This window comes from Armatimonadota bacterium (assembly GCA_039679645.1).
GTDB lineage: Bacteria > Armatimonadota > UBA5829 > UBA5829 > UBA5829 > UBA5829.
This window is the reverse complement of the sequence record JBDKUO010000009.1, coordinates 1-213,242: the sequence shown is the minus strand read 5'-3', so window position 1 is coordinate 213,242 and position 213,242 is coordinate 1. Positions and strand designations below refer to the sequence as shown.

The 213,242-nt window shown below is 51.0% G+C and carries 156 protein-coding genes, 2 tRNA genes and 1 other RNA gene; 108 read left to right on the top strand and 51 right to left on the bottom strand.

All coding sequences use genetic code 11. The features are described 5' to 3' along the window. Positions 1–194: 194 nt before the first annotated feature. Positions 195–2,474, bottom strand: coding sequence for a DUF4838 domain-containing protein (locus ABFD83_02245; GenBank protein ID MEN6355886.1), 2,280 nt, complete (start codon positions 2,472–2,474; stop codon positions 195–197). A gap of 472 nt (positions 2,475–2,946) precedes the next feature. Between ABFD83_02245 and ABFD83_02240 the strand changes: the two genes are divergently transcribed. The 3 genes from ABFD83_02240 (at position 2,947) to ABFD83_02230 (ending at position 5,578) form a co-directional block, all read left to right on the top strand. Beyond that, positions 2,947–4,068 carry a GntR family transcriptional regulator gene (locus ABFD83_02240; protein ID MEN6355885.1) on the top strand — a complete coding sequence of 374 codons (1,122 nt, stop codon included), beginning with the start codon at positions 2,947–2,949 and terminating at the stop codon, positions 4,066–4,068. A 35-nt stretch (positions 4,069–4,103) separates the two neighbouring features. Next, positions 4,104–4,799 carry a prepilin-type N-terminal cleavage/methylation domain-containing protein gene (locus ABFD83_02235; GenBank protein MEN6355884.1) on the top strand — a complete coding sequence of 232 codons (696 nt, stop codon included), beginning with the start codon at positions 4,104–4,106 and terminating at the stop codon, positions 4,797–4,799. A 62-nt stretch (positions 4,800–4,861) separates the two neighbouring features. Next, positions 4,862–5,578, top strand: a complete 717-nt coding sequence (locus ABFD83_02230; GenBank protein MEN6355883.1) for a prepilin-type N-terminal cleavage/methylation domain-containing protein — start codon at positions 4,862–4,864, stop codon at positions 5,576–5,578. Positions 5,579–5,636: 58 nt separating this feature from the next. Here ABFD83_02230 and ABFD83_02225 read toward each other — a convergent pair whose 3' ends face one another. After that, positions 5,637–6,098, bottom strand: coding sequence for a DUF305 domain-containing protein (locus ABFD83_02225; protein ID MEN6355882.1), 462 nt, complete (start codon positions 6,096–6,098; stop codon positions 5,637–5,639). Between the two features lie 395 nt (positions 6,099–6,493). Here ABFD83_02225 and thiM point away from each other — a divergent pair, with 395 nt between their 5' ends. From thiM to ABFD83_02210, 3 genes are all read left to right on the top strand, one after another. Further along, positions 6,494–7,282: a hydroxyethylthiazole kinase gene (gene thiM / locus ABFD83_02220; GenBank protein MEN6355881.1), complete on the top strand. Its 789-nt coding sequence runs from the start codon at positions 6,494–6,496 to the stop codon at positions 7,280–7,282. A 104-nt stretch (positions 7,283–7,386) separates the two neighbouring features. After that, complete coding sequence (locus ABFD83_02215; GenBank protein ID MEN6355880.1) at positions 7,387–8,481, top strand: sialidase family protein; 1,095 nt, start codon at positions 7,387–7,389, stop codon at positions 8,479–8,481. A 206-nt stretch (positions 8,482–8,687) separates the two neighbouring features. After that, positions 8,688–9,320, top strand: coding sequence for a GDSL-type esterase/lipase family protein (locus ABFD83_02210; protein ID MEN6355879.1), 633 nt, complete (start codon positions 8,688–8,690; stop codon positions 9,318–9,320). A 4-nt stretch (positions 9,321–9,324) separates the two neighbouring features. Here the strand turns inward: ABFD83_02210 and ABFD83_02205 are convergent, their stop codons facing one another. Together ABFD83_02205 and ABFD83_02200 are read right to left on the bottom strand one after the other, a co-directional pair. Continuing rightward, positions 9,325–10,704, bottom strand: coding sequence for an alpha-glucosidase/alpha-galactosidase (locus ABFD83_02205; protein ID MEN6355878.1), 1,380 nt, complete (start codon positions 10,702–10,704; stop codon positions 9,325–9,327). Further along, the gene (locus ABFD83_02200; GenBank protein MEN6355877.1) at positions 10,701–11,930 is read right to left on the bottom strand and encodes a hypothetical protein; all 1,230 of its coding nucleotides are present in this window, start codon (positions 11,928–11,930) and stop codon (positions 10,701–10,703) included. The genes ABFD83_02205 and ABFD83_02200 overlap by 4 nt, the downstream gene beginning before the upstream one ends. Before the next feature lie 334 nt (positions 11,931–12,264). Between ABFD83_02200 and secA the strand changes: the two genes are divergently transcribed. From secA to ABFD83_02180, 4 genes are all read left to right on the top strand, one after another. After that, entirely contained in the window at positions 12,265–15,312 is a 3,048-nt protein-coding gene (gene secA, locus ABFD83_02195) for a preprotein translocase subunit SecA (protein ID MEN6355876.1), read from the top strand. Between the two features lie 216 nt (positions 15,313–15,528). Then, positions 15,529–16,014, top strand: a complete 486-nt coding sequence (locus ABFD83_02190) for a DUF3795 domain-containing protein (protein ID MEN6355875.1) — start codon at positions 15,529–15,531, stop codon at positions 16,012–16,014. After that, the gene (locus ABFD83_02185; GenBank protein ID MEN6355874.1) at positions 15,992–16,402 is read left to right on the top strand and encodes a GNAT family N-acetyltransferase; all 411 of its coding nucleotides are present in this window, start codon (positions 15,992–15,994) and stop codon (positions 16,400–16,402) included. The genes ABFD83_02190 and ABFD83_02185 overlap by 23 nt, the downstream gene beginning before the upstream one ends. Next, positions 16,399–16,938 carry a GNAT family N-acetyltransferase gene (locus ABFD83_02180; GenBank protein MEN6355873.1) on the top strand — a complete coding sequence of 180 codons (540 nt, stop codon included), beginning with the start codon at positions 16,399–16,401 and terminating at the stop codon, positions 16,936–16,938. The genes ABFD83_02185 and ABFD83_02180 overlap by 4 nt, the downstream gene beginning before the upstream one ends. Positions 16,939–16,997: 59 nt before the next feature. On the opposite strand, the gene ABFD83_02175 is transcribed toward ABFD83_02180, so the two are convergent. The 8 genes from ABFD83_02175 to ligA form a co-directional block, all read right to left on the bottom strand. Beyond that, positions 16,998–17,804, bottom strand: a complete 807-nt coding sequence (locus tag ABFD83_02175) for a family 1 encapsulin nanocompartment shell protein (GenBank protein ID MEN6355872.1) — start codon at positions 17,802–17,804, stop codon at positions 16,998–17,000. 65 nt (positions 17,805–17,869) lie between these two features. Beyond that, a complete protein-coding gene (locus ABFD83_02170) occupies positions 17,870–18,274 on the bottom strand; it encodes a ferritin family protein (protein MEN6355871.1) in 405 nt (134 codons plus the stop codon). Between the two features lie 71 nt (positions 18,275–18,345). Continuing rightward, the gene (locus ABFD83_02165; protein MEN6355870.1) at positions 18,346–19,227 is read right to left on the bottom strand and encodes an NmrA family NAD(P)-binding protein; all 882 of its coding nucleotides are present in this window, start codon (positions 19,225–19,227) and stop codon (positions 18,346–18,348) included. Between the two features lie 477 nt (positions 19,228–19,704). Further along, entirely contained in the window at positions 19,705–19,908 is a 204-nt protein-coding gene (locus ABFD83_02160) for a hypothetical protein (protein MEN6355869.1), read from the bottom strand. Between the two features lie 42 nt (positions 19,909–19,950). Further along, a non-coding RNA gene (ssrS, locus tag ABFD83_02155) (6S RNA) lies at positions 19,951–20,139 on the bottom strand. A gap of 75 nt (positions 20,140–20,214) precedes the next feature. Further along, positions 20,215–20,613, bottom strand: a complete 399-nt coding sequence (locus tag ABFD83_02150) for a DUF1844 domain-containing protein (GenBank protein ID MEN6355868.1) — start codon at positions 20,611–20,613, stop codon at positions 20,215–20,217. Continuing rightward, positions 20,567–20,980 (bottom strand): VanZ family protein, encoded by a 414-nt coding sequence (locus ABFD83_02145; GenBank protein ID MEN6355867.1) that lies wholly within the window; start codon positions 20,978–20,980, stop codon positions 20,567–20,569. Before ABFD83_02145 ends, ABFD83_02150 begins: the two co-directional genes overlap by 47 nt. Positions 20,981–21,049: 69 nt before the next feature. Continuing rightward, complete coding sequence (gene ligA / locus ABFD83_02140; protein ID MEN6355866.1) at positions 21,050–23,119, bottom strand: NAD-dependent DNA ligase LigA; 2,070 nt, start codon at positions 23,117–23,119, stop codon at positions 21,050–21,052. Positions 23,120–23,493: 374 nt separating this feature from the next. Between ligA and dusB the strand changes: the two genes are divergently transcribed. From dusB to ABFD83_02125, 3 genes are all read left to right on the top strand, one after another. Next, positions 23,494–24,468: a tRNA dihydrouridine synthase DusB gene (gene dusB / locus ABFD83_02135; GenBank protein ID MEN6355865.1), complete on the top strand. Its 975-nt coding sequence runs from the start codon at positions 23,494–23,496 to the stop codon at positions 24,466–24,468. After that, positions 24,446–25,360: a quinate 5-dehydrogenase gene (locus tag ABFD83_02130; GenBank protein ID MEN6355864.1), complete on the top strand. Its 915-nt coding sequence runs from the start codon at positions 24,446–24,448 to the stop codon at positions 25,358–25,360. Before dusB ends, ABFD83_02130 begins: the two co-directional genes overlap by 23 nt. Positions 25,361–25,422: 62 nt before the next feature. Then, entirely contained in the window at positions 25,423–26,493 is a 1,071-nt protein-coding gene (locus tag ABFD83_02125; protein MEN6355863.1) for a shikimate dehydrogenase, read from the top strand. A 461-nt stretch (positions 26,494–26,954) separates the two neighbouring features. On the opposite strand, the gene ABFD83_02120 is transcribed toward ABFD83_02125, so the two are convergent. The 6 genes from ABFD83_02120 to leuS all read right to left on the bottom strand — a co-directional run bounded on the left by ABFD83_02120 (position 26,955) and on the right by leuS (position 35,687). Continuing rightward, a complete protein-coding gene (locus ABFD83_02120; protein MEN6355862.1) occupies positions 26,955–27,818 on the bottom strand; it encodes a hypothetical protein in 864 nt (287 codons plus the stop codon). Between the two features lie 91 nt (positions 27,819–27,909). Beyond that, positions 27,910–29,676 (bottom strand): RNA polymerase sigma factor, encoded by a 1,767-nt coding sequence (locus tag ABFD83_02115; protein MEN6355861.1) that lies wholly within the window; start codon positions 29,674–29,676, stop codon positions 27,910–27,912. 289 nt (positions 29,677–29,965) lie between these two features. Next, positions 29,966–31,711: an RNA polymerase sigma factor gene (locus ABFD83_02110; GenBank protein ID MEN6355860.1), complete on the bottom strand. Its 1,746-nt coding sequence runs from the start codon at positions 31,709–31,711 to the stop codon at positions 29,966–29,968. 172 nt (positions 31,712–31,883) lie between these two features. Next, positions 31,884–32,144 carry a type II toxin-antitoxin system RelE/ParE family toxin gene (locus tag ABFD83_02105; protein MEN6355859.1) on the bottom strand — a complete coding sequence of 87 codons (261 nt, stop codon included), beginning with the start codon at positions 32,142–32,144 and terminating at the stop codon, positions 31,884–31,886. Further along, positions 32,141–32,344 (bottom strand): hypothetical protein, encoded by a 204-nt coding sequence (locus ABFD83_02100; GenBank protein ID MEN6355858.1) that lies wholly within the window; start codon positions 32,342–32,344, stop codon positions 32,141–32,143. Before ABFD83_02100 ends, ABFD83_02105 begins: the two co-directional genes overlap by 4 nt. Before the next feature lie 391 nt (positions 32,345–32,735). Next, positions 32,736–35,687, bottom strand: coding sequence for a leucine--tRNA ligase (gene leuS / locus ABFD83_02095; protein ID MEN6355857.1), 2,952 nt, complete (start codon positions 35,685–35,687; stop codon positions 32,736–32,738). A gap of 202 nt (positions 35,688–35,889) precedes the next feature. On the opposite strand from leuS, the gene ABFD83_02090 reads away from it, so the two are divergent. From ABFD83_02090 to ABFD83_02070, 5 genes are all read left to right on the top strand, one after another. Continuing rightward, positions 35,890–37,758, top strand: a complete 1,869-nt coding sequence (locus ABFD83_02090) for a hypothetical protein (GenBank protein MEN6355856.1) — start codon at positions 35,890–35,892, stop codon at positions 37,756–37,758. Between the two features lie 3 nt (positions 37,759–37,761). Beyond that, positions 37,762–38,415: a response regulator transcription factor gene (locus ABFD83_02085; protein MEN6355855.1), complete on the top strand. Its 654-nt coding sequence runs from the start codon at positions 37,762–37,764 to the stop codon at positions 38,413–38,415. A 124-nt stretch (positions 38,416–38,539) separates the two neighbouring features. Further along, positions 38,540–39,697, top strand: a complete 1,158-nt coding sequence (locus ABFD83_02080) for a hypothetical protein (GenBank protein ID MEN6355854.1) — start codon at positions 38,540–38,542, stop codon at positions 39,695–39,697. A 69-nt stretch (positions 39,698–39,766) separates the two neighbouring features. After that, positions 39,767–40,741: a thioredoxin-disulfide reductase gene (gene trxB, locus ABFD83_02075; protein ID MEN6355853.1), complete on the top strand. Its 975-nt coding sequence runs from the start codon at positions 39,767–39,769 to the stop codon at positions 40,739–40,741. A 42-nt stretch (positions 40,742–40,783) separates the two neighbouring features. Further along, the gene (locus tag ABFD83_02070) at positions 40,784–42,238 is read left to right on the top strand and encodes a PIG-L family deacetylase (protein MEN6355852.1); all 1,455 of its coding nucleotides are present in this window, start codon (positions 40,784–40,786) and stop codon (positions 42,236–42,238) included. A gap of 82 nt (positions 42,239–42,320) precedes the next feature. Here ABFD83_02070 and ABFD83_02065 read toward each other — a convergent pair whose 3' ends face one another. The 7 genes from ABFD83_02065 to ABFD83_02035 form a co-directional block, all read right to left on the bottom strand. Further along, positions 42,321–43,361, bottom strand: a complete 1,041-nt coding sequence (locus ABFD83_02065) for an RHS repeat-associated core domain-containing protein (GenBank protein MEN6355851.1) — start codon at positions 43,359–43,361, stop codon at positions 42,321–42,323. Between the two features lie 80 nt (positions 43,362–43,441). Then, the gene (locus ABFD83_02060) at positions 43,442–43,855 is read right to left on the bottom strand and encodes a phosphoribosylaminoimidazole synthetase (GenBank protein MEN6355850.1); all 414 of its coding nucleotides are present in this window, start codon (positions 43,853–43,855) and stop codon (positions 43,442–43,444) included. Between the two features lie 25 nt (positions 43,856–43,880). Then, on the bottom strand, positions 43,881–44,897 hold the full coding sequence (locus ABFD83_02055) for an RHS repeat-associated core domain-containing protein (protein ID MEN6355849.1): 1,017 nt from the start codon (positions 44,895–44,897) through the stop codon (positions 43,881–43,883). Positions 44,898–45,053: 156 nt separating this feature from the next. Beyond that, positions 45,054–45,437, bottom strand: coding sequence for a hypothetical protein (locus ABFD83_02050; GenBank protein ID MEN6355848.1), 384 nt, complete (start codon positions 45,435–45,437; stop codon positions 45,054–45,056). A gap of 21 nt (positions 45,438–45,458) precedes the next feature. Beyond that, entirely contained in the window at positions 45,459–46,538 is a 1,080-nt protein-coding gene (locus ABFD83_02045; protein ID MEN6355847.1) for an RHS repeat-associated core domain-containing protein, read from the bottom strand. A gap of 91 nt (positions 46,539–46,629) precedes the next feature. Then, positions 46,630–47,406 (bottom strand): SPFH domain-containing protein, encoded by a 777-nt coding sequence (locus ABFD83_02040; protein ID MEN6355846.1) that lies wholly within the window; start codon positions 47,404–47,406, stop codon positions 46,630–46,632. Between the two features lie 15 nt (positions 47,407–47,421). Then, positions 47,422–48,720 (bottom strand): nodulation protein NfeD, encoded by a 1,299-nt coding sequence (locus tag ABFD83_02035; GenBank protein MEN6355845.1) that lies wholly within the window; start codon positions 48,718–48,720, stop codon positions 47,422–47,424. Positions 48,721–48,888: 168 nt separating this feature from the next. Here ABFD83_02035 and ABFD83_02030 point away from each other — a divergent pair, with 168 nt between their 5' ends. From ABFD83_02030 to lon, 16 genes are all read left to right on the top strand, one after another. Beyond that, the gene (locus tag ABFD83_02030; GenBank protein MEN6355844.1) at positions 48,889–49,446 is read left to right on the top strand and encodes a sigma-70 family RNA polymerase sigma factor; all 558 of its coding nucleotides are present in this window, start codon (positions 48,889–48,891) and stop codon (positions 49,444–49,446) included. Beyond that, positions 49,443–50,285 carry a hypothetical protein gene (locus tag ABFD83_02025; GenBank protein MEN6355843.1) on the top strand — a complete coding sequence of 281 codons (843 nt, stop codon included), beginning with the start codon at positions 49,443–49,445 and terminating at the stop codon, positions 50,283–50,285. Before ABFD83_02030 ends, ABFD83_02025 begins: the two co-directional genes overlap by 4 nt. A gap of 36 nt (positions 50,286–50,321) precedes the next feature. Then, positions 50,322–51,734, top strand: a complete 1,413-nt coding sequence (locus ABFD83_02020; GenBank protein MEN6355842.1) for a hypothetical protein — start codon at positions 50,322–50,324, stop codon at positions 51,732–51,734. Between the two features lie 135 nt (positions 51,735–51,869). Beyond that, positions 51,870–52,676, top strand: a complete 807-nt coding sequence (locus ABFD83_02015) for an HAD-IIA family hydrolase (protein MEN6355841.1) — start codon at positions 51,870–51,872, stop codon at positions 52,674–52,676. Next, the gene (thiD, locus tag ABFD83_02010) at positions 52,673–53,443 is read left to right on the top strand and encodes a bifunctional hydroxymethylpyrimidine kinase/phosphomethylpyrimidine kinase (protein MEN6355840.1); all 771 of its coding nucleotides are present in this window, start codon (positions 52,673–52,675) and stop codon (positions 53,441–53,443) included. Before ABFD83_02015 ends, thiD begins: the two co-directional genes overlap by 4 nt. A 52-nt stretch (positions 53,444–53,495) precedes the next feature. After that, positions 53,496–55,127, top strand: coding sequence for a CTP synthase (locus tag ABFD83_02005; protein ID MEN6355839.1), 1,632 nt, complete (start codon positions 53,496–53,498; stop codon positions 55,125–55,127). Positions 55,128–55,258: 131 nt separating this feature from the next. Next, a complete protein-coding gene (locus tag ABFD83_02000; GenBank protein MEN6355838.1) occupies positions 55,259–56,170 on the top strand; it encodes an AEC family transporter in 912 nt (303 codons plus the stop codon). A gap of 97 nt (positions 56,171–56,267) precedes the next feature. Next, entirely contained in the window at positions 56,268–57,302 is a 1,035-nt protein-coding gene (locus tag ABFD83_01995) for an NAD-dependent epimerase/dehydratase family protein (GenBank protein ID MEN6355837.1), read from the top strand. A 304-nt stretch (positions 57,303–57,606) separates the two neighbouring features. Beyond that, a complete protein-coding gene (gene gatC, locus ABFD83_01990) occupies positions 57,607–57,897 on the top strand; it encodes an Asp-tRNA(Asn)/Glu-tRNA(Gln) amidotransferase subunit GatC (protein ID MEN6355836.1) in 291 nt (96 codons plus the stop codon). Positions 57,898–57,899: 2 nt separating this feature from the next. After that, entirely contained in the window at positions 57,900–59,363 is a 1,464-nt protein-coding gene (gene gatA / locus ABFD83_01985; protein MEN6355835.1) for an Asp-tRNA(Asn)/Glu-tRNA(Gln) amidotransferase subunit GatA, read from the top strand. 85 nt (positions 59,364–59,448) lie between these two features. After that, positions 59,449–59,811, top strand: a complete 363-nt coding sequence (locus ABFD83_01980) for a four helix bundle protein (protein MEN6355834.1) — start codon at positions 59,449–59,451, stop codon at positions 59,809–59,811. A gap of 29 nt (positions 59,812–59,840) precedes the next feature. Then, the gene (locus ABFD83_01975) at positions 59,841–60,323 is read left to right on the top strand and encodes a hypothetical protein (protein MEN6355833.1); all 483 of its coding nucleotides are present in this window, start codon (positions 59,841–59,843) and stop codon (positions 60,321–60,323) included. Between the two features lie 17 nt (positions 60,324–60,340). Then, on the top strand, positions 60,341–61,792 hold the full coding sequence (gene gatB / locus ABFD83_01970) for an Asp-tRNA(Asn)/Glu-tRNA(Gln) amidotransferase subunit GatB (GenBank protein ID MEN6355832.1): 1,452 nt from the start codon (positions 60,341–60,343) through the stop codon (positions 61,790–61,792). A 209-nt stretch (positions 61,793–62,001) separates the two neighbouring features. Then, entirely contained in the window at positions 62,002–62,736 is a 735-nt protein-coding gene (locus tag ABFD83_01965; GenBank protein MEN6355831.1) for a sugar phosphate isomerase/epimerase family protein, read from the top strand. Between the two features lie 100 nt (positions 62,737–62,836). Then, positions 62,837–63,292, top strand: coding sequence for an Hsp20/alpha crystallin family protein (locus ABFD83_01960; GenBank protein ID MEN6355830.1), 456 nt, complete (start codon positions 62,837–62,839; stop codon positions 63,290–63,292). 39 nt (positions 63,293–63,331) lie between these two features. Further along, positions 63,332–65,764, top strand: a complete 2,433-nt coding sequence (lon, locus tag ABFD83_01955; GenBank protein MEN6355829.1) for an endopeptidase La — start codon at positions 63,332–63,334, stop codon at positions 65,762–65,764. A gap of 196 nt (positions 65,765–65,960) precedes the next feature. Here the strand turns inward: lon and ABFD83_01950 are convergent, their stop codons facing one another. The 4 genes from ABFD83_01950 to ABFD83_01935 form a co-directional block, all read right to left on the bottom strand. Further along, on the bottom strand, positions 65,961–66,743 hold the full coding sequence (locus ABFD83_01950; protein ID MEN6355828.1) for a DUF3887 domain-containing protein: 783 nt from the start codon (positions 66,741–66,743) through the stop codon (positions 65,961–65,963). Continuing rightward, positions 66,740–67,423, bottom strand: coding sequence for a DUF1559 domain-containing protein (locus tag ABFD83_01945; protein MEN6355827.1), 684 nt, complete (start codon positions 67,421–67,423; stop codon positions 66,740–66,742). Before ABFD83_01945 ends, ABFD83_01950 begins: the two co-directional genes overlap by 4 nt. A gap of 121 nt (positions 67,424–67,544) precedes the next feature. Then, on the bottom strand, positions 67,545–68,180 hold the full coding sequence (locus tag ABFD83_01940; GenBank protein MEN6355826.1) for a phosphoribosyltransferase family protein: 636 nt from the start codon (positions 68,178–68,180) through the stop codon (positions 67,545–67,547). Between the two features lie 77 nt (positions 68,181–68,257). Further along, on the bottom strand, positions 68,258–68,914 hold the full coding sequence (locus ABFD83_01935) for a phosphoribosyltransferase (protein ID MEN6355825.1): 657 nt from the start codon (positions 68,912–68,914) through the stop codon (positions 68,258–68,260). Positions 68,915–69,043: 129 nt separating this feature from the next. On the opposite strand from ABFD83_01935, the gene ABFD83_01930 reads away from it, so the two are divergent. Further along, positions 69,044–69,658 carry a response regulator gene (locus tag ABFD83_01930; protein ID MEN6355824.1) on the top strand — a complete coding sequence of 205 codons (615 nt, stop codon included), beginning with the start codon at positions 69,044–69,046 and terminating at the stop codon, positions 69,656–69,658. 112 nt (positions 69,659–69,770) lie between these two features. On the opposite strand, the gene ABFD83_01925 is transcribed toward ABFD83_01930, so the two are convergent. Further along, on the bottom strand, positions 69,771–69,986 hold the full coding sequence (locus ABFD83_01925) for a hypothetical protein (protein ID MEN6355823.1): 216 nt from the start codon (positions 69,984–69,986) through the stop codon (positions 69,771–69,773). A gap of 346 nt (positions 69,987–70,332) precedes the next feature. Between ABFD83_01925 and ABFD83_01920 the strand changes: the two genes are divergently transcribed. The 22 genes from ABFD83_01920 (at position 70,333) to ABFD83_01815 (ending at position 119,262) form a co-directional block, all read left to right on the top strand. Next, positions 70,333–72,810, top strand: a complete 2,478-nt coding sequence (locus ABFD83_01920; GenBank protein MEN6355822.1) for a tetratricopeptide repeat protein — start codon at positions 70,333–70,335, stop codon at positions 72,808–72,810. A gap of 214 nt (positions 72,811–73,024) precedes the next feature. Next, the gene (locus ABFD83_01915) at positions 73,025–75,715 is read left to right on the top strand and encodes an Ig-like domain-containing protein (protein MEN6355821.1); all 2,691 of its coding nucleotides are present in this window, start codon (positions 73,025–73,027) and stop codon (positions 75,713–75,715) included. Between the two features lie 168 nt (positions 75,716–75,883). Beyond that, a complete protein-coding gene (locus ABFD83_01910) occupies positions 75,884–76,873 on the top strand; it encodes a dockerin type I domain-containing protein (GenBank protein ID MEN6355820.1) in 990 nt (329 codons plus the stop codon). A gap of 11 nt (positions 76,874–76,884) precedes the next feature. Next, entirely contained in the window at positions 76,885–77,346 is a 462-nt protein-coding gene (locus tag ABFD83_01905; protein MEN6355819.1) for a cohesin domain-containing protein, read from the top strand. A 120-nt stretch (positions 77,347–77,466) separates the two neighbouring features. Further along, entirely contained in the window at positions 77,467–79,308 is a 1,842-nt protein-coding gene (gene typA, locus ABFD83_01900) for a translational GTPase TypA (protein ID MEN6355818.1), read from the top strand. A 38-nt stretch (positions 79,309–79,346) separates the two neighbouring features. Then, on the top strand, positions 79,347–80,474 hold the full coding sequence (locus tag ABFD83_01895; GenBank protein ID MEN6355817.1) for a Clp1/GlmU family protein: 1,128 nt from the start codon (positions 79,347–79,349) through the stop codon (positions 80,472–80,474). After that, on the top strand, positions 80,471–81,112 hold the full coding sequence (locus ABFD83_01890) for a histidine phosphatase family protein (protein MEN6355816.1): 642 nt from the start codon (positions 80,471–80,473) through the stop codon (positions 81,110–81,112). Before ABFD83_01895 ends, ABFD83_01890 begins: the two co-directional genes overlap by 4 nt. 306 nt (positions 81,113–81,418) lie before the next feature. Next, positions 81,419–90,472 carry a hypothetical protein gene (locus tag ABFD83_01885; GenBank protein ID MEN6355815.1) on the top strand — a complete coding sequence of 3,018 codons (9,054 nt, stop codon included), beginning with the start codon at positions 81,419–81,421 and terminating at the stop codon, positions 90,470–90,472. 22 nt (positions 90,473–90,494) lie between these two features. Continuing rightward, on the top strand, positions 90,495–90,941 hold the full coding sequence (locus tag ABFD83_01880) for a hypothetical protein (protein ID MEN6355814.1): 447 nt from the start codon (positions 90,495–90,497) through the stop codon (positions 90,939–90,941). 190 nt (positions 90,942–91,131) lie between these two features. Next, on the top strand, positions 91,132–92,160 hold the full coding sequence (locus ABFD83_01875) for a sialidase family protein (protein ID MEN6355813.1): 1,029 nt from the start codon (positions 91,132–91,134) through the stop codon (positions 92,158–92,160). A 503-nt stretch (positions 92,161–92,663) separates the two neighbouring features. Next, positions 92,664–96,164 carry a carboxypeptidase regulatory-like domain-containing protein gene (locus ABFD83_01870; protein ID MEN6355812.1) on the top strand — a complete coding sequence of 1,167 codons (3,501 nt, stop codon included), beginning with the start codon at positions 92,664–92,666 and terminating at the stop codon, positions 96,162–96,164. Between the two features lie 593 nt (positions 96,165–96,757). Next, complete coding sequence (locus ABFD83_01865) at positions 96,758–100,336, top strand: discoidin domain-containing protein (GenBank protein MEN6355811.1); 3,579 nt, start codon at positions 96,758–96,760, stop codon at positions 100,334–100,336. An 845-nt stretch (positions 100,337–101,181) separates the two neighbouring features. Beyond that, a complete protein-coding gene (locus tag ABFD83_01860; protein ID MEN6355810.1) occupies positions 101,182–104,778 on the top strand; it encodes a discoidin domain-containing protein in 3,597 nt (1,198 codons plus the stop codon). A gap of 847 nt (positions 104,779–105,625) precedes the next feature. Next, positions 105,626–109,156 (top strand): carboxypeptidase regulatory-like domain-containing protein, encoded by a 3,531-nt coding sequence (locus tag ABFD83_01855; protein ID MEN6355809.1) that lies wholly within the window; start codon positions 105,626–105,628, stop codon positions 109,154–109,156. A 330-nt stretch (positions 109,157–109,486) separates the two neighbouring features. Beyond that, positions 109,487–110,167, top strand: coding sequence for a GntR family transcriptional regulator (locus ABFD83_01850; GenBank protein MEN6355808.1), 681 nt, complete (start codon positions 109,487–109,489; stop codon positions 110,165–110,167). 38 nt (positions 110,168–110,205) lie between these two features. Next, a complete protein-coding gene (locus tag ABFD83_01845) occupies positions 110,206–110,370 on the top strand; it encodes a hypothetical protein (GenBank protein ID MEN6355807.1) in 165 nt (54 codons plus the stop codon). 173 nt (positions 110,371–110,543) lie between these two features. Beyond that, entirely contained in the window at positions 110,544–114,176 is a 3,633-nt protein-coding gene (locus tag ABFD83_01840; GenBank protein ID MEN6355806.1) for a carboxypeptidase regulatory-like domain-containing protein, read from the top strand. A gap of 267 nt (positions 114,177–114,443) precedes the next feature. Beyond that, the gene (locus ABFD83_01835; protein MEN6355805.1) at positions 114,444–115,115 is read left to right on the top strand and encodes a GntR family transcriptional regulator; all 672 of its coding nucleotides are present in this window, start codon (positions 114,444–114,446) and stop codon (positions 115,113–115,115) included. 442 nt (positions 115,116–115,557) lie between these two features. Further along, a complete protein-coding gene (epsC, locus tag ABFD83_01830; GenBank protein ID MEN6355804.1) occupies positions 115,558–116,211 on the top strand; it encodes a serine O-acetyltransferase EpsC in 654 nt (217 codons plus the stop codon). Next, positions 116,192–117,634, top strand: coding sequence for a cysteine--tRNA ligase (gene cysS, locus ABFD83_01825; protein ID MEN6355803.1), 1,443 nt, complete (start codon positions 116,192–116,194; stop codon positions 117,632–117,634). Before epsC ends, cysS begins: the two co-directional genes overlap by 20 nt. Before the next feature lie 70 nt (positions 117,635–117,704). Then, on the top strand, positions 117,705–119,123 hold the full coding sequence (locus ABFD83_01820) for a VanW family protein (GenBank protein ID MEN6355802.1): 1,419 nt from the start codon (positions 117,705–117,707) through the stop codon (positions 119,121–119,123). Between the two features lie 64 nt (positions 119,124–119,187). Further along, positions 119,188–119,262: transfer RNA gene (locus ABFD83_01815), tRNA-Val, on the top strand. Between the two features lie 156 nt (positions 119,263–119,418). On the opposite strand, the gene ABFD83_01810 is transcribed toward ABFD83_01815, so the two are convergent. From ABFD83_01810 to ABFD83_01775, 8 genes are all read right to left on the bottom strand, one after another. Continuing rightward, on the bottom strand, positions 119,419–120,573 hold the full coding sequence (locus tag ABFD83_01810; protein ID MEN6355801.1) for a SpoIIE family protein phosphatase: 1,155 nt from the start codon (positions 120,571–120,573) through the stop codon (positions 119,419–119,421). After that, complete coding sequence (locus ABFD83_01805) at positions 120,543–122,315, bottom strand: [Fe-Fe] hydrogenase large subunit C-terminal domain-containing protein (protein MEN6355800.1); 1,773 nt, start codon at positions 122,313–122,315, stop codon at positions 120,543–120,545. Before ABFD83_01805 ends, ABFD83_01810 begins: the two co-directional genes overlap by 31 nt. Before the next feature lie 10 nt (positions 122,316–122,325). Further along, positions 122,326–122,742, bottom strand: a complete 417-nt coding sequence (locus ABFD83_01800; GenBank protein MEN6355799.1) for a type II toxin-antitoxin system VapC family toxin — start codon at positions 122,740–122,742, stop codon at positions 122,326–122,328. Continuing rightward, a complete protein-coding gene (locus tag ABFD83_01795; protein ID MEN6355798.1) occupies positions 122,739–122,981 on the bottom strand; it encodes a type II toxin-antitoxin system prevent-host-death family antitoxin in 243 nt (80 codons plus the stop codon). The genes ABFD83_01800 and ABFD83_01795 overlap by 4 nt, the downstream gene beginning before the upstream one ends. Positions 122,982–123,049: 68 nt before the next feature. Continuing rightward, positions 123,050–125,068: a [FeFe] hydrogenase, group A gene (locus tag ABFD83_01790; GenBank protein ID MEN6355797.1), complete on the bottom strand. Its 2,019-nt coding sequence runs from the start codon at positions 125,066–125,068 to the stop codon at positions 123,050–123,052. A gap of 6 nt (positions 125,069–125,074) precedes the next feature. After that, positions 125,075–127,006, bottom strand: a complete 1,932-nt coding sequence (locus ABFD83_01785) for an NADH-ubiquinone oxidoreductase-F iron-sulfur binding region domain-containing protein (protein MEN6355796.1) — start codon at positions 127,004–127,006, stop codon at positions 125,075–125,077. Further along, positions 127,003–127,512, bottom strand: coding sequence for an NAD(P)H-dependent oxidoreductase subunit E (locus ABFD83_01780; protein MEN6355795.1), 510 nt, complete (start codon positions 127,510–127,512; stop codon positions 127,003–127,005). The genes ABFD83_01785 and ABFD83_01780 overlap by 4 nt, the downstream gene beginning before the upstream one ends. A 15-nt stretch (positions 127,513–127,527) precedes the next feature. Then, the gene (locus ABFD83_01775; GenBank protein MEN6355794.1) at positions 127,528–128,181 is read right to left on the bottom strand and encodes a redox-sensing transcriptional repressor Rex; all 654 of its coding nucleotides are present in this window, start codon (positions 128,179–128,181) and stop codon (positions 127,528–127,530) included. A gap of 330 nt (positions 128,182–128,511) precedes the next feature. Between ABFD83_01775 and ABFD83_01770 the strand changes: the two genes are divergently transcribed. The 29 genes from ABFD83_01770 to ABFD83_01630 all read left to right on the top strand — a co-directional run bounded on the left by ABFD83_01770 (position 128,512) and on the right by ABFD83_01630 (position 164,866). Next, positions 128,512–128,832 carry a helix-turn-helix domain-containing protein gene (locus ABFD83_01770; GenBank protein ID MEN6355793.1) on the top strand — a complete coding sequence of 107 codons (321 nt, stop codon included), beginning with the start codon at positions 128,512–128,514 and terminating at the stop codon, positions 128,830–128,832. Next, the gene (locus ABFD83_01765) at positions 128,816–129,211 is read left to right on the top strand and encodes a hypothetical protein (GenBank protein MEN6355792.1); all 396 of its coding nucleotides are present in this window, start codon (positions 128,816–128,818) and stop codon (positions 129,209–129,211) included. Before ABFD83_01770 ends, ABFD83_01765 begins: the two co-directional genes overlap by 17 nt. A gap of 178 nt (positions 129,212–129,389) precedes the next feature. Next, positions 129,390–131,537, top strand: a complete 2,148-nt coding sequence (locus tag ABFD83_01760) for a hypothetical protein (GenBank protein MEN6355791.1) — start codon at positions 129,390–129,392, stop codon at positions 131,535–131,537. A 145-nt stretch (positions 131,538–131,682) separates the two neighbouring features. Beyond that, the gene (locus tag ABFD83_01755; GenBank protein MEN6355790.1) at positions 131,683–133,755 is read left to right on the top strand and encodes a sodium:solute symporter; all 2,073 of its coding nucleotides are present in this window, start codon (positions 131,683–131,685) and stop codon (positions 133,753–133,755) included. Further along, complete coding sequence (locus tag ABFD83_01750; GenBank protein MEN6355789.1) at positions 133,748–134,497, top strand: carbohydrate-binding family 9-like protein; 750 nt, start codon at positions 133,748–133,750, stop codon at positions 134,495–134,497. The genes ABFD83_01755 and ABFD83_01750 overlap by 8 nt, the downstream gene beginning before the upstream one ends. A gap of 397 nt (positions 134,498–134,894) precedes the next feature. After that, positions 134,895–135,683, top strand: a complete 789-nt coding sequence (locus tag ABFD83_01745) for a sugar transferase (GenBank protein ID MEN6355788.1) — start codon at positions 134,895–134,897, stop codon at positions 135,681–135,683. A 41-nt stretch (positions 135,684–135,724) separates the two neighbouring features. Beyond that, positions 135,725–136,498, top strand: coding sequence for a hypothetical protein (locus ABFD83_01740; GenBank protein MEN6355787.1), 774 nt, complete (start codon positions 135,725–135,727; stop codon positions 136,496–136,498). A 211-nt stretch (positions 136,499–136,709) separates the two neighbouring features. After that, a complete protein-coding gene (locus ABFD83_01735; protein MEN6355786.1) occupies positions 136,710–139,067 on the top strand; it encodes a polysaccharide biosynthesis tyrosine autokinase in 2,358 nt (785 codons plus the stop codon). A gap of 12 nt (positions 139,068–139,079) precedes the next feature. After that, on the top strand, positions 139,080–139,928 hold the full coding sequence (locus ABFD83_01730; protein MEN6355785.1) for an ABC transporter permease: 849 nt from the start codon (positions 139,080–139,082) through the stop codon (positions 139,926–139,928). Positions 139,929–139,934: 6 nt separating this feature from the next. Then, the gene (locus ABFD83_01725) at positions 139,935–141,185 is read left to right on the top strand and encodes an ABC transporter ATP-binding protein (protein ID MEN6355784.1); all 1,251 of its coding nucleotides are present in this window, start codon (positions 139,935–139,937) and stop codon (positions 141,183–141,185) included. Beyond that, the gene (locus ABFD83_01720; protein ID MEN6355783.1) at positions 141,182–142,537 is read left to right on the top strand and encodes a Coenzyme F420 hydrogenase/dehydrogenase, beta subunit C-terminal domain; all 1,356 of its coding nucleotides are present in this window, start codon (positions 141,182–141,184) and stop codon (positions 142,535–142,537) included. Before ABFD83_01725 ends, ABFD83_01720 begins: the two co-directional genes overlap by 4 nt. Before the next feature lie 23 nt (positions 142,538–142,560). After that, positions 142,561–143,697: an acyltransferase gene (locus ABFD83_01715; GenBank protein MEN6355782.1), complete on the top strand. Its 1,137-nt coding sequence runs from the start codon at positions 142,561–142,563 to the stop codon at positions 143,695–143,697. Next, on the top strand, positions 143,694–144,923 hold the full coding sequence (locus ABFD83_01710) for a polysaccharide pyruvyl transferase family protein (GenBank protein ID MEN6355781.1): 1,230 nt from the start codon (positions 143,694–143,696) through the stop codon (positions 144,921–144,923). The genes ABFD83_01715 and ABFD83_01710 overlap by 4 nt, the downstream gene beginning before the upstream one ends. 5 nt (positions 144,924–144,928) lie before the next feature. Further along, positions 144,929–146,176 (top strand): glycosyltransferase, encoded by a 1,248-nt coding sequence (locus tag ABFD83_01705; GenBank protein ID MEN6355780.1) that lies wholly within the window; start codon positions 144,929–144,931, stop codon positions 146,174–146,176. Next, on the top strand, positions 146,173–147,171 hold the full coding sequence (locus ABFD83_01700) for a glycosyltransferase (protein ID MEN6355779.1): 999 nt from the start codon (positions 146,173–146,175) through the stop codon (positions 147,169–147,171). The genes ABFD83_01705 and ABFD83_01700 overlap by 4 nt, the downstream gene beginning before the upstream one ends. Next, a complete protein-coding gene (locus ABFD83_01695) occupies positions 147,168–148,319 on the top strand; it encodes a glycosyltransferase family 4 protein (protein ID MEN6355778.1) in 1,152 nt (383 codons plus the stop codon). The genes ABFD83_01700 and ABFD83_01695 overlap by 4 nt, the downstream gene beginning before the upstream one ends. After that, entirely contained in the window at positions 148,319–149,440 is a 1,122-nt protein-coding gene (locus ABFD83_01690; protein ID MEN6355777.1) for a glycosyltransferase family 4 protein, read from the top strand. Before ABFD83_01695 ends, ABFD83_01690 begins: the two co-directional genes overlap by 1 nt. 15 nt (positions 149,441–149,455) lie before the next feature. After that, on the top strand, positions 149,456–150,043 hold the full coding sequence (locus ABFD83_01685) for an acyltransferase (GenBank protein MEN6355776.1): 588 nt from the start codon (positions 149,456–149,458) through the stop codon (positions 150,041–150,043). A gap of 19 nt (positions 150,044–150,062) precedes the next feature. Continuing rightward, a complete protein-coding gene (locus tag ABFD83_01680) occupies positions 150,063–151,268 on the top strand; it encodes a glycosyltransferase family 4 protein (protein ID MEN6355775.1) in 1,206 nt (401 codons plus the stop codon). A gap of 51 nt (positions 151,269–151,319) precedes the next feature. Beyond that, complete coding sequence (locus ABFD83_01675; GenBank protein MEN6355774.1) at positions 151,320–152,768, top strand: O-antigen ligase family protein; 1,449 nt, start codon at positions 151,320–151,322, stop codon at positions 152,766–152,768. Then, positions 152,765–153,895 (top strand): methyltransferase domain-containing protein, encoded by a 1,131-nt coding sequence (locus ABFD83_01670; protein MEN6355773.1) that lies wholly within the window; start codon positions 152,765–152,767, stop codon positions 153,893–153,895. Before ABFD83_01675 ends, ABFD83_01670 begins: the two co-directional genes overlap by 4 nt. A gap of 6 nt (positions 153,896–153,901) precedes the next feature. Beyond that, positions 153,902–154,789 (top strand): glycosyltransferase family 2 protein, encoded by an 888-nt coding sequence (locus ABFD83_01665; GenBank protein MEN6355772.1) that lies wholly within the window; start codon positions 153,902–153,904, stop codon positions 154,787–154,789. A gap of 23 nt (positions 154,790–154,812) precedes the next feature. Next, entirely contained in the window at positions 154,813–157,857 is a 3,045-nt protein-coding gene (locus ABFD83_01660) for a hypothetical protein (GenBank protein MEN6355771.1), read from the top strand. Positions 157,858–158,101: 244 nt separating this feature from the next. Then, positions 158,102–158,797, top strand: coding sequence for a class I SAM-dependent methyltransferase (locus ABFD83_01655; GenBank protein MEN6355770.1), 696 nt, complete (start codon positions 158,102–158,104; stop codon positions 158,795–158,797). 387 nt (positions 158,798–159,184) lie between these two features. Further along, complete coding sequence (locus ABFD83_01650; GenBank protein ID MEN6355769.1) at positions 159,185–160,057, top strand: exosortase/archaeosortase family protein; 873 nt, start codon at positions 159,185–159,187, stop codon at positions 160,055–160,057. Next, positions 160,021–160,665, top strand: coding sequence for an exosortase C-terminal domain/associated protein EpsI (locus ABFD83_01645; GenBank protein ID MEN6355768.1), 645 nt, complete (start codon positions 160,021–160,023; stop codon positions 160,663–160,665). The genes ABFD83_01650 and ABFD83_01645 overlap by 37 nt, the downstream gene beginning before the upstream one ends. A gap of 18 nt (positions 160,666–160,683) precedes the next feature. Further along, positions 160,684–161,898, top strand: a complete 1,215-nt coding sequence (locus ABFD83_01640; GenBank protein MEN6355767.1) for a glycosyltransferase family 4 protein — start codon at positions 160,684–160,686, stop codon at positions 161,896–161,898. After that, positions 161,895–163,082 (top strand): glycosyltransferase, encoded by a 1,188-nt coding sequence (locus ABFD83_01635; GenBank protein ID MEN6355766.1) that lies wholly within the window; start codon positions 161,895–161,897, stop codon positions 163,080–163,082. The genes ABFD83_01640 and ABFD83_01635 overlap by 4 nt, the downstream gene beginning before the upstream one ends. Beyond that, the gene (locus ABFD83_01630; protein MEN6355765.1) at positions 163,079–164,866 is read left to right on the top strand and encodes a glycosyltransferase family 39 protein; all 1,788 of its coding nucleotides are present in this window, start codon (positions 163,079–163,081) and stop codon (positions 164,864–164,866) included. The genes ABFD83_01635 and ABFD83_01630 overlap by 4 nt, the downstream gene beginning before the upstream one ends. An 81-nt stretch (positions 164,867–164,947) precedes the next feature. On the opposite strand, the gene ABFD83_01625 is transcribed toward ABFD83_01630, so the two are convergent. Both ABFD83_01625 and ABFD83_01620 read right to left on the bottom strand, forming a co-directional pair. Next, positions 164,948–165,460 carry a hypothetical protein gene (locus ABFD83_01625; protein MEN6355764.1) on the bottom strand — a complete coding sequence of 171 codons (513 nt, stop codon included), beginning with the start codon at positions 165,458–165,460 and terminating at the stop codon, positions 164,948–164,950. 342 nt (positions 165,461–165,802) lie between these two features. After that, the gene (locus ABFD83_01620; protein MEN6355763.1) at positions 165,803–166,933 is read right to left on the bottom strand and encodes an SLBB domain-containing protein; all 1,131 of its coding nucleotides are present in this window, start codon (positions 166,931–166,933) and stop codon (positions 165,803–165,805) included. A 204-nt stretch (positions 166,934–167,137) separates the two neighbouring features. Between ABFD83_01620 and ABFD83_01615 the strand changes: the two genes are divergently transcribed. Continuing rightward, on the top strand, positions 167,138–168,595 hold the full coding sequence (locus ABFD83_01615; protein ID MEN6355762.1) for an HlyD family secretion protein: 1,458 nt from the start codon (positions 167,138–167,140) through the stop codon (positions 168,593–168,595). 146 nt (positions 168,596–168,741) lie between these two features. Next, positions 168,742–170,325 (top strand): DHA2 family efflux MFS transporter permease subunit, encoded by a 1,584-nt coding sequence (locus tag ABFD83_01610; protein ID MEN6355761.1) that lies wholly within the window; start codon positions 168,742–168,744, stop codon positions 170,323–170,325. A gap of 57 nt (positions 170,326–170,382) precedes the next feature. On the opposite strand, the gene ABFD83_01605 is transcribed toward ABFD83_01610, so the two are convergent. Continuing rightward, positions 170,383–173,217 (bottom strand): RCC1 repeat-containing protein, encoded by a 2,835-nt coding sequence (locus ABFD83_01605; protein MEN6355760.1) that lies wholly within the window; start codon positions 173,215–173,217, stop codon positions 170,383–170,385. 273 nt (positions 173,218–173,490) lie between these two features. On the opposite strand from ABFD83_01605, the gene ABFD83_01600 reads away from it, so the two are divergent. After that, positions 173,491–174,651 (top strand): DUF362 domain-containing protein, encoded by a 1,161-nt coding sequence (locus ABFD83_01600; protein MEN6355759.1) that lies wholly within the window; start codon positions 173,491–173,493, stop codon positions 174,649–174,651. Between the two features lie 145 nt (positions 174,652–174,796). Here the strand turns inward: ABFD83_01600 and ABFD83_01595 are convergent, their stop codons facing one another. The 3 genes from ABFD83_01595 to ABFD83_01585 form a co-directional block, all read right to left on the bottom strand. Further along, positions 174,797–175,441: a dienelactone hydrolase family protein gene (locus tag ABFD83_01595; protein MEN6355758.1), complete on the bottom strand. Its 645-nt coding sequence runs from the start codon at positions 175,439–175,441 to the stop codon at positions 174,797–174,799. A 156-nt stretch (positions 175,442–175,597) separates the two neighbouring features. Next, the gene (locus tag ABFD83_01590; protein ID MEN6355757.1) at positions 175,598–176,398 is read right to left on the bottom strand and encodes a trypsin-like peptidase domain-containing protein; all 801 of its coding nucleotides are present in this window, start codon (positions 176,396–176,398) and stop codon (positions 175,598–175,600) included. Between the two features lie 249 nt (positions 176,399–176,647). Then, complete coding sequence (locus tag ABFD83_01585) at positions 176,648–177,412, bottom strand: GNAT family N-acetyltransferase (GenBank protein ID MEN6355756.1); 765 nt, start codon at positions 177,410–177,412, stop codon at positions 176,648–176,650. A gap of 99 nt (positions 177,413–177,511) precedes the next feature. Here ABFD83_01585 and ABFD83_01580 point away from each other — a divergent pair, with 99 nt between their 5' ends. Continuing rightward, positions 177,512–178,777 (top strand): heme ABC transporter ATP-binding protein, encoded by a 1,266-nt coding sequence (locus ABFD83_01580; protein ID MEN6355755.1) that lies wholly within the window; start codon positions 177,512–177,514, stop codon positions 178,775–178,777. Between the two features lie 3 nt (positions 178,778–178,780). Here the strand turns inward: ABFD83_01580 and ABFD83_01575 are convergent, their stop codons facing one another. Genes ABFD83_01575 through ABFD83_01555 form a run of 5 tightly spaced genes read right to left on the bottom strand, consistent with a single transcriptional unit; the run spans position 178,781 to position 186,620 of the window. After that, positions 178,781–179,539: a glycosyltransferase family 2 protein gene (locus ABFD83_01575; GenBank protein ID MEN6355754.1), complete on the bottom strand. Its 759-nt coding sequence runs from the start codon at positions 179,537–179,539 to the stop codon at positions 178,781–178,783. Between the two features lies 1 nt (position 179,540). Next, positions 179,541–181,340, bottom strand: coding sequence for a tetratricopeptide repeat protein (locus ABFD83_01570; protein MEN6355753.1), 1,800 nt, complete (start codon positions 181,338–181,340; stop codon positions 179,541–179,543). 5 nt (positions 181,341–181,345) lie between these two features. Continuing rightward, complete coding sequence (locus ABFD83_01565) at positions 181,346–183,121, bottom strand: tetratricopeptide repeat protein (GenBank protein MEN6355752.1); 1,776 nt, start codon at positions 183,119–183,121, stop codon at positions 181,346–181,348. Continuing rightward, complete coding sequence (locus tag ABFD83_01560) at positions 183,118–184,881, bottom strand: tetratricopeptide repeat protein (protein ID MEN6355751.1); 1,764 nt, start codon at positions 184,879–184,881, stop codon at positions 183,118–183,120. The genes ABFD83_01565 and ABFD83_01560 overlap by 4 nt, the downstream gene beginning before the upstream one ends. A 2-nt stretch (positions 184,882–184,883) precedes the next feature. After that, positions 184,884–186,620, bottom strand: a complete 1,737-nt coding sequence (locus ABFD83_01555; GenBank protein ID MEN6355750.1) for a tetratricopeptide repeat protein — start codon at positions 186,618–186,620, stop codon at positions 184,884–184,886. Between the two features lie 325 nt (positions 186,621–186,945). Here ABFD83_01555 and ABFD83_01550 point away from each other — a divergent pair, with 325 nt between their 5' ends. The 7 genes from ABFD83_01550 to ABFD83_01520 all read left to right on the top strand — a co-directional run bounded on the left by ABFD83_01550 (position 186,946) and on the right by ABFD83_01520 (position 196,815). Then, a complete protein-coding gene (locus ABFD83_01550; protein ID MEN6355749.1) occupies positions 186,946–187,629 on the top strand; it encodes a TMEM165/GDT1 family protein in 684 nt (227 codons plus the stop codon). A 274-nt stretch (positions 187,630–187,903) separates the two neighbouring features. Beyond that, the gene (hisS, locus tag ABFD83_01545; GenBank protein ID MEN6355748.1) at positions 187,904–189,160 is read left to right on the top strand and encodes a histidine--tRNA ligase; all 1,257 of its coding nucleotides are present in this window, start codon (positions 187,904–187,906) and stop codon (positions 189,158–189,160) included. Between the two features lie 310 nt (positions 189,161–189,470). Continuing rightward, the gene (gene aspS, locus ABFD83_01540) at positions 189,471–191,228 is read left to right on the top strand and encodes an aspartate--tRNA ligase (GenBank protein MEN6355747.1); all 1,758 of its coding nucleotides are present in this window, start codon (positions 189,471–189,473) and stop codon (positions 191,226–191,228) included. A gap of 322 nt (positions 191,229–191,550) precedes the next feature. Then, the gene (hisH, locus tag ABFD83_01535) at positions 191,551–192,174 is read left to right on the top strand and encodes an imidazole glycerol phosphate synthase subunit HisH (protein MEN6355746.1); all 624 of its coding nucleotides are present in this window, start codon (positions 191,551–191,553) and stop codon (positions 192,172–192,174) included. Then, complete coding sequence (gene hisF, locus ABFD83_01530; protein ID MEN6355745.1) at positions 192,168–192,944, top strand: imidazole glycerol phosphate synthase subunit HisF; 777 nt, start codon at positions 192,168–192,170, stop codon at positions 192,942–192,944. The genes hisH and hisF overlap by 7 nt, the downstream gene beginning before the upstream one ends. Positions 192,945–193,318: 374 nt before the next feature. Further along, on the top strand, positions 193,319–195,268 hold the full coding sequence (locus ABFD83_01525) for a hypothetical protein (GenBank protein MEN6355744.1): 1,950 nt from the start codon (positions 193,319–193,321) through the stop codon (positions 195,266–195,268). A gap of 404 nt (positions 195,269–195,672) precedes the next feature. After that, the gene (locus ABFD83_01520) at positions 195,673–196,815 is read left to right on the top strand and encodes a hypothetical protein (protein MEN6355743.1); all 1,143 of its coding nucleotides are present in this window, start codon (positions 195,673–195,675) and stop codon (positions 196,813–196,815) included. 178 nt (positions 196,816–196,993) lie between these two features. On the opposite strand, the gene ABFD83_01515 is transcribed toward ABFD83_01520, so the two are convergent. Together ABFD83_01515 and ABFD83_01510 are read right to left on the bottom strand one after the other, a co-directional pair. Then, on the bottom strand, positions 196,994–198,220 hold the full coding sequence (locus tag ABFD83_01515; GenBank protein ID MEN6355742.1) for a hypothetical protein: 1,227 nt from the start codon (positions 198,218–198,220) through the stop codon (positions 196,994–196,996). A 165-nt stretch (positions 198,221–198,385) separates the two neighbouring features. Continuing rightward, a tRNA-Arg gene (locus tag ABFD83_01510) sits at positions 198,386–198,461 on the bottom strand. Between the two features lie 454 nt (positions 198,462–198,915). Here ABFD83_01510 and galE point away from each other — a divergent pair. From galE to ABFD83_01455, 11 genes are all read left to right on the top strand, one after another. Then, on the top strand, positions 198,916–199,902 hold the full coding sequence (gene galE / locus ABFD83_01505; GenBank protein ID MEN6355741.1) for a UDP-glucose 4-epimerase GalE: 987 nt from the start codon (positions 198,916–198,918) through the stop codon (positions 199,900–199,902). A 156-nt stretch (positions 199,903–200,058) separates the two neighbouring features. Then, the gene (thrS, locus tag ABFD83_01500) at positions 200,059–201,786 is read left to right on the top strand and encodes a threonine--tRNA ligase (GenBank protein MEN6355740.1); all 1,728 of its coding nucleotides are present in this window, start codon (positions 200,059–200,061) and stop codon (positions 201,784–201,786) included. A 348-nt stretch (positions 201,787–202,134) separates the two neighbouring features. Continuing rightward, the gene (locus ABFD83_01495; protein MEN6355739.1) at positions 202,135–204,480 is read left to right on the top strand and encodes a glycoside hydrolase family 3 C-terminal domain-containing protein; all 2,346 of its coding nucleotides are present in this window, start codon (positions 202,135–202,137) and stop codon (positions 204,478–204,480) included. 120 nt (positions 204,481–204,600) lie between these two features. Further along, positions 204,601–205,185, top strand: coding sequence for a translation initiation factor IF-3 (infC, locus tag ABFD83_01490; GenBank protein ID MEN6355738.1), 585 nt, complete (start codon positions 204,601–204,603; stop codon positions 205,183–205,185). Between the two features lie 44 nt (positions 205,186–205,229). After that, complete coding sequence (rpmI, locus tag ABFD83_01485) at positions 205,230–205,427, top strand: 50S ribosomal protein L35 (GenBank protein MEN6355737.1); 198 nt, start codon at positions 205,230–205,232, stop codon at positions 205,425–205,427. Between the two features lie 48 nt (positions 205,428–205,475). Beyond that, the gene (gene rplT, locus ABFD83_01480; protein ID MEN6355736.1) at positions 205,476–205,838 is read left to right on the top strand and encodes a 50S ribosomal protein L20; all 363 of its coding nucleotides are present in this window, start codon (positions 205,476–205,478) and stop codon (positions 205,836–205,838) included. Positions 205,839–206,087: 249 nt separating this feature from the next. Next, entirely contained in the window at positions 206,088–207,113 is a 1,026-nt protein-coding gene (pheS, locus tag ABFD83_01475; protein MEN6355735.1) for a phenylalanine--tRNA ligase subunit alpha, read from the top strand. Between the two features lie 164 nt (positions 207,114–207,277). Continuing rightward, a complete protein-coding gene (gene pheT / locus ABFD83_01470; GenBank protein ID MEN6355734.1) occupies positions 207,278–209,362 on the top strand; it encodes a phenylalanine--tRNA ligase subunit beta in 2,085 nt (694 codons plus the stop codon). A gap of 34 nt (positions 209,363–209,396) precedes the next feature. Continuing rightward, positions 209,397–210,044, top strand: coding sequence for a hypothetical protein (locus ABFD83_01465; GenBank protein MEN6355733.1), 648 nt, complete (start codon positions 209,397–209,399; stop codon positions 210,042–210,044). A 775-nt stretch (positions 210,045–210,819) separates the two neighbouring features. Continuing rightward, a complete protein-coding gene (locus ABFD83_01460; GenBank protein ID MEN6355732.1) occupies positions 210,820–212,391 on the top strand; it encodes an HD domain-containing phosphohydrolase in 1,572 nt (523 codons plus the stop codon). Next, entirely contained in the window at positions 212,384–213,052 is a 669-nt protein-coding gene (locus tag ABFD83_01455; GenBank protein MEN6355731.1) for an HD-GYP domain-containing protein, read from the top strand. Before ABFD83_01460 ends, ABFD83_01455 begins: the two co-directional genes overlap by 8 nt. Positions 213,053–213,242: the final 190 nt, after the last annotated feature.

Sequence of the window (213,242 nt, the reverse complement as noted above, 5' to 3'; positions counted from 1 at the left end):
TGCTTTTATTGGGGTAGATTTTCCACTTTTTTGCATTTGCGCTTCGTTCCACACGCTCAGAGCTTGGGGTTTCCACTTTCTTTGAACCAACAGATTTGAGATCAGTTCCAGCTATCGCAATTGCCTCTGCGACAACGCAAAAAAGCGCTTCTGGTGTAATCCTGAAGCGCTTTTATAGTCTGACCAATATAAGTTTACGGCTTGCGTACCAGCATTATGCGGTCTACGTAGATGCCTTTCACGGTATTGCCGTCACCCGTGGGAGATATCCAGATATACATATTCGGATTTGTCTGCAGTGAGCCTAGGCAGTAGGTGTGATACTCGCCATCTGTACCCTGCTCAAGTTTCGCGGTCAGGCTTGTAGTCTTCTTTGTCGCTTCATCGTAGACGCCATAAGTGAAAGCGTCACCGGACTGCGCTCCTTCAGTCCGCGCAACCACATACCACTGCCACTCGTTCGGGTCCTTACCCGTAAGCTCGCTCGGGATAGTGTATCGGATTGCCCAGTTGACATGGCTGCCGGGCATGAATACAGCTTTGCCGTCAGAAGCCTTGGGGTCATCAACATGTTTAGCCCAGTTTGACTGCTCATAGACTGTGAACCTGCAGTCCTGCACGTCGACGATATTTTCCAGAGGCACGTTCGAGAACTCCTTAGGGCTGGGAGCCGGCGGTTGATACAGGGATGTGAGCAGCGGAATATATGAGTCGAAAGAACTGCTTTCCGAATAGTTTGTTGCCTGAAGATCCTGTGCGCGCTTTATGAAATCCTGACAGGCGGTCTTCAGGTCTGAGGGACCGGCAAATGCGGCGTTTTCAGAAGCAGCCTGCTTTTTTAGTGCGTCGTAACGCAGCAGCCATGCAAGGTCCAGTGGCATCTGTTCGCGCTGAACACGTTTTGCAACCACAGGGTCGTCCGCGACGGCTTTTGCCGCCTGATCAAACAACCCGGTCGCTTCCGTCATAACGGGCAGAGTGAGGAATGAAAGGTCTTTGTTATAGCAGGACAGTCGCAGTCTGCTGTCTTTAATTGCATTTTGCATCAAATCGAGATATGACTGCAGATAAGGCGCTGCGTTTCCATAGTAGCCCTTGAGAAATTCGCTCGTGAGTTGTTTCTGGTCCAGTGCCGGGTTCCATACGAGGTGAGACAGCACCCATGCGCGCAGGCGAACAAAGTCACCGATCGTGCATCCAGTGTCGCCCTGTTCAAAAAGACCTATGGTGTTGTGTTTAGTAAAGAACCTGATATTTGGGCCAAGCACCTGCATGTTTGGCTGGGGTTGAATGTAGTTACTGAAGTCGGTAACGTAATCCCAGACATAAAGCTTTGGCGCGATCTTGCTCCATTTATTGATGTCGTCCCTGAAGTCGCTGTTAGCATTGCTGTCCAGAGGTTGTGCAAAGTCGCAATTGATGGAGCAAAGTCGGATTATAACATTATGCCTTGGCTTTTCATGCAGTGGCGGTTTGAGCGTGTATTGGTATGCCAGTGTTTCCACTAACATATTGGGGTAATCTTTCTCTATATCTTCCGCCACTTTGTTTACGAACCTGATGAGCGTACCTGAAGACGACCCTTCCTCTTCATCAATTGCTTTGCATTTCGGGCACTGGCATGCGCCGCCGCCAAGGTCGTTCTGACTTATGGATATGAGCCCCGCGTTCGGATTTTCGCGGATTCTCTCCAAAGCCACTCGTGTCAGTTCCTTGCGCATTTTATCGCTGGTGAGGCAGAGCTGCGCATTGGTTACACGTTTGCCGTCTATCTCGGAATACCAATCTGGATGTGCGGCAAAGTATTTGTCCGGCGGAAGCAGTTGATTGAACGTATGGCACCACCCTATTATCGCCTGGTGGCCGCCGTATGCTTCCGGTATGTTTTCCCAGTTGCCATTGATCTTGAGCTTTACTGCAAATTGCGGGTTTTCGATTACGTCGCGGTAAAAGACTTCCCTGGATATCAACTTTGGACTGTATATGATATTGAGCTCAGGTATGATCAGAGTGCGCTTGCTGGGTGTATAACTTTCCGTGCTTGTCCACCACCTGAAGCCGACAGTGTCTTCAAGAAAACTGTAGACCGCATATATTGTGCCTCGCGGCCGTCCGCCGGCAATCAGCAGGTTATTTCCCACCGTGCGTATTACGATCCCGTCACTGCCCAGCGCTGCCCAGTTCACATCCGGCGCGAGTTTCTTCAGAGGATTGGACTGCCCAACGAGTATCTGCGGCGCATTTTGCTTTACTTCTGATTCCGAGCGAACCGGAAACTTTGCTCCCGTAACCTGTTCCAAAAAGCTGCTGAGTTCCAAAGCTGCCTGTTTTTCCGGAGAGATCGCGTCTTTTGCGATAACGATGGTGTAGGTTGTCTTGGAATCTTTTGCCAGTGTTGCCGCCTGAGTAGCGGCGGCCGTAGAAGAAACTATTGCCGTTACTGTAGCGAGAATCGCAATTGATTTGAATGACATAAGCAATGCGCCTCCATACTCTAATGCTTAGCGACATTATACAACCTCCGTCTTGGGAAATGTAGCTGTTTATCGATGACAGGTTGTTGCAACAGAGAAAATTTGAACGCAATTTTACCGCTTCGTTCGCTTAATTGAGGAGCGATCGAACAATAAAATCGCTGGGTTTGGCATTTGTCGAAATTGCCTTCAAGGAAATAACCATGGCACTTTGGAATTTTGGAAGGTGTTTTTGCAGCATCTGACCAATAATAAGAGTGGATAGTAGTGAAGCGTCAAGCAATAAACTATGCTGCGTATGCAGAAGAGGCGGCTGTTTATGCTGCGGTCTCAAAAGAAATTTTCCATAAACTCTCCTGTCATCTTGACAGGCGGGTTAATACATGATAAATTGCCGGTATGGGGAAACAATTGGTATGATAAACATACGCATCAACAATGAATTGGTGATTTCCGGAGGTTATAAAACGCGATGGCATTACTAACAAAATCTCAGCAAGTCGAGCATTATCTGCGTCATGCTATCGCTGGTGGGCGCTGGGCTGTTGGAGATGCGCTGCCTTCTGAGCGTGAATTGCTGGCTGAGTTCGGCATCAGCAGGACGACTCTTCGCGACGCACTCGGCAGATTGGCCAATGAGGGGATCATCACCCGCAAGTCCGGTTCAGGTACACACGTAGCGGATGTGCCGAAAGCCAACTCGGTTGCAATAGTCTGCACATCTCAGAGTCTTTCATCTCCTCTTGGTCACTTCTACAGACGTTTGGCCGAGGCCGCGAGAAATGAGATCGAACAAGCGGGGCGGCGCGCCGTGCTGATGGTCGGGCAGGGTGATACGACGGAGGACTTCTTCTCTTCCATAAATCTCTTCGATGCTCCGGTTGCCAGAGATATGATAGGGGCTTTATGCCTGACTACACGCGGCGAATATGCTGAGGCAATGTTTTCTGAAGCCGGAATGAATGTTGTGTCCATGGGGATGGGCGTCCCGGCATCAAAATACGGTATTGTCCTTGATTATGCACAGATGATGCGCCTGGCGAAAGAAGCGCTGCATGTCTATGGGCATGACGACTTTGTCTTAATGGTTCGTGAGTTTTACAAGCACGAGGAAGAATTACCGCGTGTTAAGAAGGTTAAGTCTCTGCAGCTTGAGGCAGTCGGCGGAAGGCAGGAAAGAATCATTCACGTTAAACCGAGTTTGACCTATGCCGATGCATACAGAGCATTCAAAGAGTGGTGGGCCACGCCGGATCATCCGAATGCAATATTCTTTGATGATGACGGCCTTTGTGATGTCGCCAGCAGAGTGATTCTGGAACTCGGCATAAAAGTGCCCGAGCAGTTGGCGATCATAACCGACCTGAATGTAGGCCGCACTATCGATTTTCCAGTGCCGCTTACCGGTGTTGGTTGGGACCCGGCTGTATTGATGAGGGAGGCTTGGAGCATGCTCAACAGCCTGATATGCGGTATTACGATAGAGCATCCAGTGCTTTATATCCCTCCGGTAATAATCGAAGGCAGGTCTCTTGGTGAGCCTGACAATGATCACATGCTTCCCCAGAGCAAAGCAAGCGCGACCATAGTGTAGTTGACTGAATATAAATGGGATAAGGGGTGTGAAGAATGGTGTGCAAAAAGGTGTCTTCAGTCGGTGCGTTTTGTGCAGGCAAGAGAAAACGAGGATTTTTCGGATTTACCCTGATCGAGCTTCTTGTAGTAATCGCGATTATCGCAATCCTGGCGGCGATTTTGTTTCCGGTATTTACCACTGCCAAGATGAATGCTAAGCGAGTTGAATGTATTTCAAACCAGCGCCAGATCGGCGCCGCGTTGTGTGCTTACGCCGATGACAGCAATGGATACTTGCCATTGTTATCTCCCGCTGGTACGCACCTATATTTTCCGTCTTATCCTTCAAGTATATACACCACATATTCAGGCGAGCTAATATATAAACTCGATAAATATGTGAAGAATAAAAAGATCTTCTATTGCCCGGTTGTCAATGCGTATCCTTCGGGTGCAAGTCTTACTTATGATAGTCAAAGTAAATCACCCACACCTTTTATGTACATCGGATACTATTATTTCTCCACTCAGGAATGGATCAATTACCGGATCAAACAGTCTGAAAATCCTAAGCGTATCCTGATGATGTGCATTGGAGGAGCAGGAAAAGCATCGGGTCACGGGAAAAACAGATGCGTATACACTTTTGCGGACGGCCATGTGCAATACATTCATCATTATGCGTATCCTTACAGCTATCCTCAGTGCAAAACAGTGGGAATGCATAAACTCCTGATGCCCAGTTGGTGATGGCAGCGGATTGCAATCGCGAAATCGAAGAGCAAGCGCATATAAAGAGAAGGAGTGTGAGTGTGATTCACAAAGAGGTGCCTTTGGTAGGTGAATCAGGCGCCGTCCGGCGCGGGCGAGCAATACAGGGATTTACCCTGATCGAGCTTCTAGTAGTCATCGCGATTATTGCGATACTGGCTGCGATCCTGTTCCCGGTGTATACCACCGCCAAGGAAAAGGCAAATGAAAGCATGTGTCTGAGTAACATAAGGCAGATTGGCGTTGGAACATCGATGTATCTGGATAACAACAACCAGAAGTTTCCTTTGCTCAACTATTCTCCGTGGACAGAGCCGACATGGTGGGTGACTGGCGTCAGCAAGTATATAAGCGGTAACAAGAAAGTTTGGCTTTGCCCGAGCGCAAAGCAGCGAGAATCAGGAAATCAATATCGTAGTTATGGAGCCAACTGGTATTATGTGTGCGGACACAACATGGCTGAAATCGCCAATCCGAGGGCGACGGTATATGTCTGTGAAGGCGCTTTGGATGATGCAAATCCGCCTGTTGAATCAGCCGGCTTCCTGGGTATTGCCGCTCCATCAGTAAAGACATATTCACTCATAAGCCGTCCTATTCTCAGGCATGAAGGCGGCTGCAGTGTAATGTTTGCAGACTTCCATGTGAAAGTAATGAGACGACAGATGCCGTTTTATCCCCCGCATCCTTGGTCGGGAAATGGTGTTACGGATCCAAAGAGCGCTGATTTCAAAGACGAGCTTTGGGACCTAAGGTGATCAATATAAGTGCTGCTTCTTGTCTAATGCATCTTGAGGCCCTGCAGATTACATCCGCTTAGGATGTAAACATAGGTTGATTTTTTATCCACCTTTGCAGGGCCGCTTTTTCTTTATCGGATGCCTTAATTACAATGGTCGCCTGACTTCGCAAGTCGGAATGCGAGCTTTTTGACAGCAGCAGCGTCGAAGCATCCTTCGCGCGCTGGAGATAGTCGAGCATGATGTCGACATATTCCGCGTCGAAATGGCGCATGTTTGCCTTCTGAAGTCTTCTATACTCCGCATTCGAGTCTATGCAGTATTCGCTTATCTGCTTGCCGGTTGCCTGGCTATACCAAGTCTCAAGTTTTTTGTTCAGGTCATACTGCTCATGCCGGATATTATCAGAAAGCTGCCGGAGCCCGGCGTCCATGGTAGATTTTAGTTCCACTTCGGCCAGAGCCTGCGTGTCGCTGTGGAGCTGATACATCGATCTCATATACTGCAGATCGAACTCAGTCCCGGACAGGCTTTTCAAGCTAGATAGCGACCGTAAATCATTTCCCGGAGGCCGAGGCCCCACCTGACATTCTTGACCGATTGCCGAAAGCGGGATGGAGCACGTTACGATTATAAGCAGCAATTCCGTTCTCATCATATTACCCCTGGCTGCACGAATTGTGACACGTAATGTACTTTCCCGCATGTCGGTTTGGGCAATCAGGGTTACACAACAAAATCGAGATAGTTGTTTCGATTTATAACCCGGCATGTGGAATCAGGACACATTCGGCTCCACGCTGCCGAGCATCTACCTGCCTTAACGCCGAATTAGTGCTAATAACGCTAATTAATTAGCCGAATTAGCGCTAATTCGGCTATCATATACCTTTAGTAAGAAACCTGGAGGCAGTAATGGAACTCATACAAAACATATCGGCGGACCTTGCAGCAATCCGCGAAAAGAAGCCGCTGGTCCACAGTATAACCAACTTTGTGGTCATGAATGAGACAGCCAACGCCACACTCTGCATAGGCGCGCTGCCGATCATGTCGCATGCGGTAGAGGAAGTCGAGGAGATGGTCGGTATTGCCGGGGCGCTGGTCCTCAATATCGGCACTCTCACACCCAAGTGGATAGATGCAATGGAACTAGCCGGCAAGCAGGCCAACAAGCTCGGAATACCTGTAATTTTGGACCCGGTCGGCGCTGGAGCGACACAGCTTCGAACAGAGTCGAGCAAGCGCCTGCTCAAAAAAGTGAATATCTCTATTGTCAGGGGAAATGCAGGTGAAGTAGCTACTCTGGCAGGGATCACCGCCGAGGTGCGCGGGGTAGAGTCTATCGGCGCAGAGGCAGGCACGGATGAGATCGCTCAGAAGTTTGCGTCTACCTATGGCTGCACAGTCGCAATCACCGGTCCGGTGGATGTGGTAAGCGACGGCAAGCGGGCTGCTCATATCTCAAACGGCGACGCAATGCTCGGCAAAGTGGTCGGGACGGGCTGCATGTCTAATGTAATAGTCGCCTCGTTTGCCGCGGTAGAAAAGGACGCGTTCAGTGCAGCAGTCGGCGGCCTGACGGCATTTGGAATAGCAGGCGAGATGGCAGCCAAGGTCTCTGGAGACAGACCCGGCACATTCCATGTAGAGCTTTACAATGCACTGTATGCAATAAACTCTGCTGATATAGAATCGGGCGCGAAGCTCCAGATTGCGTAAGTTGCAGCTAAGTAATACACCAAATATTGTAAAATCCAGAAGGACTTTCGCAGTCCAATATGCAAAACCTACAGGTAAAACACTAGCATCAGATGAGGATTTTTATGGAAAAAAGAGTCCAAGCCGAGCATGGGATTATCTGGGAGATGCCCGGCGAAAAATTCGGTTACTTTGGATGGCCGTCGATTGCGCGCATGGACGACGGCACGCTGGTTGCGGCAAGTTCGGGCCTTCGGACCGGACATATAGACCCCTGGGGCAAGACGGTGATCAACATCAGCCGCGATGACGGCAAAACATGGACCTGGCCGCGAATCATAAACGATTCACCTATCGATGATCGCGACGCGGGTGTTGTCTCACTTGGCGGCGATAAGCTGCTCGTGACGTGGTTCACGTCCGACACGCGTGAATATGCTGTTGAAGCTTACGCAGACAGATTTGACCTCAAAGAATGGCAGAGGTCTCTCGCTTCATGGACTGATGAACTTGTCGACAAATGGTTCGGCTCATGGGTTATCACCAGTGATGACGCCGGTGATACCTGGAATGGTCCGTTCAGGTCTCCTGTGACCTCGCCTCATGGCCCGATCAAGCTGGCCGACGGCGACCTGCTCTACTTCGGCAAGGGATTTACCAGGAATCGCGCCGAAGGGCACATAATGGCGGCGCGGAGCAAAGACGGCGGAAAGACATGGAATGTAGTAGGCAAAGTGCCGATGTATGATGGCACCATACCAGACAATTATCACGAGCCGCATGTTGTCGAACTGCCGTCCGGTAAGCTGGTTGGAATGATCAGAGTCGAGAGGTTCGACCCGGAGGACAAGGAAAAAGGGCTTATCAATTTCAGCATGTTCCAGACCGAGTCCGTTGACGGCGGCAAGACCTGGAGCGATATGAAACCCACTGGCGTACTTGGTTCGCCGCCTCACCTTATCCGCCACTCTTCCGGAGTGTTGGTCTGTGTCTATGGTTATCGAGCAGAGGGCTATGGGCAGCGGGTGCTGCTGAGCAAGGACGATGGCGAGACATGGGAGAACTGGATCATACGTGACGATGCTCCCAATTGGGACCTCGGTTACCCCGCTTCAGTGGAGCTGAGTGACGGCAGTATCTATACGATATACTATCAAGCTGTTGCCGAAGGCCGGAAGTGTTCGCTGCTGTGGTCACGCTGGAGCCTGCCTTCCCTTTAGGCATATCGAATATAGGGTAATCCGTAGGGACTAAGCATTTGCACATCAAATTTCGGCAAGCCGCATAATCACTGCCGCAAATGCTTCATCCTGTTTAGGTAAGCAATTCCGGGCGAAGCATCTGCGGCTAATATTGTCAGAAATGCTGTAATCAAAGGCAGATGCTTCGCCCCTACAGTTACGTTACCCTCATCTTGGAGTATGAGATGAAGATCGTATGTTTGGGCGATTCAATAACGCTGGGCGTAAGGCCGGGTGTCACAGATGAGCAGACTTTCGAGTTTTTGCTTGCGCGCATGCTCTCTGCTGACGGCATTGATGTTGAAATAATAAACGCCGGTATCGGCGGCGAGAACACAGCGGGCGGGCTTGACCGTTTCACCAGGGATGTAATAGACGTTCACCCGGACTATGTGACTATCATGTACGGCACTAACGATGCTGCCGTCAATGATAGTTGCACTGAGCCTAGAGTCTCCTTATCGGACTATTCAGCAAATCTGAGATCTATGATATCCCAGGCCAAATCGGCGGGCATCACCCCGATACTTATGACTCCTATCCCTTTAGGATGTCAATGGTCGTATGTGGATCACAGCCCCTACAGAGAGCAGGGAGCCAACTGTGTTATTGAGGCGTATGTCGATGCTGTCAGAAAGATCGCTGAAGATGAGAGTGTCCCACTGGTAGACAACTACGCTGCCTGGCGCGAGTGGGAGTCAGCCACCGGCTCCAGTATAGAGTCTCTTCAGACAGACTCGTGCCACCCCAACCCGGCAGGACATGAGCTGATAGCTGAGAAGATGAATAAAGTGATCCGTATGATTGTGGATTGTTGATCGTTTATCGTGCCAACCATTCCGGCAACATATCCCTATCACGCTCAATCAGGTCATTAAAGAGCGAGCGCATACCAGCCGGGTCAAGACATGCCCCTGCCAGTGGGTCGAGAAGCACTGCATTGAACGCCGCGCGCGGGTCTTCATTGGCTATGGCCTCGACTATCTGCGACTGCACTTCAATATTTCTCCTGCAAAGCGATGCGCACGGCTCCGGCAGCGGATCGACCGTCTCCGGGTGCAGTCCGTCCTTATCGACCTTTACGGGCAGTTCCACAGTCGCTCCAGTCGGCAGGTTAGGTATATAACCCTTGTTTGCGACATTCAGACTCATAGTGCGCGGCGTGTTGGTGATGACCGAATGCACTATCCTCATCCCATACTCTTCACTCAGCGCAACAGGAACATATGCTTCGTCCAGCAACTGCCGCTTTTGTCTGTCCCAGTTCTTAGCCCAGTGCTTTTCATACAAATGAATGTCCCAATTCAGTGGTATTTTCTGCTCCACTCGCCCCGCCGGCGGTGCTGAAGGTCCTATTATCTGTCCTCCCCATCCGCCCATACCAAAATTATATGCCGAGTCTTCATGATCGAATACCGTAAGGGGCTTGAACCATTCTCTAAAATACGGGACGTATTCAGCGGAGTGGTAGCTCGATTCCGTTACGAAATATCCCGTGGCATCCATCAGCGCAAACCTGACAGGGTCCTGCTCGCGCACAGAGGGCATAACCTCACGCAGCCTTGGATACATATCCCGGCCATTATGCTTCATTTCCAGTATCCAGAGCATGTGGTTGATGCCCCAGCCGCGCAGATACAGCTCCTCGCTGGGTATATCGAGAAATACTGCCAGCAGATCACGAGTATGCTCCAGGCCATGGCACATTCCGACCGAGCGAATGCTTGTCATTGCGTTCACGACCCAGCAGTTTACCGCCATCGGGTTTACATAGTTAAGGAATAGAGCATTGGGGCAAAGCTGCTCCATATCACGGGCGATACTCAGTGTCAGTGTTCCGGTCCTTATGCCCTTGAAGACACCAGAGGGACCAAGCGTGTCTCCGATAGCCATGGGCACGCCGTGATCTATGCACATCTGAATCTCACGTTTGCGCGCTTCAAGCCCGTTCGGCTCATACATGGCAAAAACAAAATCAGCGCCCTCCAGAGCCTGTCTGCGGTCGAGCGTTTTGGTCACAGCAATCTGACGCTTTTGCTGAGAGATAACTTTGTTGACCAGCATCTCGGTCGTCTCCAGCCGGTCGGCGTCAATATCCATGAGCGCCAGCTCGATAGGCGGCAGGTCGTCAAATGTGGACAGATCGATCACGAGTTTTCGTGCAAAGATATAACTGCCTGCTCCGATGAATGCGATTTTCATGAGTATTCCTCTATTACCTCCCTGGCGATCCGGGTCCATCGGGTAAATCGCTCAGGGTGATTCTCACACGTGTGAGTGTCTTTGAGCACTATCTCCATGACCAAATTTTTTGTCACATCCAGCGCATGGCGTATGTTCTCGCGGATGTACTTTTCATCAAAGTCTCCGACAAGCGCTGAAGGATGCGGCTTCCAGGAGAATATGATATCCTTTCGGAAGTTTTCGGCGCATTTGTCTACATCCGCAAACGGCGATATGTTTACCTGCCTGAGATTTGCTATCTCAAAAACGTAGTTCAGCTTCCGAGTTATATCCTCGCAGCAGCCGTAGACACTTATCCCGAACCTCTCCAGCAGCCGCTTCTCGTATTGGATAGCAAACTCATAGGTCATCTCAGGTGAGACAATTGTAAGCTCCTGCGCCTCGGCAGTAGCCCACATATCGCGTGGGAGGATATGCGCAGGGTCGTAACCGGCAGGCGGAAGCTCGCCGGAATAGCCGTTGCCGCCGGGATAGATCCAAGCGTCATCGTCATTGAGACTGAGCAGGTTCATATCAACATACTGGTCTATTAGCTTGTGGTAGCCCTGCTCCAGGAATGACATAGCTTCATGAAGCATCTCAGGCTCTTCGTACATATCCATCATCACACGCTCCAGGCCGCGCAGATGCGTGTAAATGTTCATCATGTGAAACGAGACCGTGCGGATGCCCTTGAGCCGCACATCCAGAATATCGCCGAAGAGGTCCTGGGCCTCTTGTAATCTGCGCATACTCTCAGCTTCATCGTGGATTACTTTAGGGAATTTGAGCTTCTTAAGGTCTTCTTGAGACTCGATTACAGGCTTAAACGTTCCTGCTCCGGCGGCGCTGTCGCTGGCAGTCCACTGCGACTCAAGGCCCCAGCCGGTATTTGAGATTGCTTTGGGCACTATGAAAGTCTGTTCAATCACGGTGTCATCAAAGATATTCTCGTGATAGTATATCTTTTGCCTGAGGCTGCGTTCATAACCTCGCGCCGCCTCGTCCCGGCAGGTCAGAGACTCCTCAGGCACAAGCTCGATCCAGCTTCTTTCAGGAAACACCAGCAGCATAGGCCGGACTCTCTGCAGGCCGTGATGCTTCTTCCACGACTCTCGTCTTTGAGCCATAATAGGCAGCCCGGCTATATCCGCCACACGCTTTGCAAGGTCGCGGAGTATTTCTCTGTCTTTTTGGCTGATCATTAGTCCTTTGTTCCTCATTTATATAAACAGTATCTGTCTGCGGTCTGTTTTTGAATCCTCGTATGGCATATGGATCATGTCATCTAGTGGAGCAAGCTCCACATCAGCCCGGCGTATCAGTTTACCGGACACCTGATGCTTACTGAGACAGCTTAGGCGCAAAGTTCGCATTCACCTTCCGGAATATGCATACAACGGCAGCGGTTTATGCACGCTTGTTTGATTGACTTGGGAACTTGATTGTGATATCGTACATACATAGATAGAGTAGTCGGGGAAGCAGCGGGGACGGCCCCAATGTTTCCCTTTTTTGTATATCCGTAGAGGAATTGGGATGAACATTATTAAGCTATTCAGCGCCAATGAGCGCGAGATAAAGAAGTTTCGCAGGGTCGCCGAACAGATAACAGCTCTTGAACCTTCGATCAAGTCACTGAGTGATGAGCAGCTTCGAGCCAAGACGGACGAGTTCCGTGAGCGTATCGCCAAGGGTGAGACCGTTGACGATCTGCTTGTAGAGGCGTTTGCGGTAGTGCGTGAGGCGGGCATCAGGACGCTTGGTATGAGACACTTCGATGTGCAGCTCATCGGCGGAATGGTGCTTCATCAGGGACGCATCGCTGAGATGAAGACCGGTGAGGGCAAGACCCTGGTCGCCACTTTGCCTCTTTACCTCAATGCTCTCGAGGGCAAAGGCGCGCACCTGGTAACTGTAAACGACTTCCTCTCTAGGCGCGACGCCGCCTGGAACGGCCCACTATATGATTTCCTTGGTCTCACGGTCGGCTCGATCCATGGTCAGAGCGCCGAGAGCGGCGGCAGCGGCAACTCGTATATGTATGACTCGGACTATGTCGCCGAAAGCCCGCAGGGCTGGGATAAGCTCAGACCGGTCTCCCGCCGGCAAGCCTATGCATGCGATATTACCTATGGAACCAACCACGAGTTCGGGTTCGACTATCTGCGTGATAACATGGCTTTCAGCGCGGATGATCTGGTTCAGAGAGAGCTTCACTATGCCATCGTGGACGAGGTAGACTCAATCCTTGTTGATGAAGCCAGGACACCATTAATTATATCAGGCCCCGGCAACCGTTCCAGCGACATGTATTACAAGATGGACAAGGTTGTCCGCAGGCTCGTTAAAGAGCGCGATTACACAATAGATGAGAAGGCCAAGACGGCCATGCTCACCGAAGACGGCACGCGCCATGTCGAGGAGATCACAGGCTGCGGAAACCTCAGCGATCCTGAAAACCTCGAGATAAACCAGTACGTCAACGCCGCCTTAAAGGCTCACGCTGTCTTTAAGAAGGACATCGACTATGTAGTCAAGGACGGCCAGGTCACTATCGTCGACGAGTTCACCGGTCGACTTATGTTCGGTCGAAGATGGAGCGACGGGCTTCACCAGGCTGTTGAAGCGAAAGAAGGGGTCCCGGTCGAAGAGGAAAACCAGACCCTGGCGACTATCACCTATCAGAACTACTTCCGCCTGTATGACAAACTCTCCGGTATGACAGGCACCGCCAAGACAGAGGAAGAAGAGTTCCGCAAGATATATGCTCTGGACGTAGTCGAGATACCGACCAACCGACCCGTGATCCGCAAAGACTCGCCCGATGTGATCTTTAAGACGGAAGAGGCCAAGTTTAGAGGGATCATTACAGAGGTCCTTAAAGCTTACACGCGCGAGCAGCCGGTGCTGGTCGGAACGCGTTCAATTGAGGTCTCGGAGCGGGTAAGCGAGAGGCTTCTATCCGAAAGGCTCCAGCTTTTGGCCGCCACGATCATCCTGCGCTCCAGGCTTGAGGCCAATAAAGAGATCGGTGACGAGAAGCAGGAGCTTTTTAACCAGCTCAACGCCAAATTCGAGACCCTGGGGATAAACAATTTCAGCAAACTTGCCAAACGGCTCGGAGTCGAGCTTAATATGCTCAGCGACGCAAATATCAGCGAGCTGGCATCAATCCTGTCGATCAGCCCGAGGCAGACAGGCAAGCTCCGCGAGGCGCTCAAAGAGGGGATTGTTCATAACGTCCTCAATGCGAAGTACCACGAGATGGAAGCGCAGATCATTTCGCAGGCCGGCCGCCGAGGAGCAGTGACCATAGCGACCAACATGGCGGGCCGCGGCGTCGACATCATCCTCGGAGGCTCAAAGCTCTCGGAAGAGGAAGAAGCCGAGTTTGAAGACGACCCGACCGAACTGCAGCCTTTCGACAAGGCCGACCTGACCTGGGATATGGACTTCTGGAAACAGCACAATCCGGACAAGTTCGAAGAAGCTCAGAAGAACCCCAAGACACTCGGTGTGATCGAGCGCGGCGGCATGTATATCATCGGCACCGAACGGCATGAAAGCCGCCGAATCGACAACCAGCTCAGAGGCCGGTCCGGCAGACAGGGCGACCCGGGCGCGTCCAAGTTCTTTGTCTCGTTCGAGGACGAACTGATGCGCCTCTTTGGCGACAAGTCCGGCTCATGGATGTTCCAGGGCTGGCAGGAGCATGAGGCCATAGAGCACGAAGGCGGCTTGGGAAAAGTACTATCCAAAGCTATTGAGCGTGCACAGAAGAAAGTCGAGATGCACCATTTCGAAATGCGTAAGCACGTTCTCGACTACGACGATGTGATGAACGTTCAGCGCGAGACTATCTACAAAGAGCGCCGCCGCATCCTGGAAGGTGCCGACTTGCGCTCAACCGTAATCGGCTACCTGTATGAGAGTGTGCATGGCGCAATAGACATGTTCTGCCATGAGGGGGTAGCGCCGGACGAGTGGGATACCGAAGGGCTCTTCCACAATGTTAACGAGATACTGCCTCTGGAGTTTTACGCCAAGCCAGCGGACCTCAAGGGCAAGAGGCGTGATGACCTCTCCGACATGCTGGATGAGATAGTCGATAAGAGCTACGAGGCCAAGGAGCAGGAGATAGGTGTCGAGCTGATGCGCGATATCGAGCGCCATGTGGCTCTGGATATGATCAACCGCAAATGGATAGATCATCTCGACGCTATGGACTTCCTTCGCGAGGGCATAGGCCTGCGCGGCTACGCTCAGCGCGACCCGCTGGTCGAATACAAGAAAGAAGCCTATGACCTCTTCCAGACAATGCTCGAAGGCGTCCAGGAAGACATGGCCAAGATCATGTATCGAGTCCAGACTCAGGAGCCTCCGAGGCGCAGGCGTCTGACATACGATAATCTTGTCGAAATGTCAGCCGAAGGCCCTCAGGGTATGGGTGACAATCAGGCTCAAATGGCCCGGGTTGCCGCGACGATAAAAGGCAAGCACGGTAAGATAGGCCGCAACGATCCATGCCCGTGCGGCAGCGGCAAGAAGTTCAAGAAGTGCTGTATGGGCAAGTTTGAGCAATAAGTTCGGCGTGATGTGCTGTTCCTGGGAGTGTTCAATCACTGTCATTCCGAGGAGGAACGACGAGGAATCTGCTTTTTGAACCTCGGTAGCGATTTCCGAATTTTGATTTTTGATGGTCCGGGGAATCTTTCCCCGGACCAAAATACGCCGGAATCTTTCCGGCAAAACTGTCAGAGATGAATTTTAGCCAGTCAAAATTATTGATCAGAGGATGTCATGTCTGACGCACGAAAAGTAACCGCATACTGTGGTCTTTGCTGCCTGGACTGCATCCCCAATAATCACCGGCTCCTCGAACTTGTAAAAGAGCTTGCCGGGGTGTTGGATGAAGTCGGCTTCGAGGAGTATGCCGCCCATAAGTCGCGCCGAGAGCCGATATTCAATGGCTATCCGGCATTTCGAAAAGTGTTGGATGCGATACCTCGAATCGAATGCTCAGGCTCATGTTATGAAGGCCCGGTATCCGAACTCGGATGCGCACGTGATTGCTCGATAAGACGATGTGCCATCGGTCATGATTTTGCCGGCTGCTGGGAGTGTGATGAGGTCGATAACTGCGACCTCATGCGCTCGTGCAAGGGTTTTCACCCCGGCCTTGAGTCGAACCTGCGCATGATACGCGAGCACGGTATAGAAAACTGGCTGGATAAGCGCGGAATACACTATTGGTGGGATAGCCATGACAAAACAGATAACCTATAGAAGCGCAACAGCCGATGATTGTCCGGGTATGCTTGATTTGTGGCGGCAGTTTTGGTCACTGCAGAATTATGAGGCTAACTTGCCGAAAAAGATAGAGATGGATCCGGAGTTGGTAATAGTGGCCGAGGTTGAAGGGCATATCGTCGGCACGATTATCGGCGGATTCGATGGATGGTGGGCTTGGATATACAGGGTTGCCGTTCATAAAGATTATCAAGGCCAGGGAATTGCTTCAGAGTTGTTTACTCGAATTCACAGCAGGCTCAAAGAGCTTGGTGCGGATGGCGCCTGTTTGGTTTCTTCACTTGAAAATGAGTCGATGCAGGGATTGCTCAAGAAGCTCGGCTACAAAAGATACAGCCAGGCATATTTTGGACATTCGCTGTGATTATCTTTGAAACCCAGAGGCTGATAGCCCGTTATTGGGAGCCTAATAAAGATGCCGAGCAGGCCTTCCGCATCTATTCCCACCCCGAGGTAACACATTTCATACGCGCTCCAAAAGATATCCCGGCTAATGTGGATGAGCAGAGAGATGCGCTGCTAAAGAAGTGCGCTGAGTATAGTCAATTCAACGACGGCACCGGCTCCTGGGCGCTTGAAGAGAAGGGGACCGGTGTAGTTGTCGGCAGTGTCATTGTGAAGTGGCTACCGGATGCGGACCGTGTCCCTACAACCGATATGGAGGTCGGCTGGCATTTGGGACGAGAACACTGGGGCAGGGGTTTTGCCACTGAGGCGGGAACGCGCGCCGCGCGCTATGCCCTCGAAATCCTAGGCCAAGATGTTATATACGCCGTAGTCAGGCCGGCTAACGAACGCTCGGTCCGTGTGACCCAAAGGATCGGCATGCAGCCCAGGGGAACGACAGACAAATACTATGGCGTCGAACTGCTGCTTTTTGAGCTGAGAGCAGATAAGTAGAAGTGCCCGAACTCGATGTCCGAGCACTCCTTATCGCATCTCCGGCCATCGGAGTCTGATTACGCCTTCAGCACGCACACGGATGCGGGCACTCGTATATACGGCGTCAGACTCTCGGATATACTGAACACAAACCTGCCGTCCTCCGGCCCCACAAAGCCGGCCGTCATATCCTGACCGATTATTATTGAAGCAAACTGCTTGCCAGCAGCCAGCAGCGCTCCTCCGTTTTTGATCCCCGGAGCCTTGATGACGCTGCTTCCGACAATACTCTCCACATGCTGCATTTCGACCTGATAGCCCTGCGGATAGAGCCTGTATAACAGATTGTGCAGATCAGGCGAAAGAGCCAGCAGATATGGCCCATGAAAGCCCGCCGTATCCAGAGCGTTGATAGCTTTGATGATATCATTAGCCGCTGCGCCGACTTCGTCCCAATTGCCGAGCTTGACCGACTGGACTCCTTTTGCGTTGAGCAGCCCTTCTATTCCAAGCTCCTTGCTGCCTTCGAATATCAACGCATCCTCTGCCGACGCCATATTTATGGCGGCTGTGGCGACAGCTTCAGTGTCCAGTGAAAATCCGCCGGACTCGAATGCTGCCAGGTCGCGCGCTCCGAGCGAGAACGTTGTCTCGATCAGAGGCACACTGAGCACGCCTCCAGCCATTACCTTAGGATCAGCTTCTTTGACAATCCTGTCCGGCAGTGGAACGCTTTTCAGAGCAAGTCCATAAGGTCCTTCTATATCAAGCAATCTCCTTGCGGATAGTTGACTTTTTGCGGAGGAAATTACTATCTCGTCCAGCCTGGCCCAGACTTCTTCCGATCCCGAAAAATCATCACGCCCAAGGTACTTGTTCGCCATTTCTCTGTCCTTTCGTATAAAACCGCATACGTCCCATTAATCGGATTTAGGCTAATTTTACTCGTCTACAATTTAAGTGATCCTATCGTTAGTTCATCTTTCTCAGTCTCAACGCCGTCCTCATGCTCAGCCTTTTCAGCAGGCGAAGCCGGTTCAAGGTCACCTCTCGTCACTTCCTCAGCCATCTCTTTCACCTCGGCTGCGCCGTTAGCGAGCCAGGCGTCTTCCTCATATTGAGTGAGAATGTTTATAAGTTCAGTGAACTCGCCGACGTGTACACGTTCTTCATTTGCTATATCCAGAAAGACCTTTTTAGCCAGAGGGTTATCTGTAGCATCCGCATGAGCTTCGTAAAGAGCAGTAGCCTCCTCTTCCGATGCTATATCGAGTCTGAGCGCTCTGATCAACTCGCTGACCGTCATCTTTTTAGCCGGCACGTTTCCATAGAACGGATTTGCAAAACTGGGCATTGGGCACCTCCAATTTATAATGATCAGCTACAATCTACCCAACTCCAAATTCAGTCAAACACAAGAATCGATCAAACCAGCGCGCCCGCGATGGTGCTCATCATCGACTCCAGGCTGGTCGGTTCGAAGTTAAACTCTTCATATACGCGCATGCGGTCGGCCTCGACCGGCACTTCCGGCATAAGCTTGAACATTTTGATAAAGTCCTCAACGACCACAGGGTGCATGCCTGTCTGCCCAAAGAACTTGTGCGCCTGGTCTTCATTCATCTGAACGTATCGCACGTTTTTGCCGACGGCGTCCGAGACTATATCGGCGACCTCGTCCATTGTGTAATCCCTGCCGCCGAGAATATCGTATTCTTCTTTTTCGCCTTTTGCTCCGCGCATCAGCGATTTGACTACTGCATACGCGATGTCCTCGGTCGACACCATCGGGATGGGCACATCAGGAGCCAGCAGGGTAGATATGATGCCCTGGCTGCGTATCATATCCATCTGCTTATACAGGTTGTCCATAAAGAACGCAGGGCGCAGGAACGTGCAATCGACGCCGGAGGCAAATATGGCGTCCTCTATTATCGCTTTTGATTCAAATTGGGCGATTCCGGTCTTTGCGTGCGCACCGACCACGGACATATGCACTACATGGTCTATAGTCGAGTCTTCCAGTGCATGGCCATAGTTTCTGCCGATAGTGATCTCTTCTTCGATATAGTTATCGCTTGCGATGTTTATAGGGGTCATCAGAAATGCGCCGTCGCAGCGGTCCAGGGCTTCTTTTACATCCTCTACATTGAGCATGTTTCCCTCGACAATCTCGGCTCCGCGGTTTTTGAGCACCTCGGCCTTTTGCGGCGAGCGCACCATTGCCCTCACGGCGATACCGGATTCAAGCAGCATAGCGGCGACCCTGCCGCCGACATTACCCGTCGATCCGAATACACTTATCATGGCAACAGCCTCCTCCAAAAAATAGCTGAGAGTGGAGAGAAGAGAGTCCAGATTCCACTTTTTTCATTCTCAGCAGCGAACCGACAGGCTCATACTTTGATTCTTAATCTGTCGGTATGATAGCAATTTGCCTACCTAGCTGAGTTGTTTCCCATGGAAGGCGCTTTATCAAACCATGATTAACTGTTTCCCAGGGCGAACGCATGTCTCCACTTTGTTCGGGCAGATTTAAAACCTGCGCCGAAAAGGGCCAAATGGCATCTCTGATGCCACTACCTAACGCTTATATGCAGGCTTAGCGGTTAACGGGGTCACAGATCCCGAGATTGCCCCAAAGGGGCCAGATTGCACATCTGCCCCAACAGAGATCGTACGCGTTAGCTCTGAACTGTTTCCTAATTGCCATAACATGCGTAAAAGGCGCTTCGCAGTTTATGCGAAGCGCCTTTTATTATCTTCAGTGCCGTCATTGGCAACTTATGCTTTCAGTATCTCTATTTCATCTCTCCTGAAACAGTGTAGAGTCGTATCGCGGCGGTGAGGAAATGTTATCGGCCTGTGCTTGACCACAAGCATGTTACCTCCGTCTTCCGCACCGCAGACCTTTCCGAGCATGCCGTCATACTCGTCCCGAGTCTTCATCCTCACTATCGCTCCCGAGAACTCGCTTTGTGTCACCATTGACACCCCCTCGCGACATACTCCTCCCGGGTGCTTTAATATAAAAGCCCCACATGTGCCGTGTGCCTACCGAGTTTTTGAACCCTAGCGAACCAGGGCGGGGTCTCCTGCCGTCCTTCGCGATTTCCCGATTGCTCGGGACTGCCACTTTGGACCGGCAAGTAAAGACTCCTACAATTTTGAGTGTCGGCTCAAAACTTCCTCGACTAATCACGTACACCGCAGGGCTTTGAATTACCCATATTGTATTGCCATGTGTATCTTACCACACCATGGCACCCTTTACAACCGGAATTGAGGTTGATTCTACTGATTCTGCCGCACAAAGTTGAGCTGCAAGTCGCTTATCAGAGAGCGCAGCGCTATGCGGTCCTGCTCCTCTATGTGAGGCTGGAGCTTGTCGACCACAAACACGACCGTATCGATGGCGACCTTGGCCTGAGCCAGGTCCTTAACTATTTCTTTTTGCCCGGGTGCAAGCCTTAGGCCCATCATCATCCATGCCTGCTCTGCAAGCATACTGACCATAAATTCCATGGTCGCATATACGTTTGGCGGCGGCATGCCGGCCTGCTCATCTTTATCGGCAGACGGTTCCTGAGTCTGGTCAACTTTTTCTTCGGTTTTCGGTTCGGCAGCTTCTTCTTTCAAAGTGCCGTCAGGGTTGACTCTTCTCTTGTCCGTTACTATCGGTTCTTCCTCCATATTTATCGCCTCCCATGTGTATAGTAAGTGCAATAACCGCTATGGCCGCTCCAAGCGTGTCTGCTCCCAGGTCCAGCAGATCGAACGTGCGGCCGGGGACAAACAGTTGGTGTGTTTCGTCCGACAGGCCATAGATCGCGGCAATACCTATTGTGATAATAATCTGCTGCCACTTCAGCGCTGTTATGCTCAATGCCCGCCATGTAAGAAAGCCGAGCACTCCATAGGCAACCGCATGCTCAATCTTGTCCGAGTAATCAATCTTATCTAATCCGGGTATCGCAGGCAGTTTGGACTGGGACGACAGAAAAAATATCAGTCCCATCCAAAGGGCCACCGGCCCCCAGCGGTAAATTTTGCCTTTCATTCAATGCTCTTCCCAAGTTGCATCCGGGGCAGGAATCCCCCGGACGATCAAATATACGAGTGGTAGGGTTCAATCAATGTCTATGCCGGTCTGCTCCACCATCTCTAGAAACTCATCTTCCGACACTACTTTTACGCCAAGTGAGATTGCTTTATCGAGCTTTGATCCGGCGCTCTCACCCGCCACTACCAGGTCAGTGTTTTTAGATACGGACGACGACGGTTTCGCGCCCAGCTTGGAGACCAAATCCTGTGCCTTGTCTCGCGTTAATTTTTCAAGCGCTCCTGTAAATACTATTGTCTTTCCTGCAAAGCCCTCGGCCTGTGCGCGCATTTCTTCTGTCGGGTCGATTCCGGCCTCCTTGAGCTTCCGCAGGACCTCAGCCGTCTCTTCCTGATCAAAGAATGTAGCAACGCTCTTAGCTACAACAGGCCCGATGTCGGTTACCTGAGCGAGTTCTTCTTCGGACGCATTGCGAACGGCATCGATGCTGCCGAACTGCTGGGCAAGTGATGCGGCCGTTCTCTCGCCGACATGCCGTATACCCAGAGCATATATCAGCCTCGACAGATTTGCTTTCTTGCTAGTCTCAATAGCGTTTATTGCATTTTCTGCCGACTTTTGAGCCATCCTCTCAAGCGGAAGTATCTGGTCAACAGTCAGGTAATAAAGATCAGCCGGATCGTGAATGAGACCTTTGTCAATAAGCTGGTCGATCAAGGCCGGGCCGACACCGTCTATATCCATCGCCGTGCGGGATGTAAAATGGATCATCCTGCCCCTTATCTGCGCGGGGCACGCTATCCCCACGCATCTGGCCACGGCCTCGCCCTCGGCTCTCTCTACATCTGCCCCGCAAACCGGGCAGGTCTTGGGCATGCTGAACTCTTCGGGGCTGCCTGCCCGCTTCTCTTTTACAACCTCCACAACCTCCGGGATAACCTCGCCTGCGCGCTGGATCACTACAGTGTCGCCGACCCTGACATCTTTGCGTTTGACCTCGTCCTCATTGTGGAGAGTGGCGCGCGATACGGTGACCCCGCTCACCTCCGTAGGCTCCATAACCGCGACCGGCGTAAGCGCGCCCGTCCTGCCGACCTGGACGATTATGTCTTTGATGACGGTTGTCGCCTGGTGAGCCGGGTATTTGTAGGCAATAGCCCAGCGTGGGCTTCGCGAGACGCTGCCGAGCCTGGTCTGCATGTCCAGAGAGTTGACCTTGACGACCATGCCGTCTATATCATAAGGCAGGTCCTCTTTCTTGGTTGCCCACTCACTCATATACGCAATAACTTCTTCGATGTTCCCGGCGACCTTTATATTTGGGTTGACCTTGAATCCCCAGTCGCCGAGCGCGCAGAGTATCTCGTAGTGAGTCGTGAAATCTATCTCCTCATACGCTCCTACGCCGTAGCAAAACATAGTGAGGTTGCGCCTCGCGGTGATTTGTGAATCGAGTTGGCGGACCGATCCCGCTGCCGCATTTCTAGGGTTGGCGAAAGTCGGTTCGCCGCTGGTTTCGCGCTCCTCGTTGATCCGACGAAACTCCTGATGTTCGAGTATCACCTCGCCCCTGACCTCAACTAGTGGCGGGATATTCTTTGCATCGGGAGACTCACGTTTTGAATGGTGCATATTAAGCGGTATGGCTTTGATCGTGCGCAGGTTCTCGGTGATATTCTCTCCCTGAAAGCCGTTTCCACGAGTCGCCCCTGCAACAAGAATTCCATTCTGATAAGTTAGGGAGCAGGCAAGACCATCGAATTTAAGTTCGCACACATACTCGATAGGCTCCTCACGGTCGATGCCTAAAAACCGCTTGCACCGCTCATCAAATGCCCTCAATTCATCCTCGCTAAATGCATTCGCGAGGCTGAGCATAGGGATCGAATGCTGATATGGCGCGAACTCAGTTTGGGGCACAGCGCCGACTCTCTGGGTCGGCGAGTCCGGCGTAACTGCATCGGGATACCGGCTCTCGATCTCCTGGAGACGGCGCATGAGAGAGTCATACTCCGCATCCGATATATCGGGCTGGTCCTTTACATAGTAAAGGAAGTTCGCCCGATTAAGGCGTTTGCGTATGTCCTCTATTTGCTTTGCGACCTCATCCGGAATGTGGAGGCTGCCTGCGCTCATTTTATCTCCCATTAAGCCGTAGGGATGAAGCATTTGCTCATCGAGTTTTGCCGGGCTTTATAATCATCGCCGCAAATGATTCATCCGCTACCTACACATTCTCGGTCGAAGCATTTGCGATTAGAATTAACTAAAAAATGTGTAAAAGGGCAAATGCTTCGACCCTACTGAACAATGTTCTGTGCTTGTATGCTTCTGTTGCATACACATGTTATCATGCGCGCGATTATTGTCAAAGCGCCACAAAGGAACTTTCGCAGCCTAAGCGCAATACTATTAATGGTCCTATCCCTTCAGGTATCCTACCCGGAGGGTTCTGTCCGCTTGCAGCTATGTGTTTATATCCTACCCGGATGGATTCGGAGAAATGTGTATTGAACCCCTTCAAAATTCGTGATGTCATGGTCGATCCGCCTCTTGTCCTTGCGCCTATGGCGGGGGTGACCAACCACGCATTCAGAGTTATGTGCAAACGCAATGGTGGTGCGGGGCTGGTCTGCACCGAGATGTTTAGCGCATACGCAATTAAATTTCACGATCCCAGGACGGCTAGCATGCTCGATTGGACCGATGAGGAGCGTCCAGTCTCCGCACAGGTCTTTGGCGGCGATCCTCACACTGTCGCCATAGGCGTCAAGGCCATGCGTGATTACGGCGTGGATGTAGTGGATGTTAACTTCGGCTGCCCGGTACCCAAGGTCGCCAAAAGCGGGTCGGGCGCAGTGCTCTTGAAAGACATGGGTCTTGCCCGTGAGATTCTGGCTGCTGCGCGTGAGTCTATTGATGGCGCTCTGACAATAAAGACCCGTATAGGATGGAATTCCGACGATATTACTGTCTTCGAGCTTGCCCAGGCTGCGCAGGATGCCGGGATCGATGCAATATCAGTCCACGCGAGAACAGCAGTCCAGGGGTATTCAGGGAAGGCGGATTGGGATATAATAGCCGAGGTAGTTAAGTGTGTGGATATCCCGGTGATTGCTAACGGCGATATTAAAAACCCGATAGATGCCGCCAGAATGTTCGAGCAGACCGGCTGCGCAGGTGTCATGATTGGCCGGGCCGCACTGGGCGATCCCTGGATATTCGGCAGAACTGCTCATTATCTGAGGACGGGAGAACTGCCTGCCGAGCCGGATATTATGCAGCGGCTTCAGGGAGCCAGAGAGCATGCTGCCCTGCTGCGAATGGTGCTGGGCGAAGCCCGTGCAGCAAAAGAGATGCGCGGCCACTTAGTATTTTATCTGAAAGGTATGCCCGGCGCGCCTGCGCTGCGTAATAGGCTTATGACGACCAGATCGGTTGAAGAGATATTAGAGGTACTTGATGAAGCGTGTAGTAAGTGTTAGCCTTGGTTCCTCGACGCGGGATAAGACCTCGCAGGTAGAGATACTAGGCGAGGAGTTTGAAGTGTCGCGCATCGGCACCGACGGCGACATGGCTCGGTTTGCCCAGCTTGTAAGAGAACTGGACGGCAATGTGGATGCGATCGGCCTGGGCGGGATCGACAGGTATCTCTGGACAGATAAACGCCGCTATACCATCCGTGATGCCGATAGGCTGGCGAAAAATGCCGTAAAGACCCCGGTTGTCGACGGCAGCGGGGTTAAGAACACACTCGAACGCAGGACTATAGAGTATCTGCAGGATAATAGTCTCGTGGACTTCGGCAAGAGCAATGTCCTGGTTACCAGCGCAGTGGACAGGTTCGGCATGGCCCAGACTATCGCCAAGTTGTCCAAGAGTGTGGTCTACGGTGATCTGATGTTCGCCTGCAATATCCCGATACCGATGCGCTCCTACGGGGCTATTCGTGCAGCCGCACAGGCTCTGCTGCCGATTGTCTGCATTCTGCCGTTTGAGTGGATCTATCCCACCGGCAAGAAGCAGGAGATCACGGTCCCGAAATATCAAAAGTATTATGACTGGGCGGATGTAGTCGCGGGTGACTGGCATTTTCTCAGGCGGACCATGCCCACCATCGAGTCCGGTCTGCTTAAGGGAAAAGTTATCATAACCAACACACTGACCGAGCAGGATGTCGAGATGCTCAAAGACCATGAGGTCCATCTTATTGCCACGGCCACACCTGAGCTTTCCGGTCGCAACTTCGGGACAAATGTGCTTGAAGGCGTTCTGATTACTCTGCTGGGCAAGCGCCCTGAGGAGACGAGCGTAGAGGACTATTCTCGGCTGCTTGAACAAATGAACTGGAAGCCTACCATAACCCAACTGACTTAAGAATAATACAGGACGTTATGACGTTGTGACGTTATGACATTGTGACGTAAGGACGGAGAACATTGGAGAAATTCGCATTTGTAATGCATCCGATATCGGCTAAACGGGACATCGCGCGCAAGTATCCATTTGTGGAAATGCTTCCCGAGAGCTGGATCGAGTTCGCATTGAGATATAAGAGTCCGATGGATGTATCGCACATCACCGGGGTCAAATCGATCACCGGGGTCGAGGCGGAAGGCTGGTTTGTCGGCTGCCCGCTCTCGCCCAAGCTGATGCTCGAACTCCCGATTGCAGAGGTTTGGAGGAAGATTATTGCCACGGTGAAGCTTGCGGAGGATCACGGCGCAAAGATCGTCGGCCTGGGCGCGTTTACATCAGTGGTCGGCGACGGCGGTATAACGGTCGCCAAACACTCCAATATAGCCGTCACGACGGGCAACAGCTACACCATCGCAACAGCCATAGAGGGCTCACTTAAGGGCGCGGAGTTGATGGGTATTGACCCTGCCGAGGCGCATGTAGCGGTGGTCGGGGCTACAGGCTCGATAGGCAAGACCTGTGCGCGCATACTCTCACGAACCGCAGCGTCGACAACTCTCGTGGGACGCGCAAAGGACCGTCTGGAAGTCCTTGCCGATGAAATGTCATCCGAAGCGAATGGTAAAGTAAGCGCGACAACCGATATCGAGGATGGCATAAAAGATGCGGATATAGTGGTCACAGTCTCCAGCGCAGTCGATTCGATCATAGAGCCGCATTTTATTAAGAGTGGGGCAGTAGTCTGCGATGTTGCCCGTCCGAGAGATGTCTCTGTCAAAGTCCAAAAGGAGCGCAACGACGTCCTGGTGATAGAAGGCGGCGTTATCGAGCCACCCGGGGATGTGGACTTCGGCTTCAACTTCGGCTTTCCTCCAAAGACAGCCTACGCGTGCATGTCAGAGACCATGATGCTCGCGCTTGACGGCCGCTACGAGAACTTCACCTTGGGCAAGGAGGTCTCTGTGGAGCAGGTCGAGCAGATCAGCCGGATTGCGAAGAAACATGGATTCAAATTAGCTGGTTTCAGGAGCTTTGAGAAGGCCGTGACCGATGAGCAGATTGAGCAGATCAAGAAGAATGTGAAGCGATAGGCCGAATTCTACTTCGCGCACGATCAAATGATCATGCGATAGGCTGGCATGCCCGGCTGCTCCGGCGATATTGACGAATATCTGGAGACTACCTGGTGCCGAACTAAGTGAGCCGTCTTATGCAGTAATGGTTATCATAAAAAATATGTAATGACGGTTGCTTTCAAAAGCTGCTATAGGCAAAAAAAGAAGAAAGTAGTATGAAGACAATTAGTTGTTTCGGCAGCAGCTAAATACAGTCAAGCTCTCAATGATAACAAAGCCCGCTGCCGAAACCGTCGAACCATACAAGCAATCATACGGCATGTTGGCATGTATGTCGGCTCCGGCACCGAGGCTGGATAATATTGATGACTATCTGGAAACTACCTGGTGCCGAAGCAACGAAAGACTCGTCATCTTCGATGGCGGCTTCGGCCGCTTCGCAACCGAAGCAACCAACGCCCGATATCACGCAATATCTACTTCATCTTCACCATGCTCATCTTCATATCCATTTTCATCTCACCCGTGCCCGCAGCAGCTCCAGGCATATCGGTCTTTATTGTTACAGTTGAGGCAGTATGAGTTTCTATCAGCTTACCTTCAGTGATCGAAAAGTAAATTACCCCATGTCCATCGATATCCATAGTGCCTTTGGACATAAAACCTTGAGCTTGAGAGCTTCCTTTTTTGAGTTTCTTCGCCATCTCGCTTAAATTGCAGTGACCTGCGTACTTCTGAATTATTTTTGCGGCGGTGGTCCCGGCAATCGGGACATTTAATGCTGCGAGCCTGGAGACAACTCTCATATCGCCGCCAAACGGCATTGGGACTGTAGTCTCATAACTGTCGCCCAGTTTCAGCCGCTTCCCCGGCATATGGTAAGAGCTCATCTGATTAAAAAGACTTTTCATATCCATACCGTTCTGCTGCTGTGCTCCGCTCGTAATATTGACGTTTCCAAATTCACCATCCTTAGACATCGTCATAGTATATTTTTGATCCGGCATAGACGGTATCATACCGGCAGGCATACCCGGCGCCGTCATCTGAAAATTGCTGAGCGCAACCTCAACATTGGCCGATCCATTCCACTTTACATTCAGAACTTTTTGGGTTGTAATGCAGCTGGTGTCCACAGTCATGGCCGAAGATCCGCCGGTCAGCTTGCTTGGCATGCCGGGCATAGTCATGGTCATATCCATTGTGGTCTTATATTTGTCGACCTGGCCAGGCTTGAATTTATACTCAAAGTTCAGTCCATTTGCCCTGTTTCCCGAAATTACAAAATACAACCCGACTGCAATAGCGATAACAATTACAATTGGAATTACACGTTTCATAACTATCCTCCCATTTATCCCCACACTTAACTAAGCACGGCCGCTTGCCGCATGGGAAATGATTCGCCGCGGCCACACATGTTCCTTTTTATTATGATGAACTATCCTGGCGGCGGGTTCTGCGCAAGGTGATCGCTATCGCAAGTATCGCTACCAAGAAGCCCACCGCCGGCATGATCATAATGCAGTACGTGCCCACCCCAAAGTGATGAAGTTCCTTCTGTTTCTCAGATGGCTCAAAAAATGGCATCACGAGAAACATCGCGAGAGTCACCGTCATAAGCCAGACTCCTACAAGCGACTTGACGCGGTTGTGTCTGGCGGTGGTTATGCTCTGAACCGATGGTGTTTCGTCAGGAATGAAAACTTTGCGCGCGGCCTCCGAATCGCCTCGGAGGAAGCAGTTCAATGCATATCGGACCACTCGACACGCATTGTCTTGCAGTTCCACTGCTTCAAAGCTGCGACCAACGGATAGTTGCCGGGTGACCTTCAGCTCTTTGGCGGTCATTGTCGCGGTGCAAGCGCCGTCCCAGGTGATTGTGACTCGGGAACCGCCGGCGAAGAGTGTGATTCCGTCGGCGCGCCATTTGTAGTCCACCACCAGCCAGAGTCCGCCCAGAAACTTCGCAAACGATAGCAGTTCCGTCCTGGTCAGCCTGCGTCCCAGCGATTGATCATCCTCGAAGTCCCCGAAGATGCCCATCGCGCTGCCCGTGAACAGATTGTAGCCAACTCTTAGGGGGGTTGCCTGGTTGGTGAAGTAGGCTATTATATTGCTCAACAGCCCCGCTATAAAAAACAGGTAGGGCGATGCATGGAAGAAAGCAAACGCGACAATGGAAATGAAGATAATCGCAATTCCGAGCGCCCCTCCGATCACCGCTGTGCTCGTGTTTACTCGAAGAGGTTTGAATGCTCGCCAGGTCATATAAGCCCACAGCAGACTGACGACCTGGGTCATTGCGTACATGGCGTTTTCTTGGCGGTGTGAAATCAACAGCCCCCAGACCACGAAAACTATGAACATCCAGGCCACACCTTTTATGTAGCCGCGCCTGATAGACGCTTTGATTGGCCGTTTCTCCGGTTTGTCTTCAAGGCAGGCCTCGTCCAGCTTGGAATACATCGTAAATAGGCCTAACATCGCAAGTGCCTGAGCTGCTGCCATCCACATTACAAACGAGAGCGAGGCAAACAGCTTGCCGAAGATAACAGTAAGCGCTCCGCCACTGCCGATTGCGCCTGTCGGCGAAAGCGGAAGCAGAACGAGCACTGAACGCGTGAAATCTTTACTCGGCTGCAGATTATCCAGCGTTTCTTCGAGTTTCTGCTCCAACTGAATACGCAAAGCAAGACGAGCGCGGTGGAGCCTGGTGCGCAGAGCCTGCTCGGTTATTCCGAGCGCTGCGGCGGTCTCGGAAATGCTTTTACCTTCGATGTAAAAGAGAGTGAGCGCTTCACGATGAATATCAGGCAGTTCGGCAAAGGACTGCCAGAGCTGCTTCGTCAGCGATTCGCTCTCGTCGCGGCATTGCTGCGGCTCCGCGGATTCGAGGACTGCCCATCGCTGTTTGAACGCATCCTCGCGCCTGGTTTTGCGGCTCAGAGAGTTGCTGACATTGCGGGCGATCCTGGCGAGCCAGCCCTGAAACTTATCGGGCTCGCGAAGGGTTGCGAGATATGTGTAGGCCTTGATAAAGGTTTCCTGCGCGGCGTCCTCTGAGAGATCGACATCACCCAAACGGCTCCATGCGATGCCGTAGACCATCTTCTTATACTTCTCGATCAGAGACGCATAGCCGGTCTTGTCGCCCCGCATAATGTCGCTTATCAGTTGTGAATCGTTAATCTGCATTACCCACCTCCGGCGTCTTCATACTTAATGACACCGGTCATATGAAAAGGTTACTGAATATTTCGTTCGTTGCTTCGGTTCCAGAGCGAAGCGGCGGGGCCGAAGCCGAGTCTGGAAGACTCTTCATCTTCGATGGCGGATTCGGCCGCTTCGCAACCGAAACAACTTAAGCAACATTTAAGAGCAATATGCGAAGCCATTTTTCGCACCAGGGGATCAGTGTGCCGGGGAAATCGAAGATGACGCCGTTATATTGCAATGCAGCTTACTCCCTTTGTCGAGTTTACTATCATAACAAGCGGTTCTGGCGGCGGGTTCTGCGCAAGGTGATCGCCACCGCAAGTATCGCCACTATGAAGCCTACCGCCGGCACGAGCAGAAAGTAGTACGCGCCCGCCACGTGATATAGTTCTTTCACTTTCTCAGATGTTTCAACAAGCCGCGACACGAGCGTTATCACGAGCAACATCACGATAGTTACTACCATAAGCCAGACACATACAAGGGACTTGACGCGGTTGTGTCTGGCGGCGGTTAGGTTCTGGGCCGATGGTATTTCATGAGAAAGAACTTCGCGCGCGGCCTCCAAATCGCCTCGGAGGAAGCAGTTCAATGCAAATCGAACCGCTCGACACGCATCATCTTGCAGTTCCGCTGCTTCAACGCTGCGACCGAGCAGTTGCCGGGCGACCTTCAGATCTTTGGCGCTCATCATCGCGGTGCAAGCGCCGTCCCAGGTGATTGCTGCCTTGGAACCACCGGCGAAGAGTGTAATTCCGTCGGCACGCCATTTATAGTCCTGCACCAGCCAGAGTCCACCCAGAAACTTCGCAAACGAGAGCAGTTCCATCCTGGTCAGCCTGCACTCCAGCGATTGATCATCCTCGAAGTCCCCGAAGATGCCCAATGCGCTGCCCGTGAACAGATTGAAGCCGACTCTTTGGGGCATTTTCTGCTTGGCGAAGTACATTATTACAGTCATCAACAGCATCGCTATGAAATACAGCCAGACCGCCTGGAAGAAAGCCCCAGCGACAGTGGCAATGAAGAAGATCGCGATCGCAAGCGCGTATCCAATTGCCGCTGTGCTCGTGTTTACTCGAAGAAGCTTGAATACCTTCCAGATCATATAGACGCAACAGATGCAGGATATCTGGAGCAGAATGCTTGAACCGAAGTGCTGCGCCAACAGCCAGTAAACCACGAAAGTTACGAACATCATGACCGCTAATTTCATGTAGCCGCGTCTGATAAACGCTTTGATTGACCGATTCTCAGGTTTGTCCTCAAGGCTGGCCTCGTCCAGCTTGGAAAACATCGTTAACAACGCAAATATCTGAACCGCTGCAATCCACAATGCGAATGAGAGGCCGGCTAACAGTTTGCCGAACACGGCAAGCGCACCACCACTGCTGATTGCGCCTGTCGGCGAAAGCGGAAGCAGAACGAGCACCGAATGCGTGAAGTTTTTCCTGGGCTGAAGATCGCCGAGCGCGTCCTCAAGATTCTTCTCCAACTGAATACGCAGGGCGGTTCTGGCCCGGTGGAGCCTTGTGCGCAGAGCCTGCTCGGTTATACCAAGCGCTGCGGCAGTCTCGGCTGTGCTTTTGCCTTCGATGTAATAGAGAGTGAGAGCCTCACGGTGCACATCGGGAAGTTCGGCGAATGACTGCCAGAGATGCTCCTTAGGCGATTCGCACTCATCGTGACCGGATTGTGGTTCAGCAGACTCAAGCAGTGCCCACCTCTGCTTGAATGCATTATCGCGTCTGGCTCTGCGACTCAGCGAAGTGCAGACATTGCGCGCGATTCTGGCGAGCCAGCCCTGAAACTTATCGGGCTCACGAAGGGTTGCGAGATATGTGTAGGCCTTGATAAAGGTTTCCTGCGCGGCGTCCTCCGAGAGATCACTGTCGCCCAAACGGCTCCATGCGATGCCATATACCATCTTCTTATACTTCTCGATCAGAGACTCGTAGCCGGTCTTGTCACCCCGCATAATGTCGCTTATCAGTTGTGAATCGTTAATCTGCATTACCCACCTCCGGCGTCTTCATACTTAATGACACCGGTTATAGGAATATGTTACAAAGTATTTTGTGCGATCTAGGCGCAGAGAATATGTCGGCGAATGTGCGAAAACCGTTTTTCGCACCAGGGGATAAGTGTGGAATGGAGATCGAAGATGATGGCGTTAAGTCGGGTAATCAGCGGTACGCCTCATCTCTGCGCAAGACACCATATACCCGAACAAGATGCCGCTCGTCGTGAATGCGATATAGTATTCTGTAGTCGCCAACACGAACGCGCCAGGTTGGTTCATTATGTCCTTTGAGCTTTTTGCAGCCGGACGGCCTGGGCTGTGCCTGCAGATTGACGAGTTCATCCATCACTCGCTCTTGCCCACTTACAGGCAAATCACGAATCTGTTTCGCAGCGCGATTTTCTACTTCGACACGGTAGTTCACGAAGCTTTCCTGAGGACCTGCCTGAGGTCATCAAGTGAAACAAATCCTTCTGCGGATGCCTCTACTTTATCTACATATTGCGCATCACGCAAATCTTCGAGCTCGCTGATTATTGCTTCAAAAGCCTCTATCGGAAGCACTACGGCAGTCCGATGCCCTTCGGAATCCACAATATATGTGGCTTTGTCAACAGCACTCATGCCATTACTCCTTTTGCAGCTTGTAACCGTATTTTACCACATACTGTTCGAACAGAGAAAAAGCCCACAGGGCGAACGCACGAATGAACGTTTTGTGACGATGTTCAAACACGTCACTCGTATGATGGGTAAGGATCTCCGAATCCTTACCCGAGAACCAGTGCCGGATCTCCGAATCCGGCTATTCCAGCAAAGGTTACGGGGTTCGGAGACCCCAATTCGGCATTAAGGTGACGATTCGGAGATCGTCACCTATCAGGGACGTCATTAATACCTCTGCAAGCTAATAAGCCCGCGGCAGTCCCAAAACTACCACGGGCTTAATTCGCATTATATCATGTTGCCTGCCAGCCAGGTTTCAGGCTTTCCACCCTCCACTCTCGACTCTCAACTACCCAGCCACAATATTAACCAGTTTCCCCTTAACCACAATCACCTTGCGTACGGTCTTGCCTTCAAGGTCAGCCTTGATCTTCTCGCTTGCCATTGCGGCGGATTGCATGGCGTCTTCGTCGGAGTCGGCGGGAAGGGTGATCTTGTCCTTCACCTTGCCGTTTATCTGAGCCACTATCTCGATCTCATCAGCCTTCGCGACCTCGGGGTCATAGCTAGGCCACTTTACGTTAAGTGTGAATCCCTGCTTGCCGATGCTCTCCCACAGCTCGTCGGCAATGTGCGGTGTCATCGGGGAAAGCAGCAGCACCAGCATCTCGACAGCTTCACTCATCACAGCCGACTTGCCGTCCGAGCCTATGGTGTTGGCAAACGAACTCATCTCGTTAGTCATTTCCATGAGAGCGGCGACTGCCGTGTTGAACGCGAACTTTTCTATGTCCTCGCCGACCTTGCGGATCGTCTGGTGGACCTTACGCCGCAGAGCCTTCGCCTTGGGGTCGGCTGCGGCTTCATTGGCGGCTTTGGATGCCCAGTCCGGGTCGAAGCGCTCTGCGTAGTCGTTGACCAGCCTCCACACGCGTCCCATGAACCGGTATGCGCCGTTCATGCCGTCTTCGTTCCACTGAACCGCGTCCTCAAACGGTGCGACAAAGAGTTCGTATGTCCTCAAGGAGTCCGCGCCGAACTTTTCGGCCATGGCGTCCGGGGTGATGACGTTGCGCTTGGACTTGGACATCTTCACGAACTTCCAGATGATCTTGTCCGGGTCCATCTTTGCTGCTTCCTCAGGGAAGAGCGGGATCAGATCATGCTCCTGCTCGTCATCATCTTCTTTCTCGACCACATCATCCGCCTGCATCATCCTGTGAGGGGTAGACACAAGCACCATCCCCTGGTTCATCAGCTTATGGAAAGGCTCTACAAACGGTATAAGCCCCTCGTCGTGCAGCACCTTAGTCCAGAAACGCGCGTAGAGCAGGTGCATGACCGCATGCTCAGCCCCGCCGACATACAGGTCCACCGGCAGCCAATATGCCGCCAGGTCCTTGTCGAACGCAGCCGAATCGAGATGCGGGCTGACGAACCTCAGGAAATACCAGCTCGAACACGCGAACCCGCCCATAGTGTCTGTTTCACGTTTGGCCGGAGCGCCGCATAGTGGGCATGTGACATTCACCCACTCGGGTATATTCGCGAGCGGCGACTCACCCGACCCGCTGGGGACGTAATTCTCGACATCCGGCAGCACCACGGGCAGTTGGTCCTCGGGCACGGGGACCTCGCCGCAGTTATCGCAGTGTATGACCGGGATAGGCGCTCCCCAATACCTCTGGCGGGAGATCAGCCAGTCGCGGAGTTTATAGTTGACTGCCTGCTTACCTCGGCCGGTCTCTTCCAGCCATTGGGTAACTTTCTTTTTTGCCACAGCTCCCGGAGTGCCGGAGAACTGGGCTGAGTTTATCATGTCGCCATATTCTGCATGGAAGAGCACATCGCGATACCACTGCTCGCGATAGAGCACTTCCATCAGTGTGCGAACACTTTCAAGTGATGGTGAGCGCTTTCTGAGCATCCGCATAATCCGAACGCCCGTCTCCACCGAGTCGTACGGCATAATGCCGTGGTTTGCAAAAACAAATGCCCATACCGAGCCGACTACCTCTATCCAGCCTTCGGTGTTTTGCAGGTAATCACGGGCTATATCCAGATAAGTCTGCGCCTGCTTGTCGCCATGCATAGTGACATAATAGAAACTATCTTTTAGCTCAAAGTCTATACCGGCCTTTTTCAGAGCTTCGTCAAATCCCGGCTCAACAACATCTTCAAAGACCTTGCTCTTCGATATTCCATCGGTACGGTCTATAACGGGTATGATGGGAATCCCGAACTTCAGAGCGAACTCGAAGTCGCGCTCGTCATGCGCCGGCACAGCCATGATAGCGCCGGTCCCATAGCCCATCATTACATAGTCCGCGATCCATATAGGCACGCGGTCACCGTTTACCGGATTGATTGCATACGCGCCCGTAAAGACGCCGGTTTTTTCCTTCTCGGTCGACTGCCTCTCAATCGCGCTCTGCCTCTGAGCCTGCTTGCGATACTCGGCTACAGCCTCTTGCTGCTCCGGTGAGGTGAGCTTATCGACCAGCGGGTGTTCCGGCGCGAGGACCATAAAGGTAGCGCCCCAAAGTGTGTCCGGACGGGTGGTGTAGATAATGATCTCATCGCCCTTTTCGGACTCGAACCGCACCTCCGCGCCCTCGCTGCGGCCTATCCAGTTCTTTTGCATCAGCTTGATCGACTCGGGCCAGTCTATCGTGTCCAGATCGTCTATCAGTCTGTCGGCATATTCGGTTATCTTAAAGAACCACTGCGGCAGGTCTTTCTTTTCTATGAATGAATCGCATCTCCAGCACTTGCCGTCCTTTACCTCTTCGTTTGCAAGCACAGTTTTGCAAGACGGGCACCAGTTGGCAGGCGCAAATGATCGATATGCCAGCCCTCGCTTATAAAGCTGCAGGAATATCCACTGAGTCCACTTGTAATAATCAGGCGAGCTGGAGTTGATCTCGCGTGACCAGTCGTAGCCGATCCCGATCAGGTCCATCTGCCGCTTATATGTGTTGATATACTCCGGCACGGTCTTTTTGGGGTGGCTCTTCTTTTTGATGGCCTCGTTTTCTGCCGGCAGACCGAAGGCGTCCCAACCCATCGGGTGGAGCACGTTAAAGCCGTTCATGCGCTTATATCTGCAGGCTACATCGGTCGGAATGTAGTTCCGGCAGTGGCCTACCGAAAGCCCCGCGCCGCTGGGGTAGGGGAAGAAGTCGAGACCATAGAACTTGGGTTTATCGGTCGAGTCTTCAGTCTTGAAGAGTCCGGCTTCCTTCCATCGCTTCTGCCATTTCTTTTCTATCTCCGCGAAATCGTACTTTCGGTCGGCCATATATTCACTCCTGTACATATTTAACCGACGCAGCCACAGTTTGTTGTGGTTTGCGTCGAGGCAATACCTGACTATCTTACCCACCTGATTATAGGATTCGCGCAACCGCAGTGTCAAGGCGAACGGGCTATGGATAGACGTCGATGCACTTTTGTGGTAACCTGATGGTTGATTTTATATGCTATGAAAGGTGTATCCATAAGTGAGTGAACCGTTTCATCTCAGTACAAATCCTCTGCCTCCGCTTGAGATCGTCAGACTTCTCGAGTCCGGTTCTCCGGAGGTGGATCGTTATCTGGGAGAAGATATATATGTCAACCAGGACCCCGAATATCTTGCCCGGCAGAGAAAGCGTCTTGCCGACACCCTAAAGCTGCATGCCAAGCGTGTAGGTGATAGACCGACGTTTCTCATACGCGCTCCGGGCCGGCTAAATGCGTTTCTTGAGTATCTCGATATGTGCGCAGGCGATCATATGTCTACGACGATCGACGGCGACATACCCGCCGCAGTATCTGTCCGTGATGACGACCATTTGAGTATCTCCAACATAAACCCTCTCTTTCCGGACGAGGATCTCTCCGTTATCGAGGAGTTCAACCGGTTTGCGACGGCTTCATGGGAAAAGCATGCATCCGAGCTTGATGACACATGGGACAACCGCACGCTTATTTACCCTCATTACGGGCGCAAGCAGGGCAACTGGCTCAATTATGTTTTAAGCCCCTACCTTCGTGTGCTATGGGACGACCGCAAATTTGATATCAAGGGGGCCGATATTACGTTCGGGACTGCAACTGTGCCTTTTAGAGCGGGGACCAGTTCGTCTTCAGCGGTGGTTGTTCTCTCGTTCCTGGCAATGTATCTTACTAACCGCGACCGGCTTCCCAAATGGAGCATTCAGCAGGTGTGCAAACTCTTGGGTGAGGCGGAGTGGTATGTAGGCACACACGGCGGCGCGAACGATCAGACCACCATACTGCGCAATCCCGCCAACTGCGTATTGTATAACCGTCACTCGCAGGCCGAACTTGACTCGACTCCGCTTCCTTTTGTGCGAGGGGTGCATGTCGTGCTGGCCAACTCCCTCTGGGAGGTAAACAAGACCCTCGGCGGCAACCAGAGTTTCAACATGAGGAAGGGTTGGATGCAAATGGGCGATGAGCTGATGAGGCTGATCATCGCGGCAGTGCGCGAGGCGCAGAGAAATGGTCAGGCATCCGGCGATGGATGGCTTGCCAGGCTATTGAATGACCGGTTCGGTTTCAAAGTCGGCGGGGAACTGCCCTTATTGGAGTCGAACCCGGATTATTGGGAGAAGATCGAGCGAAATTACGCCAAGTTCGGCAGCTTCCATGAGGATATCCTCGGCATCCCCGATGCAGCTATAAGCGAACTTATGCTCCTATTGCCGGTGAAGATCACGCCAAAAGAGGCAGGACGCATCTTTGGTAAAGAACCGCAGGTCATTGAGCGGCTTTATACAAAACCGCGCCGAAGCATCGGCGGATACCACATCCGCACCACAGCTCGATTTTTCTATAGAGAGAACATGATTGGACGGACTCTCGAATCGATATTTCTCGAGGCCGAGCGGCGGATAGAGACAGGTGAACTGACCCCCGACTCGCCGGAGTACGACCAATATCGCGTCAGAGTAGGCCGACTTGTGGACGAACTCCAGGATGCGCTTTCCTTCGACTTCCGCGTCTCCAATCCGCAGTTGGACCTGCTGCTTACGATTGCGCGCAGAGGTCCGGGCTATCTGGGAGGCAAGCTGACCGGCGCCGGTAAGGGCGGATGCGTATCTTTACTGGTCAGAGAGAGCGAGTCCGGCGCTATGTGCGAATATCTGGACAAAGAGTACTACGGTCGATCGGAGCGCTTTGAGTTCTACCGTCAGGTCCTTGAAGACGAGCGCCGCACGAGCCAGCCCGGCAGCATTGAGCACGGCTCAGCCGAGGAGAGGCTGAAAATATTTGATGCGTCACTTGCTTCAATACCTGACCAGCGCAGGGTTATAACCTTCAGCCATGGAGCATGTGCATTGGAACTGCCCGGAACGGTATAAGCGATGGACGAGATCAAACTGATAATTGCCGAGGACGAGCCTGTTGCGCGGCAGGCGATGGCCCGGCTATTTGATCTTGAGACCGATATCGAGGTTGTCGGTGAGGCCGAAAACGGCGAGATTGCAGTCGATCTCGCGCGCCGAATGCTGCCGGATGTCATATTGATGGACATTCGCATGCCCAAGCTCGACGGTATCAAAGCGACCCAGATGATCAAGCAGGAAATGCCGAATGTCGCGATTGTGATCCTTACAATATATGACGACGACACAAACGTCTTTGAAGCTATCAAGGCAGGAGCCATCGGATATATTCTCAAGGACAGCCCCATCGACGATGCCATGAATGCTGTTCGCGCCGCATATCGCGGCGAGGGGATTATGCATCCCGCTATAGCGGGACGGGTAATGAAAGAGTTTGCCCGACTTCACAATGAGCGCTCGACCGATCTCAAGATGTTTGCGGACCTTACGGACCGCGAACGAGAAGTCCTCAAGCTGATAGCGCAGTCCAAGCGCAACTCCCAGATTGCCGAGACCCTGTTTATTAGCGAGAAAACCGTAAAGAATCACGTATCGAACATCCTCTTCAAACTCCAGGCCAATGACCGCACTGAAGCCGCGCTATATGCGGCAAAACATGGGCTTGTGGAATAGCTTGTGGTCTCCAATTTTAGTTCCACGCGCCGATAATTATGCATATTGATCCACTTTGAAGGAATAATTGACCAGATTGTGGAAAAGGCTCATCAGTATGTATACTCGTTTTAAGGAGGAGTAAATGAAGGTTTTGCTCGTTATAATGTGTGCGCTGGCAATAGTTATAACAGCCGGCGCGGTGTGCGCAAGCGATCTCAACTTCGGAAGCTATGCGCGTTCAGTGGCTATGGGAGGCGCGGGTCTGGCAATGACGGATGATACGTCTACTTCGTCAATCGTAAACCCCGCCGCGGCAGCCGCTATAGGCACTAAATTTCAATTCATCTTTCCAAGTTTTGATGTTCACACTCGCGGAGCCACTTTCAGCGACCTTACCGACCGGACAAGTGAGGTGTCAAGCGGAGACGATGATGACGCATTAAAGCTCATCAGAGACTTCGGCAAGCAGGACACCAAGCTTAATTTTGGGGTTGTGACCGGATTTGCTGGCACATTTGGCGTAACAGCCGAGGGTGAGGCTCAGGCTGTAATCAGTCCCAGCACGTCATTTGGCGAATGGGCTACTGCCGGAACTCCAACTTCAGTAGCCGACCTGAAGAGTATGACTTTTTCGGATCCCACAGTCAAAGCCGCTATCGATGCAGCGTTGGCAGACGATAATATCAACGGTGACGATGCAGCAAATATTGTCAATGCCATTTCAGGCGATACTGATTTAGTCGGCAGATATGTATATGCGCTGCCGGCCGTCAATTTGAGCAGAGGGCTTAGCACAAAGAACGGCAAACTCTGGCTTGGAACTCGAATGCGCTGGCTGCACAGTGAAGTTCACGCCTGGCACGTGTCGCAGAAAGAAGGTGTTACAGACAGTATCAAGCTGGATGCCACCGAAGACATGAAATCAGAGGATGATGGCTTCGGAGCGGATTTGGGGTTCATCTATCGACCTCAGAAATCTTCATTGCAATATGGAGCGGTCATAAATAACTTCTGGGATGCCAAACTGGAAGGGATCGAGACTCCTCGAATGTTGAGTGTAGGCATCGCCGCGCAGCCCAATAGAAGATGGAAATTTGCGGCTGACCTCGTCAATGTAAACAAGGCATATGATGAGGGCACCAAACTGAGAATGGGCACAGAGCTGAGTGTTACTGGCAGCCTCGCACTGCGCGCAGGCTACTCCGGTGACTCATTTACCTACGGCGTCGGAATCTTCGGTCTGAACTTTGCGTTCTCAGACGATGCCCCTAATCTGATATCGAGAGTGCTCAGGTTTTAGCTGACGCGCTGCCCATTATAATTTGAAACCCCTCCGGGTATCTTACCAGGAGGGGTTTTTATTTGTCACTTGTCACAGTATAATAGAGTTGGAATTGCAAAGGGGGACACAGATACGTACGACGTAATTGTTCTTGGCGGCGGTCCTGCCGGCCTGACGGCGGGCATATATGCGTCCAGGGCGAGGCTATCGACGCTCCTGGTGGAGAAGAACTACCCGGGCGGACAGTTGATGATGTGCGAGAGCATCGAAAACTATCCTGGTTTCGCCCAAACGTCTTCGGGCTACGATCTCTCCAACGCGATGCGCGAGCAGGCGGAGAAGTTCGGCATGAAGACCAGAATGGCCGAGATCGACCACATAGACCTCTCGGGCGACATCAAAGTCCTTCACGCAACAGACGGCGAGCAGATCAGGGCTAAGACCGTGATCTTGAGCCTGGGCGCCAAACCGCGAAAGCTCGGTGTGCCCGGCGAGAAAGAGTTTCTCGGAAGAGGAGTGTCATACTGCGCGGTCTGCGACGGCGCATTTTTCAAAGGCAAGAAGCTTGCAGTGATCGGTGGTGGCGACACAGCCGTGGAAGACAGTGTGTTTCTTACCCGATACGCCTCCGAGGTCTCGATCATTCACAGGCGGGACAAGTTCCGTGCCCAGCGTATCATTCAGGAGAGGGCTCTTTCGCATCCGGTAATAAACGTTCACTGGAACAGCGTAGTAAAGGGTATCGGCGGAGTTGATGCGGTCGATCACCTGGTACTGGAGAATGTCATTACGAGGCAGACTGTGAAGGTGCCGGTCGACGGAGTATTCATCCTCATTGGCCTTGATCCGAATACCAAAATGCTCGACGGTCAGATCAAGTTGGATGAGAACGGCTACATAATCACCGACGAGAATATGCAGACAAATATACCCGGTGTATTCGCGGCGGGCGATGTCCGCAGAAAGATGCTGCGGCAGATCGTCACGGCCTGCGCGGACGGCGCAATAGCGGCCACTGCCGCCGAGAAGTATATAGAGTCCCGGCAGGAAAACAGGAAATAGGTAACGGATAATAGATAGCAGAGCAGATATCGGCCGACCCATATGACAAATATTACACTCCGAAGGGCATTCAAGCTGGCGCTGTCGATCTTAGCGATTGCGACGGCTATCATACTTGTTGCCGCGCTGGCGATACTTTATAGGATCCATATTGCGAACGAGTGGCAGCAGTACGCCTCTGTCCGGATTATGAATGCGCCCCAAAAGGGTGATCGAGTGATGGTGTTCGCTCCCCATTCCGACGATGAGACCCTCGGCTGCGCAGGCATGATTGCAAGGGCGGTTGAGAACGGAGCGAGTGTCCATGTGACGCTTATCACCAACGGCGATGGGTTCAGGTTCGCCGTCGGCAGAGCATATAGGACTCTTAAGGTTACACCACAAAGATGCATTATGTTTGCATACAGGCGGCAAAAAGAGACTCTCAGCGCTCTGTCGATCCTCGGCCTGTCGCCAAGACAGGTTACATTCCTCGGCTACCCGGATAGGGGCATCGCCCAGATGTGGAACAAGTATTGGGACAGGGACACTCTTTATCTCTCTCATGCTACTAACTCCGACCATTCCCCTTATACCGATTCGCTGACCCGGCACGCTCCGTACTGCGGGGAGGCGCTGATGGGCGATATAATACACGTTTTGGAGCGCGACAGACCGACCGACGTCTATCTGCCTCATCCTCTGGACAATCACCCCGACCATTACGCGACCTACTGCTTTGTCGCTGCGGCCATCGAGCAGCTCATCTCAGAGCATCATGGATTTGCGAAGAAGATCAGGATCCACACTTATCTGGTCCATCGAGGTGACTGGCCTGTGCCTAAGGGCTATCACCCCAACGATCCGCTGGCTCCGCCATACGCTCTGGCATCGGGTGATACCCAATGGAAATCACTGCCATTGGGACCGAATATCGCTAAGCTCAAGCGTAAGGCTATCGGCGAATACAAGACCCAGACGGCAGTTGAAAAAAGCTTCATGATGAGTTTTGCCCGTGGCAATGAGATATTCGGCGACATGCCGGATCGTAAAGTGAATAGGGTCGAGCCATGGCAGATGGCTGTTGACGGCAATCCGGATGACTGGCGCGGAATACCTCCGGCGGTTGTGGACCCGGTGGGCGACTATGTAATGGCGGGTCTGAGCAAGGGCGGGGATGTGCGCGCTATATATTTGTGCTCGGATAATGACTATTTATATATGCGTGTCGACTGCGCGAAGAAGCTCTCTAAGCAGGTGACTTATACGATCAACGTCCGCGGGATCAGTGATAAGGACTCGGATGACTGGTATACAGTGTCGATTAAGCCTCCCTACAGATGCACACCAAGCAATACTCGCTGGGCATACAAAGACAACATATTGGAAGTCGCGCTGCCTCTGAGCAAACTGCGTCTTGAAGAAGATATGTTTATCCAGGTCAAGACCACCACTATGAAAATGACAGTGGACCAGACCGGTTGGCACTCAGTAGAGTTTGGGGAAGAGACCAAGTAGGCTTGATTTCGGGTTTTGAGCAAAACGAACTGAGCGTGAAATTTGAATATTTGAGCGTGAGGAGTTCGTTTTGGCTGTTTTTTTACATCAGTAATTCCTTCCCTTTGTTGTGATGCTTCGAGAGCGTATGCTCCGAAGCGGCTGCATAGGACTTCGGGACATTCGTCCGCGAAGCATATGGTGCAGAAATTGTTTCCTCATAATTATAAGACGGCTTCCAGGCCAAAATGTGGTTAACAGACCATGGTATTTCAGTTAAATGTTGTTCACGGGCAGTGAATGGGTGATGGGTGTCAGGTGTTGGGGGATGGAGTTTGGGTGGTTTTGAGCTTGAGGCATGGCTGGAAATGCTGTGAGGACTAGATGGGGAGTCCGGCGGCTTCGGCAGCGGGACAGCAAAAGACTGATAGGCTTGTACTAAATTGACTGCAACCGAAGCAACTAAAACTTGGTAGGCAAGCACTCCACTAGAAGCTACGCCTGTGACTGCCAGACCAGCGCCGATGAGCGGTGACGCTATAGCCAATGGAGCTATCACAGCTCCAATGCCAGCTCCCGTCAATACGGATGATACAGTAATTGCACGGCCCATTGCAACATCAGCAACTGCACTGGTAATTCCCCCTAAGGCAGCCCCAATGCTCATTGTGGTGAGACAACCACCTATCGAGAAATCCTTGCCGTTTGGATCTACACGGTTTATAGGTTCAGATGAGCAGTATGAATAGCCGGCCCGAAACATAGTAGAGTCCCTACTTACAAACCTCCCAGTCTGAGGATCGTACCACCTCGCTCTAAGATAATAGAGCTTGGTGGTGCGGTCGAGCATCTGGCCGGTGAAGAGGAAGTTGTTCCACGTCGCTCCGTCTGCGATTAGCTTACCATAAGGATCATAGACATACTGGGCAACCGGCGTACCGGTGGAATCTGCTATTGTCCGGGTACTGCCCAGGCCGTCGTAGAAGTAGTAATACTCGCCACCCCTACTTACCTTCAGCAGGTCATCACCATACGTATACTTGGTAACGGTCGTGCCATCATCTTCTACAAGCACTACAGGCAGTCCGGCGGAGATATCCACCGTGTACTCAGTAACCGTGGTTCCATCGTCCCGCTTTACCATGTTGCCGAGAGGGTCATAGGTATACAGTTATTCAGTTGTCAATGTTCAGGAAAATCCCGCTGAAAAATTCCGCCTACATCTCATTGTGAGAATTCGTCGATCTCTTTCTTCCTCTTGAGGAAAATTAACATATCTTCCATATTTAGTTCAATAAGACCAACGCAATGATTCTCATCCATCAATTCTGGATAACCCCAGATGGCATGGAGAAAACTTACTCCAAAACCCCTAAAATTGAAATGCCAGTTTGGCGGTAGACGATCATCAACTACTTCAAATAACTCGGCATTATACCAACCAGCATGAGACATTCTTTGTTGCGGATTTCCAGCGATATCAACTAAGTAATCTACTCTACCGCGCCATATAGACATCCCATAAACAGTATATATATATCCTATATCAACAGGGAACTCAGAAGTTATAAGATCGCCAGCATCAAAGGATGTTTGTGACAATGCTCTACCCGTATTTGCAACGCATTTGACTTTCATCTATATATATACCTCTGCCAAATTATCACTTGAACTTGAAATCATCGTATATATTAGTGCCTTTTTGATGCACATAGTGTATAGTAGTGCTTTTGCTGTCAGGTCCTCTATGTACATATTGCATTTTTATCCAGCCATCCTCTTGAGGCCATGTATCATCCGTCATAGGAACTTTTCCTTCTAAGCTTTCTCCCCCTGCTGGGTTCGATAATACCTCCTCCATAGCCAACTGCTCGGACAGGTTCTCAGGGGTGCAACGCCCAGTGCTTCCTTTGCCCGCCAACATCCACGGCTCTTTTCCAGAAGCTGCTAGAGCATTCGAGTATTTTATCGCCGCTCTGGTACCCACTACAGAAGCCAGCATCAATGAGAATGCGGCTATCTTCTGCTTTATTGTACCGCCACGTGCCCAAACCTCATAATTTAAGTACGCTGATGACCCAACTCCTGCAATCCCCAAGCCTACGGCTGCCGGCGCCCAGGCATATGCTAATGGCCCAAGAACAGCCCCGACTGCCGCTCCCTGAATAACCGACGAGAATGTTATTGCTTTTCCTAGTGCGTAATTGGCTACCGCGCTCGAAATACCTCCAAGTGTTGCGCCAATAAACGAAGCTGCGGCCATGCCCCCTATGCTGAAATCGTGCCCAGTCGGGTCTACTCGGTCTATCGGATCGTCACCACAGTAGACGAAACGATGCAGGCTGGCTGGATCACTATCATCTCCAATGAACGTATCCCTGCTCACAAACCTCCCACTCTGCGGGTCATACCACCTTGCTCTGAGGTAATAGAGGCCGGTGGTGCGGTCGAGCATTTGGCCGGTGAAGAGGTAGTTGTTCCACGTCGCTCCGTCTGCAATTAGCTCACCGTATGCGTCATACACATACTGAGTGGCAGCTACGCCGGAAGCATCAGTGATCGTCCGGGTACTACCCAGGCCATCGTAGAAGTAGTAATACTCGCCACTGCGGCTTACCTTTAGCAGATCATCGCCGTAGGCGTACTTCAACGTATTTGTGCCGTCGTCTTCTATCAGCACAACAGGCAGACCAGCGGCGATATCTACCGTATACTCAGTTACCGTGGTTCCATCAGACCGTTTTACGAGGTTGCCGAGAGGGTCGTAGGTAAAATCACGTTATTCAGTTGTCAATGTACGCATTCTTTATTTCATTTGGATAAGCAACCGCTCGTTTCACAGCTCATCTGGAGACATATTCTCGTACAGATAATCCAAGAAACTGTCATGGTATGTTGTTTCCCTTTCAGGATTCAAATCTTCATTAGTATCTGAATCAATTAAGGCAATTGGGAATGCATCAAAGTTCAGATTCACTCCATCCAAGATGCAAAAGAAACTGTGAAACAGTCCCATACATTCACTTACAACGACCCTCTGCAGTGCCAACAAATCCTCTTTCGAAGTTAACTTTTGTTGCATGTACTCATAATATTTAGCTACATTACCAGGTGGTATTATAGAATCACCGCTGATACGCCTTGAAACCGTAGTGCCTGTCGAGCGAAGTAAAAGCAGCAACTCCTCATAAAGCCGTTTTCTTTTTTCTTCTATATTCATTATTTTTAGCTCCCTCTCTAATTACTCAATCGGCAAGAAGAGATGTCCATATTTTGCATCGATTTCCTGCATCTTGAGTATTATATCGCGCGGTGAAGGCACTACATCGCCTAAACTCCTTTTCCACGCATTCCATTCCTTTGAGATTATATAATGGTTCTCCCTGAGTATAGGCCTGAGATTACCTAGCACATCAACAACATTTGAGCCCATAACTTTCCGCCATTCTTGGGGTATTACATGATGTAATTCAACTACTTGCTCCCCAACTGTCTTCGGGACTTTCGGAAACCAATCCTCAAAAACTTTCCACCAGCCAGATGAATACTTAGGTATTTTAATAAGCGATCGCAGTAGCCCCTCACTTACCTCTTCCGTTACTTCTTTTCCAATGACCCTCACTCCTTGCCCGAGAGCCACTCCAGGAACTAGGCTCATTCCAGGTGGAAGAGCATCGCCCAGTACCATCTCGCCAACAAAGCCTGATACGTTGATTATGGTGAAAGCGTTTGCATACAAGAATGTCATCATTCCCGTAGACGTAATTACCTCGCCGAGGGAATCACGCCCTGTGGGATCGATCAGATCCACGGGGCTACTTGCGCAGTACGAGTATCTGTGCAAGCTCAAGGGCTTTAGTTTGGTGCCCTCAAACGTATCCCTACTCACAAACCTCCCCGTCTGCGGATCGTACCACCTTGCTCTGAGGTAATAGAGGCCGGTGGTGCGGTCGAGCATCTGGCCGGTGAAGAGGAAACTGTTCCAGGTAGCACCGTCTACAGATTCAGTAGATAGCTTACCGTAAGGATCATACACATACTGAGCGACCGGCGTACCGGTGGAGTCTGTTATTGTCCGGGTACTGCCCAGGCCATCATAGAAATAGTAATACTCGCCACTTCGGCTTACCTTTAGCAGGTCATCACCGTAGGTGTACTTGGTAACGGTCGTGCCGTCATCTTCTATAAGCACAACAGGCAAACCGGCGGCGATGTCCACTGTGTAAGCGATTGTGCTCGTGCCTTGGGTCCTCTTCACCAGGTTGCCCATCGGATCGTAGATATACTCGACAGTCCACTGAACCGCACCATAACTCTGCACCTTAATCAGGCGGTTTTCATATGCTGCGGGAACGACACTTTTTATCCACCTGAGAATTCCAGCAAGACCTTAGTTCCCGCAGCACGTAGTTCTATTCTTTCTTCATCCCAAGAACATCAGCAGCCTTCATAAACGAAGTCAGCAAATCGATCGGCACAGGGAAGACAATTGTGGAGTTGTGCTCAGCGCCCACTTCTGTAAGGGTCTGTAAGAATCTAAGCTGCAGAGCCTGGGGGTTCTGGCTGATGATCGCCGCGGCGTCAGCAAGCTTTTGAGCAGCCTGGAACTCACCCTCGGCGTTGATGACTTTGGCGCGGCGCTCGCGCTCGGTCTCGGCCTGGTTCGCCATTGCGCGCTTCATGCTCTCCGGCAGGCTGACGTCTCTGACCTGCACACCGGTCACTTTGATTCCCCACGGCTCGGTAGCTTCGTCGATTATGGTCTGCAAATGCATGTTGATCTTCTCACGCTCTGAGAGGAGTTCGTCGAGTTCGGCCTGGCCTATCACAGAGCGAAGAGTCGTCTGAGCCTGAAGCGAGGTCGCCCTGATCCAGTTCTCGACCTTGGTGATCGCGTTCTCGGCGTTAACCACCTGGAAGAAGACGACTGCATCGACCATTACCGAAACGTTGTCGCGTGTGATGATCTCCTGCTTGGGCACGTCCATGGTGATAACGCGGGTGTCGATCACTATCATCTTGTCGATAACCGGCCAGACGAACCTGATACCAGGCAGTTTGACATGATCGAAGCGCCCAAAACGCAGCAGCACGCCCCTGTCCCACTCGCGGATTATGCGGATCGAACTGATCAGCACGATTGCCAAGAAGAAGATAATTACACCCAGAAAAGCGGTCAAAGCTTCCATTTGTTTCCTCCAATATTAGTCTTCGTGCTTGCGCACGGTAAGTCTGAGACCTGTCATAGATACGACGTCTACACGCTCGCCCTTTGATATTGCGCCGTATTCGCTGTTGGCGGTCCAAAGCGAGCCGTCCACGAATATTTCGCCTGTCGGGTTCAGGTCCGTTCTTGCTTCCCCGATATGCCCGACAACACCTTCCCTGCCCGATACGTAAGGTCGCCTCATCGCCCTTATACCCAGGCTGATTACAAAGAAGAAAAACGCGCCCGTAACGAGCGTGACGGCGATAAGCACCCACAATGAGACCATAAACCCCTCCGATGACCGAAACAGCATCATAAGACCAAGGAACAGGCTAAACACTCCGCCTGCAGATAACACTCCGTGCGTAGGCGCGAATAAATCGATCATAAAGAGCACTATTGCCAGCACGATGAATGCGAAGCCCGCAGTGTTTACAGGCACCACAGAGTATGAGTAGAGCAGCATCAGCGCTGCAATCGAGCCGAGCACACCGGGGAATATCGAGCCGGGGTTGGCAAGTTCGTAAATGATGCCGTACATCGCGATCATAGTCAAAAACAGCGTGACATATGGATTGCTTAAGAAGTGCAGGAATGAGTCCATCATTCCCATCGGCATCTCTTTGAGCGGAGCATCGGCTGTGCGAAGAGTGATAGTCGCGCCGTCCGTCTTTACTTTGCGGCCGTCTATCTTTTCCATAAGCTGCGAAGTGTCGTCCGCAATATAATCGATCACGTTCTTTTTGAGCGCGGCGGATGCTGTCAGTGTAGCCGCTTCACGCACCGCCGAGGCTGCCCAATCGGCGTTGCGGCCCCGTTTCTCGGCAATGGAGCGGGCGTACTCGGACGTATAGTTGACCTGTTTTCTTTTGAGTGTCTCGTCCGTCTTTTCCGATTCGCCGCTCGGGCTGATATTGACCGGCGTTGCCGCTCCTATGCTGCTGCCGGGTGACATAGCCGCCACATCGGCTGCCATAGTGATGAGCGCTCCAGCCGATGCAGCCCACGCACCGCTCGGCGATACATACACAATGACAGGTATCTTAGCCGCAAAGAAAGACTTCACGATCTTTTGCATGGACGAGATAAGCCCGCCGGGTGTGTCCATCACAATAAGCACTGCCTGCGCGCGGCTGGACTGTGCGTTATCGATGCCGTCGCTGATGTAGTCCGCTATGGCCGGGTCGATCTGGCCGTCTATATGCAGGACGTAGACTGGCGCGACTTTCGCCGCATGCGCGGCAAAAGGCAGTAGAAACAGCAATATCGTTATCAGTATGATAGAGCGCTTCATAATAGGTAGATTCTATATGTAAAGCTACAAGTCCTTTATCTCCAAACAAAAAGCGACCAAATCAGGATGTTTTTAAGGTTCATACGTGTAAAACAATCACATTGCTTTGTAGATAAAGAGCATCGCTATTGCATCTAACCTAATGACAAACGGTTAAGGAGGCTGCATTTGCCGGTTTCGGAGAGAGATCTGACGGCCAGAGCACAGAATGGGGATGTCGCTGCTTTTGATGAACTGGTTTCTCGTCATCAGGATCGGGTTTTCACACTTGCGTATCATATCCTAGGCGATGCGGAAGATGCGGCAGATGTTCAGCAGGATGCGTTTCTGCTTGCATGGAAAAACCTTCGCAGCTTTCGTGGGCAGGCGTCATTCGGAACCTGGCTGCACAAAATTACCGTCAACTGCTGCATGAGCGTCAAGCGAAAGAAGACGGCTTATGTTTACCACGAAGAGTTGGACGAAGACGAACCGATTTGCAGCGGACAAACTGCAACTGTTTGTCAGGACACGTTGATCAACGCCATTACAGTGAGGCAGCTATTGGCAGATTTGCCAGAGCGGGCCAGGATCGCACTGCTGCTGCGGGAAGTCGACGGTATGTCGATAGATGAGATCGCAGATGTGATGGGGGCTTCCTATAGGGCTGTGGTTCAGCAGCTCTGGAGGGCCAGAAAGTTGTTTCGTGAGAGGTTCCGGCAGTATTTTACGGAGGACACAAAATGAGACTGGACTGTGCGCATGTTGAAGAAGCGATCTGGAATACGGCCCGCGGCGAGCATGAGTTGACTACAGATGAATTTCACCACATCGAGCGCTGCCACTCATGTAAGCAGGCAATGGCGGATGCCAAGGCGGGTCTGGCAGCGCTTGGCATCTTGAAGCCGTGTCCTCCCGCACCTGATTGCAGGGATTGGATCATGTCGCGGATAAACCCGGTCAGGCCGATCAAATCTCGGATGCGATTTGCATGGGCGGCTGTCCCGGTGTGCGCCGTGGTTATATTGGCGGCACTCTTCTTCTCCATCAATAATCGGCGGGTTGAAATCGCCAAACCTGTGGCAAGTATAGCGAGTAGACAGCGTAAAGCACCCAGCGCGGATCGCTCGGCTCATGTCAGGGTTGCACAAAAGCCTGCGCAAGTGCGCCAAGCCAATGTGGCCGCTGTGCAGAGTCGAATAACTCCACAAAAGGCGCCGCACAAGCATAGACACGTATCTATCGCGTTGCGAAATACGCTTAGCCACAAGCCAATTATTGCCAAGGTGTCTAAAGCGCGGACAAAATTAGGTGTTGCTAAACAGGTTGCCTCCGCGCCTCCGAAACCGTCTGAATCTAGTTCGGCAGTCAAAGCCGTTTCTTTAACCTGGTCGCCTGGCTTCGGCAATGGTGAAGTCTCATATCAATACACCGAGGAAGACAAAGCAACCGGAGAAGTGATAATCAGGCACACAACAATCAGAGACAACTCGATAGACGTCAGGGTAGAGTCAACCAAAGCTCCACAAAAACCGACAAGTAAGATGCTCGACCAGAGTAAAGCTACTGATAGCGGCATGGCGTGAAATCGCCGATAAATTCGAAAACAGGAGACCAAATCGATGAGAAAACTTACCTTGTGTTGCTTGGTTATTGTTACAGCTATGCTGCTGTGTTGCGGCGCTCAAGCTCAGGACCAATGGAGCATAGACGCAGGCCCGCTGCAAGTGAACATATATATGTCCGAGACAGCCAATCTTTATCTGGTGATCGATCAAATGTCTCTGCTGGAAAATGCGAGCTATATTGATTATTTTGAGAAGCTCCCCGGCGGGCTGAGCAAAGAAGATAAAGAGCTTCTTTCCCAGCATGCTGCAATCAGCAAAGAGAAAGAATGGCGGCTGCATTTTTATTACACTCCGCTTGATCTGGAATCGGCCATCAGTAAGGCCGTAAAAGATAATGTGCTCACTGAGCAGGAGGCTCAAACGGAACGTGTGGTCTTCAATCACTTCAAGAGCCGTGTCGATGGGCTGCTTGCAGAACTCAAACCCTCGATGGTCGAAATGGCCGGCGAGCTCGAGAGCAAAAAGCAGGACCTTACTGATTTTGCGACCCAGTTCTCACGATTTACAGGATGCGACAAGCTGACTGTGCCTGTCTACCTGGCCGCCGTCAAGTCCGGTGAGCATTCACATTGGAGCAATGCTTCCAACGGCACAATTGCGATATGGGCTGGCAGCCTGACTGATTTATATGACAGCCTTTCCTGGGACATATGCGGCGTCTATCTGGCGACAAAGCGGGACGTTTTGGATGCGACAGTGCATTCTGTGAATGGGCTTGATAGCTGGGTGCTTTCTCAGGCCATAAGTTATGCATATAGCCCAAGTATGTTGGGTGACGATGGCCTAGCTAGACTGGAAAGAATTGCTTCGCAGAATGTCAAGCGAGGCGCAAATTTAAGTGAATCATACACGGCAGCCACTCTGCTTGGTCTGGCACTTCAGCCGATACTAAAGCAGGCTCTGGATGATCAGAATCAAACGCTTGAGACATTTTTGCCGAAAGCAGCCGACACATGGCGCTCACTTCAGGCTTTGAGCAAGGCCATGAACGCCAATCAAAATGGTCACGATTATCGCACAGATCCAAGGCATTCCATTCTGTCTTTCGGTAATGTCGGTTGGGATGCAGTCCAGACTCTTGCAAAAAACTATGGCTACAACCTTTTTGGGCGCGACAATTCACTTGGTTCATATAAAGAGTTGTTCGGTAAAATAGCCAAGCCCGGAGACACGGTCATTCTGCTCCTTTCGCTCGATGATCCGCAGCGTGTCCCTGATGAGTATAGCGATCTGATGCCCATTCCCTGGCCGGACATCGAAACCAAGCTGAAACAAGGGCAGACAGTATTAAAGTGGGGTAAAGCCCGTGATATGAACGTGCTGCTGATTGCTGCGCCGACTAAGATGGATGCGCGCAGTGAGCTTCAAAAATTGGCTGAGAAGCCGGATGCTCTCAAGAATCCATAGGTATCTCTGGTAATACCAACCAAATTGCTATAATGCGGTCTATATACCGGCCCGGCTTTTCTGGCGCGAAATGTGTCTGAAAAAGTCGGGCTACTTTCTTTACTTTACCCAATAAACTTGATAGAATGAGTACCCGTGATACACTTAACAAACACGGAACGATTGACCTATGTTTTCGACCTCGACGGGGTGATCTACCGCGGTATGGAGCCGCAGCCCCATGCGAACGAAGTCCTGGCAGAACTCAAACGCCGGGGACACATCGTCCGCTTTTTCACCAACAACGCCACTAAAACCAGGCTCTCTTACGTCTGCAAGCTCGAGAAAATGGGTGTTCCCGCAACAATAGATGAGATTATGACCTCGTCGTATGCCACAGCGCTCTACTTTGTCGAAAAGAAAGCAGTCGGCAAAACTGTATACCGGATCGGCGAGAAGGGAATGGCCGAAGAGTTTGAAGCAGTGGGGATGCACGTGATATACGATCAGGACGAGCCTGATGCCCCAATCGATTTTGTGACAGTGGGCCTGGATAGAGAGTTTAACTATCGCAAACTCGTACGTGCCCAGCATGCGATCCTGGACGGCGCTCAGTTTATTGCCACCAACGAAGACGCGACATTTCCGATAGAGTCCGGCGCGCTGCTGCCTGGAGCCGGTGCTATTGTTGCGTCGGTTCGCACGGCTACATCTGTGAAGCCGTTTGTGGTAGGCAAACCGGAGACCTATGCTTACAATAAAGTGTTGGAGCTTGTCGGGTGTCCGGCTGAGCGTTCGGTGATGGTCGGCGACAGGCTGGATACGGATATAGTCGGCGGCAACCGCGCAGGCGCGCGCAGCGTGCTGGTGCTTACTGGGGTGACCTCGCGTGAGCAGGCAATGCATGCAAACGGCGAGGCGAAGCCGGACCAGATTATAGAGACACTTGAGGGACTGCTTTGATACCGATTGCGCTCACAATAGCGGCTTCGGACTCGTCGAGCGGAGCCGGAATACAGGCCGACCTGGCTGCTTTTCGCGATATGGACGTCTACGGGCTGTGCGCTGTGACGAACGTGACCGTGCAGGACTCGCACGGGGTGCATAAAGTAAATAAGGTCCCGCCGATGGTCGTGACTGCGCAGATCGACGCGGCTATGCGCGATTATAATGTCGGCGCATGTAAGATCGGGATGCTCTACTCGCCGAGGATAGTCGATGTTGTGGCAGAGCGAATAGCCAGGCGCGAGATACCCAATGTGGTGCTCGACCCTGTGATGAATGCAAAGCGCGGCGAGGTGCTGCTTACCGGCCCTGCGATCAAGCGCATGAAACGCCGGTTGGTTCCAAAAGTGACTCTGATCACGCCCAATGCTGACGAAGCTGAAAAGCTGACGGGAATTGCTGTGAAGAATGTCGCATCAGCAAAGGATGCGGCGAAAGCATTGGTTGAAATGGGTGCGCGGCATGCGCTGGTGAAGGGCGGTCACATCGAGGGCGAACCGGTGGATGTCCTTTTTGATGGACAGGACTTTCATGAGTTTGCCGGCAGGCGGTTTGAGAAGAATATGCACGGCACAGGCTGCGTGCTGAGCGCGGCGATAGCGGCAAGGCTGGCACATGGAGACGATGTTTATTCTGCTGTCGAGGCTGCAAAGGACTATGTGTCTAGAGCGATAGAGCGCTCGGTCAGGCTTGGCAAAGGCAATTTAGACTACTTTTTCAAATAACCACCAAATATAAAATCTAAAATCTACAATACTAAATCAGTTGGGGGGTAATATGGGCACAAAATTCATATTCGTAACCGGAGGTGTGGTGTCGTCCGTGGGCAAGGGAATTACCACGGCGTGCCTGGGCAGGCTGCTGAAGAACCGCGGGTTTAAGATCACGGTTCAAAAGCTCGACCCTTATATCAACGTGGACGCGGGCACTATGAACCCGTTCCAGCACGGCGAGGTCTTCGTCACGGACGATGGAGCGGAGACAGACCTCGACCTCGGCCATTATGAGAGATTTGTCGATGAGAACCTCTCGCAGCTCTCGAACGTGACTACAGGCCGGATATACGACACGGTTATCCGCAAGGAAAGACGCGGCGACTATCTCGGCGGCACGGTCCAGGTGATCCCGCACATCACCGATGAGATCAAAAACCGCATCAAGACAAACGCGGCGCAGACCGGCGCGGATATCTCTATAGTGGAGATCGGCGGCACGGTCGGCGACATCGAGGGTACGCCTTTCCTGGAAGCTATAAGACAGTTCCGCAAAGACGTCGGACCGGAGAATGTGATGTATGTTCATGTCACTCTGATCCCCTCGGTCGGACCGTGGAACGAACTCAAGACCAAGCCCACCCAACACTCTGTCGCCAAGCTCCGCGAGGTCGGTATTCAGCCGGATGTGCTCATCTGCCGGACAAAGAAGAACATCAGTAAGGAGATGCGCGATAAAATTTCGCTCTTCTGCGATGTGGATAAGAATGCCGTGATAGAGTCCAAGGACGCCGATACTATCTACGAAATCCCCCTGCAGTACGAAAACGTCGGCCTTTCGGATCTGGTCATGAAGAAGTTCGGTCTCAAGAACGGCAAGGGTGACCTGAGCGAGTGGAAGAAGATTGTCGATATTATCAAGAAACCCAAGCACAAGGCCGTAGTCGCCATTGTCGGCAAGTATGTCGATAACGGCGATGCGTATATCAGCCTTGGTGAAGCTGTCCGCCATGGCGGAATCGCAAATGATACCGGTGCGCAGATTAGGTGGATCGACTCGGAATATCTCGAGCAGGGCGAGGAGCGCCTGATGGAGAAGCTGGGTGATGCTGACGCGATAATTGTGGCAGGCGGTTTCGGCGCGAGGGGCGTCGAGGGCAAAGTGGCCGCAATCAAATATGCGCGTGAGAACGGCGTGCCATTTTTAGGCATCTGCTTCGGGCTGCACTGGGCAGTGGTCGAGTTTGCCAGAAACGTCTGCAAGATCAAGAAAGCCAATACTGAAGAGGTCGACCCGACTACTCCCGATCCTGTGATCCATCTGCTGCCGGAGCAGGAAGGAGTCGAGGACAAGGGCGCCACAATGCGGCTTGGGGTCTATCCATGCTGCGTGCAGGACGGCACTTTGGCTTCTAGGCTCTATGGGACCGATCTTGTCTATGAGAGACATCGCCATCGATTTGAAGTCAACAACGCCTATCGTGTAAAGCTGGAGCGCGGCGGGCTTGTCTGCTCGGGTGTCTCGCCTGATTACAGACTGGTGGAGATAGTCGAGTATAAGAAGCATCCGTTCTTCATCGCGACGCAGTTCCATCCAGAGTTCAAGTCCCGCCCGAACCGTGCTCATCCATTATTTGCAGGTCTGCTCAAGGCTGCGCTTGATTATCAGGTATCGAAGGCATCTGCAGCGAAGTAAGGGGATTTTTATCGCGAAAGTTCTTATGTCTCCAGGTATCTTACCTGGAGACATAACCGAGGTGGAAATCTCCCTCCAGGTAGGGATACCTGGAGGGATTTATTGTTAGTTCCGGCGGGTTAGGAATATACGTGGGTAATACATTATCAACCGTGGCATCGATCTTCATTCTGCTCCTGGTCGGCTACGGCGCAAAGAAAATAGGTGTCTTGAGCCAAAAGGACGCTCCGTTCATCACCTCTCTGGTGATCAACTTTACTATGCCTGCGTTCGTAATTCTTGCGATCCACGGCAAACCGCTGAATGTGGATATGATGAAAGCCCCGTTTTTGTTCTTTGCAGCAGAGATGGCAATAATGGGGCTGGCGTATTTGATAGCCCGCACTCTTAAGCTGGACCGCCGGACCACCGGTGGGCTTTTGCTTGCATCCGCATTCGGCAATACGGGGTTCCTGGGATATCCGGTAATCAGCGCTGCTTTTGCAGGCAATGACCACGCCATGCCTTCTGCGGTTTTGATGGACGCGTTCGGTATGATGTTCATCTTGAGCACGATAGGTGTCGTGGTGGCTGAGAGCTTTACGGGTTCGGAATTTGAGTGGCAGAGTCTATTGGGCTTTCTGAAGACGCCTCTCTTTCCTTCTACAGTGCTTGCGCTTATTCTTCGCACTGTTCATATACCGGATATGATTGTCTCCACGCTGCAATACTTGTCTGCCGCAACTGTCCCGCTTGTGATGATCGCAGTGGGGCTGAGTCTTTCGACAGGTTCCATGAAACAGTTTCCGGTCGCACTCGGCGCATCTGTCATGCTCAAACTCGCGATCCTACCGGTGCTTGTTATACTTGTGATGCATCTTGCGGGAATCCATGGGACGATATATAGAGTGGGGGCGACTCTTGGGGCCATGCCCACGGCAGTGATCTCCGGTGTAATCGCGTCGAGGTACGGCGCGAATGGAGCTTTTGTGGCTGCAGCAATAGCTTTGAGCACGCTGATCGGCGTGGTGTCGATCCCGGTCGTGTTAATGATAGCGCATTGATACTGGTCACCCATATCGAAACATGTTAGTATAGTTCTAGCAGAGCACTTTTTTGACTTCGTGTCTCCGCTCTCAGCTATTATCGAGGGATTTTGTTATGAAAGTATTCGTCACCGGCGGTTCAGGTTTTCTTGGGATTAACTTAATCAGATATCTGTTAAGGCATGGCTCCGAGGTCGTATCTTATGATATAGCTCCATTTGATTACCCCGAGGCGGACCAAATTACGTGGATACTCGGCGATATACGCAATCGCAACATGCTTGAGCCATCGATGCGGGGCTGCACACATGTTGTCCACTGCGCAGCCGCTCTGCCTCTATACAGCAAGGAAGATATATACTCAACCGATATCGACGGCACCAAAAGTGTTATGGAGATGGCTGTCACGCTCGGCCTTGAGCGGTCCGTCCAAATATCCTCTACGGCAGTATACGGCGTCCCGGACCACCATCCGATATATGAGACCGACAAACTCATCGGTGTTGGAGACTACGGTCAGGCCAAGATAGAGGCCGAAGCGGTGTGCGGTAATTATCGTTCCAAAGGAATGTGCGTGTCGATATTACGCCCCAAGTCGTTTATCGGTCCGGAGCGCCTGGGTGTATTTGCGCTGCTGTATGACTGGGCAAAAGATGGCAGGGGCTTTCCTCTTCTCGGTGACGGCAAGAACAGATATCAACTCCTGGATGTAGAGGACCTCTGCGATGCAATCTGGGCAGCCCTTACTCTGCCATGCGAGCAGGTAAATGATGTCTTCAACATCGGAGCGGCTGAGTTTGCGACGATGAAAGAGGACTTTCAGGCCGTGCTGGACTGTGCCGGTTTCGGCAAAAGGATCAAGTGTTTGCCGGCGGGCCCGGCGGTGGCAATCCTTAAGCTGCTGGAGAAGCTCAAGCTCTCTCCATTATATAAGTGGGTCTATGACACGGCCTCGACCGATTCTTTCGTCTCCATAGAAAAGGCGCAAAAAGTGCTCGGGTTCTCGCCCAAGTATTCCAATAAAGACGCTCTTATCCGCAACTACAAGTGGTATTTGGATAACTTGAGCAGCTTCGAACACACAAGCGGTATATCGCACCGCGTGCCATGGAGCCAGGGAATCCTTAAAATAGCGAAGATGTTTTTCTAGCATTGCGCTACCCTCACCGCCCGGAGAGGTAGAGGTCAGTCGGCGAAGGACGACTTTGTGCTCATATGATGGGTAAGGATCTCCGAATCCGGCTATTGCAGCAAAGGTTGTGGGGTTCGGAGACCCTGATTTGGCACTAAGGTGACGATTCGGAGATCGTCACCTATCAGAGTCGCCCTCCGGGTCCACAACCTTTTGTAACTCGTGCGTTAGCCCTGCAGTAGCAGGCCGCTGCTATTTCATTTCTCAATGAGCGATGCTATAATTAGGCAAATGAAGTCAAGCTAGCTCAAGGAGAAATGGTTTGCAACTCACGAAAAAAGATATTGAGAGTGTCGCTTATCTCTCCCGGTTGGAGCTTTCGGAAGAAGAAAAGGACAAGCTCACAGGGCATATAAACCGCCTGTTGGACAACTTCCAGACACTGCAGGAAATAAACACCGATGATGTCGAACCCACCTCGCATGTCATTCCAGTCTCAAATGTTTTCCGAAAGGATGAGGTAAAGCCCTCGCTTCCGGTGCAGGACGTGGTATCGAACGGACCAAAAGTGGCGGAGAACTGCTTTGTGGTGCCGAGAGTGGTGGAGACATAACTATGGCGGATAAACTTTACGAACTGACTGCGCACGAGATTGCCGGCCTGATCGCGAGCAAACAGATCAGCGCCGTTGAGGCAGCCGAGAGCTGTATTGAGAGAATAAACAGTGTAGAAGACCGGGTGAAGTCATACGTCACCACAACTGCCGAGCTTACTCTTGAGCAGGCCAGAGCAGTTGATGATGCGATTTCTCGCGGTGATAAGCTTGGTCCGCTGGCAGGCGTCCCCGGCGCGATTAAAGACAACATGAGCACTCGTGGAATCCTCACGACTTGCTCTTCAAAGATTTTATATAACTACAAGCCGGTCTACAACGCCACCGTGGTGGATCGCCTGGCCCAAGCAGGCGTCACTACACTGGGCAAGACCAACCTCGATGAGTTCGCAATGGGTTCTTCGACCGAGAACTCGGGCTTTTTTGTAACCCATAACCCATGGGATTTGAACAGGGTTCCCGGCGGCTCCAGTGGAGGGTCTGCTGCGGCTGTCGCGGCTGACGAATGCGCCTTCGCTCTCGGCTCGGATACCGGCGGCTCTATCAGGCAGCCCGCATCGTTCTGCGGAGTGGTAGGTATGAAGCCGACATATGGCCGCGTCTCACGATACGGGTTGGTCGCTTTCGCGTCCTCACTGGACCAGATCGGCCCGCTCACCAAGGATGTGACGGACTGTGCCCTGGTGCTGAACGCGATATCTGGCAAGGATGTCTGTGACTCCACCTCGCTCGACGTGGAGACTCCCGATTTCACCAAGTCGCTTGTGGAGGATGTCAAGGGTCTCAAAATAGGCGTTCCTAAGGAATTCTTTGGTAAAGGGACAGACCCCGATGTCGAGAAGGCGATTCGCGATGCTGTTGAGTTGCTAGACGGCCTTGGAGCAGAGCACAAAGAGGCCAGTATGCCCAGCGTGGCATATGGCCTGCCGGTCTACTATATAATTGCTCCCGCCGAGTGTTCATCCAACCTCGCCAGGTTCGACGGCGTGCGCTACGGCCTGAGAAGCAAGAAATCCAAAGACACCATCTCATTGTTCCAGCAGACCCGCGAAGAGGGTTTTGGCCCCGAGGTCAAGCAGAGAATAATGATCGGGACTTATGCCCTATCGGCAGGATATTACGATGCGTATTATCTGAAAGCGCAAAAGGTGCGCACGCTGTTGAGGCAGGATTTCGAGAAGGCCTTTGAGGAGTTCGATGTGCTGATCACACCTACGTCGCCTCAAGTCGCATTCGGGATAGGTGAACTGGCAGATGATCCGTTTGCTATGAAACTTGCTGATGTATGCACTATACCGGTGAACCTCGCGGGCATTCCCGCAATCTCAATACCATGCGGCTTTAAGGATGGAATGCCGATCGGTATGCAGATAATGGGTAAGGGTTTGGACGAAGAGACGCTTCTGCGCGTTGCGTATACATTCGAGTGTAATACGGATTATCATCGAAAGAAACCTTTGATTTGACAGTATATATCGCATAATAATATATTTGTGTATATTGCCGTGCGTAGTACCTGCAGTTGGCGGCAAAAGCAGGAGGCAAGCAGGCATGGAAGCCGCTGACATGAAACGACGCACGAAGTTATTTGCCCTGGGTGTCATCAAGACTGTTCAGGGTCTACCGCGCACTGCGGAGATGGGCGTTATCAGTAAACAGTTGATACGCTGTGGGACATCTGTAGGCGCGAACTATCGCAGCGCGTGTCTTGCGAGGTCGAAGGCGGATTTCGCGGCCAAGCTGGGCGTGGTAGCCGAAGAGGCTGATGAATCCTTGTATTGGATGGAGTTGTTGATCGAGGGTGGGGTATGCAGGCACGAGAACCTGCACTTTCTGATGCAGGAGGCGAGAGAGCTTACCTCAATAATGATTGCATCGATCAAAACAGCTCGCGCCACTCAGCCCAAATACTAAATATCAAGTCTTCATTTGCATGAGGTAACATGGAGTCTATCCATCAGTTTCGCCAACTCTACCGCGTTATGGGGCAGGTGGCAATTGTTGTTGCGATCTTTAATGTTGCAGTAACTCTATTTGGCCTTGCTGTGTTTTTTGCTGCAATCAGAAATGGCATGGCGCTACCTGGCTTGATATTATGGGTGATGGTGCTATGGGCTTGCTTATGTATTGCTATGATCATAGTATGCAGGCGTATCAGAAGTTATCGTGTAATGCTTTCGGATGACTGCATAATTGCAGGTAATACAGCAGTTGCCTGGAATCAGATACAGGACGTAGTTCATCATCCTTCTAAGCTTTGGCACATTGAGTTTCGTATTGTCACTAAAGGCGGCAAGAAGCTAGATATTCACCCATGGATAGAAAACGTTGAGCAGATTGAGAGTTTTGTCCAAAGCAAATTAAGCGGAAATGAAGGCGGGGCGTCGAGTGGGGGGAGTTTCCAACACCTATCACCCAGCACCTAACACCAGTGGGGTTTTTTATGGTTGAATACGAACCAGTCATAGGTATGGAGGTTCATATCGAACTCCAGACCAAAACAAAAATGTTCTGCGGATGCAAGGTAGAGTTTGGTGGTGACCCGAACACCCGCTGCTGCCCGGTCTGCCTGGGTCTACCGGGAAGCCTGCCGGTAGTCAATGAGCGCGCCATAGAGTTTATGGCCAAGGCAGCGCTGGCTCTGAACTGCGCCATCGCTCCTCAGTGCATATTCCATCGGAAGAACTATTACTACCCTGATATGCCCAAGAACTATCAGGTCTCGCAGTATGATAACCCGCTTGGCTCTAGTGGATATGTGGAGATATTCGCGGGCGGCAAACATAAGAAGATTGCTATCAGGCGAGTCCATATGGAAGAGGACGCGGGTAAGCTGTTGCATGTCGAGGGCGGCAAGACCCTGGTAGACTACAATCGCGCGGGCACTCCTTTAATGGAGATAGTCACCATGAACCCGCCTCCGCCCGGCTATGACCAGATCGAGTCTGCTGAAGAGGCCAGGGAATACCTGCAGCGGCTGCGCCAGATTGTGCTCTATCTTGGAGTCTCAGACGTCAAGATGGAGGAGGGGAGCATGCGCTGCGAGCCCAATATCTCCATCAAGCCCAAGGGCCAGGTCGAGTTCGGCACCAAGACAGAGATCAAAAACCTCAACTCATTCCGCGCGGTCTATATGGGTGTCGATTACGAGCTTAAACGGCAGGAGAAGGTACTGCGCCATGGTGACAAAGTGATTCAGGAAACCCGCCGATGGGACGATTCGCGCGGTGTTACCGCCACGATGCGCACCAAAGAGGTCGAGCAGGAGTATCGCTACTTCCCTGAACCCGACCTTGTCCCAATGATCTTCGGCGATGAGTGGGTCGAAAAACTGCGCTCCGAGCTGCCTGAGCTGCCTCTTGCCAAGGTTGAGCGGTTTGAAAAACAATACGGCCTTTCCGAATCGGACGCAGAGGTATTGGTCGAATCGCCCGAGCTGGCCAGTTTCTATGACGACTGCGCCAAGTGCTCGAAAGATCCGAAGGCCGTCGCGAACTGGGTCACAGGCGAGTTCCTTCGCCTTGTTAACGCAACCGGCATATCCATTGCCGACACGAAGCTGACGCCAGGGCACATCTGCGGCATGCTCGATCTAATTGACACGGGCACGATCAATCGCAACATTGCGAAGACTGTCTTTGAGGATATGTTTAACACAGGCAAGCAGGCAGTCGAGATAGTAAAAGAGAAGGCCCTGGAGCAGGTTACCGACACAGGCGCTATCGAAGCCGCGATAGATAAGGTCATTGCTGCTCACCCCAAGGAAGTCGAGCGCTTCAAGGGCGGCGAGGAGAAGCTTATCGGATTCTTCGTCGGCCAGGTAATGCGAGAGTCTAAAGGAAAAGCCAATCCGGGCGTTGTAAACAAGATATTGAAGGATAAGCTGCAGTCCTAGTGGAAAGTGGAGAGTGGAGAGCTGAGAGAGTCCGGATTCCCGCTTGGTACCAAAGATTATCAAAAGCTATAGCAAGCTAAGGTAGTAAAGATATACAGACAGGAAATCTGCGTCACCCTAATAACAGAGGTGGACTGACGACCGCCGACCGCCGACGGATTTCAACTTTTTGACTTTTTGACTTTCAAACTTTTTGACTGAGAGAACATATGAGATTCGGATGCTGTGCGAGCCTGGATGATATCCAGACCGTTCAGGATGCAGGATATGATTATATAGAGCTGCCGGTAAGCTTAGTCAAGGCGGAGTCACCCGATTCCGAGTTTGAGGAAACGCTTGAGCTCGTGCGGTCATATGAGATCGTTCCGGAGGTTTGGAACTCGCTGCTTCCGCCGGACATAAAAATCACCGGCCCGGAAGTGGACATATATCGTATCGAGCGATACATGCGCACGGCATTTCAGCGGGCCGAAGAACTTGGCGGCGAGGTTGTTGTCTTCAACAGCCCGGAGGCAAGAAATGTGCCCGAAGGCTTCTCATTTGAGGATGCGGCAGAGCAGATAATTGAATTCGTTACCCTTGCCGGGCGAATCGCCGGGACCCATGGAATCACGATTGCAATTCAACCGATAAACAGCGGTGAGTGCAATATAGTCAACAATCTGACTGAAGCCCTCCAGATTGTGCGCGCTGCCGACCACCCGTTTGTAAAGCTCGCAGCCGATCTCCATCAAATGCAGCAGGAGCAGGAGCCTCTCGATCATATAATCAAGGCGCGTGCCGAGATCGTTCATGTTTGCGTGGACGACTCTCCTCAGGCTGAATTTCTGGAAGTCCTCAAAGAGATCGGCTATAACGAACGCATATCAATCGACTGCTATGCTCCGGATGCTCCAAAGGCGCTGGCGGACATGCGTAAACTCTTCAGCGAAATCTTCTACTGAAATCCGTGTGCTGAGCTTGTAAACTGGGTAATCTCCTGCTAGAATTGTCCACTGGGAGCGGTTAGCCGCAGTATTTACGCCGCAAGGTAAGGTGACTTCAATGATGTTCAAGTCCTATGATGAGATGCTTGAGGAACTGGAGCGAGAGATGCGTCGAGTATCCGATGATATGTTGTTGCAGATGTTTAGAATATCCAGCACGTCCGGTGAGGTCTGGTCGCCGAGGGTGGATGTGTATGAGACTGCCGATGCGGTGGTTGTTAAAGTATGCGCCGCTGGCCTGGAGCCTGGTCAGATCGAGCTGTCGATATCAGGCGACGGCAAGTTTCTGACCCTGAGGGGTGTGCGTGTAGAGCTTGATGACGACAAGAGCCAGAGGATCAGATATCACCAGTTGGAGATATACTATGGCCCGTTCGAGCGTATTATCTCTCTGCCCGCCGAGGTCAAGTTTGACCGGAATAAGCTTACGGCCAACTATAAAGACGGATTTTTGAAAGTTACACTGCCAAAACTGGAGCAGTCGCAGCCTAAGCGGATAGAAATAGAAGAATAGTCTGGTTGCAATGGGCCGGTTAATTAGTGGAGGTTAGTTTTGGAGACTAAAATACTGGAAGCCGAAAGCTTGATAAGTCCTGAGGGCGAGGGAGTCGGCGGCCGTTCTATAGATACGCCGGAGGAGCTCAGTCTTCTTCCGATAAAAGACACAGTGCTCTTCCCGATGGTGGTTATGCCGCTTATCGTATCAAGAGAGAGCTCGATGAAGCTGGTGGACGACGCCGTGGTGAGCGAATCTCGTATGATCGCTCTTGCCACCTTGAAGGACCCAAATATAGAAGCCCCGCAATTTGCGGATATATATCCGGTGGGTGTTGTAGCGGCAATCCACACAATGCTCCGGCTCCCTGAGCATCAACGATTGATTGTCCAGGGTCTTAAGCGCATTCGGATGGTCGAGTGCATCCAGACTGAGCCTTATATACGGGTCAAGGTGGAGGAGATGCCCGATGTCATCGACTGGGCGGATGAAGAAGAGGTCGAGATTGAGGCCCTCAAGCGCAATGTCGGCACAGCATTTCAGAAAGTGGTTACTCTCTCGCCTAATTTGCCTGATGAACTGCAGGGCGTTGTGACCAGCATCACCAAACCGGGTGTCTTGGCAGATACTATAGCCCTGCATCTTCCGATTGAAATTGCCGAGAAGCAGGAACTGCTGGAGACGGTCGGGACCCGCGAAAGGCTCCACAAGCTCCTCGCTATACTTATGCGCGAGGTAGAAGTGCTCGAACTCGGAAGCAAGATTCAGTCCGAAGTCCACTCCGAGATGGGCAAGATGCAGCGCGAGTATTACCTGCGCGAGCAGATGAAGGCGATACAGAGAGAGCTTGGCGAAGGTGATGAACGAACAGCCGAGGTTGAAGAACTCCGCAAGAAGATCAGCGACTCCAAAATGCCTGAGGAGTCCGAGAAGGAAGCCTTAAGAGAACTCGACAGGCTCAGCCATATGTCTCCCGCGGCACCTGAATATACGGTCGCTCGGACATACATCGATTGGCTCATCAGCCTGCCGTGGGAGACCTACACAATCGATAACCTCGACATTCCGCTGGTCCACAAGATTCTCGACGAGGATCACTATGGCCTGGACAAAGTCAAGGACAGAATACTCGAATACCTTTCCGTGCGAAAGTTCAAACATGAGGGTGATATGCGCCACCCGATCCTGTGCTTCGCAGGACCTCCAGGAGTCGGCAAGACCTCTCTTGGCCGCTCGATAGCAAGGTCGCTGGGGCGGAAGTTTGTCCGAATGAGCTTGGGCGGAGTCCGCGATGAAGCCGAGATCAGGGGTCACCGCCGCACCTATATCGGCGCGCTCCCCGGCCAGATCATACAGTCTATCAAGCGCTCTGAGTCGCACAATCCCGTATTTATGCTGGATGAAATAGACAAGGTCGGAGCGGATTTTAGAGGCGATCCGTCCTCTGCGCTGCTTGAGGTGCTGGACCCGGAGCAGAACTCGACATTCAGAGACCATTATCTTGAAGTGACGTTCGACCTATCCAAGGTCATGTTTATAACTACCGCCAACGTGCTCGACACTATTCTGCCGCCTTTGCGCGACAGGATGGAGATCCTGGAGATAGCAGGCTATACAGAAGAAGAAAAACTCGAGATAGCCAAACGGCACCTGATCCCGAAGCAACTCAATGAGCACGGCCTTATCAAGAGCAAGCACATCTCGTTTACTAAAGATGGCATACTTGAGCTTGTTCGAGGTTACACGCGCGAAGCCGGCGTCAGAAACCTTGAAAGGCAGGTCGCCAGTATCTGCCGCAAGACCGCCCGGGAGTTTGCCGAGGGTCGCGAAAAGCCGGTGCGGGTAAACACCGCGCAGGTCCATGCGTATCTGGGTTCGCCCAGGTATACGTATGAAGAGCTTGCCGATAGGACAGACCAGCCGGGCGTAGCGGTTGGCCTTGCATGGACACCGGTCGGCGGCGACGTGCTCTTTGTCGAGGCCACCAGAATGGATGGCGGAAAGAACCTCATCACCACCGGCCAGTTGGGCGATGTGATGAAGGAGTCGGCGCAGGCTGCATTGAGCTATGTTCGCAGCCACTCCGAAGAGCTGGGAATTGCCACTGACTTTTATGCCAAGTCGGACATTCATCTGCATGTGCCGGCAGGCGCGATACCCAAGGACGGCCCGTCCGCGGGTGTCACTATGATTACTGCTATAGCGTCTCTTATGAGCGGTCGAAAAGTAAAGCCCCGCCTTGCGATGACGGGCGAGATCACTCTTCGCGGCAAGGTGCTCGCAATTGGCGGCCTGAAGGAGAAAGTCCTGGCGGCTAAGAGGGCGGGGGTCGAGACTGTGATCGTGCCCAAGGATAACCGCAAGGATATTGAAGAGGACGTGCCCGCAAACGTGCGTGAGAAGATGAGCTTTATATACGTCGATGACGTCTCACAGGTTCTGGATGAAGCTCTGGAGCCGAAGGCAAAGAAGCCGAAGCGGAGGCGATGAAAGGAACCACTGGCTGGCATCAAGCTTGTCTCGAAATTGATTATCCTCGTACGGGGATAATCAATTTCGAGTCTGAAGGTCAAGGAAACTTGGTTTCCTTGTGGAGTAAAGAGGCAAAGCCTCTTGCAGGGTTTGGGGCAGAGCCCCTAATAAATCCCTTAGAACTGAACACTTTCGGTGGACAGGTGGTTTTGCGTCAGCGCTGAGGTTTATCGCTCATACACATGGAGCAAATCTTTTTCTGTGCATCAAAGCCCACAACCATGTACATTTTGCCTTTTTCAAACTTGCAGTCCATATAAACGACATGAACCAAACCATGCTCATATTTGTCTTCTGAGTCTGTAATTTTATAGCTATTGAGCTGCCCGAACTGCTTGGTTACTTCTGACCACCCCTGCACCATTTGCTGAGGGTTGCACATTTTTTGTAAGCGCGGCTCATAGTCTCTGACTAAATTCTCATAATCTCTTGCTTCAAATGATTTGATAACATTGATTGCTTTATCCGCATACATTTTAGTCTCATCAGGGTTCTCAGGTTTGCCTTCAAAGTTCACATAGCTTATCTGCTTTTGCGGGCCAAAGTCAACGACCGTGCGCATCGTGCCTTTCTCGAACCTGCACGTGATACATACACTGTAAGCTACATCTCGCTCCTCATACTCATCCTCGGCGTTCAAAATCTCGCAGCTTTTGAAAGGACCCCACGTTTTTTCTATTTGCAGCCATTCATCGCCGAACTGCCGCGGGTCGATATCTTCTTTTGCATTTGCGGTAAAGTCCTTGATGGCGTCTTTGTAATCGCCTGAATCCAGCGATTTCACGACATTGAGCGCTTTTGCCGCATACATTTTGGCTTCGGGGCTGCCGGAGTTGCCGTGATTATAGCGTTTGCCTTGGAGGCAGACCAGCCCGACCGCGGCAATCAGCAAAATGCAGACAGACGCGATGATTGCAACTCTCTTTTTCTTTGTCATTGGTTCCTCCTGACATGGAGCGGGTCCCAGTCTCCGCTGCGCAGTTCGGTGATAACAGTCTCATACTTCTGCCATTGGGCATGTTGATCGCAAAACAATACGCATGTTCCTCCATTGTGCATTCTGCCTGGCCGGTTTGCGCCTTCTCCGCCGTCTGTCCAGCCGAACCAGTAGAAGTCACCATCGTCAATGGAGTCTCTATCTTCGTGAACGAGAAGCCCGACTTTGCTTTGGGAAGCTGCCATATTGCTTGCCGTACGGTAATCGGCAATATTGTTCATACTGTAGCTGAGCGGATAATTCATCCCATTCCCATAGCTGATACTTGTTGCTCTAACGCCTTTGTCGCTCGGGCAGAGATAGACATCGACATTCCTGACATATTGAAAAATTTGACCTGACTTGGGATCGCATTTGCCGTTTACCTGGTCCACTCCAGCCCAGTTGCCGGATGGGTTGCCGTATCCGCCGGTTTCTAATCTGGCAATCGGGTAATGGTTCCACTCGTCTGCATACATAGTCATGCCTTTTCCCAACTGGTGCAGGTTATTCAGGCAGGCTGTCACTTTTCCTTTCTCCTTGGCTGCAAAGAAAACCGGGAATAATATGGCCGCCAGAATTGCGATAATGCCGATTACCACGAGCAGTTCAATAATAGTAAAACCGGTAAGTCTTTTCATCACAGAGTCTCCATAGTATCTCTCGTAGTAGGATGCATACATACATATAGACGCTGCCGGGCGTGAATTGTTGAATGATTTTGTACAAATTAAATATGTGGCTGAATGCGGGGTTACTTTATTACTGTTTTAACAGAGAGAGAACCTCTTCGTCTGTGAGATCATGCCATTTGAGGTAAAAATCGGCCACGGCGAACGGAACCGATGGGCTTACTATCTCAAAGATGCACTCATCTGCTGCGTCTTGAATCATGGCGGCGGCCGACCGCGAGGCAACGGGCGCTGCGGCAATTATCAAGGATGCATTCTGAGCGCGGAGTGATTTTATTGCTGCCAGCATTGTATATCCGCTTGCCAGGCCGTCATCTATTACAACGACGGTCCTGTGTGAAATATTGGTCGGCAGCCGGGCGCTGGAGTAGAGTTTTGCCCTGCGCGCAGCCTCGGCTTTCTGCTGTGAAATAACGGAGTTGATTTCCTTTGTGGTTAGGCGAAGCCCCTGGAGAATCTGCTCATTGAGCGCCACACAGCCGTCTGTCGTGACAGCGCCGAATCCTGCTTCAGGGTTGGATGGTATCGGCAGTTTTCGAGCGACTATTATGTTCCATTCGAGCTGTAGACGGCGGGCGGCGGCGGCGGCAACCGGCACTCCGCCGCGTGGTATCGCCAGAAGCACTGCGCTGGTGCTGCGGTATTGACTGAGTCTTTTTGCGAGGTGTCTGCCCGCCTCGTTTCTGTCCTCGAATAGATCGTGCATGCTATCAGCCCCTGCGCGAGCGCGCATCATCCAGCAATCTAGTCACTCCAGCATCCTCAAACAAATCGTGCATGCTATCAGTCCCTGCGCGAGCGCGCATCATCCAGCAATCTAATCACTTCGGCATCAGAGACTTGTTCAAACTCATTATACCAGTAACCGACGGCCATAAACGGGAAAGGCATTTTCAAGCATATCAGTTCGTCAACGTAAGGTCTCAACATCTCGACAGAGTCAGGCGGCCCTACAGGCACGGCGAGTATGATCTTAGCCGCCTTGAGATTTCGCGCGGCAAGCACTGCGGCGCGTGTCGTGTATCCCGTCGCTATTCCATCATCGACAACTATCACCGTGCGTCCCGCGATATTGGGCGGCTGGGTCGTTCCTCGATATGCGACCAGCCTCCTGCCTACTTCGGAGAGCTGTTCTTTTACTTCACGTTCGATATACTCGTCACTTACGCCGATCATTGCGATAGAACGAGCATCGAGGAGGCGCTCATGGTCGCCCCAACTCGCGACAGCGCCAATAGCCAGTTCAGGCTGACCCGGCGCTCGCAGCTTGCGCGGTACGATCACATCCAGTTCCCAATCGAATGCGCATGCCACTTCGTATGCAGTAACTACACCTCCGCGCGGTATGGCGAGCACAATACAGTCCGTGCCCCGGAGATGTTCCAATGCGGCTGCCAGAGCCCTACCTGCCTGATTTCTGTTTTCAAATGGTTCTATCAATGCACTCACCTCACTTCGGTTTACCCTCAATACTTATTCGATTATTGCTCACTTGCCTGCCTGCAATGGATGAAGTATAATCTGCACGACGACTTGGGCGAAACTCGGTTTCTGGAAAGGAGCAATTATATGGGTCACCGAGTTTTGGTTGTCGAGAACGGGACAGATGCCGCATCGGAGATCCGGTCTATTGTCGAAAACGCGGGGCATGAAGTAGTCGGTATGGCCGGGTGCGGCGAACATGCTTTTGACCTTGCAGGCGAGACGCATCCTGATATGGCTCTTGTGGCTATGGAATTGTCGGGGATTGATGGCATTGAGACTACTCGCCGCTTGATCGAGCAGGGCGTCGGGGCTGTTATAATTTTATCGTCGCATGCGGATGAGCAATTGATAAAGGGTGCTGCCCTGGCGGGAGCGTTTACATATCTGCTCAAGCCTGCCGATCCGGAAAGTATTTGCGCCAATATCGAGCTTGCAGCCGCTAGAGCCTCCGAGCTTTCAGTCTTAAAAAAAGAGGTTGAGGACGTCAGAACCGCATTGGAGACCAGAAAGCTCTCCGAGCGCGCCAAGCATATACTTATGTCAAGGCTTTCTCTGAATGAAGAGGACGCATTCACTCATCTCAAGCACAAATGCCGTAACCAAAATAAAACAATGCGTCAGGTTGCCGATGACATTATTCTCGCGGATGATGTATTCTTGCGCGCGGTTGAAAAGGAGCCGCCGAAAAAGGGGCAGTAAGAACATATGGCGTAAGTGGAAAGCTTGAGTCGGTCCACTATCAGCTTCGCTGCGTCATGAGTATAGGCAGCAGGCAGCAATCGTATTGCCCGCTGCCTATGTTGTTTGCGCATCAGGCAAGCTCTATACTGCTCAGTGTTCGCTGCAGATACTCTTTGTACCTCTCAGGTGAATCTGCAAGCGCTGCGTCGACTGTTCTGGGATAACTGATTTTGCAGCAGACCGGACAGTAATAGGATGTAACTCCGCGCGTTCCGGGGACGATTTTTGCGAAATCCCTGCACTTCGGGTTTTCGCAGCCAATCACGTCAATTAAAGCGACCAGCATGGTAATCAACTCCTCATGTGTGTTCTTCCGTGAGCCAAGCACTTTGCCGACTGTATGCGCTACCGGTTTTGCGCGATGATTTTTATATATAGAGCCGATTGCAGGGCAATCGCATCAAATGCAATCACGATAGTAAGAAAACACGAAAGGCTGCCTTCCGCAGGTTGAACTCTTATCTGAAAATGCGACAAATCTCGAGTCTGCGGGACTCTGCAATTTTCGTGCTTTCTCCGTTTCGTGTTTTCGTGATAGATATCAAGATGCGATCACCTGGAGCCTATTGTTGACGTACATCTTTTGCAGGACTAGAATTTGACCTGTCATATTCTCTTTTCAGGGGGCTGTCGTGTCCAAGATATCACGTGTTTTGATATGTATCACTGTATCGATCTTCATCTGCCTTTCTGTTGCCGGCTATGCGGACAACAAAGCCGATGCTCAAAAGCACTTCAATATTGCTCTCAAGCTCCAGCAGTCGGGAAAGCCGGACCAGGCGCTGGCCGAATATCGCGCCGTGCTGAAACTGGCTCCGAACTGGGCTCCTGTGCTCAATAACATGGGCGTCATTTATATTCAGCAGAACAAGTGGAGCAATGCGCAGTCCGCATTCGAGCGCGCATTAGCCAAGGACCCGAAAAATTTATTTGCTCTGGAGCGACTTACCAGTGTGCTGATCGAGTGCAATAAAAATCAGGAAGCGCTCAAATACGCCCGGAAGCTGCTGGGCCAAAAGCCCAAGGATGCGCATGCCAGATATCTTTTTGGGGTTGTAAACCTTAAGCTGGGTAAGTATGAGCCTGCAGTTGATGCTCTAAAGTCAACGCTCCATGTCGATCCAAAAAACGAAGGCGCAATGTTTAACCTGGGCTTCGCATATATGAAGCTCAATAAGTATGGCGATGCTCTGGAGACGATGGAGCGCCTCGCGGTTTTGGACCCAAAGAATGCTCAGGCAAAAGCTATTGCGGCTTATTCGGCTGAAAAGATAGGTGACAAGTCCAGGGCTATCGAGCTGTATGAGAGCGCATCAAAACTGCCTGAGACAAAAGTCCCCGCACTCCTGTCGCTTGCCCGACTATACGGCACTTCCGATAAAGAGGCTAAGGCAATAGATGCGCTTGAAAGGGTGCTCAAGGTTGACAAATACAACTACCAGGCCAATCTCGATATCGGCACTCTCGACTATACAAAAGGCAAATATAAGGAAGCGGAAGAAAAGTTTAAGGCTGCCCTCAAATCCCGCCCTGCTGACGCTGTCGCGAATATAAGGCTTGCATTGACTCAGGTCAATCTGAAAAAGCCGGACCAGGCTCTCAAAACCGCAAGTTCGGCGCTCACTGCCAGTCCGAAAGACAAGCAGGCTTTGGAAGTATACGCCTATGTGCAGGAGAGCAATAAGAAGCTCGATGGCGCAATCGACACCTGCCGTAAATGGGAAAAGCTCTATCCCAAAGACTCGACTCCGAATGTAAGGATGGCGAATATATATGTGTTCCAGGGCAAGAAGAGCGAGGCCAGTGCGCAGTATGAAAAAGCCCTGAAGAAATCTCCCGAGGACCTGACGATAATAAACGGCTACGCTGATCTGCTTGCCCGCAACGGTGTTTACGACAAGGCGTATGCGCAGTATCAGTCTGCGCTGAAGATCAAGCCGAAAGATGTCGATACGATGGTCAAAGCGGCGGTCTGCCTGCGCAATCAGGATAAGACCGATGACGCAACAGCTCTACTGCAAAAAGCGATCGACACTGAGCCGAAAAACGAGATACCGTATAACGCTCTCGCCGACCTGTATCGGTCCAAAAACAAGCCGGACCAGGCGATTGAGCAGTATAAGAAAGTTCTGGAGTTTGCTCCGAAATCGGTCAATGCGCTGTATTCTCTTGCGCGTTTGTACGACACTGGAAAGAATTACGAATCCGAGATAGCCATGTACAGGCAGCTTTCAGATATCGACGCAAGCTACAAAGACCGGATACCGGGGATATATGACAAATGGGGCAAGATAGATGAGGCCATAGCCGAAGCCCAAAAGCTGGTGGACTCGGATACAAAGAAACCTGACTACCATATTTCGCTTGCGCAGCTTCTGGAGAAGAAAGGCGATAAAAAGGCTGCTCTTGAGCAATACGTCGAGGTCGCGAAGTCCGACGATGCGGGTTACAAGGCGTATGCATACGGGCAGATAGGCAATCTCCAGGAGCAGATCGGCGATACTGACGCTGCAATTGCCTCCTATAAGAGCGCTGTTGATGCCAGGCCGTCCGCGACCGCGCCACTGGACGCTCTCGCCAAGATTTACGATACACGCCAGAAAAACGGAGAATATCTGGATTACCTGAAATCGATAGTCGAATCGGGCAAGAACGATGCCCCTTACGGCTATTATATGAGCGCGCTTAAGAAGGCTGGCAAAGCAGATGAGGCAATAAAGACTCTTTCGGAACTTGCAGTTAAGAATCCGGACAACACCCAACTGGTCATGGTCCTCGGGTTGGCTTACGCCGAATTAAACCAAAATGACAAGGCCATTGAGCAGTTCAAAAAAGTCCTCGCCAAAAAGCCCGATGATCCGACGGCCAATCGCAAACTGGGTGACCTGTACAAGTCTATGAGCCGCGATCAGGACGCCATCGATTGTTATGCAATAGTTGTCAAGAACATGCCCTTCGACCGGGACGCGGTGCTCAATCTGGCCGGTCTCCAGGAAAAGACCGGCAGGTCATCAGCCGCGCTAAAAACTTACAAAGACTACCTCAAGTTTGATCCCGCGAACCAGGAGATCAAGTCCAAGGTCAGACAACTCGAGTCGGGCACACCCTGATTTAGTATTTGATAAATTGTATTGATTATTGGTTGTGTGTTTTGGGGTGCAGGCATGTTCCTGCACCCCAAATCTCAAATAACCACTACCAAATATTAGATCAAAAAACACGCAGCATTACCAGGATTACCGGCTTTCCCTTCACGGAACAACGCATTAGCAGGCCGACAGCCTTCGGGGCCTGCCAGCCAAACGTTTTGTGGGGAACAAGCCAATGCAACGCATACTCATTGCAGCCATATTGTGTCTGCTGGTGCTGCCGGTGCAGGTATTTTCAGTAGGTTTACCTCCTGGAACTCAAATCGAACTGCAAGCCACCGGCCAGTATACCGACGTGTACGACGAAGACCAGACCGCGACTCCCGCCACGTTGACTCTCACAGTGGTGCAGATTGCAGGCGCTTCAATCAATTGGAATGCCTCTCCGGATACGGCAACGGCTGGTGAATACATATATTTCCCGATAAAAATTATCAACACCGGCAACTACAGCGACAGCTTTGCTTTGACAGCGGTTTCCGAACATGCCTGGAACACGGCTATTATTTATGACGACAACAATAACGGTATCCATGAAAGTGATGAGGAGTGGGAGATCACAAATACGTCTGCCGTGGGTCCCATAGTCGCCGATGGATATTGCCCCTGTTTTTTGAGAGTTCTGATTCCCAAGGATGCCACCCAGTCGGACAAAGTAACCGTAACGGCGATATCGGGATATAATGCGGCGCAGGGCACTGCGAGCGCGGCTGTTGATGTGCCGGAGCCGAATATGAAGTCCACAAAGATCACGGCTTCGGCTAACCCGGATTCGCCTTATGTCGGTCAGGATGTCACCATATCCGGCACACTGCAGCCGGCCATGGCCAAAGAGCTTTCAGTATATATCGCATCTCCGGACGGCACAAGCATTACTTCAACACTGCAGACCGGCGATGACGGTTCTTTTCAGAGTAAATTCAATGCGGCCAAGGTCGGCACATACGATGTTCAAATATCATTTGATGGAGATGACAATTACATAGCAACCGATTATTCTCTGAGTGTTGCTGTTCAAGATAAGACAGCAAGCTCGATAGAACTCGTCTGCTCTCCTTCCGCTCCTACGCTGGGTGACAGTGTCACCATAACCGGCACGCTCTCGCCTGCAATCGAGGCAGCAGGTATTGACCTTACGTGCACAATGCCCAGCGGAAGCTCAACGCTACATAAGCTGGTCACTTCTGCCGACGGTAAGTTTACTTGGACTACAACTATCGACGCGGTCGGCACATGGTATTTCCAGGCAGTCTATGCTGGTGATGAGACGACTGCGCCTGTCACGAAGTTGCTCGCGGTAGTAGCTACTGATTCTGCTTCAGCACATACGATTACAATTGATTCGGGTCCTGCGTTGAATCCGTCTGATGTGGATTCCGGGTCTTCAGTCCAGTGCTCTGTCAGCGCGACCGACTCGCTTGGTTCAGCCATTACTTACCATTGGTCCGACGGCGATGCAGGTGGCACATTTGCTCCCAGCGCCGATGATCAAAATCCTATTTACGTTGCTCCGGTAAACGACTCGGGCAAGGATATGCCGGTCACGTTGACCTGCACTGCGACAAGTGGGAGCGACGACAAGATAAGCGCCTCCAAGTCCGTGCAACTCACCGTGCATTCGCCTGATATAACGCCGCCGGAGGTTGTTTCAATGACGCCGGTTTCCGGCGCGGAATGTGTGGCTGCAAATGCGAATATCGTGATAACGTTCAGTGAAGCCATGAATCCCGAGTCGACTCAAGCGGCTATTAGTATTACTCCTGCTGTGGACTCTATGCTGTATACCTGGAGTACGGACAACAAGGTCGTAACTATCAGCCATACCGATTTCGCATCCGACAGTGATTACGCATGTTCGATTGCAGCCGGAGCCCTGGATGCAAACGGAAATGCAACGGCCGGGGGATATACCTGGGCATTTGGCACTGTGACGGCTGCGTCATTCGATCCGGCTCAGATGACGGTTGAGGTATACAAAGAGTTTACTACTCCTCATATTTTGCTGGCTGATGCGCAGGCGACCACATATACGGCATTGATACACGTGCCTGAGAATTTCAACGTGAATGATTCGGTGGCGGACGGCAGCCTGGCGTGCGTTGAGGCAGGCGATGATGTCTCGTCGCTCACGAGCAGTTGGGACGCGACCAGCCGAATCATAACCATAAACGTCGAGGTGTCGAACCCGTCCGCATCGGCAGAGATAGTGAAGTCTATCAGCCTGACGGCTCCCGGCGAGACCGGTTCGGCTCAAATCACGGTCAACGGCTGCATCGGTTTGGATATTAATATAGAGCCTCCGCTTCCCGGCGATTTCAATGGCGATCATGCAGTCAATATCACCGACGCTGCAGCTTTTGTGCAGGAATGGCTTCGCTGGCATTCAACGACAACTCCTGTGTGGGCGGATGCCGTGGATGGTCCGTTCGACCTCGCGCCGCACACCGAAGGCACGTGGCCCAACTGGACCGCCGTTGGAGACGGGTGCATAGATATTCAGGATGCCGCAGCATTTGTAGACTGCTGGGTGGGCGCGCATACATCCGGCGAGGTTTCGTCGGCGGGGTATGTTCCAGCGATTGTCTGCCGGTATGACGCCGTGAGTTCACACAGTGGAAATGAGATATCCGTAGTTGTAGAAAATGCGCCGGGCGGAGTGTTCGAGACTTCCATTGGAATACCTGACGGCTCACGTTTTTATCCTGTATTGGACGGCGGCGGAAATCTGAGAAATGTTGTTCGCTGCGCAGGCGCGGGCGCGCTGTTCTTCAGTGAATATGACAAATCTACAAGAACAGTTCATATTACGGGCAGTGTAACCGGAGCGCCTCCATATCTGGTGGCTGCGATTCGGACAAATAATTGATGACCGAGCGATGTCCCTCCTTGACTTGCGTGGGGTCTGTTTTGACCCCACGCTTTTTTTGAATATACGTTAAATTGCTTTTGGCGGCCTGTCTGGACTGACCTAAACTGCCGATATTATATATAAGTCGGTTTTCGCAATATCGCAACGGGAGGAAATATACTCGCAATGAGACTATTAAGGGTTTTTCTGCCCATGGCAGGCGGCAATCTCCGAACCGCCTCCCTCAAAGTGCTTTTATTTGCAACGCTTGCAGTCGCGCTGCCTTCTATTGCCTTTGCAGCGCCTCAAGTCACGTTCAACCCCGCCAGCTTAGTGGTTACGGCGGGTGAGGCTGCCGAGACGCCGCCGATTGTTATTCAAAACGCCACCGGTGTTACTTCAGTGGTGCTGCACATTACAGTTCCATCCGATGTCACACTCGATACGACATCTTCAGGAAGCGGTATAGCATGCGTCACACAAGGTTCGAGCGTTGGTGGGCTGTTTTTTGCCGAATGGAATTCGTCGACTCGCACAATTTCAATTACATGCACAGTGGGCGGCGCGGAGACACTGGAGATAGTCAAGTCGATTGCGTTTACCGCTCCATCGAGTGTGACTGCTGAAGAGTTCGGTTTGAGCGGCAGTGTCACAGGGGTGTCGGAGATACCGACATTCACTCCGCTCACCATTTTACCGGTGCATATGGTGTCATTTACCAGCGGACCGTCCGTGAGTGATACGACTATTGACTCCGCCGGATCGACCACATGCTCCGCGATCGCGGTGGATTCACGCGGGCACAGCGTGTCTTATGTGTGGTCCGACGGCGGCAAGGGCGGTTCATTTTCACCGAGCGCCGCCAGTCAAAACCCGACCTATACTGCTCCTTCCAACAGCACTGGGTCCAATATGAGCGTGACTCTCACGTGCACGGCATCTTGTTCGCAGGACACGTCGGTCTCCGGCAGCGGCCAGGTGGTCGTCACAGTGTCTGCAAAGCTTATGGGCGATGTCGATAAGGACGGTGATGTGGACAAGGCTGACGCCGATCTCGTCCTCCAATACCTCTTTGGAGATATCGCCAAGACAGCCGAGATGGACGCGAATGCGGATAGTTCGGTCACCATTGCCGATGCACAATGGATTCTCGCGCACCAGCAGTCGGGAAGCTAGGGAGGGATACGATGAAATCAGCAACATTATTATCAATAATTCTTGCCCTGGCGGCAATATTGTCCGGATGCGGCGGTGGCGGCGGCGGCAGCAGCACTCCCGCGCCGCCGACTACTCTCGGTCTGACGGTTACAGAGCCTGCTCTTACCGGCAAGACCGGGCAGACCGTCAGCGCGCCGGTGACAGTCAGCGGCGCGGGAACGGTAAAGACGGCGAGCTTTGATCTGCACTTTGGCAGCGGCATATTCGAGCCTGTTTCGGGTGTCACTGTCGGCGGCAGTTCCGTGGCAGTAACCGGCACATCCGGCACGGTAGCGGCTCGCTACAAATGGATTGACTCTCAGACCGTGAGGGTACTGTATGCCTCATCTGCCGGCGCGGCTTCCGGCAGCCTTTTAGTAAACGTTCCCTTGAAGGTGAAAGCCGAGACCGCAAGCGCGCTTGCAGTGCAAAACGCTTTGGTCAACAAGTAAAGCCTTGTGCTTTTGGTGAAATTCTGGTAATATAACATCAGTAAGCAAGAGCAACTTCGGGCGGCCGAGTGCAGCTAAGTGCGTGCCTCGGCCGCTTTTGTCGCGTTTGGTTAGGGGTCAATGAACACACTGGAAAAGACAATGCAAGTCCGCGAGAACATACGCAATATAGCAATCATAGCGCACGTCGATCACGGCAAGACCACCCTTGTGGATGAGCTTCTAAAGCAGAGCGGGATCTTTCGCTCTAATCAGGTCGTGGCCGAACGGGTCATGGACTCCAACGACCTCGAACGCGAGAAGGGTATCACGATCCTTTCGAAAGTCACCGCGGTCCATTATAACGGCGTCAAGATCAATATAGTCGATACACCGGGCCACAGCGACTTCGGCGGTGAGGTCGAGAGAATCCTGCGCTCGGTCGACGGTGTGCTGCTGCTGGTGGATGCATGCGAAGGCCCTATGCCTCAGACCCGGTTCGTGCTCAAGAAGGCTCTGGAGCAAAAGCTCAAGCCGATTGTTGTCATTAACAAGATCGACCGGCCCGGCGCGCGCCCTTTCGAGGTTGTCGACGAGGTTCTGGACCTGTTTATCGACCTCGGCTGCCATGAGAGCCAGCTCGATTTTCCATATCTGTTCGCCTCGGGTGTCGAGGGCTACGCCGTGCTCGACCCGTCCAACGATCCCAAAGATATTGACCCGCTCTTTCATATGATACTGGAGCATGTCCCACCGCCTGTAGTCGAGCCGAATGAACCATTCCAGCTTCAAGTGACTAACCTGGACTACGACGATCACCTTGGCCGTATGTTCGGCGGGAAGATATTGCGAGGAAAGGTGCATCGTGGCGAGACGGTTGCCATCATCAAACGCGACGGCACAGTAGACAAGTTTCAAGTCACACGCATGTTTATCTATGAGGGTCTCAAGCGCTGGGATGTGGATGAGGTCTCGGCGGGCGAGATAGTGCTCCTTTCGGGATACCCCGAGGTGGCTATTGGCGAGACAATAGCCGACGCCGAGTGCCCCGAGCCGCTGGAGCTTATACATATTGATGAGCCGACGGTCTCGATGGAGTTTATTGTAAATAACGGTCCCTGGTCAGGCCGCAGCGGCAAGCTGGTCACCATGCGCAATATTTCGAACCGGCTGGAGCGCGAGATCAAAGTCAACATCAGCCTGCGGGTCGAGGAGACCGACCGTCCCGACGCGCTCATAGTATCAGGACGCGGCGAGCTTCAACTTGCGATCCTGCTCGAGACCATGCGCCGCGAGGGCTACGAAGTATGTGTCAGCAAGCCTCGCGCAATCACAAAGAAGGTTAAAGGTGTCCTCTGTGAGCCGATTGAAGAGGTCACGATAGATATTCACGACGACTTCGTCGGCACAATCATAGAGGAGCTTGCAAAGCGCAAGGGCGAGATGGTCTCCATGGACAAGGACGAGTCGGGCATGAACCGCCTCGTGTTCGATGTCCCCACTCGCGGCCTGATCGGCTTCAGAACGGACTTTTTGACATGGACCAAGGGCCTGGGTATAATGTCGCGCCTGTTTAAGGAATATGGGCCATATTGCGGCGAGATCGAAAGCCGCAGCAGGGGGAGCCTGATATCCAAGGAAACGGGCCGCGCCACCGCATATTCAATAGCGCCTCTGCAGGACCGCTCGACTCTGTTCGTCTCGCCGGGCGATGAGGTCTACGAGGGCCAGGTCGTCGGGGAGAACTCCCGCGCGGACGATATGGTCGTCAACGTTACCAAGGCCAAGCACGCAAGCAACATGCGCTCATCGACAGAAGACGCCACAGTGCTGATAAGTCCTGCGCGCAAATTTATGCTCGAACAGGCTCTCTCGTGGATAGGTGATGACGAGCTGCTGGAAGTGACGCCCGATGATATGAGGTTCCGCAAGCGTATTCTCGGCAATCTGGACAGGACCCTGGCCGCGCGAAAAAATAGATAAGTCTTTGCCGGCAGAGTTTCGAGTTCCCGAAGGGTTTGTTGCCGCGAATTTATTCGCCGGGTCTCTTTACGCAGGAATTTACCCCATCTCGTGTTAAGACGCATTATATGGCGGATTGGGAAAGCATAATATCCGAGATCGTATCATCGACGGGCGTTGCAATGGTAGTCGGCGGAGTCGATGTCGGCAAGACGAGTTTCTGTCTGCGGCTGTGCAAAGCGGCGTATGAAGCGTCAGTGGCGACGGCCGTGGTCGATGCCGACGTAGGCCAGTCAGAAATCGGCGCGCCCGGCACCATAGGTATGGCCCTGGTCGACAGGAACATAAAATCACTTTCGGACCTGCGGGCAAAGAGGCTTTATTTTGTCGGCAGCACAAGCCCCGTGGGTCATATGCTCGAAAGCGTGGTCGGCACAAAGAAAATGGTCGAGGCGGCGATAGAGCAGGGTGCCAAGCTCGTCATAGTCGACACGACAGGTCTGGTTGACGGTCCGCTCGGTCGTAAACTAAAGACCTACAAGACCGACCTTGTCCGCCCGGATTATCTTATCGGTATCGAAAAGCGCCATGAGATCGATCACCTGCTGATCCCGTTTACGAAAATCGGCTCGATTAAAGTGCGCAGGCTTGCTTCATCCGAACAGGCCAGGCGCAAACCCACTGAGTTTCGCACGGCTCGCCGCCAGTTGAGTTTCTATAAGCAATTTCACGATGCACCCGGCCATATCATACGTATGGATGAGATTTGCTTATGGAACACGTCTCTTGCGACGGGCAGGCCGGTTAAGTGGCAGTATATCAAGTCCGCCGAGCAGTCTCTCAAGTGCCGGATTTTACATGCCGAGGTTACGGATAGAGGGATTTTTATAATATCCGAGAGGCAGTATCGAGCCGGCGGTCGCAGAGCGATAGAAGATCTCTTCAAGACCAGCAGTATTACTGTCGCGACAGGTGAGTCGTTCCAGAACCTGCTTGTAGGCCTGGCCGATGAGAACGCAAATACGCTCGGTGTCGGGCTGATCCAGTCAATCGACTTCAAGCAGCGGCTTATATTTGTTCTCTCGCCGCTCAAGAGCATCTCGCCGGTCAAAGTTGTTCAGATGGGTTCTATGCGTGTAAGTCGTGACGGCAGAGAGCTTGGGATATTAAAACAGGGAGAGATATGATAACTCTATATCTGGTCAGGCACGGCGAGACTGTGCACAATCTGGAGGGGCGTATCCAAGGTCATGCCGATTCGCCGCTTACTCCACTCGGCATAAAACAGGCTCAAGCCGCTGCTGCTCGATTAGCCTCCGAGAAGTTCGATGCTATATACTCCAGCGATCTTGGCCGCGCTCTTGCCACTGCCGAGATCATCTCTGCGCCGCATAACCTGCCCGTTCAGGCCACGGACCTGATCCGTGAGGCATATTTCGGCAAAGTACAGGGCCTTACTCAAAGCGAGTTTGAGGAAAAGTATCCCGAAGATTACCGCAAATGGCGTGAGCATCCCGCTCAGAATCGTCCGCCCGGATCTGAAACCCTGGAGAGTATGATATCCCGCTGCGGCAAGTTTCTGCAAATGATACCGGAAAAACATAGGGATGGTGAGCGTCTGCTCGTGGTCGTGCATGGCGGATCACTTCGCGGCCTTATATGCGCCGCATGCGGCCAGGGCCCTGCGTTTTTCCGATGTATGGCCATGTCCAATGCCGGCATTTCCATCCTCGAACTGAGTGATCGCCCTGCTCTGCGGCTTCTTAATGACACTTGTCACCTTCACAAAGTCCGAATCACGGAGGAAGATGCCGATAACTCCTGAAGCAATATGCATACCTGTATGACAAGCTGGAACCTACAGGTCTGTTTGGTCGTCCTAAAATGGGCAAATGGAGGTGTCGGCGCAAGGTTGCCGACCGGAACTTCATGTGAACCCAAATAGGAGCCTCAACGTATTGACAACGGCATCGCCGCTGCGATATATTGAGTCTAGTTAATCTGGCTGAAGTGAAGCCTGTAATATTTGTCGGCTGCATTGAGCCGGCTTGAAGGAAAGACATGCCATCTCCTCACTATATTTGGTGAGGTTATTTATTCTGGGATGGCGACAAAGGAGAATTAAGATACTATGGGAACGTGCCGCAGCAGTAAGTCGCGCTTCTTCTTCACATTTACTCTTCTTATCAGCGCTCTTTTGATAATTGCCGCAAGCGGCTTGTGGGCACAGGTTAGTGTCAGTATTACTGTGCCTCACACCAAGGTAGTAGGTCAGCCGGGTGTGGACACTCCTGTAGATTTTGTATTACATATTACCACCACGGGAACAGGGACTGTGAGTATAGGTAATCCTAAATCGATTGTTCTCTCTTGCAGCCCGGATGCTGATATATACACTACTCCGTTTCCTTTAGATGACACATGCCCGAGTGGAAATGAAAATCTCGCATATTCCGAAGTTAATGGAGATGGTGATATTGTTTTTCACGTATTTCCTGCCAAAGATTGCAAGCTTCAGCTCAATATAGCCGCAGGCGCATTTACAACAACTGATGATCCGCCCCTGACTAATGATAAAGCAGCGTCAAGTCCTGTTGTGACTTACGTAGATGCGCCGCGCACGCTAATTAAACCAATATCGACTGATCCGACAAACGATCCCACTGTCTTTTTTCATGTCCAGTTCAGTAAACCGGTACATGGATTAACCAATACCGATGTCACGTTTGAACCGGTAGGTAATCCTGGAGCCGCCGGCGGCACCAAGATGGCAGTTTTCACGGAGGATGCAGGATATTCCGGAGATGTATTTACCGCCGGAGTAAGTGGGATGACTTATCCCGGCCGTGTCCAGATGATTCTGCCTCAGGAAAGTGCCGTCTCGGATGATGAAAATGTAGGAAACTGGACAGCGAACGCGTCTTCTTGCACGGTCGACTCCGTTGTGTTTGATAACGTCGCGCCGGTTTCCTTGGCTGTAACACGGCCTAGTGCAGGCGACGGCAAGGTGGATGTGTCCACTTATGCGGCTACTTACACCACCCCTCGCCCTATTCTGGACATCGCTGGTACCGCTGATGATGACAGCAACGGTGTCGGAATCAACAGCGTTACTTGGTCAAATGATCGGGGCGGCAGCGGCACTTGCAGCGGCACAACTTCCTGGGTGCATAATGGCATTTATCTTGAACCCGGCACAAATGTAATAACCATTACTGCGTATGATACGCCGGGCAACTCAACGCGCTATACACTCACTGTCAATTGCACCAACAAATATTGGAACGGAGTGATCGATAATGGCAACTCTTATAACCCGGTGGCAGCACAGGGAGTGTCAAGTTCTCTTAAGCTAGACCCAGTCAGCGGCTATCCAAAGGTCAGCTATTGTGACAGCACAAACGGTGACCTCAAGTATGCGGAATGGGACGGCAGCAACTGGCAGGTGCAGACTCTGGACGGTAGTGCTTCAAATGTGGGCGCTTATACGTCACTCGCGCTTGATGCAGACGGCAACCCGCGCATAGCTTATTATGATGTCACCAACACCGATCTCAAGTATGCTTACTTAAAAGATGGTGCGTGGAAATACAGCATAGTTGATGGAACATCCGGTGCCGATGATAATGTGGGCATGTATTGTTCTCTTGCCCTGGATGTCAGTGGCAGGCCTCGCATAGCATACTACGATGTAACTAATGGCGACCTTCTATATGCTCAAGGCAGCGATGCGGACAATCCGGCATGGACTATCATTCCGGTGTATACAGCCGGGTTTGTGGGCAAATATTGTTCACTGGCTCTTTACGCAGACAAACCGCGCATCAGCTTTTATGATGTGACTCAATCAGCGTTGATGTATGCGGAAGGCAGCTTGGCTATAAATCCTTCATTTACCTGCTCTACAGTAGAGAGCGCAAACGATGTGGGCCAATACAGCTCTCTGGCTCTGGATACCAGCGGCAGGCCGCGGATTGCCTATTACGACAACACAAACAAAGACTTAAGATATGCCGAAGGCAGCGCCGCCGTCAGCCCGGCTTGGACAACAGGAGCAGTGGATAGTACGGCTGATTCTGTAGGTATGTATTGCTCACTTGCCCTGGATTCCAAAGACAAGCCGAGCATAGCTTACTATGATACTACGGGCGGTAACCTCAAGTTAGCCGAGGGCAACAACAGTGTGAGTCCGGCATGGGCTGTTTCTATATTGGATGATGGGCAGGCGGAAGCGTCAGTCAATTCCAATGATGTCGGCAAGTACGCGTCTCTTAAATTTGACAAGCATGACAATCCTCACTTGACCTATCAGGATGTTACGAATAACTCCCTTAAATACAGATATCGCATTGGAAACAGCACATCCGGCTATCAGCCGAGTTGCACAGTGACCGCTCCGGCCAGCCCGGCGATTTCGACGCCATTGATCTTTACTGTCGCATTCTCTGAAGCTGTAGATGATTTTGCTGCATCTGATATAAGTATCAGCAACGGTTTTGTTTCTTCTCTTGTTGAGACAACGCCCAACATGGTCTATCGCGTTGAGGTTTTTCCTTATGTTAGTGGCGCGGTAAGCTGCTACGTTCCTGGTGATGCGGCAACTTCCATGTCCAGCGACTTGGGCAATCTCCCATCTGATACGGAAAGTGTGCTGTTTTTTGAGGACGCTCCCCGTGTTGATGTAAGTCACGGTATTGGGCAATTGGACCCGACATCGCAGTTGCCTGTCCACTTTACGATAGTGTTCAGTGAGCCGGTAAATGGTCTTACCGGCGATGATATAGTCATCGGCGGGACTGCGGGCGTCACTAAGTCTACACTTGCCGGCGGCGGCTCGTATTATGACCTGGCGATCAATGCTGTGTCAGGCAAGGGCAGCATTACTGTTACTGTCCCTGCAAATGTGGCTACAAGCGCCTCGGGTATTGCAAACTCCGCATCATCCACCGATTCAATATGGTATGATGCGGTAGCGCCTACCTGTACCATAAGTCGAGCGTCTACCCAGAACTATACGACATCAAGCGCGATAATCAACTTTACGGCATCATTTTCAGAGCCGGTCGTTGGTTTTGCTGGTTCCTATACGGCGGTCGATATAGCGAGCGCCCTTACAATATCAGGCAACGCTACTTTTTCGTCTCCGCAGGCTGTCATTACTCCCATCGGCACGGCTGATTCATATCATCATTACAGTAAATACAATGTGGCTGTCAGGGGTATGAATGGCAGCGGCATTGTAAGGGTTTCCATTCCAGCCGGAGCCGCCCGGGATTGTGATCCATCAGGTAATGGTATCAATTCCAATACTGCATCTACATCTATGGACGCGGAGAACACCGTTCAGTATAATTATACGGGTGAAACTGAACTTACGGTGCTTGTGAATCAATCGAATGATCAAATTGACCCTACTGAGGATGATACAATTCATTTTACCGCTGAATTTTCGGCGGCTGTGACCGGTTTTTCGGATACCGGAGTTGTGCTGGACGGAACGGCTTCTGCAACGACTGCCAAGGTCACGCCGACGACGGATGACGGGACGACCTATGATATTGCCGTAAGTGGGATGACCAAATCCGGCACTGTCAAAGTCACCATACCTGCTGGTGTCGCGCAAGATATAAAAAACGGCAACGGCAATATGGCATCAGACAGCTCGGACAATACTGTCCAGTACTATCAGCCTCTGACCGTTATTGTCACGCCTTCCCAGACTGATCCATTTACTACACTGCCGGTAACCTTTAGTGCAGTATTCAGCAAAGCAGTGTCTCCAACAGACTTCGCTTCTGCTGATGTTGAGGTTAGTGGGACTGCTTTTGAGGACGGCACCACTCCTACGGTGACGGTGGCCAATGCCGATGCGACATACAAGGTTTACACAATCTCTGTAAGTAATATACACAAGTCCGGTTCTGTGACAGTCAGAATTCCTGCTGATGTTGTTACTGTAGATGGTTTCGGCAACTCTGCCTCCGATCCCGAATCACCAGCAACTGCTCAATATAATGCTCCCGCTCCGACCGTCAATGTGAGCCGGGCTGCAGGTCAAGCCAAAATAACCAACAGCCCTATTATCCACTTTACAGCAGTGTTTAGTGAAGCGGTAACCGATTTCACCAGTGGCGGCGTTACGTTATCCGGAGCCGGCGCGGACACAGTAGTCGTCAACGGCATCGGGACCACCTATGACATCGCCGTCAGTGGGATGAAACAGTTTGGCGTTGTTGAGGTAAATGTAAATGCAGGCGCTGCGCACAATTCTGTCAACATAGGCAATGAGGCATCAACAGGCACCGATAATGAAGTCACATATGATAATGTAAATCCGAGTGTTGTTGTTGCGCGTGCTTCCACTCAATTAACCAAAGTATATGATGCGGCTGCAATAAACTTCACCGTAACATTCAGCGAAGCTGTGACAGGTTTTGACGACAGTTCGGATGTTGTGATAAGCGGCACCGCAGGCGCGACGAATGCGACGATTTCCGGTAGTGGGGCGGTATACAACGTTGCCGTAAGCGGCATGACGACGGACGGCACCGTTACGATGAGTGTTCCTGCCAATAAAGTGACCGACTATGCGGGTAACGGCAATACGGCATCTACGACTGATTCTCTATATGCTCCATTAATAACTTACTACAACACTCCAATTGTGACTATAAACCAGGCAGCTTCTCAGGTCGTCGATCCTGCGCAATCCTGCCCTATATATTTCACTGCAGTGTTCAGCGAGCCTGTAACCGATTTTGATGACATTGCAGATATCTACTTTACAAAATCCGATCCAAAAACTCTGACTGGAACTCCTCTTCCCACAATCTCAGAGGTTGCTCCGAGTAACGATATAGGTAAGTATAGCTGCTTGACTCTCGATTCATCCGGTAATCCGCACTTGAGTTACTTTGATTCGACGGCCGGTGTGCTTAAGTATGCGGCAGGAGACTTCGCTAACCCTCGGTGGACGACAAGCACTGCCGATGCACAGGCCTTTGGAGTAAAAGATACCTCGCTTGCTATCAACGGAGCAGGCAATCCGAGAATAAGTTACTACGACTTCTTAAATGGCGATCTGAAATATGCCGCTTGGGACGGCTCAAGATGGCGCAGCCAGACAGTTGATGAAACCGGCGACGTCGGTATGTATACATCACTAAAGCTTAATGCCGCGGGTGTTCCATTTATCAGCTACTATGATAACGAAAACAGTAAGCTGAAGTACGCTTATTATAATAATGGCAGTTGGAATTGTACTACCGTGGTTGGTGTTAATTCCAGTGCAAGCGACAAAGTAGGAAAGTATAGCTCTCTGGCTTTTGATACGAGTGGCAGGCCGCGTATAGCCTATTATGATGAGAAAAATGGCGACATTCTTTACGCTGAGGGCAGCGCCGCTCAAAATCCCACCTGGACTATCCAAGCAGTCGATTCGACTGATGATGTTGGTCAATATGTCTCTCTTGCTCTCGATTCGGCAGGGAAACCGCGGATCAGCTATTATGATGTGACCAATGGCAATCTTAAATATGCTGAGGGTGATGCTCCAACCGGACCCAAGTTTACGGTAGTGGCTGTAGATAACTCCGCGAATAATGTTGGTCTGTTCAGCTCTTTGAAACTGGACTCCGGCGGTCTTCCGCGGATTGCCTATTATGACGCGACCGGCAAGATATTGAAATATGCGCAGGGTGATGCAGCCGCGTTACCAATAAATTGGAGCATAAAAACTGCCGATGATGGAACTCCGGCTGATGCTGATCATCGTAATGTAGGTCAGTATTGTTCTCTTGTATTGGATTCATCGGATGTTCCATGCATTAGTTACTATGATGCTATCAACGGCAACTTGAAATATGCAATTGGTGACGGTGCGGTAGCAACATCGTTTACAGACACTGCAATGACGGATGGAACGACATACGAGATTGCTGTGAACGATGTCATCGGTGTAGGAACAATCACGGCGGTGGTTCCGGCTGATGTTGCGACTGATGCTGCGGGAATCAAGAACAGCGCGTCCACGAGCACTGACAATCAGATATCACTGGACAATCAGCCGCCGACTGTAACAATCAGCCTTGCTGATGGCCAAGTGAGCCCGACTAATGGCAGCCCTGTCAACTTTATTGTGGAGTTCAGCGAGACAATACAAGGACTGGATGCAGAAGGAAAACACAGGGACTTTGGCGCCGGTGACGTGACTGTTACTGGCAGCGGTACGGCTGGTGTAACGATAGAAAAGACTGTGGTACCAATCGTACCCGGCAAAAAATACAATGTAGCCGTAAGCAGCATGACGGATGGAACGGTTACGCTTCAAGTTGAAGCCGGAAAGGTTTTTGATACTGCGGGCAATGCGAATGCGGCGTCCACCACCAAAGAGGCCGGTGTAACGGACACTGTTCTTTTCGACAGGACATCGCCGGTTGCGACTATAAAATTAGCGGATGGGCAGGTTGATCCTACGACTGATCCGCAGGTCAACTTCTTGGTGACTCTCTCGGAAGCAGTGAAGATCTTCACGAAAGATAATATTGATATTTCTCAGAGCACTGTCGGCGGCAACCTAAGTATTGAGGTCAATCCGATAGATTCTCTCACATACACAGTCACAGTCGATGGCGCTTCTCATTCAGGCAGTGTAATTGTCAATATACCTGTGGGATCGATTCAGGATGCTGCGGGCAACTACAATGTTAACTTGGAAGATGGATCGAATATTGTAGACAATGAAGTTGTCTATGACGATCAAAGCAATCCGACTGTTACGATAACTAGGGCGACCGGCCAGGCGCTCATAGCTAAAAACCAACCGATAAAATTCAAGGTCGTGTTCAGCGAACCCGTTACCGGTTTTGGTGACAGCTCTTCTGATGTGGATACATCTTCCAGCACAGCAGGCGGGGCCAAAACAGTTGCGGTATCCGGCAGTGGCACGACTTACGAAGTAACCGTATCAGACATAACGTCGTCAGGGACTGTTCAGATAGATATTCCAGCGGCGGCTGCCGTCGACCTTAGTGGTGTAAACTACAATGAGGCGTCTGACGGTGGCGACAATGTCGTAACATACGATATAACTGCACCGACAGTTCAAATGGAGCCTGCCGGCGATAATCCCACAAATGAAAGTCCGGTCCACTTTACGGTCACATTCTCTAAGCCGGTGACCGGCTTTACTTCATCCGACGTATCTGCAGATGGTACGGCAGGTGCGACAACTGCAGTCGTGACGCCTGATGGGGGTTCAGTCGGCCAGATCTTTGATGTTGCTGTATCTGGGATGACTTCTTCCGGATTCGTGTCTATTTCGATTCCGGCCGGCGCTGCCAATGATGTGGCGGGTAATCCAAATACCGCGGGTGTTCTACTTGATCAGATATCGTATACTTGGCCCGGTCCGTCAGTTACAATCACTAAGGATAATGACCTGACAAATAAGTCACCTGTCAACTTCAAGGTTGTTTTCAGCAGTGCAGTTACTGGTTTTGAAGACAGCGATGTGGATTTGAGTGGATTGGCCAATCCGACAACTGCGGACGTGTCAGGAACCGGTGCTGTTTACACAGTTGCGGTAAGCGGTATGGGCAGTTCCGGTGATGTGACGATATCGATCCCAAGAAATGCCGTAATTGACTTGGAAGGCAATGGCAATACAGCATCCGACGAATGCACGGTAGACTATGACATGGACGTTCCGACCGTCACTTTAAGCAGAGCTGCCGGCCAGGAAGACACCACAAGGACGCTGCCTATCTGCTTCACTGCTGTCTTCAGCGAGCCTGTTTCCGGCTTTGACAAATCTGATATGAAGATAAAAAGTACAGCGAGCGGCACTACGAGCGTCACATTGTTAGAGGCTGAGCCTTTTGACAGGACCACATATAACATTACAGTGAGCGGACTAACATCCGCTGGTACTTTGACAGCGCAGATTCCGGCGTCTGTAGCCAGCGATGATGCAGGTAATCTTAATACGGTTTCATCGGCTGTGATGGTTACATATACCTGGAAGCCTTTAACTGCAACGATAGGTCTCGATAAAGACCAGGCAGATACGACAAACACTTCTCCGATTAATCTGAAGGTTGTATTCAGTGAGGATGTAAACGACTTTGCTACAGGTGATGTAACACTCGCAGGCACGGCAGGCGCTACAAGTGCAGTCGTAGCAAAAGGCGCAGACAACAAGACATATTCGGTTGCCGTAAGCGGAATGAGCAAGACCGGAACAGTGATTGCCTCCATTGATGAGGCGGTTGTGCACAACGGATATGGCGACGCAAACAGCGCGTCGGATCCGATCACCGTTAATTACGACAACGTAGCACCCAAGATAACAATCACTTCGCCTACAACCGATAGTGAATGCACAAAAAATTGCAATACGGTGACGATATCGGGGACTGCGTCTGACGACAAAGGAATTGTGAGTGTGAAATGGTCGAAATCATCAGGTAGCTCCGGGGAGTGCAGCGGAGTTTCACCATGGAGCACTTGGAGCACTGGTGACATCACTATTCCCGATGATGGCGACGACAGTTACAGTGACACAATAACAGTTACTGCGATTGATACGGCGGGAAATAAGGGTACCGATACGCTCAAGGTCAACGTGCTTGAAAGAACGCCTGGTGATGCGTGGACAAGCGTGGCTATGGTGTCTCTGCCGATCATACCGGATGAGACCGATCCTAAGGCTGCAATTGATTTCTACACAAATTGTTGGGCGATGTATGATACACAATCTAATGCTTATGTCATGTATCCTGATGATCTAACTTGGTTTGACCCGGCGGATCAAACACCCGGGCGTGGGTTCTGGGTACGCTTCGGCAGTACGCATTTGACGCCAACGGGGATTATACCATCGCAGAAAAACCCTGCGACAATTCATCTGTATGCGGGTTGGAACATGATCGGCAATCCGTTTGTGAAGGATGTTACCTGGGATTCTGATGCCATAAAGGTTAATTATATGGGGAGCAGCGTCACCCTCAGAGAGGCGGATAGTCTCGTCTGCAATTATGCCTGGGGATGGGATCCTGATGCTGGTAGTTACTATCTGGTATATGACAAGTCCGTGCTGCCTGATGCGGTTGGAGTATTGGCGCCATGGCAGGCATTCTGGATCAAGGCTAAAGCAGAGTGTGACCTAATACTGCCTGCGCCTTAATTAGCTGGGAGATTCAAATATAATGAAGTTGATTAAAACAAATACTGCGGTGCTGGTAATTGCATGCATTGGTGTAGTATTGGTTGCCGGATGTGGTGGCGGCGGAGGCGGAACGCCTGCGCCGGATACAAGTGGTCCGAAAATAGAAAATATGAAGGCAGACACGTCATCCCTTACATTTGTAGGGGGAAACGTGACGATTATGGCTGATGTGACGGATGCTTCCTCTATTAGCTCTGTGAAGGCTGCTGTAAGCAAAGGCGGTAAACTGATATCTGAAAAGGCGATGACGCTAAGTAGCGGCAGCACTTATCAGGCTGTTGTGACCGCTCCGTCCAACATATCATCGGCTTCCCTGACCTGTACGGTTGTCATATACGCAGTAGATGCCAACAGCTTGCAGTCTCATGAACAGTTTTCGTTCAATGTGCCGGTCGCCGGAAACATCCCTCCCTCGGATCCTTTCTGAAAATGGATATAGCTTCTAAGCCGCGCGAATTAAAAAGCGCGGCTTAGTGTCACTATGTACAAATATTTCCATTAAGAAGGGTTATATATATATGGTATAGAAGCAAATTTCTAGTTGCGTTTATTCTGCCGGAGCGTGTATTATTATATAGTCAAAATAAATGCAGTGTACTATCCAGGGAGCATAGTCAATGCGGATTGAGATTCCCGAACCTGAGTCGGTAATACTGGTTCCTTCCACACCCGAACACCCGCATAATGGTGAAGCGGATATGATTCGCCTGAAGAATGGCGATTTGCTGCTGGCATACGGGCAGTGGTGTGGGAAAAACGACATGGATGCCGCCGAGATAAGATGTATCACATCATCTGATGGCGGCAAAACCTGGTGCAACGATAGTGTGCTGCTGCCGAATGAAGGCAATATCGCAACGTACTCGGTTTCTCTACTTCGCATGCAAAACGACGAGATCCTGATATCTTATGGCGTAAAGGAATCTCTTGAAGACCGCAATGTTTACTTCCGAAAATCCTCAGATGAGTGCAAAACATGGAGTCCTCGGGTCAAATTGGAGGTTCCGCCAGCCTGGTATTCCAGATATACAGGAATCAGCAACAACAGGTTGATCCAACTCGGCAGCGGACGTATTTTGGCTGCCGCATGGTCCGGATGGGCAAATGACAAAACCATAATAGGTTTCACTGCCTACTCAGATGATTATGGTAAAACTTGGCGCAAGAGTGAGGATGTGGACATCCGAACAATTGATCCGTCAAGCAGCTATGGTGCGGACAACCCGGCAGTTGTGGAGCTTAGAGACGGCAGAGTGATGATGTTCGTCAGCACCGAAATGGGTTGTCTGGCAAAGAGCTATTCAAAAGACCAGGGCAGAACCTGGACACGCCCGGTTCGTGTACGGGAGCTTGTAGCGCCGAAAGCGCCGGCCACGATTGCTCGAATTCCCGCCACCGGCGATCTACTTTTGGTCTGGAACTTCGATGAACAAAGACGCTGTCCGCTGAACTCGGCTATTTCTAAAGACGATGGAAAGAGCTGGAGCCACATTAGAGTGATAGATGACAGCAGTAACTCCACCTATGTCAGCATTACGCATGTTGACGGCAAGATTCTGTTGACATACTGGTCATATGATTCCACCGGCACCAGCCTGATCCTCAAGTCCTTCGATCACAAATGGTTCTACCAAAAGAACAAATAAGCACATTCAATTCCATGCAGCCTCACTAAATTAACCTCAGCGCATCTACGCTCCGATGTTCGAACCGCTCATCACCGATCAGATATTGCCTCAATAGCTGTTGCTATGAGTCACAAAAGAAGTGCGATAGTGGCTGTGACAAAATAAATCTGCACAAAACCGCACAATTCCATTGACAAACACGGATGAGCATGGTAAAACAAAGGTAAGTCATAGAGTCAGGATAGTAAGCTAACTTTCTGAATCCTTGACAAGTGGCCGGTAAGTGAGAGTGCGGGTGAGCCACCTCTGTATTGGAGGTGGCGCTCGCCCGCAAAAAAGTGCTGAGAACCTCAGAGAAGGCTCCTGCACTGAGAAGAAGACGAGGTGGGGAATAGCAGACACCATGAATGCGGCCGGATAAACCATTCCCTTTTTCGTCAGTTCACTTCGCACGCTGTGAAAGTCCGTGCGTCAGACTAACTCCACAAGGAGTGACATGTTAGAAAGGAGACTGCAAGATAATGCAAAAAGCAAGATGGATTACACTGTTGGCCATCGTCTGTATCTGTGTAATGTCGATATCGGCATATGCGCAGCTACCGTCGACAAACTGGCCAAAATCCGGGCGTGACTACTACAACAGCAGCAAGAGCCCGGCAACTTCAATTGCAAAGCCGGCTCCGAGTTGGCGGCATACGATTGAGGTGGTTCAGGGTGAGATTCCCTCATACGAGGGTGTCAAAATCGGTCCTGACGGAAACATATACGTTCAGTGGGACGACTATTTCGGTCTGGGCAAGTATTCTTCCGCAGATGGAAGTCAGATGTGGCAGGCCTCTGGTTTTACCTCCAACGATAACCATGGCTGGTATAACGGTCCGACAATCTGGAGCAATGGCACCACTGAGATGATCCTCGCCTGGATGGGCGGTGAAGATGATGATGGCGGCAACCCTCCAGTTTACTCCAACTCCCATGCAACGATAGGTGCTGGAAATACGAGCACCGGTGCGTTTATATGGGAATCCGAAGCCCTCAATGATCCGAGCACAGGCCACTCGTCGCTGGGCGGATATCGTGGTTATGGTACCAATTCTTCCGCGGCTGTTGGTCCTGATGGTACCATATATTTGGGCAATATGCTGTATTCATTTTATGGCCCCTATGGCCCCCTGAAGGCGATTAACCCGTCTAACGGCACGGTCAATTGGACTTACAACACATACGGCGTGGGTCGAAGCCTCGGCTCCTGTGCTGTCAAGCAGGTAAGTTATGGCGGCGGATTGAAAAACGTCATCTACAATTCCGGCGGCGTATACTATGAAGAATGTGCTCCTGGCGAGTTCATGAACGATTTATTTGCAGTGCGCGATGACGGCACAAATGCAACCCTGCTCTGGACAGCCGACTATACCAACACCGGATTCTTCACATCAGGCCCGGTGCTTTCAGGTGATGGAGCAACGCTCTATGTAGCAGGCCGCGATGGCTGGGCATGGCATAGCGAAAACACCAATGTCATTTATACCTATCCGGACACTCTGTTTGCATATAATGCCGACACTGGTGCAAAGAAGTGGTCGATACAGACCGGTGGCACACACGCAGTATCTCCTGCGCTTGGCGCCGACGGTACGATATACGTTGTCGGCGGTCACTTTAGGACCGGCGCAAAGACTGACGTGCCTCCGATCAATACTCCGGGCAAGGTCATTGCCGTCACAGATAACGGCAGTTCCGCTACGGTCAAGTGGACATATGAACTGCCTGATGATGTCGATTCCGATACCTCGGCTTTAGCGACAATCAACACGACACCGACTGTTATATATGTTGCAACCGGTAACGGCAGACTCTTCTGCATACAGGATCAGGGCACTTATGGCAAGCTCCTCTGGACCTGGCAGGCAACTGATCTGAAGTTCTGCTGCTGGGGCAGTGTAGGTTATACACCGCCGACACCGGCTGTGGCTGATGACGGCACATTGTATGTTGCCTTCAACGATCAGCTCTTCAAGTTCCCGGCTGGTTTCAATCCCAACAGCCCTGAAGGCATAAGTGGAACAGTCAAGGATGCCGACGGCAATCCTATTGCAGGCGCATGGGTGTCCGCATCTACATCTACCAATCCTCTTGCCGACAACGCAAGCAGGTTCTGGACGAAGACTAACCCTGATGGTTCCTATCAGATATCGCCGGACACCGTCGGCACATACTATGTGGCGGCGAGTGCGGTCGGTTACGAGGGAAGCGCTAATCAGACAGCTGCCATCAATGCATTCACAGATAAGATCACCAAGGACTTCACTCTTGGTAAGGCTAAGTTCAACTGGGCGATTGGTTCCAGTGTAACCAGCACGGATGAAAACAGCAGCTATCCGGCTGTCAACATTGTTGATGGATTTGCGACCGGGGACACTGCTACTCGTTTTGCATCAACAGGCTCAGCTCCTGTTCTGACCATAGATCTTGGACAGGAAAGATCAGTAAATGAAGCTGTGATCTACTCCTGGTGGATGTGTCCGAGCAGCTATTCATTGGAATACAGCAAGAATGGCACTGACTGGACAACTCCGGGTATATACGGAAAACCCTACGAAACCACAGCAGGCAACGGCGGTTTCCCGATTGACTGGTATGCCGCCGATCCTACGATCTCCGGTCCTCCATATGCTGCCGTTAATGTCGGTCCTGGCGGACAGAAGACCGCTGTGGCTGTTATCAAGTTCCCGTCTGTGAGCGCACAGTATTGGAGACTAAACGTTAGTGCAGCCAGTTACGGTGTTGTAGGAAGCTATACTTCTACAAAGAATGGATCACCTTACGCATCTATCTGGGAAGTCGAACTCCGCGACCCGTCAAAGGAAGCGCTTGAGCCTACTATCGCAGGTGCAAAGTCCGGCGAAGAAGGTGATCCAGTCAAAGTCAACGGCGCGGTAGTCACTGCTACTGCTGGCGGCGGCGTGGCTACTGACACGATCTTCGTAGAGGAAGCAAACCGCACAGCAGGCATCAAGGTTCAGATGACCGGCATGCCGGCGACGATACAGTTTGGCGACAAGGTCAACATTGCCGGTAAAATCTACACTGCCAATGGTGAGAAATACATTGCTGCTACCTCTATTTCCCGCGCGACGACGACCGCCTCTCCTGACGGTCCTGCGGTTGCCGAACTCAGCATGAACAACAAGGCTGCTGGTGACAGCGTGTCTCAGGGTATGTTCATCAAGACATGGGGCAAGGTCTCTGACTCTGCAACCGGCAGCTTCAAGATCAGCGACGGTTCTGCTTCGCCGATCAAGGTACTGTGCAGCAGTACGGCTACCATGCCTGCGGATAATGATTACATCAGAGTCCGCGGTGTTGTCGGCAAAGATCTTGACGGCACGGTTCTCTACATGAGAGATGAGCGGGCAGACTGGGCCTATGATTCGGACGATATGCACGCTCTGCCGTTTACCGGCGCATACGACTATCCGATCCAGTATCTGGTGCTCGGTCCGTATACGGATGAGGGCAAGACCAGAACTCAGCTTCTTGCTGAGGACTTCATTGGAGAGACATCGATCGGCACAACGATTATGCCGGCTGATGGCCTTGCGACCGCGGGCAAGACTTGGTTCACAGCGACAAGTGCTGACGGCATTCTGGATCTGAATGCTGCGTTTGGTGGAGTGACACCGAATGCAGTTGCATACGTATACCTCTATGTATGGTCCGAGACTGCTTCGCCAAGCGTTGGATTGGTGACTGGTTCCGATGACGCACTTAAGTATTTCGTCAACGGCGCTCAGGCATTCAGTATTGACGCAGCACGCGGTTGCACCATCGGTATAGATGGTCCGACTGCTATCACGCTGAATAAGGGTCTGAACAGTATACTGTTCAAAGTTGTCAACGGTGATGGTGGCTTCGCTCTTGCAAGCCAGATAGTTGATGTCGAGGCCTATGGAGGAACCGGGTATGGTGGTTACACTCCATTCGCCGGACTGGGCTACTCACTCAACCCTGCGACTCCGTAGGGCAAACGACAAAATGTGCGGATTCTTCGCACACAATAGATAACGAAATCAGGTGGGGTCAACAGACCCCACCTGATTTCTCATAAAGCCCCCTCGTTTTACAATGCAATATGATCTATTTGCATCAGCAATTCTATTCCTCCGGTTAGCGACATTTTAATTATGAAATATTTTGCATAACGCAGCAAATTCCCTATTGACAAACAAGTAAAGAGAAAGCATAATGCCCTTGTCACATATGCTGTAGCATTAACTGTAGCGCAGATTGTAAAATCGTCAATCACTGTAATCCGTAGAAAGCGCGCATAACCGTTTTTCGTTACAGTTTGATCATTTTTCGGTGGCGTACTGCGTGTTTCTCAGCTAATATCCTGGTACGCATCATTAAAGCGTAGTGGCCGTGAAAGAGGACGCCGCCTCGAAAATACGAGGCGGCTACTCCTCGGTAAATTATGCGTTGAGGGCTTCAAAGAAAGCCCCCTCGTATTCGTGAAGGGAGGATTTCATTACCGGAGTTTTTGCGCAAGCAACAATGTTTGTGCTTAACCATCTCTACAACAAAGAGATGACAATAAGAGAGGAGAGGACATATAATGCAGAAAGCAAAATGGATCGTGTTATTGGCAGTAGGCTGCATCCTTGCGATGTCAATATCGGCATACGCACAGATACCGAGTAAAAACTGGCCGAAGTCCGGACATGACTATCACAATAGCGGCCACAACAGCGCAGCTACATCAATTGCAAAACCTATTCCTGAATGGCAGGTGAATGTTGATGCACAAACAACTCCAGCCCGTTGGAATACGGATACAAATAAGTCGGTTACCCATAACGGTATACAAACTGATCCGGATGGGAACATTTATCTATTTGCCGACTTTGACTTTGCGCTTGCTAAGTACGACACCAACGGGAACTTTATATGGTACAAGACCAAGGCCGAAGTAGGCTATGATGATAGTGTTGTGGCTTTTAATGGTATTACCATTTGTGGCAATGACACAAGTTGGTCGATACTGAGCCCACTTGGATACCTTCCGTCATCTCATGGGTTAATTAAAAAAATCAATGCAGATGGAACAATCCCAGGCTGGATAACCTCACCGAAAATCAATACGTATATCTGCACATATCCGGGATATGCAACTTCTCAGACACCATTTAGTTGCGATTCCAATATTGCAGTCGGTCCTGATGGAACAGTATACTGGGGTAATATGAGGTGCTCTCCTGCTGATCCGCAGGGTCCGGTGATGGCATATAATTCGCTGGATGGAACTGAGAAGTGGCATTTCAACACAGCCAGTAAAGGCCAGGGCAGAATGCATGGATCATATGCAGTAGGCTACCTTGGTGGTAATAACATTATCTATAGCACTGGTTTTCAATGCTATGAGCATTCCGTTAACGATGGCATTCCCAGCATTATTGCATTGCGCGATGATGGAACTGCCTCAACATACCTTTGGGGCGTAGCAGGAAATACTAATGCTGGTTGTTTCCAGGGTGCTCCAGTGCTCTCCGACGATGAAAGCACGGTATATTGCGCCGGCAAGCAGACCTATATGCAGAGTAGATCAGCGATCAAAGTCGGTTTTGTTTGCAGTAATCAGTTTGTTGCATATAACACATCAAATGGTTCTGTGAAGTTCAAACTTGCTACTGGTGGAAACCATGCCTATTCACCTGCACTCGGTTCAGGTAATATGATATATGTGTGCGGCGGAACCAACCCAGGATGCGATAGTGGCTCTTCATGGTCATATCCTCCTGGCAGCAATCCAGCCGGTAATCTGGTTGCCATTTGGGATGGCGGTCAGAACAATGGTGTTATTAAGTGGACTATGGTTTTGCCGGATGATGGCGCTTCCGATACAACGGCTTGTGCCACTATTACCGACAACGATGGCAAGAATGTAATTTACCTTGCTTCCGGAAACGGCCGAATCTACTGCATAAGGGATGAGGGCGAATACGGTAAGATTCTTTGGGAGTACTTTGCTCCTGACCTGAAATACACTACTTGTTCGACCAGCTGTACCATGGTTCCACCCAATCTGGCAATAAATGATGATGGGTCAGTGTTAGCCGTCCTGAAGGGCAGAATGTTCAAATTCCCGGCAGGTTTCAGCATCAGTGCTCCTGAGGGTATAACCGGAACGGTTAAGGATGCCGATGGCAACCCGATTGCGAATGCATGGGTATCAGTAAGTACATACTCGCAGCCATTGGCTGATAACCCCAATAGAATGTGGACAAAAACAAACGCTGACGGCACCTATCAAATAACGCCGAAGTTTGATCCCGATGCCACATTCCCGGTATCGTATAATGTTGCTGCCTGTGCGCTAAATTATGAGGGCAGTGATAATATTACAGTTACATTTTCAGCCGCAAATACAAAAATATCCGGCACAGACTTTACTCTAGAAAGTGCCAAGTATGACTGGGCAAGGACTGGCACAATCACTGCATCAAATGAGAATACCAGTTATCCGGCAGCCAATGCAATTGATGGATTGGTAACAGGTAGTTGGGCTACTCGCTGCCAGGCCACTTCTTTGCCTGTAACCTATACGATTGACCTTGGATCGCCTCAGAAAATAGACGAGGCTGTGATCTACTGGTGGTGGATTGCCGGTGCTTCATACACTCTGGAGTATAGCACGGACAACGGTGTAAATTGGAACCCAGCGTATGCAACCACAGTGACTGATAACCGCGGGTTCCCTGTTGATTTTTACGGTGCCAATCCTACTGTTGCATTTCCGGTAAAGATCACAGCAGGTACAAACATTGGTGGTCAGAAGACTGCTGTCGATGTTATCAAGATCCCATCGTCTGTTCCGGAAGCACAGCTCTGGAAATTAACGATTACGTCTGCCAGGTATGGTGTAGTCGGCGGCGTCACAAGCCTGTCATCTGCTTCCACACCATCTATGTGGGAGATCGAACTTCGCGATCCATCGAAGGTTGCTGCGCAGTCAACAGTTGGTGGCGCACGAGCACTTGAAGTTGGTCAAGCAGCTATCATAAATGATGCTGTCGTTACAGCAACGTGCGATGGAGGTGGTGTTCCGACCGACACTATATTCATAGAATCAGATGATCGTAATGCAGGTATGCGTGTATACAAGAGCGGAGTATCCTCCAGTATACACTTCGGTGATAGGGTTTATGTGTATGGCACTGTTGCTGTTACTGCTGACGGTGAGAAATATATAAATGCAGGCACGGTAGCTCGCCTGACAACAACCACCGACCCCGCCTGTCCATTACCTGCCGATATGGCAATGAACAACAAAGCCGCTGCTGATGCAATTAGCCAGGGAATGCTTGTCGACACTTGGGGCAAGGTCTCCAATTCCACGGCAGGCAGTGGAAACTTCGCAATCAGTGATGGCTCTGCCAGTCCGATCAAGGTACTTTGCAGCACGACTATGACTCAGCCCGTCAATGATGACTACATCAGAGTGCGTGGCGTTGTGGGTAAGGATGCCGACGGCCCCGTTCTCTATATGAGAAATGAGAGAGCTGACTGGGTCTACGGAGCAGATGACATGCACGCCCTGCCGTTCACGGGCGCATATGACTACCCGATCCAGTATCTGGTGCTTGGTCCGTTCACCACTGATCCTGCTCCAACCAATGCTTACGACCTGATTGATGAGGACTTCATCGGTGAGACATCAATCGGCACGACGGTTATGCCGTCTGCGGGTCTTACAACCGCAGGCAAGACCTGGACTGTGGGGACAAGCGCTAATGGCATACTCGACATCAACTCAGTGCTCGGAGGAACCAATGCCTCTTCAGCGGCTTATGTTCAGCTGTATTTGTGGTCCGAGACCGAGGCGCCTGCTGTGGCGATAGTAACCGGTTCTGATGACTGGTTGAAGGTATATGTCAATGGAGTCCTGCAGTATACGAAGGATGAATCGGAATTTCCTACTGGTCGAAGCTGCGCAATCGGGCAGGATGGTTCATATAACATCACTCTTCATCAGGGCTTGAACAGCTTACTCTTTAAGGTTGTAAACAACACCGGCACGTTCAAGCTTTCCAGCCAGTTCGTTGACAGCGATTCCTATGGAGGCACCGGTTATGGTGGTTATACTCAATATATGGCCACTGGACTGGGCTACTCACTCAATCCTGCGACTCCGTAGGGCAAACAACAAAACGTGCGGATTCTCCGCACACAATAGATAAGTGAAATCAGGTGGGGTCAAATCGGCTCCACCTGATTTTTGTAATATCAGCCACACCAGGCCACTGCGGCGATGAATCCACCACACACGCTAACTGCCAACATCCAATTAAAAAGAACTAAAAAGCACTTACATGCTGCAGCGTTTATGACAGCAAGTGATGTATTAATAGCGATACAAAATATCACCTCAATAAAGTACAAGAGATCGGTTAAATAGCAACTGAAATATCAATTATGTACATATTTGTGTTGACGACCCGTAATCACCATGGTATAGATGGTAGTGATGAGTCAGTAGCCGTTGAGGAAAGCTGACTGCAATCCGGTGGCCGGATTGGCAAGTGCGAGAGTGCCGCCTCGGATCTTGGGGCGGCATTCAGCATCGAGCAATAACGGATAATAATCTAGATGCAGTGAACAGTTGATAACACAACAAGAAACTGGCGGAACACATATCCGTAAGTACTTGCTGGTTTGTGCCTAGTCATGCGTAAAAGTATGCCTCAGGCAAACTGCATATTAAAAAGTAGTGGCCGTAAAGCACAGAGAAAGCCGCCTCACATTGCGAGGCCGCTGCACTTTGGCTAATTCAGCGTTGAGGGCTTCAAAGAGAGTTCCTTCGCAATTGAGTAAGGAGGAGACATAAAGGCATGCGGAACCCGGAAAGAAAGCACAAGATTAGCTCCATATCCGGAATAACCGCTCAGAAAATTCTACACTTGGATAAAAGTATAAACAGCAGTTTGTTTATGCACGTTTGTTCTCACTTAAAAAGTCACTAAAAGAAAAGGAGAGGAAGTAATGCATAAGACAAGATTTATCGTATTATTGGCCATAGTCTGCGTCTTCGTGATGTCAATACCGGTATTCGCGCAGTTGCCGACTGCCGGTTGGCCAAAGTATCAGCACGACGCATACAACAGTGGCCGCAGTTCCGCTACGGTAATAGCTAAGCCGTATACGGAGTGGTCAACTGCCGCCGGTTTTGCAATAACCCGTGCGGGGTTAGTGCTGGATTCGAGTGGTAATGTTTATGCTATGTCGCAGTATAATAACCCATTGGTGAAAATCACTTCCGGTGGAACTGTCGACACAGGATTTACCTGGACTGCGGGTTCAACGACAGCAAGCAGTGCTAATAGAAACGGCCCATTGCTGTTTGATGACGGCACAAGCCAGTACGTTGTCATAGGCCCCGGCAGAAGTGCTGCAGATGCCACTATGGGACATACATTTGCAGGATACATGTCAAACGGCAGCAGCGCATGGAGTTCCGATCTTTATTCGACATTCCCCGGCTCCATCGGAAACAGCTATACCAGCCCTGCGGTGGGAGAAGATGGAACCATCTATACCCATGGTCAGCAGTGGACCTATAGTGATGATGGTCCGATCGTTGCCCTAAATGCTAATGGAACCACAAAGTGGACGTTCAATGCTCCTTCAGCCTCAGGGATGAACAGCCTCGGCTTCGGCGGTATCAATGGCGCGCTTGCAGTGCAGCGGATACCGGCCAGCGGCGGCGTAGCTGCTCATAACAGGATATTTATCTCCGGAGGCAACCACTTCGACAGCTATGATCTAGCTTATCGCAGTGCTCGGCATAAATATCAGGTGATTGCCATCGATGACATGGGCACTTATGCAGAGTTAGTTTGGGGTGCCTACAATCCCTGCTATTCATACGGCCCTCCTTCAATCTCGAATGACGGCAACACCGTGTATGTCACCGGCGGTAACTCCTGGGAATACTGTGACGGTCACAGCCCGATAGCATATACATACAATACGCTGGTTGCGTATGATGCCGAAACAGGCGGCAACAGGTCCACCTTTAGCAATCAAAGGTGCCCTGGCGATGGCGTTGTTACTGATGGTAGAGCTGATGGTTCGTATTGGGCAGGTGATGCCAACATTCCTGACAACTCCGGTGAGGTGGATTGGATTACCAACTACAAGGACACAGGCGGTCCCAAGTGGAAACTAGACACCGGTACTGAAAGTGTGTTCCCGCCAGCTATCGGCGCGGATGGCACACTCTATGTTGCCAGCTCGTTCATTTATAGCCAATTGACCAGCAAGCTGGGACGAGTCGTTGCTGTCACTGACAATGGTGACCATGGCACTATCAAGTGGGCTTTGGACCTGCCGGATGACGGTTCGTCCGAGTGCTCCAACATCGCTGTTACCAACACCAACCCGGCTGTTCTTTATGTAGGCACGGGCAATGGTCGGTTGAGTGGCGGTCGCATCTATGCCATTAAAGATATGGGCACTTACGGCAAGATCCTTTGGACCTATCAAGATATTAATGAAGGCGCTGCCGGTAAGTGGCCTCTTTATCTTGCGCTTGACGATAGTGGCAACCTCTATGCGGCAATCAACAACTTAGTAAGAAAGTTCCCCGCCGGATTCGACGTTAACAATCCGAACGGTATCAGCGGTTATGTCAAGGACAGCGCCGGTAATCCTATTAATGATGCCTGGGTATCAGTAAGTACGAGCGGTACCTTATACCCACCGGCAGGTGGCGATAAACAGAGGATTCGGACACGGACAGATGCCGATGGCTACTACCAAATGGGTATCGCGGCCGCCGGTACATACTATGTTGCGGCAACTGCTCCCAGCTACAAGGGCACTACCCTTTCGGGCAGTCTGAGAGCAATCTATACTGCGACAAACCTATCAAACGTTAATAAATTCAACCTAACACTTGTACCGGCTGGTTTCAACTGGGCTTGGGGCGCAAACGCAACCTGCTCGAATGCAGATGCCAGTTACCCCGCAAGCAATGCAGTGGATAATGATCTTAACACTCAGTTCAGGGCTACAAGCCTGCCTGCGTCTCTCGTGATTGATCTTGGTTCCGCCAAGACCATCAACGAAGCCGCTTTCTACTGGGGATCAGACTTTGCAAGTGCATATACCGTACAATATAGTAATGACCAAGTGACTTGGACTACGGCTAATGCATATACCGTAGCAACAGGCAATGGTGGATATCCATTGGATTGGAATGTCAGCACCACCAATCCTGGTAATACTGGTGCGCCGTACATGAAGACCGGATATAATGTACTCAAGCTCAATGCCGCTACTGCTAGATATTGGCAGATAAACGTCACAGCAAGCGCCTTAGCGACAACCGGTGCCGCAGCGACCGACGTATGGCTTTGGGATGTTGAGCTTCGTGACAGCACATTAGCGGCGCAGCCGGCTACCATTGCTGGAGCAAGGAATACTCCTGACGGCGCCCCTGCCAAGTTCGACAATGCGGTTGTTACCAACGTTGTCGATGCCAATACGCTCTTTGTTGAATCCGCGAACCGCACAGCCGGTATTCGCGTCAACAAGACCGGCGGAACTGCCGGTATTTACTTTGGTGACAAAGTCTCCGTAAACGGAGTAGTAGGCAGCAGCAATGGCGAGAAGTACATTGCGGCAACAACGCTTACCCGCACGACGACAACTCAGTCACCTGACGGCCCGGCAATCGCTGAGCTTAGTATGAACAACAAGTCTGCTGGTGACAGCGTGTCTCAGGGCTTGTTCATCAAGACATGGGGCAAGGTCTCAGATTCTACGCCCGGCAGCTTCGTGATCAGCGACGGTTCCGCTTCGCCGATCAAGGTGATCTATGACAGCAGTGCTTCGTTTGCCCTGCCTGTGGATAATGATTACATCAGAGTGCGCGGCGTTGTGGGTAAGGATGCAGACGGCACTGTTCTCTATATGAGAAGCGAGAGAGCCGACTGGGCTTATGACTCAGACAATATGCATGCTCTGCCGTTCACCGGCCAATACGACTATCCGATCCAGTCTCTGGTGCTTGGTCCGTTCACTGATGCCAACAAGACCATGGCCGAGCTTTATGCTTGGGATCCAATCGTAGAGACAACCATCGGCGATTCGGTGAAACCGGTCGCAGGACTGGAAACCGCAGGCAAGACATGGTTCGTTGGAACAAGCAAAGACGGCATACTTGACCTCAATGCGGCATTCGGAGGAGATGATACCGAAAGTGGCGCTATCTCTAAATCTGTTGCCTATGTGTTCCTGTATGTCTGGTCCGAGTCTGCAACTACGCTTGACGCTACTGCCCTTGCAACAGGCTCCGATGACTGTTTGAAGGTTTACGTCAATCAGTCAATTGTATCCGGCGCAAGCTACTACAGTGATGCTGGACGCGGAGTCGACATCGGTCAAGAAAAAGGTACAATCACCCTTAATCAGGGTTTGAACAGCATACTGCTCAAAGTCGTCAATGGCAGTTCTGGCTTCGCTGTCTCCAGCCAGATAGTTCCGGCGGATTTTGAAGGTTATAATGGTTATGGGTGTTATGGTCCATATACGGCCACAGGACTTGGTTACTCACTCAATCCTGCAACTCCGTAGGGCAAGCAACATAAGACGTGCGCATAGTCGCACTGACTAACGTAAAGCAGGCGGGTCAACATCTGACCCGCCTGCTGCTATTACAATATGTTAAGCCTGGTTTTCGACATTATGCTCCAGCCGTGAACAGACCATATGCTGTAGCAATTTTATATCCTGCTTAATATTGCAGGCGAAATCTAAAGAAAAATTGCATAATTATAGTTGACAGCAGCCAATCACCATGGTATACATTATATTGAACAAGTTACTCTGGTTTGCAAGCATTCCACGATTCGGGTAATGAGATTTGCAGTGCAGGTCTCAGGCGGAAAGATTCGTATAGAGCGCTGCAAAAGATATTTTCAAAACACTCTCATTCCACCTTGACAGGCAGACAATCACATGATACATTGCATCCAATAGGGTGTGCATAATGGTATGACAAACATACGTATTGCATGGCGGTTGTCTTTTATCTTGATAGGTGGGCTAATACATTATAGGGTACAACCATTTGGTCTTGTTGAGTGGTATGATAAACATACATATGCAATAAGTTTGATTACGAGTTGTCTGTGGCAGGCTGCAGATTTGAAGATATAGTGGCCGTAAAGCACTGAGGACGCCGCCTCGCATTGGGGCGGTTGATCCTCGGTAAATTATGCGTTGAGGGCTTCATAGAGAGTCCCTTCGCAATTGATAAGGGGGGTACATAGAGGAAGGCGGGAGCCGGACTTGGTGCAAAATCTATTCCAAATCCGAAATTACCGCACAGAGAATCGTGTAAACAGACTAAAGCATGAACCGCAAGTCGTTTTTGCTTGAACGTTCACTCCAGTAAAAATTTTGCAAAGGAGAGAAAGTAATGCGCAAAGCAAGATGGATTGCAGTATTGGTCGTCTGTGTCTGCATAATGTCGATACCGGCATTTGCACAGTTGCCTTCAAGCGGATGGCCAAAATATCAGCGAGACGCTTACAACAGCGGGCGCAGTCCCGCCACGCTTATCGCAAAGCCGGTTGTCTCATGGACATACAGCCTTGGCTTCATGCCTTCTGTTACCGGCCTAGCGATAGATGGATCGGGTTACTGTTACGTAATGTCAACGGGTCCGGACGATGTTGTGAAGATCGCCCCGAACGGAACAGCAGCCACAGGTTGGGCCTGGACTGTTCCCGATATCGTAGGATCAACGGTCACAACCAACCGCAATGGTCCGACACTCTTTGACAACGGCACCAATCAGAGGATCCTTGTTGGTCCAGGTAGGAGCGCAACCACAAATGCGAAGACTTACGCAGGCGTGATGGGCTCAGGATCGCTGGATTGGACGACTCCGTTCGCCTACACTGACTACTACAGCGCCACAGCCAACACCTATACCAATGATGCTGTGGGAGAAGATGGAACCATCTACACCCACACTCAGGGAGGCACCTATGCCACCGTTGACGAGTGGGGACCTCTCTTTGCCCTAAACAGTGACGGCACCTACAAATGGATGTATAACAGCTTTATTGTTGCCGGGACAACGTATTTTAACGGCATCGGCGGCTGCAACGGCACATTCGCCGTTAAGAGAATCCCGGCCAGTGGAGGAGTCCCTGCTCACAACCGTATTTTCATCTCAGGCGGTGAAAGATACGCGTATTGGCAAACACGGACGAGTATTCATAAATATCAGGTGTACGCTATTGATGACATGGGCACCTATGGCGATCTGGTGTGGGGTGCATTCTGTGAGAACGCATATGGCCCTGCCTCTATCTCAAATGACGGAAGCACATTATATGTAGGCGGTTCGGACAACTGGGGATCATATGCCACACCCGCTAGTGGCTATCCTACTCCGACACCGAATCCGGCGAACTGCGCCTCCACATTATATGCATACGATACCAACACTGGCGGAAAAGACCCAATTGATGCATATAAAGGCACAGGTGAAGCCAAATGGGCTATCCATACAGGCAGCCAGCACATACACCCGCCCGCGATAGGCGCTGACGGGACTCTCTATCTCTCAAGCACAGGCGCAGTTCTCGCCACCGCCATAAATGGATCTACCTTTGATGAGAGCTATAAGTATTTCAGGACCAACGTTGGGAGAGTCATTGCAGTAACGGACAACGGCAACAGCGCAAGCATCAAGTGGACACTTGAATTGCCTGACGACTGCTGGCAGGACACCTCCAACATCGTGGTCGCCAACACCGATCCTCAGGTGCTGTATGTCGGCACAGGAAAAGGCCGACTTACCACCGGCGGACGCATCTATGCCATAGCCGATATGGGCGATCATGCGGAAATCCTCTGGTCATACCAGGGTATCAGTGATTCCGCAAATGCATGGCCGAGATATCTTGCGCTGAATGACAATGGCGACCTCTTCGCAGAGTTCGGTAAATACATAAAGAAGTTCAGTGCCGGAACCGGCTTTGATATAGATAATCCGAACGGAATCAGCGGTTATGTCAAAGACGCAAACGGCAACCCCATCGCAAACGCATGGGTTGCCGCATCGACTTCATCGGATCCTCTGGTGTATAGTGTCGGAAGAATCCGAACCAGAACTAATGCTGATGGCTACTATCACTTAGGCCTGGTGAATGCAGGAACTTACTATATTGCGGCTACGGCCCCTAATTACAGCGCCACTGATGATCAGACTGTGACACTTACCACAACCTCCGATGTAGTAAAGCAAAACTTTACTCTTCAGCCGGCCGGTTTCGACTGGGCTTTGGCAGCGGATGTGACTTGTCCGAACTATTTGGCAGGATACCCGCCCACCCGGGCAGTCGACGGCAGCACTTCATCGCTGTTTGCAATTGCAAAGACATATATGCCTTCGGCATTTACTATCGATCTTGGCGCTGCCAGGACTATAGACGAGTTGGCAATCTATTGGGAACAGGGCTGGGGCACATCCTTTACCATAGATTATAGTGACGATAGCTCGACATGGAACAATGTCAAGACATTTACAAACAATGATGGCGGGTTTGTTCAGAGCGTCTATCTTCAGAACAACCCGGCAAACAAAAACACTACTTATCCCATCCAGAAATGTGGATATGGAGTTGTCAGGTTTGCGCCTCAGACAGCTAGGTATTGGAGAATGCGCACCACCGCTGTTGGCGGGACAGGAAGCAACTTAGTATTCTGGGAACTGGAACTGCGCGAATCCACACTCGAAAGACAGCCGTTTACCATTACCGGAGCCAAAAACACTCCCGAGGGTGGTGGAACAGTCATATCGAGTGCGGTGGTTACGGCTACACCGGGCGGCGGCGTGCCGACCGATACTATCTTCATTGAGACCGCGGACCGCACTGCCGGCATTAAAGTCCATATGACCGGTTTGTCGACGACTGTTCAGTTCGGCGACAGTGTATCAGTTGCAGGAAAGGTCTGCACAGACAGCTACGGGCTAAGGTACGTGGAAGCTACTTCCATCACGCGTCTTACAGCTACAACCTGTCCTGACGGCCCTGCAATTGAAGAGCTCAGCATGAACAACAAGGCCGCTGCGGATAGCGTGTCTCAAAATCTCTTCATCAAGACATGGGGCAAGGTCTCCAATTCCACGACCGGCAGTTTTAAGATCAGTGATGGTTCTGCTAAACCGATCAAAATACTGTGCAGCAGCACGGCTGCCATGCCTGCGGATGACGATTATGTCAGAGTCCGCGGTGTTGTGGGTAAGGATGCCGACGGCACGGTCCTCTACATGAGAGATGAGAGGGCAGATTGGGCCTATGGTTCGGACGATATGCATTCCCTGCCGTTCACAGGCACATATGACTATCCGATTCAGTATCTGGTGCTTGGTCCGTTCACCACTGATCCTGCTCCAACCAACGCTTATGACCTGCTTGATGTGGACTTCATCGGCGAGGCATCAGTAGGAACGACAATTAAGCCTGCTGAAGGTCTTGAGACAGCAGGCAAGACTTGGAAAGTCGGAACAAGCGCCAGCGGCATTCTCGACATCAACTCAGTGCTCGGTGGAACGAATGCATCGTCAGCGGCTTATGTCCACCTGTATGTATGGTCCGATACCGAGGCGCCTGCTGTGGCGATGGTAACCGGTTCTGATGACTGGCTGAGTGTCTTTGCCAATGGAGCCCTGCAGTATTCAATTGACGAGACAACAAACTCAGGTATGTATGCTACAGGTAGAAGCTGTACAATCGGGCAGGATGGTCCATATGACATCACTCTTCATCAGGGCTTGAACAGCATACTCTTCAAGGTTGTAAACAACATCAGCACGTTCAAGCTTGCAAGTCAGTTCGTTGACAGTGAATCCTATGGAGGCATTGGTTATGGCGGATATAATCCGTACATAACCACAGGACTCGGCTACTCGCTCAATCCTGCAACTCCGTAGGGCAAGCGACATAAGGCGTGCGCATAGTCGCACTGACTAACTTAAAACAGGCGGGGTCAATTCAGACCCTGCCTGTTTTTTTGCGCTAAAAACTTATAAAAATTAGCGATGCGGATGCGCTATGGATATTACAGCATATAGCACACCATATGGCATAACAGTATTTGTATTATATAAAACACTATGATGATATATATTTTGATTGACATAACCCGACAATCATGGTATAAAGGCTAATGTCGAGCTAAGCACATAGATGTAGTGCGCCTTCTGAATAGCCGGCAACACTGTATTATAGTTAAGTGCAGTGTGGTTTTACATCAGAAAGACATGATTGAAATGAAACTGACTGAAAACATATCCGAGACTGTCTACGAACGACTGCGCGATATGATTGAATGCGGAAAACTGAAACCCGGCATGCGTCTAATACAGCGTGATCTTGCTCGGATGCTTAATACAAGCAGCATTCCTGTCGCAAAAGCAATATGCAGGTTGGAGCACGATGGGCTAGTCGTATGCGAACTCAATCGGGGCGCACAGGTCAGAGACTGGTCAGTTGATGAGATAGAATGCGCGATCATGATCAGATCGTCTATGGAGCAAATAGCTGCCGGATTTTGCGCGATTCGGGCAACCACCCAGCAGCGCGAAAAGATCAAGGAACTTGCCAAGGCATTCACAGATTGCGCGATTGTACAGGACACCGCCGGCTGTCTGAAGGCGGATTCCGACTTACATGCTTTCATTGTGCAGTGTTCGGGTTCACAATTGCTTAGTCGGACTCTCAGCAATTCCCGTGTAATTACAAACACAATCCGCAATGCAACGTGGCTGAGGCTGCCGGTATGCTGTCCAAGTATTCATGATAGTCTTGTTGATGCCATCATCTCCGGTGATGAAGAACTCGCGAAAGACCGTGCGAGAGAACATGTTGAGGAAGTGCTTTCCGATTTGTGCCGGGTCATGCATGAAAGCATGCCTAGGCCAAAAATAATGCAGTTTGCCTGATTCTTGCAATAGTCGATAATTCTCTCCCGGTGTCAAGTATGCCGATTGCAGTAAAGTGTGAGTGTGAGTGCAAGTGTGAGTATGAATTGCCTAAGGCAGGCTGCAGATTTGAAGATATAGTGGCCATAAAGCACAGAGAAGACGCCGCCTCGCGATGCGGGGCGGTAGGCTTCTCGGCAGATTTCGCGTTGAGGGCTTCATAGAAAGCCCCCTCGCAACCGAGAAGGAGGGGACATAAAGGAAGGGCGGACCCCGTGAAGAAATATCCCAATCCCGGAATAGCCGCTCAGAAAATTATCAACTAGTCAAGTATAAGCACATCAATTGTGCTTAATCATTCTTGCCAAAAACGTCACTATAAAAAGGAGAGAAAGTAATGCAAAAGACAAGATGGATTGCAGTATTAGTCTTGATCGGTGTTTTGGCATTATCGCTGGCAGCGATAGCACAGATACCGACGGCTAACTGGCCGAGATTCCAGCGTGATGCTTACAACAGCGGACGCAGCCCGGCCACAACAATCGCAAAGCCAGTATTGAAATGGCAGCGCACACTCACCATAGATTCGGCTTGCTCAACGACCGCCTGGTCGGACGTCGCCAAGTGCGGAATCATCGTTGATCCTGACGGAAACGTGGTTGTGAGCTGTTCTAGGCCCTGGTCACTTGCCAAGTTTAACTCATCAGGTGTATTGCAGTGGAACACTAGCATACCTACCCTCTGTAAACCGGGCGACAACAATTACGACGCCATGCTGGGCGGCCCTGCTGTCACTGGCACAAACAGCAACTATAGCTACCTGGCTGGACCCGGGTTTGATGCATCCGGAAACGGGACCAACCTTTTTATGCATGACATAAATCCGGCTTCAGGAGCTTCTGCGTGGTCTATAAACTGCGCTCTCAAACCAAACTCCTGGAACAGATATGCAGCCTGTACTCCTACAGTTGCAGCCAATGGCGAAATTTATGTCACCACAGCCTTTAGCTCATACGGCGACCTGAGTGGAATGGTTCAGGCAATTAATCCGACCACCATGGCCCGAGACTGGGGCTATGGAGATTCCCAAGATAGTGGCGGAAACTTCCAGCCCACTTTGGAAAGTGGTGTAGGACCCGAAACCGGAACGTGCCTTGTCATTCCGATGGATGTAAGCGGCACGACCAAGAACGTGATCTTCAGGGGCGGTGGATGGATTTACGATTGGACGACCATTACCAGCCCGAATTACATCCCGCACAAGAGCTTTATGGCCCTTGCCGACAACGGCACTGGTGTACAACCTACACTCCTTTGGCAAAAAACATTCGGCTTCCATAGAAGCCAGCCGGTCATGTCCAATGACGGAACTAAAATGTATATTGCCGGTTTCGACCAGTGGTATAACAATGGCTCAGCTACCGACCATGCATGCAAGGAGCTGACTTCATTCAGCCCGCTCACCGGTGTAGCTAATTGGCAGATCGATCTTCCCACCAGTTGTATGTTCTCACCGGCTGTCGGCGCGGACGGAACCCTGTATGTTACCGGTTCCGCCATAGACCCGATCCCGACAAACAATCAGGGTTCCAGAGTGAGATATAATCCCAGCGGCAGACTGGTCGCAGTAACAGATAACGGCACTTCCGCCACAATCAAGTGGACCCTGGACATGCCCGGCGAACTGGGCGCTGATATGTCCAATGCTGTTGTTATCAGCAACAGCAGCCATAAGATCGTTTATGTGGCTGCTGGAAAAGGTCATGTATACTGCGTTGAGGACCTTGGAGATCATCCAAAGATTCTCTGGGCTTATAACGCAAACATCTCCAACTATATCCAGCCGAATGGATATAACATATCCTGTGGCACAAACCGTCCAATAGGCTCATATAATGTTCCTATCCCCGGCAGCCTTGCATTGGCTGACGACGGCACACTCTATGCCGGATGGGCTGACCAACTTTTGGCATTCGACACAGGATACGACACAAACCAGTCTTACGGAATCCACGGCACCGTTACGGATGCCAATGGCAATCCGGTGGCTGGCGCAATGGTATCTGTGTCAACATCAGATCATCCGCTGATTGATAACGCTGACGGCATCTACACGACAACCAACTCGGACGGCACTTATCAGGTGTCGGTCGGTGGAGTCAGCGGCAGCACAACATATTATGTGTCCTCCTGGAAAGAAGGCTATGCCGGCACTGATGCGAGCACAGTGACCCTTAGCAGCGAGACAAGCTCTGCTACGGCTAACTTTACGCTCAACAATGCAAAATTCAACTGGGCTTTGCTTGCAACAGCAGCATCAAACAACGTATATTCAACATATACTGCAAGCAAGGCTACCGATGGCGTTTTCAGCACTTGGTTCCAGACGCCTCCTGAAACCACAGCCAACTTCATTAAGAATATGCCCACATACCTTCAAGTGGACTTGGGGCAGGATAGAAGCCTATCCGAAGCCACTGTGTATTGGACATATGCTAATGCTAAATCCTATAGTATAGACTATCTCGCTGACGGGCAGGATCCGGCGACAGGGACATGGAATACACTCTACAGCACCACAACCGGTACTGGTGGGTATCCTACATCCTGGACAAGCAACGCCCTAAGCAATGCCGGCAGCATAACCTCTGTCCTTGCCGGCACTGGCACAGCCACAATGAAGGTCTTGGTCAAGATGCCTTACACTGCTGCTGCGGATACCATCAAGTTCCCCAGCACCTCTGCAAGGTACTGGCGTGTATATGCCACAGCGTCTAGCAGCAATGCTTATACGCAGCCTCAGGCATACCGTGACGATCTTAAGACCACTCAGTACATTGGTATTGGTGAGATAGCGCTCCGCGACACAACACTTGGTACGCAGCCGTACGCTATACCGGGAGCAAAGAACACTCCTGATGGTGGTGGTACAATCATCCCCAGTGCAGTAGTTACTGCTACACCCGGCGGCGGCGTGCCTACCGACACAATCTTCATTGAGACCGCGGACCGCACATCCGGGATCAAGGTCCATATGACCAGCATGCCGACGACTATTCAGTTCGGCGACAAGGTTTCTGTCGCAGGTAAAGTCTATACGACTACCGGTACCGATGAGAAATATGTCGAAGCAACGGCAATCACACGTCTGGCAACCACAACATGTCCGGACGGTCCGGCACTTGCCGAACTTAGTATGAACAACAAGGCCGCTGCTGACAGCGTGTCTCAGGGTCTGTTCATCAAGACATGGGGCAAGGTTTCCAACGTTGGGACCAGCAGCTTCAACATCAGTGACGGCTCCGCCTCGCCGATCAAGGTGCTGTGCGGCGGTGAGTTCACGATGCCTGCCAATGACGATTACATCAGAGTTCGCGGATGTGTAAGTAAGGATACGGACGGAACCGTTCTCTACATGAGAAACGAGCGAGCCGACTGGGTCTATGACTCAGACAATATGCATGCTCTGCCGTTTACCGGCACCTACAAGTATCCGATCCAGTATCTGGTGCTTGGTCCGTTCACAGCAGGCACGGACAAAGTGACGAACCTTGATACAGACTTCATTGGTGAGTCGAGTATCGGCGCCACTGTCTTCCCGGTTGAAGGTATGACAACTGCCGGCAAGACCTGGTTCAAAGCGACAAGTGCAAACGAGAAACTCGACTTGAATGCAGTGCTTGGCGGAACCAATATCAACTGCGCTGCCTACGCGCATATTTATGTCTGGTCTGACACTGAAGCGCCTAGTGTTGTTTTGGTGTCGGGTTCTGATGACGCGCTGAAGTATTATGTTAATGGTGGCACAGAAGTGTTCCGCACCGAAACAACTCACTTAATCGGCGGTAATTCTTGTCCCATTACACTGCATAAGGGCTTGAACAGTATTCTGTTCAAGGTAGTTAATGGTACGGGTGCATATACTCTAGGAAGCCAGATAGTTGATAGTGAGTATGCTGGAGGCACCGGCTATGGCGGATATGCTCCATATCCCGGCCTTGGCTACTCACTCAACCCTGTGACTCCGTAGGCTAAGTTAATACGTAATAAGTGCGGGTGACCGCACTGACTAAATGAGCAGGTGGGATCAATTTTGATCCCACCTGCTTTTTTGTGCGCCCGGCATATTTTTATCCATCGAATGCATGACAACCTCCAAGAATGCTACAGCAAATAAGCCATCACATAGCACTACAAACACGAATGAAATAATGCATCTTATAGTTGACATGCAGTTGTAATCATGGTATAGATAATAATGATAGGCTGCTAATATGATTTATTGAGTCGAATTAACATGAAGTCAACAGAACACATATCTGAGAATGTCTACCAGCAACTGCGTGATCTGATCGAATGCGGAAAACTAAAGCCCGGGATGCGGCTGGTACAATGTGATCTTGCGCATAAACTCAATACAAGCAGTATTCCGGTCGCCAAAGCGATATGTATGTTGGAACATGATGGTCTTGTCGTCAATGAGCCGAACCGCGGGGCGCAAGTTATGGATTGGTCATTTGATGAGATAGAATGCGCAATAATGATCAGGTCGTCCATGGAACAGATGGCTGCCGGATTTTGCGCGGTTCGTGCAACAGATGCGCAGCGCCAAAAGATCAGGGACTTGGCGACGGTATTTACGAACTGTGCAATAGCACAGGGCACCAAAGGCTGCCTAAAAGCTGACAGCGAACTGCATAGTTTTATAGTGCAGTGTACGAGATCACAATTGTTGAGTCGGACGTTTGCAAATTCTCGCGTTATAACAAATACAATTCGCAATACAACTTGGCTGAGACAGTCGGTGTGCTGCCCGGAGATTCATGATGCTCTTGTTAATGCCATCATCGCCGGTGATGAGAAACTCGCGAGAGATTGCGCGAGAGAACATGTTGAGCAGGTGCTTTCCGATTTATGTAGTGTCATGCATGAAAGCATGCTTCAGCCAATAAAAATGCAGCTTGCCTGATTTCTTGCGATAGTCGATGATTCTCTCTCGACTTCTTGTACACCAATTGCAACTGAGTGTGAGTGTGAGTGCAAGTGTGAGTACTAATTGTCGGGCAATCAGTGCAAGCTGCAGATTTTTATAGGTGCAGCGACCAAGTATACTCAGCTTTTTGGGTAACAGACTGGCTGTGCTACATTCAAGGACAGGTGAAGTCGGTATGACTCCGCCTGTCCTTTTTTACATATTTACTAATCATAAAGTCTGGGCGACATGAAAGACTTCTGTACTTTTTCACTAACTCCGATTCTTTGCGGGCATATGCCTGCGAAGAAAAACACCCCAACGATCACCCGCAGCAAATTCTTGCTAAACAGGCAGCGACATGCTATACTCATCGTGTGAACTTGGGCCTTTCGCAATAGCGAAGGGTCTTTTCTTTAGCGAGACGACAGAGACTTATATGTTCGACAACATCCGAGCCGATTGGAAAGCTGTGTTCCGAAACGACCCTGCCGCGCGTAATTCGTGGGAGGTGCTCACTTATGCAGGTCTGCATGCTATCTTCTGGCATCGGATTGCGAACTTCTTTTGGCGTCATAAGCTCAAGTTCGCTGCACGCCTGGTTTCGCAGACGAACCGGTTTATGACGGGTATCGAGATCCATCCCGGAGCTACCATTGCGAAAGGCTTCTTTATAGACCACGGCATGGGCGTGGTCATAGGTGAGACTGCCGAGGTGGGCGAGAACTGCCTACTCTATCATGGTGTGACTCTCGGCGGTGTGAGCCTTGAGAAGAAAAAGCGGCACCCGACACTGGGCAATAACGTAGTCATCGGAGCTGGTGCTAAGGTTTTGGGAGCGATTACCCTTGGGGATAACGTGCAGGTCGGTGCTAACGCAGTAGTGGTCAAAGATGTACCGGCTAACTCTGTCGTAGTCGGTATTCCGGGACGTGTCGTGATGCAGGATGGTGTTCGCGTGCCGCTCACTCATGGCCGCGACCTTGATCCTGAGATGGATATAATCAAGAGCTTGATGCTCAGGATAGAAGAGCTTGAAAAGAAGTTTCAAAAAGTCGAGAAAGGAGATGAAGATGTCTCTGCAACTCTTTAATACGGCCACGCGTAAAAAAGAAGATTTTACGCCTATTGAACCCGGCAATGTGAGGTTGTATACCTGCGGGCCCACTGTGTATAACTATGCGCACATCGGTAATCTCCGAACATACATATTTAATGACATACTGCGCCGCACTCTTGAATACGAGGGCTACGAAGTCAAACATGTAATGAACATCACTGATGTCGGCCATCTGACCTCGGATGCGGACATGGGCGAAGACAAGATGGAGAAAGAGGCGCGAAAGACGGGTAGGGACCCGTGGCAGATAGCCCGTTTCTACGAGGAGCAATTTTTTAAGGACATCGAAGCGCTTAATATCGAGTCCCCGGTGGTAAAGTGCCGGGCGACTGAGCATGTGCCTGAGATGATCGCACTGGTTGAAAAGCTCCTGGAGCGTGGGCATGCATATGAGACCGCTCAGGCTGTCTATTTCGATGTGTCCACTTTCCCGGATTATACGAAGTTCACAGGGCAGTCTCTCGATGAGAAGGTGACTGGTGCGCGCGAGGAAGTGCAAGAAGACCCCGATAAGCGCAACCCGGCTGATTTCGCGATATGGTTTAAGGCCGTTGGCCGGTTCGAGAACCACATTATGCGATGGGAATCGCCGTGGGGAATAGGTTTTCCGGGGTGGCACATAGAGTGCTCTGCTATGTCGATGAAATACCTCGGTGAAACGCTTGACATTCACACAGGTGGTGAAGATGCCATTTGGGTGCACCATCCGAATGAGATTGCGCAAAGTGAAGCCGCCACAGGCAAGCAGTTCGCGCGATACTGGCTGCATGGGACATTTCTCATTGTCGGCGATCTGACCAAGCGGGCAGGCGAGGAAGACGCCGAAGAGCGCAGGATGGGTAAGAGTGAAGGTAACTTTTTGCGCATCCAAACGTTAATAGATAGGGGTTATGACCCGCTTGCATATCGGTTCATGTCATTTTCGGCTCATTACCGCAGCAAGCTGAAGTTTACCTGGGATGCTCTTGATGCGGCAGCCTCGGGCTATCAGAACCTGAAAGACTTTGTCGCTCGAGCCAAGCAGATCGGCGGCGAGGAGCAGCCATGGGTAGCCGAGTATAGAGAAAAATTTGAGCAGTCCATCACGGACGACCTGAACATGCCGCAGGCTATGGCTGCAGTGAACGAGCTTATTCGCGAAGCCGAGAAACGTGGGGAATACGGCGTGCTGGACGCTCTATATGACTTTGACCGCGTGCTGGGGCTAAAATTGCGCGAAGCTGCAGAGCAGGCTACAAGTGTGGATTCCGACATTGAAGCGCTCATAAAAGAGCGCGAGCAGGCGAGATTGTCCAAAAACTGGGCGCGTGCAGATGAGATTAGAAAGCAACTAAGCGAGCATGGGATCGCTCTGGAGGACACTGCCGGCGGGACACTCTGGCACAAAACGACCTAGGTATTGGGTGGTAGTAAGATATGCTGCCAGTATTGCACCGGCAGCCTGAACCATTTTTAAGAGGCTTGAATTGAAATTCAGGGCGAGTCATAAGGCGATTATTATCGCGCTCATAGTCGTGATTCCGATTGCGGCGGCGCTTGCAAAAACGCTGTCGTTTGGCGCGGGTGACCACATCTGCAAGGGGGTCACTATATCGGGAGTGAGTGTATCCGGACTCAGTCGCGCTCAAGCGGAGAAAGTCATGCGCGCCTGGGCTGCCAAGCGGGCGGATAGGAGAATCACACTTGCGGCTCTCGATTTACGGTGGATAGGATCGGTTGCCGATTTCGGTGCTCAGGTAAAATGGAAAGAGTCAGTCGGTAAAGCCTTCGAGGTTGGTCGAAAGGGCAATATTATAAACCGCATGATATGTGTGTTGACTCCGACCGGTGCGGGTAAGCGGATTAATGCTTGGATTGCGCTTGATCGTAATGAGATAGAGAAGACTGTCGCAAAGGTTGCTAAATCAGTCAACAGGCCGCACAAGGATGCCAGGATCAAAGTAATTGCCGGACATCTGGAGGTCGAGCAGGACAGTATCGGGATCGAACTGGATGAGCGCAGTGCCGCCAGCATTATCTCGAATGCAATGAGATCAGATAAAATGGTTGTCACACTGCCGGTTGTTTCAGATAAACCGGATGTGACAGCCGAGGAAGCTCGCGGCATCGATACGCTGCTCGCGCGGTTTACAACACCATTTAACCCGGGCAAGATAGATCGCACTCATAACCTTACATTAGCCGCCAGATCGATAAATGGCGTGATCCTCAAGCCGGGTCAGGAGTTTTCATATAACGATGTGGTCGGGCCAAGGGCTTTGGGCAGAGGTTTTAGAAACGCTCCCATCTTTGTGAAGGGTAAACTGGAGCCTGGAGTTGGCGGCGGAATTTGTCAGGTTTCGACTACCCTGTATAACGCTGTTTTGCTTTCGGGGATGCATATTGTCGAGCGTCATCCACACTCGCGGACAGTCCCTTATGTAGGCGCGGGGCGCGATGCCACGGTTGCCTACGGTCTGCGCGATTTCAGGTTCGAGAACTCCGACTCTTCGCCCGTCTGCATCCTGACAAGTATCAGCCGGGGAAATATTACTGTTGACCTTTACGGCTCTTCGCAGGATAAGAAGTCGGTGAGGATATATACTGGTCCTGTTAAGTATTCGCCTCCCAAACCGGCGGAGACTGTGACCGATCCTACCCTGGCGCCGGGCGCTCATAAAGTCACGGACAAGGGCGCGAGGGGAGTGAGAGTCACAGTGTATAGAAAAATATCCCAGCCTGATGGACGCGACATTACTGAAGTCGTATCTAATGATCGTTATCCGCCTCAGGCAAAGATTATTGCGGTGGGCTGTGCGCAAACTGGGGATGATGCGGTTCAGGCAAAGTCGATCGGGATAGTCAGTGACACGCAGCGGCCTAAGCATGGCGAATCAAATCTATAAACTCAGCACGCGTAGCTATTTACAACTCGCTGCCACTTTTGTATAATAGTGTTCAGATGCTCCCGGGCGGTTAGTTCAGTGGGAGAACGCTTCGTTGACACCGAAGAGGTCATTGGTTCAATTCCAATACCGCCCACCACTCTCAATTTTGTCCACATCGGTGATTCCGAAGAGATCACAAAATCCACCATAAATCATGAATCGAAGCGGTCATCCGAGAGCTTCGAACAAGCGAAGATACAGCCCGCTACTGGGGCAGTGTGTGCAGTAAAAAAAGCAATCGGGTGAGCTGCGGCTAGATGCGTTCGATAACTACGAGTTTGCCTGCGTCTTTGAGCTTTTCGGCGATCAGGGGGATGATGGTTTGCCTCGTGAGGATGCCCTTCTGGCGGAAGCTGATGTCCGTCGTGGCAGGGTTTATTGCGCCGCCAAGCATTATGTTGATGCGGTCGGCCTCACGAAGATACCGGTGAAGCTGAGTTACACCGCTCTCCTCATCAAAGACTTTGTAGTCTTCGTCGAGTACGTTATAGACCTGATTAAGGGTGACGGCTCCCTCAGACACAAGATCAATCCCATCTATGATATGGCGAGGAGGCGCGAGCATGCTCTGCGGGTTGGGCTCCATAAGCAGCGGTTTGCCTAAAGCCTTTGCAACAATCTGCGCCGTGGTTCCTCCACATACGACTTTGACTCCATCCATCATCATGAATCGCTGAATAACTTCATGATCCTTTTTGTTATTCGATGGGGGCCCTGTAAGGATGTTTACAGTGCGCCCTTTTCGGCACGATGCCAGCGCGACCGTGCAGTCGTCACCCAATCCGGCATTCCACAGTTCTCTCGCGCGGTTCAAGACGCAGCCGGGCACACCCATTAGCGATGCACCGGCACTTAAGCAGTCACTTATATACTGGCTTGTTCCGTCGACAGTCCAGCCGTTAGGCAGCCCCATGCCCAGTCCTGCCTGGGTGATACCGTCTGTAACGATCAATATGCCTTCATCAGTTGAAAGGTGGCAGTTTGCCTCACCGACCAGTGAATGCCCTTCCATGGTGGTTCGACGGCGCAGGACTTGTGAGTATCGCCGTGTAACAAATATGGGGGGCGGCATTTCGTAGGAGAGAACAGTGGTTACGCCGTCATTGAGTATGCGCGCGACGGTAAATACCGCGTACGGCAGGTCGGTGCCTTTTGCTTGCTCCAGAGTGTTTACCAGGCTCGAGAACGCCTTGCGGAGCGATATTCCCTGCCGCAGCAGTTCCAGCACGCGTGAGACGCACATCTGGGCAGCGATATGAGCCTTTATGCCATGCCCCATACCGTCACTGACGACTATCATGCACGATGATGGCGTCCGCTCGTAGGCTACCACATCCCCGCAGACGTCGCCCGGACGTTTGGAGACCTGCTGAGTATCTACTTCGACGTGTATGTATCCTTCAGCCATTCGTTGGTCCCTTTGCCCTCGCCTGACTCATCGCCCGCGATCTCTATCAGTTTCTCCAGCAGAGCTTCGCCCTGGCCGGTGCTCTCGCCGAGGAATTTTGCTATAGTCTGAGCCATGTTGATCTGATGTTCCAGCAGTTCACGCGCCTGGGTCACGGTCTGCGCGCGCAGATGGTCGAGTTTTTCCTTGCTTACGCTGCTGCCGGTTATATCCACAAAAATCCCGACATACTGCTTTTCTTCCGGAAGCGCGTAAAGTATTTCATGACAGTGGAGATTGTAACGGTCGTGCCGGACAATGGTCGTTATCAGTCCCACCTTCCCTGATGCCAGCTTCTCGAACGGATCGGGGTCCATGAGATACGATATCGGGCGACCCAATACCGCCTCCGAGCACATGAAGAACTTCCTGAACGCCGGGTTCATATGGATGATCGATAGCCGCTCGTCCAGGATCACAATGCCGTTGGGGCTGGTCTCAATGATCTTGTCTGTGCGCTGTTCGGCCAGACGCTTCATGTATGGTATACACATCTCAAGCTCCGCCATCCCGCGAACTACCGCAGCGGCCTTTTCTCTGCAGGATGAATACCCGCATGCGCCGCAGTTGAGCTGATTTTCGGGGGAGGCTTTGCCTGTCTTTTCCAGCACTTCGCGGATCTGCTCTTCGGTGACCTCATCATCAAAAGATGCATTTGGTCTGAACCGTGCAGTCAGGTCTGTATGTACGGTTTCATCGCCGGGTGTGTGCAGGCCGGGATGGTCGGTGGCATATTCGATTACGTCGCGGCGTCTTCTGAACAGACTGCTTTTGGCCGGTATGGCAGGGCCATTGACACATCCCTGTTCGCAGAACAGAGGCTCGATTACCTGCGGAAGACTATCCGAACCGCAGTCGGCGAGGGCTTCACGTATATCGCCGATGCCGGTCACAGAGACCACATCCGCAGCCAGAAGATCGGTATCTAGGCTGGCTGTGCGCATGCTTCCGCCGGTGAGAGGGAAGAAGCGCGCGTCGCCCTCCGGTTCCTCATTAAAGTGGCTCTCCTCACACATCGAAAGAGATATTCCTTCACGCTCGAACCAGTCCATCAGTTCGCTGAATGTGAGAACGCAGTCGACGATGTTTTTGTTTTCCGGACGGTCGGCCTCAGCCTTCTTCGCGACGCATGGCCCTATGAAGATGACCTTTGCGTCTTTGCCGAGTTTGCTTTTGATGTGGCGCGCATGAGCGATCATCGGAGAGACAATGGGAGTAAGGGCATCAAGCCTGTTCGGCTCGTAAAGCTCGACATATCTCACCACCGCCGGACAAGCTGTGCAGATATGCGACTTGTCCGGCTGAGAGTTACAGAGCCTGGTTGTCTCCTGAGCAACCTGATATGCCCCGATGGCCGTCTCGCCGACGTATGAAAAGCCGAGCTTACGCAGCGCCGACGCCAGACGTTTCTGCTCCGGTTCGGAGAAGACGGCGGCAAATGACGGCGCTACGCTTGCGGCCACAACCTCGGATGACTCGATTATCCGCGAGGCCCGTTCTATATCGTTCCTGAACTGTTTGGCGCCCTGCGGGCATTCGCGAATGCATGTGCCGCATGAGATGCAGCGTTCCGGCACGACGTATGCCTGGCCGTTTTCCATGCGGATCGCTTTGACCGGGCATACGCGCAGGCATCGATAGCAGTCACGACAATGCGCCTTATTTGTAAACACGACTTGTCCTGAGTTCGGATCGTTGCTCATGATGTGCCTTCTATACTACGGCGAGTTGAACCCCAAGTTCACCCGCGGCTGTCTGTAGACGCTGGTCAAGAGTTGCCAGAGGCAGTCCTTCGCGCATGGCAAGTTCAAGATATGAAGCGTCGTATGCTGAGAGATTGCATCTACGGGCTACGTCAATCAATTCTTCAAGCGTTTCCCATTGAATCAAGTCAACCACATTAATCGAAAATGCGCTGAGCACGGCAAGAAACCGCGCAGCATCTGCGGCAGTTTGTCTGCCGCGTCTTTCGCCGACAAGCAGAACGTTGCACACTTCAATAGGCCAAATAGTCGGAACAAATGCTTCCGATTCGTCCATATGTTCCAGTATGGCCTTTGCATAAGAGTGCGCTTCATCGGCGAAATACCACGACATCGTTATCGAAGAGTCCAGCACAAAGCGTCTCAATATCTTCGTCCTTCCTCGATCATGTCCCTGATCGACATCCCCTCGGGCAGACGACGTCCCTTGCCGAATTCTTTCATCGCTTCAATTGCTGCTCTCACGTCCTGTTTGGTACGTTCCATCGGCACAAGCATCGCAACAGGTACGCCATGCTTCGTAATTGTTATCTTTTCACCCTTAGCCACTCTATCGAGCAGCGCTGGCAGATGTGTCTTTGCATCATAAGAACCTACTGTTTCCATATCGATCCTCCTGAATTCGACTAGTCTAATCCTAGTCTATCACATCCCGAATAGGGTGTAAACTACAATCACTGGCACTTCTGCATTAAGCGCTCAAGTTCCTTGTCCAACGCCTTTACGGCTTTCTCGATAGTGCACTTATGTATCACGGTGTCGCCGACTGAGATAGTCGGGCCACGGTCGCACGCTTCGAAGCAGAAAGTCGCTTTCACGTCTACGGCGTTCTGTAGTCCGCGCTGCTCGATCACATCGATCAACTCGCGCAGAAGCTGCTGTGAACCGCGCACCATGCAGCTTGTGCCTGCGCACACGCTTATCGAGAGTTTCTCTTTGTCCGTGCCGCTCAAGAGATCGAGGTCGCTGTCTTTTATTCGTTTGCGACTGCGATATCCTGTGTGCAGCAGATTATGCGCCTTTTTGCCGCCGACTTTGCCCAGGCAGTTCGAGTAGCACTCTGTGACCATATAGTTTTCCTGGGATTTGTGGAACTCCAGCATCTTGTCTGAATCATACAGGCCGCGAGAGCGCAGTTTCTTGGTCTCCGGATCGCGAGAGATGGGCTGGCCCGCTCCACCAATGCACCCGCCGGGGCATGTCATGACTTCGATCAGATCGTAGTCGCACTCGCCCGCTTTGACCTTTTCGGCAATCTTTCTGGCGTTTGCAAGTCCGTGGACTACTGCAAGCTTCAACTCGATGTCGCCGACATTTATTGTTGCCTCTCGGATCCCCTCTTTGCCGCGAACAGCCTTGAAATCGACAGATCCGAGCTGCGTGCCGCTGAGTTTTTCTGCTGCGAACCGCAGCACGGCCTCAGTCACTCCACCGGTCGCTCCAAAGATAACCCCGGCGCCGGTCTTGAACCCAAACGGCATATCCAGCGACTCAGGTTCGAGCTTATTGAACCTCAGGCCGCTCTCCTCGATCATTCTCGCCAGTTCCTGGGTGGTGATTACATGGTCTACATCAGGAACATCGCCATGCTTGAACTCGGCTCGTTTGGCCTCGAACTTCTTGGCCGTGCACGGCATGATAGAGACGACTACCAGATCTTCCAGCGCAATTCCAAGCTGACCCGGCAGTGTTTCTTTGGCGAGCGAACCAAACATCTGCTGCGGCGACCTGCAGCTTGACAGATTCGGCAGCAGTTCCGGGTAATACTGCTCGGCAAACTTTACCCAACTCGGGCAGCAGCTCGTGAACTGCGGCAGGTCTTCGCCTTTGGTCTTCCGTTCTATAAACTCAGTCGCTTCTTCGACAACTGTCAGGTCAGCCGCGAAAGAAGTGTCGTAGACCTTGTCGAATCCCATGGATTTCAGGGCTGCGGCGATCTGGCCCGTCGTGATCGTTCCAGGTTCCAGTCCGAACTGCTCGCCAAGGGCGACCCGCACCGCCGGAGCAATCTGTGCAACAACGGTCTTTTTAGTGTTATCCAAGTCTTTCCATACATCTTCGACTTCGGATTTAGGAGTCAGGGCACCAGTCGGGCATACGCTGGCGCACAATCCGCAGTATACGCATTCCACCTGGTTCAGGTCTTTGCCGAACGCGGGAAGCACTGCGCTGTTGGAGCCGCGGCCAACGAAGTCAATAGCGCCGATGCTCTGGATCTCATTGCATGCCCGGACGCAGTCGCCGCAGAGAATGCACTTGTTCGGGTCACGGACAATCGACGGGCTGGTCCGGTCTACCGGCACCGGCTTATGAGTCATCTTATAGCGCACTTCCTCGACGCCGAGCCTGCGAGCCAGGTTCTGGAGCTGGCAGGAAGCGCTCTTGGGACAGGTCGGGCAGCTCTGGTCGTGGTTTGCCAGCAGCAGCTCGACTGCGATTTTGCGTATCTCACGAATTTCTTCTGTGTTGGTCTTTACTTTCATGCCCGGCGCGGGAGCCGTGGAGCATGATGTGACGATACCCCGTCCCTCCAGCTCGACCAGACACAACCTGCATGCGCCGTATACGCTCAAGTCCGAGTGGTAGCAAAAAGTCGGAATGTCTATACCGGCCTTGCGCGCCACTTCCAGGAGATTGCGTTCGCCCTCAATAGGAATTTCTCTTCCGTCTATAGTAACAAAATCGTTTGTCATAATTCTTTACACTCCACTGACAGCCTTGAACCTGCACGCTTCAGCACAGGCTCCGCACTTGATGCAGACATCGGGATTGATCACATGGGGCTTTTTGAGCTCGCCTGTGATAGCTCCAACGGGGCACTTCTTTGCACACAATGTGCAGCCTTTACACTTCTCCGGGTCGATTGTCGGTTTTGAAAGCGCCTTGCACTCACCTGCGGGGCAGCGCTTCTGATATACATGAGCCTCGTATTCGGCTCTGAAATACTTCAAAGTGGATAAAATCGGGTTTGGAGCGGTCTTTCCCAACCCGCAGAGCGAGCCCTTCTGAACGGCCCTGGCTGTGCGTTCGAGTGTCTCCAGCGTCTTCTCTGTGCCGTTGCCTTCCATAATGTCATCAAGAAGCGCAAGCATCTGCTTGGTTCCCTCGCGGCAAAGCACGCACTTTCCGCACGATTCATTCTGAGTAAACTGCATGAAGAACCGGGCGATCCTGACCATACAGGTCTGCTTGTTCATAACGACAAGCCCGCCGGAGCCCACCATTGCGCCCACTCCCTTTAGGGAGTCGAAGTCAAGAGGCAGGTCGAGATGGTCCTCAGTCAGACATCCGCCCGATGGCCCGCCTATCTGCACTGCCTTAAAGCCTTCGCCGGTAACTTTGCCCCGATCATCTGTTATTCCGCCGCCGATATTGTATACGACCTCGCGCAGTGTAGTCCCAAACGGCACCTCTATAAGACCCGTATTGGCCACATGCCCGGTCAGTGCGAATGTCTTTGTGCCTGGAGAAGTTTCCGTTCCGCGCTGTCTGAACTCGGCTGCGCCTTTTCCAATAACAATAGGTACCGACGCGAGAGTCTCAACATTATTAATGACCGTCGGTTTGCCCCAGAGACCCGACTGAGCCGGAAACGGTGGTTTCGGCATAGGCATTCCGCGCTGCCCCTCAATCGAGGCGATCAAAGCAGTCTCCTCACCGCAGACAAACGCCCCAGCGCCTTCCATTACGCTTACTCTGAAGCCTTGGCCGGACCCGAAAATGTTGTCGCCAAGCACTCCTATAGCCTCAGCGTCCGCTACTGCCCGTCGTATTCGCGCTACAGCCAGCGGATACTCGAGTCTTACGTAGACATACCCTTCATCGGCGCCTATAGCACGGGCAGCGATCATCATTCCTTCAATTACCGAGTGCGGATTGCCTTCCATAACACTGCGGTCCATAAATGCCCCCGGGTCGCCTTCGTCGCCGTTGCAGATGACATATTTCTTAGGCCCGGGCTGCACGCGTGTAAGCTCCCACTTCTTGCCTGTGGGGAATCCGCCGCCTCCGCGTCCTCTCAGACCCGAATAGAGCATTTCTTCACAGACCATCTCCGGGGTCATCTCGGTATAAGCTCTTTTTGCCGCCGCATACCCGCCGTTGTGTATGTATTCTCGAATGTCTTCAGGGTCGATAATGCCGCATGACTTCAAAACCGTTCTCGATTGCCTCTGATAAAAAGGAATCTCCGCTGTGCCGGTGCATTGTTTGCCGCTTACAGGATCGCAGTAGAGCAGCCGTTCCACGACCTTGCCGTCAATGAGAGTCGTCTGAACGATCTCGGCCACATCTTCCGGCTTGACCTTTGTATAAAAAATTCCTTCCGGCTCAACTGTTACCAGCGGTCCCATCTGGCAAAAGCCCTGGCAGCCGCTTTTAGAAAGCCGAATGGGAGCAGATGATGACTCCTGAAGGAGAGTAGGGTGGTTACAGTCATCACCTGTCCCTTCGGCTTTTAGCTCGGTCACAATATCGAGACCGGCATCTTTTATTCTTTTTACAAACTCAGCATATACTTTAAGCGAGCCGTTAGCCACACACCCCGTTCCTGCGCATATGATAATCCGCTTTGAGACCCGTCCGGCGGCGTCACCATACTCGCTCGCCACTTTTTCCAGTTCAGCGATCATTTCTTACCTTCTTTCGCAGCTATCTCATCGATGAGCGCAACAGCCTGTTCCGGCGTCATCTGGCCGTGGACATCATCGTTTATCACCATTACCGGAGCCAGCCCGCACGCGCCAAGGCACGAAACCGTCTCGACCGTAAACAACATGTCCGGTGTGGTCCTGATCTTGTCCGAAAGCGCCAGCCGCTCGCGCAGGGCTTCCAGAATCGGGATCGACTTCTTTACATGGCAGGCTGTGCCGTCGCAGAGCCTGATTACATACTTGCCTTTGGGTTCCAATGCGAAATGGGCATAGAATGTAGCCACTCCGTAAACCTTGGCGGGCGGAAGTTCGAGCGAGGTGGCTATGTATGTCAGCACCTCCTCGGGCAGGTAGCGATACTCGTCCTGTATGAGCTGGAGTATCGGGATCAGTTTTGCGGGATTGCGTTCGTACTTATCCAGAATCTCGCACACCTTCTTAAACTGGCGAAGTCTCTTTGTTGTCTTTTCTAGTGTTTGCGGCATCACTATACTCCTGAATTAACAATTGGGCAGTTCAATGTCCGGTATTTTTGACGACTTGACCGAGAGGACGGCCAGGCCTGATGAAAGGTCTTCATTCTGCACGACTACGCCTTCAGGCACTTCCAGCCTTACCGGTGAGAAGTTCCAGATTGCTTCGATCCCGCCCGAAATCATCACGCTGGCGACATGCTGAGCAGCTTCGGCGGGGACGGTGATGATGCCCAGCTTTACATTCAATCTGCGAGCAAGATCAGACAGCTTTTCCAGCGGCAAAACATCTTTTTGGTGGATTTGCGTGCCGATTTTGGATTTGTCGCAGTCAAACGCTGCAATAATCTTCATACCGTGCTGCTCAAAGCCTTTATAGCCCAGCAGTGCGCTGCCGAGGTTGCCTGCCCCAACAAGAAAGACTTCCTTATGAGTGTCCCAACCAAGAAACTCTTCGATGGCCTTGATGAGCGACGGCACGTGGTAGCCGATTTTGGGCTTGCCCTCAATTCCTGTGATTGCAAGGTCCTTCCTGACCTGAATCGGTTCCAGTCTCAGACTTTCGGCGATATGCGTACTGGAAACGATGTCGCGGCCATTTTGGGCAAATTGCTTAAGCAAGTATAGATAGGACGGCAGTCTCCTGATGGTGGGCAAGCTGCCAACTTTTTGCTTTTTAATTTCCATTCGTGTGCCTCCGGCATTCGAGCGAACAATGTGTGGGCTTGCTATATAGATAAATAGTTATCGATAACATTCTAACAATATTATTCCACGTCAGTTTTGCGTTGTCAATAGGTATTTGTGCGTTTTTTAACGATTTGCTTGGCGGCATTCTTTACACAGCCAACCCTTTGCGATTCGGCACCTTTAGCCATTTGCTCGCCATAGCGCGTTTTGCCGGCTTTTTGTGGAAGTAGATAGAAATATGTAGAAGTATGTAGAAGTATGTGGAACAAACACAGGAATCTTGGGGTATAATCAAATAAAGATTATAGGAGGCAAACTGAAATGGAACGAGTTCTAACGGTGCCGGAAGTGGCCGGATATCTTAGACAGAGCCCATATACTATACGCAATTGGATCAAGTTAGGAAAGATACCGGCAAAGAAAGTGGGCCGCGGCTACCTTATACACGAAACCGCTTTGGAGAAACTGACAGAGCCGGTCCCCAGTAAAGGCAAACTAAGCTTTTCCGAAAGTATGAAACTCATGCGCGAACTTCAAGCAGAAACGGCCAAACTTGGTCCATTTAACTGTATAGAAGTCCTGGAGCAATTTGATCAACAAGAAAGAACTAAGGTAAACAACTTCGATGGCATTAGTGCTTGATTCTTCAATACCGCTAGCTGTTGCACTTGAAAACGCTAAGGTTGTAGCGAGCTTTGAAAAAGCTATTTGTAGCAATACTTGTTATATAACAGATCAGTCTGTTGCTGAATTTGCTTGTTTGGCCATGGAGAAATGCGGAGCCGGTCTTACTGAAAAATGGATTGGCTGGCTGTACACCCTCGATAATGTAAAAATGGTCAGCGGCGTAGACGAAGAATTTGCAAAGCAATCCGCTGAAGCTTATGTGCTTGGTGGAATATCTATTGCATCGGCATCGGCTGTTGCTCTTGCACATAAGATGGCTATTCCGATACTAACTTGCCGACCGGGCTTTTCTTTAGTGGCGACTTATTGCGACGTAATGCTGATTGGCGTATAGCCAAGCACACAACTCAACAGGTAAGACTCAAAAGTTTACAACGACCTCCCGCACTGCTATAATGCCTCTAAAGATAAGACTGATTTTTCCGAAACGAAGAGTTAATTGGCTTGCTGCCCACCACTTCAGTTCTCTGCCAAAGCTCTGGAATATGTAATGTTTTTCTCGGAGTCAATGAATGTCAAACCCTCTTAGGTTAAATCAACTGCACAAGTTCCTGATACGCAATCATGACCTTCTCCCGATTTCTGATCTCGCGTCTTTTCTGAATGTTGATACAAGCGTAATTCATGGCCGGATGCAGGCGCTTGGGCTTCCTTCAACACTTCCATTGGATAAAGAGCGGGCCTTTCCGCTTATAGTCCGCCGCAACCATGACATCCTCACACATTCATCTATCGCCAGGCTGCTCGGTATGACGGAGTCTGCATATGAGAAGGCTCTTCAGGAGATGGACTTTCTGGCGGTAAAGGTCGGCGCGAAACCGGATATTATCCCCGATCTGAATACTGATGATTTTGATGAACCGACTGCCGCGGCTTTCAGGGAATATTCGTCCGAGCTCTTTGAATGCAGCGAAAAATGGGAGAGGCCATTCAGCTTTCTGGCTGAGTTCAATCAGCCTGAGCAGAGCGAATCTACAATAGGTGAAGGCTCTCTATGCCCGCCGCTGAGGATGATGTACAGCTACACGGCTTCTCACGGCGACTTCCTGATGACCGGTGAGGACTTCTACAGCGAGGGTATTCTAGGCAGGCTCAGAAACAGAGGCGTAAATGCCGGTTGGCTGCCTCTGCTGCTGCGTGATATAGCCCCGAGCAATATTTTCAGTGAGTTCGGCCAGGGTCATGAGATCAGGATCGAAAACCTGCGTAGGCAGGTGGCAAAGGCACGCAAATACGGAATAGACCTTTTCGGTTATATTAACGAACCTCGATTTATGCCCGGCGAGTTTTTTGAGAAATATCCCGAAGCAAAGGGCATGGAATCGGCAGATCACCCCGGCCACTATGGTCTATGCACCTCTTCAGCTATAGTCAGGCAGTGGATGAGTGAGGCTGCCGGATTTTTATTCTCGCAGGTGCCTGATCTGGGGGGCGTGATTATTATCAGCGCCTCCGAGAACCGCACCAATTGTTTTTCGCATTCATCCGATCACCTGTGCCCTGCCTGCGCCGGCCGCGGTATCGCAAATGTGCTTGCCGACACGGCCAATATCGTCCTGAAAGCCGCTGAGTCAGTCAGTTCAAAGGCTAGAGTTATCCAGTGGCTGTGGGGATGGGACTTTATTCTGAATGTCGAGAGCGTCAAGGACTCGCTTTCATTTCTACACCCAAAAGTCGAAGTAATGGTCGACTGGGCCAGGCATACACAGATAGATATTCACGGCAAGCAGGTCGGGCTAATTGAATACACAATAGGCCGCATGTCTCCGTCCAAATACGCTCGCGATATAGTAACGACGGCGCGAGGGCAGGGCAGAAGAGTGCACGCGAAGTGCTCGATTGTTACTACTGTTGAAGCTAATGCGCTGCCGTATTTGCCTGTTATGACTAATATAAACCAGCTCTTTAATGAGATGCGCGGTCTTGGGGTCGACGGTATGCTGGGCTGCTGGATATTCGGGGCGTACCCGGGCAGGAATATGGAGATGCTCGCGCATTCGAGTGAGCGGAATGCCGCAGAGGCTATGGCCGTCAAATACTACGGCTCCGGGGCGAATGATGCTCTTGCTGCCTGGCAGTCTTTTGCAGAGGGCATGCAAAAGTTACCGCATACGCTCGGTGTACTCTACTACAGCGCGCTCAACCCCGGACCGGGGATCAGATTTTCGATGGAGTCCGAGAGTTGGAGGCATGGCATGGTCGCGATGGCCTCCGAGCGCATAGATGAGATCACTGAGCCATTTGGTCCTGAAATCGTGATAATGGCATTCAGAGAGGCTGCGGAACTCTTCGCCGAAGGAGTCGCGCATCTGGAGAAAGCCATTGCCAAGTCAGAGTGCTCGCAATACCGTGCAGACAATATCAAGGACCTTGGAATATGCAAGGCTTATATGATGCATCTAATTATAGCCGCAAACTATACAGAATTTGTTATAATAAGAAACAGACTCATTAGTGATCCAAGTAATAACAACTTGCGCGCAAGGCTTATCAGCCTGCTTAAGGATGAGCTAGCCAATTCACGTGAGATGCTGGGTCTGTGCTCGCGCGATTCCAGGATCGGTTATGAAGGGGCAATAGGATACTTCTATACTCCGGTTGAGATAATCGAGAAGATGTACGACATTGCAGCCACTCTGGATACTTTGGATGATAAGTGATATGAACAAGAGATATGTGCTGATCGGGACGGGCGGCCGAGCGCTGTAGCTGCTAACAAGTCTATTGCCAAGGGCAGGAATGTCCTGATTAATCTTTGCGAGTATCGCCGGGCTCCGGTAAATTTGTAGGGGGGAAAGCACCAATATGCATTTGGGCAATTTGAGCTGGATAGACTGGACGATTATGATAGTGGCCGTGGTCGCTTTGAGATCAGTGAGTCTCAGCACCCGCCATTATATGAAGGGAGTATCCGACTTCCTGTCCGCGAACCGAGTAGCGGGCCGGTATCTGCTGACTATAGCTTCTCAGATGGGCGGAACGGGTGTAGTCTCGTTTGTCGCAATGTTTGAGATGCTGTATTCAAGAGGTCTTTCTCCCCAGTGGTGGGGCGGTTTCAGTATACCGGTTGGTATTATAATACTACTGACCGGCTGGGTTTTTTACCGGTTCAGAGAGACTCGTGCTATGACTATGGCGCAGTATCTCGAGATGCGTTATTCACGGAAACTGCGAATATTCGCCGGCATCCTGTGCTGGACCAGCGGCATTCTCAACTTCGGTATTTTCCCGGCTGTGGCTGCCAGGTTTTTCATATACTTCTGCGGTCTTCCAGATCACTTCCACATACCCGGCATCGAATACGCTATTCCAAGCATTGCGCTGGTGATGTTTATAGACCTCGGGTTTGCTCTCTCATTTGTAAATATGGGTGGGCAGATATCGGTAATGGTCACCGAGTGCGTGCAGGGCATGTTTTGTACATTCGCTTTCATAGTTGTAGCGGCGACAATCCTGGTTAAGGTGAGTTGGCCTGAGATGATGCATGCTCTGTCCATGGCTCCTAAAAATGCCTCTATGATAAATCCGTTCCATACCAGCGGTGTCAATGACTTCAATATCTGGTATTACCTGATCGCTATGTTCGCAAGCTTTTTCACATATATGTCTTGGCAAGGCACGCAGGGTTTCTACAGTTCGGCGCGTAACCCGCATGAGCAGAAGATGGGCGGCATCATTGCCATATGGCGTGGCGTTCCGCAGGGGTTGGCCATCACTCTTTTGGCACTTGCTGCAGTGGCGGTTATGCGTTTGCCGCAGTTTGCTAAAGAAGCGCACTTGGTGAGCAATTCTTTAGCCCAGATACCAAACCAATCAATTCAGAATCAGATGCGTGTGCCGATTGTAATGGCGCATCTTCTGCCTGTTGCAGTAAAGGGCCTGCTTGGAACGATCTTCTTGTTCTTCTCATTCACATGTCACGATACATATATGCATTCCTGGGGATCCATTTTCATTCAGGATGTATATATGCCTATCAAGAACAGGGCGCTGGATCCGGATGAGCATATCAAACTTCTGCGCTGGTCGATTATCGGTGTTGCGGTATTTTCATTCTTATTCAGTTTGTTCTATGTGCCGACTGAACAGATATATTTCTTTTTCGCAATTACGGGCACCATATGGCTCGGAGGCTCCGGTGCGGTAATCATCGGCGGTCTTTACTGGAAACGAGGTACTACCCAAGCCGCATATTGCTCACTGATTATTGGTGCGGTTATGGGAATCGGTGGGCTGATCCTGCCTAAGATATACCTCGCGCAAACAGGCCATGAGTTTCCTATAAATAACCAGTATTTATATTTTATATCTATGGTCTCCTCCGTATTGGTCTACATCGTCGTATCTCTGATTACCGGACGCGAAAAACCATCATATAACCTGGAAAGAATGCTCCATCGAGGAAAATATAGGGTTGAGGCCGATCATGTGGTTGAGCAGGAGCAGCGAAGCAAGTGGGCGGAAATAGTAGGTATCACAAAGGAGTTCACCAAGTCCGACAAGATTCTTGCTACAGCGCTTGTTGTATGGAACCTGGCATGGTTTATGTGGTTTATTGTCTTTAGTATAATCAACCTTCTGCACCCTGTCAGCGATGCAGTTTGGGCGGATTACTACTTTATTAACATACTTGCCATTCCTGGAATATTGTGTATTCCGGTAACAATATGGTTCACCGTTGGAGGCATACACGATATCAGGCATCTGTTTGTTGCGCTTAAGACCTCTGAGAGAGACGTAAATGATGATGGTCGTTTCCATGGTTACAAAGATGATGAAGAGCCAGAAGCTGGGCTGCTTGCGGATTCGGAATGTCCGCTTGAAACATCTCTCACAACGCAGACAATACAACACAAAGGAGGGGATAGTGATGCATAATTCATTAAGCTGGTGCCTGTGGTTTGTCACTGCTGCATCTGTGCTGATTGCAGCGAGTGTCATGGCGGCACCGATCAAGAGCTATGATTGCCACCGGGCATGCGGCCCGATAAAAATCGACGGCAAGCCGGATGACGAGGCCTGGAAAAAAGCCGAAACGATCTCATTTGTCCTGCCCAAGACCGACGCTGAGCCTTTGAGCAAGACTGAGGCGAAGGTCTTGTGGGACGACGGCTATTTGTACGTCTCTTACTGCGCATACGACAAGGATATCTGGAGCATACATACGGAGCATGACTCTGTGACCTGCCAGGAAGACTGTCTTGAGTGCTTCATAATGCCGGATACCGTGACCAAGGCATATTACAACTTTGAAATAAACGCGCTGGGAACTGTTTATGACGCGTTCTCACTCGGCAGATACGCGGGAGGATCGGACTGCCACAGATGGGCGGCCTGGAACTGTGAGGGGCTGCGTGTCGGGATAGATATAGACGGCACTATCAATGATCCCAGCGATATCGACAAATGCTGGCGTATGGAGATTGCAATTCCGTTTGCCGAACTGCCGTCTCTGAAAGGCAAGACACCGAAGATCGGCGATGAATGGAAGTTTCTTTTGGCCAGATACGACTATTCGATCTACTTGCCTGATGGCGTAGAGCTAAGCGCATGCTCCTCGCTCCAGAAAGTGGATTTTCATGATTATAGTCAGTGGTCATCATTAAAACTTGTCGAGTAGAACGATATTTATCCACTAGAAAGCGCTTGCCGGATCGGCAGGCGCTTTTTTTGTGCGTAGTGCAAAATAACCTGCAAAACATACTGGGCCATATGGCACACTTTTTGCTTAATGTTCAACTGTCCGGCTTTTTGCTTGATTTGAAAGCCGGATAGCAAAACAGTTAACGGACTGTGTGTAGTGTGTGAGCAATTGACGTTTTGTGCTCGTAAAATTACCTGTTTTAGCTCATGTTTTTATGTTTATGCTTGACTTGTGCAAGCAGCCGTGTTATAAATACAGTATTGATATAACTGGCCACGGATGGATGGGCTGATTTGGGCGATCGGTCCGTGCTGCTCGAATATGAGCGGCAGGTTTTCATCGCGTGGCTTTTTTGTATCTATGGGGGTGGAGTTTGTATAGTCTGACTGTGGCGACAGTAATATTGTTGCTTGCGACGGGCGCGGCTCTCGGGTCGCCTGTAGGAGGCCATTCAGTGCCTGAGGCGTCAGCGTGTGTTTTGGCTCCCATGGGTATTGCCGCCGTCATTGCAATTGAAAAACGACGCAGAAGACTTGCCAAGATCTACAATGGTGTTGGAGTCGCGTATTTTTTAGTAAAGAGGCTTATTGATATTCTGTTAGCTTCGGCCATATTGCTGCTTTCAAGCGCATTGTTTGCGATAATAGCTGTGTTGGTTAGAATGGATAGTACCGGCCCGATATTTTTCAGGCGAAAGGTCATCGGAAAGCACGGCAAGAGCTTTGACATGTATAAGTTTCGGTCCATGGTCGATGGCGCCGAGCAAATTCTCGATCAAAACGATGACTTAAAGAGCGAGTATTACGTAAGCTGTAAGCTCAAGCAGGATCCACGTATTACTAACATCGGAAAGTTCCTGCGAAAGACAAGTCTTGACGAGCTTCCGCAGCTTTTGAATGTGCTTCTTGGCAATATGACGTTTGTGGGGCCCAGGCCGATCCACCATGATGAGGTGGAGATATATGGACCGCAAGTTGAGCGGTTTAAGACGGTCACACCGGGCATAACCGGTATCTGGCAGACGTGCGGACGCAGCGAGACCTCATATGAGGAGCGTGTTCGAATGGATATGCAATATATCGATCAGAGGTCAATACTGCTCGATCTATGGATAATAATATCGACCGTGCCCGCCGTTTTATTGAAGCGGGGAGCATGTTGATATAATGCTGATCTATATTAAAAAGAAAAGGAGGGGACAACTTGAAGATTACTAGGCTAATGATACTAGCGGCTGCCCTGATCCTGGCTATAAGTGTCGCCGCGTCGGCTAGTGGTCAATATCAGTTGACTTTGGTCAACAATTCCAACTACTATCCGTCATACAACGGGACAATCTGGACGAGTCTCACAAAATCAATGAATGTTGCGATAGGTCCTGTATACATCAAGATATACGACACTTCGACGAACACGAGCACGTATACAAACATGCTGTGTGTGGACTTGATGGGGACCATAAACTGGGGTCAGACGTGGAGCGCCGACATTGCAACCGGCACACCGACAACGGTGATAGACTCCACGGCATGGGACAGGGTCGTTTACATGGTGCAGCACAACACCGAGTGGACAGACACTAAGACCAGTGATGATTCGCCGACCCTGAAAATCCAGAAATCGGCGATACAAGTAGCCGTTTGGGAAGCTATTACTGACCCAGCTTGGAATATCACTAAAGGCACCGGGATGGGCAACTTTGCTCTCGGCAGTATTAGTGGGGATTACAGCGGAACGATCAGATCAAACATTGCTACTGCGGCAAAGAACTATTATGATGACGCAGTTGCCAATGCGATATCCGGCTATGGTTCGACGCACGCCTACTATCTGGCGGTCGATCCTCAGAAGCAGGATCTGGTCTTCTTCGTGCCCAACTACACGCCGCCTCCCGTGCCTGAGGTTCCGACGATGCTTCTCGGTTCTATCGGCCTGACAATGATCGGGGTTATCAGGCGAAGAGTCACAAATCATTAAAGAATACGTTTAAGTTAATATCGGATCTTAAGCGCCGTGCATAATTATTAATATGTGCGGCGCTTTTTTGTCTTTGGGAACTCACCTCTGGCGTGCTTTCGTATTATGCAAAAGCAAGCTCTTGTGTCTTGGCTGAATCGGTTTGATATCCGTGAACTTTCTTTGGGATTATAACCATACGGTCGTGGTATAATGTTGAAGAGGTAGGCATATGAACTTTTGGTATCTGATTAAGGTCATAAAAGCGCGCAGATGGATTATAGCCGGCATTGTCGCGGTCACGCTTCTGGTCATTGCGATAGCGGCGCCAAAGCCAAAGGTTGTCTACGAAGGCACAGCTCTTGTGTCGCCGACCGCTCAGGTTATGCAGGGCGGCAATACTACTGCAACCAACGATAACGATCACACTGTCCCGCCCGATCGCGGCGTAATCCTCAGTAACTTGATAATACTTGCTCAAAGCTATGAGGTTTACCAGGGGGCGCTGGATTTTCTGGCTGATACCGATATTAAGCAGAAGCAGACAATAACTGAGAGTATGGGCGCTGAGAATGCAAACAGGCTGCTCTATAAGCAGATAACCCGCGTTGAACAAGAGCCGGGCAAATTGCTTCAGTTCAAGGACTGGAATGATGTTCTTGAGGTTACTCCGGTGCAAAACCCGAGTATTGGGCAAAACGGCACCACTACCGACATCATTCGAATAGTCGTAAGAATGCCTAACGGCGATGACGCTCCTTATCTGGCGAATGCAGTTGTACAGGCTTTTGCAAGGTCATATCAGGAAAAGAGCCGCGAGGATGTTCGGAAATACGCCAGGTTCTTGGAGTCCAGCAGGCAGGAAGCAAAGACCAACCTGCAAAAATTGCAGCTCAAGATCGCGGAGTATAAGAGCACGCATAACGTTCTTTCGGTGGATGCTGAGACTCAGACCTCTATCAGTTCATTGGCAAATCTGGAAGCTACGAGAGATCAGGCTGCCTCAGGGGTCAGCGAAGCTGAGGCTGCATTGAGGGATATAGACGCACAGCTTAAGGTGCAACCTCTGGTTTCTGAACAATCGCTGCCTGCCCAGATGAATCCGAAAGTGCAAAAGCTTCAGGATGAGCTCGCTCAGGCTGAAGCGGATCTCAGGCTGATCTCACAGCGTTATAAGCCTGCGCATGATGTATACAAAGCCGCTCAGGCTCGTATTATCTCCCTCAAAAGCCAGATTGCACGTGAAGGAAGCAGTTACTCACAGCCGGCAATCAATGAGATTCATAACGATCTGATGCGCAAGCGTTCGGATGCCCAGTATACTCTTGCAACTGCCAGAGCAAAGTATGCCTCAGCAAATGCGAGTGTGGCTGCCGCAAGGGGGAAAGTGGATCATCTTGCCAAGGCTGAGCCTGAGCTTGCAGAGTTGATGACCGAATATACTCAGGCAGAAAACACTTTCAAGATGCTTTCAGACAAATATGACCAGGCGCTTGTCGCTGAGAAAGAGTCGACCAGGACCGGCTCGATCATTCCAATGAGCTGGTCGGTTGAAGCCACAGGTCCTTTCAAGCAGGGGCCATCAAGAAAAGTTCTAGCTTTGTATGGTTTTATACTCTCACTCGTTCTCGGTGTTGTTACAGTTATCTGGCTCGATTCGATCGATACTCGTATGCGCAATGCGGCAGATGTCGAGAAGCTATTGGAGCTGCCCGTGATCGGCCTGACGCCAAAGCTGACAGGCCGCGATGGAATGCTTCCGAAGCTCACTCATATGTATCCTATCTCGCCTATGGCGGAGTCTTATAAGATACTGCGGACCAACATACTCTTTGAGCTTCGAGACTCGCCTTTCAAGACTTTGATGGTCGCGACCGGCCGCCCGGGTCAGGGTGGTACAACGACCATTTGCAATCTTGCCATAGCCTTGGCACAGATAGGCAAGCGAATAATCTTGATCGATGCCGATATGCGCCGCCCGAGCCTTCACAAGTTTTTCGGGGTCCCCAACGAGGCCGGCCTGAGTACGCTGCTGCAGGGCAAGGATAATCTGACCGACGCCTTCCAACAGACTGAAGTTGAGAACCTGATTGTCGTGCCTGCAGGTCCTCAGCCTTTTAACCCGTCTGAACTGCTCGGTTCCGACAGGATGCAGGACCTTGTCAAGCGTCTGGAGGAGCACTGTGATCTGGTGCTCTTTGATACACCCAGCGCTATTGTCTTCAGCGATGGGCCTATGCTTGCCAGTTGGGTCGATGCTGTGGTTATGGTTGTTTCTGCGAATATGGTTCCACGCGGCACTGAAACCCAGACCCGTGATTTGCTGCGAAGAGCGAAGGCGAACATTCTTGGTGTGGTAGTAAACAAGTTGGCACCGGAAAACATCGATAGCTGCTATTTCTATTCGCACTATTATGCGAGTTCCGCCGTCGTGCCACCGGAGACTGCGCTTGAGTCGGGCAATGGCCAAAAAGATAATGATGCGCTTCCAGAGACGGCTGCTTCCGCATCTTCAGGCAGACCAGGCAGTCAGAAAGATAGCAGCTCAAATATGGAAAAACCTGATGAGGATAATCCATTCCCGGATTAGATAAGAGTGAGAATGGAACAGCTTACCGTCGATAAACCAATAACGCAAACAGTTTGTGACGACTGGCCGGAGGTCAAGGATCCCGGGCCACTCAAGGTGCTGTGGCAGAACCGGGAGTTGATTTATAGTCTTACTCAGCGGGATATTCGCAGCCGTTACAAGCAGTCTGTGTTGGGTGTGGCGTGGGCGCTGCTTCAGCCTTTGGCGATGACTGCTGTGTTTACGGTTGTGATGTCATACATAGCCAGAGTGGACACGAAGGGCATTCCATATCCTATCTTCGCGTATATCGCGATGCTGCCTTGGACATTCTTTTCAGCCGGTCTTACGAGTGGTACAGAGTGCCTGGTGAGCAACTTCAACCTGATAACCAAAATATACTTCCCGCGAGAGGTTTTTCCGATATCCGCTGTTCTTGGGAAGACTCTCGACCTTGGACTTGGCGTGCTTGTCCTGGTCCCGCTTTTTTTTATTTATCACGTACATGTTACGCCGTGGATACTGCTGGTAGTCCCGGTGATGCTCATACAGACAGTACTACTGCTGGGGATTACGTTTATACTGTCGAGCGTAAATCTGTTTTATAGAGATATACGGCACATGTTGCCGCTGCTCACCCAAATCTGGATGTATCTTTCGCCCATTATCTACGGTCTGGACATGGTTCCCAAACGATTCTTGGGCATTTATATGCTGAACCCGATGGCCGTATTACTGGATACCGTTCGTGTGTCATCACTGCGCGGCGAGCCTCCCATGTGGAACTATCTGGCCTATTCTGCGGTTGTGTCGATAGTGTTCCTGGTGGTCGGTTACAAGGTGTTCAAGAAGCTGGAGCCGCGATTTGCGGAGACGATATAGCGCGTTATGAAAGTGATATCGGTCGATAACGTATCAAAGAAGTTCATTCTGACCCTCAACGGGCGCAGGAACCTTGCTGACGTTGCGCGCGGCATTGTCCGGCGTGAGAAACGCAAAGATTTTTGGGCGCTTGAGGACGTGAGCTTTGATGTAGAGCAGGGCGAGGCTATTGGTATTATAGGTCACAATGGCGCGGGCAAGAGTACTATGCTCAAACTCCTTACACGTATTATGCAGCCAACATCCGGCAGGATACGCACCAGAGGTCGCGTTTCGGCGCTCATCGAAGTTGGGGCTGGGTTTCACCCGGAAATGACCGGCAGGGAAAACGTTTACCTTAATGGCTCGATCCTTGGTATGACCAGGGCTGAGATCGACAGCAAGTTCGATGAAATAGTGGCGTTTGCCGAACTCGAACAGTTTATTGATACTCCGGTCAAGCGCTATTCCAGCGGGATGTACGCGAGGCTGGGCTTTGCCGTTGCAGCGCACGTCGATCCCGAAATATTGATTGTGGATGAAGTACTCAGTGTAGGTGACGCGGCATTTCAGGAGCGATGCTCAAAAAGAATGCAAGAGCTTCGGAATGCGAGTCACACAGTTGTGTTCGTGTCGCACAACATGGGCGCCGTGGCGGGTCTTTGTGACAGAGTCGTGCTGCTGGAAGCTGGTAGGGTAAAGCTAATTGCTGATCCTCAAACGGCTGTGAAAGCGTATCATGAGTCAGTTTTGCTGCGCAAGGCAGGCAGCAAATCGACATCGGAGCACCCTATTGACAAGCCATCGTCTGTGGGGGTGCCGCTAATGATTACAGACATGGAGATAATTGACAGTCCGGATGGATGGACACTAAGGTCCGGTGATGCGCTCAGGCTCAGGTTGCACTATGTTGCAACGATGCAAGTGAAGGCTCCTCGGATCGGCATACACATTTCAGACAGAAGCGGGCGGGTGCTGGTGCACGTCAGTAATGTTATGAATTCCCAGTCTGTTGATCTCTCTGGGACGGGTGTGTGCGAAGTAGTGATTGACTCAATCCCACTGGTGCCGGATTTATACACAGTGACGGCAAAAGTTTCGGACACGTTTGGAACTGCCGTTTATGACGATGGGAACACACAGAAGGAAATCGTTGTGTTGCCGCCGTTTGGCGCTGAGGAAAATGTTACGCGTTTTGGCCTGTTGTGGTGCGACTCTCAGTGGCGTTACCCCGATGCTGAAGTTCAAGCATCGGCGGACCGGGGAACGCTGTTGTGAAGCGACACCTGTGCATTGGTTGTGGAGTTTGCGCAGGAGTGTGTCCATCAGGCAGGCTTGCAGTCAATCTTGCAGAAGACGGATGTTATAGAGTCAATTCAGATCACTATGCCTGTTCATCCAAGTGTGCTGTATGCGAAAGCGTGTGCCCGTTTGGTTATTCGACGGTCAATGAGGACGACATTGGCCGGATGTTTTTTGCTGATCAGCCGGGCATTAAACACAATGATGCATGCGGCTATTATCTGTCGTCAGTTGTCGGCAGTTGCAGTGATTTGCACAGTCGCTTGAATGGTGCATCCGGGGGACTTGTCACTGCATTTCTTAAGCAGATATTATCGGAAGGCATTGCAGACAAAGTCGCATGTGTGGCCGGAACTTCGGGTGGCGACAGACTCTTTGGATATACGATCCTCGATGCCCCCGATAAACTGGACTCTGCAGCGAAGTCGGCATATTATCCAGTGGAGATCAGCGATGTGCTGCGTGAGATAATAGCCAACGACGCCAAATACGCAATTGTTTGCCTGCCATGTATTGCCAAGGCGATACGCTTAGCCCAAATGCGGCTGCCTGTTCTCAGAGACAGAATTGTTGTGATTGCCGGTTTGGTGTGTGGTCACAGCGTGAGCACTTATTTTGCCGATTATGTTGCCTCACTTGCCGGTGCACCTGTCGGGTCAGTTAGTCAGGTGACATTTCGCATCAAAACTCCTTCGCTGCCTGCGGGCGAATTTGGCACGCTCGTTCGATGGGTTGATGAGAATGGGAAAATTTCTGAGAATACGGTTTTCTGGTCGCAAGGAGTTGGAGAAGCCTGGACAGGACACTGGTTTACTCCGGAGCCATGTTTCTTTTGTGATGATGTTTTTGCTGAATGTGCCGATATATCGTTCATGGATGCATGGCTGCCTGAGTTCGCGCAGGATTACAGAGGCACCAGCATTGCAATTATCCGGTCTGAGCGTGCAAAAACTGCTGTTGAGAAGGCAGTTGCGGAAGGCCACATGGCGTTGAGCAGCATTGACTTGACGCGAGTTTTAGAAAGTCAACGAGATGTAATTGAGTTCAAGAGTGTGAGACTTGCTCACAGGCTGTGGAGTGCGTCGAGACGGCGCCATGATATTCTTGCCAAGAGGGTTGTTCCATACAAAGTGAAAGACTGGCGTGCTGAAATGCAGTGGAATGCTCAAGTCTATCGATCGCGCTCCGGCATACAGCTTTGGAACAAACGTATAAGCACAGAGTCATTTCAGTCGCAAATGAGGGCGATACAGGGCCATGCGCCTATAGGCGTACAGGCGAGAGGCTGGGCAAGAGGCTTGCTTAACAGGCTGCACTTTGTCTTTTAGGTAATTTGCCTTGGGGATTGCATATGAAGAAACGTATGTGGCACTTGGATACATTTCGAGGCATAGCGGTATTTCTGGTGCTGGGTGCGCACTGGGTGCCGAAGCCAGGGCATGGGCCGTTTTTTGTATACCAGCTTCAGAAAGTCTGGAAGATGAGCGCATGGGTAGCAGTGGATATGTTTTTCGTGCTGAGTGGCTTTCTGGTGTCGGGCTTGTTATTTAATGAATATAAGAAAAATGGTAATGTCCGTCTCAAACGTTTCTTCATCCGCCGGGCGTTCAAAATATATCCCGTATTCTACATATTCGTATTGGCTACCGTGCTGGTTCACTACATGCTGCATTTAGACGGTTCTCTTCCGTTCAGGTGGAGCGCAGTGCTTTGCGAGACGCTTTTTGTACAGAATTATGGAGCGCAATTGTGGTGGCACACTTGGTCACTCGGGGTGGAAGAGCATTTCTATATACTTTTGGGATTATACGTATATTGGCGTGCGCGGAGGAGTGCGGCAAACACCGATATTTTTGGAGCCATTAGGTGGATATACGCTGTGGTGGCTGTTGCGTGTATTCTTATGAGGGTCCAAAGAATTATGGCATTGCCGTATGATCCCAAGATACATTCAATGCCCACTCACTTGCGAATGGACGCTCTCATGTTCGGCGTGTGGTTTTCATATTACTACTACTTTCACAGGCAAGCTACGCTTGATGTGGTTCATAGATATCGGTATATTATTGTGGTCTGTGGCCTCGCCTTGCTTTCAACGAGTGCGATCTTTCCGGTGCATGTGCCATTTATGTATTCTGTTGGTCACACCCTGGTATATCTTGGATTTGGTGGTGTTCTCATCTATTTTGTTTGTGAACTTGCAGAATGCCCGAAGTTTCTCACAGCGGTCGTTGGCCCACTGGCATATATTGGGACGTGCTCCTATCCCATATATATTTGGCATGCTTCTCTCCTTGCCTGGTGGCTTCCAAAAATCGGGAGGTTTTATGGAATAGGCGGTTATTGGCAGTCGTTTTTCATATATGTAATTGGCAGTGTGGTTTGGGGAATCGTGGTTGCCAGGCTAGTGGAAATTCCGATGCTTAGTATCAGAGATACGTTGTTCCCATCGCTCAGCACTTCACTGTTTGGGGCAAAAACAAAATGATGACACACAAATGCGTTCTGCTGGTAGGCAATGGGCCCTATTCGAACCGCGGATGTGAGGCCATCGTTCGCGGCACAGTTGAGATATTGTCTAGGTCATTCCCACGCACACAATTTGTGTTGAGCAGCTTTGGGGATGCTGACTGCCTGGCTGACGCAAGAAATGAATCGGATAAAAGGATTGTTCACAAACCTCATAACGATTCATGGTTCAAGCGGTTTGATGCTGATTGGTGGCGCTATAGAGTGATCCATCGAGCTTCGCCAGTTTGGCAGAATGCTTTGGGTTTCCGTGTCGAATTTCAGGCTACCCGAAATGCATTGTGCGCATTGCAGATAGGAGGCGACAACTACACGCTCGACTATGGAAAACCGTTACATCACATGGCTTTGGACAAAGTCATGCTTGATTCGGGGATACCCGTTGTGCTGTGGGGTGCAAGCGTAGGTCCGTTTTCGACAGATTCGTCATTTGAGGAGACAATTGCCCGGCATTTGGGCAGGTTTGGATTGATCCTTGCCAGAGAGAGTGTCACATTCGATTACCTCTGCAAACTGGGACTGGGTGACCGCGTGAAACTTATGGCAGACCCTGCTTTTCTACTGCTGCCATCTTGCCCTGAGTTGTCATCACAGCTTCTTGAGTTTATCGACCGGCAGCCTATTGGCGTTAATATCAGTCCCTTGTTGGGCAAGTGTGTGGGTTTGAGTTACGATGCTTGGCTGTCAACAGCCCAAGAATGTATTAAGTCACTCATATCCGCAGATATGGGGCCAATACTGCTGATTCCTCATGTGATGCAGTCAGGAAACGATGACTATGCGTTTATGGAAGCAGTTCTCCAGGGTCTGGGAGAACCGACTGATCAAATAATGCTGGCTCCGCAAGGGCTGTGTGCGTCGGAATATAAATGGCTGATCTCACGGATGCGCGCGTTTGTAGGAGCCCGGACACATGCAACGATTGCCGCTTTTTCGACCTGTGTTCCGACACTCTCCATTTCATACAGCACCAAGTCTATTGGAATAAACAAAGATCTTTTTGGCTCAACCGACTGGGTTGTTCCAGTGTCTGAGTTGACACCGCGAGGTCTGTCGTCATTGATGTCGGACCTGCTTCAAGCGGAGAATGATGTTAAGGGCAGGCTTATTACCGTGGTCCCCGAAATGAAGCGGCGCGCTCTTATGGCGGGTGAGTATTTGGCGGCCCTGGTTAATGCTGAATGACTACTATGAGCAGAGTCAGTGTTATTATACCTACATACAATAGAGCTCGAATGCTGCGTCAGGCAATACAAAGCGTGCTCGACCAGACCTATCAGGATTTCGAGTTGATTGTGGTTGATGACGGCTCGACAGATAATACGCCCGATGTCGTTGCATCATTTTCCGACCCGCGTATAAGATATATCCGTCAGGTGAACCAGGAACGTTCCATGGCGAGAAACAACGGTGTGAATGCATCAAACGGCGAGTTTGTCTCGTTTCTCGATTCGGATGATGTTTGGCTGCCGCACAAACTGGCTATGCAAGTCGATCTGATGGATCGGTTTCCGGATGTGGTTCTGGTGTACGGGTCGGACGTTCATATGGATGAAAGAAACCATTTGCTGACTCCACACGATCTGTTAAATCAGAGCGACGAACCGGTGGTTAAGAATTTCAGTGACGATCTCTTATTGAGTTGTCCTCTGACCGCGGTGTCCATGCTGATGAGGCGCACTGAGTTTGACAGGACAGGCGGATTTGACCCTTCGCTCTCATTTTCGGAAGATTGGGATTTTTGGATTCGCGTTTCCGAACTTGGGCCGTTTTGCAGTGTTCAGGTTCCGGTCTCGGCAGTGCGGATTCACTCGGATCAGAGCATAAACAACTTGCCTGCTTTGCTGAAAGGAAGCCTTGCGGTGATAGAGAAGACGCGGCTTAGACGCTCGGAACTCGATAATAGTAACAGACTTGAGGCAGAGCTTTTTTCATATGCGGCATATGCTGCCAGGGCAGCGTATTGCAAGATGGAAATTGCGACTGAGTGGATTAAGGTCGCAATCGAACGATCAGCGGAATTGTGTGACGACAATGCCGTCCGCAGTGCATTTGTTGGTTGTGCTTTGGCTGATGTCTATTCCCTTAGTGACTATCGCACCAGAGCCGGATGGTTGAAGAACTGTGTACACTTAGTCAATTCATTGGGTGGGCATGAATCGGTTAGAGTATGGAGCGGTATGTTTTGGGGCGCCGCAGTGCATGCTTGCCGCGGCGTGGGCGATTATCGTACGGCTGTACGTGCATTCGTCAATTTGGTAATGTCCGGTGGCATATGTCATGTGGATCGCGGCGTGTTTGTCAGCGCAATGCGGTCTGCTGCGGCTTTGGTGATGAGCCCGTGCTCCAAAAGTGTGCCTCTGCCGTACCAGATCGAGATTGAGACTTATCTGTCAAAGCTTAGGGATATGTCCGCGGAGCATGAGGTGCCGGCATGAGCGGCATCAGCGTTATAATACCGGTATATAACTGCGAGAGGTTTATCCGCCATTCGATTGACTCGGCACTGAATCAGACGCTTGCTCCACAGGAAATAATCGTAATTGATGATGGTTCGGTGGATGATACCCCGAATATCGTTCGTTCGTATGGTGAGCGGGTTCGGTATATACGTACTGAAAACAGTGGGCATCCGTCAATTGCACGAAATGTCGGCATAGATGCCTCACATGGGGATATAATAGCTTTTTTGGACGCGGATGATGTTTGGCATCAGACAAAGTTATCTGATCAGATGGATATGTTCAACCGCATTCCTGACTTACAGATGGCCTATACGGACTACGAATGCATCGATGAGCACGGCAACTTGATACCTGATGCGGCTGTGGCAGACCGGTGTTTTATTAAAGATGGAAGAGTTATTCCGGATATTGATCAGACTGGCGACCTGGTCTGTCAACTGTTTCTGCGATGTTTTATTCAGACTTCTACTGTTGTCGTGCGAAAGCCTGCTCTGGACAGAGTTGGGCATTTTGACACCGGTTTAGTGTTTGTTGAAGATGCGGATCTATGGATGCGGTTGGCTTACAGCGGCTGTGTGGAAAGGTTTCCGGCAGTCAGGTCTAGTTATCGCGTTCACGCAGCGAACCTGAGCCACAGACGTCTGCAGGTTATGTTTGACAGCGTCAAGCGCCTTTCTGAAAAGACGCTCAAAATGGTTGCCGATGATCCAGTCAGGTCGGACTTCATTCGCCGAGCCACTAGGCTGGTTCTTGCATCAGCACTTGTCACCACGGCCTATGCACCGGTCGGCATATCTAGGTGCAATAGGGTTGCGTTGTTGTGTCGTGCTCTGCTGCATGATCCGCTAATGTGGAAAACTGAGCCTCACGTATGGAAGAATGCAATAAAGCTGGCTTTGGGTTTGAGTGTTGGGTTGCCTTCCGGCTGTGTGGACGGATCAAGAAAGTGTAAGAGTAATACGTCATGAGAGTGGCAGCATATCACAATCTGATGCACGGAGGAGCTTATCGGGCTGCTATGGAGCAGTTTACCCGTCTGGGAGATTGTGTCACTGATATATACACAAACTCGGATACGAGCTGTTCTATTGCTGCTAAAGTTCATTATTATCCCGTGAAACTGCGGCGGATTTTTCATTCGCCGTTTGGCAGGCTTAACGGCTTGGTCAATATTCATAATCTGGCCGAAATGGCAAAGTCGTGCAGGCAGATTGCAGCGGACATAGACGCTGGCGGTTATGATGTCGTCTTTGCACGCATCTGTCGAATAACTCAAACTCCGGCGCTGTTGAGATTCTTGAAAACCCCGGTTGTATATTACGCCGACGAGCCGTTCCGAGCGATGCACGAGGCGCTGTTGGCAGGCGGCCCTCACCCTTCATACAAAGATCCGGCCAGAATGCTCTACACAAGGGCTGCTGTGCAAAATGAGTATGCTGCGTTAACTTCGGCAAACACAGTGCTGTGCAACTCATATTACACCAGAGAATATATGCTGAGTACTTATGGAGTGAACGCCAAAGTGAATTATCTCGGCATAGACTCGGCTCTGTTTCACCCAACAGGGCAAGAAAAACAAAATTATGTGTTATCGGTCGGTCGGCTTTCTATGCTTAAGGGACACGAGTTTATTATTGAGAGCCTGGCACGCATAGATGAGTGTAACCGGCCAAGATTGCATATTGTGTATGCTCCGTATGATCCATATGAAGCTGAACTATGTGCAAAGGCCGAGGCGTTAGGAGTGAGGATCACTTTTCACTCGGATATAACCGATGACAGCCTTGTCGGATTATATAATTCTGCGATTTGCACTGTCTATGCGCCCGTGCTTGAGCCGTTCGGGCTGGTGCCATTGGAGTCAATGTCTTGCGGAACTCCTGTAGTCGGCATTTGCGAGGGTGGGGTGCGCGAAACAATTACGCATGGCGTCGACGGTTTTCTTGCAGAGCGTGACCCTGATGAGTTTGGAGGATACGTCGAAAGACTTGTTCGTGATCCTGACTTGGCTGATTCGATGGGCAAAGCCGGACGCGAGAGTGTTGCAAATAACTGGAGTTGGGATAAGTCCATCGCCCAGTTGCGAAGTATCTTGGAAGATGCGGCAGGTCTTTGATGAACGAGGCGATGTCTGTCAGCTTGATAGCAAATACGCACGAATATGGCGGCGCCGAGCGGTATCTCTATATGCTTGCACGGGGTTTGGGTGAGTGTGTAAGAGCCGTATATCTGCCTGGAGGTCCAGACTCACCTGCAATACGGCCTGTCCCGGATCACATTGGGGTCAAGAATCTACCTACAAACGGATTTGCCGTCAAGCCTGCAGATATAATTCGTTCTTTACGATTCTATCGAAAGGTGCAGACCGACATTTTGCACTTCAACTTGTGTCATCCGTGTGCTTCCACAGCAGACATCATTGCTGCAAGAATGGCGGGGAGAAGCAAGATCATTGTTACTACTCACCTTCCAACAATAGCACATACGGCAAAAGAAACAATCATGGACAGAGTCAGCTTGCGATATGCGCACCACATAATAACAGTGTGTGAGTCAGCGCGCGCATTTCTAATTGGGCGAGGATTGCCGGAGTCCAAAATCACAACAGTATATAATGGTGTCGAGGAACATATTACCTGTCCAGAGGTGGTCGCCAGGCTGCGTGAGGAGTTGTCGATCAACAGTAATGACATTGTTTTGGGCACTGTTGCGCGCCTTGAGAACCAAAAAGGCTTGGCTTATCTTTTACGCGCGCTCAGGTTGCTCCGGCAGCGCACATCGGCCCGCATAGTCTGGTGTTTGGTGGGTGACGGCAGTCAGTCAAATGAACTGAAAGATATGGCAGCCGATCTGGGAATATCTGACAGCGTTCGATTTTGCGGCTGGCGGAGTGATTCACGCGATTTGATGAGCGTGTTCGATGTGTTCGTTCTTCCATCACTTTTTGAGAGCTTTCCGTTTACAATTGTAGAAGCGATGATGGCGGGCAAGCCGGTTGTAGCTACTGATGTTGGAGGCGTTCGAGAAGCAGTTGACGATGGCAGGACCGGTGTGCTGGTTAGTCCGCGTGACCCCGAGGCATTGTATGCAGCACTGGCGGATTTGATCGGTTCACGCGAGAGAATGACTGTTCTCGGGAACGCTGGATATAAACGTGCGATGTCATCTTTCAGTCTTGACAAGATGATGTCCTCAACGCTTTCACTCTATCGATCGATTCTGCAGCCTGGAACTTGACTTAGGATGGCTTTGATGAAACTAAAAGATTGGTCTGTGGCGTTCTGTAAAAGACACTCAATGCTACGTAAAGCAGGATGGCTGGTGCTGGACGGAGTGGAATTCGCTTGCGATTTAATCGGCTATGTTCCGAGCCACCACGCCAGGTTGTTTTTTTACAGGTATGTGTTCCGCATCAAGATAGGCAAGAAGAGTTATATCCACTTCGGCTGTCGTTTCTATCAGCCGTGGAATATCGTGATCGGCGATCACTGTGTTATAGGTGATCACTGTTTCTTAGACGCCAGAGAAGGGATAACGATAGGCAATAATGTAAATATAGCTGGCGAGACTGCTATATTTACTTTACAGCACGACCCGAAGTGTCCACACTTCGGCGGCAAGGGTGGTCCTGTGGTGTTGCACGATTATGTGTTCACCGGTTCTAGAGCAATGATTTTGCCTGCAGTAGATGTAGGTGAGGGGGCTGGTATTGCAGCAGGTGCTGTGGTGTCAAAAGATGTGGCTGAATATGAGATAGTTGGTGGAGTTCCTGCACGAAAGATCGGCGAGCGATGTCGTGATCTCAAGTACGAACTCAACTGCGCGAAGGCATTTCATTGATACGGCGCACGGAGACTTATTGAATATACTGTTTATCTCGACCTGGTTTCCGTATCCTCAGGATAATGGGGCTCGGATACGAGTCTACAATTTGATAAAGGCGCTTTCGCGGCATCACAATGTATCACTGATCTCGGTACTTCAGGACGATTCGCGGGAGAACGATATTCGATACCTGTCGGATGTCTGTGATGTAGTCTCGTGTCACAGAAACCACTGGTATCCTTCAGGCCGTCTTGTCCGCCTCAAAGGGCTGTTTTCTCTGAGGCCCAGTTTTATGGTGAGCTCGCGAGATAAGCGTATGGAAGAGAGTGTGGCGCGCTGCATTGAGACTCTTAGGCCGGACATTATTGTGGCATCTCAGTTTGTGGCAATGGATTATGTGCCTCATAGAGTCGATTGCCCTGTGCTTTTCGAGGAGCTTGAAGTGGGTTGGCTGCACGGTCAATGCCGCAATGGTGGGCTCTTAGCGCGTATAAGCTGGCTTGCCCGCTACTATAAGTGGCGGTACTGTGTAAGCGATCTGCTCGCACGCTGTGATGCGTATACGTGTGTCTCCGAGCAGGAGAAGAAGTTGATAGCCGAATGCTATCAGTCCAGCAAAATGGGAATTGTGCTTCAAAATGCTATAGACCACTTCCATTATTCCCCAAACGAACGTGAGCCTATCGACGGCTATATGATATATAATGGCGCGCTGACTTATGGTGCGAACCGGGATGCTGTGAGCTATTATGTTCAAGAGATATATCCCATAGTGTCTAGGCTATCTCCTGGTGTTATGCTGCATGTTACGGGCAAATTGCCGTCTGAGGGGGTAGGGCAGATAGCAGATTGCCCCGGAGTGGAGCTGACCGGATATGTTGACGATATACGCTTTCCACTTCGGCGCAGCCAGATGTGCATTGTTCCACTCAGAGAAGGCGGTGGAAGCCGCATAAAAATACTTGAGGCAATGGCTGCAGGGATTCCTGTCGTGTCTACTTCTGTCGGAGCGGAGGGCTTGTGTGTTGAGAACGGTCAACATCTGCTTATTGCCGATACTGCCGAGGATTTTGCGTGCGCCATTGCGAGACTTCGCTCGGATCATTCATTATCGTCTATGCTTTCTGCCAACGCACGCCGACTTATTGAGGAGAACTATTCGTGGTCAGCGGTTGGTGAACGTTTTTGCAACTTAATTGACTCTATGGTTCACAAAAACATGGAACAACCTATTTTGTAGTGGGCTGCACATCACCTTGTTTGGTTCATTATTGAGAAATCATTGTAAAATATGAAATATAAAAAGACAGAAACCCGTCAGGAATCAGGCGGCTTCCGAGAAGAACAGCAGTGGACCCCGGAGCGCATATCTGCGGTAACGCGGAATACTCTTGTTATACTATTATTTGGGGTGTTCTTAGGGTTATTTACAGCCGCTGTCAATTTGTATTATGTTGCGGCAGCCATTTTTGGAGCGGTCCTTGTATTTGTGACTGCATGGCATTTTGAGGCTGCTATTGCACTGTACGTTTTGGTCGCATTTATTCCATGGGGCGAGACGCCGGACCTGGCTGTTGGTGGTTCAGGTGTGGGCAAAGGGGTGTTCATCAGCGAAATCATGCTGGGCTTTTTGCTTGTGGTATGGGCAGGCAAATATTTCCTGAGATCATTGCCCAAAATGCGCATATCATCCGGCTTTTATGTGCCGATGGCGCTCTATTTGGCATATTGCGTGCTGAATGTGGTGAATTCGCTTTTGTTTTGGGATGTGCATGTCAATAAGATGTTTCAGAAACCCCAGGTGAATGTAATCGAACTTGGTTTGCATGTTTTGAGTGCCGGCGCACTGATTATGATCGCCACATCAGTCAGCAATCGCAAGTGGTTGAGAATAATCACTCTGTCTCTAATTGCCGCTTGTAGCTACAATCTTTTTAACACCGCAATCGGCAACCGCATACCGCTCGAGGCTCCATGGTCATCTCTATTAATTGTAATGACAGCCAGCTATTGTTGTGCTGTGGCTTTACATACACGGCAGTGGAATGCGAAACGAATTGGCTGCCTGGCTGTTGTGGCATTGTCGATTGTCATCGTTGTTGTGCTCGGAATATCCTGGGTATCAGGATGGCTTGCTATGTTGGCGGCGTTGGGGACTGTAGTGTTTCTAAGCAACCGTAAGTTGTTTTACGTGACAGCAGTATGCGTCTCAATCATTATACTGGTTGCATGGCCATTTCTGCATGCAAATGTTGTGGAGCAATCTAAAACCGAGGGCGATTTTGACCGCTTCAGCCTGATGAATAGTGCAATGAAATATGCCACTACATTTCCTTTGGGTGTCGGCTTGGGCAATTACCGCACTTACAATTCTTTTTACTATGGAGAGAAATGGGGTACAACAACTTACTCTTCCGCACATGGCACGTATTCTCAGCACCTGGCGGAGACCGGCATTCCGGGCACCGTTCTGTTTTTGGGCATCCTGGTGCAGGGGTTTCTCTGGCTGAAAAAGAATTATCACAGGATCTCAGATTCTTTTTCCAGGGCGTATATTCTGGCAGCAATGGGGCAGATGGTCGGCATTTCAGCAGCTGCGATTTTGGGAGATTACATCATCCCGACATATCATAACGGTGGTTTGATCACTTTCTCGACGACGGTTTATTCTTGGCTGATATGGGGACTGGCCGTGGCGCACGTACGGCTGGCGGGTACGTCAGGTTCGGAGTGCTTATGAAATACTTCTACGACAATTTAATATATCCAATATCGGACGCAGCACTTTCTCGAATTGAAAATGCTGCCGATGAACTGAAGGGTACGCTGTGCTCTTTGAATTTATCGGAGTTGCCCGTTTCTGGATACTGCTCTGAGAGCTTTTCCGAGTATGTGCGGAACTATGACGAGCGGGTCATGCGTTTTACCTATGAGATTGCTTTAGCATCGGCGGGTGTGGAGGATCAAATTGAGCGAATGTCGTTTGTCGACCACGGTGGCGGCACGGGGATTACCTCGCTGCTTGCCAAAAGCATTGGTTTCGGCAACGTGATTTACAATGACATTTGCGATGAGTCTTGTCGTGACGCTCAGACTATTGCGGACGCTGTCGGCTTGCGTGCGGATCAATATGTGTGCGGAGACATCGACCAACTGGCCGGTGTTTTACGCAATATAAGACCGGAATATTGCGTATTGATATCGAATGAGGTCATCGAGCATATATATGACATCGAGAGTTTTCTCTGTGAGTGCTGCCATCTTACTGACGGCTTCATTCGTTTTGTTATGGCAACCGGTGCAAATCCGTTCAATTGGTTGGTTCGGCGCAGGCTGATGAAGCATCAACACCGGGTTGAAAACTATGATCGCGATCCTGATCCTGGGTTAAGAGATGCTGATTGTTCAAAGGCATTTGTTCGTGAGCGCGAGTCCATTATCAAGACATATCTGACCCAACTCGACCGTACCATGGATGATAGCAAACTGGCGGTATTGGCGCGTCGGACTCGCGGACTGGCGATGGATGACATAAAAGCAGCGGTGGACAATCTTTTGGATACCGGCAAGATGCCTAACGGGCTGCAGCATCCCACCAATACATGTGACCCCTATAGTGGAAATTGGGCGGAGCATCTGATGGACCCGTATGAACTTGGCAAAACCCTTGTTTCGCAGGGCTTTGAGTTTGATGTTTTGTGCGGTTACTGGAGGCTTGGGTCAAATCCGGCCAGGCGGGCACTATGCGGACTGCTTAATAAAGCTATAACGTTGATGAACAACCGGTCTGCGTTGGCCGTATCACCATATTATGTACTTACAGGTACAAGATTGCCATCAAATCTAGGCTCTGCCGGCAGGTGTTAAAGTACTATGGATCTGTCTATTTCGATAGTCAGTTGGAATACACGCGACATTTTGGACGCCTGCCTGAAATCCGTATATAGTCATGCCGGGTCGATCGATTTTGAGGTCATCGTTGTTGACAATGCATCTTCCGACGGTTCCGTCGAGATGGTCTCGAATCGTTATCCGGAGGTAAAAGTTATAGTAAATCACTCTAATGTCGGGTTTGCGTCTGCAAACAATCAGGCATACGGCATTTCGAGTGGCGACTTCTTTATGTTGCTTAATTCTGATACTATTGTTCAGTCAAGCCTTGAGAGTGTGGTCAATTTTCTACGCAATAACCCGTCGATTGGAGTGGCCGGTTGTCATTGCCTAAATGCTGACGGCAGTTTGCAGCAGAACTGGTATGATTATTATCCATCTATCTGTTGGGAGTTGCTGCCGGAATCGATGCGTTTGGCGGCCTACAAACTCATTTATAATCGATCTGTGGACGAGACCTTTGATACCAAATGGATTGGCGGGCAGTGCATGACGCTAAGACGTGCTTGTATTGAGCAGGTTGGCTCAATGGATGAGGGATACTTTATGTATTCCGAGGAGACCGATTGGTGTTACAGAATTAGAAGACGAGGCTGGAGGATTTGTCATTGGCCGGGTCTTACCATTACTCACTTCGGCGGGCAGAGCACTAGGCAGATGGCAGATAAAATGCTGGTGCAGCTCTATAGGAGCAAGACAAACTTTATGCGGCGTCATTACGGCAGGGTTTATGCTTCTGCATTCAAGTTTTTACTGATGCTGAGGACCGGGGTGTTACTCTGCGCTGTCGGCTTGCGTTCGGCTTTATCCGGTGATTTGCGACGCCCAAGGTCGATTTTCGGTTTGCTAAAGGAAACTGTACGGCTGTAGGCTTTATGGGAGGGAGTGTATATATGAAAGCAATAATGCGTTGCTGCCAGGTTCTTTTCGTATTATTGATTGGTCTAATAGTATCAACACCGGCTCACTGCACTCCATCTGTGCACAATTTGCAACTGTCGACCGAGAGTGTTGGCCTGTATGATGTTATTGAGTTGTCGGCAGAGATTGATACTACGGCTACCAATCCATATTGGCCATACGATGAATCTCCTCCTGCGGGAATCAATGCAAAGGCAGGAGTTACTGTCGACGGTCTTTTTTCAAATGACGACTGGGCTACGACCATTGTAGTGCCTGGTTTCTATTATCAGGATTGCGAACGACAGTTGGTTACCGGCGATGGCTCCAACTTTCTGGATGAGTCCATAACCCCGGTCGGCAGTCCATTGTGGCTTATAAGGTTTGCACCTACTATAACCGGAACGTGGAAGTGTAAAATTCGCGTTACCGACTCCGGCGGTACCACCATCAGCAGTGAATCCTCGTTTGTATGTGTATCATCAACTAACCACGGCCTTGTTCAAGTGAGCGAGATGGACCCGCGGTATTTTTGTTTGTCTGACGGCACAGTGCTCTCGGGACCAGGAATGAACTTGCCTGACATCAAGACAACATACCTCGCCGATTCATTGCTTCAGACGTGTGGTGACAACGATGTAAAGATAGTGCGTGTTATGTTTACGAACATTCAGTGGCAGACACCGTTCGGGTTATCAAGCTGGAACGCGATATGGAACTTCTGTCTATCCCTGTCGAACACAGGTGGGTTTAAGCCTTCAGACAGATATTGCGCAAGTGTGGCTGCGGGGGCGAATACATTTCAGAGAGTATACCTTGGCAGCGGCGCGTTATACAGACTCACAGGTCATATCCGCACATCGGGCATTACCGGGACCGGTGCATACTTCTACATCAATAACGTAAAGAGCACCAATCTTACCGGCGATAATGACTGGCAGACGATCACTTTGGATTACACACCTGCATCAAGTGCTCAAATTTCGATCGGCTGCCGCAATGAAGGGTCTGCGGGGATCGCCTATTTTGACGATATTTCCCTCAAGAAGTCAACGGACGGTGGAGTGACCTGGTCTGGTGACTATCTGTCCAAGGGGGATTTCGACGCTCAGAACTATGTGGATCAAATAAACGCATGGAAAATAGACCACATATACTCAGCCGCCAAAAATGACGGAGTCTACATTAAGGCGGTAATGCTGGAAAAGGCTGATTATACACTCGGCTGCATAAATCCTGACGGCACAACCGGGTCTTATTCCGTCAGCAATGTGTATGCCTCAACAACCCATCCTTCACGCTGGCTGCAGAAAGCCTGGTGGCGGTATATGGTTGCCCGCTGGAGTTGTTATGCGTCCATGCACTCATGGGAGTTTTGCAATGAGGGAGACCCATTCGATGCTAGCCACTATGATGCCGCAAATGCAATGGCCGACTTTGTTCACTCGATTAGTCCCAACAAGTCTCTGTGTGCAACATCATTTTGGCACTCCATCCCGATGGAGTTTTGGAAATCGTCTTCCTGTGATTACCTGGATTGTCACGAGTACATAGGTCCTCGAGTCTTCAGCCACGGTCCACGAGTGTATGGCGCTTTGGACGGGATATCTGCTTTGCCCTCATCCAGTAGTGCGGGAACAATAGAATTCGATGCCGCTGAGCATCACAATGGTGTGCAATCACTCAAACTAACCCCTCAACCGAGCACTGGTCCTGGTGTGTTTCAATACTTGCCCGGTGGAGCGTATCATGTCGGCATTAATCCTTCGCACAGCTACACAGTCCGTTTTTGGGCCAAGGCTGACAATGTCTCAAATCCCATAAACACAGTGCATCCAGGCATATATCTGGTCTGGTCAAAAGCATATCACGAAAATGATTTTGTTGCACAGACCTGGATATCAGCGGATTATGGAACCTATAGCTGGACATGCTTTACTCAGAAGGGTATTGTTCCTGCTTCAGCGGCAAATACTGCAACGATATATCCGATGTGTACAAGGCAGGCTTCAGGTTCAAGCCACTTTTGGATTGACGACATCGAATTTATAGATGAGACCACTGGTGAGAATCTGTTTTTTGACGGCGGCTTCGAGTCTGAGCGCATCGATAATGATACTGCCGCGGCAACCTTAAAATTCGGCAGGCTGTTGCGTAGCTATGCCGGCAGAATCTCGAAGCCTTGTGTGTGGGGCGAGACGGGAATTGATGGCACTAATGAACTTGGCTCGCCATATAAAGGCTACACCTTTGATGATGAGAATCAGCACTTGGTCGACGATCTTGATGTCATTCACCTGAAGAAAATGATATGGGCCCACTGCGGCGCGCAGTGCCCAACTATGCTCTATTATTGGAATGACAACATATCCAGAAAGAACAAGTGGAACTATTTTAGGGCGTTCCAAAGCTTCATTTCAGGCATTCCTTTGGCAAATTCCCATTACGTGGATGCATCGGCCAGTGTTTCGAATACCAGCATCCGCGCGATTGGTCAAAAAGACCTTACAAACAACTGCGCCCACATATGGGTCGATAATATCCCATACAACTGGAAGAATGTAGTGGACGGAGTAAGTGTCGCTCAAGCGACGGGTGATGTCACGATATCCGGTTTTAAGAACGGGGAATATGTCATCGAGAAGTGGAATACATCCACCGGCGCAATCGATTCCACGGGTGCTTATACGTGCAGTGATGGAAACATAACAATTCATGTCGACAGCCTGGTTTCGGATGCGGCCTATAAGATATATCTCAAGCCGGCCAAGATCGACTTGCGAGTGATCGTGCCGTCGGCGCAAGTTATTCCAGGTCAGGCTGTTACCATCACTGTAGAATATACAAACAGTGGGTCAACTGACGCACACAATGTAACGATTTCTGCTCGAGTTCCGGCTGAAATGGACTACGTTTCTGGAAGCGCAGAAAAATCCGGCGGCACGTTGAACGCGCAGACAGGATATGTAAGTTGGGTTATTGATTATTTACCGGCTCAACAGACCGGAACAAGAACATTCAGTGCGGTTGTGCACTGAAGTGTAAAGGGAGATTATGAACAGACAATGTTGTCCACTTTGTGGGTCTACCGACTATATGCAGCTTTACCGTTCAAAGAAGTCACCTGGCCCTTTGGTGAAATGTGCATCTTGTGACTTTCTTTTTATATGCCCAATAGAAGATACTAAAGCACTAATTGAAGATGGACCTGTTCTTAGTGGGCAGCCAATAGATCTACTGAATAGTTCAGACCTTTCCCACCTTACACAGTGGGAAAAGTCATTGATCAGCAATTATATGAGTGAGGAGTACGCGAAGAGAAAAAACGCTCAGTCTGCTTTGCAGAGAATAAGCTGCACAATTTCGCCTCCCGGTCGGCTGCTTGACATTGGGTGTTTTTGCGGAGTGTTCCTGGATGTTGCCGGCCAAGCTGGTTGGACTTGTCAGGGTGTCGAACCGTTACTGGGGCCATCAATTTATGCCCGTAGTCATTATGGACTGAATGTAGTCACTAATACTTTAAGCGAGGATACATTCGAACAGGGTAGTTTTGATGTAATTACCAGTTTTCAGGTGTTTGAGCATTTAGTCGATCCTGTGCGCGAGTTGCGTATAATCAACAGTCTGCTTAAACCTGGTGGAATAGTGGTGATTGAGGTTCCTAACTTAAGTGTTTTTGCGGCTAAGCTCTTCAGGGGATATCACAGGCACTTTGTGAAAGACCATCTTAATTTCTTTAATCGCCGAACGCTGGAAAAGGCTCTTGAGGACAGTGGTTTTTTACCTGTTGATTTGTGGTATCCGTCAAGGCTGATGACTGCGGAGCATTTATTGGGATGGCTAAGACGGCTGACTGGTAATGCCGGTTCGGCTAGTCACGATGAAAATCTTTCCCGTGAACCTCGTGCCTCAGGGTTCATTAAGCTGAATTTCAGAGACATTATTGCAGTCGTTGCTCGAAAAAACATAGATGCTTAGGGCATTTGTGCTCGGTCCGCCGGTTAGGATTTGCCGTTTGTCGGCTATTTTCGTGAGCATAGGTCTGCAAATGCTTCGGCACATTGTTGCAGCATGATTCCAATGTGTTAACGTGTGTATTTGTGACAAATTCCCTTCCTGATCCCATAAACGTTTCGCTTTGAATGCTGCTTTTCGATCTGATACTCTCTTGTTTACCGTGCTTTCGTGGCATATTACAGAAAAGAAATGCCTCAGCGAAAAGTGGCAGATGTTGAGCGACAACACGAGAAACGAAGACTAACGGCTTGATGACGCAATATGGAATTATTCACTGAATATCAGAAGGTATATTAGTCTATTTAGTATAATTCCAATACAAGCGGCAGGCGATTTGGAGTCAACAATATGTCAACTATCGATGGCATCGGCAAAGGGCATGATCGGCGAGCGCGTGCATGGGTTTTCGTGATTATAGCGGCTGCCGTCATAATGTATATCCCGACACTGGGCTATTTGCGTGATAAATGGATAGAAGATGCACAGTACAGCCTGGGATTTCTGGTACCACTCGTATCCGGTTATTTTGTATGGAAGAAGTGGCCGGATACTGCAGGGCTCACAAAGTCGCCATCTATATGGGGGCTTGTGCTTATTCTCATTGGGCTGTTATTACACCTGTCAGGCACACTCCTGGACCTGTCGGGTCCGTCCGGCGTATCAATAATAATCGTGCTGATCGGCGGATGCCTTTATTTTCATGGCAAGGGGCTTCTCAAGCTGATGGCATTTCCGCTTGCTTATATGGTCTTTATGATCCCTGTGCCTGGTGGGCTGATCGACCGTGTGGGGTTGCCGATGCAGCTTCTTGCCAGCGGATCGACTGCCCACATACTCAGTTTCCTCGGGCTTGATGTCTCTCGTGCGGGCATCCAGATATCGGTCGAAGGTTACCAGTTTGAAGTGGCTCCGGCCTGTAGTGGTATGAGTTCACTTGTCGCGCTTGTTGGTGTGAGTGCGGTCTTTGCCTATCTGACGCGTCTGCGGCCTGCACTTAAGTGGACACTCTTTGCACTGTCGCTTCCGATTGCTCTCGCGGCGAATATAGTTCGTATTACTACTATTGCTCTGGTCGGTTACCAGTGGGGTTGGGAGAATGCGATGCATATATATCACGATTGGTCCAGCCCAATCTTGTTTCTGGTGGCTATTATATTGCTTTTCGTGATCAACTGGGGGTTTGAATGGCTAAGCGCACGCCGAACTACTGCCTCGTCCTGATATTGCTCGTTATATCGACCGGCATTACGTACTGGGCGCGGAGCAAACCTCCCGTGCTGCCGGTTAGTGCCGACCTTGCGTCAGTGCCAAGGCATATCGGAGTCTGGCGTGCGGATGGTCCTGATGTCGAGCCGACAAAAGATGCATTGGAGGGCTGGCTGGTAGTTAAAAAGGATTTCCTTATACGCGATTATGTTGATGATTACGGCAACCAGATAAACCTTTTGATGGTTTACAAAGGTCAAGACAGGCGCGGCTGGCACATGTCGGAGATGTGTTTCAGCGGATCTGGCTATAATGTCACTCAGACACGCATACTTGTTCCATATGCCGGTCACAAATCCCCGGCTGTGAAGCTGGTTGCCGTGGATACGAACACCCGCTCCAAGGTTATATCGGTCTACTGGATGGCTCAAGGCAGGCACGCAGAATCTAGTTTCGCAAAGCAGCAGTTTTCGATGGCTCTGGCGCGTATGCATCCGTCGAAAGAAGGTTGGTCATTCATCCGTGTCACAAGCGGTGTTTACGGCTCTGAAGAAGAGACTATGACTTACATCAGAAACTTCATACGTTCGGCCTCCGACCCTATGATACGAGCAATGAAGTAGTGCAAGAGGAAGCTCGTCTTGTCTAAACGCCTCAAAATTCTATTCCTGGCGCATTTATTTCCCTTGCCTCTGGACTCAGGCGGCAAGATCAAGTCGTATTACACCCTCAAAGCGCTGGCATCTCAACACGACGTGCGAGCGCTGGCGTTTATCAGGTCGGACGATGAGCTTGCGCATCTGAAAGAGCTTGAATCGATCTGCAAGGTCGATCTGGTGACGTTAAAGCGCGGCAAGTTCAGACAGGCATCCGACCTCTTGCGTGCGATAACACTCGGCAGGTCATTCATCGTCAGCCGTGATTATAGAGATGAGATGCGCTCCGCGTGTAATCGGATCATAGCAGACTTCCAGCCGGACGTGGTCCATATTGACCATCTTCAAATGGCTCAGTTTGTTGATTTTGATGGTGCGTACAAGACCGTTCTGGACCATCACAACGTAGAGTCGATGATTATAAAGCGCCTTGCAGACACATCAGAGAGCCTGCCTGTGCGGATGTATGCGGGGATGGAGTGGCCAAAGCTTCAGAGATATGAGCTGGATATCTGCCGCAGGGCTTCGATGGTCCTGACTGTGAGCGAAGAGGATAGGTCAACCCTTACCGATCTTTCTCCTGAACTAACCAATATAGAGGCTGTGCCGATTGGTGCGGACGTTGATTACTTCCAACATATCGACCGGGTGCAGGGCTCGAACAATATTCTCTCCATAGGCACTATGTACTGGCCTCCCAATATCGATTCAATGCTGTATTTTCATCGTGAAATTTACCCACTCGTTAAGGCTAAGATTCCCGAGTGCAAGCTGACTATAGCCGGTCAAAAGCCTGTGGAGTCGATTCGCTCTCTCGCCTCCGATCCTTCGATTGCGGTGATCGGATACGTCAGCGATTCTCGCGAAATCTCGAAAGACTGCGGCGTATTTATAGTCCCACTGCGGTCCGGCAGCGGTGTGCGAGTCAAGATATTGAACGCTCTCGCGATGGGCCTGCCTGTCGTTTCTACTTCAGTGGGAGCTGAGGGGCTTGAAGTAGAATCCGGCACTCACCTTATGCTTGCCGACACGCCAGAGGACTTTGCAGATGCAGTGGTCAAAGTGCTCAAGGATCGTGAGCTTGCCGACAGGATCGGTCGAGGCGGCCGCGCTCTGGTATGCGAAAAGTACTCGTGGGAGAGGGTAGGGCGCCAACTGCTCTCGGCATATGGCAGGCTGACTGATGGAGCAGGCTCATGAACATACTCTTTATCGCGCCATACGTGCCGAGCCGGATCAGAGTAAGGCCGTTTCACCTGATTAAGGAGCTTTCGAAGCGCCATCAAGTTACTGTTATTGCATTGGGTGAAACTGACGGCCGCAAAGTCGAAGGAGCGGATGAACTGCCCGAGATTGTGGCCGATCTGCATGTGGTGCCGCACTCTAAGCCGCGCGGATATTTGCAGTCTCTGATTGCTCTGCCGACTCCGGTACCTATGTGCGCCGCATTCTGCCGGTCGCAAGCGATGAAAAGAGCGATATCTGAGGTAATGCGTCAACGTAAGTTCGATATCGTTCATATAGAGCATCTCAGGGCTGCCCACTTTGCATCGATGATGGGCGATGTGCCTGTTGTTTTCGACTCAGTCGATTGCCTGACGAGCCTGTTTCGCCAGATGGCTTCTGAGCATAGGAACCCAATATCAAAGCTTGTCATGCTCGAAGAAGCGATTAAACTCAGCAGATATGAGCCGCGAGTTCTGCGGCGGTTTGCTCGTGTTATAATTACCGCCGAGACGGAGCGTGCCGAGCTTCTGGCAATGAACTCCGATATCCGTGTGGATGTCATCGAAAACGGAGTTGATACGGATTACTTTGCTCCGCGGGGTGCGGCGCGCTGTTCGAAACGGATTATATTCAGCGGCAAGATGGGTTATCACCCAAATGCTCAGGCAGCGGTCTGGTTTGCAAAGGAGTGTTTTCCGACAGTCCGGCAAAAGCACCCGGATGCCGAGTTCGTGATTGTGGGAAGCGGTCCATCTGAAGATATTATGAGCTTATCCGCAGTGCCGGGCATAACGGTTACCGGATATGTGCCGGACATTCGTCCATATTTGGATTCGGCTCAGGTTGCGGTTGTGCCGATGCAGGTTGCGGTCGGCATACAAAACAAGGTTCTGGAGGCGATGGCTATGGAATTGCCGGTTGTCGCCACGCCCATCGCCTTGCGTGCATTTGGTGATGGATGCCCCGGCACAGTGTGTGCTCAGGGTGCCGAGAAGGTTGCGGATGAGGTGATAAGTCTGCTGGATACCCCGGAAGCTGCGCACGATATCGGTCGCTTGGGTCGCCTAGAAGTGATCAAAAGGTTCTCATGGGAGTCGAGCGTGCGTAGTCTGGAACATATATACGAAGAAGTGATTGCAATTGGAGGAAATGAATGAGTGTCGCAGAGGGAAGCCGCATTAGTAAAGCGAAGAGGCTCACTTTGCAGGATCGTGGCATCAATTGGAACCATATCCTTGCAATGGTCGGGATATTTGTTGTGCTGGGAGCGGTCATGGGCGGGTATTATCTGCAGAACCATCCCTGGCTGACTACCCGCGATCAGATGGACATTGCGCAGATTTCTTTGAACATATCGACCGGCAAAGGTTTTACGACGCGCTTTGTCAGGCCGTTCAACGCAGGGCTGTTGAAGGATGTGCCTGCTCCTCTGCCTGAAATAAACCATGGACCCCTCTACCCATATGTTGTTGCTGCTGCCTTCAGATATACCCAAGTATCTGACCAGGCAGTTGTGCGAATGTCGATGATATTTGGTTTTCTTACTTTGATAGCGACATTTATTCTTGGAAGAATGCTCTTTGACTGGCGCATCGGTATATTGGCTGCGGTGGGCATGGGCACTTCTGTGTTTGTCCTGCAGTCAGCCACATCGGCAAGTGAGTGGCCGATGGCAGCATTCTGGTTTGTCTTGCTAATGCTTGCAATTGCAGCGCACCATAAGAACTCCCTGTCCGGCGGCGGCAGGGCAGGCTATTTTTATGTAGTTGCATCAGCCATACTGATCTGCCTGCTTTATATGACCCATCAGGCTCTCTTGTTTTTGTTTATTCCCGTTGCTCTGTATTTTGCAGTAACCGGTTCCAGACGTATACAGCACCTGGTTTTATTTATGATGGTAACAGCAATTGCAGTCGCGCCATGGGCATACAGGAATGCAGAACTGACCGGCGGATCTATTCTGGGCGCCAATGCCTGGGACATAATGGCCGATACAAGCGAGTTTCCCGGCAATACGTTTTACAGGAGCATAGATGCGGCAGGTCGTGGTATTGCCGGAGTTTTACTATATCCCATGGAGCACTTCTCATCTTTCTCGCAAAAGTTGATGGCAGGCACCTCCGGTGCGGTCGGCGATATGCTGTCGATACTGGGGATGGTAATACTGCCGCTTGCGGTCGTGAGCATGCTATATAAGTTCAAATCGCCGTCTGCAAACGCGGTCAGGGGAGTGCTTTATGTCCTTGCTCCAATTTTTCTCATGTGTATTGCACTTTTCAGCCTTGGAAATAATGCTTTGATATTAATTGCCCCCGCTGCATCCGTATTCGGTAGTGCATACTTGTTCTTGCTTCTAGATGCAAAAAAACTTCACCCAATCTTTTTGAAAGGCATATTAATAGGGGTTATATTAATCACTTCCTGGCCGGCGGTAAGTGCAATTGTATGGGCAACCAATGAACAAGCAGATAAAATGCTTGAGGCATCAGCTATAATGTCTCAGGGAGACAAATTAGGTGTGACATGCATGTATACGGATATTCCATGGCTTGCTGCATGGCGAACCGAAAATGAGGTTGCTGTCTGGCTGCCTCGTTCTGATGCAGACATTTCGAAGCTAGTCCAAGATGGGTATTCGATGAATGTTATTGTTCTAACGTCCGAGTCTCGCAGTTATCCAACTGATGAGACGTGGTATAAGCTTTACACAACAAAGATACAGCGTGAATACATTGCTAATCCTGATAAGGTTCTTAGTCGGATTCGCGCATATGCAAAAGATATAGGCCGAAGCCCTGAACAGACAGAAGCAGCTAATAAATTTTTTCAACAAAACCAGAGAAATGCGGAAGTGTTTGATTCTATAAAAGGGTATAAGCAGACGGATCTGGGGCCTTTTGCATCGGACGAACTGCAGATTTATCAACCAGCTCTTCAGTAGTAAGCAATAAAGATATGGGCGGAGCACATTAACTCCGCCCAAAATTACTATAACTCGCACCAAGCTTGATAGCTCTAGTTTTTATTTTCTTCGCAGCCTCTTTAGCCCCGCAACGCAGCAAAGGCCAAGTGATCCCAGGATCATACTTATCGGCTCAGGCACCATTCCCAGTGTCTTACCTGTGCTTGCATGACCGCCGTTCTGTGCGCTGCAGTCAACATAGCCGGGTTCATATATGGACTTGAAACTGAATGTTACAGGACTTGACGTCGGAAGTCCATTCTCCCATCGCACGGTATCTACCAGAGTGCTGGCCCATGTGAAAGTGGGGTCACTGGATGCGGTTCCGAAATACGGAAACAGCCCAGGATTGCCTATGCTGAAACTGTGCAACTGGCCATTCAGGGCGGGCACGTTCGTCGGGGATACAACGTAAACATAGTCCCAAATGCCGCCTGTGAGAGTGGCAGTGGCATTTACGTTTACATTGCCGAGGGTGCCTGTGAGAATTGAGTTGTATGCCATCGCATGTGCTGACATAGCCATGCCAATGAGCATTACAACCGCAGCAATTAATACGATTCTTTTTGCCATAGTAATTACATCCTCCTTTCCCAATGAATCAATACGTCCGTTTTGCTTGCCGGCATATCGACCCGACGCACTAACTGACGGCAAATCCCGCAAAGTCAAATTGTCGTGCAGGTATTCACAGCCGAGCATACTTTTTGATAATAGCCGAGATTGAAGTAAATGTCAATGCCAGAGGTAAAAAACTAGTAATTCTAACAGGTGATAAAGCGAGCAGGCAGAGCTTTGTGTGTAATACAGTCGCTATATGCGTGCATGATATTAATAATTGGTCTGAAATATATATGCGTGTCTGTCTGGTGGACCGTAATGTGTATGGATTTGTGACAAATAATCGTGCGCACCCTACCTGAAAATCCACCAAAACGGCGAGAGCGTCTGGAGCGCATTCCAGAGATTTGGTTTTTGCTTATGCTCCGTTACGTATATAACGTCTCCGCGCCTGACTTGGGGTTCGTCCGCAGTGCCTTTGATGACCTGTGTAAGGTCAACCGTGACCGATTCGCCAACCTTTGCCTCGGGTCCGGAGGCATGCATGATCTTGATTGCACGGATGTCTCCAACATTGGTAACTGCGCCTCCCGCTACACCGATTGCTTCGCTGAGCGCCAGCTTCCCTTTAATAGGGTATTGTCCAGGTTTGTTGACTCCGCCCCATATCGTGAAATAGGATATCTCCAGTTCGGACACATATATTATGTCACCGGGCGCGAGCGCGATATCTGCGGTGGGATCTCCCGCCATAGCCTTTTCATAGTCGATTTTAATAGGTTCGGCGATACCTTCTCTTTTTACAGTAATCTTCGCCGGATCGGCCTCAACAGTAATTCCACCCACCAGGCCAATAGCCTCACGAAAAGTCATGTTGCGTTTGAGTGGGATTGAGCCGACCTTGCTGACCTGCCCTGACGCCATTACCGTGCCTATCATATCCAATCGAGATACGACTACGGTGTCTCCCGACTCCAACTGTCTGTTAACGGTCAAATCTTCACCGGATAAGTATTTGGTGAGGTCCAGGTCTATTATCTCGTCGCCTCTTCTGATATTTACACGCGAGAGATCTGCTGTATCGTCATAACCGGCCTGCGCTAGCGCCTGTAAAACCCTGTCGCCGACTCCTATTTCAATCAACCCGCGTTTGTTGACTTGACCGACCACAAACACCTGCATCTTCGCGCGCTCCACGAAAGACACACTTACCTGTGGGTTTACGAGCACGCTCTTAAGAGATTTGGTGATTTCAGCAGATGCGTCCGATGTGTTGAGGCCTTCGATCTTCACGGAGTTGACCATCGGCATTAGTATGCAGCCGTCACTGTTGATCTGATAGTGCTTGGAGAAGTCCTTCTCGCCGTCGACAGCCACGTCGATCACGTCACCTACAGCCAACTTCGAGCCGTCCGCTATAGCCGCCATAGGCAGTATAGAACCGACAAGCATCAATATCGCTATTACAATATAAGTAGCCTTCATCAGCCGGTAGCCTCCGTGAGCCGAGATTCCATACATATTATTCCTGCGCTTGGGCTTATAGTCAAGCAATTTATACGCTCTGATCAATAATTTGTTGCAAGCATACAAATACGGATACGCAGTCAGCTCCCTTGATAGTTCCGTTAAAGTTTCACACACAGTATTCCTTGGTAAAACTTCATCTGTAATTGAGAGGAAGGGACTTTGAACGACGAGCAGCAAGTATCGAGGCTGAGCAAGTTCTTTGCGGCCCGCAAAAGAGCCATCATCGTGATCGGCGTAATCCTTCTTGTCGGCATTGGTGTGCTGGTGTATTGGATTCTGAGCCTAGGCAAGGAATCGACCGATGACGCCCAGGTCGCAGGCCACCTCGTTCCGATTAGTCCTCGCATTGCGGGTCACGTCGTCGAGATCAACGTAAACGACAACCAGCTTGTGGATAAGGGTTATCTCCTTGTTAGGCTCGATCGAAAAGAGTATGTGGATCGGGTCCGTAAGTCTTCAGCAGCGGTGGATGCGGCGATAGCGCAGGAGTCTGTAAGCAACAGGCAGGTCTCGGTTGTCGGTAAGACTGCTCCTTCATCGCTGGATCAGGCCAAGGCAGCCGTAAAGAACGCCCAGGCTACTGTATCGAGCGCGAACAACCAGGTGATCGCCGCGATTGCGCAGGCAAGATCAGCAGACGCTCAAGTAAGAGCCTCGCGGGATGTGGTCGAGGCGGCGCGCACGGATGTCAATGCCGCCGCCGCTCAGGTCACTGCAGCCGAGGCGGCGGTGAAAGCCGCTGAGGCGAATGCGGCATCTGCTGCTGCTCAGGCCAAAAAAGCTGCCAGCGATTATGCCAGATACAAAGAACTCTATACCGCAGGTGCAGCGTCCGCACAGCAGTTCGAAAGCTTTCAGACCACAAATACCAGCGCCCAGGCGGCGCTCAACGCGGCCCGACAACAGGTAGCCGGCTCCAAAGCAGCCCTAAACCGTGCCATAGCGAGCCTTGCGGGTACAAAAGCAGTCCTGAAACGCGACAATTCCCAGTTAGCCGCTGCAATGGATGCATCCGATCAGGCTAAGGCAGGCGTTGAGACCGCCAGGTCGGAAGCTGCGCGTGCGCGTGCGCTCCTTAAACAGTCCCAGGCTGCTTTTGCAGGCACTCAGACGGTTCCCGAGCAGATATCTATCAGCAAGTCTCAAAGAGGCGCTGCCAAGGCAGCAGTCAAGCAGAGCATTGCTCAACTAAATAATGATCGCCTGCTGCTTTCATACACAAATATAAAAGCGCCTGTCAGGGGAGTTGTCAGCGAGAAGGGTGTTCAGATCGGTCAATATGTCCAGCCCGGCCAGATGCTGATGGCCGTAGTCCCGCTTACGAATGTCTGGGTGGTCGCCAACTTCAAAGAGACTCAGACAGGCCGCATGCACCCCGGCCAGAGGGCGACATTTACCGTGGACTCATACCCCGGCATAAGGCTCAGAGGCCGCGTAAACAGCATCGGGGCGGCAACGGTAGCCCAGTTCAGTCTTTTGCCGCCGGAGAATGCGACAGGCAACTTCGTCAAGGTGGTGCAGCGCATCCCTGTGAAGATAGTTCTGGACCAATCACTGCCGAAGGGGGTAGTACTCAGACCGGGACAAAACGTCATCGCGACTGTCTATCTGCGCTGAATGCGTCACAGCGTCATAGCGTCATAGCGTCACAACGTCTTTGATCGGGCGCGATTTCCGATCGCGCCCGAAACAGAAGAGTAGGATTTCAAATTCCGATTAATATCCCTCCAGGTATCTTACCTGGAGGGCTGAGCGAGGCTGACATGGAAGAGAGAGCAGATAACTTACAGGAGCAGGGATGGTGTCCTGTCGGCACACCAGGTGTGGTCGCCATTGCCGTCATGCTGGCGACCTTCATGGAGGTGCTGGACAGCACGGTCGTAAACGTCTCTCTGCCGCACATAGCGGGCAACCTCTCCGCAACAATTGACGAGAGCACATGGGTTCTGACCTCATACCTGGTTTCAAATGCGATAGTCCTGCCTGCCACAGGCTGGCTCAGCAGACTTTTCGGGCGCAAGCGCTATTATATGATCTCAGTCACTGCATTTGTGATCTCGTCGTTTTTGTGCGGCCTGGCGCCCTCGCTGCATTCGTTGATCTTTTACCGTGTGCTGCAGGGTCTGGGCGGCGGCGCGCTCCAGCCTATATCTCAGGCGATCCTGCTCGAGTGTTTTCCGGTCAGCAGGCGCGGGATGGGCATGGCCATATTCGGGATAGGGGTTGTGTTTGCGCCGATCATAGGGCCAACGCTCGGCGGGTGGATCACCGACAACTACTCCTGGCGCTGGATATTCTATATAAACATCCCGATAGGCATCTTGTCGATGATCATGGCGCAGATATATGTCGTCGATCCGCCATATTTGCAGCGCGGCGCGATAAAAATCGATTATATCGGTCTTGGCCTGCTTGCGTTGGGGATCGGCTTTCTTCAGGTTGTGCTGGACACCGGTCAGAAGCACGACTGGTTCCAGACATCGTGGATACTGCATCTCTCGATTATTTCTGCAGTCAGCCTGATCGCACTGGTCGTGTGGGAGTTATACACACAGCACCCGATCATAGACCTCACAGTCTTCAAGGTGCGCAACTTCGCGCCCGGAGTCTTTCTCATATTCATGCTCGGCATAGCATTGTATGGGAGCATGGTCCTCTTGCCGGTCCTGCTGCAGACTCTGCTTGGATACTCTGCACTACAAAGCGGGCTTGCAATGTCTCCGGGAGGCATAGGGACGCTGATCTGTATGCCGGTGGTGGGTTATCTGGTCGGACGATGGGACGTGAGGTATTTAATAATCTTTGGGTTGTCAATGCTCTCTGTGTCCATGTTTATAATGTCCGGTTATAACCTGCAGATCAGCTTCTGGGATGCGGCCTATCCGAGAATAATCATGGGCATCGGCCTTGCGTTTTTGTTTGTGCCCCTCGCGACAGTGACCTTCGCATTCCTTTCACGAGAAAGGACAGGCAGCGCAACGGGCATATTCAACCTCATGCGCAACATCGGTGGCAGTGTAGGGATTGCGGCAGTAAACACGCTCCTTGCCCGCCGCGAGCAGTTTCACCAGTCCAGGCTGGTAGAAAACATATCTACCTTCAACCCAACCTTTCAACAGTGGTTCAACGGAGCCGTTGCAGGACTTACCGCAGCAGGCCAGAGCTATCTCAATGCCCAAAAACAGGCTATTGGTATTGCGTACCAAATGGTAATACGTCAGGCCGCTATGATGTCTTTTGTAGACGCGTTCTGGCTGCTGGGTGTAGTGATGATTGTTCTGCTGCCGCTGGTATTTCTGATGCGGCGTCCACCGCGCCATTCGCAGCCTGTCCCTGGGGCGCACTAAGCAAAGTCGTAAATAGTGTCGGCGTGTGGTAGACAACGCCGACACCATAAATGCTATCTATTCAATATCCGATTGCTGCCTGACCCTTACAAGGTTGGTCAGCTCAGCTCCAGACATCTCACATGAGCTTATTCCGGTTACGCTCACAAAGTCGCCCTCGTTCGGGACACTTACCCCTGTCGGGACACTCACCTTTACATTAGTAAGCGAACCATCAGATATCTTAAACCAGCTTGGAATTGAAGCAGGATCGATATCTATAACCTTTCCCCATACACGCACCAGCAGACCGATGTTGTTGATCCCGGCCAGTTTTTGCCGCTTAAGCTCAAACTTACCGGTATCCGGGTTATTTACCAACTGCCAGCCGAATACACCCTCCTGGCCCTCGCCGGTGAGCAGGTTATACATGAAATCGCCGCCGCCGAGGCTCTGATTGGTCATGCCCAGTGGATTGACTGACCCTGTAGCTGTCTGCATTTTATATGAGGATAGCGAAATGGCTTTCTCTCCATCGACTGTAGTCAGGGTGCCGTATGCATCTATCAGCTTTCCAAGCTCTGCATCGCTTGGAGCGGGAGTTACTTTGATCCCGCACAACTTGTCAGTGTCTTCTACATATATGCAGTCATCGAATTTGCCTGTGACCACACATTCGAGAGCCATAATCCGGCTTTCACTTGCTCTGGCTTTGGATGTAGATAATGGTTCAAATCCCAAAACTACTTGCGGGATTAGATTATTAGTTGCCCCTCCATTGCCAAGCTCACCGTATGAATTGCTTCCCCATGTCCATACAGTGCCGTCACTCTTTATGGCTACTGTATGACCATTGCCGCCCGCGATAGCAACAACTCCTGTAAGGTTGTGAACTTGTAATGGATTTGGGCTTACCCCACCACTTCCATATACGGGGCCAAGCTGGCCAGCAAAATTGTCTCCCCAACACCATACCGTCCCATCGCTTTTTAAGGCAATTGTGTGATCTCTGCCAGCCGCAATAGCAGTCACTCCGGTAATCTTGGTGACTTGCATTGGGGTCGACATACTCATATTATATGTAAGATAGCCCAGTTGGCATTGGCCATTAAATCCCCAAGTCCATACTGTGCCATCATTTTTCAATGCAACTGTGTGGTAACTGCCAGCCGAAATGGCAATTACTCCAGTGAGGCTTGAAACTTGCACCGGAGTTAACTTATTAGTTGTGGTTCCGTCGCCAAGCTCGCCCAAACCATTGTATCCCCAAGCCCATACAGTGCCGTCACTTTTAAGGGCTACTGTGTAAGAGCCGCCAGCAGCTATGGCAATAACTCCGTCGAGGCCTGAAACCTGCACCGGAGTCGATTTGTCTATAGTGCTCCCGTCTCCAAGTTGGCCACAGTTGTTGCGCCCCCATGCCCATACAGTGCCATCACTCTTCAGGGCTGTTGTGTGATAGAAACCACCCGAAACGGCCACTACTCCGCTAATACCGGAAACTTGCACCGGAATCGATTTGTCTATAGTGGTCCCATCACCAAGCTGTCCATAGGCATTATATCCCCAAGTCCATACTGTGCCATCATTCTTTACAGCAATCGTGTGATGAAAGCCAGCCCAAATGGCAGCTACTGCGTCAAGGCTGGGAACTTGCATCGGAGTTAACTTATTAGTTGTGGTTCCATCGCCAAGCTGACCATACCAGTTGCACCCCCATGTCCATACAGTTTTGTTGTTCTTTAATGCTACTGTGTCACAGAAGCCTGCCCCAATAGAAACCACTCCAGTAATGCCGGGTACTTGTGCTGGAGTACCACCTGCATCAAACCCATTGCCAAGCTGGCCATATTTATTATATCCACATTCCCAAATTGTGCCGTCATTCGTTAAAATAACCGTGTGTCCATAACCCGCGGCAACAGCAACAACCCCGGTTAAGTTGGAGACTTGCACTGGAATTGCACTATTTCCATTACCCAGTTGGCCATAGCTGTTGTTTCCCCAACCCCATACAGTGCCATCATTTCTCACGGCCACAGTATGATAAGAGCCTGCCGCAATAGAAGCCACTCCTGTAAGCCCTGCGACTTGTACAGGAGTCGACTCATTAGTTCTAGTTCCGTTACCAAGTTCGCCATTTCCATTAAATCCCCAAGCCATTACTGTGCCATCACTCTTTAGGGCAAATGTTTGACACCCGCCAGCTGCTACAGCGATAACTCCAGTAATGTCGGAAACTTGCACCGGAGTCGATAGCGAACTATTATTATTACTGGTAGTTCCATTTCCAAGCTGACCAAAACCATTATTGCCCCAAGCCCATACAGTGCCATCGTTCTTTACTGCCACCGTGTGATTTGCACCAGCCGCAATGGCAATCACTCCTGTAAACCCCGTAACCTGTACTGGAGTTTCATAACATGTGGTTCCACTGCAAACCTGGCCACAACCATTGGATCCCCAAGCCCATATAGTGCCGTCACTCTTTAAGGCTACTGTATGATTTTCGCCAGCCGCGATTGCAACTACTCCATTAAGGCCCGAGACTTGCACTGGAGTCAATCGTACATTGTTGCCGGTTCCATCGCCAAGCTGAGCTTGAGTATTGTCTCCCCAAGCCCATACCGTACCGTCACTTTTTAGAGCTACTGTGTGACACCAACCAGCCGCGATGGCAACTACTCCATCAAGTCCTGAGACTTGTACTGGAGCCGACTTATCAACTTCGGTACCGTCGCCAAGTTGACCACGGTCGTTGTGTCCCCAAGCCCATACTGTGCCATCGCTCCTTAAGGCTACTGTATGACCGCTGCCAGCCGTCACTGCAATGACCTTTGCTGCCCAAACGTTCGAAGTAAGAAATAATAATACAAGCACAAAACTGATGACTAACTTTTCTTTAAGCTTCATCTTTTTCCTCTTTCCGTGGAGGTCATCAGACTCCACTATTCGTGTTTTTTGTGCCTGCCCGCAATACATATAAGAATACCTGCAGACAAAAAAAGTTCCGCATTATGCAACGCAATTTTGGATATTTTTATATGATGTATGATATATAACTCATTATGATATTTTTTAGATGAGTTGAGTGAAGATAATTGTAGCTGATTGAATGCAACTGCAAATGGATATCCATAGCTTTGTGCTTGCAATAACTAGCCTATTCGTCTAGAGTATTAGCCTATGAGCAATCAATCGATAGTATCCATAGTGTCGTGTGCGGATTATGAGACCGAGCATGTTTCATCGGCTGTCGCAAAGGCTCTGGAGCTAGCGGGTCTGGATGAAGCTATCAGCCAGGCTCAAAACATACTTCTGAAGCCTAACCTGCTCTCCACACGCCTGCCTGAAGAGGCTGTGACCACTCACCCGGCAGTCGTTCGCGCGCTGGGGCAATACGTGCTATCGATGGGGAGCCGGGTCGCGCTTGGAGATAGCCCGCCGTTTGCGGGTGAGAACGCTCAAAAGTACGCAAAGCTCTGCGAACGAACCGGCATGTCGGCAGTCGCGAGCGAACTTGGTATTCCACTTATCAGGTTCGAGGAAGATGCAGTGACGGCTGCCAACCCGGACGGCAGATTCTACCGATCGTTTGATGTATCGCGCCAAGCTCTCGAATCAGACCTGATCATAAATATTCCCAAACTCAAAACTCATGGCCTCACTGCATATACGGGCGCTGTGAAGAATATCTTCGGGTGCATTCCTGGTGTGCGCAAGGGCCTCTTCCACGTTCAGTCTGCAGAGAACCGTCAGACTTTCGCGCAGATGCTGGTCGATCTGCTGCGTGTGTTCAAACCTAAGGTGAACGTGATGGACGCAGTCATTGCGATGGAGGGTGATGGTCCCAATGCAGGGAGTCCAAAGCATGTGGGGCTGATTATTGCGTCGAATGATGCAGTCGCCATGGATGCAGTGGCATGCAGTATAATAGGCATCGACCCGATGTCTATAGACACGACCAGACTCGCCCATCAGCAGGGCCTCGGGTGCGCCGACTTGGACTCGATTGATATTCGCGGCGAGTCGATCGACTCTGTTCGAGTCAACGATTTCAAGCTTTCATCCGGCAGGAATGACTGGAACAGGATCCCATTGCCGATACGCAAAGTTCTACGGCGTCAACTTGTGGCCGTGCCAAAGGTGAAGTCCTCTGAGTGCATCGGCTGCGGCGACTGTTCCCGTGCTTGTCCCGTGCATGCCATTACTCCCGGCAGGCCTCCGGTTATTGATCTCAACAAATGCATACGCTGTTATTGCTGCCATGAGGTATGCAATTTTTCGGCCATAGGACTAAAGCGCGGCTGGTTGGGGAAAGTGTTTGACAATCTGACAAAAAAGTGACCTGGCCGTTGGGCGTCCAGCCAAGTCTCAACAAATACAGATAGTGAAAGGAGAAAAAGAAGCACTGGTAATTATACTAGGTTTTTAGCAGGCAGTCAACCCCAATTTTAATCATTTATTAAAATTTATGAATGCAGTTTAAGAATTATTCCGATTCCAAATACCTGCCGAACCACTCCGCTGCCAATCGAGCGACCTCTTCCAATGTGCCGGGTTCCTCAAAAAGATGTGTCGCGCCGGGGACGATTATCATTTGCTTTTGCCCGCCCAGCATATCGTAGGCCTCCCTGTTCATTTGGATTACAGGCACGTCCATCCCGCCTACAATCAGCAGGGTGGGAGATTTGACTAGCGGGAGGGATTTCATTGCAAGGTCGGGTCTGCCGCCTCGTGAAACGACCGCACCTATCTCCGGTCTATCGGCGGCTGCCATAAGAGCAGCGGCAGCGCCTGTGCTTGCGCCAAAGTAGCCTATTTGCAGGTCGGCAGTGGAGTCGTTTTTCTGGAGCCAGTCTGTTGCGATTTTGAGGCGGTCTGCAAGCAGCGTTATATTGAAGACTTTGCTCCGATCCTCGGCCTCTTCCGGTTCAAGCAGGTCGATCAGGAGGGTTCCAAGGCCTTCACTTCTGAGATATTTTGCTACAAACTGGTTTCTTGGGCTGAGCCTGCTGCTGCCGCTTCCGTGTGCGAAAAGGACTACCCCGATTGCATTTTCAGGCACACCCAGCATTCCTTCCAGGCGTATTCCCTTTGCTTCGATATAAACCAGCCGATCAATCGCAGTTCTCATGGATATCACGCTCCTTCGGCTAGGGGTGAAGCATTTGCCGTTCACATTTAGCTGGCTTTACAAGCTAAATCGCAAATGCTTCACCCGCTCCCTGCATTATGGGTTTTGACTACTTTAATTTCCCGAAGGTGCATCTCATTGAAACAAAGATGTTGGTTACTTAGCCGGTGCGGCTTCCTTGGCCTGCGCGGCGGCTTTAGCAATAGTTGAGGCAGGTAAGACTACGTATAAGGAATCTCCATAACCCATTGATCGCGAAGTGGAGTCGTTGTCCTTGCTTTGGTCAACGCGGACAACCACTATTCCTACGATTTTACCGTCCGGTGTAAATGTAGGGCTGCCCAGGCCGAAGATGCCTGTCACTACATATAGCGTGCGCGGTTTAGTCAACACGGCCTGCACGCGGTCCACATACGCCGCGAGCGCTCGGTTTGCAATCTGACCCAGCCTGGAGATCACGATCAACTCATCCAGCATTTGAGGTGTGCTCGCTTTGGACAGATCGATGTAAGTCATAGCAGCTTTGGGAGCGGTCTTCGGCTTGATAAATGCAAGATCGAGGTCTTTGTCGCGCAGCACGATATCTGCCGGGACCTCGGTGCCGTCAGAGAGCTTGATCTTGAGGTCGATCACATCAGCGGACATGCTGAAGCTGTCGTCATGTTCCATATATGATGAAAATAGAGTCGGGTCGATATCTGAGAGTGACGTTACAGCCAGCCCCGACGGATCGATAATAGTTGCGGTGCTGGTGACTTTCTGCTGTTCATTGTCGCTGCCGCCCTGATATGAAACCTTTGTCTCCAACACCAGGTTCACCGTCACGATTGCGTCCTTGTATTTATCCGCGACAGCGCGCCCGTCGCTTGCGATGTCTGCGGCGCAGGACGCAGCAAGCGCCAAAGTCCATATAATTACCATACATGGGAGTGTAATATTGCACATGTGTTTTTTCATTATTGCATCTCCAAGATTCTAAAATTGGTCTTGCTATCATATTATGCCTGCATTGAGGCGCGGTTAGAAAGTGAATTTCTGCCGTGTTGACTAAAGATATCAGGAATTTTACTTTGTGTCTAGGTAAGAGGCAGCGTACGGACAGAGGCGGCTCGCTTTTTGTCAAAAGCTGCCGCCTCCGCCAAGTTTGGATGTGATGTGTCTACCAGGCTTTTTATACCCTACTCTGATAGATGTTAAACATCAGCTTTATTGGTCCATCGATCTGTCGCGCGCTGAGTCAGCCGCTTCAATTGCATCAAGCACGCCGTCTTCGGATATCGGTCCACTGAAATATGTAAGCTTGCCGTCTACAAATACTCCACTGGACATATTTTTGTCGGTCTCTGCTTGGCCGACATCCACCAGTAATCCGGCTGACTTGGGCGATTCGGTTTCCATAACGACATCCACGACTTTGCGGTCGCTGACTCCCACATAGCACCTGCGGCAGTCGATCATATCAATCTTGACCTTTGGTGAGTTTTCCGGAGAGTATCTTGGCTGAGCCTTATCATCAAAGCTGAAATAGTAGAGCGTGCCCTGGTCGTGCGACTCACCCTCAACCATTCCCAGATGCCGGAAGAATGCCGCGGGCATGAAGTCGTATCCGGCTGCTGTGCGCCTCTTATAGCCCTCAACCGCCAACCCCGAGGCTCCACTTGCGCGCGCATCCGCCACAGCGCCCTCAACCAACATCCGCCCGACTCCCTTTGCCTGATAATGCGGCTTTACAAATAAGCACTGGACCATATACAGGCCTTCGCCCTCCACATCGAGTGGAGCGCTTTCAATCGGATAATACAGGACGAAACCGGTGACCTCGCCACTTTCGTCGCGCGCAACCAGACCCCTGAGAGTGTTGCTTTCCAGCCAGACTTCAAGCTGGTTGAATATTTCCTTGCTGTTGGGTTTTTGGGCCGCACAGTAAATGCCGTCTTTGAGATTTGTTGTCGAGAGCGGTTCGATTTTCATAATAGCCTCCCCCGAAACTGTAGTGATTGATGTATACCCGCAAGAGCCTGTTTTGAAGCAATCGGAGGATAAGTATTTGCGGGGGTCGAATGAAACCGTGTGAGTGCAAAGATTAAAGTTGAAGATGTCCATGCAGGCTATAACGGAGCGCAGGTCCTGAACGGCGTTTCGTTGGAGCTTGCCGACTCAGAGTTTGTTGGCATTATCGGTCCCAACGGCAGCGGCAAGACCACACTGCTGCGAACAATCTCTCGCGCGCTTGCGCCGCAGTCGGGTCTTGTGCAGATCGACGGTAAAGACGTATACAAAATCCCCGCCCGGGAGTATGCCAGAAAGGTCGCCGTTGTTCCCCAGGAGACCATGGTCGCGTTCGACTTCACCGTGATGGAAGTCGCGCTGATGGGGCGTTCACCCAGGCTGGGACGGTTCGCTGTCGAGTCTTCCAGAGATGAAGCAATAGCCCTTGATGCTCTCCGCCGGACAGGCACTGACCACCTAAAGGACCGGCCTATAAACGCGCTCTCGGGCGGTGAGAGGCAGCGGGTCATGATGGCTCGTGCGCTGGCCCAGGAGCCTGAAGTTTTACTCCTCGATGAGCCTACATCCCACCTGGACATCAGCTTTCAATTTGAGATAATGGACCTGGTGAAGGGTCTGAACAGGGATCGAGGGTTGACGGTTTTAGCAGTTCTTCACGATCTCAATCTAGCTGGGTCATATTGTGACCGGCTGGTCATTATAGGTCAGGGATGCGTGCAGGCGAGCGGTTCACCCGAAGAAGTGATCACATCCGAGAACATCCGTCGTGTGTACGGGGCAGAGGTATGGGTCCGCCGCCACCCGACTACACGCAGGCCGTATGTGATCTCCGGCATAAGCCCGAAGTCAAAAAGACCGGATGCGCATTTTGATAAACCCATACGTGTTCATGTGGTCGGGGGCGGAGGCACTGCGGCGCCTATATTTGCAAAACTCCTGCGCCGGGGTTATCAGGTCACCTCGGGTGTTCTCAATCAAAGTGATGCCGATCAGGAAGTGGCGGATGCTTTGGATATAGAATATGTGCCGCAGCAGCTCTTTGCTCAGATAGCGCCCGACTCTCATGCAAAGCACCTGGAACTCATCAAATCCGCTGATGTGATTATACTCACCGATGTCCCGATAGGCCACGGCAATATTCTCAACATCGAAGCGGTGCATGACGCCGCGCTGTCCGGTAAGAGAGTGATCTTACTTAAGCCCGATCTGATTAAGGACAGGGACTTCACTGACGGCATGGCGAGCGGACTTGTTGATGAGATGCTGGAGAATGGAGCTTGCGGCTGCAAGTCGGTTGAGGAGCTTATGTATCTTGTAGAAAGCTGAATTCTACTTCCTATCAGGCAGATAACCGGCCCTTATGATGCCGAGCTTTGTCAAAAGAAACTCAGCGGCAGTTCGCAGGCAGCCGAAGCCGTAGACCACGCTTCTTCTGAAGTTGATGGACGAAGCCTCGGGGAAATATTTGGTCGGGCAGCTTATCTCGCCTATCTGGTAACCAAGCCAGATAATCTGCGCAAGCATCTGGTTGTCAAACACAAAGTCGTCCGAGTTTTTCTCCAGCGGCAATTCTCTGAGCAGTTCGGCTGAAAAAGCCCGGTAGCCGGTGTGGTACTCTGAAAGTTTGACTCCCATCATTACGTTTTCAGTCGCAGTCAAGAAACGGTTGGCTGCATATTTCCAGATGGGCATGCCCTGCTTTATTGCACGCTGATGGCCTCCCAGTATGCGCGACCCAATGACGCAGCTATAGAGTCCATTTCCTATGAGGCATGCCATAGCGGGTATCAGCTTGGGCGTATACTGGTAGTCCGGGTGGACCATGATTATGATGTCGCCGCCTTCTTCAAGCGCAAGCCTGTAACATGTCTTTTGGTTTGCCCCGTATCCCTTGTTTTTCTCATGCACCATGACAACAGTGTTCGGCAGAGTTCGGGCGATCTCAACAGTCTCGTCATTGCTCGCGTCATCGACCACTATTACCAGGTCCACAACGCCCTGAGCCAGGATTTCATCATGTGTCTTGCGCAGAGTTTCGGAGGCATTATACGCCGGCATTACTACAACTACTTTTTTATTCTGAAACATATCATTGTTTCCCGAGCTTAAGTGATTTGGCGTATGCAAGACCTTCCTGGAATCCTGCATTATCGGGAGATATCTCCACTGCCTTTGATAAATGCTCTATCGCTTCGTCGATTTTTCCCTTTTTAACCAGCACAATACCAAGGATTTCATGTGCCATAGCTTTGCGTGGTCTTATCCTAATAGCCTCGCAAAGATGTTCCTGAGCCGAATCCAACTTGGCCAGTTCTAAGTATGCGAGGCCCAACTGCATGTGGGCTTGGGCGTTATTTGGATAATACTTCAGTGTTTCGTTCAGGAAGCTTTCCGCTTCTTCGTATCGTTGTTGTTTTATCAGCATTGAAGCAAGACTTTGTCGCGCGTCGAAATAATCAGGCAAGATACTTATAGCCTCACGAAAATGCTGCTCTGCTATGTCTAGTTTCCCCTGTTTGTAATATGCGTTGCCAATGATTTCGTTCGCCAAGCTGTTCCTGCCGACGATTTTAGTATTTTGATTAAACAGCGCGAAGTCGTCTTGCCAGTAGCCGACCTGTCGATACGTGCAGACTGCGAGCGCGGCGATAGCGGCGATTGCAATAAATGCAACCGGAGCCATACCTGCTTTACCACGGCTGACTCTTTTGTGCTTAATTGAACTTTCCCTATTTCGAAGGAGAATGTCCGGCACGGACCATGCGATCAAAATTGCGATCCCTATCATAGGGATGTATGTGTATCTGTCCGCCATCGCCTGTGCGCCGACCTGAACCAGCCCGATCACAGGCACAAGCGTTATCAAATACCACATCCACCCGACTATTGCATAAGGTTGTCTGCGAGATCGCGCTATAAGCCATGTCAGGGCAATTACCAGGGCCGCGCTTCCCAGGACCTGCCAAAGTGCAAGTGAGGCGCCTGGGTGCGGGTAGAATGTGGTAAGGTCACTCGGCCATATCATTTTCCTAAGATATACGACATAACTGAAAGCCGCGTTTGCTGCCCTTACTCCGATCGGATATGTATCAATTTTTTGTACCGTGCCGCATAATCTCTGAGTCAACACGGTTACAACTGATGCGCCCAATGCCAATACTATCAGCGGTAATTTTTCCAATACAAGCAACTTCAACGGCACCGACGGCGACTTATCAATACTCTGTTTTTGCTTATTTACTTTGGAATCAGGTTTTACATTTTTATTGAACTGCATCCTGCCCAAAGGCCAGTAGTCCAGCAGAAGCAGTATTATCGGCAGCGTCACCAGCATTGGTTTAGCTGCAAGACCTAGAGCAAATGCTACCAGCACCCATACATATCGTCGAAAACGCGGTTTTTTAGCATATCGAATATAAGCCAGCATAGTGAGCAGCCAAAAGAGAGTGCTGAGCACGTCTTTGCGTTCGGATACCCACGCGACCGATTCCACATGCAGCGGGTGCAGCGCAAACACCGCCGTCACAAACGCACTTTTCCAGAGTGATCCTGTCATCCGATAAAGCAGAAGTAGTAACAGCAGCGTATTGGCTATATGCAGTATCAGGTTAGTGAGATGAAATGCTCCGGCGTCGAGCCCATGAAACTGCGCGTCCAGCATATACGAGAGCCAGATTACAGGCTGCCAGTTGCCGTTTACCACTCCGGTCATGGCCCATCGCAGATTCGGTCCCGTCAGGCCCTTAATATGCGGGTTGTTGGTGACAAACCCCGGATCGTCGAAGGCCAGGAACTTGCAATCGGTCACCTGCCGGTATACGATACCGGTTACAATTACCAGCAGAACGGATATCAGAAGAAACGTTTTATTGTGACTGCCCAGTTTCATCAGACCTAATCCACTTTGAGCTTTATTGATTTTGCGTATTCCAACCCGTCCCGGTAATTTTCATTTTCGGGTGAAAGCTCCACTGCTTTAGACAGATGGTCGATAGCCTCATCAATTTCACCTGTCCTGGTCAACAATCCCCCCAGAAATCCTTGTGCCATAGAGTTAGTCGGTTTCAGTCTGACAGCTTTTCTAAGGTGAATTTTTGCAAGATCGAGCTTGGATTGCTGTATATATATTATGCCGAGCAACGCGTGAGCTTGGTCGTCTTCAGGGAAGAATTTCAGAGCCTTGTGCAGGCAAGTCGCCAGTTCGTCATAACGTCCTTGCTCATACAGCAGCGAAGCAAGGTTGTGCTGAAATCCATCAAACCGTGGATTAATACGCACTGCCTCGCGAAACTGTAACTCGGCGGCGTCCACATTTCCCTGCCTGTAGTATTCTCCACCGAGATTGTTATGTGCCGGAGCATTATTTGGGACAACATCAATAGCATGGCTAAAAAGTGCAATATCATCGTGCCAGTAGCCGACCTGCCGATAAGTGCATACTGTGAGCGTGATAATTACTGCGATTGCAGCGAACGCAACGCTGCGCCCGGGCTTGTTCCTGTTATGTAATAGGTCCGGCACGCCCCAGGCGATAATAATACTGATCCCGATCATAGGGATGTATGTGTATCTATCGGCCATAGCCTGTGCGCCGACCTGTACCAGCCCGATCACAGGTATAAGAGTGATCAGATACCACAGCCAGCCGAATAATGCATACGGGTATCTGTGAGATCGAATTGCTTGCCACGTCAGAACAGCAATCAGAATCACACTTCCCAACACCATCCAGACCGGCAGTGTGCCTTCCGGATGCGGATAAAACGCGATGAGGTCATTCGGCCAAATCATCTTTCTGAGATAGACGATATAACTGAATACTGCATTTGCTGCTCGCATGCCAAGTGGGTAGATGTTAAATTCATCCATTGCGCCGCTTGATCTTTGAGTAAGTATGGTTACAATCGAAGCTCCCAGCGCAAGTAAAACCAGCGGCGCTTTTTCCAGAACAAGCAGTTTCAGCGACGCGGGCGGGGTTTCACTTATCGCGTGTTTCAGCTTGGTAGTTTTGGCGTCTTGTGTTGCATTTTTCTTGATCTGCAGCCTGCCCAGAGGCCAGTAATCCAGCAGAAGCAGTATGACAGGCAGCGTTACCAGCATAGGCTTAGCCATTAGTCCAAGTGCAAAGACTATCGGCACCGGAATATACCTTCGTAAACTCGGCTTTTTTGCATATCGAATATAGGCCAGCATAGTGAGCAGCCAAAAGAGAGTGCTGAGCACGTCTTTGCGCTCTGATATCCACGCGACCGATTCCACATGCAGCGGATGCAGCGCAAATACCGCCGCTACAAACGCACTTTTCCAGAGTGAGCCGGTCATTCGATAAAGCAGGAGCAGTAATAGCAGCGTATTGGCTATATGCAGTATCAGGTTAGTGAGATGAAATGCTCCGGCATCGAGCCCATGAAACTGCGCATCCAGCATATATGAGAGCCAGATAACCGGCTGCCAGTTGCCGTTTATGGATCCGGTCATGGCCCATCGCAGATTCGGTCCCGTCAGGCCCTTTATATGCGAGTTGTTGGTGACAAACTTTGTGTCGTCAAAAGACAGCAATTTGAACCCGGTAACCTGCCAGTATACTGCAGATGTCAGAACTATAAGCAGAATGCATATGAAAAATGTAGTATGACTGCCGGATTTATATTTTGGGCTTTTTAGCTTCATCTGGTTGCTTTGCTCCGAGCTTTCAGCGATTGCGCGTATATAAGCCTCTTATTAATATTTGGGTCTCCCGGCGAGAGTTTTGCAGCCTCCGATAGCCTAATAATGGCCTCGTCGATCTTTCCCTGCTTAAGAAGCAGCATTCCCATCGCTTGATGAGCCTTGGCATCGTTCGGGGATTCGCGCAGCGCCTGCCTTATATACTTTTCCGCAGGCTCTAGTTTGGACTGCCGAAGATACATTATGCCGAGCCTTAAGTAAGCGCGTCCTTCATGAGGGAAGCTCCTAAGCAGAGTATGTGTTTGCTTTATAGCTCCGTCTGTATCGCCCATGATATACAACTGATTGATAAGGTTATATTGAGCGCGCAAACAGCCCGGTTCGATCCGCACTGCCTCGCGAAACTGTTCCAGAGCGGCCTGGTTTTCTCCGCGATACATCAGCGCCACTCCTAGGTCGTTGTGCGCAGTGTAGTTGTTTGGAATAATCTCTATCGCATGACCAAACAGCGCCGCATTATCGCGCCAGTAGCCTATCTGATAATACGTGCAGATTGTAAAGGCGGCAATTGCAATGATCGCGGCGGACGCTACAATACCGATCCTGCGCTTATTCGGATTTGTGTTTTTGTAGACCAGGTCAGGTACAGTCCACGCGACCACTACAGCGATCCCGATCATAGGGATATATGCATATCTATCTGCCATTGCCTGCATGCCGACCTGAATTAACCCAATTACAGGCAGCAGCGCAATTAAATACCAGAGCCAGCCGACCAGCACATACGGATGTCGTCTTGCGCGTGCGGCGAGCCAGGTCAGAGCAGCGATCAGCATTACACAGACCACTACCTGCCAGGACGGCAGCGAGTTTTTGGGATGCGGATAAAATGCCGCAAGATCACTCGGCCAGAGCATCTTCCTCAGGTATGTCACACAACTGAAAGCCGAGTTTGCCGCCCTCACACCAAAAGGATACTTGTCGAGTTCCTGCATTGCGCCGCTTGCCTTCTGAGTCAATATGGTCACGATCCCCACAGCAAACGCAAGCGCAAATAATGGCAGCTTCTCATATATAAGGTTTTTCAATGGGGTTTTCGGATATTCTTTGATGCTCGTTTTTTGCCCTGCGATATCTTGCTTAGTCCCCAGCCTGCCAAGAGGCCAGTAGTCGAGCAGAAGCAGAATGACCGGCAGCGTGACCAGCATGGGTTTTGCCATAAGGCCGAGGGCAAAGACCATCGGCACCAGAACATACCGCCGCAAACTCGGTTTTTCGGCATACCGAATGTAGACCAGCATAGTCAGCAGCCAGAATAGCGTGCTGAGCACGTCTTTGCGTTCCGAAATCCAAGCGACAGACTCCACATGCAGCGGATGAAGCGCAAATATCGCCGCCACAAACGCGCTTCGCCATAATGAGCCGGTCATTCGCTTGAGCAGATAAAGCAGAAGCAGCGTATTGGCTATGTGCAGTAACAGGTTTGTGAGATGAAATACTCCCGAATCGACCCCGCCGATTTGCGAATCGAGCATGTATGACAGCCATACCAGCGGCTGCCAATTGCTGTTTACCACTCCTTTTATAGCCCAGCTTAAGTTAGAGGCAGTAAGGCCATTAATTTTGGGGTTATTGACTACATACAGCGGGTCGTCATATACCAGAAACTTGAAGCCGGCCACCTGGCAATATACAATGCTTGTCAGGATTACAAGGAGAGCGCATATAATAATAGTCGTCTGCCTGCTGGTGTTCAACTTCATTTTTAGTCTGCAGCCTTGCGAGCTTTCAGCGATTTCGCATATTTGAGCCTTTTTCGTATGTCGGTGTCGTCCGGCGAAAGCTTGGCAGCCTCCGATAGCCTAATAACGGCCTCGTCGGCTTTTCCTCTTTTAAGAAGCAGCATTCCCATAGCTTGATGAGCCTTGGGATCGTCGGGGGATTCGCGCAGCGCCTGCCTGATGTTCTTTTCCGCAAGGTCCAGCTTTGATTGCCTGAGGTATATAATGCCGAGCCTTAAGTATGCGCGTCCTTCGTGTGGAAAGCGATTAAGCAGGTTATATGTCTGTTTAATGGCTCCATCCACGTCGCCCATGATGTATAACAGATTGATTACATTAAACTGAGCGCGCATGCACCTGGGTTCGATTCGCGCCGCCTCACGGAAGTGCGCTAACGCTGCTTCATTTTTACCTCTAAGCAGCAGCACCGTTCCGAGGTTGTTGTGCGCTACGAAGTTGTCTTTTACAACTTCGACCGAATGGCTGAACAGCGTAGTGTCATTACGCCAATACCCGACCTGCTGATACGTGCATATCGAAAAAGCTGCGATTACTCCGATGGCAAGCACCGCAATTGCTTTATACTGTCTTTGTGGAATAATGCTCGGAATGCCCCACGCGATCATTATGCCGATCCCTATCATAGGGACATATGTGTACCTGTCGGCCATTGCCTGTGCTCCGACCTGGACCAGTCCGATCACGGGCAGCAGCGTAATCAGATACCAAAGCCAGCCGACCAGCGCATAGGGGTGCCGTCGAGACCGTGCGACAAACCATGTTATAGCAATAACGAGAATTGCGCTGCCCGCGACCTCCCACGTCGGCAGTGAGTTTTCGGGATGCGGATAAAAAGGCGCAAGATTAGTCGGCCATATTGTCTTACAGAGGTATGCAATGTAGCTGAACACGGCATTCGCCGTTCTTACTCCCATCGAGAATATACCAAGTTCCTTAATCGCTCCGCTCGACTTTTGCGTTATTACCGTCACAATCCCCACAGCTGTCGAAAGCAGCAGCAGCGGCACTTTTTCCATGATAAGCTGCCTCAACGGAACCGGTGTGGAATCATTACTGTTAGGCTTTTGCTGAGTGATTATCTGTTTGCTCTGAAGCCTGCCAAGCGGCCAGTAATCGAGCAGAAGCAGAATGATCGGCAGCGTGACCAACATGGGCTTAGCCATAAGGCCGAGGGCAAAGACAACGGGCACCCAAACGTATCTGCCCAAAGACGGCTTTTCGACATATCGAACGTAAAGGAGAATGGTGAGCAGCCAGAAGAGAGTGCTGAGTACATCTTTGCGCTCGGCAACCCATGCTACGGACTCCACATGCAGCGGGTGCAGCGCAAACAGGGCTGCCACAAATGAGCTGCGCCACAGCGAGCCGGTCATCCGGTGCAATAGGAAGAGCAGGAGCAGAGTGTTTGCGATATGCAGCATCAGGTTGGTGAGGTGAAAGATTCCGGGATCAAGTCCGGCTATTTGCGAATCGAACATATATGACAGCCATACAAGCGGCTGCCAGTTGCTGTTTATTACCCCGGTTGCGGCCCATCGCAGGTTTTGGACGGTAAGGCCGACTATATGGCGGTTGATGATGACATACAAGTTATCATCATAGTTGAGGAATCCAAAACCGGCTACCTGTCCATATACGATGCCCGTCACCAATACCAATAGGGCTGATATGAGAAGTTTTGATCGCTGACTGCTGCTCAATTTGATGACCCTGAAGTTCTAATATAAAAAATATTATATCACATCACAGTCTGCGCGCAGGATGAAAGATTATACGTCGTCATGCTGTTTGCTCTTATCCTCGTCTCGCTCTATAATTAAATGTAGTAACAATGGGAAGCGTCGGCTATGATTGGCTAAGCGAGACCTTTGCGCTCTGTTTTTTGGACGCAAGGTCTTTTTGTTATGCAGTATCCGGTCATCATCGGAAACCGATGACTGTCAATCGCAAACCGTTAACTCGCTTTTTCTATACCTCCAGGTATCCTTACCTGGAGGTTGATGCTGCCACACTGGAGGACATGGATTGGGATCATTCTGGGTATCGATGGCCGGTGTATTCGGCTTGGAGATGGGAGATAAGACGCAGCTTGTCGCCTTGTGTCTTGCCAGCCGTTATAACACGCGTGTCACACTCGCCGGCATATTCAGTGCCACTCTGGTCGTGCATGTCTTTTCAGTGCTGCTTGGAGGCGGGGTAGGCAGGCTTTTGCCGCCTGAGTGGGTTGGATTTACGGCAGGGCTGGCTTTTATCGGTTTTGGGCTGTGGACTCTGCGCGGCGACAGCTTGGAAGACAACGAGTGTAAGAACATCCAGAGCAAATCGCCGTTCTGGCTGATCTTTACTACATTTTTCCTTGCCGAACTCGGCGATAAGACGATGCTGGGCACGGTCGCATTCGCTGCCGACAAGCCGTTGATACCTGTCTGGCTCGGCTCATCTACTGGAATGGTGGTCGCCGATGGCCTCGCAATCATGGTGGGTCAGTTGATGGGCAAACACCTGCCGGAGCGCCCCATAAAGATCGGCGCCGGTATGATATTTTTAGGCTTCGGCATATTCAGGACAGCTCAGGGCGCACTTGCAATCGCTCCTTATACTTGGGCTTTGGCTGGAGTGATCACGGCTGCCTTGGCATTCTTCTTCCTGCGCGGTGAGAGGCCAAGGCAAGTAGAACTAAAAGAAGAATGTGAGAATATGTTTGTCTAGAGCAAAAAGTGACATTTATACTTCGCGGGCGGATGCCCCGAAGGTTTGTCATCTTGTGGAACTGCTTCGGCACAACCGTATCTGAAGCATATTCGTGCGCTGAGAACTTGCCCTTCACGTTTGACAGTCCCAGCCGCTTACCGTAGAATAAAGTAGGGCGGGGGATGCATGGCGTTCCTCGTTTTGTTGTTAATAATATGAAGTAACTGAGCAGTGGAAATCCGGGCTCTTTGCTCTCCACTCTCATCTCTCAACTATTTTGGAGCAATATCAAATGACCGAGTATGTGGCCCCTCGCGGCACCAGAGACATCCTGCCGGACGAGACTCCGCGCTGGCAGTATGTGGAATCGAAGTTCAGGCATACCTGTGGCCTCTATGGCTATCGTGAGATCCGCACGCCTACCTTCGAGCACACCGAGCTCTTCACGCGAAACCTGGGCGAGGCCACCGATGTAGTCTCCAAAGAAATGTATACCTTCGAAGACCGCGGCGGGCGCTCTATCACCCTGCGGCCCGAGGGCACGGCTCCGACAGTCCGCGCCTACGTTCAGCACAACCTGGGCGCATCACTTCCGGTCAATAAGGCTTACTATATTGGTAGAATTTTTAGATATGAGCGGCCTCAGGCAGGCAGATACCGCGAGCACACCCAGCTCGGCATTGAGGCGTTTGGTTCAGAAGACCCCGCTATCGACGCTGAGATAATCTCGATGGCCGCGCAGTTTTTCACCAGCATCGGGATCGAAAAATATGAGCTTAAGCTCAACTCGATAGGCTGCCCGAACTGCCGACCCAAATATCGCCAGGCGCTGCTCGAGTTCGCAAAGAGCAGAGTCGATAAGCTTTGCCAGTCCTGCGCACAGCGCTACGAGCAGAACCCGATGAGGATGCTCGACTGCAAGAACCCGGACTGTAAAGCCCTGCTTTTGGACGCGCCCAAGCTGCCGGATTATCTGTGCGACGAGTGCTCTGAGCACTTCAATAAAGTAAAGAGCTATCTTACGGCCCTGGGTATCGATTATACTCTCGACACTAACCTGGTGCGCGGGTTTGATTACTATACCAAGACCGCCTTCGAGTTTGTCTCCGGTGAGCTGGGCGCGCAGAATGCTATAGGCGGCGGCGGCAGATATGACAATATGGTCCATGAGATAGGCGGCCAGCCGACCCCTGCGATGGGTTTCGGCCTTGGTCTGGACAGGCTCATGCTGACACTGGACTCTATGGGTATCGATCTTCCTGTGGATTCCAGCACTACAGTGTTTATCACCACCATCGGAGACGAAGCGCATGATGCAGCCGTTAAGCTCATTGCCACGCTCAGGCATGATGGCATATCGGCTGATATGGACTACACAGGCCGCAGTCTCAAGGCTCAAATGAAAATTGCCGACAAACTCGGCTCCAAATACGTAATCATCCTGGGCGAGGACGAAGTGAAAAATCAGCTTGCCACCGTACGGACAATGGCTACATCCGAGCAACAGAGCGTGCCATTTTCCGAACTTGCACAGGTATTGGCTTCTTAATCATTAGAGATTTTTATCACGAAAACACGAAATTACGAAAGCACGAAATGCTGTTAAATTTAGTCATTCCGAGCGAATGCGAGGAATCTGCTTTGAACCTGACGTTATGATCGTCTAGGGAATCCTTATGATCATGATCGTCCGGGGAATCTTTCCCCGGACGCACATAAGTCGGATTCTATCCGGTGGATATTCATAATCCGGGGATAGAATCCCCAAAATATCCGACGGGGGAAGGATACCCCCGCCGTTCAGTTTTCGACGTTGTGACGCTGTGACGTTGTGACGTACCAACTCCCCGGAGGGAACAATGGAACACAGAACAAAATACTGCGGTGAAGTATCCGCTGAAGATATCGGAAAGCAGGTGACCTTGCACGGTTGGGTCAACAGCAATCGCGACCACGGCGGGCTTATCTTTATTGACCTGCGTGACCGTGAGGGCCTGGTGCAGACGGTTATCGACCCCGAAGAGCAGCCCGAGGCGTTCAAGATCGCCGAGAGCGTGCGAAGTGAGTTTGTGCTGGAGGTCGTCGGCACTGTCGCGCATCGACCGGAGGGCACCGAAAACCCCAATATACCGACGGGCCAGGTAGAAGTCCATATCGAGAAACTGGATATACTCAACACCTCGCTCACGCCGCCTTTCGCGATTCAGGACGGTATCACAACCGACGAGATGGTCAGGCTCAAATACCGCTATCTCGACCTCAGGCGTCCGGAGATGCAGAGGCGGCTGATACTGCGCCATAAGATGGTCAAGCTCATGCGCGACTATATGGACGAGCGCGGCTTCATCGAGGTGGAGACCCCGGTCCTGATCAAGAGCACACCCGAGGGCGCACGGGATTATCTTGTGCCCGCACGGTTGTATCCGGGCAGTTTCTATGCCCTGCCGCAGAGCCCGCAGCAGCTCAAACAACTCCTGATGGTGTCCGGGATCGATAGATATTTCCAGATTGCCAAGTGCTTCCGAGATGAAGACCCGCGTGCGGACAGGCAGCCTGAGTTCACCCAGCTCGACGTAGAGATGTCGTTCGTTAAGAAAGAGGACCTCTTCGATATAATGGAGCCTCTGATGACCGAGATTGTGGAGAAGATTTCGGACAAGAAACTGATGTTCAAGCCCTTCCCGAGGCTCACATATCAGGACGTGATCGATCGCTACGGCATCGATAAGCCCGACCTGCGCTTCGGCATGGAGCTTTTCGACCTCACCGATATCGGCCATGCCAGCGAGTTCAAAGTCTTCCAGAGCGCCGAGCAGGTCAAGGGTATCACAGCCGAGGGTTGCGCAAACTACAGCCGTAGCCAGATAGACGAGCTAACCGACTTTGTTAAGAAGCATCGCGCTAAGGGTCTGGCAACCATCGCACTTACCGAGGACGGCAGCATCAAGTCGCCAATAGCCAAGTTCTTCAAAGAAGACGAGATCAAGTCTATCATAGAGCGCGCGGGAGCAAAGACAGGCGACCTGATACTTATCGTCGCCGACAAGCCCAAGGTCGTGGCTGACTCTCTGGCAAATCTGCGCAACCTGATGGGCACGCGCCTCGGCCTGCGTGACGACAGCATTCTTGCTATGGCATGGGTCATAGACTTCCCGCTAGTGGAGTGGAAAGAAGAAGAGGGACGCTGGGACGCCGCTCATCATCCGTTCACTATGCCTATGGAAGAGGATATGGACCTGATGGACACCGATCCGGGCAAAGTCCGCTCCCAGGCGTATGACCTGGTCTGCAACGGCAGCGAACTGGCCAGCGGCAGCATCAGAATTCATCGAAGAGATATTCAGAACAAAGTCTTTAACCTGATGAACTACACCGATGAGGAAGTCCAGGCGCGGTTCGGCCATATGCTCGATGCGTTTGAATACGGCGCTCCGCCGCATGGAGGCATCGCCCCCGGCATCGACAGGCTGGTCATGCTGCTTACGGATGATGACAACATCCGCCAGGTCATGGCCTTTCCGAAGACAGCCAGCGGCATCGACCCGATGACCAACGCGCCTTCACCGGTAGATGATGCGCAGCTCAAGGAGTTGCATATAGAGTGCGTAGAGGACTGAGGTCATAGATAACAGGCAATAGGCAACAGTGTCTTGATCGTTAGGGGTAATCCCCGATAATCGTGAGCTTTTGTTCGGGCTGGATATCTGATCCAGCCCGAAAGAGAACTCAGCGATTGTTTGATCCCTCCAGGTATCTTACCTGGAGGATACGGAGTCCTTGATCGTCGGGGATTTAAATCCCCGACGCACATTCTCGGGACTTTAGTCCCTGAGGCAGAGTAAAAGGCGCAGCAGGTTTTGGAGATTAAAATCCCCCATACATAGGTCCGGGATTCAAATCCCGAACCATCGCAACTGACAACCGACAACGAGGTTTTTCTTGATAGCGATAGTAGACTATAAAGCAGGCAATCTGACAAGCGTGCGGCTCGCCCTGGAGCATATAGGTGCCGCGTGCGAGGTCACAAACGATCCCGAGAGGATTCAACTTGCCGACCGGGTAATATTCCCCGGCGTCGGAGCAGCAGCCGAGGCTATGCGAAATATCCGTAAGCTCAACCTGCTTGATCCGCTCAAAGACGCTGTCAAAAGCGGCAGGCCGTTTCTGGGCATATGCCTTGGCACACAGGTTATATTTGAGCATTCCGAAGAGGACGGCGGGGTAGACTGCATTGGTCTTGTGCCTGGCGAGGTCAAGCGCTTTGTCACGACTGACCGTTCGTGCAAGATTCCGCAGATGGGCTGGAATACAGTCGAGTTCAAGCGGGCGCATCCAATTTTTGACGGCATAGAGGACCGCAGCGAGTTCTACTTTGTCCACAGCTACTATCCCGACTCCTCGGATGAAGCCTATATCGTCGGCGAGACGGAGTATGCGGGTGTGCGCTTTGCTTCGGCTGTAGGTAAAGATAATCTCATCGCGACTCAGTTTCACCCGGAGCGCTCGGGTCGTATAGGTCTGCGGCTCCTCGAAAACTTCAGCAAGTGGGACGGCAAATGTTAAGCAAGCGAATAATCCCATGCCTGGATGTGCGCAATAAAAAAGTCACCAAGGGCGTGAAATTCAAGAATAATGTCGAACTGGGCGACCCGGTCGAGATGGCTGTTGCCTACTCCGACGGCGGCTGCGATGAGCTTGTCTTCTACGATATCACAGCCTCAGCCGAGCGCAGACCGATCGATATTGAGATGGTCCGCGATGTCGCGCGTGTCGTGCATATCCCGTTTGCAGTCGGCGGCGGCATAGAGACCTTGGACGATATGTATCGCGTGCTCCTCGCGGGCGCGGAAAAGGTGTCGGTGAACTCGCTTGCAGTCAAGAACCCCGATATCATCGCCGAGGGGGCAAGGATATTCGGCTCACAGTGCATAGTGCTGGGTATGGACCCTGTTAAGGCCGACGATCCTAAGTTTCCGAGCGGCTATGAGATCACTATTCGGGGCTTCCGTGAGCGCACCGGCATGGATGCTCTTGAGTGGGCCAAGCGCGCAGAAGACCTCGGGGTAGGGGAGATTGTAGTCAACTCAGTGGATGCAGACGGCACTCGCGACGGCTTTGAGCTTCATCTTACCCGAATGATATCAACCAGCGTGCATATACCAGTAGTCGCTTCAGGCGGCGCAGGCTCGCCGCAACACCTCGTCGACGTCTTCAACAAAGGCAAAGCCGACGCCGCTATCATTGCCAGCATGATCCATACAGGCGAATACACTATCCGGCAGATTAAGGACGAATTGGTCAAGGCTGGTGTGCCGACCAGAGAGAAATGGTAGTCTGATTTAGTAATTTATATTTTGTATTGAGTATTGCTGATCGTCCGAGGTATCCCGCCCCGGCATTTTGTTCCATGAGAACCCTATAGATCGCGCGCGATATCCGATCGCGTGCGAAACAGAACCTTTAGATTTCAAATCCCCAAGTTGCAGCTTTGCCATCCATATACCCGTAGGGGCGAAGTATTTGCCGATCACATTCGGTGGACTGTTGAGATTTAGTCGCAAATGCTTCACCCGCAACACCCTTTTCGTGTCCATAAGTTTTCCTCCGAATCTAGTGCAACAAAATACGCGCGAGTTGCGTCTTACAATAGCAAGCGAGCTTTTAACCTCTTACATCTAATCTCTAAACAGCAGCGAGGAGAATACAAATGCGGTATTTGCAATCGGCAATTCTGTGTTTTGCGGTTTTGATTTCAATGCATGTGCAAGCTGGAGCTGTGGGTGTGGTCAGAGTCGATCCCAATACCATAGCAAAGCCCAAGCCGGAGGTAGACTCCCGCCTGGCGCAAAAGATCACCTACGACAGCGGCTACAAACGCCTTCATAATGTTACGGATGATCTGAGCCAAATGACCGGCGTAGATATACTCTGCGGTCAGAACAAGAATGATTGGAAAGTACGCGACATACCGGTCGTGGTCTGCGTAAAAGACTTGCCGCTTGCCAAGCTCCTGAGGGCGATAGCAGACGCGACACACACGAGGTTTATATCTGAGAAGATAGGCGATAATCCTAAGAAGAGCTACCGTATCTATCGCAGGTCAGCAGATCAAGACAGTATAAATACTTACATACAAAAGAAGCACGACCATTCCATGGAAGATGCCGCATGGCAGTGGGATGCTCTGACAGCCTATGGCAAATCCAACGACAATCCCCCTGACGATCCTTCGCTCAAAGAAACGTGGGTCATGGCGAAAATGATTTCCAGTCTCGGCCCCGATTCCAAGGACAAATTGCTCAATGGTGACACGCTCACACTCCGGGGCAGCGATCCTGCAAACAGCGCATACATGGAGCAGCATTACCAGTTTATAAGCAAAGAAGCGTACAATCCTTCGAATATGTCTTATCCTCCTTTTGAGAAAATGCAGAATGTCCTTTTGGGTATTAAGTTAGTAGATGATGGAGCTGAAGCCAGCATCCTAGCGGAGTTTGAGCCAGGACCAATAAAAACTGACGACGGTGGTTATACCAGCTTTTGTATTTTAGGCGATCTTCCTGATACCGCACCGTTGCAGGACAAGGTCGCGGGCTTGTCATTGCGTCCAAAGGCAGAGCCAATACCGAGCCTGAAAGATGACATGGCTAACCCTGAAATGGCTCCATTATCAGACCGTAAGTCCGATGACACAACAAGCGAATCATTTCTGGTGAACAAAATCACGCTTGAAAAGTCTCTGAGTGCGAAAGACTTAACCTTCGCCAAAGCGATCCGTGCCATCGCGCAGGCTGGTAAGTGCAATATTGTGACCGAGGATTTCATCAGCCAGCAGACTCGGGAACGTCAGAGAATAGACGGTATTCTCAGTGTCCCTCCAGAGTCCGCCATACTTACTTTTCTCAACAAGTTTAATGGCAGCACCTGGTTCGCCAATGAGGGTGACAGGCTGGTTGTAGGCTGGCAAAATAACGGACGGCAAAACTGGCGGGACCACCATGTCAATCTGCTGTCTGAGGAATATCTCAATGACCTCAAGGCAAAACTCAACGGAGACGGTATTACACTGGAGGATGCAATTCACCTGTCGAACATTCCGGAACCATCGGCGATCGAATGGGTGGTTTATACAGATGATTTTCAGAACTTGTATCAGTGGAAATTGAACCCTGCGTGGAGACTTTATGACGCGCTCACACCCGAAGATAAGCAGCTTGCCAAGTCGAACGATGGCCTGCCGCTTGGCAAGTTCGACTCAACTTGGATAGCCGACTTCTTCCGCGCTGAAAAAATGCGGCAACATCCGTCTCCCGAGCCCGCATTCTCCACATCATCTGAATCTGACGCTGAAGCCGGCAAGGAGAGCTTCAAGCAGAACAATCTGGCGCTGACTGATCCTGCGATCATTTCGACCATGGTAATGCATGTCTCGAAGAAACCGGCAAAGGATAGATATGCAACAGTCAATGGAGCGGGGACATCAGTCGAAATCCCAACAGGACTCGACCTCTCCGGTTATGATTTAATGATAAACTATAAGCTGAACGGCGAAGACCACAGCATACCTGTATACGGTCCTCTTCTCGCTTTTCCAGTCTGGTCAGCCGAACGTGAAGCACAAACACTAAAAGCCGCATCGACAGAAAACAGGAAATAGGTAATAGGCAATAGGTAACAGGATAAGATCGTCCGAGGTATTCTTGCCTCGGACGAAGTATGTAAGGGGCATTCCTGCACCGCCATTTTTCTCCATGAGAACCCTCAAACCATCAGCCCTCGTAACCTTTTATATCCCTCCAGGTATCTTACCTGGAGGGCAAGAATCTACGCCATAGACATCTCTAGACACTCCTCGTAACCTTACCAGGAACTAGCCCGATTACTAGCCCAAAAACCTGTTAATAACGCCTGTTTTCACCCCCAAATACCTGTTTCCACCTCATCAATGCCCGTCTGGTATGGCATTTGCAGAATATTGACATACTAACCTGAGCAGTCAGGCAGTCAATTAAATATCAGCAACAATGGGCTGAGTATCGCCCATTGACAAGGAGGGTAAACGTGACACAAGGCTTGAGAACAAGGCTCAATGTGGAGCGCATAAATCACGGACTTCCGCTAATTTCCGCCGATCCCAATGGCTGGGACAACGGATTCACCCTCAACCCGACTGCGGTCCGTCTGGAGCGCTCGCCCGTCAATGACGATCTGATCAGGGGTCTGCTCGGTCGGCATGCTCTAAACGGCAGCGGCCTTCAGGACGGCGTGATCGCAGTGTTTTATCGGGGCATACCCAAAGAGGTTCCGGGTCGCCCGCTCCTCAGATCATCCGTGGGATTGGCGGTTTTCACACCGACCATGCAGCTCATTAAGAGGTTTGCATATCCACTCGTCGTTCCCACAGACGATCCGATGGGCTATGATTATAATGGAGTCGAGGACCAGCGCATTACCCGTATCGGCGATACGTTCTATATGCTCTACTGCGGCTTTAATCCTAATTTACCCATAGAGCACAACATACACATCTGCATGGCCGTCTCAACCGACCTGCTGCACTGGACCAAACTCGGCCCGATAAGCGGAGATGTGAACAACTATCCCAACAAGGACGGTGTTCTGTTATCGGATATGGTGGACGGAAAGTATATGATGTTTCACAGGCCCATGATAGGCACGCAGAACGACTATGGCGTCTCCCTTGCCGTCAGCAACAGCCCGACCGGCGAGTGGAAAGACCTTGGAACCATTATGAAAGCCGAGGTCGACCCGCGATACTGCAAGTCGTGGATGGGAGCCGGTTCCGCGCCGATTTCTCTGGGTAATAATCGCTATCTGGCGGATTTTCATACCGGCAACTACCTTCCTGGTGGAGAGAGAGATTATTTCTCGGGTTATGCTATCCTGAATTTAAACGATATAGATACCGACAATCCGTCCAGCGTGGTCGAGTGCCGATGCAGCAGCATAATAGAGCCTCAGACGCCATATGAGCTTCATTCACCATGGCCTCACGAGAAGAACCTTAACTGTGTCTTTTCTTCAGGCAGCTTTGAACATGGCGAGGATGTTGTCTTGCTCTATGGCGGGGCTGATGCCTATGTTCTGGGAGCGCGTTTTGGGCGAGACGAGTTGGTCAACTACTTGGAAACGTTCGGAACAAGATCAAACACAGCAGCAACAACCATTGCGTCGGCCGTATAATCGAATGGAATAATCGCGGAATAGCCGGAGACGCTGAAATAAAATAATCCGTATTCAGCGCCTCCGTATTATTCTGTGTCTCAGCGATTCACTGTCATTCAGTGTTCGGACGCGATGTCTGATCGCGTCCGAAACAGAATCTTGCAATTTCGGATTGCGCGTCATTTGCCCGACCCATCTACTTTACGGTCTGCATAAAGTTATTCCAAACATATTTCCCCAACGCTCTGCCAGCGCCGAGTCCCTTTGCATTGCTGAACTCAAAGTGAATCCCGCCATATATGCGGCTTCTACCTGCTTCGTTTGCTGCCTCCGAGAAACTATTATACGATCTAGGCCCTGCTTCAGGTGAAAACGATGGCAAAGTGAAACTGATATCGTCACCGAAAAACTGTGCCAGTATTGTCGATCCTGCCCCGCTGAAGGTGCTGTGTCCCGACACACACTCAGGAAACGGCGGCGTAACAAGCAGCGGCAGCCAATTTGGATCCGAGTCGACCGTGCCTTCCTTAATTGCAGTGATCGGTCTCCAGAAGTTGAAATAGTACTTGTCGTCCCAGCAGGAGATTGCCGAATCGGCCAACGCGACGTTTAGAAGCGCGAAGAGCCTGGCGTTTTCATATACGCTGTTGCCTTCCATCTCTGCTATCTGCTGAGCGATCAGGTTCCAGTGTCCTGGAGGAGTAACTGTTCCGCTTCCGTCCGCCCAGAAGTAGGCAATCTGGGTCTGATCTTCTGTTCGAATTGTGCTGTCGATGGCTCCCAGGCTCTTTACTTCTTCGAGCGCGTCTGCATATTCTTCAGAGTCCAATGCCGGTGGACCAGTCACTCGAAACTGCGAACCGCTGGTCATGGCAAACGGCTTTACATACGGCCAGTTAGGCAGCAGTGCCGGAGCATAAGCAGGTGGGGTGGGACGCCACTGGCCTGGCTGTGTGCCCGGCACATATGGCACGATCTTATTCGCACCATCGTTCTTGCGCCATGATACGACCAGATTGCCTATATATGCGCCGAGGCAAAACCCATTCATCTGCGCGCTTTTGTTGGGAGCTTTGTTGAGGTAGTATAAAAGCTCCGCCTGTATTGCGTTGTAGTCTTGTGGAAATAGATATATCAGCACACGATAAGCAGCCGTCGATGCTGCGCAGTCCCATGAAACAGCGCCGGACGGACATGATGTCCTGATCAAATACGGCTTGTATTGCCGGCCAATCGTATTTACGCTGTCATATATGGCCACATGGACCATCGCTAAAACGCGTGATGCTGCGGGAGGCGGCACATTGTGAGCTTTTATCAGATTCAGTGTGAATGTGTTCCAGTCGGTTACCACATCTGCTTGAGCAGACACTACAACGAGCATCGCAAAGGCGATGCATATTGTTATGCAAGCTGACCTCATATTATGTCCTCCATTGCCCAGTTTTTCAGCCTACCAAGACATTGCACGTATCTCGCGATGTACCCTTTGGTGACGCGAATATAAACAATGGTGACATATATGTGTTTGGTAGTTATGCAACAAAAAAAGCCCGTCGGATAGACCCAACGAGCTTTGTAACGTATTTGGTGCACCCGGCGCGATTCGAACGCGCGGCCTTCTGCTCCGGAGGCAGACGCTCTATCCACTGAGCTACGGGTGCATCGACCCTATGATTATATCACCTAGGTGATTGCTGTCAAGAAACATGGATTGTTTGATCGTTGATCGTGTATCGAAAAAGACCGGCAATCCACGCTCAACGGGTGCGTGTCATATTTACGGATTTCTGTATTGAGGGTTTCACCCTCAAACTCTTGACTAAGGGCCTCCGCCCTTGGAACCCGCTGGGGACGCGTCTCCAGACCCCGTTACGAAATTGGTTATCTCCCGGCAAAATTGCCGGGAGATAACCAATTTCGAGTCAGAAGATTCAGGGAACCTGGTTCCCTGGTGGAGTCCAGAGGCAAAGCCCCCATCTCAAATTCCCATAGATTTGACATACACCCACGCTCAAGGTATTCCTTGATATCCCTTCGCGCGAAGTGTTATAATGACCACGGTTAATAAGACTGGTAGAGTGCCTGCTCTACCAGTTTGCATTATGGGGGATGTGAATGGCTATTCTGGTGACAGGCGGGCTGGGCTATGTAGGCAGCCACGCCGTGAAGATGCTGATGGAGCGCGGTGAAAGTGTTGTCAGCCTCGATGACCTTGTATTCGGCCACAAAGAGGCTGCATCCGGCAGCGAGATCGTAGTCGGCGATATTGGTGACAAAGACCTGCTCAGGAAGATATTTTCCAGTCATAAGATCGAAGCGGTGATGCACTTTGCAGCGTTTGCGGACGTTGGCGAGTCCGTCGCCGACCCAAAGAAGTATTATGTCACCAACGTCTCCAAGAGCCTTGCCATGCTCGATGTCATGCTGGAGTTCGATATCAAGATGATGATCTTTTCATCCAGCGCAGCTACCTTCGGCGAGCCTAAGGAGATTCCAATTCCAGAAGACCATCCCAAAGACCCGACCAACCCCTACGGCCGTTCCAAGCTCATGCTCGAAGAGATCTTGAAGGAGTATGAGCGCGCATACGGCCTGCGGTCGATCTCATTCAGATATTTCAATGCTTCCGGTGCCGACCCTTCCGGCCTGATAGGCGAGGACCATAAGCCCGAGCATCATATTATTCCACTGGTTCTTGAAGTGGCGTCGGGCAAAAGAGAGAAGTTCAGCATGTTCGGCACAGACTGGCCGACTCCCGACGGCACCTGCATACGTGACTATGTCCATGTCACCGATCTGGCCCAGGCGCATGTTTTGGGCCTGGAGGCACTGCGCAACGGCAAGCAGACCAGTGTATATAACCTCGGCAACGGCAGCGGTTACTCTAACCGCGAAGTAATTGCGACAGCCGAGCAGGTGACCGGCAAGAAGATAAATGTAGTCGACGCCCCGAGGCGTCCGGGAGACCCGGCGGTGCTGGTGGCAAGCTCCAAAAAGATCATGTCGGAGCTTGGCTGGTCGCCTAAGTATCCTGAGCTTAAGACAATTATCGAGACAGCCTGGAACTGGCACAGCAAACATCCAAATGGTTACGGCAGTTAGTTATCGCCTCCAGGTAGGGATACCTGGAGGCATAATTAAGATAAGTTAGATATCCCTCCAGGTATCTTACCTGGAGGGCATGCAGCATATCCTTAGTATGAGCTGGGAATGCTGGGAAAATCATATTTAGTATCCCTCAATTTGTAGATGAGGGGAATGGACAAGAAGATGACGGAACAGGAACTATCAACGCTCAGACACAGCACATCGCACGTAATGGCGCATGCGGTCAAGAATCTCTTTCCGGAGGCAAAGATCGCGATAGGCCCGTCTATTGAGGACGGCTTCTATTACGATTTCGGGGTCAGCCGCGCATTCACTCCTGAGGATTTGGAGCGCATCTCCGAGGAGATGGCAAAGATAATCGCGGGCAAGAGCGAGTTTGTCCGCAAAGAGGTATCTCGCGCCGAGGCTCTGGAGATATTTAAGGACGAGCCGTATAAGACCGAGCTTATCAACGAACTTCCCGAGGGCGAGACTATCAGCATTTATGAGGAGAACGGCTTTGTCGACCTGTGCCGCGGCCCGCACCTCGCAAACACCGGCGAGGTCAAGGCGTATAAGCTTTTGCATGCTGCGGGCGCGTATTGGCGCGGCGACGAAAAGAACCCGATGCTCCAGAGAATATACGGCACAGCTTTTGCCTCTCAGGAAGACCTTGATGCATACCTTCTCAAACTTGAAGAGGCCGAAAAGCGCGACCACCGCAAACTGGGCCGCGATTTGGACCTGTTTTCGATCCAGGAAGAGGCCGGGCCGGGTCTGGTGTTCTGGCATCCCAAGGGCGCGCTTGTCCGCAAGATAATAGAGGACTACTGGCGCAACGAGCACTATGCCAATGGCTATGAGCTGGTCTATACGCCGCATATCGCCCGCCAGGACCTCTGGAAGACCAGCGGCCATCTGGATTTCTTTACCGAGAACATGTTCCAGCCGATGGAGGTTGAGGGGCAGCCGTATCTGATCAAGCCGATGAACTGCCCGTTCCACCTGCTTATCTATAAATCAACAGTGCGCAGCTATCGCGAACTGCCGATCCGCTGGGCCGAGCTTGGCACGGTATATCGCTACGAGCGCTCCGGCGTATTGCACGGCCTGATGCGCGTGCGCGGCTTTACACAGGACGATGCCCACATCATCTGTACGCGCGATCAGCTCGACTCCGAGACCAAGCGTGTCCTTGATTTTGTCCTAATGATCCTGAAGCGATTCGGCTTCGAGCAGTTCGAGATTTATCTGTCCACCAGGCCGGAGAAGTCGGTTGGCGAGGACGATGTCTGGGAGCAGGCTATGGACTCGCTCAAGGCGGCTCTGGATAGCCTCGGTCTGAATTATAAGATCGACGAGGGCGGCGGAGCGTTCTACGGCCCTAAGATCGACGTCAAGATTAAGGACGCCATAGGCCGTGTGTGGCAGTGCAGCACCATCCAGGTCGACTTCAACGAGCCCGAGCGGTTCGATATCACCTATGTCGGCCAGGACAACCAGCAGCACAGACCTATTATGATCCACAGAGCCCTTTTCGGCTCGTTGGAGCGCTTCATGGGCGTTTTGATAGAGCACTATGCAGGCGCATTTCCGCTCTGGCTGGCCCCTGTTCAGGCTATGGTAATACCTATTGCCGACAGGCACGCCGAATATGCCGAAAAAGTTGCGGCAAAACTTAAAGCCGAGGGTTTCCGTGTCCAGGTCGATGACCGTAACGAGAAGACCGGTTATAAGATCCGCGAGGCTCAGATGCAGAAGATCCCGTATATGCTGGTGGTCGGTGACCGCGAAGCCGAAGCAGACGCGGTATCCGTGCGGTCGCGCGCCGAAGGCGACAAAGGCGCAGTGCCTGTAGGTGACCTGATAAACCAGTTGAAACAGGAATTGGAGCAATAAGCCTGCCGGGCCAAATTCCGTGATCGTCGGGGATTTAAATCCCCGACGCAGCTTATGCGGGACTTTAGTCCCTGATCCCAAAGATATTGGATTTAGTATTTTGTATTGATTATTTGCCAGTGCGTGCTGGAACGCTAACCTTGTTCCCTCTCCTGGGGGAGAGGGTTAGGGTGAGGGCGCAACTGATTTGGTAATTTATATTTTGTATTGAATGATATTTTGATGATCGTTCGGGGGAATCTTTTCCTAGACGCACGTTTAATGAATGTCGGGACTTAAATCCCCGACGCTGCGTATGTGGGACTTTAGTCCCTGATCTACTGTTTATTAAGCAATAGAGGATATTTGATGGTCGAAAATTCTGACAAGCGCGCAAATGAGCTTCTCGCTCAAATGACACCCGAGGAGAAGATCGATTATATCGGCGGCACCGGATTTGCTGTTAGGGCTGTCGAAAGACTCGGCATCCCCGAGATAGTTATGTCTGATGGCCCTATGGGCTGCCGCTGCTACGGCCTGACCACTGCCTACCCGGCAGGTATCTCCCTAGCGGCTACCTGGAATACGGATTTTGCACGCAGGATAGGTGAAGCACTGGGCAAAGACTGCCGCGCGCGAGGCGTGCATATTCTGCTTGCCCCGGGCGTCAATATATACCGCTCACCCAAGTGCGGCAGAAACTTCGAGTATATGGGCGAGGACCCGTATCTGGCTTCCACTATGGTCGTGCCTCTTATTGAGGGTATTCAGTCGCAGGAAGTGCTGGCGACGGTCAAGCATTTCATATGCAACAATCAGGAGTGGGACCGCAACAATATCAGCTCTGAAGTTGATGAGCGGACTTTGCGCGAGATATATCTGCCCGCGTTCAAAGCAGCGATCCAAAAGGCCAAGTCCAGATGCCTTATGAACTCCTATAACCTGCTTAACGGCATCCACTGCTCCGAGCACGATTGGCTCCTCAACAAAGTCTTGAGGGAAGAGTGGGGGTTCGACGGTTTCGTCATGTCCGACTGGGACTCGGTCTACGATGCCGTTAACGCGGCCAACAATGGTCTGGACCTGGAGATGCCTACAGGCAAGTTCATGAACAAAGAGAACCTCCTGCCTGCTATCAAAGACGGCAGGGTCAAGGAATCGACCATAGACGATAAAGTCCGCCGCTTGCTGCGTATATTTATTGCCGCCGGTTTCCTGGATAGACCCCAGCTCGATGAGTCCATACTTAAAGACAACCCCGAGTGCGCGAAGACGGCCCTTGAGGTCGCGCGTCAGTCCATTGTCTTGCTAAAGAATGAGAGCAACATACTTCCATTGAAGCGCGAGGCCAAGAATGTTGTTGTGCTGGGACCGAATGCGCATCCGGCGGTCTATTGCGGCGGCGGCAGCGCGTTTACAGACACTTTCCACTCGACCAGCATAGCCGACGGCATGCGCGAAATCGGCGGAGACTGCGTCAAGGTTCTCCTGCCTGAGTATCTTGGGTTTGAATCCCCATTCAAGATGGAAGTGTTCAACAACCAGGAATTGGCTGGTGAGCCTGACAATACTCTTTATGTTGATAACATAGACTTCGTCTGGAACGACAACCCTGCCCCGGGAGCAAACAGTCTATACCACTATTCCGTGCGTTGGACAGGCAAGATACGACCGCAGCGTGCAGGCAAGTATATGCTCACAGCAATAGCCGATGATGGCGTCAGAATATATCTGGACAACAAGCTCATCGCCGAGGACTGGTGCGAGCACGCGGCGCGTGTGGCGGAGGCAATGGTCGATCTTGAAGAGCGAGAATACGATGTTCGGATAGAGTATTTCCAGCAAGAACATGCCGCATTGGTTTCATTTACATGGCGGTTGGCCTCGATCGAGATGTTGACGGATGTCAAGGGCGCCGATGCAATTGTCTATTGCGCCGGGTTCAATCAGGACAGTGAAGGCGAAGGTTACGACAGACCGTTCGAGCTTCCCAAAGAGCAGATCGAGATGATTAAGGCTATATCGGAGGTCAATCCGAATGTTATAGTCGTGCTGAATACCGGCGGCGGCGTGGCATGGGACGGCTGGCTGGATAGCGTGCCGGCTATAATAGAGGCCTGGTACCCCGGCCAGGAGGTCGGCAGGGTTGTTGCGGAGACTATCTTTGGAGATGTAAACCCGTCAGGTAAACTTCCGGCTACCTTCGAAAAGCATGAGCAGGACAACCCGACAGCGCCGTATTACAATATAAACGATAACGGCAAGACCCCATACGCCGAAGGTATATTTGTCGGCTACAGGGGATATGATAAGAACAAAGTGGAGCCGCAGTTCTGCTTTGGTTATGGACTGTCATACACGACTTTCGAGTTCGGTGATCTTAAGATTACCGAACATGGCAGCGGTGCTTCCAAAACAATCGAGGTCACCTGCTCAGTTAAGAATACAGGCAGCCGTGCAGGAGCCGAAGTCGCTCAGCTTTATGTAGGCGATGTCGAATGCAGCGTTTCTCGACCGATACGTGAGCTTAAAGGCTTTAATAAGCTGACTCTCGAGCCGGGTGAGACAAAGACCGCCGGCTTTACTTTAAGCAAAGACGGTCTTGCATTTTACGACGTCAACACGCGCTCGTGGATCGTCGAACCGGGCGAGTTCACCGCGTGGGTCGGCTCATCGTCAAGAGACCTGCCATTGCGTGGGACGTTTGTGTGGTAATACAGGTTCGTAAAGGTTTTGCTGTCAATTTCAGCAGCAAATGCTTCGACCCGGTATAAGTATAAATTATTACTTGACAATGGCCAGGCATTTTCGCTATACTTAAGGTCGGCCTGTCGGATGAGAGGAACGCATCCGCTCGACCGGCAGAGAATCATCAGAGGTGATATAGTTATACAAAAGGACCTCAGGGTAAATGAACGCATTCGTGCGCGGGAAGTAAGGCTTATCGATGAGAACGGCGCCCAGGTGGGTGTAATACCGTTTCGCGAGGCTCTTGCATATGCCAGGGAGCGTGGCCTTGATCTTATCGAGGTGGCAGGTAATGCCGCTCCGCCCGTATGCCGGGTCATGGACTACGGGAAGTATCGTTACGAGCAGGGTAAGCGCGACCGAGATGCCCAGAAGAAGCAGAAGATGACCGAACTCAAGGGCATTCGGATGCGGCCGGGCACGGACGAGCATGACTTCCAGTTCAAGCTCCGAAATGCGGTAAAGTTTCTCAAGGCCGGGCACAAGGTAAAGATTACGGTGATCTTCCGCAGCAGGGAGTTCACTCATCCGGAGTTTGCAAGAGAGTCTCTGAACCGGATGGGCGAGATCGTTAAAGAAGAAGGCGCGGGGATCGTCGAGAGACCGGCTATAATGGAGGGCAGGACCATGACAATGATCCTTGCTCCGGCTGTTGATGCGCCGACAAAGTAGCGTAAGTACAGACCCCGGACGGGGTAAGATAATGAGGTATACACGTGCCTAAGATTAAGACAAGAAAAACAGCGGCGAAGAGGTTCGAGGTTACGGCCAACGGCAAGATTCGCCGAGGCAACACCGGCATGAACCACCTGAAGATGAAGAAGTCTTCGAGTGCGAAGCGCCGCCTATCTATGAAGAGTGAAGTAACCACCGGTGAGAAGCGCGTCATAAGACGTTTGATCCCCGGAATTTAAAGGTCGGGTTGCAATTATAAACAATTTCTGAGTAAGGGGATTTAAGATATGCCACGCGTGAAACGCGGGACTATGACGCATAAGCGTCATGCTAAGATACTAAAGCAAGCAAGTGGATATTGGGGCGCAAAGAGCAGGCTTTTCAAGACTGCCAAAGAGCAGGTGATGAAGTCGGGCAACTACGCTTTCCGCGATAGAAGAGCCAAAAAGCGCGATTTTCGTCGGCTGTGGATCACGCGCATCAGCGCCGCCTGCCGCATGAACGGTATGCCCTACGGCAGGTTTATCGAGGCCTTGAGCAAGGCCGAAATAAATCTGGATCGTAAAGTTCTTGCAGAGATGGCGGTTGTAGACGCGCAGGGTTTCGCTTCTCTTGTAGAGAGAGCGAAAGCCCAGTTGGCGAGCGCTTAATTAATCAATATAAAATAATCAATAATAAATTAGATTGTCGCCCAGCGTCCAATAGCTTAAGGTCGGGAGGTCCGGATTGATACAATCGATCGGGATTTCTTGAGCTTCTGCAATTGGGCGCTGGTTTGTTTTATATCAAGCATGACAAAACGCACACTGTCATTCCGAACGGATGTGAGGAATCTGCTTTTAAGCGTTTTAATGACAGGTTTTGTTCGAAATGCCTTTTACAGGCAAGGCGGTTATACAATGAGCGAAAAAGAAGAATTGACAGGCATACGTGACACGGCTTTATGCAAAGTCCGCGCAGCGTCTTCAAGCGGCGAGCTTGACGCATTGGAGACCGACTACCTCGGTCGCAAGGGCGAACTGACGCTCCGGCTCAGGAGGATTGGCTCTCTTGCTCCCGAGGCTCGCAAAGACTTCGGACAGTCCGTCAACGATATCAAAAACGAGCTTGCATCTGCCATCGAGAGCAGACGCCAGGATCTGGCGGGGGGCGAGTCGAAAGCAGCGATGGCTGCTGAGGCGGTGGACGTGACGCTGCCCGGCCGTTTTTATCACACTGGCCGGCCTCACATTCTCATCGAGACGATGAATAAGATCAAAAACATATTCATCGGTCTTGGCTACGAGATGTTCGAGGCTCCCGAGGTGGAAGAGTATAAATTTAACTTCCAGGCTCTGAACTATCCCGAAGAGCACCCGGCTATGGATGAGCAGATGTCGTTTTACGTGACTGATGATGTGCTTCTTCGCACCCACACCACGGCGTATCAGCACCGGGTCATGAAGGGCCGGAAGCCCCCGATGCGGGTCTGCACCATGGGTAAGACCTATCGGGTCGATGCAGTTGACGCCACTCACGGCCACACGTTCCATCAGGTCGACTGTTTTACTATAGACCACGGCATTACAATGGCTGATCTCAAGGGCACGATGCATCAGTTCGCGGTTGAGATGTTCGGCCCGAATGTGGATGTTAGGTTCAGACCGGACTTCTTCCCGTTCGTGGAGCCGGGCGCTGAGGTGGCGGTCACCTGCACCATATGCGGCGGTAAAGGCTGCAACATATGCAAGGGCAGCGGCTGGCTGGAGCTTGCCGGCGCGGGAATGATCCACCCTAACATTCTCGAAGGAGCCGGAATAGACTCCGAGGAGTATACAGGCTTTGCGTTCGGGTTCGGAATAGAGAGAATGCCTATGCTCATGCACGGCATCGGCGACCTGCGATTGTTCATGGAAAACGACCTCAGGTTCTTGAGGCAGTTCTAAAATTTAGTATTTAGTATTGAGTATTTAGTATTGATTTCCATGTTCGGGCGCGATATCCGATCGCGCCCGAAAAAGAATATCGCGATATCTGATCGCGGATATGACGTGTTCGCGCAAAGTTATTCCGAATGAAATCTGCTTTTAGCGCTATAGGTTAAGGTCAAATGAAACTATCAACTAATTGGCTTAGAGAATATATAGATATAAACTGTCCGCTTGATGAGCTTGCGACAAAGCTCACGATGGCGGGCCTCGAGGTAGAGGAGACGATTCCTCTGAGCAAAGAGGCCATAGCCAAAGCAGGCGGCAGCGGCGCCGCTGCCGACATCGTCTGGGATGTCAAGGTCACTCCAAACAGGGGCGACTGGCTCTCCGTGCTGGGCGCGGCCAGGGAGTGCGCACCTCTGGTAGGCGCAAAGGCGAAGATACCTTCGGCGAATGTCGAGGGCAGTGAGCCGCCTACTTCCGATCTTATAAAGATTCGCATTGACGACCCCGACCTGTGCAGACGATACGTCGGCATAGTAGTTAGAGGCGTCAAGATCAAGCAGTCTCCAGGCTGGCTCAAAGACCGTCTGATCGCAGCCGGTATGCGCCCGATCAACAATGTTGTGGACGTCACCAATTATGTAATGCTTGAACTCGGCCAGCCTCTGCATGCATTCGATTACCACCTCCTGCACAATTCACAGATAATTGTTCGCCGTGCAAAGCCGGGTGAGGTGATCGTCTCACTCGACGGCCAAGAGCGAAAACTAGAAAATGACATGCTCGTCATCGCCGATTCAGACCGTCCTGTAGCTCTTGCGGGGATTATGGGTGGAATTGATTCAGAAATTAGCGAGCAGACGCAGGATATTTTAATAGAGTCGGCTAACTTTAATAGTGTAAGCATCAGGCGCACTTCAAAGCACCTGGGGCTTGTAACTGAGTCGTCATACAGATACGAGCGTTCGGTCGACCCTTCAATCGCTCCGACGGCGGCCATAAGGGCTGCGCAGTTGATAAGCGAGTTGGGGGAGGGCACGGTCTCAAAGGGCATGGTAGACGTATACCCGTCTCCGGTAGAGCCGATTGAGATAAAAGTCAGGCCGAAGCGTGTGAATGATATTTTAGGTACCGACATCGACACCGATTCGATGGTCGATTACCTGAATAGCCTTGAAATTGAGACCTCATTGCGGGATGGTTTGCTCATCTGCAGGGTTCCCACGTTCAGGGCGGATATAACTCGCGAGATAGATGTTGTCGAAGAGGTAGGCAGAGTATACGGCTACGAAAACTTTGCTATGACGCTGCCGAAGTCTTCGCTGCAGGGTAAGGACAGTCCCGAAGGTCTTTTCAGAGACAGGGTCAGACGAATATTGATGACCTGCGGTTGCCAGGAGGCGCTCACTCATTCACTGGTGAGCAGCTCATTAGCTGAGATGACCGGCAAGTCGGATATTAGTCTCACGGTCAGAAACCCGCTGACTGAAGATCTTGATGCCATGCGCACCGACCTGTTTCCTAACCTGCTGCAGGTTATCGCGAGAAACCAGTCATACGGCACAAACGATGTCTCAGTGTTCGAGGTAGGCAAGGTTTACTTTAAGACTTCGGACACGGGACATGGTGAAAGGCTCTCGATTGCGGGGGCAATGATCGGAAACATGGCCGCAAGCGCCTGGAGTCTGCCCGAAGAGGCATTGCAGGTGGATTTCTATACTTGTAAGGCCGTGGTTGAAAATCTATTGGATGGTTTAGGGATCACAGGAGCCGAGTATAAGGCGGCGCAGGTCCCGATGTTGCATGCAACGCGCGCGGCAAAGATTATCATTGCAGATAACGAAGTCGGAATATTAGGCGAAGCCGCGCCGGACGTGAGGGAGTCGTTTGATCTTAGGGGAAGGCCATACGTCTTTGAGCTTGATTTCGAGGCTCTAATGGCGGCATCCCCCAAGATTGTCAAATACAAGGAACCGGCTCGGTTCCCGGCTCTATACCGGCACCTCGCGGTTGTTGTTGATGATGAATTAGAATACACTAAGCTTGAACGTCTTGTCCAAGGATCGGGCAAGGGTTTGGTTGCGGACGTCGATCTGCTGGATGTGTATAAGGGCGAGCAGATTGGGTTGGGACGTCGAAGTCTGACAGTATCCATAGTGTTCCGATCCCAAGAAAAGACTCTGACAGACGATGAAGTGAACACCGTTCTGGCGGGTATTAAGGAAGCCCTAATGGGAGAATTAGGGGCTAACTTCCGCTAGCCAGGATGGCAATAGAGGAAGGGAGGTCCGCAACATGGCAGTGGAACGCCAGGTTAGCGCAGGCGACATTGAGTCTATTATAGGTAGGCTCAGAGACGTGATTGCGGTAAGTGTTGTGGAAGACGAAAAGGGGGACATAGCCGAGATACATGTTCTTACAAGCTCGGACAGATCCCCCAAGCAGGTTGTGCGCGATGTTGAGTCCGCTGTAATGGCACGTTTGGGCGTGGTCATCGATCACAAAAAAGTATCCGTTGCGCAAGTTGCTGGCGGCTCGTCGCCACGCTACGATCACACAAGATTAAAATTCGCCGATGTATCTATATCCCTCAATGGAAGCAGGACCGAAGCCACGGTTCGCCTCACCAAGGACGGCATCATGTGCTCAGGCTCAGCCAGCGGCACGCCTACGCCTAATGGTCAGATGAAACTCATTGCAAGCGCTACTCTTCGAGCTGTCGAAGATTTCGGGCAGGTGGAGAGCAGTTTTGTGCTTGAGGATGTGGTCGAGTCACAAGTAGGCGGCCGGAAAGCGGCCGTTGTGCTGGTGAGTATGATTACAAACCGTGGTGAAGATTTGTTGACAGGAAGTGCTCTTATCAAGCAGGATGTTTGGAAAGGTGTGGTGAATGCTACACTGGATGCGATAAACCGCAGACTGTGCGCTTTGGAGCAATCTTAAGCAATCAGTCGGGTGTCGTTTCCATCACAATCAATTTTGAGCCAACGGCATTAGCGAGTAGGCAGTAAGCGAGAACTCAACCCGAGCGAAGCGGTTTATGGCGGCCTGTTGAGCGATACGGGCTAGCAAAAAACCGAAAGGGGTTGAAAAATCATGAGTCGCTTGTTCAAGGTTCTGTTGGGGCTAGCCGCTCTGGCGGCTTCCGCTGGCGCGTCGTGGACCATATTCCCTCCGAGAGGATAATTTTGTGGTTCATTGCTATTGGCAAAAACGAATGTGACTCTGCTCGCCGTTGGCTCATCAAAATTCTGTTAACATCTCATTCTTAGTGAGTACGAGCTTTCCCGGGAGGAGAAGCTCCTGCTGAGCCAAGATTATGTGGCGCAGCCAGGCTCGGTGGGAACCTCGCCCTCCCAGGCTGGTGAAATTGTACTTAAGGAGAATGAACTCTTGCAAATCCTGCATGTATTAGAATGTCGTGCCATAATTACTAATAGGTATAATTGCCTTGAACAGCACAGCCTATCGTGAGATTTGAATAACAGTGAACAATGGCACAGTCTGCTTCATCTTTTTTACAACCCGAATCATCTCATGTCACTCGCTGGGAGCGCAGAGTGTTGTGTGCACTATACAATTCATGCACTAATGCGCGCACTGCTACACTGCGTGTGCACACCATCATTCTGAACGAATGTGAAGTGCTGCGAAAACCCGTCATTCCGAACGAATGTGAGGAATCTGCTTTTTATGGTGCTGCCAGATGAGCAATGCAATGAAATCCTACATAATCGTGTGTGTGGCGCTGCTTGTCATCGCCGTCGCACTCACGATTGTGGCATATTACAAGACGCCGATAATCGGAAACCCGTGGCTTGGAGTCGTATGGTTTATAATTGCAATAACTCTTGCTGAACTGATGGCAGTAATATGCAGATATTCAGATCAGGAGAAAGGATATGCTGTTTCTCCCGGCAGCCCCATATTCTGGGCAGCCATATGCGTTCTCGGGACATTTCCTGCAATAGTCTGTGTCGTCATAACAAGCTTCATTGTCATACTCGGCAGATACGTATCTTCTGCAATCATAAAGTGTATTGAGAAAAACAGTGACACAAAGAGTTTTTACCACAATCTACTAGAAACCTTGCCACATTGGCTTACCGCATTAGTGCAGCATTTGATCTCCTTTATACGAAATTTGGCGGCGCTTTTACCGGAGAGGTCAGTTTTTTCGCTTGTTCTTATGCACATTCAATTTGTCTGTGGCCTGGTTTTATTCGTGGGTTCTGCCGGGCTGGCTTACTATTACACAGGCGGCCACAATTTGCTTGTTGTGGATTCTCATTTCTCCACACTGCACAATTTTCTGTTTCCCTTCATCGCGCTGGTTGCGGTTTCAGTTGCAGCGGATTTTATTACAACAATTCCAATAATGGTTGCGGTAAACATTCCCGCCGATGGAGCATCTTTTCGAGAGATCATTCTCAGCGCTAAGCTCATAGCCGTAGAGATATTCGTTCCCCTGGTCAAGCCACAGCTTTTCTTGAGTGTAGTTGCTCTCTCTCTAGCTTATCTATATGCACATCTGCATCTACTCGGCTTCCTGGTTGCCGCGACACCTGTCGTAGCTCTCAGAGACTTCTTCAATCAGTGGGTAGCCGAGCGCGAGGCATACGTAGGCACAGTCACTACGCTTGCCACCTATATGCAGCACTACCACCCATATACAAGGGGCCACTTGAAACGGGTAGCTGATTTGTCTGAGAGGCTTGCACGGGAGCTGAGCCTGCCTATTGAAAGCATAAGGTTTATCGGAACGGCGGGCATGCTCCATGATATCGGCAAGATCGGCGTCAGTGAGGAGATTCTGGATAAGACGGAAAAGCTTACAGACGATGAATGGCAGCAGATCAAGGAGCACCCCGTGAAGGGCGCCGAGATCATAAGTCACCTCGAATTTCTGGACTCGATTGTAGACTGGATCAAGTATCATCACAAGTGGTATAACGGCAGCGGCTATCCCGCGACAAACGGGAACGGCTCATCTATTCCTCTGGAAGCAATGATAATAGCAACGGTGGACGCATTCGACGCCATGACGGACGACCGCGAGCTTACCCTGGATTGGAAGTGTGATTCCTGCGGTTACACGCCTGCTGACGGCCAACGGCCCGATACATGCCCGGTCTGTGGCGCTCAGAAGCGCAGAACATATCGCGAGCCGAAGACTCTGGATGCGGCAATAGACGAGCTTAGGCGTGGGGCAGGCAGTCAGTTCCATCCGATGGTAGTGAAGGCATTTCTAACAATGATCGACCGTGACGGGGTGAAGACAAATGCCTGACATCAGCCTGACCCCCGGCGTCATGGTTTTCGTGTTTATGTCCCTGAGCATATCGGTTCTGAGCCTGTATGTGTCGCGCATTTTTCTGCCAAAAAAGATGAAGAGCGCATATTTGAAGTCGATCACTGTTCTTGCGGCTGCGGTTGAGACGAGAGACTCCGGCACAGTGGGACATGCCCAGCGTGTAGCTCAACTGACGGTCGCTATCGCTCGCAGGCTTGGCATGCGCGGCAGGATACTTGAGAGAATCGAGTATGCCGCATTGCTGATGGACATAGGCAAAGCGAACGTTCCACAGGCCATTCTGAACAAAAAAGACCCTCTCACCGCCGAAGAATGGGATATGGTTATGAGCCACCCGGCAATGGGCGCTCAGATGGTTGCGGCTGTGCCGTTTCTTGCTGATTTGGAACGCTATATTCTACATCACCATGAGTATTGGGACGGTTCCGGCTATCCTGAGGGTCTGCGTGAAAATGACATTCCTCTACCGAGTCGGATTCTGGCAGTTGCGTCAGACTACGACGCAATGATCTCCGAAAGACCCTATCACCCTGTTCCACTTACCCGTGAGGAGGCCCTGACGGAGATAAGGAGACACAGCGGAACGAAATATGCGCCCGATGTCGTCAAAGCGTTTATTCAGATGCTCAGCAGGTAACCTGCAGGAGTTTTGAATGAAGATTTTTCTTTTGCATCCGCCCACTGCGGGCAAAACCCCTTGTGAGGCAATTGCGTTATCTGTAACTGATCTCAATTCTGTTGATTCAAAGAAAGTAAAAGCCCCAAGCAGTGAGCGTGGCAAGTATTCAATGTGCGGAAAAAGTAAAAAATCTACCCCAATAAAAGCA

Bases quoted from the DNA above. Each gene is read 5' to 3' on its own strand.
- ABFD83_02245 (MEN6355886.1), bottom strand. From the start codon at position 2,474: ATGTCATTCAAATCAATTGCGATTCTCGCTACAGTAACGGCAATAGTT.
- ABFD83_02240 (MEN6355885.1), top strand. From the start codon at position 2,947: ATGGCATTACTAACAAAATCTCAGCAAGTCGAGCATTATCTGCGTCAT.
- ABFD83_02235 (MEN6355884.1), top strand. From the start codon at position 4,104: ATGGTGTGCAAAAAGGTGTCTTCAGTCGGTGCGTTTTGTGCAGGCAAG.
- ABFD83_02215 (MEN6355880.1), top strand. From the start codon at position 7,387: ATGGAAAAAAGAGTCCAAGCCGAGCATGGGATTATCTGGGAGATGCCC.
- ABFD83_02210 (MEN6355879.1), top strand. From the start codon at position 8,688: ATGAAGATCGTATGTTTGGGCGATTCAATAACGCTGGGCGTAAGGCCG.
- ABFD83_02205 (MEN6355878.1), bottom strand. From the start codon at position 10,704: ATGAAAATCGCATTCATCGGAGCAGGCAGTTATATCTTTGCACGAAAA.
- ABFD83_02200 (MEN6355877.1), bottom strand. From the start codon at position 11,930: ATGATCAGCCAAAAAGACAGAGAAATACTCCGCGACCTTGCAAAGCGT.
- secA (MEN6355876.1), top strand. From the start codon at position 12,265: ATGAACATTATTAAGCTATTCAGCGCCAATGAGCGCGAGATAAAGAAG.
- ABFD83_02190 (MEN6355875.1), top strand. From the start codon at position 15,529: ATGTCTGACGCACGAAAAGTAACCGCATACTGTGGTCTTTGCTGCCTG.
- ABFD83_02185 (MEN6355874.1), top strand. From the start codon at position 15,992: ATGACAAAACAGATAACCTATAGAAGCGCAACAGCCGATGATTGTCCG.
- ABFD83_02175 (MEN6355872.1), bottom strand. From the start codon at position 17,804: ATGGCGAACAAGTACCTTGGGCGTGATGATTTTTCGGGATCGGAAGAA.
- ABFD83_02170 (MEN6355871.1), bottom strand. From the start codon at position 18,274: ATGCCCAGTTTTGCAAATCCGTTCTATGGAAACGTGCCGGCTAAAAAG.
- ABFD83_02165 (MEN6355870.1), bottom strand. From the start codon at position 19,227: ATGATAAGTGTATTCGGATCGACGGGTAATGTCGGCGGCAGGGTCGCC.
- ABFD83_02160 (MEN6355869.1), bottom strand. From the start codon at position 19,908: ATGGTGACACAAAGCGAGTTCTCGGGAGCGATAGTGAGGATGAAGACT.
- ABFD83_02150 (MEN6355868.1), bottom strand. From the start codon at position 20,613: ATGGAGGAAGAACCGATAGTAACGGACAAGAGAAGAGTCAACCCTGAC.
- ABFD83_02145 (MEN6355867.1), bottom strand. From the start codon at position 20,980: ATGAAAGGCAAAATTTACCGCTGGGGGCCGGTGGCCCTTTGGATGGGA.
- ligA (MEN6355866.1), bottom strand. From the start codon at position 23,119: ATGAGCGCAGGCAGCCTCCACATTCCGGATGAGGTCGCAAAGCAAATA.
- ABFD83_02130 (MEN6355864.1), top strand. From the start codon at position 24,446: ATGAAGCGTGTAGTAAGTGTTAGCCTTGGTTCCTCGACGCGGGATAAG.
- ABFD83_02120 (MEN6355862.1), bottom strand. From the start codon at position 27,818: ATGAAACGTGTAATTCCAATTGTAATTGTTATCGCTATTGCAGTCGGG.
- ABFD83_02115 (MEN6355861.1), bottom strand. From the start codon at position 29,676: ATGCAGATTAACGATTCACAACTGATAAGCGACATTATGCGGGGCGAC.
- ABFD83_02110 (MEN6355860.1), bottom strand. From the start codon at position 31,711: ATGCAGATTAACGATTCACAACTGATAAGCGACATTATGCGGGGTGAC.
- ABFD83_02100 (MEN6355858.1), bottom strand. From the start codon at position 32,344: ATGAGTGCTGTTGACAAAGCCACATATATTGTGGATTCCGAAGGGCAT.
- leuS (MEN6355857.1), bottom strand. From the start codon at position 35,687: ATGGCCGACCGAAAGTACGATTTCGCGGAGATAGAAAAGAAATGGCAG.
- ABFD83_02085 (MEN6355855.1), top strand. From the start codon at position 37,762: ATGGACGAGATCAAACTGATAATTGCCGAGGACGAGCCTGTTGCGCGG.
- ABFD83_02080 (MEN6355854.1), top strand. From the start codon at position 38,540: ATGAAGGTTTTGCTCGTTATAATGTGTGCGCTGGCAATAGTTATAACA.
- ABFD83_02070 (MEN6355852.1), top strand. From the start codon at position 40,784: ATGACAAATATTACACTCCGAAGGGCATTCAAGCTGGCGCTGTCGATC.
- ABFD83_02065 (MEN6355851.1), bottom strand. From the start codon at position 43,361: ATGGTAAAGCGGGACGATGGAACCACGGTTACTGAGTACACGGTGGAT.
- ABFD83_02060 (MEN6355850.1), bottom strand. From the start codon at position 43,855: ATGAAAGTCAAATGCGTTGCAAATACGGGTAGAGCATTGTCACAAACA.
- ABFD83_02050 (MEN6355848.1), bottom strand. From the start codon at position 45,437: ATGAATATAGAAGAAAAAAGAAAACGGCTTTATGAGGAGTTGCTGCTT.
- ABFD83_02040 (MEN6355846.1), bottom strand. From the start codon at position 47,406: ATGGAAGCTTTGACCGCTTTTCTGGGTGTAATTATCTTCTTCTTGGCA.
- ABFD83_02035 (MEN6355845.1), bottom strand. From the start codon at position 48,720: ATGAAGCGCTCTATCATACTGATAACGATATTGCTGTTTCTACTGCCT.
- ABFD83_02025 (MEN6355843.1), top strand. From the start codon at position 49,443: ATGAGACTGGACTGTGCGCATGTTGAAGAAGCGATCTGGAATACGGCC.
- ABFD83_02020 (MEN6355842.1), top strand. From the start codon at position 50,322: ATGAGAAAACTTACCTTGTGTTGCTTGGTTATTGTTACAGCTATGCTG.
- ABFD83_02005 (MEN6355839.1), top strand. From the start codon at position 53,496: ATGGGCACAAAATTCATATTCGTAACCGGAGGTGTGGTGTCGTCCGTG.
- ABFD83_01995 (MEN6355837.1), top strand. From the start codon at position 56,268: ATGAAAGTATTCGTCACCGGCGGTTCAGGTTTTCTTGGGATTAACTTA.
- gatA (MEN6355835.1), top strand. From the start codon at position 57,900: ATGGCGGATAAACTTTACGAACTGACTGCGCACGAGATTGCCGGCCTG.
- ABFD83_01980 (MEN6355834.1), top strand. From the start codon at position 59,449: ATGGAAGCCGCTGACATGAAACGACGCACGAAGTTATTTGCCCTGGGT.
- ABFD83_01975 (MEN6355833.1), top strand. From the start codon at position 59,841: ATGGAGTCTATCCATCAGTTTCGCCAACTCTACCGCGTTATGGGGCAG.
- gatB (MEN6355832.1), top strand. From the start codon at position 60,341: ATGGTTGAATACGAACCAGTCATAGGTATGGAGGTTCATATCGAACTC.
- ABFD83_01965 (MEN6355831.1), top strand. From the start codon at position 62,002: ATGAGATTCGGATGCTGTGCGAGCCTGGATGATATCCAGACCGTTCAG.
- ABFD83_01960 (MEN6355830.1), top strand. From the start codon at position 62,837: ATGATGTTCAAGTCCTATGATGAGATGCTTGAGGAACTGGAGCGAGAG.
- ABFD83_01950 (MEN6355828.1), bottom strand. From the start codon at position 66,743: ATGACAAAGAAAAAGAGAGTTGCAATCATCGCGTCTGTCTGCATTTTG.
- ABFD83_01945 (MEN6355827.1), bottom strand. From the start codon at position 67,423: ATGAAAAGACTTACCGGTTTTACTATTATTGAACTGCTCGTGGTAATC.
- ABFD83_01940 (MEN6355826.1), bottom strand. From the start codon at position 68,180: ATGCACGATCTATTCGAGGACAGAAACGAGGCGGGCAGACACCTCGCA.
- ABFD83_01930 (MEN6355824.1), top strand. From the start codon at position 69,044: ATGGGTCACCGAGTTTTGGTTGTCGAGAACGGGACAGATGCCGCATCG.
- ABFD83_01925 (MEN6355823.1), bottom strand. From the start codon at position 69,986: ATGCTGGTCGCTTTAATTGACGTGATTGGCTGCGAAAACCCGAAGTGC.
- ABFD83_01915 (MEN6355821.1), top strand. From the start codon at position 73,025: ATGCAACGCATACTCATTGCAGCCATATTGTGTCTGCTGGTGCTGCCG.
- ABFD83_01910 (MEN6355820.1), top strand. From the start codon at position 75,884: ATGAGACTATTAAGGGTTTTTCTGCCCATGGCAGGCGGCAATCTCCGA.
- ABFD83_01905 (MEN6355819.1), top strand. From the start codon at position 76,885: ATGAAATCAGCAACATTATTATCAATAATTCTTGCCCTGGCGGCAATA.
- typA (MEN6355818.1), top strand. From the start codon at position 77,467: ATGAACACACTGGAAAAGACAATGCAAGTCCGCGAGAACATACGCAAT.
- ABFD83_01890 (MEN6355816.1), top strand. From the start codon at position 80,471: ATGATAACTCTATATCTGGTCAGGCACGGCGAGACTGTGCACAATCTG.
- ABFD83_01885 (MEN6355815.1), top strand. From the start codon at position 81,419: ATGGGAACGTGCCGCAGCAGTAAGTCGCGCTTCTTCTTCACATTTACT.
- ABFD83_01880 (MEN6355814.1), top strand. From the start codon at position 90,495: ATGAAGTTGATTAAAACAAATACTGCGGTGCTGGTAATTGCATGCATT.
- ABFD83_01875 (MEN6355813.1), top strand. From the start codon at position 91,132: ATGCGGATTGAGATTCCCGAACCTGAGTCGGTAATACTGGTTCCTTCC.
- ABFD83_01870 (MEN6355812.1), top strand. From the start codon at position 92,664: ATGCAAAAAGCAAGATGGATTACACTGTTGGCCATCGTCTGTATCTGT.
- ABFD83_01865 (MEN6355811.1), top strand. From the start codon at position 96,758: ATGCAGAAAGCAAAATGGATCGTGTTATTGGCAGTAGGCTGCATCCTT.
- ABFD83_01860 (MEN6355810.1), top strand. From the start codon at position 101,182: ATGCATAAGACAAGATTTATCGTATTATTGGCCATAGTCTGCGTCTTC.
- ABFD83_01855 (MEN6355809.1), top strand. From the start codon at position 105,626: ATGCGCAAAGCAAGATGGATTGCAGTATTGGTCGTCTGTGTCTGCATA.
- ABFD83_01850 (MEN6355808.1), top strand. From the start codon at position 109,487: ATGATTGAAATGAAACTGACTGAAAACATATCCGAGACTGTCTACGAA.
- ABFD83_01845 (MEN6355807.1), top strand. From the start codon at position 110,206: ATGCCGATTGCAGTAAAGTGTGAGTGTGAGTGCAAGTGTGAGTATGAA.
- ABFD83_01840 (MEN6355806.1), top strand. From the start codon at position 110,544: ATGCAAAAGACAAGATGGATTGCAGTATTAGTCTTGATCGGTGTTTTG.
- ABFD83_01835 (MEN6355805.1), top strand. From the start codon at position 114,444: ATGAAGTCAACAGAACACATATCTGAGAATGTCTACCAGCAACTGCGT.
- epsC (MEN6355804.1), top strand. From the start codon at position 115,558: ATGTTCGACAACATCCGAGCCGATTGGAAAGCTGTGTTCCGAAACGAC.
- cysS (MEN6355803.1), top strand. From the start codon at position 116,192: ATGTCTCTGCAACTCTTTAATACGGCCACGCGTAAAAAAGAAGATTTT.
- ABFD83_01810 (MEN6355801.1), bottom strand. From the start codon at position 120,573: ATGGCTGAAGGATACATACACGTCGAAGTAGATACTCAGCAGGTCTCC.
- ABFD83_01805 (MEN6355800.1), bottom strand. From the start codon at position 122,315: ATGAGCAACGATCCGAACTCAGGACAAGTCGTGTTTACAAATAAGGCG.
- ABFD83_01795 (MEN6355798.1), bottom strand. From the start codon at position 122,981: ATGGAAACAGTAGGTTCTTATGATGCAAAGACACATCTGCCAGCGCTG.
- ABFD83_01790 (MEN6355797.1), bottom strand. From the start codon at position 125,068: ATGACAAACGATTTTGTTACTATAGACGGAAGAGAAATTCCTATTGAG.
- ABFD83_01785 (MEN6355796.1), bottom strand. From the start codon at position 127,006: ATGATCGCTGAACTGGAAAAAGTGGCGAGCGAGTATGGTGACGCCGCC.
- ABFD83_01780 (MEN6355795.1), bottom strand. From the start codon at position 127,512: ATGCCGCAAACACTAGAAAAGACAACAAAGAGACTTCGCCAGTTTAAG.
- ABFD83_01770 (MEN6355793.1), top strand. From the start codon at position 128,512: ATGGAACGAGTTCTAACGGTGCCGGAAGTGGCCGGATATCTTAGACAG.
- ABFD83_01765 (MEN6355792.1), top strand. From the start codon at position 128,816: ATGGCATTAGTGCTTGATTCTTCAATACCGCTAGCTGTTGCACTTGAA.
- ABFD83_01760 (MEN6355791.1), top strand. From the start codon at position 129,390: ATGTCAAACCCTCTTAGGTTAAATCAACTGCACAAGTTCCTGATACGC.
- ABFD83_01755 (MEN6355790.1), top strand. From the start codon at position 131,683: ATGCATTTGGGCAATTTGAGCTGGATAGACTGGACGATTATGATAGTG.
- ABFD83_01750 (MEN6355789.1), top strand. From the start codon at position 133,748: ATGCATAATTCATTAAGCTGGTGCCTGTGGTTTGTCACTGCTGCATCT.
- ABFD83_01735 (MEN6355786.1), top strand. From the start codon at position 136,710: ATGAACTTTTGGTATCTGATTAAGGTCATAAAAGCGCGCAGATGGATT.
- ABFD83_01730 (MEN6355785.1), top strand. From the start codon at position 139,080: ATGGAACAGCTTACCGTCGATAAACCAATAACGCAAACAGTTTGTGAC.
- ABFD83_01725 (MEN6355784.1), top strand. From the start codon at position 139,935: ATGAAAGTGATATCGGTCGATAACGTATCAAAGAAGTTCATTCTGACC.
- ABFD83_01715 (MEN6355782.1), top strand. From the start codon at position 142,561: ATGAAGAAACGTATGTGGCACTTGGATACATTTCGAGGCATAGCGGTA.
- ABFD83_01710 (MEN6355781.1), top strand. From the start codon at position 143,694: ATGATGACACACAAATGCGTTCTGCTGGTAGGCAATGGGCCCTATTCG.
- ABFD83_01705 (MEN6355780.1), top strand. From the start codon at position 144,929: ATGAGCAGAGTCAGTGTTATTATACCTACATACAATAGAGCTCGAATG.
- ABFD83_01700 (MEN6355779.1), top strand. From the start codon at position 146,173: ATGAGCGGCATCAGCGTTATAATACCGGTATATAACTGCGAGAGGTTT.
- ABFD83_01695 (MEN6355778.1), top strand. From the start codon at position 147,168: ATGAGAGTGGCAGCATATCACAATCTGATGCACGGAGGAGCTTATCGG.
- ABFD83_01690 (MEN6355777.1), top strand. From the start codon at position 148,319: ATGAACGAGGCGATGTCTGTCAGCTTGATAGCAAATACGCACGAATAT.
- ABFD83_01685 (MEN6355776.1), top strand. From the start codon at position 149,456: ATGAAACTAAAAGATTGGTCTGTGGCGTTCTGTAAAAGACACTCAATG.
- ABFD83_01675 (MEN6355774.1), top strand. From the start codon at position 151,320: ATGAAATATAAAAAGACAGAAACCCGTCAGGAATCAGGCGGCTTCCGA.
- ABFD83_01670 (MEN6355773.1), top strand. From the start codon at position 152,765: ATGAAATACTTCTACGACAATTTAATATATCCAATATCGGACGCAGCA.
- ABFD83_01665 (MEN6355772.1), top strand. From the start codon at position 153,902: ATGGATCTGTCTATTTCGATAGTCAGTTGGAATACACGCGACATTTTG.
- ABFD83_01660 (MEN6355771.1), top strand. From the start codon at position 154,813: ATGAAAGCAATAATGCGTTGCTGCCAGGTTCTTTTCGTATTATTGATT.
- ABFD83_01650 (MEN6355769.1), top strand. From the start codon at position 159,185: ATGTCAACTATCGATGGCATCGGCAAAGGGCATGATCGGCGAGCGCGT.
- ABFD83_01645 (MEN6355768.1), top strand. From the start codon at position 160,021: ATGGCTAAGCGCACGCCGAACTACTGCCTCGTCCTGATATTGCTCGTT.
- ABFD83_01635 (MEN6355766.1), top strand. From the start codon at position 161,895: ATGAACATACTCTTTATCGCGCCATACGTGCCGAGCCGGATCAGAGTA.
- ABFD83_01630 (MEN6355765.1), top strand. From the start codon at position 163,079: ATGAGTGTCGCAGAGGGAAGCCGCATTAGTAAAGCGAAGAGGCTCACT.
- ABFD83_01625 (MEN6355764.1), bottom strand. From the start codon at position 165,460: ATGGCAAAAAGAATCGTATTAATTGCTGCGGTTGTAATGCTCATTGGC.
- ABFD83_01620 (MEN6355763.1), bottom strand. From the start codon at position 166,933: ATGAAGGCTACTTATATTGTAATAGCGATATTGATGCTTGTCGGTTCT.
- ABFD83_01610 (MEN6355761.1), top strand. From the start codon at position 168,742: ATGGAAGAGAGAGCAGATAACTTACAGGAGCAGGGATGGTGTCCTGTC.
- ABFD83_01605 (MEN6355760.1), bottom strand. From the start codon at position 173,217: ATGAAGCTTAAAGAAAAGTTAGTCATCAGTTTTGTGCTTGTATTATTA.
- ABFD83_01600 (MEN6355759.1), top strand. From the start codon at position 173,491: ATGAGCAATCAATCGATAGTATCCATAGTGTCGTGTGCGGATTATGAG.
- ABFD83_01595 (MEN6355758.1), bottom strand. From the start codon at position 175,441: ATGAGAACTGCGATTGATCGGCTGGTTTATATCGAAGCAAAGGGAATA.
- ABFD83_01590 (MEN6355757.1), bottom strand. From the start codon at position 176,398: ATGAAAAAACACATGTGCAATATTACACTCCCATGTATGGTAATTATA.
- ABFD83_01585 (MEN6355756.1), bottom strand. From the start codon at position 177,412: ATGAAAATCGAACCGCTCTCGACAACAAATCTCAAAGACGGCATTTAC.
- ABFD83_01575 (MEN6355754.1), bottom strand. From the start codon at position 179,539: ATGTTTCAGAATAAAAAAGTAGTTGTAGTAATGCCGGCGTATAATGCC.
- ABFD83_01570 (MEN6355753.1), bottom strand. From the start codon at position 181,340: ATGAAACTGGGCAGTCACAATAAAACGTTTCTTCTGATATCCGTTCTG.
- ABFD83_01565 (MEN6355752.1), bottom strand. From the start codon at position 183,121: ATGAAGCTAAAAAGCCCAAAATATAAATCCGGCAGTCATACTACATTT.
- ABFD83_01560 (MEN6355751.1), bottom strand. From the start codon at position 184,881: ATGAAGTTGAACACCAGCAGGCAGACGACTATTATTATATGCGCTCTC.
- hisS (MEN6355748.1), top strand. From the start codon at position 187,904: ATGACCGAGTATGTGGCCCCTCGCGGCACCAGAGACATCCTGCCGGAC.
- aspS (MEN6355747.1), top strand. From the start codon at position 189,471: ATGGAACACAGAACAAAATACTGCGGTGAAGTATCCGCTGAAGATATC.
- hisF (MEN6355745.1), top strand. From the start codon at position 192,168: ATGTTAAGCAAGCGAATAATCCCATGCCTGGATGTGCGCAATAAAAAA.
- ABFD83_01525 (MEN6355744.1), top strand. From the start codon at position 193,319: ATGCGGTATTTGCAATCGGCAATTCTGTGTTTTGCGGTTTTGATTTCA.
- ABFD83_01515 (MEN6355742.1), bottom strand. From the start codon at position 198,220: ATGAGGTCAGCTTGCATAACAATATGCATCGCCTTTGCGATGCTCGTT.
- galE (MEN6355741.1), top strand. From the start codon at position 198,916: ATGGCTATTCTGGTGACAGGCGGGCTGGGCTATGTAGGCAGCCACGCC.
- thrS (MEN6355740.1), top strand. From the start codon at position 200,059: ATGGACAAGAAGATGACGGAACAGGAACTATCAACGCTCAGACACAGC.
- ABFD83_01495 (MEN6355739.1), top strand. From the start codon at position 202,135: ATGGTCGAAAATTCTGACAAGCGCGCAAATGAGCTTCTCGCTCAAATG.
- infC (MEN6355738.1), top strand. From the start codon at position 204,601: ATGAGAGGAACGCATCCGCTCGACCGGCAGAGAATCATCAGAGGTGAT.
- rplT (MEN6355736.1), top strand. From the start codon at position 205,476: ATGCCACGCGTGAAACGCGGGACTATGACGCATAAGCGTCATGCTAAG.
- pheS (MEN6355735.1), top strand. From the start codon at position 206,088: ATGAGCGAAAAAGAAGAATTGACAGGCATACGTGACACGGCTTTATGC.
- pheT (MEN6355734.1), top strand. From the start codon at position 207,278: ATGAAACTATCAACTAATTGGCTTAGAGAATATATAGATATAAACTGT.
- ABFD83_01465 (MEN6355733.1), top strand. From the start codon at position 209,397: ATGGCAGTGGAACGCCAGGTTAGCGCAGGCGACATTGAGTCTATTATA.
- ABFD83_01460 (MEN6355732.1), top strand. From the start codon at position 210,820: ATGAAATCCTACATAATCGTGTGTGTGGCGCTGCTTGTCATCGCCGTC.
- ABFD83_01455 (MEN6355731.1), top strand. From the start codon at position 212,384: ATGCCTGACATCAGCCTGACCCCCGGCGTCATGGTTTTCGTGTTTATG.